Origin of the sequence: Acinetobacter junii (assembly GCF_018336855.1) — a bacterium.
In the GTDB taxonomy this organism is placed as follows: Bacteria; Pseudomonadota; Gammaproteobacteria; order Pseudomonadales; family Moraxellaceae; genus Acinetobacter; species Acinetobacter junii.
The window spans coordinates 173015-403700 of sequence record NZ_CP059558.1 but is presented as its reverse complement, the minus strand read 5'-3'; the positions used below and the strand labels follow the sequence as shown (position 1 = coordinate 403700).

Genomic DNA, 230686 nt, shown 5'->3' with positions numbered 1-230686 from the left:
AAGGTCTACAGTAATCATGTTGCGACGAGCAGCTTCAAGTGCTTTAGAAATAGCAGCTGGAACTTCACGTGCTTTACCACGACCAAAACCTACACGACCATTACCATCGCCCACAACAGTTAATGCTGTGAAAGAGAAGATACGACCACCTTTAACAACCTTGGCTACACGATCAACGGCAACCAGCTTTTCAACGAGACCTTCGTTTTGTTCAACTTTCGCCATGATTAGAACTCCAAGCCGCCTTCACGAGCAGCATCAGCCAAGGCTTTGATACGACCATGATATTTAAAACCAGAACGGTCAAATGCAACTTTAGTAACACCAGCTGCTTTAGCACGTTCTGCGATCAAAGCACCTACTTTAGTAGCCGCTTCAACGTTACCAGTAGTACCACTACGTAAAGATGCATCTAAAGTTGAAGCTTGCGCTAAAACTTTGCCACCATCTGCTGAAATAACCTGAGCATAGATGTGACGCGGAGTGCGGTTTACACACAAACGAGTCGCACCCAATGCACGGATGTGCAAGCGTGTGCTTTTCGCACGACGCAAACGGGTTTGTTTCTTTTCGTTCATAAGAACCTCGCGCCTTATTTCTTCTTAGCTTCTTTACGAAGAATAACTTCATCCGAATAACGAACACCTTTACCTTTATATGGTTCAGGAGAACGGTATGCACGGATTTCCGCTGCCACTTGACCTAACAACTGCTTGTTTGCTGATTTCAAAATGATTTCAGTTGCAGTTGGAGTTTCCGCTGTTACACCTTCAGGTAAAGCGTAGTCAATCGGGTGTGAATAACCTAATGCTAGGTTAACAACAGTACCTTTAACAGCAGCTTTGTAACCTACACCAACAAGTTGTAGTTTACGTTCGAAGCCTTCACTAACACCTTTTACAAGGTTGTTCAATACAGCGCGAGCAGTACCAGCTTGCATCCAAGCATCTTTCGATTCTTTTACTGGAGCAAGTTGAAGTTTACCTTCTTCCTGTTTTAGCTCGACCAGCGCATGCAGGTTGAAAGACAATGTACCTTTGCTGCCTTTCACTTCGACCTGCCGGCCGTTCTGAGTAACTGTTACACCATTAGGTACAGTTACTGGGGCTTTAGCCACACGAGACATGAGGAATCACCTATTAAGAAACAAAAGCAATAACTTCACCACCAACACCCGCAGCACGTGCAGCGCGATCAGTCATGATGCCTTTGCTTGTAGAAACAATTGCAATACCCAAACCTTGCTTAACGCTAGGAAGTTTATCTTTACCACGGTATTGACGTAGACCTGGACGGCTTACGCGCTTAACCGTTTCGATAACTGGTTTGCCTTCGAAATATTTTAGCGTAATAGTCAAAGTAGATTTTGCATCTTCTTGAGCAACTTCTACATTTGAAATATAACCTTCTTGTTGAAGAACGTTTGCAATTGCAACTTTCAACTTAGAAGAAGGCATAGAAACAACTTGTTTCTTCGCCATTTGTGCGTTACGAACACGTGTTAACATGTCGGCAACGGTATCTTGCATACTCATTTAGTCGCTCCTTACCAGCTTGCCTTAACAACGCCTGGTACATCACCCTGCATTACTGTGTCACGTAATTTGTTACGGCTTAAACCGAACTTACGGAAGTAACCATGAGGACGACCAGTTAAACCACAGCGGTTACGAAGACGTACTGGAGATGCATTACGTGGCAATGCTTGTAACTTTAACATCGCTTCGAAACGTTCTTCGTCACTTGCGTTTACATTTGCAATCGTTGCTTTTAATTCAGCACGTTTTGCAGCGTATTTAGCAACTGTCTTTTCGCGTTTCAATTCGCGATTAATCATACCTTTCTTAGCCATATCGACCTCTTATTTGAACGGGAAGCCGAATGCACGCATAAGCGCACGGCCTTCGTCATCGCTACGAGCAGTTGTCGTAATTGTGATATCTAAACCACGAATACGATCAATCTTGTCAAAATCGATTTCAGGGAAAACGATTTGCTCTTTTAAACCCATAGAGTAGTTACCACGACCATCAAATGATTTTGAAGAAAAACCACGGAAGTCACGGATACGAGGAATCGCGATAGAGATCAAACGGTCCAAGAATTCGTACATTTGGTCGCCACGTAAAGTAACTTTACAACCAATTGGCCAACCATCACGGATTTTGAAACCAGCGATTGATTTACGAGCAAGTGTCACAACTGGTTTTTGACCAGCAATGAGTTGCATATCAGCAACAGCACCGTCTAATAATTTCTTATCAGTTGCAGCTGCGCCTACACCCATGTTAAGAGTGATTTTTGTGATGCGTGGAATTTCCATCACATTCTTAATGCCAAGTTCTTCTTTTAACTTTGCTTTAAGTTCGTCATTGTAACGTGCTTTAAGTCTGGCCATTGCCTTTTCAACCTATTACTTCGCTGCCGCCACTGATTCACCATTTGATTTATAAACACGAGTTTTCGTGCCATCAATCACTTGGTAACCAACACGGTCAGCCTTTTGGGTTGTAGCATTAAAAATTGCCACGTTAGAGATATGAAGCGTCGCCTCTTGAGTAACGATACCGCCTTCAGCGCCTGTTACACGGTTTGGCTTTTGATGCTTCTTCACCAAGTTAAGGCCTTCGACCTTAACTCGATCTTCAGAAACAGACAAAACAACACCTTGTTTGCCTTTTTCTTTACCTGCGATCACAATTACTTGATCGCCTTTTTTAATCTTAGCCATGATTGCCTCTTATAGAACTTCAGGAGCCAATGAAATGATTTTCATGAACTGTTCAGTACGAAGTTCACGAGTCACTGGTCCGAAGATACGAGTAGCAATCGGAGCTTTGTTGTTATTCAAAATAACAGCTGCGTTATCGTCGAAACGAATAACTGAACCATCTGGACGACGGATGCCGAATTTTGTACGAACAACTACAGCATTCATCACGTCACCTTTTTTAACACGTGCGCGTGGGATTGCTTCTTTTACAGTAACTTTAATAATGTCGCCAACAGAAGCATAACGACGATGTGAACCACCTAGTACTTTAATACATTGTACGCGGCGTGCACCACTGTTGTCTGCTACGTCGAGCATACTTTCGGTTTGAATCATTGCCCTACTCCAAAACCGAGCATCACCGGTCACAATTTCGAAAGGCTCAAAGAGTACTCGAAATTGTCCGATGATGCAACAAGAACGTCTAATTACTCAGCAGCAGCTTCAACTACTTCCACTAAAGTCCAAGCTTTAGTTTTAGAAATTGGGCGGCTTTCTTTGATGGTTACCAAGTCGCCTAATTTAGCAACATTGTTCTCATCATGAGCGTGTAATTTAGTTGAACGGCGGATTGATTTGCCATACAACGGGTGTTGAACGCGGCGTTCAATAAGCACAACAATAGATTTGTCCATTTTATCGCTTACGACTTTGCCGGTTAACGTGCGGACTGTTTTTTCACTCATTGTCCGTTCCCCTGTTTTTCGGTAAGGAGTGTCTTGATACGAGCAATTGTCTTACGAGCAATTTGCACTTCGTGCGATTTGCCCAACTGACCAGTTGCTTTCGCCATACGAAGACGGAATTGGTTAAGCTGTTGCTCATCAAGCATCGCTTTCAACTCTTCTACCGATTTTTCACGTAGATCTTTAGTTTTCATTACATTACCGTCCGAGTCACGATAGTGGTTTTAAACGGAAGTTTAGCAGCAGCTAAAGCAAAAGCTTCACGCGCTAATTCATCGTTCACACCTTCAATTTCGTACAGGATCTTACCTGGCTGAATCTGGCAAACCCAGTATTCCACGCTACCCTTACCTTTACCCATACGAACTTCTAATGGTTTTTCGGTAATTGGTTTATCCGGGAACACACGGATGAAGATTTTACCACCACGCTTAATACGACGGCTAATGGTACGACGGCAAGCTTCGATTTGACGCGCAGTCATACGACCACGTTCAGTCGCTTTAATCGCAATCGAACCAAATGATACTGTACTACCACGATGCGCTAGACCAGTGTTACGGCCTTTGTGCACTTTACGGAATTTGGTACGTTTAGGTTGCAACATGGATTATTCTCCCTTGTCAGCAGCACGGTCACCGCGACGACCACGACGCTCTTGACCTTCACCACGACCACGACCACGTTTAGCTGGACGCTCTTCAGCAGGAGCAGGGTTCATGACTTGTTTCATGCCACCTAAGATCTCGCCACGGAAAATCCAAACTTTAACACCGATCGTACCGTAAGTTGTTTCAGCACGCATAGTTGCATAGTCGATATCAGCACGAAGAGTATGCAAAGGAACACGACCTTCACGATACCATTCAGTACGAGCAATCTCTGCACCACCTAAACGGCCAGAAACTTCAACTTTGATACCTTTCGCACCAGCACGCATAGTGTTTTGAACCGCACGCTTCATAGCACGACGGAACATTACACGCTTTTCTAATTGAGAAGCGATTGCTTCAGCAACTAAACGAGCATCTAAGTCTGGGCGATCAATTTCGTTGATGCTAACTTGCGCTGGAACACCCATAATGTTGGTGAGTTCGCGCTGTAATTTCTCAATATCTTCGCCTTTTTTACCGATAACGATACCAGGACGAGCAGTGCTAATAGTTACTTTAGCAGCGCCTGTAGGACGTTCGATAAGAATATTGCTTACCATCGCATTCTTAAGTTTTTTAGTTAAAAACTCACGAACTTGAAGATCTTTAAGCAAGTATTCAGCATATTGTTTCGGACTCGCATACCAGTTAGCGTTATGGCGTTTCACAACACCTAGGCGGATACCGATTGGATGAACCTTCTGACCCATATCAAACCCCTACCTTAACGGTGATGTGACAAGTACGCTTTGTAATACGATCCGCACGGCCTTTAGCACGTGGCAAAATACGTTTAAGGCTCATACCTTCATCAACGTAAATCGTAGTTACTTTAAGATCGTCAACATCTAAGCTGTTGTTGTGTTCAGCATTTGCAATTGCAGATTCAAGCGCTTTTTTAACAAGCACAGCTGCTTTTTTGTTGCTGAAGTTCAAAATATCTAGCGCGCGCGCAACCGATTTACCACGGATCAAATCAGCAACTAAACGTGCTTTTTGTGCCGAGATAGCGGCACCGCGTAATTTTGCAGTTACTTCCATCATAGCACCTATTAACGTTTAGACTTCTTATCAACACCGTGACCACGATAGGTACGAGTTGGTGCGAATTCACCAAGCTTATGACCAACCATATGCTCAGTAACAATTACCGGAACATGGTTACGACCATTGTGAACAGAAATTGTTAAACCAACAAAATCTGGAAGGATCATTGAACGACGTGACCAAGTCTTGATCGGCTTACGGTTGTTAGCTGCAATTGCTGCTTCAACTTTAGCGAACAAGTGTGCGTCGACGAATGGACCTTTTTTTAATGAACGAGGCATTATTCAGATTCCTTTACTTGACGCGACGGTCGCGAATAATCATCTTAGTCGTACGCTTATTGGTACGTGTCTTGTACCCTTTAGCTTTTTGACCCCATGGGCTTACAGGTTGAATACCTTTGCTACGCCCTTCACCACCACCGTGTGGATGGTCAACCGGGTTCATCGCCATACCACGAACAGTAGGACGAACACCGCGCCAGCGTGAAGCACCAGCTTTACCCAATGAACGAAGGTTGCTTTCTTGGTTAGAAACTTCACCAATTACAGCACGACATTCAACGTGGATTTTACGCATTTCACCAGAACGTAAACGAACGATTGCGTAAGAACCATCACGACCTAACAACTGAACTGAAGTACCAGCAGAACGTGCTAATTGAGCACCTTTACCGATTTTAAGTTCAACGTTGTGAAGTGTAGAACCGATAGGCATATTACGAAGCGGTAAGCAGTTACCTGGACGAATTGGAGCATCGTTACCAGATTGTACTTTATCGCCAGCACGCAAACCTTTAGGTGCGATGATGTAACGACGCTCACCGTCAGCATACAAAACTAATGCAATGTGTGCAGTACGGTTAGGATCGTATTCAATACGCTCTACAGTCGCTGGAATACCATCTTTGTTACGTTTAAAGTCAACGAGACGATAGTGTTGTTTGTGTCCACCACCAACGTGACGAGTCGTAATGTGACCGTTGTTGTTACGACCACCAGTACGTTTTTTAGCTTCAACCAACGGTGCATAAGGTGCGCCTTTGTGAAGATGGTCATGAACCACTTTCTCTACAAAGCGACGTCCTGGAGACGTTGGCTTACATTTTTGAATCGGCATAATTTTCGTCCTTACTCCGCTGCGTTTTCAGCGGTATCGCCCAAGTCAGCCATTTCTACATCTTGGCCAGCTTTCAGGGTGACGTATGCTTTTTTAACATCAGAACGACGTCCCAATGTACGACCAAAGCGTTTTGTTTTACCTTTAGTGATCGTTGTATTTACTTTCACAACTTCAACACCAAAGAGCTGCTCAACTGCTTTCTTGATTTCAAGTTTGTTTGCATTTAATGCAACTTTAAATACTTGAACACCAGCAGTATCACCTAAAACTTGTGCTTTTTCTGAGAATACTGGTCCTTGTAGGACTTGATATAAACGTTCGTTGTTCATCCGAGTTCTACCTCAATTTTCTTAGCAGCAGCTACAGACATGACAACTTTATCGAATGCGATCAAGCTAACAGGATCAATTGCAGTTGCGTCCACCACATCTACATGTGGAAGGTTGCGCGCTGCAAGATACAAGTTCTCATCTACAGCATCTGTAACGATCAATGCACGAGTTGCATTTAAGTCGTTAAGTTTTGCAAGCAATTCTTTAGTTTTTGGAGCCGCAACAGCAAACTCTTCAACTAATACAAGACGATCTTGGCGAACAAGTTCAGCTAAGATACATTGCATTGCACCGCGGTACATTTTGCGGTTAACTTTTTGAGACCAATCTTGTGGACGAGCAGCAAAAGTTTTACCACCACCTACCCAGATTGGGCTACGAATAGAACCAGCACGAGCGCGACCAGTACCTTTTTGACGGAATGGCTTTTTACCACCGCCAGAAACATCTGCACGTGATTTGTGAGCACGAGTACCTTGACGACCACCAGCTAAGTAAGCTGTAACAACTTGGTGTACAAGAGCTTCGTTAAATTCACGTCCGAAAGCAACTTCAGACAATTCAACAGCAGAGCCGGAAACAGTTTTTAAATTCACAGTATTTCCCCTCAGGCCTTGATGGTAGGACGCACGATAACGTCGCCGCCAGTTGAACCAGGAATAGCACCCTTAACAACTAAAACTGAACGTTCAGCGTCAATAGATACAATTTCAAGACCTTGAACTGTTACGCGTTCATCACCTAAGTGACCAGCCATTTTCTTGCCTTTGAACACGCGACCAGGTGTTTGGTTTTGACCTGTAGAACCTAAAACACGGTGAGATACAGAGTTACCATGTGTAGCATCTTGCGTACGGAAGTTCCAACGCTTAACACCACCTTGGAAGCCTTTACCTTTAGACTGACCAGTTACGTCAACAATTTGACCAACTGTGAACAAGTCAACACCGATAGAACCACCAACTTCACGACCTTCAAGCTCAGCTTCAGTAACACGGAACTCTTTAACTAAACGACCAGCAGCAACACCAGCTTTCGCAAAGTGACCTTTCTGAGCGCTAGTTACGCGCGATTCGCGACGTTCACCAGTAGTTACTTGAATTGCTTGATAACCATCAGTTTCAAGTGTTTTGATTTGCGTAATGCGGTTTGGATCGACTTCGATAACTGTAACAGGTACAGATACACCAGCATCTGTAAAGATGCGAGTCATACCACATTTGCGACCGACTAAACCAATAGCCATGTGCATAAACCTCTAAAAAAGCGGCTTAATTAACTTAGAGTTAATTAACCGAAAGCCTTAACCCAAAGCGATCTGAACATCAACACCAGCAGCAAGATCTAACTTCATCAATGCATCAACAGTTTTATCTGTAGGTTGAACGATGTCGATCAAACGCTTATAAGTGCGGATTTCGTACTGATCACGAGCGTCTTTATTGACGTGTGGTGAAGTAAGAACGTTGAAGCGTTCGATGCGAGTAGGCATCGGAATTGGACCACACACTTGTGCGCCAGTACGCTTAGCGGTTTCTACGATCTCTTGAGCAGATTGATCAATCAGACGATGATCAAAAGACTTCAAACGGATACGAATTCTCTGGTTAGACATACCAGTAAACTCCAAGCCAAATATATAAAGAATCACCCATGACGCACCTCACCTTTTGGCAAGTGTCAAGGGCAGTGAAAATCACTATGGTCGTGATCGATGCCACGACTGTAATGCGTTAACTACTTTCTTCGTAGAAAACGCCCTCCATTTGAGGGTCGCCCATTATAGCGATTGTTTAAGTCTTATGCAATTCTTCTTTTATTTTTTACCGTTAAAAAATCAATTTAAGCGCTTACAACATATTCAATTGCTTGATTAAGCAAATCGTTGCCTTGTTGAAATTTATTTTGGTTTGTTTTTTTGAGCTCAGCGATTGATTGAACAAATTCCCCATTAAACACAGCCATGTCTTCTTCATTTTCAATCAACAATTGCAATGCATGTGGCGTCATTTCGGGATGAAACTGAAAACCTAAAACATTACGACCGATTTGATAAAGTTGATTTCTACATACCTCATTTTCTGCTAAACGGATACCACCTCTAGGTATTTCAAAGGTCTCACTATGCCATTGCATAATGTTAATTTTCTCTGGAATTTGAAAACAATTTTCAGGTATGTGTGAAGCTCGACCAACATCCATCCACCCCAACTCTTGATATTGATTACGGCTAACCGCAGCACCAAGTGCATTTGCAATTAGCTGCCCACCGAGACATAAGCCTATAGCAGGCTTTCCCGCTGCCAAATAACGACGTAACCATCTTTTTTCCAATTTTAACCATGGGTAATTTGCCTCATCATTCACACTCATCGTCCCACCCATGATAATTAACAAATCCACCTCATCTACATGTGGCAATGCTTCCAATTCCAATGGCAGGTCGACGGGCAAAGCAAAAAACTCTGTTGCCGTGATTTTTGCTTTATGTGCTTTCAAGAAATTGTAACAACTACCAAAACCTTCACCTGCGATGTGCTGAAAATAATGCACTCTTAAATGCGACTTCATGCGCTAAAACCTATTATCGTTAGAATGATATTAAGTCTTAGCAAAAATAAAGCCAGTTTCATTCAATCTATTTGATCTGTAACGATTGTGTACAAAACACCTGAACAACTAGCAGAATTGTGGTTTTTCTCTTAACCTAAATCCATCTATTGATTTGATTTAGCACCATGACTAAGCAACAAAATGCACAAACCAACCTTATTCACGCACCAAGAAAAGCCCCTCAATATATAGAAACTATTCAACCTCCCCTATATCGTGCATCTACCATTATTTTTAAAAGCACATCGCACCTTTTTGATCGTCATTGGACAGATCCCTATGACTATAGCTACGGCACACATGGCACGCCAACAACATTTACGCTAGGCGATAACATCGCGCAAATTGAAGGCGGTTTGTTTAGCTTACTTGCACCGAGTGGTTTATCTGCGATCAATTTAGTCAACAGTACTCTTTTAAATTCAGGCGATGAGGTATGGGTTGCAGATAATATTTATGGTCCAAATTTAGAGCACCTCAACAACCTTCAAACACGTTATGGCATTCAAGTTAAAGTTTATAACCCAATTGATATTGATAGTTTCACACCTTCAGAAAAAGCGAAGTTAATTTGGCTGGAAGCTGCTGGTTCTGTAAGTTTAGAATTTCCTGATTTAAAAAAACTAGTCAAAAAAGCCAAGCAATTTAATCTCCTCACCGCCCTGGATAACACTTGGGGGGCTGGTCTGGCATTTAATGCATTTGATTTTTCTGATGAACACCTATCGGTTGATGTAACAGTACACGCTCTTACCAAATATCCAAGTGGTGGTGGAGACATCCTCATGGGCTCGGTTGTAACACGCGATCAACATTTACATCATAAACTTTATCGCATGCATGCAATCCAAGGCATATCTGTTTCAGGTGATGATACTGCGCAAATTCAACGTAGTTTGGCGCATATGTCGCTGCGTTATGAACAGCAATCTCAAAGCACACTAAGATTATTAGACTGGCTAAAACAACAGCCTCAATTTATTCAAGTTTTACACCCAAGTCTTTCTGATTCAGCTGGACATCAATTTTGGAAAGAGGTTTGCACCACAGGCAAGAGTGCTGGCTTGGCAAGTGTAATCTTTGATTCAAGATATAATATGAATTCAGTGCGTAGATTTTGCGATAACTTAAGACTATTCAAACTTGGTTTTAGTTGGGGTGGCCCTGTAAGTTTAGTGATGCTCTATGATTTAAAACAGATGCGTGCATTGGAAAATACACATTTACAACAAGGTTTATTGGTTCGTTTCTGTATAGGACTAGAAGATCCTGCGGATTTAATTCAAGATATTCAAAACGCATTAAAACAACTGGAATGACTCTTATAATAGGTGAAGAATGAGTACACCCATCGTAATTGCAAAAAAAACCACAGATACAACACAAGATATTGTTCTACATTCTCAATTTGCTAACCGCCATGGTCTGATTGCTGGTGCAACCGGTACAGGAAAAACAGTAACTCTAAAAGTACTTGCTGAGAGTTTTTCTCGTATCGGCGTCCCTGTTTTTCTAGCAGATGCGAAAGGTGATGTTTCAAGCCTAGCCAAAGCTGGTTCAAGCAGCCCCAGATTTGATGAACGCATTAAAAGTCTGCATCTGGATTCTGTTCCATTTGCAGCTTCACCTGTTATTTTCTGGGATCTATTTGGCCAACAAGGACATCCTATTCGAACCACAATTTCTGAAATAGGTCCTTTATTATTAGCGCAGATGCTAAATTTAAACGATACACAAGAAGGTGTATTGTCCGCAGTATTTAGAATCGCAGATGATCAAGGGCTTCTGCTCATCGACTTTAAAGATCTAAAGGCGATGCTAACTTATGTCAGTGAAAATGCTACTGAACTGAAAAATGAGTATGGCAATCTCTCTCCTGCCAGTATTGGTGCGATACAACGCAATCTGCTTGCGTTAGCAGATCAAGGTGGAGATCAGTTTTTTGGTGAACCAAGTTTGAATATTCTAGATTTTATTCAAACAGATACTCAAGGTCATGGTTATATCAACCTTCTCGCTGCAGATAAGTTGATGAATACCCCAAAACTTTATGCAACATTCTTGCTTTGGATGCTCTCAGAATTATTTGAGCAACTACCCGAAGTTGGCGATATGGATAAGCCTAAACTTGTATTCTTCTTTGATGAAGCACATTTATTGTTTTCCAATGCTAGCCCATCTTTGCAAGAGAAAATTGAACAAGTGGTTCGTTTAATTCGCTCGAAGGGTGTAGGAATTTACTTTATCACTCAAAACCCACTTGATTTACCAGAAAGTGTTCTAGGTCAACTCGGAAATCGAGTACAACATGCTTTACGTGCTTTTACACCTAAAGACCAAAAAGCGGTCAAAACCGCAGCCGACACTTTCCGAACCAATCCTGATTTTAAGGTTGATCAAGCAATTACCGAACTAGCTGTAGGTGAGGCTTTGATTAGTTGTTTGGATGAACAAGGCACCCCTCAGATTGTTGAGCGTGGTTGGGTGATGCCCCCTTACTCCTCTTTTAGCCCAATCACTCCTGAAGAACGACAGGTCATGATGGGACAAAGTATTGTTGCTGGGGTTTATGATCAAGCAGTAGATCGTGACAGCGCTTACGAACTTCTACAGAAAAAAGTATTACAACAATCTCAGCAAAAGCAAGCTGACGAACTTGCTAAGCAGCAAGTAAAAGAACAAGAAACCCTCGCAAAGCAACAAGCAAAAGAACAAGAGCGATTTGCTAAAGAGCAACAAAAAGCGGCAGAAAAAGCACAACGTGATCGTGAAAAGCTCACACAAGACATTGTCGGTACATTTGCAAAAAGTGCTGCCCGAAGCTTAGGTGGTAGCACTGGACAAAAAATAGTGCGTGGATTACTCGGCTCATTATTCGGAAAATAAAAAAATCTCAAAAATAAGGGATAATTAATTATCCCTTATTTTTTTTATGGTTTTTATTATAAGATGTATTGCAAATACATTTTATAAGATGTATTTTAAATATATCTTATAAAATGATAGTCCAGAGAGATCACTCATGACTCCACAGCAAATTGAACTCGTAAAAGCAACTGTTCCTGTCTTACGTGAAAATGGTGTCGCATTAACAGGTTATTTCTATAATCGTATGTTAGGAAATAATCCTGCGCTCAAAGAAACCTTTAACATGGGTCATCAACGCAGTGGTGCTCAAGCTCAAGCACTCGCAGGAGCTGTTTTAGCGTACGCAGAAAATATTGAAAATCCATCTGTGCTTTTGCCTGTGGTGGAACTGATCGCTCATAAACATGTCAGTCTCAATATCCAAGCACCTGATTACAGTATTGTGGGTGAAAATTTATTACATTCGATCAGTGAAGTACTGAATATCTCAATGGAAGATCCCTTGATTGCGGCATGGGCTGCCGCTTATGGACAACTAGCAGATTTGTTTATCAGCACTGAAAAAGCGATCTACGACCAACATCAACAAACTAAAGGCAGTTGGTTAGGGTGGCGTAATTTTAAAATCGCTAAAAAAGTGATTGAAAGTGACGAAATTACGTCGTTTTATTTAGCACCTGTCGATGGCGGTGATTTACCAAACTACGAAGCTGGCCAATATATTTCAGTACGTGTTTTTGTCCCAGAACTCAATTTGAGACAACCTCGTCAATACACTTTATCAACAAGCCCACAAGCAGATTATTTGCGTATTTCAGTAAAACGTGAAGATGCGAAAGGTGAGCTTGCTGAAGGCTGGGTATCAAATACATTACATAGTTTAGCGGAAGGTTCTGAAATCGAAGTTTCTGCTCCTACAGGTAACTTTTATCTGATAGATAGTAAGAAACGTAATGTATTTATCAGTGGTGGTGTAGGTTTAACCCCAATGATTGCTATGCTGAATCAATTGGTTACTTTAGATATGCCACAACCTGTAACGTTTATACATGCATGTCGTAGCAGTCAAGTTCATGCTATGAAACAACATATTCATGATCTTAAAGCTAAATTCCCTCGTCTAAGCACATTTACGACATATGAATTTCCGCATGATGGGGATGTATTAGGCGTGGATTATGAAGCAGCCGGTCGTTTAGATTTAGCGTCTATGGATGCAGCACTATTGCCAACAACTGCTGATTATTATTTATGTGGTCCGATGCCATTTATGGCTGAACAACACAAAGCACTTGTTGCACGAGGCATTCCTGCTGAAAATATTCATAGCGAAGCATTTGGCACAGGTGGTGTAAAACTTAGCTAATTAATGCTGCGTTTTGTATAAGGCTAGCCTATGATAGACTAGCCTTTTCTATTTATCGCAATAGATTGAGTGAAACAATGCAACTCAATAAATTTACAGATTATGCACTCAGAATCCTGATGTATGTCGCCCGTCCGAGCGAGATACCTTACACTATTGCTGATATTGCAAAAGATTTGCATGTTTCACAAAACCACCTCGTTAAAATTGTACATTTCATGGGTAAACAACAATGGATTGTTACTACACGAGGCAAAGGCGGTGGAATTCGATTAAATCCGTCAGCACGGACACTTCGACTTGGTGAAATTGTCCGTGTTTTACAAGGTCATCAGCAAATTGTGGAATGCAATACCCCCCCTTGTGTCTTGCGCTCTCAATGTGGTCTGAAAGGTATTCTTGATCAAGCACTTGAAAGCTTTTATCAAAGCTTAGATCAATATACTTTGGGTGAAGTGGTTCAACACGGCATACTCCCATCTTCCACTCGATCAGATATTACATTCTTAGAACTGGTTCAAAAAGCTTAGATTTAGGATGAAGATTCGCACGAATCCAATACATCCTTTATAATGCTTATTGCTATTCAAATTCAAAAGTAAGCTTCTATGCACCGTAGTGAAAAATCGAAAGACACCAAAGCTAGACTCGCACCTAAAGAAAAAATCAGTTATGAGAAAAAGACTGATCCTGCATTAACCGCTTATGCAGTACAGTCTTTGAATTGGTTACGCCAAGCTGAATTTTTAATGAGTGCACCAAAACTTGCTTTGTGCGTTGAAGATACAGGCTATGAGATTGCATTTGCAGGTCGTTCAAATGCGGGAAAATCTAGTGCAATTAATGCCTTAACCAATAAAAAGCAATTGGCACGTGCTTCAAAAAGACCAGGTCGTACCCAAATGATCAACTTTTTTAGCTTGGGTAATCCTGATCAACGTTTGGTAGACTTACCTGGTTATGGCTATGCCGCTGTACCAGAAGCAATGAAAATTGTTTGGCAAAAAGAACTAGAAAATTATTTGATTCATCGCAAAAGCTTACAAGGCTTAGTTTTATTGATGGATATCCGCCATCCTTTACAACACTTTGATCTAATGATGTTGGAATGGGCGCATTCTCGTCATTTGTTTGTTCATATTCTTCTCACTAAAGCGGATAAACTGAATCGAGGTCCAGCAAATAAAACCTTGCTCGACGTTAAACAACAATTGAAAAAAATGAAGCTCGACTTCTCAATACAACTATTCTCTTCTCTTAACCGTATTGGTCTAGAGGAGTTAGCGAGTGTAATGGGTGGTCGTTTAAATTACACACTTGATCAAACGGTGGAATTTGACCTCGATCAAATCCCAGAAGCATCAGAAACTGACGATAAAGAATAAATTATGCATTTCATGCAACTTGATGCATAAAATAATTTTTAATTGTCCTGAATTGCTAAACACAAACACTAGGTAGTTTTCATATACTGCTTAGTGTTGGTTCATTGCACTATCGATTAGGACTAAAGATGAAATTACTATCATTTGTGAAGAACAAAGTTCTTGGTTCTTCGATTGACTATAAAATTCTCCCTCGAAAAGTAAAATTTGATTGGGAAAAAACCCCTGTAGATTGGATTCCAAATCAACCTTTTGCTAGCTATTTTATTAACGAAATTAATAATATTTTGCCTGCTGGTGAGTTCTGGTTTTGTCGTTTGTACAACAAAGTACTTCCTGAAATCACTGATGAAAAATTAAAAGAAGATGTACAAGCTTTTATTCGTCAAGAAGCGATGCATGCTGTTGCTCATACCTCTGCGAATAAAGAATATCTCAGCCAACGCAACATCGATATTCAACGCAACTTAGACATCATGGATTTCTTATTTACCAAAGCTTTAGCTGATAAGCCTTTTGGTAAAGAAGTTCCTAAAATATTAGATCATCAATGGGATTTATTCCGTCTAGGTGTGATTGCAACCGTTGAGCACATGACGTGTGTTCTTGGTAAATACGCACTCTACAACAAACGTTGGGAAGAACTTGGGGCTGATCCTGAGATGATCGATTTAATTAAATGGCATGGTTCTGAAGAAATCGAACACCGTACCGTAGCATTTGATCTTTATCGTCATTTAGGTGGTAGCTATATTGCACGTTACTACCTCAGCGTTGCGGTAATCGTTCTGGTACTTGGTTTGTGGGTAGATGGTGCTGCTCACATCATGAGCCAAGATCCTCGTTTTGCAGATAAAAAACCAAGTATATTCAAACCTTGGATATGGTTGGAATGGTATAAGATTGGTCGTAAAGACAATCAAATTCTTCCAAATCCAATCTGGTTAGTATCACAACAAATTGATTATTTGATGCCTTGGTATGATCCTGTGAAAGAAGGAAGTACCCAAGATGCTGTGAATTATTTAAATAATTCACCTGCTGCTAAGCGTGCACTACAACATGCTGCATAAGTGAAGAGAAAGAAAAAGCAGGAGTTTTCTCCTGCTTTTTTTATGTCCGTACAACTCGATTAACTTGGCTCTATTTCCGTTTGCTTTGCATAACGATCGACAACCACACTGATCATCATATCTCCCTGTACATTAACTACAGTTCGAACGGTATCCAGCAAACGATCTATCGGCAGTAAAATTGCAATCGCTTCCGCAGGTAAACCGACTGATTGCAACACCATTATCATCGTTACCATGCCTGCACTTGGAATTCCCGGCGCACCTAATGATGCAATCATTGCGGTGAGACAGACGATAAACTGTTGGGTTAGGGTTAAATCCAAACCCATCAAATTGGCAATAAAAAGTGCAGCTGCAGCCTCATAAAGTGCTGTACCGTCCATATTTAACTGCGTACCCAAAGGAATTACAAAGCCTGCCGTTTGCGGCCTTACCCCTAAATTCTCTTGTGCGCAACGCATACTCAGTGGCATGGTCGCAGAACTAGAGCTTGTTGCAAATGCCGTCACCAATGCAGCTCGCGCACCTCTGAAGAACGTCAGAGGATTCATTTTTCCAAAAATCCAAAGCAGTGTAGGCAAAACTACTAAACCATGAAAAATCGTTGTTCCAGTCACCACAAATGCAAACTCAGCAAGACGACTTAATACAGATAAATCCTCAGTCGCAATCAACTTCGCCAATAATGCAAAAATCCCAAGCGGCGCGAGTTTCATTACCCAACTGACAAGCATCATCATCATTTCAAAGAATTGTTGGCTGAGTTGACGAACTGTATTAAAACGCTCACCACCTTTAACGAGAGCAACGCCTAAGAAAAGTGCAAAAACCACAACAGCGAGTACATTCCCTTCACTAAATGCTTTAAAAGGATTGATTAAGGTATTTTGAATAAAATTGGTAAGAAAACTAGAAGGTGTAAGCGTATCAGGCGTTTGATGATTTTGCATTGCTGACTGAAAAAGTGTGATATCAACGCCCTTACCAACATCAAAAAGATGTGCACAGCCAATTCCTAAGATCAGTGCAAGCGTTGTAGTGGTCACACAACTCAAGGCGGTAATCTTCCAAACTCGACCGAACTCACCTCCAGCTTGTAAATTTGAAACCCCTACAACGATAGAACTAAATATCAAAGGGATCAGCAACATCTTTAACAAACCAATAAAAATGCTACTTAAAATACCTAAAACATATAAAGTTGTTTGAGCAAAATCAGCCTGAGGATAGCTAGTCAATAAAAGTCCTAACCCTACTCCCGCGATAGCTGCAATTAAAATTTGGGTATTTAAATTCATTGTGAGTATTAAAAATGAATGCAGTACAGCTACTATGGCACGCTCAAATCTAAGAATCGAGCAATTTTTTGTCACAAGCTTATGACAAAAAAGCCATCATAATGATGGCTTTAATACGATTTCATGCAGAATAATTTCACATTATTGCGTTTCTATTTCTCTGAGCCGAATCAAACCTTCTTGTACTGTACTACAGACTAATTGTCCGTTTTGCCACATTTTTCCAAAGTTCAAGCCACGAGAACTTGCACTAATCGTTGCCTCCATGTCATACAACATCCAATCATCTGCACGCAGAGGTCGATGGAAATAAATCGTATGATCAATACTGGCACATTGTAGATTTGGGGAAATCCAAGACAGACCATGAGGACGCAATGCTGTTGTCATCAAGGTAAAGTCAGAATAAAACGCAACAATCGCTTGATGAAGTGAAATTTCATCAATGTTCGATGGGATTCGATCATGAGTACGAATATAGTGTGCGTAAAAAGGAGCTTCCGGCTGAGGTTGAAACGGATTCATAGGCTGAATCGGTTTAATTTCAACATGACGTTCACGCATAAAGCTGGCGCGAACATTTTCAGGCACGAAATTCAACATACTTTCTTTTAGTTCTTTTTCTGATTTCAGTGCTTCTGGAGCAGGATATTCAGGCTCTTTATGTTGATAGTTCAAACCTTCTTCAGGATTGGCAAAAGATACCATCGCAGAAAAAATTGTACGCCCATGTTGAATTGCTCGCACTTGACGACTTGCAAAACTTTTTCCATCACGCAATGGATCAACTTCATAAATAATGGGTGCATTTACATCTCCACCATATAAGAAGTAAGCATGCAACGAATGTGCAGGACGATCAGTAGTATACGAAGCAGCTCTTAATGCTTGACCAAGAACCTGTCCACCGAATACTCGTTTACCAACCAAATTGCGGCTGTTACCCCGAAAGATATGATCTTCTATTCTTTCTAAGGTCAAAAGTTCAACGAGTTCTTGAGTCAAAGCATTCATGTAATAACCTTCCAACATCAATCAGGAGAGATCAACGAATTGTTATATTAGTTGATGATTTTGATTGTGCCACAAATTCCAATAAAGATGCTCAGGATAAAATGATTTGTCCGTCACATTAATCCTTATTTATAACCGCTAAAAATACGATTTTTAACGATAAAATCTACCAAATACGCTATATTTTGTCAGAAAATAGCATATCGTTTTATGTAAGAATATCGCAGAATGTCGTGTTCATCATGGCTATATGTCAGGATTATTATTTAGGAGTCTGTAATGTCCAAGACTGGATTTGGTCAAATGTATCGTCAACTTTCGAGTAAGTTACTTGACCTTGTGGTTACCCCACATGTTCTTGGTGAAGTTCCTACAGAATCCACCAAAACAGAGCAGAATACAACCGATTCAAATAAAATTGTATGCTATGTTTTACAAAACTATTCACGTAGTAATGCACTTGTTGTCGATGGTGAAACCCGTCGCCTTCATCTGAAACCTGCACTAGATCCATTGAGTTTTGGATCATATCAGGAAAAGAACTCAGTCTTATTCCTTCATCATAACGAAAATAATTACTTTAATACTCAAACTTTTCCTAGCAAACTTTTACATCTTATTGAAGCACTCGAAAAACATCCTGAAACTGAAATAGAACTCGTGCCTGTTACGGTATTATGGGGACGTGCGCCTGATAAAGAAGATTCTTGGTTCAAATTACTATTTTCAGATACTTGGGCAACACCAGGTACTGTTAAACAACTTATGAATATCGGCTTACATGGTCGCCAGTCTTATTTGGAATTCCATGAGCCTCAATCATTGAGAGAATTGGTAGATTATGCCAAGACCAACCACCCAAATCTCTCTCCTGCGACTTATATCGCTAGCTCATTAGATACTTATTTAGATCAACAACGTGAAGTTGTTTTGGGCCCTGACTTGTCGGATCGTCGTAACGTCATGCAGTCAGTGGTCAAATCTCGTGATGTTCAAGATGCAATCCGTCGTGAAAGTATTCAACACAAAATCAGTATGCTCGAAGCTGAACGACGTGCTATCGGATACGTTAATGAAATCGTATCAGACTACTCAGCTTCAGCTGTTCGTTTTGCTGATATGGCATTAACGCGTTTGTGGACACAACTTTATGACGGTGTCGAAGTTCATAACTTCAGTACAGTTCGTGAACTCGCAAAAGACTATGAAATCATTTACACACCGTGTCACCGCAGTCATATCGACTACTTATTATTGTCATACGTGATTTATAAACGCGGCTTGATGATTCCGTATATTGCTGCTGGCGACAACCTCAATCTTCCATTTGTAGGTCAATTACTTCGTGGTGGTGGTGCATTCTTTATTCGTCGTTCTTTCCGCGGTAATGCACTATATACATCTGTATTTAAAGAATATCTTTACAGTATTTTGTCGCGCAATACCCCGATTGAATACTTTATTGAAGGTGGACGCTCACGAACGGGGCGCTTATTGCCACCTAAAACAGGTATGTTAGCCATGACGATTCATGGTCATCTACGTGGACGTGCCAAACCAATTGTATTCGTACCAACCTATATCGGTTACGAACGCTTAATGGAAGGTTCAACTTACGTTGGCGAGATGCAAGGTAAGCCTAAAGAAGCAGAATCTATTTTTGGTATCGTAAAAACCTTACGCAAAATCGAACGTATTTTTGGTAAGGTACATGTGAATTTTGGTGAGCCTGTTTTCTTAGATGATATTTTGAAGCAGCATCAAGCAGACAATATCCAAATCGAGAAAAATGATGCACCTATTCCAGCTGAAATTTCGAAAGTTGTTTCTAGCTCAGCAAATCTAATCTTAGAAAATATTAACCGTGCAGTTGTCATTAACCCTGTTTCATTATTATCTCTGATTTTGTTGGCAACGCCGAAGCATACGCTTGATGAAGAAATTTGTGCTAAGCAGCTTGATATTTATCGTGATTTAGCGACTCAACATCCTTACGATGAACGCACTCAAGTGACTTCATTATCAGGCAAAGAAATTATTGCCTATGGCTTGAAATTAAAACTGATCAAACGTGTTCACCATGTGCTTGGTGATATTATCGCGATCGAAGACAATCAAGCGGTATTGTTGACTTACTTCCGTAACAACATTTTGCATGCCTTTGTTTTACCTTCACTTGTTGCATCTTTAGTGGAACACAATGGAAAGATCAATAAATTAGATTTAAGTAATGTAATTCGCACTTTGTATCCATTCTTAAAAGCTGAATTGTTTATGAAGTGGCAAGCTTCTGAATTGCAACAACACATCGACAGCTATGTAAATGCTTTGGTTCAAATTGGGTTAATTTTCCAAGACCATGACGGTAATTTATTTAGCCCTACGCCAAACAGTGAAGAGCACCAAAAATTACTGACCTTGGCAATGCCAGTAAAACAAAGTCTTGAACGTTATTATATGACGTTGGCACTGATCACACAGCGAGGCTCAGGCAACATCTCAACCAAACAAGTTGAGGAGTTAAGCCACTTATTAGGTCAGCGCTTATCGGTGTTATATGAATTCAATTCGCCAGAATTCTTTGATAAGGCACTATTCCAAAGCTTTATTAAAGTTCTGACTCAGCAAAACTATATTCGCAACAACGAGCAAGGCTTCATCGAATATGATGATAACTTTAGTGAAATGGCTGCAGGTGCTCAATTGGTTCTAGATGAAACCACTTTACAGATGCTGCAACATATTACTACGTTTAGTGATGAAGAATTAGCTACTGCTTTGGAAGCAATGGCTTCTCAACAAGCGAAACGTCGTCTAAAGCGTAAGAAAGCATAATCTCAACGTTCATCTCGAAACAAAAAAGCCAAATCTTAGATTTGGCTTTTTATTTGCGTCATTTGCGACATTCAAGATATTTTGGATCATCGATACATCGAAGTCGTTTAATCAATTCTACAAAAAAAGCATCGTAGTATCCTTGTTCAACATAACGATTACGGATTTTCACAACCAATGCTTCATAACCTTGTTTCTCAAAGTCTGAAATATCCGCCCAGTAATAAGCAGGCAAGTGATTTTCCCATTGAATCGCCTGTGCGGCTAATACATTACTATTTTTGACAAACCATGTACGAACATGATGCCCAAAATTTGCAGGATATGATTTTGGTTTAATCACAATATTCATTGCAAAATAAGCAACTGGGAAATTCACAACCTGTGTTGCTTCACCAAACTCTTTCTTGAGATTGTAAGGCAAAATTCCATAAGCAGGCGCTGCTAGAATATCAATCTTATGTTGTTTAAATAAATCTATTGCATTTGAAAAATCAACATAAGTCGCTTTAGCAGCGACACTTTGAACTAAAGCTTGTTGTGGTGGGTTATCTTCTAGAATCCCTATGCGCTTGTTTTTGAGTTGGGATACTTTACTGATCTGTTGAGTATTCATGATCATATATGCCGTTCCGATCGGAATCATACCAACCACTTCATACTTCGAACTGATCATTCTTTTTTCAACATTCGAATTATTCATCAGTTGCAAAAACATTCGTGCAACACGATTATTCGAAATTAAGCCAATTCCACCAGTGCTTCCCATAAATGAGTTGTAGCGGTAGGTATTAAAGTTTGATGCGACTAAACCTGTACATTTATTTTGCTCAAAAGCCTGAATCGCATCTTTTTCAATTTTAAAATAACTGAATTTTAATTGAACTTGGCTTTGCATGGCATGCAAACGTATATCTTGCAGACGACGGCTGATATCGCCTTTGGAACTCAAAGGCTCAAACACACACCAAACCTGCTCACCAGCCCAGCTTGTTGTTCCCATAAATAACAGCAAAATTAAATAAATTATTTTTCTCATATACAACCTTCAACGCCTCACTGCAAACCACGTGCAAACTTAGGCAGTTCCTTAACGGAATGTGTTGGTAAGTATCTATCAAGATTCATACCAACTCTTCAATCATGATCGCAGTTTAATCTAATTATTTTTCATTACTATGTACGAACAGCGCAGCTTCATAGTCATTAAAGCAAATCAAATGGTCAAATTCAAAACCAGTTTTAGCGATTCGAGTCGCATAAATACGCTTTCCAGTGTGCTGTTCAGACTCCAATTTCAATGGTTTCAAACCTAATTTTTGCTGAAACCAAAGCAAAATTTCATGCATCGCTATAGGTCTATTATTACTGAGAATATAACTTGATTCAGGACTTCCCAAAGTCGCCAAAAAAGCTAAAAATCGAGCTAAATCATTTATATGAATACGATTACTAAAGTGAATCGTCGGATAGCTCTGTGTACGCTGGGCAAGCTTTTTTAAACGCTCAACGGATACACCATAAATACCTGTTGGACGAACAATCACAGCCTGTTGTGGATAGTAGGATTGCCATAATAACTCCATTTTTCGTAATAGCTCTCCTTGTTCATCTATTGGACGTATATCAGACTCATCATCCACAAGCTCTCCTGAGTTTTCACCATAAACGCGTGTTGAAGAGACGATAATGATCCGTTTGACAGGATGATGTTGTAAAGCTTTAGCAATTGGTTCCACACTATCGACATAGATATGTTGATAAGCATCAATTCCACTTTCACTTGGTGAAAGAATCACATATACCACATCGATTGGTTCAAATTCACTTAAATCAAGATGATGGGCATCTTGAATATGGTGTGTTGCGTAATGATCTGTTTTTTCAGTACGGCTAATTGTGCTAATGTGGTGGCCTTGCTCAAATAAGTGTTTAGCGACACGCTGAGATGTTTTACCATAACCAATAAATAAAATATGCATACCGATCCTTGACCAAAAAATGACTTCAGTCCAGCAATTACAAGGCGTTGGTGCTGCCGCAGCAAGCCTACTAGAAAAGCTCCATATTTTTAGCACGGATGATCTACTGTTTCATCTTCCGCGTGACTATGAAGATCGTAGCACTATTATTCCAATGAATCAGCTGGTTGTTGGACGTAGTTATTTGCTTGAGGGGGAAGTTAAATCTATTGATTTCCCACCAGGAAAAAAGAAATCCTTTGCTGCGTTGCTACAAGATGATTTTGGCAAAGTCACCTTACGTTTTTATCATATTTATAAAGGTTTAACGGATCGTATAAAACCGGGCGCACGTTTAAGAATCTTTGGTGAAGTCCGTGTCGGTGCACGAGGCTTAGAACTTTATCATCCCGAAATACAAGTCATTCAACAACATACCGCATTACCCAAAACTCAGTTAACAGCGATATATCCAAGCACGGAAGGTCTAACACAACCTAAGTTGCGTGAATATGTTCGCCAAGCACTAGAACATCATAGCGATGCTTTACCTGAATTACTGCCCGCCAAATACAGTAATGGCTACGAATTAAAAGAAGCTCTGCACTATATTCACGAACCACCGATTGATGCCAATATGGTACAACTCAATCAAGGCTCACATCCTGCACAGCAACGATTGATTTTTGAAGAACTGGTCGCGCATCAAATCAGCTTACTTACACGTCGTGCTTATATTCGACAAATAGCAGCACCTCGCTTTAGCAGCAGCAAAGTTTTAGCAAAGAGCCTTTTAGATGCTCTGCCTTTCCAGATGACTAATGCACAAAAAAGAGTTTCTAAAGAAATTCTACATGATCTGAAGCAAGATCAACCCATGCTGCGCTTAGTTCAAGGAGATGTGGGTGCAGGTAAGACATTGGTTGCAGCCGTTGCAGCATGCCATGCTTTAGAAGCTGAATGGCAAGTGGCACTGATGGCACCCACCGAAATCTTGGCTGAACAACACTATTTAAATTTCAAACGTTGGTTTGAGCCTTTAGGCATAAAAGTAGCTTGGCTCTCAGGTAAACAAAAAGGTAAAGCACGAACTTTAGCAGAGCAGGAAATTAAAGAAGGTCACTCACAACTCGTTGTCGGAACGCATGCCCTATTCCAAGACAATGTAGAATTCTCGAAGTTAGGCTTAGTGATTATTGATGAACAACACCGCTTTGGGGTAGATCAACGACTTGCATTACGTAATAAAGGCGTTGATCAATTTACACCACATCAACTAGTGATGACAGCGACCCCTATTCCACGCACACTCGCAATGAGTGCTTATGGTGATTTAGATACCTCAATCATTGACGAGCTACCACCTGGACGAACCCCGATTCAAACTGTCACGATTCCTCTTGATCGTCGAGAAGAGGTCTTACAACGTATCGCCAGTAACTGTCGTGAAGGTAAACAAGCCTACTGGGTTTGCACTTTAGTTGAACAATCTGAAACCTTGGATGCCCAAGCAGCAGAAGCAACTTTTCAAGAAATTAAAGAACGCTTCTCTGATCTAAATGTGGGATTAGTACACGGCAAAATGAAAGCTGATGAAAAGCAAGCTGTCATGCAATCCTTTAAAGACAACCAGTCACAACTTTTGATTGCCACCACCGTGATTGAAGTGGGTGTCGATGTGCCCAATGCATCCATTATGGTGATTGAAAATGCGGAACGACTTGGACTTTCTCAATTACATCAGTTACGTGGTCGAGTTGGTCGCGGTGCAACAGCTAGTTTTTGTGCTCTACTCTACAAAACGCCACTATCACAAAATGGACAAGAACGTCTTTCCATCTTGCGTGAAAGCAACGATGGCTTTGTGATCGCTGAAAAAGATTTGGAAATACGTGGTCCAGGTGAATTACTAGGTACCAAGCAAACTGGTGATATGGGGTTTCGTGTCGCACGCTTAGAACGTGATGACCATTTGCTCACCCAAGCACATTATGTTGCTGAACAATTACTCAAAGATTATCCACAACATGCTGAAGGACTATTAAAACGCTGGCTACCTGAAGCACCTCGATACGCTTATGTTTAAATTATTGAGCCGAGGAGCACAACAAGTTGCTGATTATTTCACAGCATGTCACTTATGCGATATTGGTGTCAGAGCACAATATGGTGTTTGTCAAAGTTGCTGGCAACAATTACCATGGTTAAAACATAAAATCGAACGACATCAGCAAGATATACTTATTGCCTGTCATTATGAATATCCGATCAGCCAACTCATTCAACAATTTAAATACGAGCAACAGTTACATCATCTTCGATTACTTAGCGGACTATTACTGGAACTTAAGCTGCCAAAAGTACATGCCATCGTACCAATGCCTATTTCAAATGATCGACTGATGGAAAGAGGTTTCAATCAATCACTTTTAATCGCTAAGGAACTGAGCAAAGTATTGAATATTCCAGTATGGCAGCCCGTGCAACGACTAGCCCAACATTCTCAAAAAGGTTTAAGCCGCTTAGAGCGACTGGAAAATATAGAAGATCAATTTGTCGCTAAAACACATCTTCAATTGATTTATAGAAAAGTGCTGATTATTGATGATGTCGTGACCACAGGCAGCTCTATCAATGCCCTCAGTCAAGTATTAAAACAGTTGGGGTGCCAACATATATACTCAGCCTGTTTAGCCGCTGGTGGTGTTAAACAGGCAAATCATGATGTTATTGCTTAAGACACCAAGGAATGACAACCTCGGTAGTTAATGGTGCAAGCAAAATAGACTCTTCATGCAAATCAATCCATTTCATTTCCGCGATTTCAGCCGCAATTTCAGGTTGTTGATGGAGTTCGACAACAAACAGATGGCTAATTAATTGATGATCAGGTTCATTTGCTGTTGCTGTCTCATATCGCCCCAAATACTGCTTGATGTCACAAGTAGACCCAATCTCTTCTAAAATTTCGCGCTGAATTGCTATTTCAGGCGCTTCATTGGGTTCAAGCTTTCCGCCAACTTGCATAAACACACGCGTGTTCTTTTTTCTTACCAATAACAACTCATTTTTGTCATTCATGATAACGGCAGCAGCGACAGTGATTGTTTTCAAAGGTTATCCTCAAGCTTGAATTTCATTGCGAGACGTCCATTTCGGAACTGCGGGTTGATATTTCTGAAATGCCGCTAAAATATCATGAATATTATCAGACACAATCAAGGTATCTACAAATCGAGCTTGGCTAAAACCATGCTCAACTGAAGCTTGTAACATTTTAATCAGATCATCATAAAAGCCATTAATATTTAAAAATGCACAAGGCTTTTGGTGAATCCCTAATTGATTCCATGTCCACTGCTCGAAAATTTCTTCCAAAGTCCCTGCACCGCCAGGTAATGCAATAAAACCATCTGCCAATTCAGCCATCTTGGTTTTTCGTTCATGCATATCTTTCACAACATATAGTTCGCTAAGTTCAGCATGCGCAAGCTCACGATCAACCAAAGCTTCAGGAATAACACCAATCACTTTGCCACCTGCTTCAAGCGCACTATTGGCAACCACACCCATTAAGCCAGAACGACCACCACCATAAACAAGGGTCAAACCTTGTTCAGCAATTATTTGACCTGTTGCTTGAGTGATTTGTTCATAAACCACATCATTACCGAGAGAAGAACCGCAAAAAACACATATAGAATTCATACAATTAAAACCGTTTTATATAACTGTCATGCTGATAAAGTAGGCTATGAAACAAGATTTTTGACAAAATAGCGTTTAGGCAAGTGTTTTTAGTTCAATCCTTGTCTAAAATACACGCTGACTTTCATAAACTGCGCGAGGAAAAAAGACATGCTTGAAGCCTTTTATGCCACAGAGCGCGGTAGTCTAGAAGATGCAACGATCAATGGGAGTTTTGATCTGCATCCTGAATTAGTTTGGATTGATTTAATCGCTCCATCACAAGAAGAACAACAATGGGTACTTGATGCTTATGAGCGCAACTTACCTACTCTCAAATCACTTGAAGACATTTCCTCATCCGCACGATTTTACCGTGATGATGATGGTATTTTGCATATCAGCACATATTTTTTAACAAAGAATAAAAATTATCAGGTAGATGGTGATACTGACGACTCATCACATATGCTTGCAATGGTACAAACCGTCGCATTTATTTTGCATAAAGACCGTTTATTTACCATGCGTGGTGAGAAGCTCGTCGCTTTCCGTGCATTCCGTGCCCGCGCGCGTCGCAATGACTATGATATGGACTATAAAGATCCGACGTGGATCTTATTGGGGTTACTAGAAGCAAAGCTTGATGAACTTGCGGATATCTTAGAAGATATCCACAAAGACTTAGAAAGATACTCCACAGAAGTACTCAATAATCATCATCGTGAAAAGATCTTAGATCTAGATGACATGATTACACGCCTAGCACAACAAGAAGATATGCTTGGAAAAGCACAATTATGTTTGATTGATTTGCGTCGAGTTCTTACCTTTTTATCTCGCCCGCGTGCATTAGGCAGTCATATCTATGATGCAGATATTCGAGAATTAAGCGAGGATGTACGCTCACTAGTCGAGCACGATGCTTTCTTATTCCAAAAAGTACGATTCTTACTCGATACCACTTCTGGGTTCATTAACACTGAACAGAATGACACGATTCGTCGATTCTCTATTTTACCAAGTATGCTTGCACCACCTATGCTGATTGCAAGTATTTATGGGATGAATACAGATGAATTACCATTTGCTCACGGAAGTTTAAGCTTTCTCGTCGTCGCTGGCATATTAATGGCTTTCTTAGTACTACCAATGGTCTACTTCAGATGGAAGAAATGGATATAAAATGAAAGGGTTATTCCTTTGTATAGGCATAACTCTTTCGATACCCACAACTTTTGCCTGCGCACCGCTTTCCCCAAATGATGTGTTTATTGCCCGCGTTAAGTCTGTTCAGAAGATCAATTCAATTAATCATACTAAATTCAAATTACAGCATCCTGACTTTGTATTTAAGAATTTGTTATCTAAAATCATTTCACCAAGACCTAAAGAATGGATGAGTGACTTTCCAGTTAAAACGATAAAAACGAATGACTTAATTATGGGCTTAGCATACCCATCAAATCATAATGCACCCCAGAAATATCAAATTGTCTCTTTAGCATTATTAGATTGCAAAGAAAATACCATATCGATTGATCTTCCTATTGCACCATTTACCGCATGGAATAGAAGAATTAAAGGCTGTAATAATGAATCATCTATCAGATTACTAGATGGTTTTTTTAGAACATGACGAAAGCTTTTATTTAAAAAAACTACATCAAAAATATCCAACTTGCGAAGCTCTTTTTTCAGCTTATCCCAAATAATACCAATAAAAAAGAGAGCTAAAATAGCTCTCTTTTTGTAATCTACAAAATCAATTAAATTAACTTTAAGTCATCTTGTAGATGGCAAGCTTGGATGATCTTTAACATCTTTTCAGAAACATTTTTAAAATGTAATCCTTTACTCTCTGGAGTTTGACGTAACCATTGCACCAAAACAGCCAAAGATAAAGTATTACCATTTTCAAGCTGAGCAAGGTCAACAACTAAAGGAAAACTTTGATGTTGCTGAATATATGCTAAACCTGATTGATAAACTTGCTCTGCATTTTCAAAATCAATCGTCTTAGGAACGACGAGTTGTTGGTCGATATATTGAATCACCCGTCACCTACTTATTTTTTATTTACAGCTGCATCAGCATCTGGTTTAAAGGTCGCAATCGCTTTATCAATATTTCCACCATTACGCTGAACTGTAGCAGCAAACTGGTTACGGAATTGTAAGCCTAGATCAATACCAGAAACATTGATATTACGCACTTTCCATTGATCCCCTTTGTCCGTTAATTGGAATGACACAGGGATCTTCTCACCATTATGCATAAAGTCTAAAGTCACCACAGGATTTTTGCTGTTAGTCGACTTAAACGGACGCATTGTATAACTTTCATTAGTATATTTCGCGAAAGCACCGCCGTAGTTTTCGATAATCACTTCACGGAAGTTTTTCTCAAACTGAGCACGTTGTGCAGCATTCGTGTATTGGTTATTTGCATAAGTACCCAATACGATACGAGTAAATGCTTGCGAATCTACATATGGATCAAGATTTTGACGGATAATCGTTCTGACCAAAGCTGGATTGTTTTGCAACTTCGGTTTATCAGCTTTCAAACGAGTAATTAAGCCATCTGCAACACGTTTTACGAAATCAGGTGGGGTCTCTTTTGGCGCTGCAAAAGCGGCACTCGCAAGCATTGTCGATAATACGCTTGCTGTCAGTGTCTGTTTCAATAATGTATTCACTTCAATCTCCTAACCTGAATTACTCAACAAACGAAGGTTCTGCATCATCCGTAGCAGGTTGAGAAGCTGAACTTTCTGTTGATGAGCTTGATGTGGATTTACCCGCACCGCCAGTAATAAATTTACTGATTAAATCTTCTAAATCCATTGTGCCTTGAGTGTTTGAAACGACGTCACCACGTTTCAAGTAGTTGACTCCACCACCTGGTACGACTTTCAAATATTTTTCACCCAATAAGCCATTGGTTGCTACCATTATATAAGCATCTTCGTCCAGACTCGTGATGGAGGTCATGTTACCAATCAGTTGCTGTTCCATTTCTTTTTGTTTCGCAGCATCAGCTTGTTGATAATCGGAGCTATAGCGTAATTCTTCAAGTGCATTCTTCTGCACTTCTTTTAACTGCTCAGCATTAAAGCTCGTTAACTTACCATCCAATTCGAATTTCACAGTCGCTAAACGTGTGATTGGGTCTAATGTAATAGATTCAACACGACCAATCGTTACACCACTCATCGTAACTTTTGCACGTGGTTTTAAACCATTCACATTGTCAAACTGCGCTGTCATGCTGTAGCTATCACGTAAATTTGTGCCAACTAAACCACTGACTTTCATTGCAAGAAAAAATAGAGCGATACCGAAGATAATGACAAAAATACCTACGGCCAGCTCACTAGTACGTGATTTCATTAAATCCCTCCGAACATGACCGCAGTCAACACGAAATCAAAACCTAATACACAAAGTGAAGAATACACGACCGTTCTCGTCATCGACGTCGCAATACCTTCTGGAGTTGGATCGCAGGCATAACCTTGATATACCGCTACCCATGTACAAATCAATGCGAACACTACGCTTTTGATAATGCCATTAACAACATCATGTCCAAATTGCACACTACTTTGCATTCCACCCCAAAATGAACCTTCGTCCACTCCGAGGAAATCAACGCCAACTAATTTTCCACCGACAATACCAATTGCAGCAAAAATGACAGTCAGCATCGGTAAACTTACAATACCTGCCCATAAACGTGGTGAAACGATTTGCTTTAACGGATCAACACCAATCATTTCCATACTGGCAAGCTGTTCGCTCTGTTTCATCGAACCGATTTCAGCAGTAAGTGCCGAACCAGCACGTCCTGCAAATAATAATGCGGCGACTACAGGTGCAAGCTCACGAAGTAATGTCAAAGACACCATCGTCCCTAACATTGCTTCACTACCGACATTCACCAAAATCGAATAGCCTTGTAAACCCAGTACCAAACCAATGAATAAACCAGAGACAGAGATAATCAATAATGACATCACTCCGACACGGTACATTTGGTAGATAAAACGCTGAAATCCGCCTTTGGATGGCATTGAAAATAAAATCTGAATCAACATTAGTGACGCTGCACCAATGCCTTTCACCCGCTCAATAACGAGTCTACCTAACCAGGCAATCGTATTCATGGACGAACCTCGTTATCTAAATAAGCTTGATGAGTAAATTGATATTCGACAGGTCCTTCAGCTGAACCTGTTAAAAATTGGCGCACAAATGGTGAAGCATGATTTTCTAATTGTTCAGGTGTACCTTCACCCTGAATTATACCTTCAGCAACAACATAAATATAATCAGCAATCGATAAGGTCTCTGCCACATCGTGCGATACGATAATCGTTGTTAAATCTAATGCTTCACGTAAAGAACGAATTAATCGAGTTAAAACACCTTTCACAATCGGGTCTTGCCCAGCAAAAGGTTCATCATACATAATCAATTCTGGATCAAGTGCAATCGCACGTGCTAAAGCAACACGACGATTCATGCCTCCAGAAAGTTCTGATGGCATTAATTGTTCTGCACCGCGTAAACCAACAGATTCAAGCTTTAAGGCAACAAGTTCTGCAATGATATGTTCAGGTAACTTCGTATGAGCTCGTATCGGAAATGCAACATTTTCATATACCGACATATCAGTAAACAGCGCACCACTTTGAAATAACATTCCCATACGCGCACGAGCAGTAAATAGCTCAGAACGAGACATCGCAGCTATATTTTTACCATCGAGTAAAACCTCACCCCGATCAGGAGTTAATTGTCCACCAATGAGTCTTAATAGTGTTGTCTTGCCTGTACCTGATGGCCCCATGATTGCAGTAATCTGACCACGTCGAATTTTGAGACAAACATCATCATAAATGACACGTTCCCCTCGATTAAAGCTCAAGTGTTTAACTTCAATTAAGGCTTCAGTATCGCGAGGAGTTTTATTATTCATAAGGGCATTCATTCCTGCACTTTTTATGCACGCATACTATACACTGAAAGATTAAGCACTTGTTTTTATTTTGATAAGGGATGTATCAAGATTATTTAATTTATGTAGTTATTCTTAGACGCGGATTCACTTGCAACATGCATCGTATTATTGGCATTAAAACTATCAGAATTGTTTTCATCAAATAATGCATATGCAAAGAATAATCCATTACATAACATGAGAATGACAAATAGACACGGTAGCCCTTCATTGCAAACGAAAGACCATGCTTGAGCAACAAAACTGTTATTTTGCTTAACCTTATTCATTTTTTATATAAAATTTGAACTAGAACACATTTTTTCCGATTCTACATGAATATCAAGCAATAAAAAAGCCAGTTTTTCAACTGGCTTCTTCATTTTATCGGTTTTTAACGACTAGAAATCGTTTTTACGACGACGGTCGCCACCGAAAGTTTCTTCACGTGTACCGCGTACTGGACGATCTTCACCAAATTTACGCTTAGGACGGTCTTCACCACCGAATGTACGTTTTGGACGATCTTCACCACCAAAGCTACGCTTTGGACGGTCACCGAAGCCACCTTCACGTTGAGGTGCTGGACGATCACCAAAATCACGTTTTGGACGATCACCGAAGCTACCTTCACGACGTGGTTTATAATCTACGCGATTACCACGGTTGTCATCATTCGAGTCAAAACGTGGTTTATCGTTGAAGCCACCTTCACGACGTGGACGATCAGAATTGAATTCACGACGTGGGCGATCTTCACCACCAAATGTACGCTTTGGACGATCATCAAAACCACCTTCGCGGCGTGGACGATCAGAATTGAATTCGCGACGTGGACGATCTTCACCACCAAATGATGGACGTTCACCACGTGGTTTATCATCAAAGTTACGACGTGGACGGTCTTCAAAACCACCTTCACGACGTGGGCGATCAGAATTGAATTCGCGACGTGGACGATCTTCACCACCAAATGATGGACGTTCACCACGTGGTTTATCATCGAAGCTACGACGTGGACGATCATCACCACCTTCACGACGTTTGAAATTGCTTTCGCCTTCAAAACGACGACCGCCACCAAAACCACCACGACCACGACCGCCGCCATCACGACCACCGCGACCACGACCGCCGCCATCACGACCTGAACGTGCAGGAGGTGGAGATGGCTCTAAACCTTCAATTTCAGACACATTTAAACGTGCATCTAAATAATCTTCTAAAGCACGGATTTTGCCACGCTCACGATAAGTCGCAAGTGTAATCGCTTGACCTGTACGACCCGCACGACCTGTACGACCAATACGGTGCACATAGTCTTCATTTTTCATCGGTAAACCGAAGTTAATTACGTGAGAAATGGTTGGTACGTCTAAACCACGTGCCGCAACATCAGTTGCAACTAAGATTTTTGCACGACCTTCACGAATACTACGTAAACGACGGTTACGAACTGTTTGTGGCATAGCACCATGCAACGCAACTACAGAGTGACCTGCTTCAGCTAACTCTTCAGCAAGCATGTCTGTATCTTCTTGCGTGCTTGCAAATACAACAGCTTGATCTACTGACTCGTCAGATAACCAGTGTGTAAGTAATTTTTTCTTATGCTCAAAACCATCAGTCCAATGTAAAGTTTGAGTTACATCAGTATTAGTACTATGGCCTGTTTCGATTGCGATACGTTGTGGATCATTCATCATACGTTCAGCAAGACGAATAATACGATCAGCAAAAGTAGCAGAGAACATTAATGTTTGATTACGGTTTGCAGCTAACTCACCAATTGCTTCTAGATCTTCAGAGAAACCTAGATCAAGCATACGGTCAGCTTCATCGACGATTAAAGATTCAACTTTATCAAGTTTCAATTGACGACGATTAACCAAGTCAAGTAAACGACCTGGAGTAGCAACAATAACTTGCGCGCCTTTAAGCTGTTGAATTTGCTTACCAAAAGGCATACCACCCATAATTGCTGCAATACGAACACCTTTCATATGACGTACAAAAGCAATCGCATCTTGGCTTACTTGTTGAGCCAATTCACGCGTTGGGCATAAAACTAAAATGCTTGGTTGGGTAATCGCTTTCATGCGCTCTTTAAATGGCACGAAAGTTTCTTGACCAGTTAAAGCATTTAATGTTGGGAGTAAAAATGCTGCTGTCTTACCAGAACCAGTCTGGCTAGAAACTAATAGATCTTTTCCTTCTAACGCAGCTGGAATCGCTTGTTCTTGCACAGGAGTTGGACTAGTAAAACCTAAACCTTCTAGGGCTTGTTGTAAGGTTTCGTGCAAAGAAAATTCGGCAAAAGTTTTGCTCATAGAGAGTTTCACCCTAATGGGTGCTCCATTTTAATAAATACAAAAAAATAGACATCGGCAAAAAGCGGCAAAGCGACTCAAGCTGAAAATATATGAAATTCAGCGGCAATCCGAATAACGACGATGTGGACTAACGCACGCTTGATTACTGCCTCAACCTGAAGAATCGCTAAGCGATTTGGGCGCAAGATGTGGTCCTCTCTATGGACAGCGTGCGCATAATATGAATAGAACTGAATGTTCAGGTAATGAACTGGAATTTAAGTGCGTGGGCGGATTATAGCAGAATAATTTTAAAAGTCACCCTTTTTAATAGGTTTTTCTACTGGATTACCTTTATTATTTGTATCTGACCGATTAAAGAAGATGAAATTATAAAAATAACTCCTTCATTATTATCAGATCATAATAAAAAACCCTCAAATTATTGAGGGTTTTTTAATCTAAAATTTATTTTGCAGCTTCGCTCCATGCTGGAACTACCGCTTGCATTAGTGGTTTTAACATTTTCATTGAGCAAGCAATGACTTGACCATTTTCCATTGAATCATTACCACCACGAGCATCCACAACCACACCGCCCGCTTCTTTAACAATTAACTCGCCTGCAGCGATATCCCATGGTTTTAAACCTAATTCAAAGAAACCATCAAAACGACCCGCAGCAACATATGCCAAATCTAAAGCTGCTGAACCTGCACGACGAATTTGAGCGCCAGATTTTGTGACTGCCAATAACGAAGCAAAGTGTTGCTCTGCATAAGAAACAATTTCACCATTACGCTTCGCGCGATAAGGATGACCGACTGCTAGGAATGTTTTATCTAAAGTATCTTTGACATTTGCACGAATACGACGTTGATTCATCACTGCACCGCGACCACGACTAGCTGAAAATAACTCATCACGTACTGGATCATAAATCACACCGTGTTGTGTCACGCCTTTGTGTTGTACAGCGATAGAAATACAAAAGTGAGGGAAACCATTGATAAAGTTTTGAGTACCATCTAAAGGATCAATCACCCAACACCAATCAGCGTCGTGACCTTTACCTTCTTGCATACCAAACTCTTCACCTAGGAAGCTATGATTTTTATAGCTTTTGCGAAGTGTATCTATTGTAAGTTGTTCCAAATAACGATCAACACGTGTTACTGGACCATCAATGCCTTTTTCTTCAACTTGTAAATCGAGTTTATGACGATTTTGATGTGCCTTTAAAAGCTCTTGACCAACTGTTTGAGCCGCACGCGCAGCCATAACCACCATAGGTTCCATTGAACACCCACTACAAATTTGAAGATTTTGACAAAGAATAATGCATAAAAGCCCTTACATTCTATCAAATATAAGGGCTTTTAGGGGAAAAATGTTTACGAAAAATTATTTCTGTTTTTATCTAAAACCAAGCACGTTCAATTGAAGCTAAAATCCCATGCGCATCCAAACCACAATCGGCGAGCATTTGTTGATGTGTAGCTTGATGTAAAAACTCATCTGGCAAACCCAAATTGAGGATTGGCTTTACGATTTTTGCTTGTGCGAGGAATTCATTTACTGCACTTCCCGCACCTGCCATCACGGCATGTTCTTCAACAGTTACGAAAAGCTGAGTTCGTTTAGCAAGTGTACGTATCATTTGTTCATCTAGTGGCTTCACAAAACGCATATTTACCACACGCACACCTATTGCATGCTTATTCGCAAATTGTTGCGCTGCTTCGACTGAAGCTGCCACTCGACTCCCGAAAGCCAAAATACTGATCTGCTGATCTGCATCCAAATTAAATTCTGCAACGATTTCAGCTTTACCAATTTCTAAAGCAGTCATTTGTTGTTGAATTTCTACACCTGTTCCAGCCCCACGCGGGTAACGAACTGCTGTTGGACCTTTATAATGATATGCAGTGTGTAGCATTTGACGACATTCATTTTCGTCTTTTGGCGCCATAATCACCATATTAGGTACAGTACGCATATAGGCATAATCGTATGCACCTGCATGCGTTGGACCATCTTCGCCAACCAAACCAGCACGATCAATACCAAAGGTGACATCTAAATTTTGCAATGCCACATCATGAATCAACTGATCGTAGCCACGTTGCAAGAAGGTTGAATAAATCGCGACAACAGGCTTTAAACCTTCACACGCCATACCCGCTGCTAAAGTGACTGCATGCTGTTCAGCAATCGCAACATCAAAAAAGCGTTCAGGGTATTGCTGTGCAAACTTCACCATCCCAGAACCTTCACACATTGCAGGTGTGATCGCTAATAAACGTGCATCTTGTGCAGCTTCGTCACATAACCACTGTCCAAATACATCTGAATATTTAGGTGGTGATTTTTTAACTGGTGCTGAAGCAGTAGGTGTAATCTTAGTAATGGCATGATAGGTAATCGGATCTGCTTCTGCTGGAGCGAAACCTTTACCTTTTTTAGTGTAAACGTGGACTAATCGAGGACCTTTGCGTTTTTTTAATGCGTGGAAGACTTGAGCAAGTTGTTCAACATTGTGCCCATCAAAGGGTCCGAAATAGTCAAAACCAATCGCTTTAAATAAGTTATCAGCTGCATCTGTTGCAGATTGATGCAAACGCGAATTGTATGTCCATTTTGGATGTGGCTGAACATAAGCTTCGCCCTGTTCATTTACATTGACCAATTGACCCGTTTCCCAAATCGCAGCGAGATGTTTTGCAAAACCACCCGTGCTGCATGAGATCGACATATCATTATCGTTCAATACCACGATTAGATCAGCATCATGTGCAACAGCATCATTCATGGCTTCAAAAGCCATCCCTGCCGTCATTGCACCATCACCGATAATCGCAACAACTTCGCACGGCTTTTGTTGATAACGACGAGCCAGTGCCATCCCTAATCCAGCAGAAATTGCTGTTGAAGAATGTCCTACACCGAAAGTATCAAAATCAGATTCATCACGTGCTGGAAATGCAGCTAAACCACCTTTACTACGAATTGTGGTAATACGTTCTCGACGTCCAGTCAGGACTTTGTGTGGATATGCTTGATGCCCTACATCCCAAACTAAACGATCATCTGGTGTATTGAAACAGTAGTGCAAAGCAACTGTCAGTTCAATCACACCTAAATTTGCGCCAAAGTGACCACCACTTTGTCCTGCTGCATACAAAATATATTGACGCAACTCATCTGCCACTTGAGGGAGTTGGCTTTGCTCGAGCTGACGTAATTGCTCAGGATGATCGATTTCATCCAACAATGGCGTAACAGGGCGTTGAGTTGGAATTTCGGTATACAACATAATGTGGCAAAGCCTTTTTAAGCCTGGCAAATCCGAAGCTGGGTTAAATGGGGGTGATCATACAATTAAACATGATGCACCTTCAATCAGCCACATGTGCGAATGATGTAGTGCTGAACATTCTCTTGCATACATTTACAGTATAGCCATCAGATTATCCTGAATTATGTCACTGTTTATCAACTATTATTATGTGCTTTGTATGAAAAAGAAAAACTTGTGTGAAAAATCAGACATTCTAATTCACGCAATCTTCACACATTAGGCTATACTTTGACAGTTTTTCTGATAATGGTGAATAAATCTGTGCCGATTGAATTTATTGCAACATCAAAGCTACCAACTGCTTTCGGTGACTTCAATATTTCCGTGTTTCAAGACCCAAAGACGGGTGAAGAACATGTGGCGCTTTCTAAAGGTTTAGAAACTCCACCAAATACTCCTGTTTTAGTTCGTATTCACTCAGAGTGTCTTACGGGCGACGCTTTTGCCTCACTGAAATGTGACTGTGGTCCTCAACTGCAAGCAACCCAACGTTTGATCAATGAAGCAGGTCAAGGTGTCATCCTTTATTTACGTCAAGAAGGTCGTGGCATTGGATTGACCAATAAAATCCGAGCTTATGCACTCCAAGATCAAGGGCATGATACGGTTGACGCTAACCTTCTGTTGAATCTTCCTGCTGATGCACGTCGTTATGATATGTGCAGTATTATGCTCGATCATCTCCAAGTCAAAGAGGTTAAGTTGATTACTAACAATCCTCTAAAACTTAAAGCACTGACCGATCTTGGTATTAATGTTGTTGAACGTGTACCACTTACTGTTGGAAAAAATCCGTTCAATGAGCAATATTTAAAGACCAAACGTGAGCGTATGGATCATCTCTATCAAAAAGATGACTTCTGATTCACGTTCTTAAACGTTTAAAAATAAAGCAATCAAGGGATTTTTAATCAGAATGATTAAAAATCCCTTATTTTTTTTATGGTTTTATGTTTTGATGTTACTAATACATAGATCACCTCAAGAGGATCATCATGCAGCATCCAACTTCAGCTGATATTCAACGTGTCCGTGAATTTTTACTTGATCTACAAGCACGAATTTGCGCAGGTTTAGAGCAACAGGAACGTGCAGGCGGTGGAACCGCTGAGTTTATCATTGATGATTGGGAAAGAACCGAAGGCGGTGGTGGTCGCTCTCGAGTTCTACAAAATGGTGAAGTAATCGAAAAAGGTGGGGTGATGTTTTCCCACATTAACATCAGCAAACTACCTGCTTCAGCGACAGAACGGCATCCACAGATTGCTGGTGCAAAAGCACAAGCCTTGGGCGTTTCATTAGTCATTCATCCTAAAAATCCTAATATTCCAACCTCACATGCTAATGTTCGTTTATTTGTAGCCGAACCTGAAGGTCAAGATCCTGTGTGGTGGTTTGGTGGTGGCTTCGATCTGACACCTTTTTACCCAGATGATCAAGATATTCAAAATTGGCATCAAACCGCTTATGACTTATGCAAGCCTTTTGGTGAAAATGTTTATGCAGAACATAAACAATGGTGTGATGATTATTTTTATTTAAAGCATCGTGATGAACAACGCGGCGTAGGTGGGCTGTTCTTTGATGATCTCAATCAGTGGGATTTCGAAACTTGTTTTAAATATATGCAAGCCGTTGGAAATGGATACTTAGAGGCGATCTTACCTATTTTTGAAAAGCATCGTGAGCAACCCTATACAGAAGCGCAACGTGAGTTCCAACTTTATCGTCGTGGGCGTTATGTAGAATATAATTTGGTTTATGACCGTGGCACTTTGTTCGGCTTACAAACTGGTGGGCGTATTGAGTCAATTCTAGTAAGTTTACCGAATCTAGCAGGTTGGTCGTATCGTCCAGAATGGGACGCTGACTCGTCAGAGAAACGACTTACAGATTATTATTTAAAACCAAGAGATTGGTTAGGTTTAACAAAATAATCCCTACTTTACATCCCTGTTTTTATAAATCAGGGATGTATTTTATTTGTACATTCATTTAAGTTCTAAATATAAAGATCTCAGTGTTCTTGATAGGGTTATGAATTAAATCTGATCTAAAATTTTGCATTAAAGACTTACTCAAACTTTGAGGCTGTTTGATCAAAGTAATCAATAACTGTAAAAATTGTCCGTGTGACAATCACTACGATGATTAATATTTGCAATGCTTTCGGCATGTCGAATGAGAAAGATACTCATAATATAATTTGTATAAACCTCAGCGAAATTCAGTCTTATCTGAACATGTTCTGAAAATTAAATCAGCCTGTCATATGGTGCGAGATGTAAATCAATATTGCGGCACACCATGTATCTTTAATAAACTTTGACCACCGCAATCAAGCTGATGACTCATGACCAAACAATTTGCTGTTATTGGAAATCCAATTGAACAATCCCGCTCACCAGAATTGCATCATGCTTTTGCAGCAAAAACTGGCGTTGATTTGAATTATAAAAAAATTCTTGCTCCGCTAGATGGTTTCGAGTCCGCAGTTAAAGCGTTCTTCGATCAAAACGGTGTTGGCATGAATGTCACTGTTCCATTTAAAGAGCAGGCTTTTGCGTTATGTGACCAACTCACTGAACGTGCCAAGATTGCCAAAGCAGTCAATACTTTATGGATGCAAGACGGTCAACTATATGGTGATAATACCGATGGGCAAGGTTTAGTTGCGGCAATACAAGCTTTGAATTGGAACTTAGCAAATAGCCGTATTTTAATTTTGGGTGCGGGTGGCGCAACACGCGGTGTGATTTATCCTCTGGTTCAAGCTGGTGCAAAACAAATCGTGATTGCCAACCGTACATTAGCCCGTGCAGAACAATTAGTTGAAGATTTAAAAACGGCTGTGCCCGATACTAAACTACATGCAATCTGCCTAGATCAACTGACAGGTGAGTTTGACATCGTCATTAATGCGACTTCGGCAAGTTTAACGGGTGAAGCTTTGCAATTACCTCAAACACTTATTTTTCATCACGCCTACGAAATGGCATACGGAAAACCATCAAGTTTCCTTGATCAAGCCCTTATTAGACAAGTCCCCTCTACAGATGGATTCGGCATGCTAGTGGGGCAAGCGATTGAAGCTTTCTCTATTTGGAATGGCGTGAAACCTGAATTAAAAGATTTCTTATAAATCAAACCATAAAAAAGAACCTGCATGATGCAGGTTCTTTTTTAACTGAATTATTTTGTGCTTATCATTTTCTGATAAACATCTTTGAAGATTTCATAATCAATAAATTCATTATGTTCAATTTTCAATGCCTTCAATGATTTATCAGAAAGCTGATTTTTACGTGCGTCTATATATACTTGCCCCAGCACATTCGCTGTTTGCTCCAATAAGATTTTTTCTTCGCTCGAAATACCATTGGTTTGTTCAAACTGGATTTGATATTGTTTCGCAAACAATTGCTGTGGTTGCTTATATTGAGCTTTTAGCTTTTTCCATTGCTGACGGTCTTGGTCACCACGCATTGCATCTGTGACTAAACGATTTACGGCTTGACCCAACTTATCATCAAACTGATCTTCTTGCTCCAAATGGTGTTTTTTCTGTAAGCTTTCGATCTGTTTCAGAGCCTTACCTTCAGGACTATATACCTCTTCATCTGAGAACCAATAAGCATAGACACTTGCGACTTCTTGTAACTCTTGAGAAGTGTAACGTTTCGCAAGACTTGAATTACTCTCAACCAATTTAGCAATGAACACCGCTTTGTAGGTTTGTTCATATGACTGTGTAGCATCGTAACGCTGCTCAGCAATTACTTTGAGCTGATCATCCAAAGATAATGTATAAGGCTGTGCTGAGCGCTCTTGAATGCCTGTTTGACCTAATTTTTCAGAGAAACTGCCGATCGCTTGTTCAAGGATAGAACCCTTACTTGCTTCCGCCCATGTTTTAGCTTGCTTTAACTGAGCTTGATCAATCGGGGTTGCTTTACCGTAATTTGTCACCAGCATATCTGCTTTGATATTAAAGCTCGACTTCAGCTCAGGCAGTGCATAATTTAAGTCATAATCAAGTTTGACTGCACGCCCTTGTGCATCCAAGCCAACATCCATCACGAAAGGATTACGCTTTTCAACGGGTGGTAATGCTTTTTGAATGTCTGCTTGATGCTTCAGCCAAAGTGCTTTAAAGCCCTGATCATCAATAAATTGATTTTGATCGTATTGAACAAACTCTTTTTCAACTGCGACCAATTTTTCAATATAAGACAAGAAACCTGATGGCGTTTTCTGCTCACCCAAAACATCAACATCGTACATGGTTTGACAATACTGAATATCACCAAAATTTGTTTTGGCAGTATTTTGTAATGCTGTACATTGCTCGCCTGTTAGCACTTGTTCTGTCGCGGTGGCAGACTCTGCAACGGCATCAGCCTCTTCTGTGATATCTTCAGCTTCTTGAGCCACATCCTCTGCTGCGACTTTGGTTGCATCTGCCTCTTCAGTATATTCATCCTCTGGCTCTTCTACTCCAAAGTGTTGATTCACTAAACGATACAACTCTTGGCTCACCACACTCGCATCATCAGCTGCTGCCTTTGAATTTAATAAAGTGCCACTTTGTTCAGCCTTTGAAGCAGTGTCTGTTTTGTCTTGCTCTGAAATCAATTTTTCAAGATTTTGCTCATCAAATTTCAAAATACTTTGCATTAAGTATTTTTCATTCACTTTGCTATAGAGATTCGCTTGCAGAACCAGCTCTTCAATTGTGGTTTTTAAACGAATTTTCTCTACCACACCCGCAGCTTGATCAGCAGAACTCACCGACAAAGCTTGAATACTGTTTGGATCAGCTAAACGATAGTAAATAGCACTCGATGCTTTGATATATTCTGCAAATTTCTTGTAATCGACTTGTTTAAACAAGCCTTGGTATTTTGAAAAATCTAAATACGCTAAATTGTTCTGATTTTCTTTATTCACCAAGTACGGCATCAATGCAAAATAATTGATGTAGAACTTGTAGTTATTTAAATCCAAAACCATCGGAACTTTTGCTTGAACCAATAAGGTTGGCTTTTCATAACGAGCAGTGAGGTTAAACGAGCCCATCTTTTGACGATAATGCACAGATCCATCATACTCAAATTGCATATCATTTAAGATGTTAGCCATTACTCGAGCAAATTTATCAAACTTGCTATTGCCCAAACCTTTCGGTTGCTCTGCCAAAGCTTTATATAGTGCTTGTTTTTGTTTTGCATCCAAATTGACTTTTTGCTCGCGCAGATATTGATCAACCTTTTGTTTCAAAGCAGCATCTAAAACATCTTTCTGTTGATCTGCTTCAGTTTTATGCTGATCAAGGTCAACATGAATATTAAATTTCCCCCGATAGTCGTAGCTCGGATATTCGTACATCGCATTGATGCTATTTATTGCTTTTTGCTCTAAACTAGAAGAGCTTGAATTGGTTTTAATGACATGCTGAGAACAACCTGAAATACTAAGACCAAACAAACATAATGTTAAATATTTTAAACGCATAGCTTTATCAAACACCTTTATATCGTTATATTTTCAATTACTAAATGGATCATTTTCATATTCAAAACGAGTCTAAAACTTTAGCAGAAAATTGAATTTTCAACTAAGTGTTTTTAGCCTTAATTAGCTTTTCTGACAGTCTTTTCCACAGTGTTTATCAATGTATTTTTATCACCACTGTGAATAATCAAAGTACTGATACAGATAATCCACAACGATTCAAATACAGGATTAAGATTATGCCAGCTTATAAAGCCCCGCTCCGTGATATTCGCTTCTTAATGAATGAAGTGTTCGATTATCCAGCACATTACCAAACTTTGACAAGTGGTCAAAATGCTGATGCTGATACAGTTGACATGATTCTTGAAGGTGCGGCTGATTACTGCGAAAACGTACTTTCTCCAATCAACCAGTCTGGCGACGAAGAAGGTTGTACTTTTAACAACGGCGAAGTAACTACTCCTAAAGGCTTCAAAGAAGCATACGACCAATTCGTAATGGGTGGTTGGCAAGGTCTTTCTTATCCAGAAGAATTTGGTGGCCAAGGCTTACCAATGTCTTTAAACCTTATCAAATCAGAAATGATGGGTACTGCGAACTGGTCGTTCACAATGTATCCTGGTTTAAGTACAGGTTGTATGAACACGATCATGCAATTCGGTACTGATGAGCAAAAAAATACATATATGCCTAAACTCGTTGAAGGTACTTGGTCTGGCACAATGTGCTTAACTGAGCCTCAATGTGGTACTGACTTAGGTCAAGTAAAAACTAAAGCAGAAGCTGCTGCTGACGGTACTTACAAAATCTCTGGTACTAAAATCTTCATCTCTGCAGGTGAGCACGATTTAACAGAGAATATCATCCACATCGTACTTGCGCGTCTTCCAGATTCACCTGCTGGTACTCGTGGTATTTCGTTATTCATCGTACCTAAGTTCATCCCAACTGCTGATGGCGGTGTAGGTGAGCGTAACACGGTTTCTTGTGGTTCGATCGAACACAAAATGGGTATCCGTGCTTCTGCAACTGCTGTATTGAACTTTGATAACGCAACTGGTTACTTAATCGGCGAAATCAACAAAGGTTTACATGCAATGTTTACCTTCATGAACACTGCACGTATTGGTACAGCTGTTCAAGGTATCGCACACGCTGAACTTTCTTTCCAAGGTGCTTTACCTTATGCGAAAGACCGTATGTCTATGCGTGCACTTTCTGGTAAAAAAGAGCCAGAGCGTGTTGCTGATGCGATCATTCACCACGCAGATGTTCGCCGCATGCTTTTAACTCAAAAAGCTGTAGCTGAAGGCGGTCGTGCAATGATTTATCACGCTGCAAAACTTGCTGACAAAATGACTGATGCTCTTGTAAACGGCGACCAAGCTGCTTATGAAGCTGCTGATGACAAATTAGGCTTCTATACGCCAATTCTTAAAGGTTTCTTGACTGAATTAGGTTTGGAAGCTGCAAACCATGGTATCCAAGTATATGGCGGTCATGGTTTCATCAAAGAATGGGGCATGGAACAAATCGCACGTGATGCACGTATCTCAACATTGTATGAAGGTACAACGGGTATCCAAGCACTTGACTTATTAGGTCGTAAAGTTCTTTTAAGCTCAAAAGGTAAAGTCGTTCGTGACTATACTGCTGAAATCTTAAAATTCTGTGCTGCACATGCTCGCAACAAGTATTTACGTCGCTTCGCTTGGGACTTAACTAAGCTTTGCGCTCAATGGAATACATTAACTGTTCGCATCATGCTTGCAGCGCGTAAAGACCGTGACATCGTATCTTCTGCTTCTGCTGATTTCTTGATGTTCTCTGGTTATGTAATGATGGCTTACTTCTGGGCTCAACAAGCTGTAATCGCTTCTGAAAAATTAGAAGCTGGTAACGGCGCTGAAACTCCAGAATTCTATAAAGCAAAAATCAAAGTTGCAGATTTCTACTTTGACCGTTTATTGCCACGTGCTCAAGGTCATGCAGAATCAATGGTATCGACTTCTCGTACATTGACTTCTCTTGCACCAGAACACTTCAGCTTCGATTACTAATCGAAACTGCATAAAAAAGAGCGCTTAAGCGCTCTTTTTTATATTTAAATCCATCATGATTTTACTTTTTCAAAAACATAGGCTTTCTTAGGAAACGGATATTCGTTAAAAAACTTCCGATTTTGTCCGTGATCACCATTCCAAATCTTGTCTAAATTCATCACCAAATCTTGATTCGCATTAATTTGATAGTACAAATTCACATCCGCTGCATCACAACGAATCATGATTTCATTTTGATCTTTATGAACATGCCAATGAACCTGCTTACAGGTCTGTTCAATTTTGGCAATATTCTGTGATGAATCAGTGCCCAAACGTCCAAAGCTGGTATTGGTCCAAAATACAGATCCATCATCTAGTAAATTAATAATATATTCGGCTTCGTTTTCATTGTTCACACATCCAGCAAAAGGATCAGAACATGGAATACGCGCATGATAACGCCCCGCATAGATCAAATCTTGCGGTGATGGTTTTTCCATATGTTTCGATACGACATGAGGAATGGTTGCCTGACCTGCTACCTCAGTTAAAGCAACACCTTCACTGGTAACCGCTTGATCATCTGCAAGCACAGTCGATACAGCCACCCCAACAGGTTTAGGCTGGGTTTGACTGTGTGATATCGCTGGTTCAGGATGATGACCATCACACGCCGTCAAACCTAAAAGCAATAGAGTTCCTACACTGAGGGGCTGTAAGAATAACCGAAACTGCATATTCATCATTCTCTAACATCAACATCGTTCATTTTATTCAAGACCTCTCCACCCCGTGTAAATCTTAAAGAACAGGATATACATTTACACATCTACAGAAGGAATAGAAATAAAGTAACGATGAGTCTGAAATCGCAGGTTGCTATCGCAAGATGCGTTAAGTCGGTGCATTTTAGGCGATAGTGTCGGTTTTTCCATCAATTCTTTACATACCGTAACTATTCTCTCGCTTACAGAAACTTTAAAAAAATGAATTTGACCCTATCTCTAATATAACAACAGCACATTATCTCAATTTTTTGATTTTTCCCTGTTGTTTCATTTATTTAAGGAGAAAAACTCGATGGCCAATTCTGGTTTATATCGCTCAAACCAACAAAGCATGATCGCTGGTGTAATGGGCGGTATTGCGGAACGTTTTGGTTGGAATGCGAATTTACTACGTTTAATCTTTGTGATTATTTCAATTATGAGCGCCGCTTTCCCTGGTATTTTGGTGTATTTAATTATGTGGTTAGTCATTCCAAAAAGACAGGCGAATCGAGTTGAGCACGTACAAGGTTACAACCAACCTGTTAAAACAGTGTATGAAGATCAAGGAATCAAACGCTAATCTTATTTTTTAGTTTGGTCGCTACGGTTGGATTTACCCCTATACAACCGTAGCTTTTTTTTGCTCAAAATACTGAAGATTGTTGTTTAATTTGCTGATGCAAGGCCGCAATCATATCAGCCCGACTAATAATTCCAATTAAACGCAGCTCTTCGACCACAGGAATATAATTAAAAGATTTTTCAACAAAATAAGGTACAAGATCTTGAATCGGTTGTAATGGATCAACTTTCACAACTCGACGACTCATAATCTGTTTCACATAATGTTGCCAAGAATTTCGCGGATCAGTGGCTCCTTTGAACCACTCAACAACTTCGTACAATGCCAGAGTTCCAACTAATTGATCTTGATCATTCACAACAGGCAGACTCATTAAATTAACCGATTTAAACTTGTCCAAAGCCTGATGAATATCGTCATTCTCATATAATTTAATTACATCTCGACTCATAATGTCCTGACATACGAACGAATGATTTAATCGCTCATTCGCATGCTCTTGTGCTTCTAAAATAATTTTCTCTAAATCGTATTGGCTGATATCCAATAGTTCAGTGTGTTGCTCTAAGGCATATTCGATATCTTTGGGTTGAATCGATACTTTTTGAGTAGGTGTTGGGTCTTTGGAGCGTTCATTCAGATGAGGCATAGTCGGATAATTTCGCCCAATCAGTCGATTAAAAAACACTGCAAAAACAAGTAATAAAACTGAGTTGAGTAATACAGGGTAAAGGATAAAATGAAAGCCGAGCTTATGTACAGCCTCTCCACCCAGAACCGCAGTAATAGCAACAGCACCACTTGGTGGATGTAATGAATCTGTGGTCATCATCATAAAGATAGCCAATCCAACAGCCACACTAAATGCTGTGGTTAAATCAGGTAAAAGCTGGGTACACGCCACCCCAATAAATCCAGCTAAAGTATTACCAACCACCACATTCCAAGGTTGGGCTAATGGACTATTTGGAACTGCAAACAATAAAACGGAAGATGCACCCATCGGCGCGATATACCAGACATTCATCCCGCCCAATACATACCAACTAATCAAAGAAGAAATCGCCAAACCACACAGTGCGCCAAAGCCTGAGAACAGACGTTCTTTCACTGGAAGAACTTTATAATTAGGTTTTAGTAAATTTATCCAGTCTAATTGGGTCAAGTTCACAATGCACCTTGCTGGTTGGATGTTTTGATTTTCGAACGAAGCAAGTATACGCGCAAAGCCAAATAAGGTGTATTCAAGTTACATCTTAAAGATATGAGATAATCTGATAATCTATTATTCAAGTAATTTTTACCAAATATTATAAATTAACCAACACCGATGATTGATCAATTTATTACTGTGCTAGAGAACTGTTTTGTATAAAACTGAGTTTTTAACACTGCTGCTGTGTGCATTAGCAGCATTACTACATGGTCTGAGTGGTTTCGGATTTCCGATGATCAGTACAGCAGCATTGTCTCTGTTTCACCCTCTACAGACTGCCGTCGCGATGGTACTTATTCCTTGTATTATCATGAATCTAAGTGTGTTAGGGACGCATGAAAAAGCCCCGATATCCCTATTATATTATGTAAAAAATTACTGGAGTCTTATCGGCAGTAGCCTGATTGGAAGCCTTTTTGGCGTAATGCTACTGCTTTATATTGATGAAAGTTATCTCAAGCTGTTATTAGGGATGGTCATTTGGCTCTATGTATTAGATCAATTTAGATCGCAACCTTTGCACCTACGTCGCTCAATTAAAAACATGCTCATATTTGGGTTGCTTGCAGGTGTGATCGGAGGCGCAACCAATGCGATGGCTCCATTTTTGATGATGTACTTGTTAAGTACACAGCATAGTAAAAATGATATCGTGATGATTACCAACATTAGCTTTCTTGCCAGCAAATTAATCCAGCTCTCGATACTCTACCCAACGCTTTTGACCTTTGATCAGGCACAAATATATCTATTGTGTTCAATTACGATTTTTTCATTATTTTTTATTTATCTTGGTTCTAAGATCAGAATTCATATTTCCCAACAAAAATTCAAACGCCTTATTTTAGTCATTTTGACTGTACTCGGTACCAATGCACTGTGGCAGGGAATCAACATGATTTAAAAAGATTTTACATAGATGGCAGAACTTAATATTTACTTCTAGTTCTTTGAGACTTTATGGTTATTCAGTTGTATACGCTATCGCAACTAGAACAACTCAAATAAGGATATTTTATGAATGTTCCTCACCTCGAAACACCCACTAATGCCATGCCCAAAGGTTTAATCCGTGGCTGGGTGATTATTGCAATTGCAGCACTGCTGTCTTTCGGTTTATATGAAATTTTGCCTTATGACCAAAATGCCAATAAAGGTCTAAGTCTGTTGTTATTTATCGGTATTTTGTGGCTGACTGAAGCTATTCACATCACCATCACGGCGTTGCTAGTCCCTGTGCTCGCGGTTCTCGTAGGTATGCCGAGTGTGGGAGGAGATGGTGAGATTGAAGCCATTTCTACCACTAAAGCACTGAGTACTTTTGCTGATCCTACGATTTTCCTATTTTTTGGTGGTTTTGCCTTGGCAACTGCATTGCATGTGCAAAAACTTGATCGAAAAATTGCCATGTGGATTATTGCAATGTCTAGAGGGCATCTGGGAGTAGCTGTTTTAGCCATCTGTTTGGTCACAGCCGTTTTGTCGATGTGGATTTCGAATACTGCTACAGCGGCTATGATGCTTCCACTTGCATTGGGTTTGCTTTCACATTTTGATGCGCAAAAAGAACGTAAAACTTTCGTATTTATCCTCTTAGGTATTGCTTATTCAGCAAGTATTGGCGGCTTAGGTACTTTAGTTGGCTCACCACCCAATGCGATTGCAGCGAAAGCATTAGGCTATGATTTTGCAGACTGGATGAAAGTCGGTTTGCCTATGATGCTGATTATTTTCCCTGCGATGTTATTTAGTTTGTATATCGTGCTCAGACCTAAACTTAATCATCGTGTGGAATTCAGAACAGAAACTATCCCTTGGAACCGTGATCGTATTCTAACCATGTTAGTTTTCGCTATCACCGCATTGGCATGGATTTTTGGTAAAAGCGTCAGCGAACAGTTTGGAATTACTCAACCTGATACATGGATTGCAGTACTCGCCGCCTGTATGGTCGTGATCTTAGGAATCGCCACTTGGAAAGATATTGCAGACAATACGGACTGGGGCGTATTAATGCTATTCGGTGGTGGCTTAACTTTAAGTGCCGTTTTAAAAGACTCTGGTTCTTCTTTGGTACTTGGGCAAACTCTGGCAAATGCATTTGGTGATGCCTCACCATTCCTAGTCATCGTGATTGTAGCTGCATTTATTATTTTCTTAACTGAATTTACCAGTAATACAGCCTCAGCTGCTCTGCTGGTTCCAGTATTTGCAGCAATCGCTGATCAAATGGGAATTCCAAAAGAAATTCTTGTGGTTGTCATCGGAATCGGGGCTTCATGTGCGTTTATGCTCCCTGTAGCAACACCACCGAATGCGATTGTATTTGGTACGGGGCATATTCAACAAAGTGAAATGATGCGAATTGGCTTTATCCTCAATATTTTATGTATCGCACTGGTTTCAATATTTGTTTACTGGTTTTTCCTCTAAATACAAAAAAGCGCTACGGCGCTTTTTTTATCGCTTTAAATAAGAGAGAAGATCAAACGTATTTCTCATTCAAATATCGCCAATAACGTTTAGGCAAATATTGCACATGCAATTTCACATTCTGACGTTCTTTAATATTGATACTATTGAAATAATCTTTCCAAAGCTGATCATATAATTCTTCTTGTTCATCTAATTCTAATTGAAAGTTTTGACTGGCCCCATTTTCAATATTACGGTCAATCTGATGAGCATCTAAAGACACCTCATGAATCTCGTGTAAGTCATAATACAATCCATATTTTCGTTGTTCGTCATAAATCAACCAACGTTGATCTTGATAACGACGCTTAAAATGCGGCTGTATCAAAGGTAATACATTAAAATCAGGTCGAACTAAACTTAAAAATAAACCATCTGTGGTTTTCTTAAACCGCACAAAAGCTTCCATACGATGCTTTTCGCGCCCGACCTTTTTTGTCCATTGCGAAATCGCTAGAACACTAGGATGCGAATAATTCTTCTCAACTGAATGTTGGTGTCGAAAGACATAGATACAGTAATTAAATAAATGCTGATAAGCATCCAAAGATTCAGATAAATAGGCAAAATAAAATTGTCTCAAAGATGAATGCGACAATTTCTGCTTTAAGGCTGACCAAACACGTGCTGCATGTTGCTCGTGATTTGGAATTTCAACTACCGTGGCAAATAAACCATGCTGTGCGCCTTGGTTTAAACACAATTGCACGTGGAATTCTTTAAATTGAAAAGCACGAAATACGCAGTTGAGTAAACCGACCATAGAGCCATCAAAATAGTAATAAACCACACCATCACTGAGCATGTTTAGAATCCTAAACTCAGCTGAGGTGACAGTTGTTTCACGTACTTGGATGAACCCTGCGTTAATATTTGCTGACGAATATCAGTCGTAGAAAGTTCCTTTTGAAATCGTGGACTGTCTTCACAACGAATAAAAAACTTGGCACGTGAATACGCCACACCGAGTTGTTTCAGTAAATCAGTATGTATCTTGCCAAAACGACGCGCTTGCACGATTTTCTTAGCAGACTTTACTCCGATGCCTGGTACACGAAGGATCATGCGATAGTCAGCACGATTTAAATCCACTGGAAACTGCTCAGGATGACGCAACGCCCAACTCAGTTTGGGATCTACATCCAAATCTAAATGTGGGTGTTTTTCATTGACGATTTCATTGACTTCAAAACCATAAAAACGCATCAACCAATCACTTTGATAAAGCCGATTTTCCCTTAATAAAGGTGGCGCCGAACCGACCGCTGGTAAATAGTTATTTTCTGTGTTGATTGGAATATAACCTGAGAAATACACCCGTTTGAGTTTAAATTCTTTGTAATGTCGATCTGCCATTACAAGTACGTCTTGATCGGTTTCTTGATGTGCGCCAACCACCATTTGTGTGGTCTGTCCTGCGGGTACATATTTTGGAACATGCTTAATAATTTGACGTTCATCTTTGAGTTGAATTAGTCGATCACGCACTAAGCCTAAGTCTTTTTGTACTTCTTGATGTGATTTTTCAGGAGCAAACGCTTTTAATCCGATCTCAGTTGGCATTTCTAAATTGATGCTCATACGGTCAGCATAAAGCCCTGCTTCATGAATCAGTTCAGGTGATGCACCTGGAATAGTTTTGAGATGAATATAGCCATTAAAATTTTCTTCTAGACGTAGTTTTTTCACCACTTGAAGCATCCGCTCCATTGTATAGTCTGCGGATTTAAAAATACCTGAGCTCAGGAATAATCCCTCTATATAATTACGACGATAAAAATTAATAGTCAGATCAACCACTTCTTGTACGGTAAATGCAGCACGTTTGACATCATTAGAACGGCGTGACACACAATAAGCACAATCAAAAATACAGACATTACTGAACAAGATTTTCAGCAAAGAAACACAGCGTCCATCTTCGGTATAGCTATGGCAAATCCCTGCCCGACTGGCATCACCTAAACCTTTGTCTTTATTTTTACGGTCACTACCACTAGAGGAACAGGACACATCATATTTAGCTGCGTCCGCAAGAATTTGTAATTTTTCACGAATGCGATCAGACATAGCAAACACCTCAGTGACAACATCATTTCAAAGCTAACATTTCATGATTTGAAAATTAAGATTGTTAAAGATGTTATGCGTCATGAGGTGACGTTTATGTGAATGGTCTCCCATTCAGGACTTTGCCAACTGGGAAAATATGCCTGCTATTGGGTACGTTTTGAATTAACTCGAAAATTAAACAAAAGCGTTTAAATAATTTATTATCAGAACTTGTCGCTGAAACGTTTGAATCCTTTGCACTGCACCCGAAAATCCTTATACTTAACCACAATTTTTGTTTGATTCCAGTGGATGCACCATGAGTCGTGCTATATCGCATATTGATACATTTCAGGGCTTAATTCTTGCCCTACAAAACTATTGGGCGGAGCAAGGCTGCGTCGTATTACAACCATATGATATGGAAATGGGTGCAGGGACATTCCACACTGCAACTTTCTTACGCGCATTAGGTCCAGAAACTTGGAACGCGGCTTATGTTCAACCTTCACGCCGTCCGAAAGATGGTCGTTATGGTGAGAACCCAAACCGCTTACAACACTATTATCAGTTCCAAGTAGTGCTTAAGCCAAACCCAGACAATATCCAACAACTTTATCTTGATTCATTAAAAGCGATCGGCATCGATACACTGACTCACGATATTCGCTTCGTAGAAGACAACTGGGAATCTCCAACACTAGGCGCTTGGGGCTTAGGTTGGGAAGTTTGGTTAAATGGTATGGAAGTGACTCAGTTCACTTACTTCCAGCAAGTCGGTGGTGTTGAATGCTACCCTGTTACTGGTGAAATCACATACGGTTTAGAACGTCTTGCAATGTACCTTCAAGGTGTAGACTCAGTTTACGATCTTGTTTGGACCAAAGGTCAATTCGGTACAGTCACTTACGGTGATGTATTCCATCAAAATGAAGTGGAACAATCGACCTATAACTTCGAATATGCGCCAGTCGATAAATTATTTGAATTATTCGATTTCTATGAAGCTGAAGCAGCTCGTTTAATGGATGCTGAACTTCCACTTCCTGCTTATGAGCAAGTGATTAAAGCATCGCATAGCTTTAACTTATTAGATGCGCGTGGTGCGATTTCTGTAACTGAGCGTCAACGTTATATTTTACGTGTTCGTACCTTAGCGCGTTCAATCGCTCAAAGTTATGTGGCTGCGCGTGCGAAACTCGGTTTCCCAATGGCAGAACCACATTTACGTGATGAAGTATTAGCGCAGTTAAAAGCACAAGTTGAAGCAGAAGCAGCCCAAGCTGAAAAAGCGAAGGAGAATAAATAATGACAAAGCATACTGTTTTATTCGAACTTGGCTGTGAAGAACTTCCACCAAAAAGCTTAAAAACTTTACGTGATGCTTTAAAAGCTGAAACGGAAAAAGGCTTAAAAGATGCAGGCTTAAATTTTGCTGCGATCGAAGCTTATGCTGCGCCACGTCGTTTAGCACTCAAAATTGTTGATATCGATGCTGCTCAAGCAGACACACAAAAACGTTTTGACGGCCCTGCTGTTCAAGCCGCTTATGATGCAGAAGGCAAACCAACTAAAGCACTTGAAGGCTTTATGCGTGGTCAAGGCATCACGGTTGATCAGCTTTCGACGTTCCAAGCAGGCAAAGTTGAAAAAGTTTGCTTTTTGAAAGATGTGAAAGGTCAAAGCCTAGATGCTTTACTGCCACAAATTTTACAAACTGCATTAGACAACTTACCAATCGCAAAACGTATGCGTTCAGCAGCAAGTCGTACTGAATTCGTACGCCCTGTAAAATGGGTTGTTTTACTAAAAGATGATCAAGTGGTTGAAGCAACTATTCAAGATCATAAAGCAGGGAATGTGACTTATGGTCATCGTTTCCATGCACCTGAAGCCGTGACTTTGGCGCATGCAAATGACTACCTTGCTGCTTTAGAAAAAGCTTATGTGGTTGCGAACTTTGAAAAGCGTCAAGCAACCATTCAAGATCAAGTGAAAAAGTTAGCTGATGAAGTTAATGCAACTGCGATTGTCCCAGCAGACTTACTTGATGAAGTCACAAGCCTCGTTGAATGGCCAGTTGCATTACGTGCAACTTTTGAAGAGCGTTATTTAGCTGTTCCTCAAGAAGCATTGATTACCACAATGCAGGACAACCAAAAGTATTTCTGTTTGATCAATGCTGAAGGTAAATTACAGCCTTACTTCATTACTATTTCAAATATTGAGTCGAAAGATCCGATTCAAATTATTGAAGGGAATGAAAAAGTTGTACGCCCTCGTTTGTCGGATGCAGAATTCTTCTTCCTACAAGATCAAAAGCAACCGCTTGCATCTCGTAAAGAAAAACTCGCAAATATGGTATTCCAAGCACAATTGGGTACGCTTTGGAATAAATCAGAACGTATTGCTAAATTAGCTGTAGCATTGTCACCGATTACAGGTGCAAATGCAGCCGATGCTGAAAAAGCAGCGTTACTCGCTAAATGTGATTTGACCTCTGAACTTGTGGGTGAATTCCCTGAACTTCAAGGGATTGCAGGAACTTATTATGCTCGCCTTGAAGGTGAGAATCATGAAGTTGCTGAAGCTTTAGGTGAGCAATACTTACCTAAGTTTGCGGGTGATGTATTACCACAAACCAAGACAGGTACAACGATTGCGCTTGCAGATCGTTTAGATACGCTTGTTGGTATTTTTGGTATTGGTCAAGCGCCAACAGGTTCGAAAGACCCATTTGCATTACGTCGTTCTGCAATCGGTATCTTACGTTTGATCATTGAAAATGAACTCGATGTGACGATTGAAGAACTGGTTAATTTTGCGCTCCAAGGTTATGGCGATGTGGTTAAAGATCATGACAAGACGCGTGCGGATGCCGTTGCGTTCCTTGAAGGTCGTTACCGTGCTAAATATGAAGATCAAGGCGTAGCGGTTGATGTGATTCAAGCCGTTCAAGCACTTGCTCCAAAATCTCCTCTTGATTTTGATAAGCGCGTGACTGCGGTGAATCATTTCCGTACTTTGCCAGAAGCGGCTGCATTGGCTGCGGCTAATAAGCGTGTTGCTAATATTCTTGCCAAAGAAGCAACGCCTGAAGGTGCTGTGGTTGAAGCGAATCTGGTTGAAGCTGCTGAAAAAGCACTTTATGCAGAGTTATCAGCTTTAACACCAGTGGTTCAACCTTTGCTAGCTGCACGTAACTATACAGAAGCTCTTTCTAAGCTTGCTGCGCTTCGTGCACCAATTGATGCCTTCTTTGAAGGTGTAATGGTTATGGCTGATGATGCAGAGTTAAAAGCCAACCGCTTACGTTTATTGGCTCAGTTGCGTGATTTATTTACAGCAATTGCAGATGTAAGTGTATTGCAGGGTTAAGCATTTATAATTCTTGATCTTTTAAATAAACCCCACTATATAATATTTAGTGGGGTTTATTTTTATAGGCAATAATCATACAAACTTTATTGCAAATTGCCATTCTGTGATTTATCTGAATATATTACTGATACTTAACGCCGTGCTCTGGGGCAAACAGAAGCGTAGGTTTATCCCTAGCAGCACTTTGTTATGGCTATACAAGCCCATGTTTTTTACCCCAAGCCATTGTCCGCGATTTTGCTAAGGGCTTTTGCTTTATGCTTTGCTCTAAGTAAGCTTTAGCTTCCGACCGATTGCCCTGATGCAATGATATGCCTGCTGCAATAAAGGGAATCTTTTTCTTAGCCTCTAGTTTTAAATTTTCTAAATCTGCCATTTTAGCCAACCAAGGCAGGCATAGAGATTCAACACTTGATGCCAGCTCAGCCGCCATATTGTTTGTATCTACGCTATCATCAACCGACCACCAAGTATCCCTATTGTCACTAGAAAGCAAGCCTATTCGCTCTCTGGCTGTGCAATCATATTCTTTAGGCATCCCCTTAACAGGAAGCGCATCTGTTATTGCCGAAATAGCGGGAAAATACACGCCTACATTGACGGTAAACTGCCCCTCTGCTCCTGCATTAAACTGACTCGCTTGAACATTGATCAAATCAATTCGGTCTTCATGCTCACGATAGAAATTCCGAGCTTTTTTCTTAAACCCGTGCTCTTTTAAAAGCGGAGCAAGACCCAAGTTAACTATTTCGTCGATTTTCTTTGATATTTCACTCATTGCTCGAAGGGGACATAACGCAGAGTTAACGGCACGCGCCGTTGTAATAGCTAAAGCAGCCGACCTGAATCGCGTAGCCCGTTGAACGACGGATTAGGTAGCGGCGGCTATAGCACATACACCTCAATAAGATACGGTTCAGCCACTAAAAGATAGGCGGCATCTGGTGTAAGGGTGGCGACAAACCAATCACCCGAAAGGGTTTGAAAGGAGATCTTGTCCTCATTTGAACCTGCGCGAATTAAAACAGCCTGGAAGTCACGCTTGGGGTCGAAATTGTAGCTTACCGAGCGCCCCCCTTGGTTCAGGATGGGCTCCCTGTCAGATACTCCAAAATATCCCGGATGCCCTGCCTCAAAGGAATATGGGTTTTCATCCGTAACTTCTACGGATGGTGAGGGGTTAAGAGAAATCTTAAACACCTCATCGTAATCGAAGACGTAGAAGACGCCATCTTCTGGAAGCGTAAAGCCCCTGATTCGTTCAGAGATGCAGGGAAGTTGAATCTTTTGCATGTAAAGCCACCTAAGGTAGAGCTAACCGGCGCTGCGTGGCTTTATCGCGCAACGTCCAGCGACCGAAGTGAGCGAGGTTGAGCGCCATGTTAGGTTTCTGGTAAGAAGATGTTTCTACCAAAGAGACTATTGAACTCTCCTTCAATGGCCTTTAGCTTGGACGAAACCTCTACAAGCAAGTCTCGGTAGTAATTGGCTTTGAAGTAACCTGGATCGCCAAGAAGTTCTCCGATCTTCTCCTTAAACAAGCCTATGCCAATCGGCGGTTCTGAAAGGTACTGCGGGATGATTCTTCCGATATCCATAATCTGCACAAGCAGAACAAATGGCGCGTACTTGGTCTGTAGCTTTCGCACCTGAGTTTGCGCCTCAGAATCCAGAGTTGCGACGATGCGCTCTCTGAAGGAGTTAATTGGTTCAACATACTGATGTGCAGAGTCTGCTGCTGAAGCGGCAGCGACACAAAAGTATCGCCGCCACCAAACATTGAAGTAGCGTTCTTGCAATGCTTGATAGGTGAGTCCGGTTATGTTGGTGTGACGTGTGTACTCTTCTGCTCCGGACTGAAGACCATGCTGGGACACGATATAACCTATGTTTGCCCCTGTCTCTTGCATGACAGTGGTGAACGCGTGCACAACAGTCTTTGGAATCGCCGAACCCCAGTTCTTACACTCAACAATATAGGTAATGTTGTCGACACTCTTCTCGTCAGTGGCGAAGACATCTACAACGACGTGCCCACGAGGCGTTGGCAGTTCAACCTCTACTTTTGCGGAAAGTCCGATGTCATTGAAGAGTCGGCACACGCCCGCTTGTAGTGCTCGCCAATCAGTTGGGTATGGGTCGTCGATCATAGAAACCTAACTACTCTTATGCGGCAGAAGTGACATATAAGGTTCCAAATCCTGCCTCATAAGATACCTATTATGATTAAAAATAAAACGTGAAAATATTGATTTTACTGAATTAAAACTATCATGGGGAAAACAGGGCGTCAACGATCATAAAATGCCAGATTACCCCTAATCTTCTTGATTTGATGAAGCAGTGAATACACTACAAAAATATGTGCTATCGAACAGAATAGGCATAATATTTACGCACTGTATCAATTTCACATCACCTACATTCTTTTCTTGAACTTGACGATAAGCTATAAAACTTGAATTGCAACATTATTGCCAAAAGGATAAAAGATGATGAAAAAAGTACCTGTACTGTGTTTAACGACTGCACTGATCGCATCGTCTTCTCTCTGGGCAGCCGAAACAAATACAACTACGACGAATACAAACACGACAACAGCTGAAAAAACACTTCCTTATGGTGATAATCCTAGCCTAGGTCGAGTATTGCTGTATAAAACAGGCAAAGGGCTACAAAACTTAGGTGATTCAATTCAAGGTGCATCTGAAAACACCTCACAAAAAATGAGTGAGAGATGGAAAAACACCAAAGAATATACCGCTGAGCAATCAGAAATCGTTCAGGAACAAACACAAAAAGCCAAACAATTTACCGCTAAAAAATGGCAAGACACAAAAGATGCCGTGGTGGGTACTAATGATGGAAATGTTCCTATTGAGCGTGCTGAACTCAGCCAACCGTCATCGAATTAAAAATAAAATACCTCTAATCAAAAGTTAGAGGTTTTTTAATAATTAAATAGATTTAAGCTGTTTCAGTTTCGGACTTAACTTGATGATCAATCAGATATTCATTTAAATTAAAACGGCTGAGTTGCTGGCGCATCTTAAACGTCGTCCACGGCCATACCGTACTATTGCGCCCGTTCCGATCAATGAAATAACTCTGACAACCACCCTTGTTCCAAACCGTGGTTTGTAAAGCCTCTTGTACGCGTTGATTAAACTCAGCCATACGCACAGGATCGGGTTCTATGGTTTTGATATTTTTTTGAATCGCTTGTTTCAACGCATCCATAATATAAGCGAGCTGCGCTTCGATAATGATGAAAGCCGAAGAACTCACCGCAATATTCGGTCCAAACATCAAAAAGCCATTCGGGCAATCTGCCACCATCGTTCCCATATAACCTTCTGGACTGCCCTGCCATACATCAGACATGCTTTGTCCATAACGGTTATAGACACGCTGAGCAATTGGTGGTTCAGCTACTTCGAAACCTGTACCAAGAATGATCACATCAGCCTCAAAGGTTGAGCCATCACTGGCAATCAACTGCTTGCCTTTGACTTCGCTTAACGCCCCTGCGACAACATTGACATTGTCTTGGGCTAAGGCTGGATACCATTCATTAGATTGCAAAATGCGTTTACAGCCGATCACATAATTTGGCGTCACTTTAGCGCGTAACTCAGGGTCTTTGATGCCCTGTTTAATATGAAATTCAGCAATACGCTGTACTTGCCGCATCGCAGCATTGCTTTGTAAGCCACCATTTAAGGTTTCAAAGATGCCATAGACCGAACCTCGCATTACTGACTGAGTGACAGGGACATATTTAAATAAAGTTTGAATGGCACTTGGCAATGGCATATCAGATTTTGGTAATACCCAATGCGGTGTACGTTGAAATACAGTAAGTTCTTTGACCAAAGGCTGAATCTGCGGTACAAACTGAATTGCGGAAGCACCAGTTCCAATCACCGCAACTCGCTTTCCAGTCAAATCGATATCATGTCGCCAACGTGATGAATGGAAAATCTCACCTTTAAAATTTTTCAGCCCTTTTACATTCGGAATCACAGGTTCATGCATTGGCCCACATGCCATGATCGCAAATTGTGAATGTAATTCACCTTGATTGGTTTTAATAATCCAGCACTGTTTAGCATCCGACCACGTTGCAGCTAAGGCTTCATGATTGAAATGCACATGCGGTAAAACTTGGTATTTCTGCGCCGTATTTTGCAGATATTGTTTGATTTCCGCTTGTCCCGCGAACACCCGACTCCATGTAGGATTCGGTTCAAAAGAATATGAATACAATGCCGATGGCACATCACAGGCACATCCCGGATAGGTATTTTCACGCCATACACCACCGAGTTCATTGGCTTTTTCGAGCAAGATAAAATCATGAATACCCGCTTGTTTGAGTTTAATCGCAGCACCTAAACCTGCAAAACCACCACCGATCACAATCACTCGATAAAATGGCACAGTCTTCGACTTGGTATTCATGACTCGTTTCTCCTTATTTTATTCCGCCCACAACATGGCACAAAGATTTTTGAGGGTCATTATCCTGACTGACCTTTCTGATAAGTCGTTTTGATACAATTTGCCAGCTATAAACATTATGATTGAGCTGAAATATCAAGTATTAAATATTACAGAGTTCCCTCAAATCCTTGGTTGAACTTCACCGAGGAAAACGACAAACTGAAATTATTTACAATAACTGGGATTCGCAGATGGGCTCAATACAATTAAAAGGCACTTTATTTTCAATCATTAGCTGTATAAGTTTGACTGCATGTTCAATTTCCCCATCATCGACATCAACAACCACTACATTAGAAAAAATAACGAATATCGAGGCAACACCTTCAACAAAGGTCAATACAGCTCAACTGATTAAACAACCACAAAATTGTCTTATTGAATTCAAAGGTCAGTTTGAGGGTGGACAAGCTGTGGAGCACTGGATTTTTAACCAACAAGGTCTAATCGCTGCACAATCCACAACTACAGAGTATGCGGATCAAGCGCAAGCTGCTAGTCAAAAGCAAACGTCTTTTGACATTCAAAACCCTGAAACTCAAGAAAATTTTAAAAAATTAAAAAGTAATTTCAATGAGAAAAAACTTGCTAAATGCATATAACCATTATTAAAAACGCGTTGTATAGTCAAAACTATGCAACGCGTTATGGCACTCTAAACGTATCTTTTGGATCAATTTAAACTATAAAAAATTAATCTCAGTTTGCTATTAGACCACTGGTTGCAGCCAACAGATCTATGCGTGGGAATACTAAACCTGTACGAGTATCTGTAACTGATTTACCCGTTACTCTCAAACGATTCACCGTTTGATCAATGGTTTCAGTTGGACTCACACCATTAGCACGTAATAATGCAATTGCTCCTGCAACATGTGGTGCAGCTTGTGAGGTTCCACCTTGCGTATAACCACCCGCTGTAATCATTGCCCCTGGTGCAAGTAAAGTTACAAGCGAACCACCATTACTAAAGCAAGTCACTTTATCTGCAGCTGTGGTTGGATCAGAGCACTTCAACGGATTACCCCAAGATGCACTGCCGATATTACTGTCATAAACAGCACCTACACGTACAGCACCCGCAACACATGCAGGCGAAGAGATACCATCGGCAAATGCGTCATTTCCTGATGCAACGACAGGTACGACACCTGCTGCACGTGCATTAGCAAATGCTGTGCTATAGCTACTATTACTACATTCGGAAGTATATTTCACACCGGGTACGCCCAAACTGAGATTCACCGATTTGATGTTGTATGCCTGTGCGTTATTCACTGTCCAGTTCAATCCCGCCAAGATATCACTATCATAAGCCGTACTGCCCCACTGTCCATTTACTCGAACACGGCGAAAGGTATCAATACCAATAATTTTGGTTTTGGTCGCGACTTTAGACACGATGCCTGAGACATTACTACCATGACCATTATCATCTAAACTGCCATCATCAGGTGCGGTATCAAAGGCATACACTACACGGCAAGTCGAAGATGGTGTATTTACTGCCGTACAGCCAAAGTCAGCATGTTTATAATTTACCCCTGTATCAATCACGGCAACACTTGAGCCTTCACCTGTAAAACCATTACTAACGGTTTGAGGTTGATTAATCAGTGGCAAGCTCTCCATGGTAGTCGTGGTGTTTTTGCGATTTGGATATACCCCTTTGACAGTAGGATCATTGAGCACTTTCGCAAGGGTTTCTTTATTTTGAATACGATAAAGCCCCAAAGGTAAGCCATTAAATTCTCTTAAAGTTTGGAAACCAGCTTCTTTGGAGAACTTTTCTTTTAATCGGGCTTTTCCTTCTGCAATGCTATTTCGCTTTTCTATTCCAAGAGGTGCGTTGGCGACATTGAGGTCATATTCAATTAATAAGTCATTTGACTCATTGTTCAGTAAAGCATTCAGGTCAATTTTGCCTTTGGCGACTTTATTTAGCGCAGCAGAACTTAATTGTTGCTTTAACTGTGAGGGATTCAGTGATGCAGCAGATGTTGCAGCACTAGAAAAAACACATACACTCAAAAATAAAACTGTTTTTTTATTCACGCTTAATCTCCAGTGTTCTTGGGTAAAGAACATCTCTTTTTCCAATCTGCTTGGGTAAAGCACATCAGATTATTTAAAGTTTTTTGATTTGATTTGCTGGATCAGTTTCTGGATCTATCGGTTGGATCGAAGGATCACTTTTTGTGTCATAAAATGGAACCTCCTCCTTTGTTTTTGTCGGTTGATCTAATAAGGTTGCTGTAGTAACAGCTTTGCGGTTGTTCTCCTCTTGCGTTAAAGGTTTCGGAACAGGCTCTAAATGTTCATCCGTCATTTGATGAATGTAGAGATCATCAGATGATGTAAGCGGATCATCGGGCTGGAAATACAACACGATCACACCTAAGCCAATCAATAAAAGTAAAAAAGCCGCTATCATTTTCATTCATTTTCTCCAGTGCTTATTTACTGGCGGATACGAGATTTAAGATTCATTTAAATATCCAATCCCAAAATTAAAACTAATTTTCACGTTAAATTTCACATTTAAAATTAAGTAACCCCTATTACATCGTGATGGGTAAATAGCTAAGAAACTTCATAAACCTCTATAAGCTATTGCACCTGATTGTTTAGTCAAAGTTTAAAAACAGATAATCAATTCAGCCAAACACCACATAAATAAATATTAAAAATTTTCACTTTTATACCAAGCAATAAAAATGCCAAACTTAAAACTGACATAAATTAAGCGTAATTTGCCTATTGATTTAATGCGTAGACTTTAATTCAGTGACGAAAAAGTTGACGTTGGTGTATTTTATTTTTAATTTATGTTGATTAAAAATCATTTATAAAGATATATTTTTCAAATACTTAATCAATTAGAGCATCTTCACAATTTATCCCTACAGTGTTTCGCAGATGTAATGTGCTTGTAACGATTTGCTGAAATCCATAGCTTTCTCTCATTTGCTCGATATGATTCATTTGCGTTCATGAAGTGCCCCAACATGGCACATCTTTAAAGGAAATCGCAATGAAGAAAATGATCAAAACAGCTATCGTGACAACAACTATTCTCGCTTCTGCTTCTGTTTTTGCACAAAATGTAGGGGTAAATGCGAATGGATCTGCTCAAGTTAATGTTCAATCTGGTGGATTGGTAAAAGGCATTACAGGTGCAGTTGCTAACACAGCACAAGGCGTTGGTCATGCAGCACAACATGTTGGTCATACGGCCGTCAACACAGGTGTGAATGCATCTCAGAAAACTGTGGGTACTGCTGCAAATATAGGATCAAAAGTGATTCATACCACGGGTACTGCCGTGAAAAATACGAAAGATTATGCTGTAGAGAAAGCCGTAGATGGTCGAACATTTGCTGCTGACAAAACGGCGGATGTGAAAAAACGTATTGCGGACAAGCAAGCAGCTTCTAAGGCGCTAAGCTTAGAAGCTCAAACCAATGCAAAAGCGCAGCTGAATAATAAAACAGCAGCGGTAGATGCCAAAACAGGCTTAAATGCAGATAAGAAAAATCTGCAAGCAGGCACTAACGTGGGTGTAAAAGTTTTAGGTGTAAATGCCAATGTAAACACCGATGCTAAAGTCGGCATTAATTAATTACTCAATACCCATCTAATAAATAAAAAGCCCTTAGCAATGTAAGGGCTTTTTTTGTTTAACAGAGTTGTAATCGACTCTGCTCAGCAGAATGACTCTCAATAAAATGCGTCAGACCATCATCTTCACAACTTAAAGTCTGTTGCTTATAACTAAGATTATAAAAATCTGGATATTGTTTAAATATCAGTGGTGATTGATCTAGAGGTAAAGCATCACCAAACTTGATCAGTTTATGAATCCCCCGATCATTCATGGTCAAGAAATAATATTCATCGTTTAAATTTAACTCAACTAGCGCATTCGGCTTTAAGTGCAAAGGCACAAGGTATTGTGAATTTTCCTGAATATGTTCTGCACTATAGCTTTCAAGTTTTAAACTAACCAAGTTAAAAACCAAGAATTGGTTTTGTGGGGTACAGACGTTGGCTGCTGCTGTTTGAATTTGTTGAACAAAATGTGCATGCGCACCTAATTTATGTAAATTCTGCTCAGTTCCCTGTTGCAATTTAAACAACTGCTGAACGAGTTTTTGTTTCATTACAGCATCAAAATATCGTTCATCAAGTGCAAAGTCATTGTTTTCTAAAATCTTTAACAATGCTTGTTGATGCTTCGATAAGGCAGCATCCAAAACATGACGATAGTAGAACTTACTTTGTTTTTTCACTTCACGCACACGACGATAAAAATACGTCAGCTCAAACGGCTTTTCTACAAAATCATGTAACAGTTGCGAGCTTGCCAATACCGAAAGTGCTTCATGTGCTGTAAAGGGCAAATGAATAACATCCATCTGTGGCAACAAAGGTTTTATTTTTAAGAAATGCTCTTTATCTTCAGCAAAATAGGGATCATAGACAAGAATATACTCTCGAGATGCGTCGACCTCATCCGCCTGAATCTGCATATTTTGATGAATAGATGCATCAAAAAATTCTGCATAACGACGATCTTCGACAACTTCTGGATCAATCGAAAATTGTGGAACAAATGCCACAATTTTTTGCATATTCAACAAGTTTGAGTATTTTATTGCGGCATAGCCACCCATTGAACCGCCATAGCCCACTCGCTTTTCAAACTGTTCAAGAATCGGCTGAATCTGTTGTTGCATCTGCAACATGCTGGTTTTAGGAAACCATGTTTTTAATTTCGGCATTATGCCGATGACATTGTATTCATATTTAATTAATGATTTTTCAGCATTGATGGACATTCCTTTGGCTCGACTAATCAAATCGCCAAAAGAAACCACTAATGTGTCGCTTGAACCTTTCAAAAAAATAACGCGAATATGTTCATCTTCAAATATTATTTGCTTATCCATGCTCACACTGAAAAGTTGATCCTAGGTTGGTATCAAAAAGTCACCAAATCATGACTTTGCCAAACCCAAATTGCGGAGTATCTTATTTTATAGAGATAGAACAGATTAAAAAGCGCAAAAAATGACACAATCCCTGCATCCTTCGGCGCAAAAAGGCTTCAGTTTAGGTGCTGAACTTTACCAACAGGTTCGTCCCAATTATCCACAAGAAATAGTGGTTTGGCTGCAAGATCGTCTCAAAATAGGTGAAAGTTCAACTGTTATAGACCTAGGTTCTGGGACTGGCAAATTCTTACCTTACCTGATTCAAACAGGTGCCAAAGTGCTGGCTGTTGAGCCTGTAAATGAGATGTTAAAGCAGCTCCAACAAAGCTACCCAGATATAGAAAGCTTTCAATCATCAGCAGATTCACTCCCCTTCAAAAATGCTTCTATTGATCGTGTTATTTGTGCGCAATCATTTCATTGGTTTGCAAATCAACTCAGCCTTTCTGATATTCATCGAGTCCTCAAACCATCAGGTCATCTAGGATTAATTTGGAATCAAAGAGACATCAATGTTGATTGGGTTCAAGCTTTAGCAGATGAAATAGCACCTTTTGAAGGAGATACTCCACGTTATCATAGTGGGCGTTGGAAAGAAGTTTTCGATGATCAGGATTTATTCAAATTAAATAGTTTGCAGACCTTTCAACTGATACATTCTGGTACGGTAGAACAGGTAGTCATCAAACGCTTATTGTCCACCAGTTTTATTGCAGCGATGCCCTATCCTGAACAACAACAGTTCAAAGCGAAATTTGAACAAATTGTATTTGATTTTACGGGACGATCTCCGCAAGATCAGATAGATTTCCCTTATATCACCTATGCCTATCACTTTCAGAAAATATCAAATTAATCAGGGATGAATATGTCCATGCCAACCGTTAAAACCACTTATGTCCTTGCAGCATTGTTTAGTTCAGTCCTTTTTCTCACAGGCTGTAACAAAGACAAAGAACCTACAGCAACAACTGAAAATCAAACCAGCTCTAGTCAAGATGCGATTGGTCAATTGAATCAAACACCGATCAAGCAATTTCCTGCAACTGCAGATGATGCGCATGATATTGCTGTGTTGGATGACTATGATCGTCGCTTTACTGAGATGACTGATAGCATGGAAATCGAACTTGCCAAAATGAAGCAAGAAAATACGTTGACACCAGAGTTTGAAGCACAACGCCAAAAAGACAATGTGAACTCTGCACTCACAATGCTTAAAGATTTAGATCTAAAAACTGAACAAGGACGCTATATTCAAGGTTTGTTATATGATTATTGGGAAAGCCAAGCAAAGGCGCTACAAAATGCGACAGACACCAATCAGCAAGTTAATCAGTTAAATGAATATTTACATGCACAAAGTCAACTCCATCATTGGAGAAGTTCACAAACTTCTGAGACAAAAATGTAGAAGGAATAGTATTCCTATCAACTTAATGAACCTATGAATAAATATTATGTTGGGAGCATGAAATAACTATATCCGCCGAATTCAAAGGAAAAGCCATCTAAGTTGAAAGACTTAGAGGGCTATTTATTGAGTTTTAATTAAATAGCGAAAAAAGGTGTAAAAATACATTAGATACAGAAATTAAAATCGGTAATAAAAACTCTTTTTATAAACTTAAAAAACGCAAGAATTCAAAAATGCGTTGGTCACCTCCTAATTTAAACATTGCTACAATAATTGTTGATGCTCAAAATTTCTTAAACCTATGTGAAAATTAATTATGAATATAAATATTAAAAAACTTCTTGAGCAAGTATTTCCACCCTTTGAATTAAAGGCTAATCGTTCTCTACTTGAGTGTGATTTTTATGACACTCATTATCGATATTTTGACCAAATTGATGATGATTATCTATCTGAAATAGGAATATCAGCAGAAGGCTTACTTCTTGAATATAGCTTTGATTGGCCTAAATTTTATTTGAAAGTTGGATTGGAAGCTGCTCGTTCACGTAGTAGACCTCATGAACAAATCAAAACATGGAGAGATGTAAGTTATGAATACTTATACTACTTTGGACAAGACTGTAGTTATTTAAGCTCAGAGGGTTTTAAATTCTTTTTACCAGCCGCATTTTATTATTTCCTATTAACCGATGAAAATAAAGCTTACATGGATTGGTTTATTTTTAGATTGAACTCACAATGGCAAATAGATCAATATATTTTTAATGACGACCAAAAAACGTTTATTCTCTCATTTGTAAACGATCATTATAATAGACATGTTTCCTCTGCACTTCACTTTTAATAAAACCATCGCCCAAAATCCATCTCCCCGATAATTCTCAGCTTGGGAGCCTATCCATTTTTTTCCCTTCTTTCCTCTAGGCGATTTTTTCAATATCTCGGATTGATATTGGCAGATTTAGAGTCCATTTAAGCTACAAAAATGAGATCAAGGATCTCTATTCGTGTAGCTTATGTATTAAAGTGCGTTAAATCTTCTGCTTTTCAATCCATTGAATCGAATTCACTCGAAATAACTCACATGCACCATCGCCAATATCTGTAGATGATAGCGAAGACTTCCATACTAAGTCTTTATCACGGACTTCAACCAGTTCACCTTTTAACTGGACCAAATCACCACGTTTCACTTGTTTAATTTGTTTGGCAATTTCAGGATTGGCAGGAATGATGTGCATGTTCGATACCATTTGCATGGCTTGATCCGCAGGCACAGGAAGTTTATCCATTTTCCAATTCAAATAGCGGTCATATTGACTGACTGAAATATTACGTGCGATTTCAGGATGCGCGAACAATCCCCAACTGACAGCATAATCAATCGGTGAAAACTTGGCTTGCTCATCATCTTGATAAACTTTAGATCCTAAAATACGAAAATTACCGTAGAAAGGTTGCAATACCGAAATCGATTGGTCTTTCACTTGAGGGGATAAACCTTTCGCAATATTGTATTCCACTCCACTGGCAGAAGCATGTGCCTGACCCAGTGCAGCCACCATGCATAAACTCATCCATAGACGCTTTTTCATGGCTTTTACTTCCTCAAAAATATGACTGATAGCAAATAAACTCGTTTGAGCTTTCATAGTATGCTTAGACCATGAGAATAGTTGCTTTTTTTGGTAACAATCAAATAATCTTTAGTCATATTTTTGTGCAGTGTTTAGGGTCTGTTGACATTTCACATCTAGCTGCGACAGCCCCCCATTAAATCTACGAATGGATTCTCTATGATTTATCAATTTTATCAACGCCGAATCTTTCCGCATTTACTCAATCAAGTCATGCAAACGGGCAGTTTGATGGATAAACGACGCGAATTACTCATTCCGATCGAAGGTGAAATTCTCGAAATTGGTTTTGGTACAGGTCTCAACATTCCATTTTATGGCAATGTAGATACCCTGTATGCGCTTGAGCCGAATCCAGATATTTATCATTTGGCGATTGAGCGTGTTCAGAATGCACCTTTCCACGTGAAACACGTTCAATCCAGTGCTGAGAAACTACCATTTGCTGATGCATCGCTAGACCATATTATTTCGACATGGACGCTGTGTAGTATCCCCAAACTGGAACAGGCATTAGCTGAAATCTATCGTGTGCTTAAACCTACAGGAACATTTCATCTCGTTGAGCATGTCAAACATCCAGAATCGGTAAAAATGCAATCGTTACAAACCTTACTGACTCCGATTCAGAAGCGCATTGGAGATGGTTGCCATTTAAATCGGGATATCGAACGTAGCCTAGCACAAGCAAAATTCAAATTTATTGAAAAGCAATATTTTGATGCTGAGGGGATTCCTGCGATCGCACAAAAGATGCTACTTGCACGAGTGCAAAAGATTTTGTTGAATCCTTGAACTAATCATCAAAGTCGATCCGTAAAGTTTCGAAACGGACTCGACCTTCTCGAACAGCTTGAGCAATCGCCTGTTGTCCTTTGCTCAAGCGCGCACCACCACTTTTGATATCTAATAAAATCACTTCAATATCTTCTGCATCACCATCACCGTCACGAAAATCGGTATAGCCATCAAACACCACATAATCGACAGGATCACCGAGAAATTTGGCATCACTAGGTAAATATTGAAACTCAGGTAAGATCGGGGCAAATTGCTCAGCCATTTTTCCTTTTAAGACTGCACGACTGGTATTCACACTACGCTTTTGAGCATCTAATAATGCCTGTTTATGCTCTAGTTCCAATTCAGCAATATATTTCTCATATTCAGCTTGAATACGACCATTGCGGCTATTTGATAAAATGAGAGTGGTAATCACAACACCTATACAACCACCAATCAACATCGCAAGCCAAACCGACATAAGTCATTCCTTTTTCAATAACGCTGCTATTTAACTGCAACATTAAACTTTTGTCATGTGTAACACACTCTGTTCAAAAAGATGCTAAGGTATAGTGGAATACAAAACACACGTTAAAAAATCTAATTTCATGAAGACAATATTAATCGCAAATCAAAAAGGCGGCTGTGGTAAAACAATGACGGCGATTACGCTCGCCACTGCGCTCTCACAAAAAGGTTATAAAGTCGCTCTCGCAGATGCAGATAATCAAAAATCATCCTTACAATGGCTCAAACAACGCCCCGACTCTGTCACTAATATTCAAAGTCTCGATTGGCGACATGAGAAATCAATCGGCGAAGCTCCCAAAAATCTCGATTATTTAATTATTGATGCGCCTGGCGCTTTATCTGGTGAACATGCTGAACAATTGGTGAGCGAAGCACATGCGATTGTGACACCATTACAACCTTCATTTTTCGATATTGATAGTACACGCCGTTTTCTCAAACATCTTCACGAGATTAAACGTATTCGTAAGGGAAAAGTACAAATCTTATTGGTCGCAAATCGAGTCAAACCGAATAGCGCAAGCTCTAAAGATATCCAAGATTTCTTTAACAAGATTGAACAAGAACCTGTGGCATGGATATCGGAGAGAAGTGCTTATGGAACATTAGCCATGCAGGGTTTAAGTGTTTTTGATAAACCACAAAAAAACTTTGTCAGTATCCAACATCAATGGCAACCAGTTTTAAACCAATTGGTCGATGACCCGAGCGAATGGTTCTAAACACTGTATCTAAAGCTAATCTTTTGATCTTTAATGCTGAAATCCTATAGTGAAAATTTCACTCAGGGTATTTTTCAGTTAATATGGTTTCAATTATCTTTTGGCACTAGAGAAAACCATGGTGCAACAATACGCTCCAACACTACAACGCGTTTTGCTGTTTGGATTGTTTTTTGTTTTATTGTTTTTGGGCTTTAGTATTCTTAAATACTTTATTGTCCCTGTTCTTTGGGCGGCTATTATCGCCTATATGACATGGCCTGTTTATTTATGGGTACAACGTCGTTTTTTTGGTGAGAACCGCCCTACACTGAACGCTACTATTATGATTACACTTGTAATTTTAGTGATTGGTATCCCATTCATTTTTGCGATTTTCATGCTGCAACTCGAAGGTCGTAATTTATATTTTAATCTACAAAAACAATTATTTTCAGGACACATTCAAGTCCCAGATTTCATTCGGAACCTCCCTATCATTGGCAAAGACATCAGTCGTACAGTCAATGAATTAAGTGCTGATCCGAATAGTATTACCAAAAATGTCGCTGAATGGATTCAAGGTCATCTCAGCTACGGTCGTTTTGTCTTGAGCGAGATTAGTCGTAACCTCGTCAAACTTACGTTTGCCATTATGACCTTGTTCTTCTTTTATCGGGATGGTCAGCTGATTCTGTCACAAGTGAGTCGCGCACTTGAAATGGTGATTGGTCCTCGTGTGCATCATTATCTTGAAACGATTTCAGAAACAACACGTGCAGTCGTTTACGGTGTAGGTTTAACCGCTGTAGCTCAAGCAATTTTGGCAGGTCTAAGCTATTTTGTAGCTGATGTACCCAACCCAATGTTGTTGACTATGGTGACATTTATCTTGGCATTGATTCCTTTTGGAACTCCAATTTCGTATCTCAGCGTCGGTTTATGGTTATTTGCTCAAGGTCAAACAGTTGAAGCAATCGGTGTTGTGTTATGGGGCTTATTAGTCGTCAGCAGCTCAGATAATGTGATTCGACCACTCGTGATTTCAGGAGCAACAAAAATCCCATTCATCTTAATCATGTTTGGTGTATTGGGTGGTATTGCCAGCTTTGGATTGGTCGGCTTATTTATTGGTCCAGTGATTTTGGCAATCTTATTAGCGATTTGGCGCGAATGGCTACATGAAAATGTTCAAGAACCTATTACTGCGATCGAAGCGCCACCAGAAACTAAATCCTAAATGCGATTTTGACCATTTATCTTGTCATACAGAATCTAGCTTGCGCGTTATCCCAGACTTTGTTTGAATCAATCAAATAAAGACAAAATAGATAAGGATAATTCGCAATGCTTTCAACCTTAAAACGGTATACAGTTTTTAGTGCAATCATGATGAGTATCAGCGCATGCTCATCAATTCCCTTAGACAATAATGCCGCAAAAATTCAGAAACAGCCCACTAGCTACGACCATAAATATTTAATCCCAATCCATCAGGTAAGCGCCGATGGTATAGGTGCTTCGATTGGCACAGTATCCTTCCAAGAAAGTCCAAGTGGTCTGATCATCACCCCTGCATTGTGGAAACTTCCATCGGGTGAACATGGTTTTCATATTCACGAGAAGCCGTCATGTGAAGCTGCAATGAAAGATGGAAAAATGGGTGCAGCACTGGCAGCGGGCAGTCATTACAATCCTGACAATATTGCCCATCACGGCACGCCAGAAAATGGTCATTTAGGTGATCTACCTGCACTCACTGTCAATGAAAAAGGCTTTGCAACCCAAGCCGTTATCGCACCTCGATTAAAGCTCTCCGATATTCAGGGACGTGCGATTATGATTCATGCAGGTGGGGATAATTATTCTGACACACCTAAACCCCTTGGTGGAGGTGGTGAAAGAATTGCTTGTGGTGTGATCAAATAAAGATTGTGGGTATCTCAAAAGATATCCACAATTTAGGATTTTATTCACTTAATTTATCTATAAAGATGAATATAAATAAAAGATGAGCACGAATTTTGCTTAGTTTTATTAAATGAAAAATCAACAAAAATGGGTTGAAAAATTGACTCAATATCTTGATCAGCACATTATTTTAGCTACGCAATATGGCTATATGATGATGAATCAACACATAGCAGAATATAGTCGTGAATAGTCTTTATCATCTTTTTAATCGATTCCGATCAAACTCGATTCTACTGTATTGCCTACAAATTTTGATTGTGTTGACAGGCACTACATTGGTGTTGCACGGATTGGGACTAGGTCAATTCATTGTTCCTGTTACATTAGGCGCAATTGCGGCTGCCCTCACAGACTTCGATGATCGTCTGAGTATTCGGCTACGCAATTTGGTCTATGTCTGTGTGCTGTTCTTTAGTGTTAGTACCATTTTAGAATTTTTAGCACCTTATAAATTTTGGTTTATCGTTTACCTTAGCCTATCCAGTGCAGCACTGATTCTCATGGGTGCTTTAGGTCAACGTTATGCGACGATTTCATTTGGTACGATTCTCCTTTCGATTTACACCATGTTTGGTCTAGGAGAATATGCAAATTGGTATCAACAACCGAGTTATTTTGTCATCGGTGCTGTGTGGTACGGATTGACCTCGATCTTATTTTTTATGATTCGACCAACCCTACCCTTACAGGAGAAGATTTCAACGATTTTCAAAGAAATGGGTGAGCTGCTACAGAGCAAAGCCAAACTGTTTGATCCTGATAATGTCGACAATGTCGAAACACTGTTGTTTGAACTCTCACAAAAAAATGCCCAAGTGGTGAATAGTCTAAATCAAGCAAAACAATCCTTACTTTCTCGACTTAAATCCTCACGCATCAATAACAGCAGCATCTATTGGCTAAACTTATATTATTTTGCGCAAGATATTCATGAACAAGTCACCTCCAATTATTTGCACTATGAAAAAATTCATCAGAACTTTAGCCGTAGCGATTTAATTTTTCGTATTCAAAAAAATATGTTTCTACAAGCAACTGCCTGCAAAAAACTGAGTCAGGCTTTGCTACATAAAAGTACTTATCAAAATACTCCACTCGCTGATGCTGCGCTTGCTCAATTGGAAGAATCCATGCAAGACTGGATTGCTCAACATCCAAATAATCTTGAAGTGAAAAACCTAGAACTGATTCTGAATAACTTAAAAAGTATTCATGAACAATTTGCTCAACTGCAATTTCCACAAAACATCGAAATACGATCAACACAGCATCAACAAGCTCATCTCAACTTACTAGATGAGGATATTCAGGGCTTTCAGGATTTATTATTAAAACTAAAACAGCATCTAAGTCCTCAGTCTGCATTATTTCGTCATGCAATTCGCTTAGCCATCGTATTTGCCGTAGGTTATGCCGTGTCCTTGATGCCTTTTGCAAAAAATGGCTATTGGATTTTATTGACCAGTTTGTTCGTTTGTCAGATCACTTACTTTGCCACTAAAAGTCGCTTAAAACTTAGAACGATAGGTACGTTGTTGGGTGTGCTTTTAGGTGTACCCGTTCTTTATTTTGTACCTAGCATCGAAGGTCAATTGGTTATTACTGTAATTTGCGGAGTATATTTTTTCTATTTGCGTCAGAAAAAATATGCACTCGCAACAGTGATGGCAACGCTAATGGTGTTGTTAATTTTCAATTTAAAAGGCGCAGGTTTCAGCATTATTTTACCGCGTATCATTGACACGTTGATCGGCTGTGCAATCGCATGGCTAGCTGTTAACTTCATATGGCCAGATTGGAATTTCCGAAATATTCCTGAAAATATCCGCAAAAGCAGTCAAGCAACGCTCAATTATTTGCATGCAGTCGTCCAGCAATATCATCAAGGTCGCTCCAACGATCTTGAGTATCGAAAAGCTCGTCGTGCCGCCCATAATGCTCAGATTGAATTATCTAATATGATTTCTAGTCTGAGTACAGAACCTGAACCAAACCAAGAACTCATTCACTATGCATTTCGCTATTTGGTCTATAGCCATAGTCAGTTGAGTTATGTATCCGCACTGGGTCATCAACGTGAGCAAATTCAAGATCAAGATATTTTGAAGTTATTAGACCAGAGTGAAATATTACTCAATCAAACATTGATCGAAAGGCAAGCGCTTCCAGAAAAGTACATCGAAGAGATGTTTAGCGAAATTGATCGTTTAAATTCAATGACTCAAGTCTCAGAACAACAGCAACTATTGTTCAAACAAATGACGCTATTGCTTGAGACTCTGCCCGAATTGGTGATGCTAAAAAATAAACTACTTGAACTAGAAATTAAGTAGCGCGTTTAGCTCAACGCTAGTTAATGAATGCCTTGTTGCAGCCTTGTTTGCATATATTGTTTAAGTACCATTCGAGGTATGCCAAACCAAAAAGCTATCAAGGCAAAACTCGTCAATACAAATGCCCAAATATGAAAATAGGTATATAGCAGACGAACCACCTCAATAATTGAGAAGAAGCTCACCATCATCAATATTGAAACCGCAGCTGCAACCATTCCTTTCGATACTTCAGAAGACATCAATGCGAAACGATAAATCACTGAAAAGCTAATTCCCTCACCAAAACTAATTAAGGTCATCCCGATCAGCAAACAAGGCACTAAATAGGTTTGCCAAATCACACCGAGCATCAAAAATAAAGTACCTACTAGCATAATCGGCAAACCCATTAAAATGGTTTTACCAAGTGCGTAACGATCCATAATTTTGATCAGAACGATATTGCCTGCAATCAAACCAAAAAACACAGGAAACTGCGCCAAGCCATATTGCACACTACTCAGCTTTAACTCATCCACGAGAATAATCGGTGACAAAGCAATCCACAGCATCAGTGGCATTCCTACAATAGGTAATGCAACACTTAAACCTAAAAACTGGCGATTACTAAATACTTGTTTGAAATCATCCCAAATATAACGAAAGGGTTGTTTCGCTTGTTTACGACTTTCTTGCGAGGCTGGCATAAATTTATTTAAGCCGAACCAACTGAGAAAAGAAATAAAAGCAATCGCCACAAAGCCCCAGTGCCATGACACATAATCAATCAGGAACGCGCCTAATACAGGTCCAAGCAAAGGCGCAAGCAAGGAGATATTTGCCATCAATGCCATGACTTTAATCGCATCACGCTCTTCAAAAGTTTCTTGAATTGCCGCATATCCAACTGCTGATATCACACTTAAACCAATACCCTGCAAGAAGCGCAAGGTCAGGAATTGTTGAATATTATGGGTCAATAAAATCAACAAACAGCAAATCGTAAAAAAAGCTACACCGGCCAATAAGACTTTCTTACGTCCAAGCCGATCTGAAAGTGGTCCCAGTAACCAAGCGACACTAGCACCACCCAATAAATAAAATGACATTGAAGATGGTGCCCAAGTTGCGCTAACTGCAAATTGCTCTGTGATCGCCAACATCGCTGGCTGAATCAAGTCATTACCGATATAAACTGAAAACTCAAATAGCACTAAAGCCAATGGAAGCATGAGCGTTATACGGTTTAACGTCATGCTTTGATTATTCGTCATCATGTTTTATTCACAAAAATAACCAATTCGTGTGCCGTCTATTTCTCTGAAAAAAAGAAAATAGATTCCGCACCACATCATTTTATGGTTTTGATTTAAATTAAATTTTGATTTCCATGCAGTGAGAGCGCATGTAAAAGTGTGAAAACACCGTATTCACAAGGTGTATTTAGAATAACAATTTATTTACGTGAGATTGGTAAAAAGTTTTACCTATTGGAAAAATTTACAAGTGCAACTTTAGCACTTTTTAAAAATGACCGCAATTTAAGCAAAGCAAATCAATTGTGTGGATATGTGAATAACCAAAAAGTTATCCACAATTCTGCTCAACTTTCACACGACCTTAAAAGATAACTCACCATTTAAGGACATAGTTCAAACTGGAAAGTCTTGGTATTCCCTCCTCGAGCACATTGATAGCTTTGTTTTTTATTCACCACTTTCCAAGTCTCTTGATCACGTTTTAACTGATATTCAGTGCGAATAGCCGCTACCGAATCATCTAACTGCGCTTGCTCTACGGTAATCTCAGCATCTGTAGGATTTTCCGCACTATTAAATTGCTGATCAATTTTGAGATTAGTTTCATCATGAAACAAATTGGGTTGGTCAAGTAGTACTGCATGCATCGCTGTACTTTTTTGCACAGCAGCTTGTTGTTGCGATTGAGCAATCGGTTGATTACATGCAGTCAAAAAAATTCCACATCCTAAAATGATCCAAAGTTTATGCATTTTGTAGTCTTCCGATTTGCATTATTCTTTTATGCTACTATGCAAAAATGAACTGTCGAATAACAAAATGTATGCGACATATGAGAGATTTGTTGTATTTATCAATGCTTTGATAACAATTGTGATCCTCAAAATAAAACAAACCCATAACATCAATATCAGAAATTTTTAGGCATACACACATGTCAGATTTAGCAAAAAAGTTAACTCTAATTTTAATCATAAGCAGTTCAGTAATTGCTTGTTCAAAAAAGGAAGAAGCGCCTTCAGGTGAGGCTGCAATGGCCACTGAAAGTGTTGCCGCAGCGCAAGATACATCTCAAAGTCAGATTGCAAAAAATCCTGAGCAATTACTCAGTGATCAGCAAAGCGCCCTAGAACAAAGCCGACAATTAGTAAAAACAGCTCAACTGCAATTTGAAGTCAAAGATGTTCAAAAAACGACGGCTATACTTGAACAGCAACTCCTCAAACAAAATGGCTATATTGAAGAAAAACAAGTGAATTATCAGGTTAGTGATAGTTCGCAGCGCGAACGTCTCGATGGTCATATAGATGTTTATGAAAAAATCATCCCTACCGTACAACTTACGATTCGTGTTCCAAATGAACAAGTTACTGCCTTTTTGAATAGCCTGTTGCCTTTGATGTTGAACTTTAATAATCAAAGCTATGAAGCTAAGCGATATGAACTGAAACTGTTAGAAGAAAAACTTAATACAGCAAATCAAAGCCCTAGCACATCGAATACAGTCAATAATCAACTTCAACAATTGACTCAACTTGAGGTCAAAGATCGTTTGACTTACAGCACAATACGCATCGAATATTTTCAACAAGCACAAGTTCGCAAAACTCAAGATTTAAACATTCATCGTATTGCACATCTCGATAGCGAACCTTTAATGACTCGGATAGCCGATGCATTCAAAATTGGGCTTTCTTATTTTAAAGAAACTATTTTGTGGTTGATCCAATTCTGGGCATTTTTCCTTGTAATTGTTGCAGTTTGGTTTATTCGTAAAGCCTATAAATCTAGAAAACAAAACAGCTAATTATTGATTTTTGATCAATAGTATTTTGCTTATTTGCGCATTTTTACTCATGAATAGATTCACTAAAATGCACTCAAGTTTTAGAAATCTATTTTTGAGTTTCATTTTATGAGCAATATTTTAATTATTAATGGCGCGAAACAATTCGCTCACTCAAATGGTGAATTGAATGACACCCTGACTGACTTTTCAGAATCATATTTAAAAGCTTTAGGTCATACACTGCAAGTGACTCGTACCGACAGTGACTATGACATCCAAGCAGAAATTGAAAAATATTTATGGGCAGATGTGGTGATCTATCAAATGCCAGGTTGGTGGATGGGTGCACCATGGACGATGAAAAAATATATTGATGATGTATTTACGATTGGTCATGGTTCCCTCTATGCAAGCGATGGACGTAGCCGTTCTGATGCTTCTAAAAAGTATGGTTCAGGTGGCTTGATTCAAGGTAAAAAATACATGTTGTCGTTGACATGGAACGCACCAATGGAAGCGTTCACTGATCCTGACCAATTCTTTCACGGCGTGGGTGTAGATGGCGTGTATTTACCTTTTCATAAAGCCAATCAATTCTTGGGTATGGAATCATTACCTACATTTATTGTGAATGATGTAATCAAAATGCCTGATGTCCCAAGCTACATCGAAGCTTATAAAGCACATTTAGATCAGCTTTTTGCGACTGCCCATTAAGAGAGAAATACTATGTTGACAATTATTGCAGAAATTCAGACACATGCAGGTGCAGAACACCGCCAAGCAGTCTTAGATGCATTCCAAAAAATCATTCCAACTGTATTGGCAGAAGAAGGTTGTCACGGTTATGCCCCATTGATTGATCATCTACCAGCGATTGCGATGCAGACGCAAGATGAAAATAGCATTGTGATGTTAGAACAATGGGAAAGTACCGCTCATCTTGAAGCACATATGCAAACGGCACATATGCTGAAGCATTTTGAAGCGACCAAAGCGCATGTGGCTGATGTGAAAGTGCGTATTTTAGAAGCTAGCTTTTAAAAACCTCTAATCAATTGATGGTCTTAGAGGAAAAAGGAAAGAATAGTTTTCTTTTCAGTGTCCTACCGTGATGCATCCTATATAACCTATAGGCTTACGTTACTTTTTTAAAAAGTAACCAAAAACCTCTTCACCCACAAAACCTGTTCACTACTGGGATATATTTACTTATTTTGCAAAAACAATATATTACCAATAGCACGCAGGTTGTGGATGACATTTAGCACAAGCAGATTAATGTATAAATTCAGAGGAAATGCTTTTTATTTCCCCCTGTTAAATAGCAAAAGACTTTTTTTACTGATAATAATGCTGCTTCAAATGGCGACTATATTCCGTTAAATAACGTTCTAAACCCTCTCGACGATCAGCTTTTTGCATTTCTTTAGCAGCCAATTGCTCTATTTTGGTTTCCAATAAATTCAAAATTGCTGCTTGTTCCGCTTCAGGAAGTTGGGCTTTTTCTTTCTGCTGTTTTTTAATTTCCAAATAATCTTCTGCCCAATAACGTAATGGATCGTGCTCAGAGACTTGTGCAAATAAATCGGTAATCAATAATTCAGGCATGACTTCTTGAGTTGCTAACTCTGCCGACATCAAACCACGGATCGAATAAAACACTTTCTTATAAGTAAAATTATCCGCAGTTTGCATCACTTTCATACCGCCTTTCGCCAGCGATAAGTAGTGGTGATATAGCGCACTATAGTCGATTCGCTCAATCAGTCCATCGCGAAAGCTTTGCCATTCTGGAAAAGCATTAAAATAAACAATATGTGCTCTGACCCATTCCAATACCGTTGGGTTACTTTTTGCCAAAAGTCCAAACATTTTATCGAGATCATATGAAACGAAGTCAAAATCCCCATCCATGATTTCGATTAGATCACGGTACTTTTTATAATCAAAATATTGCTTTTTACTCGGCAAATGAAAACCACGTACATCATAGTCGCTGTCTGGGCTAGCCATACCCCATAAACGACTACCACTTTCGATATAAAATAATGGTATGTCTTGGCGTTGTTGGAAAAGTTTTTCGATTTCGTGATGGATGTTCATTTGTATTACTTCATCATTTAAAAATTTATACTTGCGAGAGACAATACTGTTTTTTACTGTACTCATTAATTTGATTTAAAAAAATATCGTTTGATAAAATCAATTTCTACTCAATATAACAAATAGGATCATGCATGCAACTGACTTATGCAGGACAGGTTTTCTTGGTGGTGGTTGCGATCTTGTGTGTTTGGTCTTTTGTTCTGACAAAGTTTTGGCTAAAACGTTTAGCCAAAAATCGTGACAGCAGTAAGTTTGAATTTTCTTATTTATTTGTTGTTGTGTTTAGCGTCAGCTCCTTATTTTTCCCTTTTACCTATTGGGTTTCACAAGCTATATATAGCTTAGCAACCAAACCGAGCTATGATGCCAAAATCGTGAGTTATAGCTCTGAATGGGTTGATACTGAACGTACCGATTCAAATGGTAGAAAATACAGAACACAAACTTTAATGCATACCGCTCAGGTGCAATTTAAAGACCAACACAATAAAACTATCACCATAGATAATTCAATCCGCTCTGGTAATACTCCTATTATCGGTGATCATCTGACTGTCGTTTATAAAGATGGCGATCATAATGCTCAGGAAAAGAGTTGGCGGAGCATGCTGCTCTTTGCTGCTGCTTTATTTATGTTGTTTATATTGGGTTTTATCTTGTTGATGATCATTGCCTATGGGATGAATCGAGAGATGAAACCGTATAAGGCGTTTGCAAGCTTTTTAATTTTTAGAGTAACGCTCACATTTGGCACAATGGCAATGTTTGCTATGTTGTCTTACGCAGTTTTTGCTTATTTCTTTTTAGGTAATCCGCGTGATTTACCTGTGTGGGTCGTTGCGATTTGTGGCTTCTTTGCACTCTGCCTTTTACCGCTGATTTACCATATTTTGACAGGTTGGAAAGCGTACAAGAGATAATTTTTTATTGCCGCTTATTCTTTAATTGTTGTTATATACGCTGTCCCTACACTTTTACCTTGAAAATCCGATACCGAATAATTTTTCATCAAAATAATTTCATCTAGAATTTGTCCAAATACAATTTCACAGACCACAAACTCATTCAGAATTTTCTTTTCTTCATCTTTCAGATATAGGCGCATTATATGAGTTGAATCTTCTATTTTCATAAACAAGATCATACTGATATATAAATCATTATTCTTGTTATGAAAATCAATGTAGTCACCAGCAATGTCTTTACAATGCAAGCAAATATATCCCCGACAAATCTTTTGTTTTTCTATCATTTATTCTTTCCTAATAATAAAAAAAGCGCATCTTACGATACGCTTTTAGCAGAGATTCTTTTATTTAATCAAGCATTAAAGATCAAATAATTTTCCTGGGTTCATAATCCCATTCGGGTCAAATGCCAATTTTAATGCTTTCATATATTCAATTTCTTCAGGCGAACGTGAATATTCTAAATATGGTTTCTTGGTCATACCCACACCATGTTCGGCAGAGATCGAACCATCATATTTTTTCACAGTCTCAAACACATATTTATTCACAACCTGACACTTCGCAAAGAATTCGTCTTTAGTTAGGTTTTCAGGTTTTAAAATATTTAAGTGCAAGTTACCGTCACCAATATGACCGAACCAGCAGATTTCAAAGTCTGGATAGTTTTGTGAAACGATCGCATCAATTTCTGAGATAAACGCAGGGACATGCGAAATTAACACTGAAATATCATTCTTATAAGGAATATACGGTGCAATCGATTCCGAAATATCTTCACGTAAACGCCATAAGCTCTGTGCTTGTTCTAAGCTTTGACTCATTACGCCATCAATCACCCAACCTTGTTCCATACAATGCTCAAAAATCTGCATTGCTTTGTCCATAATCGGCTCATACGGCGCTTCAAATTCAAGTAATACATAGAATGGGCAAGTTGTTTCAAATGGACGTTGTACATGACCACGATCCAACACTTTTTGCATTGCCACTTCACCAAAGAACTCGAATGCGGTTAAGTCGATTTCTTTTTGGAAAGCATGTAATACAGGCATCACCGCTTCAAAGTCAGGCGTACCCAATACCATGACTTGTAGGTTTTGTGGTTGACGCTCAAGTTTAATTTCAGCTTCAGTAATGAGACCTAATGTACCTTCACCACCGATAAATAAATGCTGTAAGGCATAACCTGTCGCATTTTTAATCATGCCTTTGTTTAAACGTAAAATGTCACCTTTACCAGTCACAACCGTTAAACCAAGCACCCAGTTACGTGTCATGCCGTATTTGATAACTTTAATACCGCCTGCATTGGTTCCGATATTTCCACCAATTTGACTAGAACCAGCTGAAGCGAAGTCCACTGGATAATACATCCCTTGTTCTTCTGCAAAATTCTGCAACTGCTCAGTCACGACACCTGCTTGGACACGAACCATACGATCCGCTGGCAAGAATTCCAAGATTTGATTCATCTTATCAAAGCTAATCACGATCTCGCCATTGTTCGCTACCGCACCAGCCGATAAACCTGTGCGACCACCTGATGGCGTGATTGCCACTTTAAAACGGTTCGCCAGTTTTACAATCTCTTGAACTTGTTCAGTGCTTGATGGAAAAACGATGACTGATGGGTTCGGATCAAAGTGTTTAGTATGATCTCGTCCCCAATTTTCCAAGCTATCGGCATCAGTTTTAATACGGTTTTCACCCACGATTGCCGTTAAGAGGGTCAATAACTCGGGTGTTAAAGCGACTGGAGCATTCATCGTTTTCAGGCCTAGTAAGAAAGAGATATAGGACTTCTGGATGATCCTGAGTGTATTTCAAGGGCTTGAAAACAAAGGATTCAAAACATCCAAAATATAGAAACGCTAGCGAACTATCAAACTGTCTACACAACGAGTTCGAGCTTCGTATTCCTTTATTTTACATGTAAGCAAGCGAGGGATAAAGCACAGGATAAACATCTCGTCATAACAAAATGTGTATATGAACTAAAATTCATTCGAAACTGAAAAAATCTCAACAATTATGCTGAGCTAATTTTAAACGAAATATCTATAACACAAAGCTCTATGCTATGATACCGCAACTAAATTTTGGCCTTTGTAGCGGAGCCGTAATGAGCCAACATCTATCACTACCTAAAGACAAAATCCGTTTCCTTTTGCTTGAAGGTGTGCATCAAAATGCCATCGATACATTAAACGCTGCGGGTTATACCAACATCGATTATCACAAAACTGCGCTTGAAGGCGAAGCTTTGAAAGAAGCGGTCAAAGATGCGCACTTTATTGGTATTCGTTCGCGTACTCAATTGACTGAAGAAATCTTTGAAGCAGCGAATAAATTGATTGCGGTAGGTTGTTTCTGTATTGGTACTAACCAAGTTGATTTAAAAGCAGCAATGTCTCGTGGTATTCCTGTTTTCAATGCACCGTATTCGAATACGCGTTCTGTAGCAGAATTGGTTCTTGCTGAAGCAATTTTATTACTTCGTCGTGTACCTGAAAAATCAAAAGATACGCATGCAGGTGGTTGGAACAAATCGGCTGTTGGTTCATACGAAACTCGTGGTAAAACATTAGGTATCGTAGGTTACGGTTCTATCGGCTCTCAACTTTCAGTTTTAGCTGAAAGCTTAGGTATGAAAGTTTGCTATTATGATGCGGTAACTAAATTACCGTTAGGTAATGCACGCCAAGTCGGTTCTTTGGATGAGCTTTTAGAAACTGCTGATGTGGTTTCTTTACACGTTCCTGATGTTCCTTCTACGCGTAACTTCTTCAAGAAAGAACAGTTTGCGAAAATGAAGCCTGGTTCAATCTTCATCAATGCTGCACGTGGTACATGTGTAATTATCGAAGATTTAGCTGATGCGATTAAATCTGGTCACATCGCTGGTGCTGCAGTAGACGTATTCCCGAAAGAGCCAAAAGCAAATGGTGAAGAATTCCAATCTCCACTTCGCGGCTTAGACAACGTGATTTTGACACCGCACGTGGGTGGTTCTACGATGGAAGCACAAGCAAACATCGGTTTAGAAGTTGCTGAAAAATTCGTTGCGTATTCAGATAAAGGTATGACACTTTCTGCGGTGAACTTCCCAGAAATCGCATTACCACTTTCTGATGGTCAACATCGTTTACTTCACATCCACAAAAACGTTCCTGGTGTATTGTCTAAGATCAATACATTGTTCGCTGAACAAGGAATCAATATCTCTGGTCAATCTTTAATGACTAAAGGTGATATCGGTTACTTGGTAATGGATGTTGATGCTTCTGCATCTCAAGAAGCTTTGGATACTCTACATAATGTAGAAGGTACAATCCGAGTACGTGTATTGTTCTAATTTAGACAATTCACTCAAAAGCCACGGCACTTGCTGTGGCTTTTTTATTAGTGATTGAATTATTATGTGAATATTAAACCAATTGTTCTAATAATAAGTGTCCCAATGCTAAAAACACCTGTGCACGCTCTCCTCCTCTTAATGATCGCCATGTTATGTGTACAAGGTAGCGGTTCTTTAGCCAAAATTTTATTTCAAAGTTTTCCAGTATTGACCGTATCCGCAATGCGCTTATGTTTTGGTGCGATCATTTTGACAATTATTTTTAAAATTTGGACCATCAATTTTAAAGCTGTTCGTTGGAAAGCCATTCTCAGCTACGGTATGGCGCTAGCAGGAATGAATGCTCTCTTTTATTTATCACTGGAGCGCTTACCTCTAGGCTTGGCTGTTGCTTTTGAATTTATTGGACCTTTGAGCGTAGCACTTTATCATGCTCGCCAAAAATACGATTTCATTTGGGTGGGATGTGCCATTTTAGGCTTGATTCTACTTTTCCCGCTACAGCAAGCTCAGCAAGGACTGGATCTAGTCGGTGTCTTTTTTGCCGTCAGTGCGGGTGCCTGTTGGGCACTTTATATTATTGCGGGACAGAAGCCTTCTGGCATTTCAGGCAATCATACTGTCTGTTTGGGAATGAGTATCGGCATGCTATGTTTATTACCTTTCGCCATCTTTTCAGGGGCGCTTGATCGTGTCATTGAATTGCCAAATATCTACTATTTTATTGGACTGGCAATCTTAGCAAGTGCATTGCCCTTTACTTTAGAAATGATCGCATTAAGAAGCCTAACTCCTTTAAGTTTTGGAACACTCATGAGTCTTGAACCTGCCGTAGCTGCATTATCAGGATTTATTTTTCTGGGTGAGACTTTGTTGTGGAATCAATGGCTTGCGCTTGGCACGATTATCATCGCATCGATCGGTTGTACATTTACCACTCAACATGCTCGACAGCAAAAAGTGAATAAATAAAATGAAAGCGTTCCATCACGATGTACTGTCTTCATCTTATAATCAAACCACCTATCTTGTAGGTATTTTTTACTTTGCTTTTGTAGATCTTCCATGAAAAATATCCAGTTGGTCGCGGTGCTGTACATGGTTCTTTCCATGGTGTCTTATCAAATCAGCGCTTCATTTGCCAAACAACTTATTGCAACACTTGATCCACTGACCGTCACGATTCTACGACTCTGTTTTGCAACGATTTTGGTTGCGATCATGTTCCGCTCATGGAAAGTATTATCTAAGCTAAAGTATTTAAAATGGCGTGATTTATTACTTTATAGTGCATCCTTAGGTTGTATGAATATTCTGTTTTATACATCTTTAGGCAAACTGCCTCAAGGGATTGCTGTAGGCCTAGAATTCATTGGTCCTTTAGGATTAGCATTACTATCAATCAAACAGCGCAGTGATTATATTTGGGTGGTTTTTGCTATCTTAGGAATCGCATTAATGGTTCCTTGGCACGATGCGAACTCGGAAAATTTCTCCTACTTTGGAGCTGCTTGCGCTTTAAGTGCTGGACTCTTTTGGGCCTTGTATATTTATTTTGGGCATCGCGTGGTACAACAAAATATTGGGATGCATGCGCTTACTATTGCGATTGGTTTGTCTGCACTGACCTTATTACCATTCGGACTTTGGAACAACACGCCTGCCTTAATCGATACGCAATATTGGGGCAAAGCCCTAGTGATTGCAGTATTAGCCACCGCCATTCCCTATGCGCTTGATTTGATGGCATTGAAACGGTTAAGCAAACTCAGTTATGGAACACTGACGAGTCTTGCACCTGCTTTAGCAGCATTAGCAGGACTCTTCATACTGCATGAGCAGATTAGTTTGATTCAATGGATCGCTCTTCTTTGTATCATGATCGCATCAATTGGAGTGACCTTACGTGGTGAAAAATCACAACCACAATAAGAACACTCCTTAATATTAAAATAGCGAAAAATTAGGCATCTGAACGTTTATATTTTTTATATTCAGCTAGATATTTCTTACCTAATTTTTCCTTTTCACTATCTGCCAAAATTTTTCCTGCTTGTTGGAAAAACTTATGTTCCTCTTCTTTTAAATGATGATGCACCTTTTCACTTAATTGTTTTGCTGTCGCTAACCAACTTGGATTGCTCATGTCGGTTTCTTCTAATTTTTCTACCAATTCATCCATTTCATGATGTTCAGCCAATGCATGCCGAGTAATATCTAAACCCACATCATCAAACATCAATGGAATATACAAATAACGATCTTCAGCAACTGAGTGGGCATATAATTCATTTTTGAGCAAATCAAAAAGTTCTTTACGCTCATCACTCGATCCACTGGTGGTAATTAATTGATTTGCTAAACTACGTTGTTGTTCATGACTTTCTCGAAGTGCTTCAAATATATTCATTTTTACCTCTAAGATTGGCGAACAACCACAGTACGAGATAGTAGTTATCTTGTTACTGCGGTTTTTGGCTAAACTTCCATCTTAGAAAGTGTTGATTTTTTAGACAGCATCATTTAGGTATGTTTTTGTTGTGAAACTTTATCTTTTGGTTCAAACAGTAACTATCATTTGATAACCCAATCGACAAATCAAAATACTCACCAAAATTAAAAACAATACTCGAATAAATCCACTTCCATATTTTAGAGCAAGGCGTACACCCAACAATGAACCAGCAATATTTGCTAGTGCCATCATTAAACCCAATGCAAATAACACATGACCTGTTGGTATAAAGAAGCTTAATGCCGCTAGATTCGTCATGAAATTGCCAATTTTGGATAGTGCAGAAGCATGCAAGAAATCAACTTGCAAAAAACGAATGAAAAAGAAAATAAAGAAGCTGCCTGTTCCAGGTCCAAAGATTCCATCATAAAAACCAATTGCTAAACTACCTACCGCAGCAAAGATCAACAGTTTAGGAGTAATACGTTGATCCACATGAACTTGCCCAAACTGCTTTTTCATAAAAGTATAAATCGCAATCACGACCAGCATGACCAATACAAAAGGTCTTAGAATATGAGTGGGGATCATGGAGACACAAGCAGCTCCAGCGAAAGAACTTATGAATGCAAAGATGGCAATCACAAGTAAAAGTTTCCAGTTTAATTTGACCCGCCTAGCAAAAGAAAATGCCGCCGATGCTGTACCACAAATTGAAGCAAGCTTATTGGTACCAAATATTGTTGCAGGTGAGGTATTTGGCAGTGCCCCCATTAGAGCAGGGATTTGTATGAGTCCACCGCCACCTACTGCTGCATCAATTGTTCCTGCACAAAAAGCAAAAAAGATTAAACTCAGAATGAGTTCCCACTCCATGAGTTATATCCTTATAAATTCAATAAACGTTTTGGCACCAATCGTTTTTTATCTGTAATTTCAGCTAAGCCCAAACAACGATCACCATTAAACACTAACACTTCCGCTGCCGCCTCGTGATCGATATTACTTTCTTGTCCATTACCAAAATATTTTTCGCGTCCCTCAGGAAGCTGTACACGAGGGAAATGCTCAACGGGTGCATAGACAGGTAGCAATAAAGCATCCCGTTGTTCAAGTGACAAACTTTCCAAATATTCAATGGTATAATTTGGATCAATCTCAAAATGTCCCGTTTGAACACGGTGTAATTTTGTCAAATGTCCGCCACAGCCCAAAGCCTCACCAATATCCTCCCCCAACACACGGATATAAGTTCCTTTTGAACAAGTCACATCCAGAGTTAAGCTATCTTCGGTAAAACTCACTAATCGTAGCTCAAAAATCGTAACGGGACGTGCTTCGCGCTCAATCTCAATTCCTTGACGCGCAAGTTCATACAAAGGGCGACCTTCTCGCTTCAACGCTGAGTACATGGGTGGAACTTGCTGAATATCCCCACGGAATTTTGTTAATACCTGCTCAATACTTTCTTCAGTCAGTTGCGGCACTGCTCGTTGCTGTAAAACTTCACCTTCAACATCACCTGTCGCAGTCGTTTCACCCAACTTTACCGTGGTCTGATAACGCTTTGTAGAATCAAGCAAGTAATGTGAAAATTTGGTCGCTTCCCCCAAACAAATTGGAAGTAAACCTGTCGCCAATGGGTCTAAAGCACCTGTGTGTCCCGCCTTTTGTGCATTAAACAGACGGCGAACTTTCTGAAGTGCTGAGTTTGAACTCAAACCAAGTGGTTTATTCAATAAAAAAACACCACTTAAATGGCGATAAGAACTTTTTTTCATATACGAAAAATCAAAATCTTAAAAAATCATTTTATCAAAACTATTCATCGGATTTTCAAAAATTAGTCGCTGAAAAAAACAACAAATATGATAGATTTATTTTCGTTTTCGAACCAATAAGCAAATGGATGATGCTTAAATGAATAAAACCAAAACAAATATACTGAAATTTTGTACTATTTTGATCATTTCATTGGTTTTCATGATCATCCTTTATTGGCTATATCCTAAAAGCCAACTCGCCAACAGCAAACCAATTGATCAATCTGTCAGCAGTGCTTCTAACTCAAGAAATCAGCCCACTGTCTTAAATCAGAATGATGAAATTTCAAAGCTTAAAAGCTTAAGTCAAAATGATACTGAGATTAATTGTGAGCTGCTATTCGATGCCTCCCAACAATTAATCATCAATGAAAAAACTCGTAATTGCTTTGAATATTTCATTTCTCAGTATGGTGAAAATGAGATCACGACAATTCAAGGACGCTTCCAGTTGTTTGTTACGCAGCATTTTAAAATTGAGCAGCAACAACAAATCTTAGAATTATGGTCACGCTATTTAAATTATCGTGAAGCACTGAGTCAACTTCAGCTTCATGAAGCTCCACAAGACAACTATCAATATTTCCAAGCTGTTTTTAACTCTATGCAGGATCTAAAGCAAAAGATCTTTTCGAAACGAGAAATCGAGGGATTATTTGGCGCAGAGGATGTTTACCAACAATATACTTTAGATCGAATGCAGATTTTAGAAAACGATACTCTCGATTCGATAGCAAAGGCTCAACGCTTACAACAACGCTTTGAACAACTCCCCTTAGAATGGCAGGACAATCTAAAGAGCTTAACGCAACTCGAAAATCTTGCTGCTCTCACTCAACAAATTAAAGATAGAAATGGCTCTGCTCAAGAGCTTCGTGAAATGCGTCAAAACCTAGTAGGCGCTGCGGCAACTGAACGTTTAGAAGCGCTTGATCAACAGAGATCAACGTGGAAACAACGTGTGCTGTCCTATCTGAACGCTCGAAAAATAATTGTGGATAGTAATCTCAGCACTGTTGCTAAGGATCAAGCAATTCAAAAACTTAAACAACAGAATTTTCAATCATCTCAAGAACAACAACGCTTACATACATTTGAAGAAATCTATGACCAAGGAGGAGTATTACCATTTAGCCAATAAAAACTAGACATTGAAAATGCTATTCCGCACGGATGCAATGTCTTGTTCATTAAGAACTTTAGACCCTAATCAAAATAAAAATTGAGAGAAATACTATGCCAAATGTTTTTCGTTGCATTGCCACAGCTTTGTTGGCAATCAGCGCAACTACGAGTTATGCATCAAATGCAACTCAAGTTCAACCAAGTTATGTCATATCCAATTATGCAAAGACAAAATATCCCGTGGTTTTTGTGCATGGCGTAGCTGGATTTTCACGCGTAGGAACTGATCCTTTAGGTGTTGACTATTGGCATCAGATCTTGCCTGATTTAGCACGAAATGGAGCGAATGTATGGACAACTCGACTGTCACCATTCAATTCTAATGAAATTCGAGGAGAGCAACTCATACAACAAGTTGAAGATATCCTCGCGATTACGGGACAATCGAAAGTCAATTTAATTGGACACAGCCAAGGTGGACCAACGATTCGTTATGTTGCTGGAATTATGCCTAATCAAGTTGCTTCACTGACCAGTATCAGTGGCACACATAAGGGCTCTCCAGTTGCTAGCTTGATCATGAATGTCAATGGGACGGTACTCGGAGATATTGGTTCTGCAATCGTGAACTTTTTCTCTGGTGCTATTACTTGGTCACAAGGACTTGATCCGAAAAGTTATCCTCATGATGCAATGGCAGCAGGACGAAGTATTTCAGTTGAAGGCTCTACAGCATTTAATACTCGTTTTCCAATGGGTGTACCCACAAGCTCTTGTGGTGAAGGAAGTTATCAAGATAAAGGAATTTATATGTATTCTTTTTCGGGTACACAGGCATTAACTAATCTTCTCGACCCTCTTGATCCTTTATTCATTAGTACCAGTCCAATTGTAAATCTTATGGGAGACAATGATGGCATGGTTAGTCGATGTAGTGCAAAATTCGGTCGCACTGTCCGTGACAATTTACCTTGGAATCATGCGGATGAAGTCAATCAGGTTTTAGGTCTACGCTCTATATTGGCACCAAACCCTACAGATATATATCGCCAACATGTGAACCGTCTAAAACTACAAGGACTCTAAGTTTTAGGCATAAAAAAAATGCGCCTAAAGGCGCATTTTTTTGCTTTACAACAAAGTTAAAATTAACCTTGTTTACGAGCTGGTAACTTTTCACGAATACGTGCAGCTTTACCAGACAACTCGCGTAGGTAGTAAAGTTTAGCACGACGAACGTCACCACGACGTTTCACTTCGATTTTAGCAACGATTGGAGAGTGAGTTTGGAAAACACGCTCAACACCAACACCGCTAGAAATTTTACGAACTGTGAAAGCAGAGTTCAAACCACGATTTTTCTTCGCGATTACAACACCTTCAAATGCTTGAAGACGCTCACGGTCACCCTCTTTTACTTTTACTTGAACGATAACAGTGTCACCAGGAGCAAAAGCAGGGATATCAGTTTTTAACTGTGCATTTTCAACAGCTTGAACTAAAGGATGTTTACCACTCATTGTGGAATCTCCAATATGTGCGGGAGAGAAGAGGTCTCTTACACCGCTGAGGATAGAGGCTAAAGCGCATATCTCTCGTTTAACTTTCCCTTTAAAGCAAAATTGCCCTAAAGAGCCTATTTTTCAACTTAAACTAAGTTTAAGTAGCAACTCGAAGCAATGCTTCTCGTCTGGAACAAAGATAAATCATACTTATGAACCACATATCTAAAGCATATTTAGATTTGCATTTATCCTTGTGAATTTTTTAACCATTTTATTTGCTGCTTAGTCAATTCTACTTTTTCAACCAACTCTGGTCGTCGATCTAAAGTACGCTGATAACGCTGCAAAAAACGCCATTTTTCGATATTGGCATGATGTCCTGATTTAAGTACCTCAGGCACATCCAACCCTTCAAAATGGTCAGGTTTTGTATATTGCGGACAGTCTAATAAACCATCCACAAAAGAATCTTGGATCGCTGATTGCTCGTCAGACATGACATTCGGCAAACGGCGAATAATACTATCAAGCAACACCATCGCAGGTAGTTCACCACCAGATAAAACGTAATCCCCAATTGACCACTCTTGATCAACATAATGCTGGATTAAGCGTTCATCTACACCTTCATAACGACCACATAATACAATCAATCCATCATAATCAACGAATTGTTGTACTGCTTGTTCATTTAAGGTTTTGCCTTGCGGTGACATATACACCACTGGCGCTTGAACACAGCCTGCTTGCATCGCAAGTTGTTTAGCATGGGTAATTGCTTTTGCCAAAGGCTCAGCCATCATAACCATACCAGGACCACCACCGAAAGGACGCTCATCCACTCGTTTGTAGTTGCCCTCTGCAAAATCTCTTGGATTTATGCAAGTGACTTGCACAATATCTTTTTTTGTAGCTCTTCCGCTAATGCCATATGCCGTAATTGCTTCAAACATTTCAGGAAATAATGTGATGACTGCAAAAAACATCGCAGACTCCTCTATTCCTGCTGCGTTACAATCCATTGAGGATTAGTAATCTACGCCCCAATTAACGTAAATACGACCAGCTTCAAGATCAACACGTTGTACCACATCTTTATGCCAAGGAATCATTCGTTCTTCAGCATCAACACTGTCAGCAGTCGCTTTGACTACCATGACATCATTGGCACCTGTCTCAAATAATTCAAAGATTTGACCAAGATTTACTTCTTGCTCATCATCACTAAGACCTAATACTGTTAGACCTTTAAGATCTGACCAGTAATATTCATCTACATCAGCTTTAGGAAGCTGAGATTTGGCAATCCAGATATTTGCACCGACTAAGTTTTCTGCACCTGTGCGATCATTCACACCTTTTAATGCAACAACCAAGCCTTTGCCATGAGGTTTCCAACGTTTTACATCTATTGTTTGCCAACCTGCCTTAGTCTCGATGTACCAAGGAAGGTAGTCAAACATATTACTCATAGGTTCAGTATTTGAATAAACCCAGAGCCACCCATTCAATCCATACGCTGAACGTAACTGTCCAATCTGAATTCGATCTTCGGGAACATTCTGTATTGATGTCATGGGTTATCTACTACCCTTAAGCAGTAGCTGCAGCTTTCTTAGCTTGAGCAGCTAAAGAAGCAACACGTTCTGAAGGTTGAGCACCTTGAGCAACCCAGTGAGCAAAGCGATCAGCGTCTAAACGAACTTTTTCAGCTTTACCTTGTGCAGTTGGGTTAAAGAAACCAATACGTTCGATGAAACGACCATCACGTGCATTACGGCTATCAGTAACGATGATTTGGTAGAATGGACGTTTTTTTGCACCACCGCGCGCTAAACGAATAACAACCATGAGAACAACCTTATAGTTTTTACGGATTATCCCTGCGTCGACCACCGACAGCATTTCAAACCCCTTTAATAGAGGGCGACATTCTACGTTATATTTGAGGTGAAATAAAGCTTAAATTTAAGTTATCCACAGTTTTGAATTTGGTTATTGTTTTAGATCAGATAAATCGTTTCAAAGAACTTGAACTGTGTCCAATTCAAGTTCTTATTTACATTACTACCATGTGGTACAAGTATCACTCGATGTTGGGGCATCCTTACCATCATACCAGCATTTTATATTCTGATAATTCAAAGTAATCGCTCCTGTACCCGTTTGGCTCGTACCAGTTTTTGGTGTAGCAGTTAATGTCCAAGCTTCGGAACTTAATGCGCCACTCGTTAGTGGAGATAAAGTCACATCATAAAGCGCCTGTCCCTGTAAAGGATAAGCACTTGCAATACCTAGATCTGTTTTCTTTGCATTCTTTACTTTAAAGTTCGCAATTTTATAACGCTGTATTTTTGCTCCAAGATCAATCAATGTACTCTGCATTTCGACACGTTTGGTTTTACGAACATGATTCTGATAAGAAGGATATGCGATCGCAGCTAAAACACCAATAATTGCAACAACAATCATAACCTCAATAAGTGTAAAGCCCGTATTGGATTTTACCATGGCTCCTCTCCCGTACCACATCCTGTCGAGACTACATTCGCAGCTGTTTTATTTTTACAACGTAAGCCAGTACTCGTCATTAGAAAGTTATAGTTTTGAGCATCAGAAGTTATTCCATATAAAACCCAAGAACGTCCTGAGGCATCAGTAGCTGAAAGTAATTTACCATTACCTGAGCCTTTGGCTGCTGTAGTAGTAGTAGCAGCATCCTTTAGATCAAAGCTATAAGTTCGAGGTGCAACAACACCTTGAGTAGATAGATCGAAGCCCTTGTAACTAAAATTACGTGCTTTATGACGCTCTAGTAGCACAGAGATACGTTGCATTTCTTGCTGCATTTGAGCAGCAAGCGCACGTCGAGCATAAGATTGATATGAGGGTATTGCGATGGCAGCTATGATCGCAATAATTATAAGAACTACCATCAATTCAATCAGGGTGAAACCATCATTTTTGTTCATGTTTCACCTATCGTTCATACCAGCGTTGAGCAATTAACTTTACTCTAGTTGCGTAGGTATCATTCAAATTATTCGTTGTTAATGTTCCACCGACTAAACGTGTCGTACCATCACCAGGACTAGCAATAGTGTGATTTTGTATACCGGGACCATGATCGTCACTATAATTATTCTCTGTCCGCGTTGAATATTCAGATGCAGAGCATTGACCGAAAGGCATACAGAAAACTTGGACTTTACTTACACCTTGTACACCACCACCACATTCACCAGTTAATCCTAAACGACTAGAGTCATAACTACTCACATATAAATCATAATCAATAGCTGTTGGTGAGAAAAAAATCTTTTCCTGCTGAATCTTAGTTCCTCCACGTAACTTGTAATACCAGCCTGCAGAACTCGCATATGGCGCAATAGGTGCTGACATTTGTGTGGTAGTTTGCTGAAATCGATTACTGATCGTAATCTCATTTAGTGCTAGCAAGCTATTACTATTACCGACCGAAGTGTCATTCGTATTCATTGTAATCGCAGTATATAAATCTGCTCGAGTAACATCTTTATCATAGATTGTATAAAGTGCATCGTAATTTCGACCAGAATCATATCCTGCAAGTGGATGACTTAAGTTACCACTACCGATTGAAATTGCTGCAAATAAATTTCCACTCGCATTATCATCAAAAATCGCAAATGACGGTGCAGAATAAAAGCGAGGGCTTTTTCCATTTGACTCATGCATATTAAGAATACGAGTTGAACGAGTTGCAAATGCTCCACTAGTACTAGCATTATTATTTAGATCAACACGGAAAACTTGACCGCCTAAATCACCAAAATATAGATGATCAACTAATCCATCATTATTACGATCAGCAGTTTTAATTTCACTCACAACGCTATATTTCATATTGCTATCTTTCAGTGCAATAATGCCTGAATTAGTTAAAGAGTTTGTCGTTGCATCAACGTTACTGCTAGCCCACCACAATAAATCACCGGCATCATCACCATCAGCACTAAACATATAAACACCAGCACCAACACCGTTAGTTTGGTCATAGGTATCGCTTTCGTAACCAGCGTTATTGGCTTTGCTACCTATGCCATTTGTACCTCCAGCATCATAGCCTCCTCCAACAAACATCACTAACTTACGACTACCTTGCCATTTAACCCATGCTAGTTTTGGTTTAGACCAACTTTCTCCCATATAACTCAGAGGACCTGTAGTTGCAGCATCTGGATTTATATGAAATTTTAGTCGTGGATCATTCATATTCTTCAGATCAAGCGCATAGTAACTACGCCCACCCATACGCAAGCCACCATAAACCATCTGTTTGCCCTGTAACGTTGCCGAACCAGTAGTGACTTTACCAGTACCAACAGTTAAAGTGCCGTCAGCTTTTGGCACATACTCAGTGTACGCGACCCAAGGTGCATCAATACCATAAAATAAATTCGCCGTTCCACCTGTACTTTGATCTGGTGTTAAAAATGCTTTGCTTTGACGATCTATCATTTCATTAGGTACAAAGGCAAAAACTTCCTTACCACCGCCATTACTTGTGGTGTAGTCATCTGCTTTTACTACATGTAAAATGCCCTGAACACTGCCAAATAAAACATAATCCTCTCGACCACTTGTTACAAATTCGCTGGCTTCTTCGTCATAAGTCATTTTACCTTCGTTTGAAAGTAGTAATGGTGAGGAATGCATGACTGCACCTAACTGACGTAAATCCAGTAAAGTCAAAAGGTCAGATCGTTTTTGATCATTAGTAGCCCAATCACTACGATTAACTCGCCTTAAGGTCGAACCATTAGTCGCAACACCAGTACTGCTGTCAATCACACGATTAGTGAGTAGTTTACGATTTTCAACTGTGACACTATCGATCACAGAAGTACTCAATGGTAATTGTGACTTCGCCCCACCCATACGTGCGTATAATTCACTACCCCATACTGTCTCATCAGCCTCTGCAATAGTTTCATCTGAACTCACATTTGGAGCCCAATAATCATGTGTGCCAGTAATTAAACGCCCCAAACTATCTGTTACTGCCTCTTTCTCCTCAGCAGCACCAATCACTGTACTATTTTTACCGACTAACCGTCCTAGACTATTAACATGATACTTTTTCATATTTCCCACCCACAAACTACTGCCTTCAGTAGTGACTTGCAATGGTGTAGGTTTGAACTGAGCAAAATAAGCATTACTCTGTACTAAGACAGGATTAAGTGGGTCTTGCGGAATAGTTGGTGCGCCGGTAGTCATAAATGGAATATTTGCATCACCCACTTCTTCAATGAATCGCTTTATCGTACTAGCTAAAGGATGATCCTCATCTACTGTTATATAGCCGCCCCCCCCTTTAACACCAGAAATAGCCGCATCTCTTTTAGCATTGTACAAAACCCTTTGATCAGGAGTAGCTGCTGCTAATATTTCAGCAGCCACTTGTTGAATCATAGCCTCTGTAGTTAACTTAGGATCGTACTCAGAAAGATCTGGGGAGAAAGCAAAATCAGTACCAAAACTTACCACCACCGATTTAACTGGAACGGCTATCCTAGCTTTACTAGCGGCCAACAGGTCTGCCGCATTCCCTATACACTGCCAACTTCTATCAACACTTGAACTACCAGAATCTGAACATTGAGATGATGTTAAATTGAATCCAGTCTGCATCACTCTATTAATTTGTGTAGCAGCACTCTCTCCTTTAGTAGAATGATTACCATACATAAGATCATCATCTGGAATACCAGAAGTCAATGAAAATATTCCATAACCAGAACACTGATCAGAATGTAAATCAGTTCCATCCGAATTAGTTAATAAACTATATACTGATGAACCGTAACTCTGAGCTACCCGAACATTTCGTTCACCAGCATTTGTTCTAGAAATACGTAAACCAGCCACGATTTGGCTTAATTCATCACGTCCATTTATACAACCGGAGTATGGAGCTGTATCGCAAATCGCACCAGTAGTAGGATTATACCAGGCCAATGGTACTGGTCTCTTTATGACAGCACTACCATCGGCAGGAGATGCAGTATGTTTTGGAAAAAATGAAAAACCTATAGAAACTCCCGAACCCAAATTAACATCATTTATTACATCCAAAACGCCACGTTTCAACATAGTTAAACGGCTGTAACAATGATATTCATCTGCAGTTACTAAATCACAAAAGGTCTCTATTGCACGTCTTCTAGGAGAAGTTTCAGCATTTTCTTTAGAAATTTTACAGTAAGAAGTGTTGTAGGTATAACCTGCCCGAGTTTGCGTGCCAGTAAAGTATTTTTTGTTACCTTCAGCATTATTTGTAGTTGGGGTACAATTCAGACCTGGACCAAAATCATTTTCAATTGTGCTGGGGCCAGTTGTCCCACTTGGCTCTCCAGACATATATGTTGAATTATCCAAATTCAACATTACACGAGCTTTACCATCTGCCGCATTTGGTGCCTTATAAATTTCGATATCACTCGCATTATTTGCACTCACACATAACATTAAGGTTGTTAACATGGAGAGTTTAAATGCCATTATTTTTACTGTAGTTTTCATAATCTAATCCCTCAACATTAAGTCCTATCAAACGCTTGTGTTAAGTTATATTCTGTAACTTGAGTGTTAACAGGCACACCTAAGTCATGCAAACATTCCGATACACTTTTATTCATTCCCGTAGCTGGTGTTACTCCATTAGGAATTACAACTTGATTCATATGATTTGAAAAACAAGCATTAATATCCTCATCAGAAGCCGAACTCATGGCTGGAACAATCGATGTAGCTATAACTAGAATTTTTTCAGATTTATCAATTTTAGCTGACTCAGGATCAGTTCCCCTTTGCATATGCTCAAATGCTTGATCCACTCCAACTACATTATTACTGTTTGTGTTTACTTTAATTGAAACTTGAGTCATTACAGCTTTACGACCACTAGTAAAAAAATTAATACTATTATCTAATTTACAATATCCATCCAAGCCCAGTTCAGCATTATTTGGAGATGTTCCAGAAACCCATTGCATAAAACTTGCACGGGAAATATTATAAAAACTTGTTGCTGCTCCTCTATAACAGAACACCAACTCTTTACCCTTGTTAGCATCTGCTTTAACCAACCCGAATAACCCATCGTAGGCATTATTTCTTTCAACAAGAGCTGGATTCTCAACATTAAAAATTGCTGCATCAGAGTTCTGGAGTAGCAGTTGTTGTGCTTGGCTATTTGTTGCGATATTTAAAGCAGTTAAACTACCACGTATAGCCATAGTTCCAACGACGGTCATGACAAGTAATAGAATTAATACAATGATTAGCGTTGCCCCACTTTGCATTCTTCTCATTATTCACGCTCCCCAAGCGCATTGCGCAACGCAATAGTCTGAGATACTACCTGACGGATATATTTCGGATTGCTCGGTGGTTTCACTTTTACAGTTTGATCAAGAACCTGAAACTGTTGATCCGCCCTAACTGCCGACTCAGCCCCTACAGATTGCGTTGAACGTACCAAAACCCCCAATTGGATAGACAGAATACGTGGACGCGGGGCTGTCATTGCCATATAGTCTTTTATTGATACATATTGATATGTTGTGCTAGCAGGTGTACTCGCTGCTGCAGCAATATCCTTTTGCACCCCGAGCAGTACACGAAAATGATCCACCCTTTTCATAATAATTTCACTTCCCCCAGCTGTAGTACCATAGTTAGAAATAGTAGTGGGCGCATTAATTGGATAATAACCAGCGTCACAAGCTAATGCTAAAGGAGGAAGTTCAGTACTTACGCTATTACCATCTACTCTTAAAAAGTACCGTTGGACATACATACGCAATCCAGCGGATTTTGAATAACGGATCTCATTGCCCTCACAATCGAAACCTCCAACATATTCATCATCTGTTTCATCAGTGGGCGTAGATTTTGTATCGATAGTATATTGTGGCAAATATTGAATCACCAACTGATCACTAGTCAGAGCCGTACCTGAACTATCTTCTACATTTGAAGCTCCAGTCCATTGAGGGCTTGTTCCAACTGTAACACCCGGGCGACCACTACTCTGGGAAAGTAGAGTGCTATTAACTACAATCGTAGTAGGAAGTGTAGGTTTTTTTTCGTTAGGAATAACAGTAGTATTCGTCACTACATCTACTGAAGCATTTGATGTAAGTACAACACCACCATATAAAGTTTGATCACTAATTGCAGCAGTTTTAGTATTGAGATTAGTAAGACGTATATCTTTGGTCATATAATTTAAACCAAAATTGGCGTTATCTTGTAATTCTGCAACACCTTGTTGCATAGCCACGCTACGCTGTCCAGTCAAAAAAAGTAAAATTGCCGAAGCAACCACAATCAGTCCTAACGTTAATGAAATCATTAACTCGATCAATGTAAAACCTAATTGCTTATTATTCATTCTAATAGGTCTCCATAATCACACAGGTCGATGCTGGGTTATAAGCTGTTCCATACGTACAATCTCCCGAACCAGCTGGATCGCTTGCAGCATTATTTGTAGCACTTGTATCCCCCCAAGCCACATAAATACAATTACGACCATCATTATTTCCAGAGCAAGGAAGCATATTTATAGTCATCCCTAAACTTGATGCTTTATTTACAACTTGACTCACATCAAAGTCAGCTAGAGCGGATGCAGAACATACGTTTGTAATACAGTTCGTAGCAAAAGTTTCTTGATTCGAGGCTGTTTCAATTTGGTTCTTATAGATCGCGGCTGCATTACGATTGGCACGAATTCTTTCCGCTAAATCTCGAGCCACATTTATTGCCTGTACCCTATTAATTGCTTCTGAAGTCGCTTCGACTGCCCTATATTGCAAAGCAACAAAACCTAAAATCCCCACGGCCAGTATCACCAGAGCAACTAAAATTTCAATTAAACCCACACCTTTTTGCTTTGATATAATTTTCATGAGCATGTCCCTTCAACAACTTGCTGAATTGTCCCCATTTTTGAAATACTTACTGTTTTAGACAAAGAACCTGATGTTTTTTCACACACTATGAATGAGCTATTCGTTGATGCCCAATCTTTAACTAAACCTGTTGGAAGGAAAATAATACTCGTGGGTGACCCTGGTTTTAAAACAGCATCACCGCTTGGCGTCCAATTCAAATCTGCATCAACAATAGATGCAATAAAACCCACTTTTATCTCTTTGCGGTCAAGGGCCGCCTTCACACGTGCTTCAGTTAGTACATGAACCAACTCATTAGTACTTTTATTTAGGTTTTGTTTTACTAGGAGCTGACTCATCGATGGCGCAGCTATCATTGCAATAATTGCAACAACCGCTATGGTCACAATCAGCTCGATTAATGTAAACCCTTGATCTGTTCGCACTGCCTTGTACCGTTAGTTAGAATTCTATACTTTAAATATTAAACTTATCTCATACAGAACCAATACAAAGTAGATAAGGAACATAAAAAAACGGATGGAGTGCAATCCATCCGTTTCAAGTTCACATTTTCTTAATAAAATTAGGCTTGTATCACCTGAATACGCAACTCTTTTGGTAGACTAAATGTGATATTTTCTTCTCTCCCTTCCAACTCTTTTGGTGGAGTTGCACCCCAATCTTGCAAACGCTGAATCACTTGCTTAATTAAAATTTCTGGTGCAGAAGCACCTGCCGTCACCCCAATCTTAGTTTTAGCTTCAAACCATTGCTTTTCGAGTTGATCAGCATTATCCACTAAGTAAGCTGATTTCCCCATGCGCTCAGCCAATTCTCTTAAACGATTTGAATTAGACGAATTTGGAGAACCAACAACTAAAACGACATCACATTGAGCTGCTAAATCTCGAACTGCATCTTGACGATTTTGAGTTGCATAACAGATATCATCCTTACGCGGCCCCATAATCATCGGATATTTTTTTCTTAGAGCATCAATAACTTTCGCTGTATCGTCGATTGAAAGCGTTGTTTGGGTTACAAAAGCAACTTTTTCAGGATGTTTGACAACTAACGCTTCCACATCATCTTCATCTTCAACGAGATAAATCTCTCCACCTTTAGATTTATCATATTGCCCCATCGTGCCTTCTACTTCTGGGTGTCCTTCATGCCCGATTAGAATAGCTTCAGTGCCTTCACGAGCATATTTAGTCACTTCGATATGGACTTTGGTCACCAATGGGCAAGTAGCATCGAATACTTTTAAACCTCGACGTTCTGCTTCTTGTTGTACGGCTTTTGATACACCATGAGCACTAAAAATTACGATTGAATCGTCAGGAACTTGATCCAGCTCATCAACAAACACAGCACCTCTTTGACGTAAATCATCGACTACAAATTTATTGTGAACGACCTCATGTCGTACATAAATCGGTGGATTAAAACATTCTAATGCACGATTGACGATCGCTATAGCACGGTCAACACCAGCACAAAAACCTCTTGGATTGGCCAACACGATTTCCATAACAACCTCTCTCATCATCTGAATATTTATGCCAAGCTATTTCGTTTAGCGGCACGCTACACTACAATAGCCAAGATATTTTATCATATCAGGAAAAATATCATGTCGGGTCTATTGTTTGTCGTTTCTGCGGCATCAGGAACAGGCAAAACATCTCTCGTAAAAGCCCTACTCGATCGAGTCAGCAATCTACACGTTTCTGTCTCACATACTACACGCGGACAGCGTCCTGGTGAACTTGATGGTGTTCACTATCATTTTACTGATACTGAAACATTTTTAGGGCAAGTAGAACAAGGTGGTTTTATTGAGTACGCTGAAGTATTTGGTAATTATTACGGCACATCTCAAGCAAAAGTAAAAGAACAATTACAACAAGGTCATGATGTTTTACTCGAAATTGACTGGCAAGGTGCGGAACAAGTTCGTCGTCTTTTTCCTGAATCAAAACAAATTTTTATTCTCCCGCCAACCCAGTATGACCTAAGACAACGTCTTTCAAATCGTGGTACGGATTCAGTCGATGTGATTGAACATCGCCTCAGTTGTGCAGTTGAAGATATGCGCCATTTCGCTAGTTTTGACTATGTCATTATCAATGATGATTTCAACAAAGCTGTGCATGATCTCGAAGCAATTATTACGGCAAATCGTTTAGTCACTTTGCAACAAAGCAGTCGACACCAAAAGTTGATTGAAAACTTGATTACACTCAATCGCGAATAACTTGAGTCTTGAGCAAAAGCCTTTTATACTATTTAGTCTTTTCAAATGTAATGTTCAAACGAGACAACTTATGGCACGTGTAACCGTTGAAGATTGTTTAGACCATGTAGATAACCGCTTCGAGTTGGTACTGGTAGCGAGTAAACGTGCACGTCAATTAGCACGTCAAGGCATGGAACCAACTGTTGAGTGGGATAATGACAAGCCAACAGTCGTTGCATTACGTGAAATTGCGATTGGTCATGTAACAAAAGACATCTTAAAACAACGCGAACAAGACTACCAAACATCAAACCTTGATATGGTATTGTCTACAAATTCTTTGAATTTAGAAGGATTTACATTTTAAGTAAATCTGCTCGCATAAAGAAGCCCAATGTGAAGACACTGGGCTTTTTTGTTTATTGAAAATTTGGATTCAAATTGATAAAAGCAATCGGTTTAATTGAAAAAAAATTATATTTTTTCCAATGAACAAATTGACAAGTTTATCAATATGCTTTTCATTAGAAGCTAAGCAATTCAATATCGAAATTTAAGTTATATAGGTGTTTTTTATGCCAGGCGAAGAGGTCAGCCAAGCCAAGCAACAACTCAAAGTCATCATTGAAGCCTATCTCAAAGATAGAGAAATTCAGTGTGTGCTTGCTGCCTGTGATTTTGCCGATTTAGCGCATAGTGGTATCACTCGAAAAAGTGGTGAACCTTATGTACTGCATCCTATAGCTGTAAGTTGCATACTTGCACATATGCGCTTGGATGCCGATACTTTGATGGCAGCCTTATTACATGACGTTATTGAAGATACCGAATTTACTAAAGATGAAATCGGGCAAAAATTCGGAATAGTTGTCGCCGAATTAGTCGATGGTGTAACAAAACTAAGCCACTCAAGTGATAAAGAATATAACAAAGCTGCTTCTTTCCGAAAAATTCTGCAAGCAACCTTACAAGATCCTCGTGTCATTATTATTAAATTAGCTGATCGTTATCACAATATGACGACCTTGGATGCTTTACGCCCCGATAAAAGAGCACGTATTGCACAAGAAACTTTTGATATTTTCGTACCGATGGCACGTTTGGTTGGTATGAATGAGATGGCTGATAACTTGGAACATCTCTGTTATCAAAATCTTGATCTTGATATGTTTAACGACGTACAAGCAGCCCTACTTGCAACAAAACCAAAGCGCTGTGAATATCAAACAGTATGGGAACAAAAACTAACTGATTTATTAAAGACATACGACTTAAAAGGCCGTATTAAAAAGAAAAACAATAATATTGAATTGCTACGCCATTTTGTAAAAAATGAAATAGACTTAAATGAATTAAGCCACAGCCATGCCTTTGAAATTATTTTAAACAGCATTGCTGATTGTGATCGCTTAGTCGATGCACTCAAAGAGAACTTTCAAGTTTTACAATACAAAGATCATATCCGACGCCCACTCCCAGGTGGCAACCAATCGTTAATGATCAAATTAAAAGGTGAGAAAACCACACTTTCGCTCACCATACAAACCGAACTTATGCGTAAAGCCGCTCGATTTGGTGTGGTTCTAGGTGAGAATGCGCCTCAAGCTTGTCGTTCAGCCATTCAAGCCTCTATGCAGAACTTGAACACCCTCATTGATGGAGAATGCGCAAAAACCACTTTTAGTGATTTGCTTGATTATTTACATCAAGAAAAAATTTGGGTCTACACACCTCACGGACAGTTACATGAACTACCACAGGGCGCAACTGTTGTAGATTTTGCCTATTCTGCCAGCTTATTTTTAGGCAATCATGCTGTGGGTGCAAAGGTTGATGGCGAAATTCGTCCTTTATCGACACCTTTACACAGTGGACAGGTTGTTGAAATCATTACTGATGTCCTCGCCACCCCGAACCCAGATTGGCTGAGTTTTATTAATACGCAAAAAGCTCGACGAGCTCTACAAAATATGCTGCGCGAGCAAGATATAGATGAACAACGTCTTGTTGGTCAACAAGCTCTTAATCGTGCATTAAAACTCTTCCATCGCTCAATTGACGATCTCTCTCAAACGGATTGGATTAATGTATTGGAGTGGCGTCATTTAAGTAGCAAAGATACCTTATTTGAGCAAATTGCAGTGGGCGACTTATTGCCTCAACTTGTTGCGAATCATTTATTTGCGCAAGATCATCATACACAGCACCAAGCAACATCAGACCGTTTGATCTCAGGCACAGAAGGTGTCGATGTCAAATATGCACACTGTTGTAATCCTGTTCTCGGTGATCCAATTCAAGGGCATTTATCTCGAAGAGGATTAATCGTCCATCGTTCACGCTGTCGTAATTTACTACATGAGCAGCATCTTCATCCTGAAAATATTATGCCCCTACATTGGCAAGCTGAAGAAGTTGATGATGTTCGTTTTAGCGCCTATCTATGCATTCATATGATGATGAATGATGAACAAATTTCTGATCTGATCTACCAGTGCCGAAAAGCTAAAACTGGCGTAGAAATGGTCGAATCACAAGATCATAAAACTTACGTCAATATAGTCGTCAGTAACCGTAATCAGATCGCTCAAATTATCCGTGATTTACGAATGCATTTTGGATTCCCACGAATAGAACGCCTCAATATGCCAATTGTGCAAACTGAAATTGCCAAAGCATAAAATCTAACGTTTATCCTCACTAGCAGATATAAATCATGACAATAATCGACTGCGACTCCGCAGTCGTAGACAGTTTCGTGGGCGATCTTTTGTGTTAAAGTCACATTGTTTTATGATAAAAACGACATAGGAGAGCTTAATGTCACGTCAAGTAATTCATACTGAACATGCGCCAGCTGCGATCGGAACGTATTCTCAAGCAATTTTAGTCGGTAATACGCTTTACCTTTCAGGCCAAATTGGCTTAGACCCTTATAGTATGGAACTTGTGGATGGAATCGAAGCTCAAATTCGTAGAGTATTTGACAACCTAAAAGCTGTATGTACGGCAGCGGGCGGAAGCTTAGCAGATATCGCAAAACTGAATATTTTCCTTACAGATTTATCTCATTTCCAACTTGTGAATCAAATCATGGGCGAATACTTTGCACAACCTTACCCTGCTCGTGCAGCATTGGGGGTTGCTAGCCTCCCAAAAGGTGCATTGGTTGAAATGGATGGCATCGTTATTATTAACCAATAATCTATAAAAAAAATTAAATACTTAATTAATAAATTGCATTTTTAATTGGTCATCAATCTCGAGAGGAATTCCGTGTATAACTCAGATTTCCTCTCAAATGATCTTTTTTTATTCAAATTCTCAATAAGAATATATTCACTATTAGAATGAAATTCATTGACAAACGATAATAATTATCAATAATATCAATTATCGCATTAATATTTGTGGATCACTCCCATGTATGTTTGTTTATGCCGTGGAATCACAGACCAAGATATCAAAGACGCTGTTGCAAATGGCGCTGAAAGCTATCGTGAAATTCGTGATTTACTCGACTTAGGCACTTGTTGTGGTCGCTGTGTTCCTGAAGCTCGTTCAATTATCAATGAAGAACTCGCTGAAATTGCAGCACGTATTTCTGTCGCTGCATAACTCCTTTCAAATATTTTAATAATAACCCTGCTTTAATACCACTATTAAAATTAACTCTTTCTTTAACCTTCTCTATGCAAATGAGACTCACATCATCTGCTTTTGATTGTGATTTTCATTTGCCGTTCAATAAATTACTCGCGCCAAATCCATTTGTTGATTAATATAATCTAAATTGCCTTAGCTATTAGGGCATTACTGGATGTTTACGGAGTAAGTGCAATGAAAGGCAATCGTGAAGTCATTAATCAATTGAATCAGGTGCTTTATCACCATTTAACTGCGATCAACCAATATTTTTTACACTCGCGTATGTTCAATGATTGGGGAATTGAAAAATTAGGTTCAGCTGAATACAAAGAATCTATTCGCCAAATGAAACATGCTGATAAGATTATTGAACGCATCTTGTTTCTTGAAGGTTTACCAAATCTGCAACACTTAGGCAAACTTTACATCGGACAGCACACAGAAGAAGTCCTAAATTGCGACATTCGCAAAGTTAAAGAAAATATTGAAGCACTCAAGCAAGCTGTAGAGCTATCAGAAACGCAACAAGACTATGTAACACGTGATTTAGTTCAAGAAATTCTAGAGAAAGAAGAAGAATACTGGGATTGGTTAGATACTCAATTAGATCTTATTGAAAATGTTGGCATTGAAAACTATATTCAAAGCCAACTTTAAAACATATAAAAAAAGAGCGACTTAATGTCGCTCTTTTTTATCATTTAGACTATTGATTTAACTCAATAATGTCAGCCAAACTCACATCTTTTTTATACAAACGATTAAGTATGTAAAGGTATTTTTCAGCTTCCTTATTTTGCTGATTGTAGACCAATACTTGTGCAAATTTCTTCAAGTTATACGGTGTCGCCTTATTCTTCACCATCTCAGCAAATTCACTTAACTGCGCTTCAGAAAACCTTGTTTTAGGATCTAAGGCTATCCAATCTAAACGCTTCTGAAATTGTGTTAATAATAAAATTCTTGAGCTACCCAATATTTCTTCGGTAGGTTGTTTACCTTTAAAGATAAGGCGACTGTTATCCTGAAACAGTTTGTAATCCCGCCAGATCAACAAAAGAACAATGACACTGATCAACCATACACAACGCACGACATTTTTTTGAATGGTAATACCTTTTAATTGCGGTGTTTGTGCTTGAATAAGCCCCAGTAAGAAACCCATTGGCAACAGAAAATACGCATAACGCTGCGGGAACTCCAACATAGCATGAATCAAAATCGCACAAACCATCATAATCGCGATAATTGAGGTACTATCTTTTGCCGTCTTGTTTAACCATAACAACCATAGAGATAAATATCCAATAATCAAAACACCAAGCGGAACACCACTCCAAATTAAAAGATCAAGGACAATGTTGTGGGCGCTATTAAACCAAACTTGAACAGTATTAAATTCAATACTCTCGACTACAGCGATACTTGTTTGATTCCAGCCATAACCAAACCATGGACGCTCTGCAATCGCATACAGAATTTGCATCCACATGCCTAACCTTTCATGTCCTGAACCAGCTCTTTGAACAATAGAAGCGGTATGGGTCACTCCCGTATCCAAATAAGAAGTCATAAATTGTGTCAGATATGGCAGTAAATAGCCCGCAATCACAAAATATAATGCAGTCCATAGAAGCAATTTTGGAAAGTTGAAGCGCGGATTATTTTTATGTTGTTTATAAATCCAATAAAAAAAGAAAAATATACAAACAATCCATGCTGTTCTTGATTGAGTCAATGCAATTGTAAATAGTAAGATTAGAGAGGAAGGAATAAGTAACCATAGAGATACTTTTCTTTTCTCATATAGATAAAGCCCACCCATCAATGCCATCACCAAAAAGGTCGATAGATTATTAGGTTGTCCAAAATTAGCGTAAGGGCGGTTCCCTCTTAACCCCATGATTCCATAAAGATAAGATTCTAGATTTAACCATTGAACGACCGCCATAAAGCTACTCAGCAATCCAGCAATTAAAAAAACTAAGCTAAAGCCAATCATAATCTTTTCACGATTTTCAGCCTGTAAAGATAAGTTATATCCACATAACATCATCAGCCAAAATGTAAAAAGATAGGCAAAAGTTAGGAAGGCAACACTAAAATCTACTATTAATCCAAAACAGAACTGAAGTAGCGGCAATAAAACAATGCTCGACATCAGGAACTGAGGGCATGGTATTTTGATCTCTTTTGTTAGAAACAAAGTCATGACAGCAAAGGCTGCACCAAAACTTGCAAGCTCACTTGAGAAAGTTACCCAAGGATATGTATGAAAGGGCGATAGCCAAGCAAAGCTAAAGAATAAGCTAGCTATAAAAAAGCAAATAGATTGCATAATCGACAGAAAAAAGAAGTTCGGTTGTATTATACAATGATCAGCACAACCAAGAGTATCGCTAGATTAGTGAGATTAAACCCTAACAACATACAGTTCATAGATATTTCATTTAAACATCAACAATTTACACAAAAACACTTACTGGTTATATAATCAACTTTAAATGTAGAATTCATTCTACCAAAATAATTTATTTAAGAATAAAATCACTTGTTTCTTAATTTTAGCAATTAAATACACACCTACCATTTTCAATAATATACATATAAATCCCTATCATTTTTATTAAGATTCAACTTTTCAGAACACCATTTATTACGCATTAGTATATTCTTGAGCTTCATATTATTTATTGGAGAATATCTAAATCATCTAAGTTTTCTTCTTGATTATACAATTTCTTTAAAATAATAAGCTGCTCATTGGCATTGTGAATTTTTCCATTATACTTCAATATCTGAGCATATTTCTTTAGATTATATTGAGTTGCCTCATTTTTTACCATATACCCTATTTTATTTAATTCGTGATCAGATAATTTTGTTCTGGGGCTCATTTCTATCCATTCTAAATTTTTTTGGAATTTTGTTAAAAATAGAACTCTGTTACTACCTAAAAAAGCAATATTTGCTGATTCATATCTAAAAATAAATTGGCTATTTTTTTGAAGAAACTTACAATCCCTCCAAACCAAGAGCAGCAAAACAACAAAGATAAATAAAACACAGCAAAATATTCGTTTATTTATAGTAATAAATTTTAAATTAGATTTTTGAGCTTGAACAATCCCTAATAAAAAACCTGTAGGCAGCAAGAAATATGCATAACGCTGCGGAAATTCAAACATAGCATGTATTATTACTGCAGAAGTCATTAAAATTGCAATTACAGAGATTATATCATTGGTATTCTTATTCAACCAAAATAACCATACAGCAATGCTCATAATAATAAATAAGCCTATTGGTATACCATTCCAAACCAAAATATCAAGTAGGATATTATGTGAGCTATTAAACCAAATTTGAACTGTATTAAAATGAATACTTTCAACCACTGCCACACTTGTCTGATTCCACCCATAACCAAACCATGGTCGCTCAATAATTGCATGTAAAATTTGCAACCACATTCCAATTCGCTCATGTCCAGAGCTAGCTCGTTCTAGAATTGAAACAGTGTGAGTTATACTCCCAAAAAAATTATGCATAATCCATTTTGAAATGCTCGGCAATAAATAGCTAGCTAAGATAAAATACCCTCCTACCCAAAAGAATAATTTATTAAAACTCAAACTTAACGGTTTTTTATATAAAAGATAGGCAATGATAAAAATAAAAACTAACCAGGAAGTTCGGGATTGAGTTAATGCAATACCAATTAATATAATAACACTACAGATAATAAGCTTCTTAACAGGTATATTTGTTGTTTCATACAAATACAGACCACCCAATAAGCCAATTATTAAAAATGTGGCTAAGTTATTAGGTTGTCCAAAGTTTGCATAAGGGCGGTTTCCATTTAATTGCATGATACCATATGCATAAAACTCTAAATTCAACCATTGGAGTATAGCCATAAGACTACTAATTATTGCTACTTTAAATACTAAATTACTAAATCCGAACATTAATAATTCACGCTGTTTGGGCAGTAAAGCGAGGTTAAATCCAGCTATAATCATTAACCAAAAACCCAACAGATAAATTAGTGCTAAAAATGCAATGCTAAAATCATCAATAACCCCCATGAACCATTGTACAACAGGGACTATTACAATAAATAACATCCACAATTGTATTTTAGGAATCTTTATATCTTGAAATAGCATTGCTATAAGTAAAATTATACCTGCTATAAAGCTTAAAAACTCACTTGAAAAAGTTGACCAAGGATAGCTATATGGTGGAATTAGCCAAGCAAAACCAAGTAGGATACCAGAAAAAAAAATAGGAAATATTGCATAGTTTATAGCCAAAGTTCCAACAAATTTGTTCATAAGATCACTCTTATAATTAAGGATTATTTCCAAGGACGCAGGTCAACCACCTCAATAACACTACCTTTTTCCTTATTAATTAACACTGTCATATCAACAATATTGGATTTTAATGGAACATATGCATTGGCTTCAGGAAATTTTATTAGAATTTCTTTAACTGTATTCTTATCATTATATTGCTCTAATAAACTTAAACTTTGCGCCTTATTTTGCATCGTTTTTTTCACCTTATTTATTGCAATATATCTTTCAGGATTCTGCGCAATGGAAACCCCTTCAGTAACCTCTTTAAATAAATCATTATTACGAGTTGCTCTATCTTTAGAAAATTCAACTCCAACAAATTTCGGTTTAAACCAAGATTTTCTTCTATATTCCTGAGGAATATTATCAATATTATCGACTACTAAATCATTCGCACGAACCAGTTCAAAGCGGTCAACATTATATACAATCCAGACAGGCCTACCCTGCTCAATACTATAAACACCGTAAATTAATGCAGAAATTTGAATAAAAATAATCATACTCAAATCTATTTTTAAGTTTTTTTTATCCTCTTTGTATATCAATAACGACAATAATGGACCAATAATAATATCAATTGTAATTAGCATTACAAAAACTTCTGTTAGTCCAACTGCTTTTCCTAGTGGTGTTGGATACCAAATTAAAAAGACCACCCCGACTATAATCAAAGCAATTAATAATGAAATTATAAGATGTGAAAGAAAAAATTTAATTCGCTTAGACACATTAACTCCATTTAAAAAGTCTTAACTTTAATATCATAAAGTTTTCATTAATAAAAAAGAGTGCCTTAGCACTCCTTTTATAAGCCGATCTTATAAATTAACGACATTCAGCTGGTGCATATTTAGCTAATAATGTAGGCGCAACAGTTGGAGCAATAGGAGATGCAGCTTTTCCAGCAGCATAGCATGTCCAAACAATATTACCGCCTGCTGGTGGTGTACCTTGAACTAAAGCTACCGGTGTTGCTGCACTTGCTGCACTATTAGCAGTTGGAACTAAAACTAGAGTCCCGTTACCAGCTGCTGCAGTTGTCGTGATTGTAATTTGACCAGTAGCTGGTGCAATTGAAATTGAAGACAAGTTTGGAGTTGCTTGTGGTGGAGTCCAACCGCTCGCAAAAGCCTTAGCATTTGCTGCATTTTCAGCTACAGCTAATTTAGCAGAAGAAGCTACTGCCAATCCTTCTGATACGCGAGCACGAACAGTATAATCTTGGTAAGCAGGAATCGCTACAGCAGCCAAGATACCGATGATTGCTACAACGATCATTAATTCAATAAGAGTAAAACCCTTTTGCATTGATTTCATAACATTTCTCCAATGTATAAATTTTTATAAGCTTTTATTAGCTACTTGTATTCAGCATGTTCTATGCCAGTCCTTAGCTTATCGAATTTTAGCTTAAAAAAACAGAGACTTAAAACATTATTCAGCACGGACAAAAGTCCATCTTTTTTGACAAAAAGAAATAATAATTGACAAAATATGTCACCATTTTGCAAGTCTGAGACCCTACCTAAGGAATTTTTACTGTTTTTTTAGTGATTTTCGCAATTAAAGGAGAATTTAATCACATAGTTTTACTTATCTTTTTTTCTAAAAAATGATGAATAAATAGACCATTTATCGGAAGATAAACGGTCTAATCGAAATAGATTGAATTGATTTTTGATAAAACAGCTTAATAAAGGCTCAATTTAAAATATGTGGTTCATTTGGAAGCTCATTGTTCACTTCATTTTTATTGTTTTTACCATAAAAATCATCAAGCACTGAACCAATCTGCTCCACTCCATGTTTAACAGCACCTTGATATTGTTTCGCAGTCAAAAAGCTGATCATTTCCTGACAGATTTGAGTCCAGATATGTGTTTGTGTTGCGTACTTCAAACCACGATCAATCAAAATCTCAACTTTACGCTCACACAAATTTAAATAAAGCAGCACACCACTATTCAACTCGGTATCCCACACACCTAATTCTGCAAAGAGTTGCTGCGCACGTAAACGTGTATTTTGGTAATAAGCTTGTGAACAAGGTATATGACCTTCAATTACCACCTGAATTTCGCCTACATGACCTTTTTCTGCTTGCTGTACTGCTCTAGCGATCTCTTGTCGATCTTGTTTATTAAAATACCGATGTGCCGATGAAACGTAAAAAAAATGCTTTAACCAGCGTTTTGCACTAGGTTGTACAGATTCATCTAGCTTTGGTTGCGTAATAATTTCTGTTGTATCTGTTTTAGTTACCATGATCCTGAGGCACCTCCCCCTCCAAAGCTACCGCCACCACCGCTATAGCCACCACCACTACCGCCAAATCCTCCACCTCCGCCTCCGCGTCCTCCACCAGACAAGAAAGCTTGAAAAATCAGTTGAGCAAGTGATGTGATTAATAAAAAGAAAATACCTACACCAAGCAGCAAACTCATAAGGATACCAGCACCATTTACTAAACCTGCAACTGTTGCAGCAAAAGCAGCAGTAGATGCACTTAATCGTTTACCGACAATGAACGATCCTATGACACCCGCAATTAAAATAAATAGCCCCATCATAAGCGTATTATCTTTCGCTTGTTGTGCTTGGATTGCCTGCTCATGTCGCTCTTTGAGCTCTTGAGCAGATTGTTGAGCGATCTCTGGATCAAGATTAACGATACGGGTAAGCTCATCCAAACCTGACGAAATCCCTTGTGCATATTGACCTTGTTTAAAATAAGGCGTGATCTGATTTCGAATTATTCGACTCAATACCACATCAGGTAATACACCCTCCAAGCCATAACCTGTCAATATTTGAATTTTACGATCGTTGATCGCAATCGCCATCAATAAACCATTATCACGCTTGGCAGAACCTAATTGCCATTTTTCGCCTGTACGCAAAGCAAAGTCAAAAATGGCTTCTTGTCCTGTCGTTGGCACAATGATTACACCGATTTGTGCTTTGCCTTGTTGATATAAACTCAGAATTTTTTGGTTAAGTTGCTGTATTTCAGCCTGACTCAACACCTTAGCTTGATCAATAACAGGTTGATTTAAAGTCGGTAAACCTCGAATTGATTCACCATCCTCCATATCATTGGCAACTTTTGGCAATACGGGTGCTTGTGTTGACTGCGATGATGTAGAGGTATTTTTCTGCTGATCTTGAATGATTTTTCCAGCAACAATCACATCACTGTGATCTGTTGCGGTTGCAACCTCCGCCCAAACGGTATGCTGACAACAAAGCAGCGCAAAAAGAATAATAAGAATATATTTAATTTTTTGCGTTGGTTTTATCAACATACCTTACTCCTTATCGATCTAACTAATTTCAGATCTTAATTAAATGAAACTGTCGGAGCTTGCTGTGCGGATTGTTCTGCTTTGAAGTTCTCTTTGGTTTTCATTCCAATAACTTTTGCAGTCATTACCTGTGGGAACTGACGTACATAAGCATTGTAATCTTGAACAGTCGTGATATAGCGATTGCGAGCCACGGCTATACGATTTTCAGTACCTTCCAATTGGGCTTGTAGATCACGAAATTGTTCGTTGGCTTTTAGGTCGGGATAATTTTCAGAAACAGCAATTAGACGAGACAATGCACCCGTTAATTGACTCTGTGCTTGCTGGTATTTCTCAAATAAAACCGGATCTTCTAAAACTTCTTTATCAACTTTTAAACCCGCAACATTCGAGCGTGCTTGAGTCACCTCTGTGAGCACTTGTTCCTCATGTTTGGCATAGCCTTTCACGACATTAACAAGATTTGGAACTAAATCAGCACGACGTTGATATTGGTTTTGTACTTCTGACCATGAAGCACTCACAGCTTCATCTTTCACTTGCAACGTATTATAACCACAACCCGTGAATAACAATGTGCTTGCCAATACGGTTGCCAAAGCGGTGTGTTTGATCATTTTCATAAAAATTTATCCTCAAGTTTTTCTTTATATTTTTGCGATAATTCATTGTAGTGAGATTTTTTGCTATCTGTGTAACATTTATTTAAGTTGATTTATTTTTAGATTAAATAATAAAAAGCACTACTCAATTCGCTTGAAGTAATGCTTTGCAATACGAGGAGAATTATGCTGTCAGCCTAATTAACTGTAAATTTTAGACGCGGTTTGCTCTTGAAAACTGATCATTCCATATTCGTCAGCCATACGTGCTTTCCAGTAGTTTACCAATTTCGTATAGTCGTGCTTTGCAGGATGGAAATCTGTTTGATAATACGATAAGTATTCAGGAATAAGCTGAATTAACATTTTTCCAAGTAAATAGATTCCAAATAGATTACCACTGACTTTCGGTAAGCTTTTCCATTTATCTTGCCAAACTAAACGTGAGGTTGCATAGAACGTCAAACTTGCAAAACCAGTGGTTACACTTCGCATTAATAAACGACGAATACGATCATCGCCATAGACCTCTTGATAGACATCAAAGGCAACAGAGCGATGTTCAATTTCTTCAATTGCATGCCACACCCATAATTTCATTGCATCATCATCTAAGGTACTTAATATTTCTGGATGTTTGAGAATGTAACCGCCTAACATCGCAGTAAAATGTTCAAATGCACAAGTTAAAGCGAGCTGTAATTTTGGATGAATGTTTCGTAGTGCATCATCACGCTTTGCCAGCCACGCTTGAAAACGATCAAGGTTATAATCCTCTTTACGCCATGCATCATTGAACTCAGTATGGGCTTTAGAATGCATAGCTTCTTGTCCAATAAATGCAGCAATTTGTGCTTGTAACTGAGGATCTTTAACTTTATCTCGTACGTTCCGCACACTGTTCACAAAATATTGTTCACCAATTGGAAAAGTGGATGATAACGCAGTTAAAAGATGCGACATTAACGGAGAATTAGCAAAATAGTGTCGTTGAATTTTTTTAGGATTAAATTGCAAACGACGCACTGTAATTCCCAAAGCTTTGGGACGATTTAAATAGCCTTTCTCTGAATTTGCATTTGCAAGTGCCATCTTGAGTTCCTGCACATTTTATATACTGACTTTGAGTATTGCGCTGCAGGATAGTCAAGCATAGGGCAAAATAGCTTATACGATTTGCCAAAACTACCAAAAAGATAAGGTGAAAATAGTAGAGCCTGCATAATGCAGGCTCTACTTAGACGTTTTTACAATATTTTCTGGATTAAACACCAAGGTAATCTAAAATACCCTCGGCAGCTTGACGGCCTTCCCAGATAGCAGTTACAACAAGATCAGAACCACGCACCATGTCTCCGCCTGCGAAGATTTTTGGATTAGAGGTCTGGAACTTGAACTCTTGCTGTTCAGCTGCCACTACACGACCTGAACCATCTAAGCTCACATTCGCAGAACCAAACCAATCCGCAGGACTTGGACGGAAACCGAAAGCAAGCAATACTGCATCAGCTGGTAAAACTTCTTCAGAACCAGGAATTGGCTCGGGGCTACGACGACCACGGCTATCAGGCTCACCCATCTGTGTAGTCACCACTTTAACACCAGTCACTTTGCCATTCTCGCCCACAATCTCGATCGGTTGGCGATTGAATAGGAATTTTACACCCTCTTCATAGGCATTTTTCACTTCGCGCGCAGAACCCGGCATGTTGCTTTCGTCACGACGGTAAGCACATGTCACATCATGTGCACCTTGGCGTAATGAAGTACGGTTACAGTCCATCGCAGTATCACCACCACCCAGAACAATCACCTTTTTGCCATCTACACTGATGTATTCGCTTGGATCTTTTTCCCAGCCTTGGCAACGATTTACATTCGCAATTAAGAAATCTAATGCATCGTAAACACCATCAAGATCTTCACCAGGGAAACCACCTTTCATATAAGTGTATGTTCCCATACCCATGAATACTGCATCGTATTCAGCAAGCAACTGTTCAATCGTTACATCGACACCAATTTCAGTATTCAAACGGAACTCAATGCCCATCCCCGTGAAGATTTCACGACGACGTTTCATCACATCTTTTTCCATTTTAAATTCTGGAATACCGAATGTTAGTAGACCACCAATTTCAGGACGTTTATCAAATACAACTGGTTTTACACCACCGCGCGCAAGAATATCTGCACAACCTAAGCCTGCTGGACCTGCACCAATAATTGCAACTTTTTTATTCGTCCATTTAACGCCAGACATATCTGGGCGCCAGCCTAAAGCAAAGGCAGTATCGTTGATATATTTTTCAGCATTACCAATCGTTACTGCACCAAAGCCGTCATTTAAAGTACAAGCACCTTCGCATAAACGGTCTTGTGGACATACACGACCACAAACTTCTGGCAATGTATTGGTCTGGTGGCAAAGTTCAGCTGCTTGAAAAATTTGACCTTCAGCAATCAGTTTTAACCAGTTTGGAATGTAGTTATGTACAGGACATTTCCATTCACAATATGGGTTACCACATCCTAAACAACGATGAGTCTGGTTTGCAGCCACTTCCGCTGTAAAAGGTTTATAAATTTCCACAAACTCTGCTTTGCGGACAGTAATATCTTTTTTCTCTGGATCTTGACGTGGTACATCCAGAAATTGAAAGTCATTATTGAGGCGTTCTGCCATGTCTCTCTCCGTGGGTAGGCGCAGCGATGTCTCTCATCTCTGCACCTGCCTATGTCTTTGCAGTCGTGGAATTATTGTGGATCAGCTTGGGTTGTTTTCAAAAGCGTTTGCAAATTAGCAGCTTTTGGTTTTACAAGCCAGAACTTACGACTATAGAAGTCGAACTCATTACGGATTTTATATGCCCAAGCACTACCTGTTTCTTTGATATGTTCATCAAGGATACGCAGTAGATTTTCTTTGTGATCTTCCATCGACTCGGTAGAGATACGATTTAGGTCAATCAGCTCATGGTTGTAGTAGTCTACAAAGTCATTATCAAGGTCAAGTACATAAGCGAAACCGCCTGTCATACCCGCACCAAAGTTATGACCAACTTTACCTAAGACAGTTACCACACCACCTGTCATATATTCACAGCAGTGATCGCCAGCACCTTCAATTACCGCAAAAGCACCTGAGTTACGAACAGCGAAACGCTCACCTGCAGTACCAGCAGCAAATAACTTACCGCCAGTCGCACCATACAAACAAGTGTTACCGATGATTGCAGTATTTTGTGTTTGGAACGGTGAACCTTTTGGTGGGAAGATCGAAACACGACCACCCGCCATGCCTTTACCAACGTAATCGTTCGCATCACCTTCAAGTTTGATATGCAGACCACCTGCGTTCCAAACACCAAGTGACTGACCAGCTGTACCAACAAGATTCATCACAACTGGGCTGTTTTCCATCCCTAAGTTGCCGTAGCGACGTGCGATCTCACCTGAAATACGTGCGCCAATTGAACGATCACAGTTACCAACAGTGAAATTAAATGAACCACCTGTACCTGCTTCAATCGCTGGTAGCATTTCAGCAACCATTTTCTCAGCCAATACACCTTTATCAAATGGCGCATTACCTTGAACTTGGCAATACTGAGCTTTACCTTCAGCAGATGGATGTGAAGTCAATAAAGCGCTGAGATCAAGATGAGCATGCTTTTCAGTTTCACCTGGTAAAACTTCAAGCAAATCAACGCGACCAATCAAATCTTTAAGTGATGCAACACCTAGAGCAGCTAACCATTCACGTGTTTCTTCTGCAATAAACTTGAAGAAGTTAATCAACATTTCTGGTTCGCCAATATAGTGTTCTTGACGTAAATGATCTTGCTGAGTTGCAACACCAGTTGCACAGTTATTCAAGTGGCAAATACGAAGATATTTACAACCTAATGCGATCATTGGTGTAGAACCGAAACCAAAGCTTTCAGCACCTAAAATTGCTGCTTTGATTACATCCAGACCTGTTTTTAAACCACCATCAGTTTGTACACGCACCTTACCACGCAAATCATTTACACGAAGTGCTTGATGCGCTTCACTTAAACCTAATTCCCAAGGCGAACCTGCATGGTGAATTGATGAAAGTGGAGATGCCGCTGTACCACCGTCATAACCTGAAATGGTAATGAAGTCAGCATAAGCTTTTGCAACACCTGCAGCAATGGTTCCAACACCTGGCTCAGATACCAGTTTTACCGATACCATTGCTTGAGGGTTTACTTGCTTCAAGTCAAAGATCAACTGAGACAAATCTTCAATTGAGTAAATATCGTGGTGTGGCGGTGGTGAAATCAAAGTCACACCTGGTACCGAGTAACGTAAACGTGCAATTAAGCCATTCACTTTACCACCTGGTAACTGACCACCCTCACCTGGTTTTGCACCTTGTGCCACTTTAATCTGCAAAACTTCAGCAGAAGTTAAGTACGCTGGTGTTACACCAAAACGACCTGATGCAATTTGTTTGATTTTCGAGTTACGAATCGTGCCGTAACGCGCTGGGTCTTCACCGCCCTCACCTGAGTTCGAACGACCACCAATTGTATTCATTGCGATTGCAATTGCTTCGTGTGCTTCTGGAGATAATGCACCCAAAGACATACCAGCAGAGTCGAAACGAGGAAGGATATCTTCAATGCTTTCAACTTGATCAAGCGCAATTGAATTTGTGGTTTTTAATTTGAATAAGTCACGAATCGTTGCAACAGGGCGGTTATTCACCAACTCTGCATATTCTTTAAAGTCTTGGTATTGACCTGAGCGAACAGCCTTGTGAAGTGAGTTAATCACGTCTGGGTTGAATGCATGGTACTCTTTACCAAATACAAATTTAAGTAAACCACCTTGATCAATCGGCTTACGGTTCTGCCAAGCAGTTGTTGCCAATTTTTTCTGATCGTTTTCTAAATCTGCAAATGTTGCACCTTGAATACGGCTTGGTACACCAAGGAAACACTTATCCACGACTTCAGAAGATAAACCTACCGCTTCGAATAATTGACCACCGCGATAAGAAGCAACTGTCGAAATACCCATTTTAGAAAGAACTTTCAATAAGCCTTTCTCAATACCTTTACGGAAGTTTGCTTGTGCGTGGATTGGATCACCCAATAACTCGCCTTTAGCAACTAGGTCATTGATTACATCATAAGCCAAGTAAGGGTAAACTGCTGTAGCACCAAAGCCGAGCAATACAGCAAATTGATGTGGATCACGGGCAAAACCTGTCTCAACTAAAATGTTTGCATCTGTACGCAAACCAGTTTTAATTAAGTGATGATGTACGGCACCTGTTGCCAATGCTGAATTCGCAGGTAAGAAGCCTTCACGGAAGTTCTTATCTGTTAATACGATCAGTGTTTTTCCATCACGAACAGCTTGAGCAGCTTCTTCACAAATACGAGCAATTGCCGCTTGTAAACCCTCAGCTTCAGCGTAGTTCAAATCAATATCAACAACGCCATAACCTTCGCGCTCTTTTTCCACATCACGAAGCTGCTGCATTTTTGAGTTTGACAATACAGGGCTTGAAATAATGATGCGGTCAGCGTGCTCTGGACCTTGTTCAAATACGTTTTGCTCACGACCTAAGCAAGTTTCCAATGACATCACAATCGATTCACGTAATGGATCGATTGGTGGATTGGTTACTTGAGCAAACTGTTGACGGAAATAATCAGACACATGACGCACCTGACGAGACAATACCGCCATTGGCGTATCATCGCCCATCGAACCAACAGCTTCTTGACCACTTTCTGCGATAGGACGTAACAATTGATCACGCTCTTCAAATGTCACCATAAACATTTTTTGAGCTGCTTTTAATGCATCGCCAGTTAAACCTTGATCAACTAATTGTTCTTCAAGTTGTGGGTTCGCTTGCAAACGGATTGCGTGATCACGCAACCATTCACGGTATGGACGCATGTTTTTAAGATGGTTACTAACATCTTTAGTATCGAGAACTTTACCTGTCAGTGTATCTACAACAAGGATTTGACCAGGACCTACACGGCCTTTAGATACCACATCTTCTGGTTCATAACCCCATACACCGATCTCAGATGCAAGTGTGATGTAATCATTTTTAGTGATCACCCAACGTGCCGGACGCAAACCATTACGGTCAAGCATACAGATTGCATGGCGACCATCTTGAATAACCAAACCTGCTGGACCATCCCAAGCTTCCATATGCTTAGAGTTGAACTCATAGAAAGCACGTAAGTCAGCATCTAAGGTTTCAACGTTTTGCCAAGCTGGTGGAACTAACATACGTAGTGCACGGAATAAATCCATACCACCACCAACTAAGATTTCAAGCATATTATCTAAGCTTGAAGAATCCGAGCCAGTACGGTTAACGATTGGATTTAATTCAGTTAAGCCTGGAAGTAATGGGTTTTCAAACTTTGGAGTACGCGCCAAAGCCCAGTTACGGTTTGCAGTAATGGTATTAATTTCACCATTGTGTGCAAGATAACGGAAAGGCTGAGCCAATGGCCAACGCGGTAATGTATTGGTTGAGAAGCGTTGATGGAATACAACGATATGTGATTTTAGACGCTCATCTGCCAAATCAGTGTAGAAGTCAGCAATAGCAGCAGGCATCATCAAGCCTTTATAGCTAATCACTGTTGTGGCTAAAGTAGTCACATAAAATAAAGGATCATTTTGTAATTGTTGTTCAGCACGACGACGCGCTAAAAAGAGTTTACGATTAAACTCAACTTCAGTGACACCCATAGGGCAGTTCACTAAAATTTGTTCAAATGCTGGAAGTGATTGCAACGCAATTTCACCTAGAGCATCATTATTTGTCGGCACAACACGCCATGCTGCAACGGTAAGACCTTCAGCTGTAATTTCTTTGTTCAGAATATTTTTGGCATTTTGAGCTAAAGCAGGGTCAATATTTAAAAATACAGTACCCGCAGCAAAAATCTCAGTAAGATTAGTACCTAACTTCTGAGCTTCGTCACGAAAGAACTGTTTCGGCATAGCCAACAGCAATCCGCACCCATCTCCCGTCTTACCATCTGCGGCAATACCACCACGGTGCGTCATGCAACTTAAACTGTGAATTGCGGTTTCCACAAGATGATGACTTGAATCACCCTTCATATGGGCAATCAAACCAAAACCACAGTTATCCTTAAACTCATCAGGTTGATATAAACCTTGAGCGGGAGCTACAGTATTAGGCGATGGCATGTGCATAGCGTACCCTTCTTTCAACATGGCTCTTTCGAGCAACAAACAATCAATTCATTTTCTGCGATATTGCCGATCAACTCATATAAAGTTCAATGCTTCGCGAAAACATTTTTTCTGGCGGATTTGCAATATACGCTGTTCCGCTAGGACATTCAGCGCATTTCACCATATAAAGTGTTTTTAGTTATTACACCTTCACACTTCTTTGTAAAGCACAAAAACTTTACATTTCACCAAAATAATGAATCATTTAGCACTAAAAAGAGCAATGAGCAGATAAATTAGCACCACAACGATGCAAAAAATATGCCATAAAATTATAAATTTACTAAATCATTAAAAAAGTTAAAATAACTAAAAATTATAAAGATATAAGACGTTTCCTTTTAGAACAAAATTGCACCAAAAAAAAGCTTAATGCAACAATTTTGAACTATTTTGCACTATTTTAATGCAATGTCAATTAAACGGATCCGTTACTTCTCTTCTAGAAGAATCTGAATTTTCTCTTATTTTTTCAGGAGTTGAGCTATTATTTTGTTGATTAGACTGACTTTGTCTAACGTTAACCACATTACCCTGTGCATCGCGCTGAGTCACAGTTGTTGTCACAGTTGTTGAAGTATTCACACTCTGACTTAAAGCTGTATTTGATGAACCCTTCACCTGCTGCCCACTCATCAACAAAGTTTCATCTATTTTAGGTAATGCTGCTGGCTTCAATCGCACTTCAAATAACTGATTCGAGGCTGACTTTAACTCATCTGAGCCTAAATCATTTACATAAGATGTATAAGCAGATAATTGCTGAATGGTCGGATGTATTGACTTTGGTAAAACTAAATTAAGTTGGGAAAATTGACGTTTAGCTTCTTCAGCGTTTGGGAAAAGACCATATGCCAATACATATTGTTCAACCTGTTGATCGCCACTCAAACGAAAATAACTAAATTTATTCCGATCTGCACGACTCAACAAAAAGTTTTTAACAATTGCCTCATCCGAACTACGAAAAATTTCAACAACCCATTGACGTTGATTTTCACTGATAAATTTTGTTCCACGGAATTCAGGTGCATGTTCATTCGACACAACAACACGAGTTGTCAGATCTAGTGGTTTAACCTCATTCGTTAATGCACCTAAATTCGTAGTCGCTGTTACTTTTTCGGACTTTATTTCAACCTGTGCTTCATTTTTAGAAGGGTGATCCACCTCAACAAGTGCATCACGATCCGTTACAGCCCAAAATATCAGTGCAGCCACCAAACAAGCAATTGAGAAAAAAAGCCAGCTATACTGTTGAATATTTTGCCAAATTGATCGTGACACAGCTATATTACCCTAATTTTAATTACGCGCTTTGGTTTGCAAGAATTGCTTGTTTCATCAACTCAACATCAAAATCCTTAGTGATCACTGCTCGTCCAAGTTGTTTCAACAAAACCAAACGCAATTGACCATTCAAAACTTTCTTATCATGTGCCATATAAGCTAAGAATTCTTCAAGAGGAATTTTTGGACATGATATCGGTAAACGAGCACGTTGAATGATTTTTTTTGTACGCTCAAGATCTCTCTTTGAGATCCAACCCAAACGTTCAGACAAATCAGCAGCCATCACCATACCCGTAGCAACAGCTTCTCCATGCAACCAAACACCGTAACCTAAATAAGACTCTATTGCATGCCCAAATGTATGTCCTAAATTCAACAAAGCTCGCTCACCTTGCTCTTTCTCATCATTTGCAACAATTCTAGCCTTATGAGCACAAGAGCGATAAACTGCTTCAGCTAACAGGTTAGCATCTCGAGCAATCAACCCATCCATGTTCTCTTCGAGCCAAGTTAAAAAATCAAGATCACCAAGTAAGGCATATTTAATCACTTCTGCCAATCCCGCCGACAACTCTCGATCAGGCAAAGTTTCTAACTGCGCCATATCCGCAAGTACAACTTGAGGTTGTTGAAATGCACCCAGCATATTTTTGCCCAGTGGATGATTAATTCCTGTTTTACCCCCAACACTCGAGTCAACTTGAGATAGTAAAGTTGTAGGAACTTGCACGAAATTTACACCACGTTGAAAACAAGCGGATGCAAAACCAGCCATATCACCTACAACACCACCACCTAAGGCAAGCACTGTACAATCTCGATTAAAACCTGCTTCTAATAAAGCATTAAAAATCAGATTCAAATGCTCAATATCTTTATACTGCTCACCATCAGGTAAGATACAAGTTGCAACTTGTTTATCTAATTGCTCTAAAGCTTTACCATAATGCTCCGCGTATAAAGGTGCGACAGTTGTGTTAGATACCAACATCACTTGTCGTCCGTGCAGATAAGGTTCAAGTAATCTCTTGGGATCTAAATGATTACCAATAAAAATCGGATACCGACGATCCCCCAACTCTACATGTAACGTCTGCATAGCATTAACCACTAAATAAATTACTTGACTTGTTTAGATAAAATTAACTGAAGAATTCTTTGAGCTAAATCTCTTGCTGCACCTTGATTTGTTTCAATAATATAATGAGCAACTTCGCGATAGAGTGGATCTCTCGCCTCTAGCAATTCTCTAAGTTTCTTTTCAGGATTTTCAACTTGAAGTAATGGACGATTTTTATCACGATAGGTACGCTGCAGTTGAAGTTCTACAGGCGTATAAAGATAAACAACTATTCCTCGCTGATGAAGGAATTGACGATTTTCTGCTTGAGTAACTGCACCACCACCTGTTGCTAGAACTAATGATGAACGAGAAGTTAAGTCATTTAATACATTTGTCTCGCGTAAACGAAATCCCACTTCACCTTCTTTTTCAAATATCCATGGAATGGTAGCGCCTGTTTTACGTTCGATTTCATGATCACTATCAATAAAATCACGACCTAACAATTCTGCTAAATGCCGACCAACTGTTGTTTTACCTGCCCCCATTGGCCCTACCAAATAAATATTTGGTAGGGATTCAAACGCTTTGCTTGGCAACGCGCCACCTATATTCATTGCGACTATTGAAAATATATTAATGATTTCTTGTCAAAGTGTCATTAACAATTCTCGGCGTAACAAAAATAAGCAACTCGCGTTTATTGTCTTGTTTAGACTCTCTACGGAATAATTTCCCAACATAAGGCAAATCACCCAAGAATGGAACTTTGGTCTGAGAATTAATATTTTCTTGCTCAAAAATTCCACCAAGAACAACAGTTTCACCATTATCAACCACAACATTGGTATCAATCGTATTTTTATTAATCGTCAACTGCCCTGTAGGTGTTGGCGTTCCTGGTGAATCTTTAGTGATGTTTAATTTCATCATCACCTTACCTTCAGGAGTGATACTCGGTGTAACATCCAAACTTAAGGTCGCATCAATAAATTCAGTTTTTGGAACCGCATTAGCTCCACCACCCGTAGAAGATGAATAAGGAATTTGAGTTCCTGATTCAATTTTTGCAGCTTGCTTATCAGCAGTTAGAACTTTCGGAGTCGAAATCACCTCACCATAACCATCAGCTTGAACTGCTGACAACTCTAGGTCCAACATAAAGTCTGAAAGACTAATTAAACCAAAAGCAATACGACTTGCTCCAGGGGTTACAGCACCTAAATTCACATTTAAGTTATCTGGACGTTCAATATCATATTTCCAACCACCTGTTTCACTGTCCTCACTTGGTTCCCGTAAATTCCATAAAGTTGTATCACTACCACCAACTAGCAAGTCATTATTCGATGCTACTCCTTTAGATAAAATCCCCCACTTCACCCCCATTTCCTTAGTAAAGTCAGTACTCGCACGCACAATACGCGCTTCAATCATCACCTGTTTAACCGATACATCAAGTAAATCGATCATTTTACGGATCTGATCAATTTTCTGAGAAGTATCATTTACAATCAATGTGTTAGTCCGAGGGTCAATCGAAACAGTTCCACGTGGACTCAATAAACTCCCCACACTATCCCCTAAAAGATCATTAACTCCCTGATTACGATTACCACTACCTGAGCCATTTTTACCTTGAGTGATGAGTTTCTCTATATCTGCTGCTTTCGCATAACTCAATTGAATATATTCTGTCTGCAAAGGTGAAAGTTTCACACTTTGAGCGATTGCCTTCGCTTCATCTTCTTCCGCTTTGATCAACTCCGTAACTGGTGCAATCCAAATTACATTTCCATTACGACGCTTATCTAGATTTTTTGTTTTTAAAACAATGTCAAGAGCTTGATCCCAAGGAACATCTTTAAGACGTAGCGTAATATTTCCTTGTACAGTATCAGCAGCAACCATGTTAATTCCCGTAAAATCCGCTAACAACTGCAAAACACGACGAACCTCGATATCTTGGAAATCTAATGAAATTTTATTTCCAGTATAACTTTGTGGTTTAGCTTTATTCGGTGACTTATCTTCTGGTCTTTTTAAACTAATTGTAAGTTTGTTCTCTGCCTGATAAGCCATGTACTCATAGCTACCTGCAGATTGAATAGTAACAACCCCATTTCCTTTGTCGTTATAAGCATCAATACTTGCTACTGGGGTCGCAAAATCATTAGTATTTAAACGACGGGCCAAGTGAGTTGGGATTTTATTTCCAATAGTGCGAACAACAATTTTACTCCCCTGTTGCTGTACATCTACTGGTGTATTACCTCCCAATAAATCAATAACAACTAACCCCTCACCTTGATTTCCTCTTTGAAAACCAATATTGGAAACACCTTGTTGAACTTGTCGAGTAGCAACCGTAGGATTACTGATTAATGTTGGTTTTGCAGAATTTATTTTTAAAACAAAAGTATTACCTTCAACACGGGTTGTGAAAGCACCCGAGTCTTTTAAATTCACGATTAAACGAGCACGCTGATCATCTGCAGCTACATTAATGGAACTTGCCTCATTGGTTAAAACAGGAATAGATGTTTGCTTTAAGTTCTGCTGAGCCTTATCAAAATCTAAAATTAAACGAGCAGGCTGCTCAAGTTGATAGGCCTGTGGTTGAGGAGGCAAACCATTAAACATGACTCTGATTTCAGTACCCTGATCACCCAAGTTCATCGGCACAATATTTGTAATACCCACCTGTGCCGAAGCTACTTGCGAAATAGCAATTGCAACCGCAGCCATAGAAAATTGACGGAATGCATGATTCATGGTCTTCGCTTCCCCAAATAAAGAATCTTTAATCTGTTTTTTCATTTTTATTCCCTTAATTTTATGGTGCCATACCAATTAGAACGAGTGTTCTTGGTCTCTCCACATAACCATCACGCCCATCTGGTACAATTTCCACCAAATCAATTTGAGTCGGACTAATTTTTACCACTCGACCTTGATTCATTCCTAAGTAGTTTCCAACCTGCACCCGCTCAATTTGTCGGTCCGGGGTCTGAATCAGCGCTATCGTTTCATTGGTTTTACCACGCATGCTACCCTTCATATTTAGGGATTCCAACGCATAACTTTCCAGTGGTTGTGGTTGACGATTGAAATTTGGATAAACACGTTTACCCGCCATTATTTTCAACTCAGCCGCCAATGAGCTTGGCATAAATGGACTTTTCAATTGATGTGCTGAATAGTTAAATAATGGTACAGGGCTAAATACCGGTGCTGGCTCAATAGGTAAAGCAGGTTCGTTCCGAATTTCAGCCATTTTTTGGTTTACAGCGTCAATTTTTGAATCACATCCAACCAAAACAAGCCCAGCCATAAAACTAAACAATAATTTATAATTATTCATTAGTTAGTTCCTCCTTGACTAGGTGGATTATTCTGAGGAGGTACCGCCGCTCCAACCTCAGTATTTGCTGCATCATCAGCACCCACATAACGGTAGGTTTTTGCCTTAACGGAGTAATTCACAACAGGAATATCTGACTTCTTCGTCGTATCTTGTGATGCTTCAACCGTGAAATCGTGTAAAGTTACAATTCGAGGCAATGCCGCAATGCCTGTAGCAAATGCTCCAAATGCATGATAATCGCCAGTTGCTTCTATACTAATCGGTTGTTCAATAAAGAATTCTTGCTTAACCTCATTTTCCAAGCGAATGTTTTTAAACTTCAACCCCGAATTTACACCTGTCAAGTTAATATCTTCAACCAAACTTGGAATCTCAGTTTCTTTCGGCAATTGTTCTAGTTGCTGATTAAAATTAGCTTCCATTTCTTGTAACTGAGCTTGGTAACGCTGCAAATTACGCAATTTAGAGTCTTTCTCTCTAAATTCATTCAATAAACTTTGCTCTTTAGCCTCCTCATTAGCAATACGCTCAAGTTGAGATTTAATAACAACAAAGTAACCAAGCGCTAAAACAGCTAAAAAAACAAAAATCCAACATGTCACTTTTACAGATAGCGGCCAGCTACCGTAATTATTCATATCAAGCGTATTAAATTGCTGAAAGAATTGCTCTACTGTCATTTTCTTTTTCTTTACAGCAACATCTTGGTTGAGTTCATTTAATTCTTCTTGACTCATTGTGCTGCCCCCACTGTTCCTGATGCGACCGTTTCTGCTAATGGGTCAGCTTCAACTGTTGTACCTATTTCACCAAGATCAACAGTTACAACAAAACTTCCATAGTTTTCTTCAATACGAGGTATAAGCGAGCTGACAGTTTTGTCTTTTTTCTCTTCAGCCGCTAAAAAGGAATTCATAAAAGCGTTGCGATACCAAGGTGATGCTTCAAGATTTCTCAGTAATTCAGCTACTGTGTTTGGACTTTCAGCTTTACCTTCAATCGTGAACTTATCTCCCGTACGTGTAAATTTAGTCAAATACATAGTTGGCGGAGTTACTCGCACCAATTCATCGATTAAACGTACAGCAACAGGTCTTTGACCTTGCAATCCTTGAATGAGTTTCATCCGTTCAATAATTGCATTACGTCGCTCTTGCAAGCCATCTAAGGATTTTAATTGAGCATCAAGATTTTGATTTGTGCTCACAATCAGTTGGTTCGCTTGTTCTTGATCATTTAATTTGTAATCAAGATAACCCCATCCTGCCAAAACTGATGCCACACCTAATGCAGCAACCCCTACACAGTATGCAATAAATTGTTTCTTTCGTTGTTCTCTTAGCTCATCACGCCAAGGGAGTAAGTTAATCTTTGCCATTAATCAAAACTCCTCAATGCTAATCCACATGCCACCATCAATGATGAGGCATCATTTTCTATTTTTTTGATATCGATTTGGGGAGAAAAGCCCATTTGTAAAAATGGGTTGGCAATCGTTACTCGATAACCTAGCTTTTGTTGCAATAGTTTAGCTAGACCTGGAATATTGGCATTACCACCTGCTAACAGGATGTGGTCAATTTCATTAAATTGAGACGATGAGAAAAAGAATTGCAGCGAACGTGCGGCTTGTTGCACAACTGCATCAAGAAACGGTTCTAAAACTTCAGTATCGTAATCATCTGGCAAACTTCTTTCTTTTTTAGCTCGACCAGCTTCTTCAAAAGATAAACCATAGCGATTTTGAACGTCTTGAGTAAGTTGTTTTCCACCAAATACTTGCTCACGAGTATAGATAATTTTACCTTTTTGCATGACCGATAACGTCGTCATGGTATGCCCAATATCTAGAATACCCACTGTATTCGCACCCATAGGTAGCGTATCAGCGAATACACTAAAAGCACGTTCCATCGCATAACTTTCGACTTCAGCAATCTTTGCCTTTAGACCTGCTAGCTCAAGAACTTCAACACGTGAATCGACATTCTCAGTACGCGTAGCGACTAATAACACATTGACACGATTAGGATTTGCCAATCGATCAGCTAAGACTTCAAAGTCCAAACTAACTTCATCTAATGGGAATGGAATATATTGCTCTGCATCCATACGAATTTGAACTTCCCGTTCATCATCCGTCATGTCAGCATCCATCTCGATGATCTTATTAATGACCATCGAAGTAGGCACGGCAATAGCCACATTGGTAGTGTGAGGGTTTGCAAGATTAACAACTCGTTCAAGCGCGTCGCCAACTGCTTCTGGGTTTAAAATGCTTTTCTCAACCACACTATTTTCAGGTAGTGGCATCAATGCATAACTTTCAACCCAATATCGACCGTTCTTAACAGAGAGTTCCAATAACTTAACAGTTGTCGAACTAATATCGACACCCACTAACCCCTTATTTGGTTTACGATATAACCTGAGCACAGTACTTTCCTATTTATTTTTTTATCCCCAAAAATACAACACACTAATTTGTTTTGGTCTTTAATTTATACGGATACAATATCTCATCTAACAATCCGTATGTCTAAAGGATATACTGACCACAATTAGTTTGCCATTCGCTCTTATTAAAACTTACTTATTATGAAAAAGCTATCCAGTTCTGGCATTGTTCGCCCATTTTTTTTGATGCTTATTATTATCTTAGTCTCACTTCCAATGGGTTTTTATGGCATGTATCTCTATCTAGCACCCTCTTTGCCAGATATGAGCTCTCTTAAAAAAGCGCCATTATTGAAGCCATTACAGGTGTATACAGCTGATAATAAGTTAATTGCAGAATATGGTGGGAAGCTATCCATTCCAGTTCAATATGAGCAAATCCCCCCTACATTTATCCATGCTTTTTTAGCAGCGGAAGACTCCTCTTTCTTCGAACATAATGGCATCAGTTTCAAAGGTTTAGGACGAGCACTCACTGAATCAATTACAGGTTCTGACGTGCAAACTGGTGGCTCAACAATCACTATGCAGGTTGCGAAGAACTATTATTTAAGCCCAGAAAGGACACTTAAGCGTAAGCTTACCGAAGTATTTTTAGCACGAAAAATAGAGCAAAATCTAACCAAACAAGAAATCTTAAGTTCATATGTAAATAAGATATTTTTAGGTAAAAATGCCTATGGAATTGCTGCGGCAGCCAGAATTTATTACAACAAAAATTTAGATCAACTTAGTACCGCTCAAATGGCGATGATTGCTGGTTTACCTAAGGCACCATCGAAATACAATCCAGTCGTAAATCCTGAACGTGCTTTAGAGCGTCGTAACTGGATTTTAGGTCGAATGTTACAGCTAGGTTACATCAATCAATCACAGTATCAAAAAGCAGTTGCTGAACCGATCAATCTCAATATGATTGATCGCTCTGTGAGCAATATTCATCCTTACGTCGGTGAAATGGTTCGTTCTGAACTCGTAGAACATTTTGGTGAACAAGCGATTGATTCTGGTTATAAAGTTTACACAACGATTGATAGCAACAAACAAAAATTCGCCGAACAATCCATTCAAGATGGTTTAGAGGCATATGATCGACGACATGGCTGGCGTGGTCCTGAAGATCACGACAAACCACTTAATCAATTTATGGCATATGCAAATACTTTTCCAGCGCAAGTAACTAAAGTAAATACCAATTCATTTGAAGCTTTGATGCAAGATGGCTCGACTGTCACCGTAAATTGGTCAGGCATGTCATGGGCACGTCCTTATCGCAATGCGAATAGCGTTGGTGGTGCGCCTTCTCGCGCATCCCAAATTGTGAAGGTAAAGGACATTATCCGCTTACGTCCTAATGAAGACAAATCAGCCTGGTCACTGGTCCAAGTTCCAAAAGTTCAAGGGCAATTAATCGCTTTAAACCCAAATGATGGCTCAATTGAAGCAGTTGTTGGCGGATATAATTTTTATCAATCGAAATTTAACCGTGCTGTGCAAGGCTGGAGACAACCTGGTTCGACCATTAAACCTTTTGTTTATGCACTCGCTTTAGAACGAGGTATGACACCCTATAGCATGGTAAATGATAGCCCGATCCGTATTGGGAAATGGTCACCAAAGAACTCTGATGGACGCTATCTTGGGATGATCCCTCTACGTCGTGCGCTTTACCTTTCTCGAAATACGGTCTCGGTTCGTTTATTGCAAAATGTAGGAATTGAACGAGCTAGACAGCTGTTTATGGACTTTGGTTTAGAAGAAGAACAGATTCCTCGCAACTACACAATTGCCTTAGGTACACCGCAGGTATTACCAATTCAAATGGCTACTGGTTATGCCACTTTTGCAAATGGTGGGTATCGAATTCAACCACATTTCATCAAACGTATTGAAGATGCAACAGGTAAAGTTATTTATGAGGCAAAACCTGAATATGCCTGCATCCCATGTATCAACAATCCAAATGCTTATGCAGAACAACAAGCTGCAGAAGAAGCTAAAACCAAAGAGATCACCAATGAATCTTTAGATGATGCACTCGCAGCTTCAGATGCACAAACAACGACTTCTGCAGTCGACACTAAAACCAATAGCGATTATCGTCAAGCTCAACGTATACTAAAATCAAGTTCAGCATATGATATGGCAAATATCTTACGCGATGTAATTCAACATGGTACGGGTCGTGCAGCGCTTAAAATTGGTCGTGATGATTTAGGCGGTAAAACAGGTACAACCAATGATGCAAAAGATGCTTGGTTCGCAGGTTTTAATGGAAAGTTAGTTGCGGTAGCTTGGGTTGGTTTTGATCAGCCACGCACATTAGGACGTAGAGAATACGGTGGCGTTGCAGCCCTACCAATTTGGACAACATTCATGGCAAATGCACTCAAAGACACACCATCGTCATGGGTACATTTAGATAAAAATGCTAAAGATCCAATTTCACGAGATAAACTACAGATCCAATCAACTGAAGATAAAAAAGAGTATCGCGCCGCTCCACCATTGGCTCGACCATTGTATCGCCCAGAACCAGCACCACAAACACGCTCTGTTGAGAATGATTTTTCTGATTTACCAGGAACAAATGCTTCAGGTGAAGAACAAATTATTGTTCCAGCAAATAGACAACCACCTCCAATGAATAATGATTCACAAAACCCCGCGCCTAAAAAGGAAAGGGATGGAATTGAAAACCTAATTAATCAAATACAATAATTCATTCGAAGCCATCAATTTGATGGCTTCTTTCTTTTCTGAAATAAATAAATCTGAAAAGCAGCCGTAACCTCAAATTCATTTTGCTGTTCTAATTGTGCTCTACGCTCAGGATTTGCCTTATAAGCATAAGGAGTCATCGCAATAAGATTCTTCAAATCTTGTTGTTCCAATCGCAGTGACGCTTCTATAACCTGTGCTTGCTTTAAATCAAATTCATCATTTAACTGATCGACGAATTTTTGTGGTTCATGCAAATTCACTTGTTCAAATAATGCTTCTCGCAATGCAAACAAGTGCTTCGGTGCAGGCGTTACTACAATCAAATATCCTTCTGGTTTTAATACCCGCCCAATTTCACTTTGCGGGATGGGACTAAAAAGACTGCTACAAACATCAATTACAGAGTCCCTCACTGGCAATGTAGCACCTGTGCCAACAACCCATGTGACTTTATTATTCAGTTTTGCAGCTCGTTGTACTGCTGTTTTTGCAATATCAACACCGATACAGACTTTTGCACAACCTTGCATTGCACTTGTGTAATAGCCTTCACCACACCCAATATCCAAAATAGAACTGGGCTGCAATGTTTGTAGCAACTCAACAACAGCGTTTTGAAGAGGTGCATAAAAACCTTTTTGCAAGAATTCACGTCTAGCCAAAACTGATTCTGCTGTATCCCCTGGGCTTTTACTATGTTTATGCTGTACCACATGCAAATTGACATAGCCTTGCTTAGCAACATCATAATGATGTCCATTTTCACATCGCCATGAGTTTTCAACCAAATCCAATGAGTGTCGACAGACAGGACACATCAGCAAACTCATTTATTTTCTCCAAAAAAAAAGCCGGTATCCACCAGCTTTTTTGTGAATTTTCGCTTAACGTAATTTTAACGTCATTAAACCTAGCACAACGAGGAAAATCGTAATAATCCAGAAACGGATAACAACTTGCGTTTCTTTCCAACCTTGCTTTTCATAATGATGGTGTAAAGGTGCCATCAAGAACACACGCTTATTCCGCATGCGTAAGGATCCGATTTGCAAGAAAACTGAAACAGCTTCCATTACGAAAACACCACCCATAATAGCAAAAACAATTTCTTGTCTAACCATCACAGCGATTGTACCCAACATTGCACCTAGTGCTAATGCTCCTACATCACCCATAAAGACTTGTGCAGGGTGTGCATTATACCAAAGGAAAGCTAAGCCAGCACCGATCATTGCTGAACAGATCACCACGAGCTCTGAAGTATATTTTACATACGGAATATGCAAATAATTGGCAAAACGAATGTCACCAGACAAATAAGCAAACACGCCTAAACCTGCAGCAACCATAACAACTGGCATAATCGCTAATCCATCTAATCCATCAGTTAGATTAACTGCATTCGACGCTCCATTGATGACCAAATAAGTAAATACAATGAATGCTAATCCAAAAGGAACAACTGAAAGCGGAATTGAAAGATTCTTAAAAAACGGAATAAGCAAATCCAGCATATTTGCTGTATGCACAACACTATCTTGTTGCTTTGCAATAACATACAACGCAACACCTGCTCCTAAAGATGCAACCGAAGTCCAAAAGAACTTCTTACGAGCAGGCAAACCAGCGTTATCTTTATAACGGATTTTAATCCAGTCATCAGCCCAACCAACAGCACCAAAGACAACCATGACACCTAGGACAATCCAAACATAAGGATTTGAAAGATCAGCCCACAATAGCGTACTGATCCCAATTGAAAGCAGAATCAGGATTCCCCCCATCGTTGGCGTACCCATTTTTTTAGCATGGTTTTCTGGAGCAAACGAGCTAACAGCCTGACCATATTTCAAAGCTTGTAGCTTGCGTATCATGATTGGTCCTAAAACCAAACCAATCATAAGCGCAGTTAACACGCTCAATAACGAGCGTAATGTTAAATAACGAACAACCTGAAATGAGCTGTTATAGCCCGCCAGTTGCTCAAATAACCATAACAACATTTAGATTTTCTCCATCAAATCAGCCATCAACGTTTCCATGTGGGTAAAACGAGACCCTTTAAAGAGGAAACTCATTGACTGGGGTTGATGTGTTTGAATTAACTGAATTAAAAATGGTAAAGCTTCTGCTTGTGTCGCAAAGGCGTGTAATTTTTCTGAGTGGGATGAACCTTGTAACGCGGCATTTGCATATTCACCCACTACAACAATTTGATCCAAGGCTAAAGCAGCTAAATCGAGACCTAAATCATGATGCTCTTGCCAACTACTATCACCTAACTCACCGATATCACCCATGACCATGACCTTGAGGCCTTGTTGTTGCAAAAGCACTTGGGCAGCAGCACGCATTGAAGTAGGATTCGCATTATAAGTGTCATCGATGAACAAATGGTTTTGATGTTGAATAAAATTCAAGCGCCCTTTCGCACCCTGAGCCTGTTCCAAGCCCTCTACGATATCATCTAGTTCGATACCAATTGCCAAAGCAAAGGCTGTAGCTGCCGTTGCATTTTGAACATTATGCTCACCAGCAAAAGGTAAATTAACTACACGCTGACCTTGTGGGGTATGTAAATTAAATCGAACAGATTGAGGCTTTAATTCGATCTCAGTCGCGTAAACATCACCACCTTGACCAAAGCTTAAATTTGAGTGTGCTTGAGCACTATTTCTAATGTCGGCAGTAAAATCATCAGCAGCAGGAACGATCGCCACTCCTTGAGGTAAAATGTGCGCATAGATCTCAGATTTAGCACGACAGATTCCTTCACGCCCTCCAAATTCACCTAAATGTGCAGTACCAATGTTTAGGATTCCTGCGACATGAGGTTGAACCAAATTAGACGTATAATCAATCTCACCTTGGTGACTGGCACCTAATTCCATTACCGCGTATTGATGTTCTTTACGCAATTCAAGCAACATCATTGGGACACCCAAATCGTTATTTAAATTGCCACGTGTAATCAACGTCGGTGCTAAACGAGAGAGAATACTCCCGAGCATTTCCTTAGTTGTTGTCTTACCACTACTTCCAGTCAATGCAATCACTTTCAGATGTGCATTTTGTTTACGACGATAGGCTCCTAGATCACCTAAGGCTAAACGTGTATCTTTAACAACCAATTGCGCAATATCAACATCTATGGGACGTTCTACAATCGCAATTTGACAGCCTTGAGTCGCAACCTGAGCCACAAAATCATGAGCATCAAAACGCTCACCTTTCAGCGCAAGAAATACATCACCAACTTCTGCATGACGTGAATCCGTCAAAATCCGCTTTATTGCACCTTGAGAAATATTGCCATGAAGCCATTCACCTTGAGTTGCTTCTTGTAATTGTTCTGGAGTCCAAGGCTCTAATGGAACTGTACTGGTCGTGGAGGTATGCATAATATTCCCTATTGCGCAGGATAAGCTGAATCTAAAACATGTGATTGTGCAGCGATTGCTGACTGTACTTCAACCACATCATCAAACCAATGTCTTACACCATCGATTTCTTGATAATTTTCATGTCCTTTCCCCGCAATCACAACAATATCGCCTGCCTGTGCTTGCTTGACCACAAATTTAATTGCCTCACGGCGATCATGAATTTCATCTATTTGATGACCATCAAAATCAACACCATGCTTCATATCAGCAAAAATTTGTTCTGGATTTTCAGTTCGAGGATTATCTGAAGTCAGTACTACTGGATTGGCATGATCAAGGGCTGCCTGTGTCATCAGTGGACGCTTCCCTCGATCTCGGTCTCCACCACAACCAAAAACAGCCCAAAGTTGACCTGTGACGTGCCGTTTCAAAGTGGTCAACACTTGAATCAAAGCATCAGGTGTATGCGCATAATCCACCACAAATAAACGTTCATGGTCTTGGATCACCTGCATACGACCAGGTGCGCCTTTTAGTTCGGGTACAAATTTCACTAAGTCAGCAAGATCAAAACCTGCATACTCCGCAGCAATTAAGCTAGCTAAAAGATTTTCAACATTGAACTGACCCAGCAGTGGACTATTTATCGCATAACTTCCTACAGGGCTGATCAGCGTGAAACTTGCCCCACTCAGACGATACTGTAAATCAGCAATATGATAATCAGCAGAAGTTTGAGTTAAAGAATAAGTTAGAATTTTAGGTTGTGAAGGGTTATTTTTTGCTGCTTTTAACATAATAGAAGCATATTGATCATCTAGATTAATCACGACCGCTTTTAAAGTAGCAAATTTAAATAACAATGCTTTAGCTTCGGCATAAGCCTCTAAAGTGCCATGGTAATCCAAATGATCTCGACTCAAATTACTGTATACCGCAATTTCGATATCACAACCATTTAAACGACCTTGCTCTAGACCATGAGAACTCGCTTCAAGCGCAACAAATTTGGCACCTTGCTGCGCATAATCATGTAATGCAGTTTGCAACTGTAAGGCATCCAAGGTCGTATGTGTTGATGGTGTGAGATTAGGTAAAATCCCATTACCCGTCGTCCCCATGACGGCACAACCCAAACCTTGAGAACTAATTAACTCAGCCACCAAACGTGAAATTGTTGTTTTGCCATTTGTTCCCGTTACAGCAACTCCCCGTAATGCTTGTACAGGCTCACACTCTTGTAGATATTGCTTTTGCCATTCACCCATCAAGTAACGTACTTGAGGACACACCCACTCATTCTTTAAGCCTAAAGCACTTTCGCTAATCACAGCCAACGCACCTGAATCTAGAGCTTTTTGGGCAAACTCAATGGTCTTTTCAGGTTGGCTATAGCTATTTAGTGCGATAAAGATCTGCCCAGAGGCTACCTTGCGGCTATCCAAACAAAAGCCATTGAATGGCTGTGAAACCCAAACCGTATCGATATTAACTGGGTGTATCTGCTGAAAAGTAATCGACATAATCTACCTACGGATTGGATTTTGAGGAGTATCAAGAGGTTTATCTAAAGGAACGTTTAATAAGCGCAATGACTCTTGCATGATTCGAGCAAAAACAGGAGCAGCAACAAGACCACCATAATAGCGTCCCTGTGGATTCTCAACGACAATAATCATAGCAAGCCGAGGATCACTGACTGGTGCAACACCTGCAAACAAGGCACGATATTCATTATTGGAATAGCCTTTACGGTCTGCACGTAATTTATGTGCTGTACCTGTTTTACCGCCAACACGATATCCTGGAATGTTGGCTTGTAATGCAGTACCACCTGGCATCGTCACCTGCTCTAACATCAACAAAACTTGATCTGCAATTTTAGGATCAAGCACCTGTTTTCCTTCAGGTGCTTTGTCTAATTTACGCAGACTGAGTGGCATTTCAACCCCATGATTTGCCAACATTGCATAGCCTTGAGCTAACTGCAAAATAGTCGCATTCAACCCGTAACCATAGGCCATAGTTCCTAATTGAGAAGGATTTAATTTATCTCCAGAATAAAGTAAACCTGCACTCTCACCAGGGAATTTAACGTCGGAACGATGACCAAATCCAACACGACGGAAAAATGAAGGCAGAGCGTCTTTAGGCAGAGATAGCGCTAATTTTGCGGAACCAACGTTAGAAGATTTAACAATAATACCTGTCAGTGTTAAAGCACCATAATTATGGGTATCACGAATGGTATGCCAACCTAAACGCATGGTTCCCGGCGCAGTATTTACAATCGTATTTGGTGTGTATTTACCACTTTCTAATGCTGCGGCAACAGTAAAAGGTTTCATCGTTGAACCTGGTTCGAACATATCGATCGCACCCCGGTTACGCATCGCATCTTTATTGGCTAAACCATTTTTATCATTCGGGTTATAAGACGGCCAACTGGTCATTGCCAAGATTTCACCCGTTTTTACATCTACAGCGATTGCCGTCGCAGAACGTGCATTATTGGCAACACCTGCTGCAGTCAATTCACGGTACATGATGTACTGTAGGCGAGAGTCGATGCTTAGTGTGATATTTTCACCTGACTCAACTTCTTTGATAACTTCTGAAACTTTTAAGCGATTACCTTTTTTATCACGGATGATTTTCTGCTCACCGTCCATTCCAGATAATTGCTTATTCAATTGCATCTCTAAACCTTCAATCCCTTTACCTTCACTATTGGTTAAACCAATAATTTGCGCATTGGGTTGAGGTTGTGGATAGTAACGCTTATAACTTTTCTCAGCATAAACACCCTGAAAGTTACGTTTAACAATTAAATCAGCTTGTTGAGGCGGAATTTCTTTTTGTAAAACTAAATAGCGTGAACGAGGTCGATCATTCATCTGCTTTCTTAAATCTTTACGATCAATACCAACAGCGTCTGCTAATTCATCTAAATTTAAGTTTTTATCAGGCAGCTGGCGCTTGAGTTTACGATTAGTTGGGTCCTTTTGGAGTTCAGCTGTAATTTCATCATAAAGATGCTTCGCCTCCCAATAATCACGTGGATCAATCACAATTTTCATGATGGGTGTGCTAATCGCCAAAGGCACACCATGACGATCACTAATTACACCTCGCATTGCTTCTAGACGTTCAGTCCGCAAAATATTGGCATTGGCTTTATTTTGTAAAAAGTCTTTATTAACGACCTGCACATAAAATGCACGCGCAACCAAGACAACAAAGCACAGTAGCACCGTTCCCCAAAGCAGGTAAAAGCGCCACATATCCAAAGATAAAGTTGGCTTTTCTGAGATAGACTGCTGTTTTTTACGTATTGGTTTACTTCGCTTATCTGCCATACAGCATGCCTTATTTATCTTGCTTTGTAGTCATAGGTAAAGAAATCACAACGGTTTGCGCAGCTGGAGGTGAAAACATACGCAATTGCGTTACTGCACGTGAACCAATCTGTGCAGTTGCACCAAAGGTTTGTTGCTCGATCAGCAAACGCCCCCATTCAGCATTTAAATCGTCTCTTTCACGCATATAAGCACTCAGGTCACGATAATCATGTCGATATTCAAACACCTGAAATACCACCATCATGGCGCTGATAAATACTGATGCAACTAACACCGCATAAACAACAACTTTTTTTAGACCTTTTTTGGTGTTCGATACAACTTCGTCATCATTTTTGTTGTTCATTGTTAGCCTTTCTTTTCTAAGCGCTCTGCCACGCGCAACCAAGCACTACGCGAACGAGGATTTGCTTTTACTTCTGCTTCACTCGCACGAATACGAGAAACCTTCTTCAAACGACGGGTATCAATCTGAGCTTGAGGCATGCCCCAGCCCGTATCCTCCGCTAAAGTAGATTCTTTTTGGATAAACTGCTTAATTAAGCGGTCTTCTAAAGAATGGAAGCTAATCACAGCCAACTGTCCTTTAGGTTTGAGTAATTCTACAGCTTGCGGCAAAAATATCTCAATATCTTCTAGTTCTTTGTTAATTGCGATACGGATTGCCTGAAAAGTCCGTGTTGCAGGATGCTTATGCTTCTCCCATTTAGGATGCGCAGTTTTCACCAATTCGGCTAATTGTGCAGTAGTTGTAAGCTCATCTGCTTGTTTAATCGCTTTAGCAATACGGCGGCTATAACGCTCTTCACCATATTGATAAATAATATTCGCTAATTTTTCTTCTTCAATTTCTAGTAACCACTCGGCTGCTGTAGGACCTTTTGAATTATCCATACGCATATCCAATGGTCCATTTTGCATAAAACTGAAGCCACGCTCTGCTTGATCTAACTGAGGAGAAGAGACTCCAAGATCTGCCATAACGCCATCGACTTCAGTAATCCCAATATTTGCTAATTCAGATTGAAGATCAGCAAAACTGGCATGAATAATTTTAAAACGTGGATCTTCTTGTTCTAATTGCGCAGCAACTTCTAGCGCTTGAGGATCTTTATCAAATGCATAAACTCGTGCATTTTGATCTAATTTAGAAAGCAAAAGTTTAGTATGACCACCTCGACCGAACGTGGCATCAACATAAATGCCAGTATCGCGACCTGCCAATACGCCATCAACGGTTTCATGAAGTAAGACAGAAATATGCGACATAAGAAATGAATCAACAGCTAAAAATGTAACTGCACATTATCACCTTGTTTTATGCCAGTACCAAACGACTTTTTGTAGAGAATTCTTAACTTTCCATAGATAAAACCGTTTTCTTGTCATTTTTCATCCAATAAAAAAGCAAATACACGACATATTTGCTTTTCACGACTAACTAGAGAGCTGATATAACTTTATTGAGCTAAGGTTTCTCAGCATAAATCTGATCAAAAATCGCCCCATTCACAAAATGAGTTTTTTGTGCCTTTGCCCACCCTCCAAAGACATCCTGAATATTAAATAATTTGATCTTTGGAAACTGTTTTGCATATTTCGTAGCAACCTGTGGATTTCTCGGGCGGAAATAATGTTTTGCAGCTAACTCTTGTCCTAGGGGTGAATAAAGGAAATTGAGATATCCACGCGCTAAATTACGATTACCATCCTTTTCCACCGTTTTATCAACGATCGCAACTGAAGGTTCCGCCAAGATCGAAATAGATGGATAAACAATTTCGAATTTGTCTTTGCCTAACCCTTGTGTCGCTAAAAGTGCTTCATTTTCCCATGATAACAATACATCTCCAATTCCACGCTCTGCGAAGGTTGTTAATGAGCCTCGAGCACCAGAGTCTAAAACTTTGACATTTTGATAAAGTTTTTTTACCAACTCGCGAGCTTTGGCATCATTTCCATTCGGCTGTTTTAAAGCATATCCCCAAGCAGATAAATAAATCCAACGTGGAGCACCACCAGTTTTAGGATTTGGAGTGATGATTTCAACTCCTTCTCGGGTCAAATCATTCCAATCACGAATATTTTTGGGATTACCTTTTCGGACTAAAAAAACGACAGTTGAGGTATAAGGTGCAGAATTATTTTTAAACTGTTTCTGCCAATCTTTTCGAATTAATCCTGCATTCGCAATCTCATCGATATCATTAGCTAATGCCAAAGTTACAACATCGGCCTGTAAGCCATCAATCACAGAGCGTGCTTGCTTGCCCGATCCGCCATGTGATTGCTTAAATTCGACTTCCTGCCCTGTTTTACTTTTCCAGTATTTACCAAAAGCTTGATTATATTCTTGATAAAATTCACGTGTTGGATCATAAGACACATTCAAGAAAGAAGTTGCTGCGTGGGCACTCCCCCATAATCCAAATATCAATGCAACTGATGTGAATGCACGCTTCATATTTATAACAACCTTATTTTTACTATTTATAGCACTATATTTTAATAAATATATTTTACAATCAATCGGTTATAATGTTTTCTTCTTTATTATTCAGTTTTTAATCTAAATTATTTTGATCTATACATTTAGATGATGAATCGTATTAGCTTATTTAAAATTGAACGTTCTTCACGTTTTCTACATATTTGCTTGCTAAATTTGACTTGCACACAAACTAGCCACAAGGCTATAAATATTGAGTAGAAATTTACTGGAAGTTTATCTTTTTTGTAAAAAGTGTGACGTAGTTCTACTTTTTTATTAAGATTTATGTTTGAATCGTATCATTAAAGCAATAGTATAGTTGTTTAGTTAGTCTTGTAGACTCGGAAGTAATAAGGGGATGTTAGCAATGCGAGCATTAAAATTGAAAAAAACGATGTGCTTAAGCCTATTTTTAGCTTGTTCAGTACAAATGGGACACGCTGCTGCTATCAAAGAAAGCAACAACATAAAAACTGTAGACAAATCTTCTTCTTTAATTGTCAAAGCACTGGATCAGCAAAAACGTAATACATCAATGATCCCGTCGAGCAATGATGAACTTAAAATGTTGAATACGATTCGTACAACACCAACGCAAAACTTCTTTGCTACACAGCACGAACGTTTTTCACGATTTGTTCAAACCATTTTCCAACCGCATAATTCTTAATTCTTTAAATATGTAACCCCTAACATGTTTAAATGCGCCTAGTCATTCCGTGACTAGGCTTTTTCGTTATAATAGTTTCAATTCTAATTTTAAATTCGATCACTTATGAAAGTCCGTACTCGTATTGCTCCCTCTCCTACTGGTTTCCCTCATGTAGGAACTGCATATATCGCTCTCTTTAACCTATGCTTTGCGAAACAGCATGGCGGCGAGTTTATTTTACGCATCGAAGATACGGATCAACTTCGTTCAACTCCAGAATCTGAAAAAATGATTTTAGATTCTTTACGTTGGCTTGGACTTAACTGGTCAGAAGGTCCTGATGTTGGTGGACCACATGCACCGTATCGCCAATCAGAACGTATGGGTATCTACAAACAATACGCACTTGAATTAGTGGAAAAAGGCCATGCTTTTTACTGTTTTGCGACAGCAGAAGAACTCGACCAAATGCGTGCTGAACAACAAGCACGTGGTGAAACACCTAAATATGATGGACGTGGCTTAAAATTAACTCAAGAAGAAGTACAACGTCGTCTTGCAGCTGGTGAACCTCATGTCATTCGCATGAAAGTTCCAGAAGAGGGTGTCTGTAAAATCAATGATCTATTACGTGGTGAAGTTGAAATTCCTTGGGCACAAGTAGACATGCAAGTGCTATTGAAAACTGATGGCTTACCAACCTACCACCTTGCAAATGTTGTTGATGACCATTTAATGGAAATCACTCACGTTTTACGTGGTGAAGAATGGCTACCATCTGCACCTAAGCACCAATTGCTTTACAAATACTTTGGTTGGGACATGCCAACGCTTTGTCACATGCCTTTACTTCGCAATCCAGATAAGTCAAAGCTCTCTAAACGTAAAAATCCAACATCTATCAACTACTATCGTGACATTGGTGTATTGCCAGAGGCGTTGCTCAACTATTTAGGGCGCATGGGTTGGTCTATGCCTGACGAACGCGAAGTCTTTACTCTACAAGATATGATTGAAAACTTTGATGTGCAGCGTGTTTCACTTGGTGGACCAATTTTTGATGTAGAAAAACTCAATTGGCTTAATGGTCAATGGATCAAATCATTAACACCAGGACAACTCCTCGATCGTTTGATGATGTGGAAGTCTGATCGCCAAACACTTGAAGATATTGCAGCGGCGATTCAGCCACGTATTAATCTTTTGTCTGAAGCTGTTAATTGGGCAGGTTTCTATTTCAACCATATGCCTCAAATCAACAAAGAGCAGTTTGAAAGCAAGAAATTGACAGAAGAACAAGTTCGTCAAAGCCTGCAATTTGCGATTTGGCGCTTAGAAAGCCAGTTCACATGGAACAATGAAACTGTCAGTCAAATTTTGATGGATTTGGCAAATCAAATGGAAATCAAACTACGTGATTTCATGCCTGCTTTCTTTATCGCAATAGCAGGTTCAACAAGTTCTACTCCTGTGATGCAAGCGATGGTGACTTTGGGTCCAGATTTAACTTTTGCTCGACTACGCCATGCTCTAGAGATCGTAGGTGCGCCTAGCAAGAAAGAACTGAAAGTGTGGGAAAAGTTAAATGAATCACTAAAATTGCCGAAAAATGATGCAAATAGTGAGACTTAAGTCCGTTAATCATTGACGTGTGAGCGTAATCCACCTAATATTGCGCTCACACAAACTGGGGTCATAGCTCAGTTGGTAGAGCGCTACAATGGCATTGTAGAGGTCAGCAGTTCGATCCTGCTTGGCTCCACCAAACATTTTGTGTTGCCTCATCTGTCCCTATCGTCTAGAGGCCTAGGACATCGCCCTTTCACGGCGGTAACCGGGGTTCGAATCCCCGTAGGGACGCCAAATTCTTTTATCTAATAATTATATTTTTCTCTCAATCTTTCTCTTAATCAGATTGCACATTTCATAATTTTCCATAAAATAGCCGCTTCTCTATGCGTGGACAAATTGTCGTATGCAATCTTCCAACTCAAATTCGAATTCAGAATCAAAAACATTAAAACGTTCGATGAGCACGCGCCATTTAGTCATGCTATCTCTTGGCGGTGCAATTGGTACGGGCTTGTTTTTGGGTTCTGGTGAAGTAATCGCTCAAACTGGACCAATAGGTGCAATTATCGCCTACGTTTTGGGTGGATTGATCGCCTATATGGTGATGTTGTGCTTAGGTGAACTTGCAGTACACATGCCTGTCGCAGGATCATTTGGCGCATACGCTCAAAAATATATCGGTCCAGGCACAGGCTATATGATCTCATGGGTCTACTGGCTGACATGGACAGCAACATTAGGCACAGAATTTACTGCCGCAGCACTACTCATGCAAGAATGGTTTCCTCATATTTCTATGTGGATATGGACGATTATCTTTGCCGTAACTATTTTTGGACTCAACATTAGTTCAACACGCATTTTTGCTGAATCAGAATTTTGGCTAGCTTTAGTAAAAGTTGTTACAGTAATTGCCTTTATTCTTCTTGGTCTGCTGGCAATCTTTGGTTTAATCCCATTTAAAGGTTCTGAATCAGCACCTTTATTTCACAACTTAACTGCTCATGGTTGGTTCCCAGAAGGTCTTTTACCAATTTTCACCACGATGTTAATTGTGAATTTTGCCTTTTCAGGTACAGAACTGATCGGTGTCGCTGCTGGTGAAACAAAAGATCCTGCGGTGAATGTACCTAAAGCTATTAATGCGGCAATTTGGCGTCTGCTAATTTTCTTTGTTGGTACAATTATTGTGATCAGCGCATTATTACCATTCCAAATTGCAGGATTGGGTGGTGAAGGCGTCAGTAGCAGTCCTTTTGTTACCGTATTCAACTATATTGGCATTCCTTACGCAGATGACATTATTCGATTTGTCATTATCACTGCCCTTCTTTCTGCAGCAAACTCAGGTTTGTATGCAGCCTCTCGTATGATGTGGTCTTTGTCTGATCAACGTCAATTACCGAGAGTTTTTTCTAAACTGTCTAAAAGTGGCACGCCAATTATTGCACTTATCGTGACGATGTTTGGTGCTCTACCAGGATTATTATCTGAACATTTTGCACCTGAAACGATCTTTAAAAATCTACTTGGAATCGCTGCATTTACGATGGTGATCGTGTGGATGAGTATCTGCTGGAGTCAATTTAATTTTAGACGCCAATGGTATAAAGCTGGATACACAGCAAAAGATTTAAAATTTGCTGCCCCTCTCTATCCTATCGTTCCTATTTTAGGTTTTGTGTTCTGTTTCATTACTGGTTTAAGTATGGCAGCAGATCCTGAAATGCAGGCGGGCTTTATTGGCTGTCTATTATTCATTGCGGCATGTTACTTAAGTCACTATGTCTTTTATCGTGATCAAAAATAAGACGGCAAACAAAAATGCAGCTTAAATAAGCTGCATTTTTTATTTAGGTATAAAAATCATCATCTAAATCGCATTTTATCTCTTAAATCCTTATTTTTGATTATTTATTCCACAATGCGCTTTATTTTTAAACATTCATTTATTTTTTTTAATTTTTCTTTAGAAAAGTGTTTGACACCCCACCTAATTCACCCTAATATACGCCCACCTCTGAAACGTCCCTATCGTCTAGAGGCCTAGGACATCGCCCTTTCACGGCGGTAACCGGGGTTCGAATCCCCGTAGGGACGCCAATATTTGTTATTGTTTTCAGATGTATGCCTCATATAAGTCCCTATCGTCTAGAGGCCTAGGACATCGCCCTTTCACGGCGGTAACCGGGGTTCGAATCCCCGTAGGGACGCCAAATTCTAAAAAGCCACTGCATTGACAGTGGCTTTTTTCTTATTCGCTTCCAATCCCAACTTGTACTTCTAAACGACCTGATTGTACGCGCAAGCCTCGAATCTCGAATTGATCTACTAATTGCTGAACCAACTCCCGACTTTCTTGCAAAATGTTTAATCCCGGTAAAATACTAAAGTCAGTCAAACTCAATAATTTATCGACCATCCATGAACGGTTATTAATGAAATCAATAAATCCAGCTTCTTCAAGATCGATATACCACAAGCGATGCCCCTCTTTTTGAATACCAGGTATATCGCGAACCAAGTGATTAATCAGAAATGGAATCGGTAGGGAGTTAATCAGCTCAAAACTCACGTTGCCGACACGACGTGTTGCCCAATTCGTTAAAGTTCCACCATGACGAACTTGCAAATCAAGATGTTCATCGACCTGACGCAAGCGTAAATATTTTTCTTGTCCTATCCGACACTCTAAAACATTGAATTCAAGCGACAGACGATACAAAAAACGACGATAGTGCCCATCCAGTTCGATATGAAAACGATCATTACCGCATTCGATTTTGATATCGTCGATTTCGGTACGATCAATGCGTTTACGAATTTGATTATTGAGCAACATTTCAGGTAAATAAAGCGTTAAGCTACTTTTGCCTAAAGATGCTCTAGCCATCGCCAATGCAACCTGACGAGCAGCTTCACTGGTTTCCGAAACCATGTCTCGCACAGTATTGCGTACACCTTCCACACCACGTTTCGTATGATGTGTAACATGATCCAATGCATCTAATGCCGCATCCGCCACACCTGCGATATTTCGCGAGGTATCACTAGCAAATTCAACTGCATCTTGTGCATGTTGTAATGTCTTATTGATTAGCCGACGTGATAAAGATGGTTTCGCAGTCACTTCATTGTCTGCAGGCATAATATCAAACATCGCCTTTTTATCATCTTGTCGATTCAAGATGCTCTCCCTCTTCCCTTTTTACTGGCTCAATACGAATGAGCTGCGATCTGCTTTCTGAACTTATTAGACGTTTTTAAGTAGATTAGCATGCTATCTAGAGCAATTTGCGTATTTTTGTTGCACAGAAATAAATAATCCTGATCAACATTTAGCCCTAGATGGCGTCTAAATTCTACTCCTCATCTTTATGAACGATATTCAATTCATCCTGATCGATCTGCTGTTTCTGCTGATCCAATAAAGCCTTATATTGTGCAAGCTCCTGTTGTATCGTGGCTATTTTGCTTGGAATGTCGTTATCGCTAAATGATCGACATTCTCTTAAAGCAACCCATGCCGCTTGTATGTTTTCAAAATCATTTGTTTTCTCAAGCTTTACTTGCATCCATTCCATCAATCTTTGTGCTCGACTCTGTCGCTCAAATTGGTAAGCAAACAGCGCACTCCACAAAGCTTGCTCAATCTGTTGTTTCAACAATGTTTGTTGTATTTGCTCAAAGAGCTTCAATTGCTGATCGTAATATACTGTGAGGATGTGCTCATAAAACCAATGTGCAAATTGAACCATCTCATCTACAATTTTCTCACGTTGCACAAACAGCTGCTCTCGATCAGGATGTTGCTTATTCAAACGGAACTCACCGAAATATGCATTGGTCCCTTGATCTAAAATAAGTTGAATATCTGCTAAATCAAGCAGCTCTCCTAGACGACGTGTTGAAGAAGCCAATTGTTCGAGCAGCTGTAGTCGAGAAAAAGGATCAGATAATGTCTCGATTGATGCAGGATCGGCTTCCATCTCTAACCAAAATTTAGTCAATAATCTTGTATCATGATTTAAATAGTGCTGAAACTGCTCTTCTCCAATCCATCGTCTGAAGGATTGTTGCAGCGTAGCAGTCAGCTCTAAACTCATTATAATTTGATCTGTACTGAGCAATTGGGGTGCACTGGCTATCACATCTTTACTCAAAGGAATATTTAAGTCTTTTACTCCAAAAATTCCTCCTAAAGTTTTACCCAATGAGTTTAAACCACGCCCAACATCTGCAAATACACTGGTTTCTGCACTTCGTGATTCCAAGATCGCAGATGGTAGTAACTTCGAAATTGATTGGTCTAATATTTTGTTGTAACTCTTTTGATCTATTGGTTTTTCAAATCGACACAACAAATCAATCGCATGCTCAACATCGCTAATACCTTTTTTGTACTCAGACTGGTTTCGATGAATGAGACACTCGATGTAACTATAAAAAGCAACTTCATTACGTTGTGTTGATTGTTGTGCTGCCCATTCATACAATTCGATCGCCTTTGAATATTCGGCGGCTCCAGCATATGATTTAGCTAATGCTGTAGCGTGCTGAACTGTAGGATATTGCTGGTAAAAATATCTCAATAAATCCAATTTTGGCTGTTGATCTAAACATTGATCCAATTGCCTTAAATAATGATTAATTTGTTGCTGATTAGGTTGAGTCACTAAAAAATTAAGCTGATACTCTAGACATTGTTCATACCAAGCATGTTTTCGGGCATGAAACTCATAGGCAGGGATAAATTCGTTCTCGATCAACTGAATGAGTTGACGTGTATACAGGACATCTTCCTCAGTCTCTGAATGAAACTTCCATTGCTTGGGCAAAGACATCTTAAATAAGCGCAGCAAAAAGTTAGCACTCAGATCTGGACTCTCCATACTCACCAACATCAATTTATCTTGAGTGGAAAGATGCTCTTTACCTTTTTGAATGCGTGATAAACGTAATTTTAGAATTTGAGTCGGTAACATACGTATTCTTCGAATGACTATTCGGTAACTCTTCAACTCAAATTAGCATGGCTGAATACTGCTTAGCGAATAGCTTTAGACGAAGTGCAAAATATATCAATCAAATTATCCAAACTGCTCTAGAATTGGCATACCTACAACTGAATCAGTAAATAAAACAATTTCATAGCCACAACATTTTAGCTTTTACACAATTTTCGCTAAAATAAGCAAAACCCTATAGGATAAATCTATGCAATACCGTTGCCCTAAATGTCAAAGCGTGAAAATTATGCCTGTCAGTCAGGGTGCAAATAGCCCTCGTCCCAATGTACCTAAAAGCTTAGTATTATTAGTTCCAGCGATCTTTATTTTACTGATCCTTGTCTTAATTAGCATTGGTATGTGGATTTTTGGAAATGGTGCAGGACAAGGCTTACAAATTGCGACAGTTGCTGTATTTGCTGTGTGTGTAATTGCAGGTGTTCTATTTTGGCGTGATCTTCCAGATTTTAAAATTTCAATGCAAGCCTTTATGCAAGCGCAAAAGCATTGGAAATGTCGTGATTGTAACCACGAATGGCAGAATTAATTTAAAAAATAGAAAAGTTCACATCAGCTCAATGCTGATGTGAATGTTCTTGTTCGGCATGTTGATGCGTATGCTGGCAGTTCATTTCAGCATCATCTTCAATTTGTAATGTCACCTCAGCTATACCATGTTCATGTGCCAACATTTCAGTCGCAGCTTGATGTAATTGCTTACGATCAGCATTTGGTGCAAATAAATGTACGGTCAGATGAATATTCTTTGAGGTAATCGCCCAAACCTTAAGTTGATGAATACTCTCAACACCCTGTAACGCCAATAAGTCATTACGCAGTTTTTCAATATCCACTTCTTCAGGTACACCTTCAAGGAGAATATTGATACTTTGACGAAGCAAAATCCAAGTTCTTGGTAACACCCAAAACCCAATTGCAACGGCAATAATCGTATCAACCCAATACCAATTGGTGTAGTAAATAATGACCGCACCAATGATCACACCAACTGAGCCAAGTGCATCACTTAACACTTCCAAATAAGCGCCTTTCATATTCAAACTTTCGGCTGCACTCGACATCAAAATCTTCATGGAAATAAGATTAATGACAAGACCCAAAGACGCAACGATAAGCATACCTACACTCTGAATCTCAGGAGGTTGTGTAAATCGTTGATAAGCTTCGTAAAGGATATAGATTGCAACAAAAAATAGCATGGAAGCATTAAATAACGCCGCCAAGATTTCAAAACGCTGATAACCAAATGTGCGTTTATTATCTGCTGGACGTTTAGCGATTTTAATCGCAGCCAAAGCAATCGCGAGTGCTGCCGCATCAGTAAACATATGCGCTGCATCGGACAGCAATGCCAAACTTTGTGTAATTAAACCTGCAATAACTTCGACGATTAAAAATGTTGTTGTCAGCACCAACGCAATCGTCAATTTTTTTGCGTTGCCTTCAGTAACTACAGCATGACTATGATCATGCCCTTGATGTCCACTCATGTTGGACTCCTTATCATTATCGGCGTAAAACCCATAGGGGTTTTACAAGTCAGCCAAAGTTGAAATGCTTTGGCTGGTTTAGTTTCTTCTTAATAAAATGCTTTACTAAGAAGATAACATAAATAGATTAAATGGTGCTTTCCTGACTTTTGCTGGATTTCGTCTCATTCATCCAACGATAAACGATTGGTAAAATGAGCAAGGTCAGTAAAGTTGATGAAATAATCCCACCAATCACCACAGTTGCTAAAGGACGTTGCACCTCTGCACCAGTACCAGTCGCAATTGCCATTGGAATAAAGCCAAGCGAAGCAACAAAAGCCGTCATTAATACAGGACGTAATCTTAAGATTGCTCCCTGCCATGTGGCTTTATGCACATCAAACTGCTCACGAAGTTCTTTAATAAAACTCAGCATCACAAGACCATTCAATACAGCGACACCTGACAGTGCGATGAATCCCACACCTGCCGACATTGACAGTGGAATATCTCGAAGCCAAAGTGCAACCAAACCACCAGACAATGCGAATGGCACGCCGCTAAAGACCAATAAACTTTCTTTAAAGTTATGGAACACAGCCATCAATAAAACAAAGATGGTAATTAACGCGAGTGGAATCACGATCTGCATACGTGCTGCAGCAGAAGCCAAATTCTCAAACTGCCCACCATATTCCAACCAATATCCCGCAGGTAGAGGTTGTTGTTTAAGGGTTGCTTGTAACTCTTGGACAAATGAACCCAAATCACGCCCTTCCACATTGGCAGTCACAATGACACGACGTTTACCATTTTCACGTCCGACCTGATTCATACCTGAAATGGTTTCCACCTTGGCAATATCTTGCAACTGAATCAAACCACCATTAGGCAATTGGATAGGTAGTTGAGCTAGGCTTTGTGCTGTACGTTGACTATCAGGTAAACGGATTTCAAAATCAAAACGGCGGTCACCTTGTAAAATCTGACCGACATTCTGACCACCGACACTCGCTGCAACAACATCTTGAATCGATTTCACAGATAAGCCATATTGCGCTGCAAGTGCATGATTGATATCTACATTTAACACAGGTAAACCACTAGTTTGTTCAACTTTGACCGCTGTTGCACCTGAGATCTTTTGTACTTTCTGAGCAATTGCTTGTGCTTGTGTATTGAGCACCTCCATATCATCGCCAAAAACTTTGATACCGACATCACTTCGTACACCCGAAATCAACTCATTAAAACGAAGCTCAATCGGTTGTGAAAACTCACTGTTGTTGCCTGGAATATTTTCAAGAAATGCCTGCATCCGTGTCCGTAACTCATCAATTGTTTCCTTTGGATTTTCCCACTGATCTCGTGGTTTTAATAAAATCACCGCATCGGAAATATTGGGTGGCATTACATCCGTTGCAACTTCAGCAGTACCTGTTCGAGCAAAAACAGCTTTAACTTCTGAGAAATTCTTTAAGATTAGTTTTTCAGTATTTTCCTGCATTCTTAAAGATTGTTCCAAACCTGTACTTGGAGAACGCATTTGCTGTAAAGCAAAATCCCCTTCACTCAATTGTGGCGCAAACTCACTACCAATTTGCGTGGTCAATACACCAGTCAAAACTAAAATACTCACCGCTAAAGTCACTACCACCATCTTAAATTGATATGCCCAATCTAGGATTTGTTGATATTTTCTTTTCAGCGCTTGCATCCAACGAGATTCTTTTTCTTTCACCTCACCTGTGATAAATAAAGCCACAGCCGCTGGAACAAAAGTCACCGATAAGATCATGGCGCCAAGCAATGCCATCACCACGGTCATCGCCATTGGATGGAACATTTTTGCTTCTACACCTGTTAGTGCAAAAATCGGCAAGTACACAACAATAATAATCGCCTGTCCAAACAGTAACGGCTTACGTGCTTGTTTGGCTGCAAGGAATACTTCTTTAAAGCGCTCACGACGTGTTAATAATCGACCTGCATGATGTTGTGCTTCTGCGAGCCGTCGAATACAGTTTTCGACAATCACCACTGCACCATCGACAATAATCCCGAAGTCCAATGCGCCTAGACTCATCAAATTGGCACTAATATTTTGCTCAGCCATTCCTGTTAAGGTAAACAACATCGAAAGCGGAATGACACAGGCCGTAATTAAAGCCGCACGGAAATTACCTAAGAAAACAAAGAGAATCACGATGACGAGGATCGCACCTTCAACTAAGTTCTTTTGAACAGTTTTAATGGCTTTATTGACTAAACTGGTACGATCATAAACCGTTTCAATTTCAACCCCTTTGGGTAAAGTCGGCTGAATTTCTTGAATTTTTGCATCTACCGCTTGGGCAACGGTACGACTGTTTTCTCCCATCATCATCATGGCGATACCTAATACCGTTTCTTCGCCATTGTAGGTTGCAGCGCCCGTACGTAAATCATGTCCAATCGCAACTGTTGCAATATCGGCTACACGTATGGGTAAACCATTTTTGACACTTACGGTAATATTTTGGATATCTTCAACAGTGCTCAACATGCCTGGAACACGGACAGTAAGCTGCTGACCATTTTCCTCAATAAATCCCGCACCACGGTTTTCATTATTTTCCTGTAGAGCTGTTTGAAACTCTGTCAGTGAAATTTGAAGCTGCTGCAAACGTTTTAAATCAGGAGAAACGATATAGGTTTTGTTGTAACCACCAATACTATTGATTTCAGCAACACCTTTCACTCGCTGCAATTGCGGACGCACAATCCAGTCTTGGATCTCGCGCAAATCCATAGCAGTATATGGCGTACCATCTTCTTTTTTGGCATCAGGTTTAGCTTTAATCACCCACTGGTAAATTTCGCCCAAGCCCGTAGAAACAGGTGACATGAGTGGATCAACTGCATCTGGCAACTGCCCATCGGCTTCTTGCAAACGTTGATTAATTAACTGTCTCGCCCAGTAAATATCAGTGCCATCTTTGAAAATAATAGTGACTTGCGATAAACCATAACGTGAAATTGAACGAGTTTGCTCTAAGTTTGGAATCCCTGCCATGGCGGTTTCAATCGGATAAGTAATCCGCTGTTCGACTTCGAGAGCTGTATAACCATTGGCTTGGGTATTAATTTGCACTTGGGTATTGGTAATATCTGGCACTGCATCAATCGGCAGTTTTTGATAACTCCATACCCCAACCGCAATCCACGTCATCACAAACAACATGACCCAAATCGCATTACGGATCGCAAATTGAATAATGCGATCAAATAAGCCCTCTGGCTTCGGCAATTGAGAGGAATTAGTGTCCATGCGCAGCCTCTCCTTTCTCAAGCTCTGATTTCAGCAAGAAGCTTCCTTCAGCCACATAAGATTGACCTGCTGTTAAACCTTGGGTAATTTCAACCCATTGTCCATCTTGGGTACGCTGTCCAACTTGCACAGGTACTGCAACAAAATCAAAGCCTTTGTTTTGATTTGCTTTTGCAACAAAAACGGTATCTTTACCTTCAACCTGTTGAATCGCCTGTGCATTGACGCGGATAGCCGACTGTTTTGAGCCTGCTTGTAGCTCTACATTCACCATCAAATTTGGACGTAATTCGGCTGCATTTGACAATACTTTAGCACGTACTTGTAAACGCCCTGTTTGTGCATCGGCTTCAGTCGTAAGACTTTGCACTTGTGCGTTAAATTGATTGCCCGTTTGCAAAGATTTGAAGCGAATTTGTTGATTTGGCTGAACATTAACGTTCGCCACCGTTGGCATAACAAATTCCAACCAAAGTTGATCGAGTTGATCAATAGTGAACAACTGATCTGCAAGTTGGACATTTTCCCCAATCACAATATCTTTATTACTGATCACACCATTAATCGGTGCTGTCAAAGTGTAACGACCACTAGAATTCGAACCTGCACCAAAAGCTGTTAAACGTGAGCGAGCGGCTTGCACCTGAATTTGCGCTTGGCGATAAGCATTATAAGCACGCTGATAATCTTGTTTTGCAGAAATTCCCTGCGACCACAAACTGCGTTCACGTTCATAATCTTGTTTTGCCAAATCCAAATTTGTCTGCGCAATTTGTAAATTGGCTTGTTGATCGACTAAATCGGGTACCAACAAATTTGCTAGAGCTTGACCACGCTTGACTTGCTGGCCCAATTCAACATACACAGACTCCACTCGCCCTGCAAAACTCGGCGAAACGTGTGCTTGTCGATCCGTATTGACCATTATCTTTGCTGGAAAGGTCTGAACTTGATTGACTGCACCCAAAGCAACTTGAGCAAGTTTGACGTTTTGCTGTTGCATTTGCTCATTGGTCAGAGTGAGTTTTTCCTCGTCTTCCGCCTGCTCTTTTTCACCTTCAGCACCTTCTTTTTCATTTTCTTGATGGGCATGCTCTTGCTCTGCATTCTCTGTGGTTTCAGCTTTTGAACCCCATAACACAGCTCCAGCAAGTATTCCTGTGACAACAATAATGATGCTAATCCAAACCCATTGAGAACGTGTTTTTAATGTGTTGCCCATGTTTATTCTCCTAATTGGTTTGGAAATGAATTACTTTGTTGCCAAACACGTTGATTCAATTGCATCAGTGCATCTTTGGCTGTGATTTGCTCGACAGGAAGACCCATACGCGCACTTTGAACTTCTACACTCAACTGCCATGCTTGTTTAAGGAGTTGTACTTTACGCAAGCGAACATCTTGTAATTGGGTGGTCGCTTGCTGCACGTCAGTCACAGCAAATTTACCAAGACGAAAACCTTCTAAGGTTTTTTGCTGAACTTGAGTTGCCAAGGGCACCTGCTGATCATTCAGTTGTTTAAATTGCATGTGTAAGCCACGTAATTCTGCAAGGCGAACATCGATATCCATCTGATTTTGTTGACGGTAGAAACGCTGTTGCTGTTGAATCAGTGTTTGTTTAGCCTCTGCAATCTGAATACCGTATTTTTGTGGATTAAAAATATTAAGAGGAATCTCAACGCCTAAACGAATTTGATTTTCAGTGTTTTGATCTGCTGATCGAGTCCGATTCACCCCTAAGGTCATAATCGGCTGAGGACGAGATTTTGCTTTGAGCTGCTCGATATTGGCTTGTTGACGTTGCGTTTCTAATTGCAAACTTCGCTCAAACAAATTCTCAATGTTTTGTTCATCAGTCTTCACAGCTGTGGCTCTTGCCCAAAGCTCATTGACAGTTGGTGCAATCATAAATTGATTCGCATCACTGCCCCAGAAACTGGCTAATTGTTTCTGTGCGACTTGCAGCTGTAAATCAGCCTGCTGAAAAATACGCTGATTCTCTAAATGAGCCATACGCACACGTTCGACATCAACTTGAGCAATACTACCGGCCTGATAGCGTTTTAAAGTGGCATCTAAATTTTGCTGACTCACTTGCAACTGTTCTGCGATCAATGACTTTTCTAATTGGAATAACGCCACTTGCGACCATGCGTATTGCACAATCAAATCAAGCTCTGCATTGTAACGTTGCTGTTCTAAATCAACTTGAGTTGCCGAAAGTTGAGCGACTTTCTGTGCTGCGCGACGCTGACCAAAAAGATCCAAAGGTTGTGAAACACCAATTGCGAGCTCTTGATCTTTATTACTTTGTAAGCCTGTTTGTTCCACTGAAATACTTGGATTGGCCCATAAAGCACTTTGTTTGAGCTGTGCACTCGCCATCTGTTGTTGTGTTTGCCAACTCGACTGATTCGCTTGATAGCTACGAATCTGTTCAAGGATCTGATCAAAACTAGCATTTCTTTGCATAGCACGATTGGGTGACTGATTGGCATCCAACAATGACTCTGCTTGCACAGATTGATTAGAAATCACCATTGCCAGTGTTAGCAAAAGAACTGAACATTTTGATGAAAATGCATAAGCACTTGGTTTTAGTGCATACGACCTATGCGTATTACTACGCTGATTAAAACTGGAAGACATAATGAAGCCCCGCAAATAAAGGAAAATTGCGGTGGGCTATTTTTCGGCTACCCCACCTATAGCGGGGCAAAAAGCGGCGGTGGGTTTAATCTAGATAAATGCGGGGATTGGTAGGAATTCGACCAAATATAATTTTGCTTGAATTCTTTGACTCTAAGCAAAGGTTCATCAAGCTGTTGCTGTGCTTCAATCATCACAACATGAAAACAGGATGGCAAATGATCATGGTGATCCTGTAAATTCAAAGACATCGGTAAATCAGAGGCTTCCTGATCGGAAACCACTGAATAATGAGTCGATGCAATAGAACTTTCTGGAACATGATGACCAAAGTGCGTAACCACGCTGCTATTTGTCGTATTGATATTTTCATGTCCACAATACGCAGCCGCCACGTTCCAAAGACTTTGAAACATGAACAAACTGAGCAAGACGGTAATAAAAATACTAGAACGCTGCAAAGGTTACTCTTTTAGATAAAAATTGCACAGATGAACTATAGCAAGTAAGGTCAGTGTAATAAAATTACATTTCGGTCAGTTTAAATAAAAACCAACATTGCTGACCTTTAACTACTTAGTTCGACCGTATTCATGTTCAATCTTATTTTTGTTGAGCACTTAACTGCTCACCATGATTGACTTGCTTGTTTTTCGTTTCCTTTTGCGCTTGTAAATTCTTTTCCAAGAACATCAAGCCACCATCAGCGTGCGCTGTACCAGCAAAAAGACAGAAAACTAAGACACATAACTTTAGATTAACTTTAGATAACATAATTCAGACCCTATTCAAAAAATTCATCAATTATTGGAAAAACGCCAATAACCAAATCAGATAAACAGCCCTAGTTTGAGTAAGCTCTGAAGCTTAGATAACTCGTACCAAGACCAAAATAAAACTAAAAAACAGTTGCTTAAAACCACCTAAAAATAGATGGGATCACACCTAAAAGCCGAAGCTTTTCAAATAATTGAACCAGTGCCGCAATCCAAAAGAACCAGACTACATGCACCAAGAAAATCCGAAAATGTTTAGGCGAAATCTGATAGCATTCAGGTTCTGTATACTTTTTAAAACTCGGAATAAACCGAGGAATGCGATCCATATACGCTAAATACTTCATCCCATATTTCTTGCTCAAAAATTTTTCTTCTTGACTAATCACATAGTGGTAATAAATCAGAAAATAAACAGTGAATATCAATGGGAATAAAAATGTTTCAGTTAAAAACATGATCCCGACACCACCTAAATAACTAAATAGATATAATGGATTGCGACATAATGAATATGGACCCTCCATTACCAATTTATTATTTTTATACCCTGAAATATAAATGCTGCACCAAATCCTCCCCATTGCTCCAACACCTACAAATAACCACCCCATCAACCATAAAAAATACCCGATTAATGAAGCATGAAAATGCCATTTGCTTAAACTTAATGCAACTATTATTAGGAGGAAAAAACCGATAAATCTTGAACTTAGCGTTCTAATTTTAGATGAAAGCAAATAACTCATAAATAAATACCTCCAAAAATCAAATATTTTGATTTTTTAAAAGATATATTATTCACTTGATATTTGAATGCATTTAAAACAACAACCCTAATAGCATTATCAAATAAACCATTTGGTAAATACCTATCATATACAAAGTGATATTTACCATTGTAATAATCAACTAAAAACAACGAATAAACTAAATTCAATGAAGGTTTCTTTAATATAAAGAAAATCCCACCCATATATTTAGAGTATTTTTTACATAAATAATTAAGCATAATATAACCCTTTGAAATAGACCTATTTCTGGTGGGTTATTTTTCGGCTACCCCACCTATAGCAGGGTAAAGACAGGAGGTGGGTCTGAAATGAACAAATCAGGGGATTGATAGAAGTTTAGCCAAGTATATTTTTGTTTTAATTCATATATTTGAGATAAAATATATTCAACATCATTTTGTTGATTGAACACGGCAAGCTGAAAACACGAAGGTAAATGATCGTGATGATTGACTGTCAAAACTGGATCAGAATCTTGTTCAGTGATTGCAAAAGCATCTTGATTCTTTGAAGATTTGTCAATGTCGTGATGACCAAAATGAGTCGTTATAGTAAGTGGTTCTATCGTCTGTTCATGTGGGCAATACGCAGCCGCCACGTTCCAAATACTTTGGAATATGAATAAGCTAAGTAAGACGGTCATAAATATACTAGAACGACGCACTTTTATATCAAATGTTCAAATAATATGTAGACTATATCAAGTAAGCTTGATGTAATAAAATTACATTACACAAAAGCTAATATTTTTAATTTAGTCTTAAACTATCTAGGCTCTCCAATCCTATAAACAATAAAATTATTATGCATATCAATCCTGATCACTTTTTAGAAACTTCACTTGGTCGAGTTTTTACGCCTGAACGAAATCAAACAGCATGGGAAAAATGTTTTAATGTTCTAAAACATGAAATTCTTTTCAATCCCAAAATACAAAAAATTTATGTTCTCATCGGTGCCCAAGCTGCTGGAAAAAGTTCGTGGGCGGAAAACAAAATCAAAAATGAACCGAATAACATTGTCTTTGATGCAATCTTAGTCCAGAAAATGGAAAGAGCATCTATTATTAGAATTGCCAATCAGCATAATATTGAATGTATAGCAGTTATGTTTAGAACACCCTTATCTGTTTGCCTTGAGCGAAATAGTAAAAGAAACCCTGATACAAAAGTGGATGAACAAGCTCTCAAGAATGTTTTTGCAGCGCTTGAAGCTCCCTCACTAGATGAAGGATTTAGAAATATTATTTTAGTATGAATAAAAAACCAGCCCTGAGGCTGGTTTTTTATTAGCAGAAATTAACCGCTAATTTTTTTGTATTTGGTACGTTTTTGAGCCGCATCTTCACCTAAACGTGACTGACGGTATGCTTCATATTCTGCATAGTTACCAGTATAGAATTCTGGTTGTTCGTTTTCAAACGACAAGATATGCGTTGCAATACGGTCAAGGAACCAACGGTCATGCGATACTACCATTACCGTACCAGGGAATACCAAAATAGCATCCTCTAGTGCACGTAAAGTTTCGATATCCAAATCGTTTGATGGCTCATCCAGTAGGATTACGTTAGCGCCCATTTGAAGGATCTTGGCAAGTTGTAAACGGTTACGTTCACCACCAGATAATTCACCTACGCGTTTTTGCTGATCTTGACCTTTAAAGTTAAAGCGACCGATATATGCACGTGATGCAATTTCGTAATCACCAATTTTTAAGATATCTAAACCACCAGAAACCTCTTCCCAAACAGTTTTATTGTTGTCTAGGGTGTCACGGATCTGACCAACATAAGCCACTTTAACTGAATCACCTAATGTCACAGTACCTGTATCAGGTTGCTGCTCACCAGTCATCATACGGAATAACGTCGTCTTACCTGCACCGTTTGGACCAACGATACCAACAATCGCTGTAGGCGGTACAGTAAAGCTTAAGTTCTCGTACAATACGCGACCATCAAACGATTTACTGATACCTTCAACTTCAACAACCTTATTACCTAGACGTGGACCAGGTGGAATGTAGATTTCAGACGTTTCATTACGCTGTTGGAATTCTTTAGAGTTAAGCTCTTCAAAACGTTCCATACGCGCTTTGTTTTTCTTTTGCTGACCTTTCGCATTTGAACGAACCCATTCAAGTTCTTTTTTCAATGCTTTAGCAAAAGATTCTTCTTGTTTCTGTTCTTGCTCTAAACGCGCATTCTTTTGCTCTAACCAAGAAGAATAGTTACCTTGATAAGGAATACCATGTCCACGGTCAAGTTCAAGAATCCATTCAGCCACGTTATCTAAGAAATAACGGTCATGCGTAATCGCAACGATAGTACCAGGGAAATCTTTTAAGAAACGCTCTAACCAAGTAACTGATTCAGCATCCAAATGGTTTGTTGGTTCATCTAGAAGCAACATGTCTGGCTTAGAAAGCAATAAACGACACAATGCTACACGACGGCGCTCACCACCTGAGAGTTTAGTAACATCAGCATCCCAAGCAGGAAGATTTAATGCGTCAGCAGCAATTTCAAGTTGATTATTGAGATTATGGGCATCCCAAGCATGAATAATTGATTCTAACTTTTCTTGCTCTTTTGCAAGTGCATCAAAATCTGCATCAGGGTCAGCGTATTCAGCAAAAACTTGATCAAGACGTTCTAGAGCATCAAGTGCCTCACGTACGCCATCTTCAACGTTTCCGCGAACATCTTTAGTAGGATCAAGTGGCGGTTCTTGTTCTAAGTAACCGATTTTGATTCCAGGTTGTGCACGAGCTTCACCAGAGAAATCTTTATCTACGCCCGCCATAATACGGAGCAAGGTAGACTTACCTGCACCGTTTAAACCAAGCACACCAATTTTTGCACCTGGGAAAAATGATAAAGAGATGTCTTTTAAGATTTCGCGCTTAGGCGGAACCATCTTCGACACTCGGTTCATCGTATAAATATATTGGGCCACGCAGGACTCCTCAATTGAAAAACCAATACATCGCAAAAAGCGAAAAATAATCGCACGTATTATACGCTGAAAACCCAATCAACATGAAGTTAAGTTAGATTTTGTTTGTGCCAATTAAAAGCATTTTCTTTTTCAAGACATTACGCCATTTGATTAAAAACACACACCAAGTCTTATGCAGCCACATCTTGCTATAGATATGAATAAAAACGCTATAAATCGCATAATTTATGCACCATTTTGGATAAGTTTTAGGCTACACTCGCTGATTATTTAACTCACGAAGATGATGTAATCATGACATACAAAGATGAAACTTTAGCCATTCATGCGGGATATTCACCAGAAGCAACCACCAAAGCAGTGGCTGTTCCAATTTATCAAACAACATCTTATGCCTTTGATAACACTCAACATGGTGCCGATTTATTTGATTTAAAAGTTCAAGGCAATATTTATACTCGAATCATGAATCCCACCACAGCAGTACTTGAGCAACGTATCGCTGCACTGGAAGGCGGGATTGGCGCTTTGGCACTAGCATCAGGAATGGCTGCAATTACCTATTCGATTCAAACGATTGCTGAAGCTGGAGATAATATTGCATCCGTATCTACTTTATACGGTGGTACTTACAACTTATTTGCTCATACTCTGCCTAAGCAAGGCATCGAAGTTCGTTTTTTTGATTATCAAAACCCAGAAGCACTACGTTCAATCATTGACGACAAAACTAAGTTAGTTTTCGTTGAATCGATTGGTAATCCACTTGGTAATATTATTGACCTCGAAGCAATTGCCAAAATCGCCCATGAATATGGTGTACCTGTCATTGTTGATAACACAGTGGCAACACCTGCTCTACTCAAACCATTTGAGTTTGGTGCCGATATCGTAATTCATTCACTCACTAAATATATCGGTGGTCATGGCAACAGCATTGGCGGCATTATTGTGGATAGTGGGAAATTCCCTTGGGGTAAATATCCTGAACGTTTTAAAACTTTAAATACTCCTGATCCAAGCTACCACGGCGTGAACTATGTCGAAGTATTAGGTGAAGCCGCCTATATCGCACGTGCGCGGGTCGTTCCATTACGTAATACTGGCGCTGCAATTAGCCCACTCAGTGTATTTTTGATTTTACAAGGATTAGAAACCCTAAACCTACGTATGGAACGTCATACCGAAAATGCCCTGAAAGTTGCCGAATATCTGAAACAACATCCAAAAGTAAAATGGGTGAACTATGCAGGTCTTAGTGACCACCCACAGCATAAATTGGCACAAAAATACGTGAAAGGTAAACCTTCAGCGATCCTTTCCTTTGGAGTTCAAGATGGTCGTGAAGGAGGAACTCGTTTTATTGATGCATTACAGTTGTTTACTCGTCTCGTAAACATTGGTGATGCAAAGAGTTTGGCATGCCATCCAGCAACTACAACTCATCGCCAATTGAATGCAGAAGAACTTCAATCTGCAGGCGTGAGTGAAGATCTCGTTCGTTTATCTGTTGGTATTGAGCATATTGATGATCTGATTGCCGACCTCGAACAAGCTCTTGCACACGTATAATTTATAAGCAAAAGAAGAAGCCCCATAATTGGGGCTTATTTTTTATACAAAAACCATTAAATATTCGTTCTTTTTCAAGTATTACAATATCTTGTTTTAGAGTTTTTACTCTAAAAAAATTATTATATTTCAAACATTTAAACTAGACAAACCTAAAATATCGGTTAATATTACACCAAAATAAAGTGCAGTGTTTAATCGCAATAAGAACGCATTGCAAACAACAGCTTGATTAATGTAGGTAACGTACATGAACGCAAAACTCAAAAAACTTTTTAATCAAAAAGTCGACGGTAAAACAATCATTGTCACTGGTGCTTCAAGTGGTATTGGTTTAACGGTTTCAAAACACCTCGCTCAAGCTGGTGCGCATGTCTTATTGCTCGCTCGTACCAAAGAAACTTTGGATGAAGTAAAAGCAGAGATCGAAGCAAACGGAGGAAAAGCATCGGTATTTCCGTGTGATTTAAATGACATGGAATCAATTGATGCGGTTTCGAAAGAAATCCTTGCCTCAGTTGATCATATTGATATTCTGATTAACAATGCAGGCCGCTCAATTCGTCGTGCTGTGCATGAGTCGATTGATCGTTTCCATGATTTTGAACGTACTATGCAACTGAATTATTTTGGCGCAGTTCGTTTAGTACTCAATGTATTACCGCACATGATGCAACGTAAAGATGGTCAAATCATCAATATCAGCTCAATCGGTGTACTTGCCAATGCAACTCGCTTCTCAGCTTATGTTGCGTCTAAAGCTGCATTAGATGCTTTCAGCCGTTGTTTATCTGCTGAAGTGCATTCTCATAAAATTGCAATTACTTCGATTTATATGCCTTTAGTCCGTACGCCAATGATTGCACCGACTAAGATCTATAAATATGTACCGACTCTTTCACCTGAAGAAGCAGCTGACCTAATTGCTTATGCTATCGTGAAACGTCCGAAGAAAATTGCGACACACTTGGGTCGACTAGCTTCAATCACCTATGCAATTGCACCTGATATCAACAATATCTTGATGTCGATTGGCTTTAATTTATTCCCTAGCTCGACAGCATCAGTGGGTAAGCAAGAGAAATTAAATCTAATCCAACGTGCGTATGCGCGCTTATTTCCAGGCGAACACTGGTAATCTGCGATAATTTGAAAAGCCTCCTCTACGGAGGCTTTTTTATGTACAAAAATACAATGTGTATAAATCCAGACTTATCCACAGGGTGTTGATTATCTAAGCAGATTTCGGCTGTTGTCCGACCCAACGACTGGTTTTTTCTAAAGCCAATTTCAAATCGGTTTCGTGTATATTCCACTTTTGAATCAGTTGAGTCAATAAAGTCGTATTCAGTGGCTCAGTTCGAATAAAATCTAACATTTCCTTAGACATCTCTAACTTCTGAGCCAGCCATTTCCATTTTAGTATCACTCTTAAGACAGCTAAAGGCACATAGCGGGTAGGTGCTTGCTGATTAACTTGTGTAGCGATGATATTAAACATCTCAGCTAAAACAAAACGTTGTTGATGAGCTACCAACAGCTCACGTTGGGCTAAACTGTTCTCGGTTGCAGCAAGTGCCATGACTTTCACCAAGTAATCTACTGTCACCAGTGGCAAATAATGTTGAGGTGTGGCAGGTATTGCACCCATTTTTTTCCGCTTTAATAAATCCACCATTTGGGCAATCGGTTGATTGTCAGGAATTTCTCCCGTAAGCGCATCGCCCACTACAGTTGCTGGATGAATGATTGTCCAATCAATCTTTAATTCTTCTGCCAATCTCATCCATGCATAATGAGCTTCAATTTTGGATGCCTCATACGCACCCAATTGTTGATAAACCCTATTCCAATCAGTGGTTTCAGGTTGATCGAGACAAATTCCCGCTTGTTGTAAATGCGAGTGAATAGTCAACATGTACCCTGAAACGTGGGTGGCACGTTCTAATTTGCAGTATTTATTCAGACTTGAAAGTAAATTCAGTGCCCCTTCAACATTAACCTTGCGCGCATGTCGCATACTTAAATCCCAAGCAAACAATGCACTACTGTTGTACAAAGTATTCACTTGCTGCAATTGTTCCCAAGTGCTGCTCTCTATGCCCAAATCAACTTGCGTCACATCACCTTGCACACACTGAAAACGCTCTAAATTTATATTTCGATTTCTCAGCCAATCTTCGAGCTGTCTTTGCTGCTGAGCTTTATTACGGAGCAATGCAAAAACTTGATGTCCTTGTTGTAACAATTCGGCAATCAAAAACCGCCCAACAAATCCTGTAGCACCAGCAACAAATGCGACTTGTAAAGATTGCTCTACTTTTAAAGTTGTTTGTTTCATTTGAATGACTCTTTTTTGTCGTTGTAGGAATAGGCTAAAGGATGGAGTACACTCAAAGGTCAAGGGTATTTTTATAAAAACTCAAAAATAAAAAGGTCTTATTATGTTGATTGGACAATTATCTAAACATAGCGAATTAAGTAAGGATACTATTCGTTTTTATGAGAAAATGGCGCTTATACAATCAGTTACTTGCGCTAATGGCTACAAAGACTATCCAGAGCAAACTTTGCAACAACTATTATTAATTCGAACGGCAAAAAATTTGGGATTCTCACTCAATGAAATTAAACAAATTTTAGAAATGACCTCAGAACAAGAAATACCTGCGCATCAAATGCAAAATATCTTTCAAGAAAAACTCGCGGCGATAGATGAAAAAATCTTTCAACTCCAACAAATTCGAAACATGCTGAGCCAATTCACTCAAGGTGAACCGTGTCCTTTGCGAAGGGATTGTTCTATTCCACAATTAAAGTAATTGTTTTTTAAAAAATTACTATTTAATCGTCACTATATTCTTACTGCTAAAGCCTTCTAGAACTCTCAGGTCTTTCTCACCATCTAAAAACACAGTCATAAAAAGCATACAAAATAGTGTCATTTTCATGCTTTTTTAGCGGTATATAACAAACGGTAAAGATTCAGTAACAGAATCTTGCTTAGTGTAGAAAGGATCAGATATGAGTCAGACATATAGCAAGGAAGAAAGAACGAGCCGCATTAAAGGCATCGTTGGTGCAGCGTCAGGGAATTTAGTGGAATGGTTTGATTTTTATATCTACGCCGTTTTTGCTGCTTATTTTACTCATGCATTAACCGCTCCAGATATGGAACCCACGACCAAAGCCATTTATGTGTGGGGGGTGTTTGCAGCGAGTTTCTTTATGCGTCCAATTGGTAGCTGGTTGTTTGGACGAATTGCTGATCGGCATGGTCGTAAAAAATCGATGGTGATCTCGATTTGCCTGATGGCACTCAGCTCATTTCTTTTTGCTGCCCTACCAACCTATGATCAAGTCGGTATGCTCGCTCCATTTTTATTACTGATGGTTCGCTTATTACAGGGGTTATCTGTAGGTGGTGAATATGGTGCAGTTGCCACCTATATGAGTGAACTGGGTTTAAAAGGTCAGCGTGGTTTTTTTGCTTCTTTTCAATACGTCACCTTATCAGGAGGCCAACTACTAGCAAGCTTACTTGGGGTCATCTTACTGGGCTTCATGACCGAACAACAATTAAATGATGGGGGATGGCGTATTCCCTTCGTGATTGGTGGTGTCGCTGCATTACTTTCATTAGCTGCACGTAGCCGTTTAGAAGAAACCTTATCAAATGAAGATGCTGAACGTGAAGAATCGGGAAGCTTAATTGCACTATTAAAGCAACATTGGAAAACTTTCTTATTGGTGGTGGGTTATACCTCAGCAGGTTCACTGACATTTTATGTAGTGACTGTATATTCAAAGACCTACCTAACCAATATTGGCATGGATGGTAAAACAGTGGGGTTTATCATGACCACTGCTTTATTTGTTTTTATGATCGCTCAACCTTTTTTTGGAATGTTGTCTGATCGAATTGGCCGTCGTGCCTCTATGCTCGCTTTTAGTCTATTGAGTGCTATTTTCATCTATCCCGTGATGGTAACAGGAATGCGTAGTTTTGCAGACTCGCCTGTGATTATTACCTTATTGCTCATTTTCTTGATGATGTTGTTGAGCTTCTACACTTCAATTAGTGGTTTGGTCAAAGCAGAAATGTTCCCGCCTCATGTACGCGCATTAGGTGTTGGTTTCTCCTATGCGGTGGGTAATGCACTATTTGGTGGTTCTGCACCTTCTGTTGCACTGTTATTCAAAGATGCAGGCATTGAAAATACATTCTTCGTATATGTCATTATCATGTTGATCATTTGTTTCTTCTGTAGTTGGGCATTACCGAAAAAACCTGAATATTTAGAACATGACCACTGATAAAATTTAATCATTTAAATCAACCACTTTTGTTCTACTAAAAGTGGTTTTTTATTTTTATTGATCAAGATAAGGATTAAATTTAACTAAATATTTAAACCCACTTTGTACCACCATCGCAGTACGTGATTTCGGACGAGCTCGAGCTTCATGTTGGGTGAATTCAATCATATGTTGATTAAAATCTAAACGTGGATATTGTTGATTTAACTGTGTTCTGAATGTAGTAGAGAACTCAAAACCACGGCTGCCTATCACATCACAACTGGCTGCTTGTTGTAGTAAATGAGCTTCTACACCATCCTCAAGCGCCACGAATGGATTCATATGCATACTGATCGCATCAAATAATTGATCAGCACGTGGTATTTGCCAACCACGTTGTATTGACCAATCTTTGGCTGCATAAGCGCCCTGTCCCGCAAAGCAGCGACAGTTTGCATGGTGTTGGTAATGCTGCTCAGTCATTCCCAAATCATGCAACAAACATGAAACTGCTAATAACTCCTCATCAGTTTTTAGCTTTTGAAGCTTGGAAAATGCAACGGCGTAATACCAAGTCCTCAAACAATGATTTTGTAAAGCAATTGAGCTACAGGACTGCATCTTTTCAATTGCGTGTTTGATCTCGACACTATCAGGCAAATGCAAATCATCTATCTGTAATATTTTTGGTGCTTTCATCAAACTACCTGCAAATGCATACATTTTTACACTTTGCTGGAGTACAGGCAGCAAACTATGACTTAACAATCTCATACGATCTGTTAAGGATAAATCACCTGAAGTTTGAACCATCCATACCTGTCGACCGATTTGCATTTGACCCACCAATAAAATTAGAGTAATTACTCTAATTTTTATAAGTATTCTGTTTAGATGTCAACTCAGGATAATAAACATTCCAGAAATCAACTAATTCAACCAAAATACCAAACCATAAAAGCATGCCAAACTTAATATAATCGTTAACAAGGTATGACGAACTACATAAGCAATCAAAATCGTCAAAATCGTGGCGAGAAAATAAGGATTGAGTAAACTCTCACGAAATGCACCATGCTCATCCATAAACACGATTGGGGTGGCAATTGCAGTCAATAAACATGGAGCAGAATACTGCAAAGATTGTTGAAACCATTTCGGCAGTCGCAAAGGAAGATTAGGTTCAAGCAATATATAGCGATTCATAAATACAACTAATGCCAGAATAATCAGGATAAACCAAGTCATACTTTACGCTCCCGAAAATTCTGTAAGCAAGTCGCAGCAAACATCCCGATCACTCCAGCCATGATTGCTGCACTTTTAATCCCTAGACTTAAAAAAACCACAGTTAATGTGACCGAAATAAGAACCCCAACCAAAGTATTTAAGTTTTTAATAAATGGAACCACGATTGCAATAAAAGTTGCCACGATCGAAAAATCGAGATGGTATTGATCTAAATTAGGGACTGCAGAAGCAAGGAATACACCACAAGCGCTAAACAGTACCCAACACAAATAAAAACAAAGTCCAGCACCAAGTAGATAATGAATATAATGTTGTTGCTTTTTAACGCTCACCGCGAACAATTCATCCGTCAGCAAAAAACCCAGCATCAAACGATTTTTTAAGGGTTGTTTGGAGATATCTTCTCGCAAGTACAAAGCATATAAATAATGCTGTGTAGTAATCAGAAAAACTGAAATAATGATCGTTAACGCAGGTGTACCCGCCATCACAAGTCCCAAGGTCATCAACTGTGCTGCACCCGCAAAGACAAGTGCAGACATTGCTATGGCTTGCATGGTTGTAAGGCCTGCTTGAATCGCCATCGAACCTGCCAACAAGCCCCAAGGTAATACGGCAAAACACAATGGAAGTATTTTGATCACTCCATTTAAAAATGCCCGTGATTCGGTCATCGAGGTATGATCTATGTTTTCAGCTATCATCTACATCACAATCATTGATTAAAAACCCAATGACTATGCCAAATCTAGATCATCCAAGCTTGTATAAAATTGCTGTTTTTTTATTTGAGATAAGCAATATAACCGCCTGGCGTAATACCAAACGTTTGACGAAAATGCCGACTAAAATGACTTTGATCTGAGAAACCACATTGCTGTGAAACTTCTGATAAGTTCAAACCCTGTCTCAATAATTTTTGTGATTTCTGTAATCGCGCTTGGATCAACCACGCATGTGGTGAGAGTCCAACATGCTTTTTAAATTGACGTAAAAAATGCCACTGGCTCAGATTCGCCATTTCAGCCAATTCGATGAGTGAAAACTCTTGCTCAGGCATACTCGCCATTAATTCTTTAATATTTAAAATACGCTTTTTTGCATTACTGAGGTCAGCGGCATGCTGTTTTGTTTGGCTATATTTTGAGATTAGCCAAGCAATCGTCGATAAGAACAAGGTTTGTTTGAGCAAGGTATTGCTCGGTTGTTCTAACAAATCAAATAGTAATCGTAATTGCTGTGCCAAACCTTCGTCATGCAACACGGCTTCTCTAAACCACGGTGCTGTGCCATGAATAGTCGTGAGATCACGCGTCAGTTCATGGAAAATTTCTGGAGTTGGATAAATTGCTCGATAACGCCAGCCCGTTTCTACCGCAGATGAGCCAGTATGTACTTCATCAGCATTCACCAAAATAATATCGCCTTGCGGTGCGACATGATTGCCCCCTGTACGATAAAAACGTTGCGCACCCTCTTCAATCACACCGATACAAAATCCTTCATGAACATGTCGCGAGAACTCCTGTTGAAAGTAACTGGCTTTCAACATTTCTAAACCACCCAATTCTTCAAGGTGTAAATAATCGACTTGTTCTCGAGGTCTGCGCGACATCACGACCTCCTAAGGCATGTATGCATCATTTCAGGTTAACGCGATTTAGATAGATTTATAGAACAAAATTGCTTTTTTTACCGCATAATTCTTATCAAAACTTTAGGATTCAAGATGAAACTCCAAGAGGATATATTTATCTGATAATTCAAAACAAATTATTTCTGTCATACCTATTGGATTTCTTTCATCAATTGTTTCTTTAATTTCCCAACCTATTTTAGGAATATCCATCATATTTAATCGTTCTTTTAATTGCTCTATATCATTCATATCTTCTTCAGAATGTTTAAGATCAGCAACGATACTGGAAATTAGTTGTTTAATTTCAATATCACCCACACATTGAGTATTAAGAGAACCTAGCCATGTAGGAATATCTACTCGTTTTTCCCAAGATAATTCTGTTATAAGATGTGATGTAAAAGGATTATTCAAAAAAGCTTTTAAAAGAAAGTGATCAATACCATTAGAATTGATTTTAGAATCTATTACACACCATATATGACTACATTGACATGTAAGCATTGCAACATCATAGTCTAGTTTTGGTTTCCCCCCTTTTATCTTTTCATTTAAATCAAGTAGTTTATTTAAATCAAAATTTATCACTTCTTCTACTCCATTTTTTATAAAACTCAATAATGAGAGTATTTACTATAAAAAATTAAATACCAATCTCGATAAATTTTATTGAGTTTAGAATCCAACATTCTGATTGCTATCATCTTATACGGAATCTTAATTTAATTATGAAGATTGATCTAAATTCAAATCTCAAAATAAAAGCCTCCGAAGAGGCTTTTATTTATTTGATCAGTTACTTAGAACCTTTGATCCCTGCTTGTAATAACAAAGCACCTAAACCACCGATTTTTTGCTCTTGTGGTTTTTCAGTTTTTGGCTTGTTATTTTGCGGACGCTTAAAGTCACCCTCTTTACGTGGAGGACGTTGACCTTGAGGCTTACGTTCTGAACGCTCAGTACGCTCTTGCTGTGGGCGCTGCTGCTGACGTGGTGCTTTAGCAGGTGCAGAACCTTCTGCACGCATACTCAAGTTCACACGATTACGTTCAACATCAACTTGCATCACACGAACTTGCACGATCTGACCTGGTTTCACAACTTTGTGTGGGTCAGAAACGAATTCATTTGCAAGTTCAGAGATATGCACTAAACCATCTTGGTGTACACCTACGTCCACGAATGCACCGAAGTTGGTTACATTGGTTACAACGCCTTCAAGCTGCATCCCCTCTGTGAGTTGTGCAACTTCGGTAATGTCTTCACGGAACTTCGCTGTGCGGAACTCTGGACGAGGATCACGACCTGGTTTTTCCAATTCTGCTAAAACGTCTTGAATCGTCGGCAAACCGAATTTGTCATCGACAAATTCCTCTGCTTTTACTTGGCGAATAATTTCTGTATTACCAATGATGTCTTTTACAGTTGTTGCTTTTGCGGCAACAATTTTCTCAACCAAGCCATAACTTTCTGGGTGAACAGCAGATGCATCTAATGGCTCAGAACCATCTTGAACACGTAAGAAACCAGCTGATTGTTCAAAAGTACGCTCGCCTAAACGTGGAACTTTCTTCAATGCTTGACGATTATCAAAACGTCCATTTTCTTTACGGTATTCAACGATTTGCTGTGCAATCGCTTTGTTTAAACCTGCAATATAAGCCAAGATCGCTGGAGATGCTGTATTGACATCCACACCCACCGCGTTCACACAGTCTTCAACAACTGCATCTAGTGTTTTTGCTAAACCTGTTTGGTTTACATCGTGTTGGTACTGACCTACACCAATTGATTTTGGATCAATTTTTACAAGCTCTGCTAACGGATCTTGTAAACGACGAGCGATTGAAACCGCACCACGAATAGATACATCAAGTTCTGGAAGTTCTTGTGCAGCCAATTCACTTGCAGAATAAACAGATGCGCCTGCTTCACTCACAGTGATACGTGTTAATTTCAGATCCGTATTTGCCGCCATCATTTCAGCAACAACTGCTTCTGTTTCACGGCTTGCTGTTCCATTACCAATCGCAATAAGTTCCACGTGGAACTCTCTGCACAAACGCGCAAGCTCCGCAATCGAACCTTCTTTATCTTCTTTCGGTGCAAATGGATAGATTGTGCTGTGTGCAAGGACATCACCAGCTTCACTAATCACTGCCAGTTTTACCCCTGTACGAATACCAGGATCAACACCTAAAGTAACACGTCCACCTGCTGGTGCAGATAGAAGTAAATGACGCAAGTTCTCCGCAAATACATCCATTGCTTCAGCTTCAGCAGATAGACGCTTATCTGTTAGTAATGAGTGTTCAATCTGTGGACGAATCTTACCTAACCAGAATAATTTTGCAGTTTGCTTTAAATAATCTTGACGACTCTGTGGTTGTACTTGGTCTAAGTTGTACTCAGTTTCAATACGCGCCAATGGTGCATCATCTTCACCATCCACTTTTAAACCTAATACATTTTCTTGACGACCACGTAGCATCGCTAACAACCGGTGTGAAGGAACTTTGTTTAAGTTTTCAGAGAACTCAAAGTAATCACGGAATTTCTTACCAACTTCTTTTTTCTCTTCAGATGCCACAGCACTCTTTAGCACAGCAGTTTTAGAAAAAGTTTGTTTTAATTCAGTGGTTAACGCAATATTTTGCGCCCAATCATCAATTAAAATATGCTGAATCGCATCCAACTGACTTTCAAGATCTGGGTAATCTTCATGGCTGAAGCCTGATAATGCTTCTGTAGGATCAACTTGTTCAGCAAAAATCTTTTCTGCGATCGGCCCTAAACCCGCTTCTTTCGCTTTGAAAGATTTGCTTGTGCGTTTTGGACGATACGGCGCATAAATTTCTTCTAATGCATTCTTGGTTTCAGCCGCATTTACACGTGCAAGTAAATCATCACTTAACTTATCTTGTTCTTGTAAAGATTGAATCACTTTCTCACGACGTTCGTACAAATCACGTAGGTAAGCCAAACGTGTGTCGAGTTGACGCAATTGAGTATCGTCTAAGCCTTGCGTGACTTCTTTACGGTAACGTGCAATAAAGGGAACACTGGCGCCTTCATCAATTAAACGAATAGCAGCTTCTACTTGGTTTGGACGTACGGCAAGTTCATTTGCCAACTGCTGAACTAAGTCAGTCATCGTGATTGATTCCACAAGGGTTAATTCTAAAAGCACTGATTATAAAGTCCACGGCTATAAAATCCACCATTGTTTTTTTGAAAATTTTACGAGTAGATTATGCAAATTGATCAATGTTTCTAAAATCCCAAGATTTTTTCAGCTAAATATTGAAAAATAGATTGATTGTCGTAATTTTACCTGTATATGTTTGGTATCTATCTCTTGATTTTATTGGCAATATTTGTTGCTTTATAACATAGCCAAACCTGTGCAATGAATCGTATACTGCCTGACATTGCATAATTACGATGACAATAAACGATAAAGGAGCACATCATGAGTTTAGTTGTACCTGCTGAATCGACGGAAACCGTACACCATGAGACGGACCGAGTCGAACGCATTTTAGTGGTCGATGACGATGTGCGTTTGCGTACGCTTTTGCAACGATTTTTAGAAGATAAAGGTTTTGTAGTCAAAACTGCTCATGACGCGACACAAATGGATCGTTTATTACAACGTGAATTGTTTTCGTTGATCGTTCTTGATTTCATGCTTCCTGTCGAAGATGGCTTAAGTATTTGTCGCAGATTACGCCAATCTAATATTGATACTCCAATTATCATGTTGACGGCACGTGGAAGTGACTCTGATCGCATTGCAGGTTTGGAAGCTGGCGCAGACGATTATTTACCGAAACCATTTAACCCAAATGAACTTTTAGCTCGTATTCGTGCTGTATTACGTCGCCAAGTGCGTGAAGTACCAGGTGCACCGAGCCAACAAGTTGAAGTTGTTAGCTTTGGACCATGGTCTTTAGATCTTTCAACTCGTACACTTACTCGTGAAGGTCAAGTCGTGACTTTGACGACTGGTGAATTCGCTGTATTAAAAGCACTGGTTCAACATCCACGTGAACCTTTGACCCGCGATAAATTGATGAATTTAGCACGTGGTCGTGAATGGGGTGCAATGGAACGTTCGATTGATGTTCAAGTGTCTCGTTTACGCCGTTTAATCGAAGACAACCCTGCCCGCGCTCGCTATATTCAAACCGTTTGGGGTGTAGGCTATGTTTTTGTTCCAGATGGTGCTGAGTAAGTTCAGGAATTTCAACGTTGAAACTGGAACCCATTGACCCTCAAGCTTTTACTGAGTTTGTATCTTACTCTGAACGACCACGTACCAAGTGGGAACGTTTCTTAGATAAGATCAAACCACGTTCCGCTGCGATGCGTACCACTATTTTGGTACTATTCACCGTATTCTTCAGCTTATTTATGTCTTTGTGGTTCTTCTGGCGAACTTTGTATTTGCCAGAGTTACAACAACACGCACGCTATCTCGCTATTGAATTAGAGCTGGTCAATAATCCTGATATTCGAATTTTGCATCGTGATACAGAGGTCGATATTGATACGTGGTTAAAAAACCGTATTGGTATCGAATACATCACTGATCCGAAAGAATTTCCAAAGATTGAAGACAAATTTCTAGCTGAATTATTTACTGATGAAATCGAAGCCAAACTTGCCAAAGAGTTAGGTGTTGATAACGTCACCGTTTATTTTAAATTTAAACCGATTCCACGTATCTGGATTCAAACACCAGAGATGAATGGTAACTGGGTGCGTGAACCACTAAAAACCTATACCAATTACAGTGTTGAACTGATTGCAACATGGTTATTTGGTGTACCGATCTTATCTTCAATTATTATTCTAACCTTAGTTCGCCAAATGAATCGTCCATTGCGTCGATTACAAAATGCCGCCAATAGTTATAGTAAAACAGGTAAAGCACCTTATTTAGATACTAATCACGGACCTTTAGAAATTCGTCAGGTCAACCAAGCTTTTAATCATATGGTTTATACGCTTGAACAAACTGAGCGAGACCGCCAAATTATGTTGGCTGGGATTTCTCACGATTTGCGTACACCATTGACGCGTATTCGTCTCACTGCAGAAATGCTACCTGATGAATTCTTTCGTGAAGGTCTAATTTATGATGTTGATGATATGGATGCGATTCTTAACCAATTCATTTCGTACATGCGTGATGGATCGGATGAAGAACTTACTGATACCAATATCAACACGTTGCTGCAAGAACTCGTCATTCAATTCAAACCATTAGATATACGTTTTGAAATGCAGGATTTACCTATTATTCCTGCTCGTAGTCTCTCTTTAAAGCGTCTGATCGCCAATTTAATCAATAATGCGAAACGCTATGGTGCCGAACCGATTGAACTTTCTGCAAGCCATGTAGACGAACACATCCTCATCACTGTTGCTGATCATGGTGAAGGCATTCCACCCGATCAAGTTGAAGAACTCATGCAACCCTTTGTACGTGGTAATTCAGCGCGCACTGTTCAAGGTAGCGGACTTGGCCTTGCAATCGTAAAACGTATTGTGGATATTCATCAGGGTAAAATTAGCATTCGCAATCGTGAGCAAGGTGGTTTAGAAGTTGTGATCTCTTTACCAATCGTGACTCCTCATATTGAAGAGACTGAGAAAAATACGATTAGCAAGATTAAACAAACACTTAGTGAACACTTCTAATTCAATACGAGACCAATCAAAAATGTCTCGTATTTTTGCTCGCAAATCATCTTCTATTTCACATATTAGACCTTAGCCGTAGTCCAATTCCCTTTTGCTTTTTTAGCGCTAAAATCCATATCTAATGAAAAAGCAATATTGAGAATGGATGATGTCTTTAAGTCGTATTCGCCTTGCGTCTCTACACGACAAAGTGATGAGTGCAGAACAGGCTGCTCGCTTTATTGAAAATGATATGACGGTTGGTATGAGCGGATTTACTCGTGCAGGAGAAGCGAAAGCCGTTCCTCAAGCACTGGTTGAACAAGCCAAAAAAAATCCGTTAAAAATCACGTTAATTACTGGTGCAAGTCTCGGAAATGACTTAGACAAACAACTGACGGAAGCAGGTGTACTTGCGCGCCGCATGCCATTCCAAGTTGACAATACCTTACGTCGTGCAATTAATAACGGCGAAGTGATGTTTATTGACCAACATTTATCTGAAACCGTTGAACAAATGCGTAATCAGCAGCTCAAACGTCCAGATGTAGCTGTGATTGAAGCGGTCGCTATCACTGAAGATGGTCACATTGTTCCAACAACATCAGTTGGTAACTCGGCAAGCTTTGCAATTTTCGCGGAAAAAGTGATTGTAGAAATCAACACATCACTCAGCGAAAACTTTGAAGGCTTACACGATATTTACATCCCAACCTATCGTCCAACGCGTACACCACTGCCTTTAACTCAAGTGGATGATCGTATCGGCTCGACTGCGATTCCAATCGATCCTGCAAAAATCGTCGGCATCGTGTTCAACGATACAGCTGACTCACCTTCAACAGTGACAGCGCCAGATGATGAGACTCAAGGCATTGCAAATCATTTGATTGCATTTTTTGAGAAAGAAGTTGCTGCTGGTCGTTTAGCGAAAAACTTAGGTCCTTTACAAGCGGGTATTGGTTCTATTGCAAACGCTGTTCTCACAGGTTTGAAAGATTCAAACTTCGAAGATCTTGTGATGTACTCTGAAGTACTTCAAGACTGTACGTTTGAGTTGATCGATGCAGGTAAAATGAAGTTTGCTTCTGGTAGCTCAATTACACTTTCAGCTCAGTGTGGCGAGCGTGTATTTGGCAATCTAGAGCACTACAAAGATAAATTAGTCTTACGTCCACAAGAAATTTCAAATCACCCTGAAATTGTGCGTCGCTTAGGTATTATTGGGATCAACACTGCCCTTGAATTTGATATTTATGGCAATGTGAACTCAACTCACGTTTGTGGTACCAAGATGATGAATGGTATTGGTGGATCAGGTGATTTCGCACGTAATGCGCACTTGGCAATCTTTGTCACCAAGTCAATCGCAAAAGGTGGTGATATTTCTTCGATCGTGCCGATGGTGAGCCATGTTGATCACTGTGAACATGATGTTGATATTCTGGTGACAGAACAAGGCTTGGCTGACCTTCGTGGTTTAGCGCCGCGTGAGCGTGCACGTGTGATTATCGATAATTGTGTACACCCACTCTACCAAGCTGCATTAAACGATTATTTTGATCGTTCATGTGAGCGTGGTGGACATACACCTCATATTCTTCGTGAAGCATTGTCATGGCATGCAAACTTTGAAGAAACAGGTCATATGCTATCGAACGGTTCTTTAGCTAAAACAGCTTAAATTTCCCTTGTAGCAAATAAAAGGCTGAATCTGTTGATTCAGCCTTTTTCTATTTAGAACTTCACACCGTAAGATATACCTAAGATATGTTGATCCATTTCTAGATTTGCCTCACCCCCACCAAATGCTGTCGGGATCGATTGATTGCCTTTTACGGTTTCGTTTAAACCATAGGTATAGGCAACACTTAACTCTTGCGCTCGATCAATATCCCACGTCGCGCCTAGACTAATATGATCTTTAATCACACCTGGTGCTAGAATATTTAAGAAAGTCTGATCTTGTGGGATAGGCTGATCATTATGGCTATAACCAGCACGCACTGTGAGTTGTGGATTGACTTGATAGCTTGCTCCCAACTTATAGACGTTAATATCTTTCCAGCCGAAACCCTGTCCCTTTTCTGATCCGAAAGTATTCCCTTGCATCACTGAAGCTAAACTAAAAGGATTACCGACTGAATCTACATCCGAATAATTGATTCGCTGTACATCCGCTAATACAGTCAAAGCAGGAGTTAGCTTGAAGCTCGCTCCAATCCCATAACTCTCAGGAACATCAAAATCACCCGATTCAGCAAATAAACCGCGATACTTATCAAATTTATCTGCATCAATTTTTGACGCATAGTTTGCTCCGACAGTAACGACATCATTTAATTTCGCACTCCAGCCCACTCGTACTCCAATCCCTGTAGCAGAGTCTTTACCTTTATTGCTTAGATTTTTTCCATCATTTGAAAATGGGGCAAAACCAGAAATTCCTTTCGCTTCAAAACGTTGATAAAGAAAATTTGTCGCAATCCCGATTGATTGATTTTCACTATAACGCCATGCAACCGTTGGAGAGACAAATACCTGAGATAAATCAACACCCGCTTCGCCTGTATTACCAAATGCGGCATAAGGATTGCGTTTATAGGTCGTATTCATACCACCATTGCCATAAATCGCTAAGCCTAAAGCAACGCTATCATTTACTTTCTTATTGATCGCAAATTCAGGCAGTACAAAGTATTCACGACCATTACCGCTGTATTGTCCATTGGCACCGGCTAAGTTCCCCTCAATCGCAGCAGAGCGTTTAGGATTAAATAGGGTCGCACCAACATCTACTCGGCTATCAATCCAGCTCAAACCTGATGGATTACTCGCTATAGTGAGCGCATCGTTAAATGCAGCGATAGAGGCACCAGCTTGACCTTGGGCTTTCACGCCATAACCATGCATAAAATAGCCCGTTGTCGCAGATGCGTGCTGTGCTATACCCGATAAAAGAACAACTGGAAGAGCTACCCCGATAAACTTTTGCATAACTTATCTTCAACAAAAATAATATATTCTCAAGTATATTGTTTTTCTTTTATTCATATAACTAAGTAAAATTGAGATGCATATTCTTTTTATTCATAAAGAGTTTTTAATATAGAACTTAGAAAGACTTAAATATGAATTACGCATAATTTAACCCATAAAAAAACCCCAAACATTAGTTTGGGGTTTTTGAATATGGTGGCGTGACCCAGGATCGAACTGGGGACACACGGATTTTCAATCCGTTGCTCTACCTACTGAGCTATCGCGCCAATGGCGTGTATTAAGCCGTATCTACAGCAAATAGTCAACAATTATCCTGAGCTTTTGATTTGATTGCCCATTTTTCAGGCAAAAAAGTCCAGATAAAAAAAATCCCTGATGGGATCAGGGATTGAAATTTCGAATCTATGGTGGCGTGACCCAGGATCGAACTGGGGACACACGGATTTTCAATCCGTTGCTCTACCTACTGAGCTATCGCGCCAAAGTGGGCGTATTAAACAATGTTTGTCAAAATCCGTCAAGTTAATTTAAGGATTTTTAGATTAAGTGTTTAATTTAACTCCAATTAGACCCCATATTTAGCTCGCGATTAGATTTTTCCAAGATGTGATAGACAACGATGAATCGCGCCACATCCAGGTTCAAACTGTTTTACGCCCTGCTCTTCTTCGATACGGCAAACTTCCTCAACGAGGCGTTCTGCCACACCGCGACCGCGATTGGATGGATGTACAACAATATATTCCAAAACACGGCTTTCACCTTGTCCTGTGACCCAGATTGCACCTATAATTTTGGTGTTAAATTCAGCGGTATAAACTGTGGTATATTGCTGTAGATCTTGTTCAAGTTGCTGCATTGCATCTTGCCCATCACCAAACTCTGGACTGGTGTCATAAAGTCGCTCTAGCTGGGTACGAATTCCTAGATTTTCTAGTGAACTGTAAGCATGTACGGTAATAGGCATTGATTAACCCTCCTGAGCAAACTATGATGCTGTCACTTTTTCGTCACAGCGAAACTTTGGTTTTTAATTCAATCATTTTTGACGTTTTTTGAGGAACGTGTCCATGACGCAACGTATCAGTGAAGTGGTAAGAAATACCAACGAAACAAAAATTCGAGTTCGTCTCAATCTCGATGGTACTGGTCAAGGCACACTCAACACTGGAGTTCCATTTTTAGACCATATGATTGATCAAATCAAGCGCCATGGTCTATTTGATATCGATATTCATTGCGATGGTGACTTGGAAATCGATGATCACCATACCGTCGAAGACTGTGGAATCACCTTGGGACAAGCCTTTGCGCAAGCTTTAGGCGATAAAAAGGGCTTACGTCGTTACGGTCATTTTTATGCACCACTCGATGAAGCACTTTCGCGTGTTGTCGTTGATCTCTCTGGTCGTCCAGGCTTGTTTATGGATATTCCATTCACACGTGCCCGTATCGGAACATTCGATGTCGATTTATTTTCAGAATTTTTCCAAGGTTTTGTCAACCATGCGTTGATGACCTTACATATCGACAATTTAAAAGGCAAAAATAGCCATCACCAGATCGAAAGTGTATTCAAAGCTTTGGCACGTGCTTTACGTATGGCGTGTGAGGTTGATCCTCGTGCCGAAGGCATGATTGCATCAACGAAAGGTAGCTTGTAATGACGCGTATTGCTTTACTTGATTATGGCATGGGCAACTTACACTCAGCTGCCAAAGCGCTAGAGCATGTAGGTGCAACAGTTGATGTGACTAACGATCCTAAGCTGATTGCCCAAGCGGATAAAATCGTGTTCCCAGGCGTTGGTGCCATGCGTGACTGTATGCAAGGTATGCATGAGGCAGGAATTGATGAAGTCGTTCGTCAAGCGGCTTTTAATAAACCTGTACTCGCGATTTGTGTTGGCATGCAAGCATTGCTACAAAGCTCTGAAGAGAATGGTGGCGTAGAAGCTTTGGGTATTTTTGAGGGTGTAGTCAAACACTTCCCTGAAATTCCGAATTTAAAAGTTCCGCACATGGGTTGGAACCAAGTACATCAACTTGATCCAAGTCATCCAATGTGGAACAACATCGAGCAAGATGCTCGTTTTTATTTCGTACATAGCTACTATGTCGAACCAAAAGATTCTACAGTTACAGCGGCAACTTGTGATTATGGTGTGAACTTCTGTACCGCGATTCACAAAGACAATTTATTCGCGACCCAATTCCATCCAGAGAAAAGTCATACTGCTGGTTTACAGTTATTAAAAAACTTTGTGGAATGGAAAATCTAAGCATTTGAACAAGTTTAGTTCCTGATAATAAAGCCAATTTTAAATTGGCTTTATTTTTTTAATTGCCTTATCTATTTATTTCTCATTATTTTTTGCATATCATGCAAACGCTTTAAATAAAAATCAAACAACAGATAATTTCAAAATTAAATTTAAAAATCAGAGACTACAGGAAAATAATATGTCTTCTCAGCTTCAAACAAATGATTCAGGTTTTAGTGCAAATGGGCGTTTTGGCAGACTCTCTTACTTAGGCTGGAATATGTTACTCGTGGTCTTCGTATTCATTTTGGGTATTATCGCAGCGTTTTTTGTTCCAGCTTTGAGTCCTTCAACGACAAGTTCATCGATGTATGTATTTGGTGGACTCTTTATCATTGTTTATATTGCAATGATCTACTTCAGCTTTATTTTCTCAATCCGCCGTTTACATGATCGAAATCAAACAGGTTGGTTGTCATTAGTGATGATTATTCCACTCATCAACTTCTTATTTTTTATTTACTTGAGTTGTGCAAAGGGTGATGAAAATGCAAATAATTATGGCTCACCTCGTATTACTCAAGCTTGGGAAAAAGTATTAGCTTGGATATACATTATTATCCTTCCACTCTGCATTTTAGCCATGGCATCGTCCGCAGTTACTGCTTACCAAAACTATATTCAAAAAAGCCAACAGCTCCAGATGGAACAAATGAATAGATATGCAGAATAAACCAAGTCTATTTTTCAAAGCCAAGTGGGAAAACTTGGCTTTTTCAATTGATCAAAACGGTTTAAGCTGAGTGAAACGATTTGAGCTCATTTCATGGAAATGCAACAACAAACTGCGCTTTTAAGCAAAGAACAAATACGCACCTTCCCTGCATTTCAAAACTTAAATCCAGATCGAATTTATGTCATCCAAACACTTGATCAGTGTTTACAAGTTGAAGCTGAGCTTAAATCTGTTCAAGTGTTCGGCTTTGACACAGAATCCAAACCAACCTTCAAAGTCGGTGAAAAATCAACAGGCCCTCACCTTATCCAGTTGTCTAGCTTGGAAAATGCTTATCTTTTTCAGGTGAATCCAGAAATATTGGCTTTCTTAAAACCTATTTTAGAAAATGAACAACAACTCAAAGTTGGTTTTGGTTTAAAAAATGATGCCAGTGGTTTTAGACGCAAAGGGATTGATCCAAACGGTCTGATTGATTTAGCAAAATGCTTTTCAAATTTTGGATATAACACCCAAGTCGGTGTACAAACGGCAATTGCTTTGTTATTTCAGCGTTATTTTCCTAAAAGTAAAAAAATTAGCACTTCTAACTGGTCGACTAAGGCCCTGAGCCAACAGCAAATCAATTATGCTGCGGCAGATGCTTATGCCGCGCGTATTATTTTTGAATATCTCTACCAGCATCAAAGTTTCACGTCACCACTTCAACAACAAATCGAAAGAATACTCACAGGTTCTCAATCCAAGACTTAGAGATTGATCAATACTTTGTTAATATGTAGCCAATTTTAATTTACGATGAAGCTAGGAGCGAAAGCATGCTAATCATCCCTGCAATTGACCTGAAAGATGGTAAATGTGTACGTTTAAAACAAGGACGCATGGAAGACGATACTGTTTTCTCTGATGATCCTGTGGCAACTGCACAACATTGGGTTGATGAAGGCGCACGTCGTTTACATTTAGTTGATTTAAATGGTGCTTTCGCTGGTACGCCAATTCACAAACCAGTGGTTGAAGCTATTGCGCGAGCACAACCTGAATTACCAATCCAAATTGGTGGTGGCATCCGTTCACTTGAAACCATCGAGCACTACTTAGATGCTGGCGTATCGTTTGTCATTATCGGTACCAAAGCAGTCAAAGAACCTGAATTTGTTGAAGAAGCATGTAAACAATTTGCAGGTCGTATTATCGTTGGTATCGATGCGATCAATGGCATGGTTGCAACTGACGGTTGGGCAAATGTCACTGATGTCAAAGCGACTGATCTTGCTAAACGTTTCGCTGACGCTGGTGTATCTAGCATCGTCTACACTGATATTGCACGTGATGGCATGATGCAAGGTGTCAACGTTGAGCAAACTGTTCACTTAGCTCAATATTCAGGATTACCTGTTATTGCATCTGGTGGTGTCACCAATCTTGATGATGTACGCAACTTAAAAGGTCAATCTGGCATTTTAGGTGCAATCACAGGTCGAGCAATTTATGAGGGCACTTTAAGCCTTCGTGAAGCTCAACTTTTACTGGATGAACAATCACTTTAATTGTGTTTAGCTCTAGCGATTTGAATAATGGCTAGAGCTTTTGGACTTTAAACGCCAAATCTTACAATCAATTCGTTCTAAAGAATGAATGGTATTCATTTCAAGCTATATAAGTTGAATGAAGCCAATTAAATCATGATTGATAAGTATGGAACACATACTAAACATCAGTTTGATGCAATTTAGTTCAACAGACTAACGCCATTAAGCATAAAAAAGCCAAACTTTCGTGTTTGGCTTTTTTAGATCAATAAATTACATTTCGAATAAAGCGAAGTATGTCAGTACCTTGATTGCTATAGCAATAAGGAACAGAACTATCAAATAAAAACGATGTACCCGTTGCAACTAAATGTGTTCCAGAAGCAAATTCTAGACTCAGTTCACCTTCAATGACATAGATCAACTCCTGCCACCCTTGTTGATCAGGTTCAGCAACATAAGTCTCTCCAGCAGCCAATGTCCATGTCCATAATTCGACTTGAGTACGTGCAGGGATGGATGCATGTAAAGTTGCCTGACTCTCAAGATGAGTGCCTTGCCATGCCAAAGTCTTAACGACCGCAGAATCCACAAGCTCTGGTGCTGTCACAAGTTGCTTGAAATTCACATCTAAAGCATTTGCAATCGCATCCAGCTTGGTCAGACTAATATTCACCATTCCTGTTTCTATAGATGCGATGGTACGTCGGCTGACTCCAGCCCGCTCTGCCAACTCTTGCTGACTTAATTGATGCTGGTTTCGATAAAAACGAATATTCTGCCCTACATATTGCAATACCGCATCAGGATGATTCATGCAGTTTCACTCTCATTTGATTGTGCGCAATATATTGCACAAATGCATAAATTAATGCAACATGTGCAGTATATTGCACGTAGATTTGGAATTTGGTTTTGACAGCTTTCTCGCAATCGCCTAGAGCAGCACAATTTGCATTGATTTTTATCACCATGATTTGGGGTGGGACTTTTCTAGCCGTGCAATATGCACTCAACTTTAGTACACCGATGTTTTTCGTCGGTTGCCGTTTTGCAGTTGCTGCAGGTGTGATTTTCCTACTTTCATTAAAATCCATGTCGGGTTTAACGCTCAAAGAAACTCTGGCTGGAACTGCCATCGGCATCATGATTGCGATTGGTTATGGTACACAAACGATTGGTCTACAAAGTATTTTAAGTAGCGAATCGGCTTTTCTTACTGCGCTTTATGTTCCTTTAGTACCTATTCTCATGTGGGTTATTTTTCAAAAATCACCTTCACTCATGACATGGATCGGCTCAGCATTAGCATTTACAGGCTTAGTCCTACTGACAGGAAATGGTTTTTCCAATATCACGCTCTCTTATGGACAAGTACTTACCCTGATCTGTGCTTTGGTGATTGCATTAGAGATTATTTTGATTGGTTATTTTGCAGGACGAGTAAATTTACGACGCGTGACTGTGATTCAACTTATGGTTGCCGCCTTACTCTCTTTCGCCAGTATGCCTTTAGTTGGTGAACATCAGCTACCAGCATTTTCATGGCCTCTCCTATTAATCGCAACTGGATTGGGGCTCGCCAGTGCTTTAATTCAGTTTGTCATGAACTGGGCACAAAGCATGGTTGATCCAAGTCGTGCAGCGATCATTTATGCAGGTGAACCTGTTTGGGCAGGTCTGATTGGAAGAATTGCAGGTGAGCGTTTGCCCTTACTCGCATTATTTGGCGGATTACTGGTGGTATTGGGTGTTTTAGTGAGTGAGCTCAAACTCAAAATACTCAACTCTCCTCAAAACAATAAAGATGCTTAGCTTACTTTTCTTTTATTGGCGGCTCATTCTTCTTCAGTAGCATCTGAGGTTGATAATATTCAACGATTGGCATTGGATCATAGAAGGGATGTAATAAAGCTTTCCATTCTTGATAAGCAGCAGACTTTCTAAACCCTTCTGTGTGATCTTCAATATGATCCCAAAATATCATCAGAATATAGCGATGATCATCTTGAACATTTTTGATCAACTGTACGGCATTTAATCCCACCATCGGATAAATAATAGCTTTGGCTTTTTGAAATGCTGCCTCAAATGCCTGACTTTGATTAGGTTTAATTGTTAAATGCACATGCTCAATAATCATAATCCAACCTGTTTAAATGATTTTTACTAAAAACAGCATCACTTCCATCACAACCACTATATTTAAAATGGCATTTTTGCAATACACGTTTGGATGCATGATTATTTTGATCGACATAAGCCTCTATATTATATATGGCATATTGTTGATTTAAATAGGTTTCAAGCCATTTTAAGGCTTGAGTTGCATAACCTTTATTCCAGAAATCCTTAAAAATGATATAGCCAACGTAAGCAGTTTGCTTATGAGGGAAAATGGTAGCTTGCAGCGTACCAATCGGTTGCTGTTGACTTGTGTCATCAAAAACCACCCAATTTACCCAGACTTCTTCGAGTGTGCCTGAACCTTTGGCGAGTTGCCTAAACCGTTGTCTTAATCCTTCTCGCTCAGGATATTTCACGTCAGGAATAAAACGATATAGATCATCATCAAGCGTATATGAATAAATGAGATCTGCATGCTCAACAGTCAAAGGTTCATAATATAAACGCATCAAATAACTACCAATTCTTCAGGTTCAACACCTCAATTCATTGATACATAGGTTTATTGTCATTGAGAGCAATCAAGCCTCGTATTGCACGATATACAATCCAAACCCAAGCAGCGAAAATCACCGCTACACAGAAAACCGTTCCTGATAATGCGACACCCGCAAAGGCATTCGGATTATCGCCTGTAAAAAACAAGAAGAAGAATGGAATAAAGGCAATGATATTCCAAGCGAGATACCACCAAAATGTCCGAATCTGCCAAGTAAAATGACTTTCAAAAATAGAGCCTCTTACATCGCTACGTTTTACATAGTTAATAATTAAGGCAATCACTGCCAATAATCCACCTGTAAAAATCGCAATGATATAAAGTACGTAAAGGACCAAAGTCAAAGTACGGTTCGGGTCTTGATCAACGGAATAATTCATTTTATTTATCTCCAGAAACGAACTCCCTCAATAGAACACATTGAGTGGAGAAATTAACCAACATATCAATAATATATGGAAGACTATGGTACAGAAATAAATCTTACGAAACGGTTGTTTTTGTGTTTTATGTCTCAGTTTTTGTTGTGCTAACCAACCTGCACACCATCCTCCAAGCGAATCCACGATATGTAAGGTTTGCTCAGGAATACGGCGATTCCCCAATTGTGCCGCCTCTTTGTCTTGAGCATATAGCCAATAACTCAAGACATTCATCAAACTTACGAACAATAAAGTATAAGGTGGTAATAATTTACTAAAGCTCGCGATGCCCATGAATACAATATAAATCACAATGCCAATTTGCATCGCTGTCCAACGTTTAGCAGACTTTGCATCTAAAGGTTTAGGCTTATGTTCAAATACTTGGGCTGCTTTTAGATAACTGACTTGCTGAGCACGATAACGACCACGCTCATCTAAGATCACCAAGTACTCCAAAGCACAACCTATAATAGGTCGAGGACCTGTGCGAGCAAAGTCCTTGATGTGTAAAAAGACCCGATCTTTGTGCTTATCATTCGGTTGAATAAAACCATAGCCTTTATCATCAAACCATTCTACTAAACGACCTTGGTCTCGCATGCTTTTTCCTTAAGCTTGAACTTTTTGTAAACGATCTTGCAGCATCATCCGCATTTCCATCGGGTCTTTTTGTGAAATGTCTTCACCGGTACGACCCTGTTCCGCATTTTTTTGTGCAACTTGGAGACGCATACTCCAGAAACGACATGCAGCCATTGCCAAGAAAATATTTAAACACGCTAACTCATCAGCTGTGAGTTGACGAATGCTTTGATACGCTGCAAGGAAAGCTTCTGCCTTGGCTTGGTCTAAATGAGCCTTTGGATAAGCTGTACAGAAATCATTGATACTAATCGCAACATCAAATAAAAACTCATCTTGATTTAACTCATAAAAATCAAGAATCCCTCGTAATTGATCACCTTCAAATAACGTATTGTCTCTAAATAGATCAGAATGAATAAAACCGACAGGACGATCAGGATATTGCTGTGTAATTTTGGCAAATTGCTGAAAAACTTGATCCAATAGGGATTGATCATCGTCATTCATATTGGGTCTAAGTTGCTCTGCTACATCTGACCAATACTGATGATTACGATTAAAATCACGCTTTAAAGGAAAATCTTTCAACGCCACATGAATTTTTGCTTGAGCCTGAGCAATCGCTTGGATTTGTAATAATGTTGCTTCTTCTGGATGTTCACCCATCAAGCGTGGGGCGATTTGTGCAGGTTTATCTGCGATGCTATGAATGGCTTGACCATGATGCTTCAATGGTACAGCAACGGCAACCCCAGCCTCTCCCAAACAGTCTAGTACGGGAACAAGCTCACCAGCTCCTTCAGCATCAAGCTCTTCAAAAACAGTAAGAACGTAATGTTTTTGAGTTTGATCCACCAAAAAATAGTTGGTGTTTTGAATACCGCCTTGGATTGGAATCAGGTCAATCACTGCCAAACCATAAGGTTCAGCAAAAGCTTGAACATCTTCTAAACTCAACGGGGTATAAACCGACATGGAAAACCTGCAAAAAATAGCTGTGAAGTTTGATAGAATACCCTTTCCCTCCATGAAGGTGTAGCACCAGAGTCGGTCTCCTTTCTCTATTGGCGATTTTTTGGAAAATTTTATGCTCGCAAAACGTATTATCCCTTGCTTAGATGTTGATAATGGTCGAGTCGTCAAAGGCGTTCAATTCCTTGATATTCGTGATGCAGGTGATCCTGTCGAAGTTGCACGTCGTTATAACGAACAAGGTGCCGATGAAATTACCTTTTTAGATATTACTGCTACCCATCATGGACGCGATACGACTTACCGTACTGTTGAGCGCATGGCTGAGAGTGTCTTTGTCCCTTTAACCGTAGGCGGTGGTGTACGTAAAGTCGAAGATATCCGTTTACTTCTCAATGCCGGTGCAGACAAAGTCAGTATCAACTCGGCAGCGGTGTTCAACCCTGAATTTGTTCAAGAAGCATCCCAACGTTTTGGTGCTCAATGTATCGTGGTTGCAATTGATGCGAAAAAAACTGGCGAAAATAAGTGGGAAATTTTTACCCACGGTGGACGTAAGCCAACAGGTATTGATGCAATAGAATGGGCTGTCAAAATGGCAGACTTTGGTGCAGGTGAATTACTGATTACCAGTATGGATGCCGATGGAACCAAAGCAGGCTATGACATCGCTTTAATGCGTCAAATCAATGATCGTGTCACGATTCCAACGATTGCTTCAGGTGGTGTAGGAAATTTACAACATTTGGCAGATGGTATTTTGAAAGGTGGCGCAGATGCTGTACTTGCCGCTTCCATTTTCCACTTTGGTCAACATACTATTCCTGAAGCGAAAAAATATTTAGCTGAGCAAGGCATTGAAATGCGCCTTTAAGCAATAAAAAATAGCTAGATCCAAACCTCTCAATGTGATTACTTGAGAGGTTTTTTATTCGGCAAATTTTAGTCAAAAAAATACCTTGCTCAGCAAGGTATATGAAATGCGTTTATACAACGCTAGAGGGTAAACGAAAAACAATAAATTTGGATAAATATCAAGCAACAAAAAGGCTTGGGCTAAATTAGCGAGATATTCAGCAAAAATATTGACATTAAAAACCAATTTTATTGACAATTCACGACAGAAGCACACGACCAGCATCATGTTTTGTCAAAATACCCTCTTCACGCTTTATCAAGATGCAACCGATACTTTTTCGATCTCTTCTGTCTGAGCAGCGGTCACCAATTTTGGTTTCTGCTCTACCCATTTTGCAGGAAATACTGATTCAATCGCTTCAGTTAATATCTTCGAAATCGGTGCAGGTAAAGGCAGACCCAATGGATTAGCTTCTTTCAAATCTGCTGAAGACACCACACGCGTCCCCATCACATAATCAAACCAAGGACGAGTAACACACCAATTTGCATCTTGGTTCGAGTTCATGTGGTGATCATAGTGCCACGGGATCGTGCGCTTCGCCCAATCAGGCTCAAGATGGGCACGGCGATGAACATAATAATAATTCCCCGCACTATAAATCGCTGCAAGTGCCATGCCTTTTGAAAAAGGATAGAACACAACACTTGCCACACCTGCGGCTACAGCAAGTGACATTAACTCATTACGCGTACGCCAGTGATCAATGCCTTCCACATAACATTCATCCGAGAAATCTTGTTTACGTACTTCACGATGATGCGCCCAATGCGACTCCATGCTTTTAGGTACAGGACTATAACGAGGTTGCCCAGGACGATGCACACCATGCAAAACGTATTTATGTGCGAACCATTCAAATGCATTTGCAACCGCTAAACCTGCGATAAAACCCTTGATCATTTTGATCTCCTAAACTGTGCTTCTTTTTATTTAAGATATAAATTTTTGTAGGCGAAGTATTGACGATACGATATATTAATATTGACAAAACACGACAATAAGAGGAACAGACAGGATGTCTCAACTCAAGAATTATACAGGATCAGTTTACGGTGGCTTGGGGCATTTACTGACGACTTATTGTGAAGCTAAAGATCTAGCTTTACCTGAACAATTACAAAAAATTCAAAACCTTGAACGCTTTGATTATGTCATTTGGCGGGATCTACTTGAAGAGTTGAATCAACTACATCCAAAAATCGGTTTAGGATTAGAAATTGCGGAATACGTCCAACCTAAGCATTTAGGGATTATTGCTTACTTAGCCTTATCTTGTGAAAGTCTTGGTGAAGCTTTAGCACGCTATCATGATTTTCATCGACTTATTTATGATGGAAGTCCTTTAATTGTTGAATTTAATCAACCCTATGCATCTATTCGTTGGGAAGCACCTGAACTACACCCCACTCAACTGACAGACGAAATTGCAATAGCACTGATGGTGCAATTCCTTAAACTGTTTATGTCAGGGGAAATGATCCATTTACACGAAGTTCATTTTGTGAATCCTGCACCTAAAAACCTCACGGTGTATGAACAGTATTTCCACTGCAAAGTTCGTTTTGATCAACCTAAGACTCAGCTTTTACTCCCGATTACTGAAGCATTCAAACCACTAAAAACAGGTGATCACACCCTGCAACAATTGTTATTGCAACAAGCTCAGGCACTATTAGATAAACTACCGAATTCAACACAATTAGATCAGCGTTTACAACATGCAATTTTAACGGGCTTACAGAAGAATCAATATCAGATTGATTTTATCGCTGAGAAATTGGGACTTTCTGTACGACAATTACAGCGTCATTTACAACAGCAAAACACAACCTTTCAGGAGCGTGTCCAACAAGTCCGCTTTATGTTGGCTACAGAATACTTAAAAGATCCGCACCTGAGTTTGCAAGAAATCTCTTTACTACTTTGCTACTCAGAACAAAGCGCTTTTCAACGTGCTTTTAAACTTTGGACAGGACAAACTCCTCAACAATGGCGAAAACACAACACAACTTACAGTTCTTTATAAAAACGCTTAATGTTCTCACCATTTTACAATTGATCACTAATTAAACAATCTTTATACAAGATTCAGTGACCTATGCTTATAAATTCACATTAATTTCACAGGCACAATAATTAACCATCCATCCAATGGGTGCTTTTATTCTTATAATTAATTTGGTGATAACAATGAACAAATATTTAGCAGAATTTCTCGGAACGTTTTGGTTGGTGTTTGGCGGTTGTGGAAGTGCCGTACTTGCCGCCGCATTTCCAGAACTCGGAATTGGTTTTCTAGGAGTGGCTTTCGCTTTTGGCCTTACTGTCTTAACAGGCGCTTATGCATTTGGACATATTTCTGGCGCTCATTTTAACCCTGCAGTAAGTGTCGGTTTATGGGTGGGTGGTCGTCTTGATGCCAAAGATCTCGCTCCCTATATTATTTCTCAGGTTGTGGGTGCAACTTTTGCAGCGCTGATTCTTTATATGATTGTACAAGGACAAGCCGGCTTTGCAGGCACAGGTGGATTCGCAACCAATGGTTATGGAGAGTTATCGCCAAATCACTTTTCTCTAGCTTCAGCGTTCTTAATTGAAGTCGTTCTAACAGCCGTCTTTTTAATTATTATTTTATTATCAACTCATCAAAATGCTCCAGCAGGTTTTGCACCGATTGCAATTGGTTTAACCCTCACCGTAATTCATTTAATCAGTATTCCTGTAACGAATACATCTGTGAATCCTGCACGTAGTACGGGTGTGGCTTTCTTTGCAGAAACTGCGGCACTTGGTCAATTATGGTTATTTTGGATTGCACCAATTGTAGGTGCAGTTATTGGTGCTCTCATATACAAAGTGGTTGCTACACCCCGAAATTAAATGATCACTCCATAAAAAAACAGCCACTATATGGCTGTTTTTTTATTGGATTATAAAAATGGATTCTCTATTTCCTGCTCTGGCTTTCGCTCGATCTGTGCAGGTAATTCTTCTTTTTCTAAAGCGATCACCACATCATTGATCAATTGCTGTAAAGCTTTAGCCGCTTTTAATCCCACTTGATCTTTTGTAATCTGCAAATTACCGTACAAACTGACGCAGTCCACTTGGTTTTCAAGCGTCAAATCATAAATCGAAGATGATTCATTTCCAGTTTCAAATGGTTTAAACATTTTCTACTCACTTTATTATTGTCGAGCTATATTCTGAATCTAAATCAATTTACGGCCAAGATCGATTCGATTATCGCAACAATTGTAAGAAATACTGCACAAGTGCATCGACCAATTGTTTAATTAAAGCTTGTTTAGTTTCTTCATCAATTTGCGGAAGACTACTCTGTGAAGTTTGGCTTTCACCCGAACTAAACTGTTTTTGCTGTGCCTGTATCGCTTCTGTAGTCGCTTCTTCAGCACATTGACTTTGACCATCCCAATGCGAATAGCTGATTTCTTTATTGGCTTTTACCTGTTGAGCCGATAATGGTAAATGATAAATATTGCGTTTTTGTTGTTCGGTCAGTTGTGGAAATAAATTAATCCCTAATTTTTCTTCTAGATAACAAACGCTCACCACCTCGACCTGTTCAGAATTATTATTTGGTGCGTAATAAGCCCCAATGATTCCTTGTTTAGGTAAGTACACAGCTTTATAAACCGCAGTCGGGACAATCACACCGCTACCGATTGTTTTGAGTCGTTTTCCTTCAAAAACTGGACCTGTTACAACATATGCATCTTTATGATGTTTGGTCACAACTGCACGGACAGCCTCTTCAAGTTTTCGCCAAACTTCCTGATTGTTTTTAGGTGCTTGAGGCACCATGTTGGCTAAAGAAAAACTATCATATTGTGCAGCAGTATTGTTCATATCTGCATTGGGTGCCATATGCCCACGATCATATCCTGAACCACGATAGTCCGATAGCAATGCTCGATGAGCCATTTCTACACGTGTTTCTTCATGGAAATTATCTTCGCGTTTAATTTTTATACTTAATCGATCAGGGCTTAAATACTCGGCTGACCATAGTGGTGTTTTTGAAACACCTGAATACATGACATTAAAATCATTAAAACATAAGGCATAGCTATGTTTGGTTAAGCTTTCCTTATTGAGCAATGGAGGAACTTCACGATAAAACTGATTAAGACACGCTCCACTACTTGATTGTAATGGAATAAATTTAGAAATCTTTTCACTACCAAAGGCTATCGCAAAGCTTCCTGTTGCGATCAACGCGAGCAGCACTTTTCCAGTATTTTTGCTCAAAAAAGTAGTTTGTGATTTACCTTTTCTCGTTGTTTTCTTTGCCATGACTACATCAAAACCTTTAAGAATGCGAAGCTTAACAACTCAAAAGCTTGATGTATATTGCGTTCCGAGCATGAACGACAATTTATGTCGCAAAACTGTACAATTGATCAGCAGACAATAAAAAAGGCACGCGAACGTGCCTTTTTTAAAACCAGTTCTTAAATTTCGATTTGACTACCTAACTCGACGACACGGTTAGTCGGAATTTGATAAAAATCACTAACAGGGCTGGTATTCCGTTGCATTGAGATAAATAAGCGTTCACGCCACGGAGACATTCCATCACCAACACTGTGCACGATACGATCACGTGAAATGAAGAAACTAATCTGCATCAAGTCATATTCAAATTCTAATTGCTCATATGCTTGCATTAATGCACGTGGAACATTTGGCTCATCTTTAAATCCATAGAAGATTTTAATGCGATAGAAATGCTCATTTAGTGTTTCGACTTGAACCCGCTCCTCTTGAGGAACAAAAGGAACATCCTCAATCACAACCGTGACTAGAATATTTCGCTCATGCAATACTTTGTTGTGCTTAATATTATGCAACATCGCATGAGGTACAACATTCGGCGTACCTGTCAAAAATACTGCATCGCCAGGCACACGATGGACATTATCCCCCAGACTTCGGACGAATAAATCCAAAGATAAAGTATCGTGTTCAAGTTTAGCAAAGGTCAACTCTCGACCACGCTTCCAAGTCATTAAAATCATGACCGCGATACTACCGATGAGTAAAGGAACCCAACCACCAGAGAACATTTTTAATGAAGCAGCAGCAACGAGTACAGATTCCAAAAAGAAAAATGGAATAATTAAAAGCAATACTTTAGGCAGACTCCATTTCCATGCATAGAAAATAAAGATCGCAACCAGAATGGTGTCACACAACATCGTTAAGGTCACAGCTAAACCATAAGCACTTGCAAGGTTTGAGCTGGTCTTAAAGATTAAGATTAAAATTACAATCGCGACGAGAAGCAACCAATTCAGGAATGGGACATAAATCTGACCTTCTTCTGAATCTGATGTATGTTTAATACTTAAACGTGGCAGATATCCCAATTGAATCGCCTGACGTGCAAGGGAAAACACCCCTGAAATGACCGCTTGTGATGCAATCACCGCTGCCATAGTTGCCAAGATAATCATTGGATATAAGGCCCAACTCGGCACCAATAAATAAAATGGATTTTCGATCGCAGCAGGGTTACGAAGTAGCAACGCACCTTGACCCGCGTAATTTAGCACCAAGCATGGTAAAACGACGGTGAACCAACCAAAGCGGATTGGACGAGGACCAAAATGTCCCATATCCGCATATAAAGCCTCACCACCTGTCACGGTAAGGACTACAGCTCCCATAATGAAAAAGGACTGTAAAGGATGAGTAAAAATAAATTGAATTGCCCAATGCGGACTCACCATACCCAAAACCACAGGTGTCTGTATGACACTGACAATTCCGAGAATACCTAATGACAAAAACCAAAGTAAGGTAATTGGACCAAAAAATTTCCCGACAAAAGCTGTTCCATGTTTTTGCATCAAAAACAAGGTCGTAACGATCACAATTGCAATCGGTACAATAAAAGGATCGAGTACATCTGTTGCGATGGATAAGCCTTCCACTGCGGAAAGTACTGAAATCGCAGGTGTGATAATGCCATCACCAAAAAAGAGTGATGCGCCAATAAACCCAATTGCAATCAAGTAAATTTTTTTAGTATCTGATATTTTGGCTTTGCGCAAATTCAAGGCCAGTAAAGCCATGATTCCACCTTCACCATTATTGTCTGCTCGCATAACAATAGCGATGTATTTGATACTAATAATGAGCATCAAACACCAGAAGATAATGGACAGGATCCCTAATACATTTTCAGGCTGAATCCCGAGTCCATGTGCAGCATGAAATGACTCTTTCAATGCATACAGTGGACTTGTTCCAATGTCTCCAAAGACTACCCCTAGTGCTGCTAATGCCGTGGCTGGCAACGCTGCTTTTTTTGCAGTACTTTGCATATATTGTCTTCAATATAAAACGTGACTTAACGCAATATTATCATTAGACAAGAAGTTTTTCTGCAAATCTGTTTCGCTACAACTTGGCAGCCTGCTTTTTTTTAGTTACTATCGCACCCCATTGGTGAGGTGTCCGAGTGGCTGAAGGAGCACGCCTGGAAAGTGTGTAAACGTTTATAGCGTTTCGAGGGTTCGAATCCCTCTCTCACCGCCAAATTTAGTTTCTATGATGTCTCATAGAGTTCTAAAAGCTTAAATCTAAAGGGTTTAAGCTTTTTTTATTGCCTTATGTTTTCCAATATATCCTATTAAATCCTGAGTTAGTTGCGATACGAATTGAGATAGAGTAATTCATATAAATTTTATTCCTTAATTTTTTATACAAATCCCAGACGATTCAGAGTACATCAAGTCGCAAAATAACCATAAAAAAAGCCACCTCTTGGGGATGAGATGGCAAAACCAAAAAGTATGTATTTTTATTCAAGATAAATATTGATACTTCAACAAATCAGTCGTATCTGTGGCTTTAATTTTTCGAAATGTTGTCCAATAACTCAGGCTCTAACATAAAAAACTCTCGCCCAAAGTGCTCAACATCCATTTCCGCAAGATTAATTTGATATTCAATCTCACCATTTAAAAATGATTGAGAAGTTTGAATCATTTTCCCCCAACCCAATTCTCGCTCACAGTGTGTCAATAAAAAGTGATATACCTTCGCATCATTGATCTTCAATACAAAAGCAGTATCAGATAATTGAAGAATTGAGACATTTTCGGAATATTGCACATCAATCATGAACTATCCCTAATTTAAATGCAGAAATGCTTAATTCATATCAATACATAGAAAGCAAAAAAAATTCAATGGAAAAATGATTTTTTATATATTTGTTATATATTTAGTTTTAATTTTTGACACAAAAAAACCACATTTCTCGTGTTATGGCATAAAGTGTCACTCCTAATATTTATAAATATTTTCTAGGGCATCCCTCTCATATAGTTCTGAATCGGGGCAAGTACTTTTGCAGTTTTAGCAGCTCTTCCTATACTTCTCACTTTCAAACAAGCAAAAATTGATCAAAATTTGATATAAAAATTTTTAGTGGGGATAAATCGAATTATTTGCTCATTTTTTCGCTTGTTTTTTTCTACGGATTATCTATAATTCTCGCCACGTTGCCGGCATAGCTCAGTTGGTAGAGCAACTGACTTGTAATCAGTAGGTCCACAGTTCGAATCCGTGTGCCGGCACCATTTTCTACTTTTTCTTCCTCATCATTTTCTCAAAATGCAAAAGCTCTGGATTTAACATATCCCACTGATTTGCATGACTCACAAAAATTTCTGCTTGCGGTTGATACAAATTTGGATCATCCAAAGTTCCTGCACGAATCGAAATCATATCTGGTACTATTTCTGGTAACCCAAACATTTGCGAGCCACATGTCGGGCAAAATGCACGTCGAATTGGCTTCCCAGATGCACCAAATGATTCAAAATAATGAAGTTCACCCTGAATATTGAGTTCTGATTGATGAAAAAATGCAATCGGCGCATATGCAGCACCTGTTGCTTTCTGACAATCTCGACAATGACAATTAAATTGATAATGTGGCTCTACACTAGCTTGATAACTGACCGCACCACATAAGCATGATCCTGAATATAAGACTGGCATATTATTTTCACTTTTTGACTGCACTCACCTGAATATACCGCACCAATCCATCATGGTAGAGCTTTGCACACAACTTGGCAGTCATCTCAATCTTAAGTTGAGCAAAATCAAACTGTTTTTTTATTGCGGTTTTATTTTTTATAAAATTTGAAAAACCGTTTAAAACGGGTTCTGAAAAATCTTGAATAATGATGTCATCTAGACCATTTTCTAGCAAGTTTAGACGCAATTTTGACTCTGTTTGGAGGTTTAAATCATTAACATCCGCAGCCTTTAATAAATAACGGTATTGTTGCTTTTGGAGTTGAGAACAGTTTTGCCAACGGTCAGACCACATTAAATAATGAAAAGCAATTCGTCCTTTTGAATTTAAAACTGATGATGCTGATCGAAGAAATGAATTCAAATCACTGTGATAAGCGGCATCCAAACACAGCACCACATCAAATGAATTTAAAATAACGGGTTGCTGTAAATCTAAAAAGGATTGGCAATAAATTTCAACCTGCGGTAACTCATGTTGAATTCGTTTGACACATTCAGCTTGCAGCTCCACTGCACTGAGTTGACGAACATGATACTGCTCAATCCAATGCAATAAACTTGCACCTTGCCCACATCCGAGATCTAAAACAAGATCGGAGCCTTTAAGCTGAACCGTCTCAGCGATTTGATCTGCTAGCGTTTGACATGCTAAGGGATAATCCTGTTGCTGTTGCTGTTGCCAATATCCTAAATTACTCCAAGCAAGCCTAGATTCATCACCAAGTCGTTTTGCATCTATGGCATATTTATGCCCGATCAGGCTTTCAATCCATGCTTGCTTGAAGCGCTTCATATTTAGTAACCGAGTTCAGGTGCAACTTTAACTTGTGGTTTAAGTCCAACAAATGGAACTGGGGCACCTAAAATTTCTGCAATATGCATCGCAGAAGTCACTGCTGATTCTAAAATTGGCAAGCCATCACATGACCAAGAACCACAATAAAATACCTTGCGATTCTGTTGTAGATGACGTTGTTGAATCTCTTTATTCAAAGCAACAGTTTCTAAATCAACCACTGCTCGTGTCAATTTAACCTTAGAAATAATTTTCTTTGGATCGATGTCAATGACTGGACACCAAGTTTGGAACACTGCATTTTTTCCCACTAAAGATGGTTCAACTGCATTAATCCAAACTGTAAATTGTTGGCGGGTAAATTTACGATCCATCATATAGCTCAATACAGCCCAATCTTTACGACGTGCTGGCATGACGACAGGATCGGTATGAATCACCAAATCACCATCTTCAAATCTGAACTTTTTCAATATGTCGATGTCATCAGCAAATTGAGGCTGCTTTAAGAAATTCTCAATCACAGGTGTCGGCGTTGCAATCACAACACGGTCAAAAGCTTTGCTTTCACCTTGTCCATTGTCGACCAATACTTTATCGCCGTGCTCTTCAACCTTCTGAACGGGCGCACCACTATGAATTTCAATCCCTTCGATTAAACGATTCACCAAAGCAGGTGTTCCACCTTTCATTCGTAGTAGTGCTTCGCCTTCCGTCAATTGACGTACAAATTCAAGTAATGGTTTAGCTGGCCATTCACCAATGGTTTTAGGATGGCATGTACAAATGGTGTACAGTACTGGCATCACCGTACCATGCCAAAATACTTCTTCAATATGATATTGATTCATGAATTCAGCTAAGGTGATGTCTTGATTATCTGATTTGAAAAATTGATTAACCGCAGTTTTGAGTTGCAACATCCCTTTTACGAGACGCCAGCCATATTGCTGAATGCCTTTGCGGTTATTAATAATCGGAAAGTTACCAATTCGACTGCGCGAAGTGGTCAACCATGTGTCTGTTTTGTCTTCAAACAACCAACTACACGCCATAAACGTGCGCACTGGAAATGTTTCTATTCCTAAGTGACTGGCTAAACTTAAAGTATTCTTCCAAAGTTTAGGATTCATCACGCGTAAGGGTGCATCAATAATACCACCATCGAATTCGATACTGTGGCTGTCCATACCTCGTCCAGCGAGTGCTTCGAATATGGTTACTTTGTGCCCTGCATCATGTAGGATTCTGGCGGCAGCGAGTCCTGCCATTCCACTGCCAATAATTGCAATATCCAAAATTTTTGTCCCATCAGTTGATGATTTTTCTTGATTATGACTGATAGTTAACCCAAATGCCGTATTAAAAAATACCAGATTCAGCATTTAAGCCATACTTTTGTCGTAATAATGTCTTCATGTATTGTTACATTTTAGCACAGCTGATTTTTTAATCGTAAGCTTATGAATAAATTAATTTTATTGTTAAATGAATAATAAAAATATACAGATCGTTCTTTATTTTTCCATTTTTCACGCTGATCCCCCTTTGCAAGTCACAAAAATGGGGCTATTCTGATTACACAACAATGAAAACTGAGTCACATAATAAACTGCATAATTATAAGTGACATAACATTAAAATAATCAATAGAGGAACCTTATAGCCGAAAGCCCATAACGTCAAAGGAGTTATGGGCTTTCTTATATGAATCAATGTTTGGTTAAACTTAATTCATTATTCCAAACTTACCACGATTAAAATCATTAATTGCATCAACGATTTCCGCCTTGTTGTTCATTACAAATGGACCATACCCTTCGATTGGTTCATTCAAAGGTTGACCAGTTAAGATCAAGAATTTACTGTTCTGAGTTGCTTGAACGGCAAAATCAATCTCTTCACGGCTTAACACGACTAAACTTGGAGAATCAATGGTTTGATCACTCAATACAACCTGACCTGACAACAACACAAATAATGTGGTGTGTCCTTCAGGCACATAGAACGTATGGCTTTGACCTTCGATCAATTGACCATCCCAAACATTGACTGGACTAAATGTTGTTGCTGCACCTGCAAGGTCTTGGTATTCGCCCGCAATCACACGTAACTCGCTGCCCACATCATCTAATGCGATTTTCTGAATCTTGCTAGATTCAATCGCTTGATACTTTGCAGGTGTCATTTTTGAGTGTGCAGGTAAATTGACCCATAGTTGCACCATTTCAAACAAACCACCTTGCTGGGCAAAATCAGGAGAATGAAACTCTTGATGCAGAATTCCACCGCCAGCAGTCATCCACTGTACATCACCAGTTTTGATCGTACCGCCGCCACCTGCTGAGTCTTTGTGTGTCACTTCACCCTGATAAGCTATTGTTACAGTTTCGAATCCACGGTGTGGATGTGTACCCACGCCATGCTGAGCTGTAGTTGGTTCAAAGCGATAAGGTGCTGCGTAGTCCAACAGTAAAAAAGGACTGATTGTTTGCCCTAAGCGATCATAAGAAAATAAGTTGTACACTGGGAAACCATCACCCACCCAATGCATATGTTTATTTTGATAAATACCTGTAATCGTTTTCATCTTTTTACTCCTAAAGTGTAGAAGTTGCGATCTTGATGATTATTCTACGCCTCACAGAGACAGACTTATAGGCACAGGACAGCAACACATTATTTCATAAATAGGACAAATAACTTGGTCACAGAGTATAAATTAGGATGAGACTTAAATAATCCTATTTATAGTATTGTTTGTCTCATTTTTCAGACTTCTGAACCTAGAAAATTTCCAATAGCATAATTTTAATTTCAAGCTTCAATCGAAGCCTTTATTTCAAAATCAACCTAAAACAACTTGAGGATAAAATCATGAGCCAAGACTATATTCGTTTAGATAAGAATAATGCGGCTGTGTTATTGGTCGATCATCAAACAGGCTTATTGTCATTAGTTCGCGATATCGATCCTGACAAATTTAAAAATAATGTGTTGGCACTTGCAGATGCTGCGAAATATTTTAATTTACCGACAATCCTAACAACAAGTTTTGAAAATGGTCCAAATGGTCCCCTCGTTCCTGAACTTAAAGAAATGTTCCCCGATGCGCCTTATATTGCGCGTCCAGGTCAGATTAATGCATGGGACAATGAAGACTTCGTTAAAGCGGTTAAAGCAACTGGCAAAAAACAATTGATTATTGCGGGTGTTGTGACTGAAGTTTGTGTGGCTTTCCCAACACTATCAGCACTTGCTGAAGAATTTGAAGTTTTTGTAATTACCGATGCTTCAGGTACATTTAATGAGTTGACTCGTGATGCGGCATGGGATCGTATGTCTAAAGCGGGTGCTCAATTAATGACATGGTTTGGTATGGCGTGTGAGTTACATCGTGACTGGCGTAATGATATTGAAGGATTGGGAACATTATTCTCAAACCACATTCCAGATTATCGTAATTTGATCAACAGCTATAATCAAAACACTAATCAAAAATAATTGACCTGCCCCATCAGTTGAGAATAGTTCATGCTATTCTCAACTGAATAGTTATAGGATTTGATCTGCCTTGATGAACTCATTTGATGATTATTATTATTTCTATCTAGTGGTAAAACATGGTGGGTTTAGTGCTGCAAGTGAAGCAGAAAATATCAGTAAATCAAAGCTCAGCCGCCGTATCATTGACCTAGAAAATAAATTTAATGTCAGCCTCATTCAGCGTACAACTCGACATTTTAAAGTGACCGAATTAGGTCAAGAATTTTATGAAGAGTGCTGTAAAGTCATCACTCAAGTTGAGTGTGCGGAAAATGTCTTACTCAAACAAAAAAGCGAGCCACAAGGCTTAGTTAAAATTAGCTGTCCGCCGTTAATGATGCATTTCCAAATTCGCAAAATCCTCAATCAATTTTTAAAAACCTATCCTAAAGTAGAAATATCACTTGAGCTTACTAGTCGACGAGTGGATATTTTACATGATGATATTGATCTCGCGATTCGAACCAATTTTGAACCAAATGAAGATTCTAATTTAATTGTTCGAGATGTCATTAAAACAGATCATTGTCTAGTTGCCTCCCCTGAGTTACTCCAAGGTCGCAGTATCAACCATTTTTCTGATCTTAAAGATTATCCAAGCATTAGCTTAGGCACCCAAAAAGCAAATTATATTTGGCATTTTTGCAATACTCGCACAGGGGAAACGATGGATGTTCCCTATCAACCGCGAATCAAGAGTAATGATTTGGCCGGTGTGTATTATGCTGTAGCAGATGGTTTAGGTATCGCTGACCTACCATTTTTAACTGTGGAATCCGACATTCGCAAAGGTAAACTGATTCATTTGATGCCTGAATGGAAATCTAATATTGGCACCTTGCAATTGGTCTATGTATCTCGAAAAGGACAACGCCTTGTCGTCGAACGCCTGATCGAAACCTTGATTGAACATTTAAGACGTTTGCCTGAGAGCCACAAAGGTTATCTTTCAGCTTAATCAAAAAAAACGGTCATGAATGGGCATGACCGTTTTATCGAACACGTTTGAGTGTTCAGTTATCCAAGATTTACTCAGATAAATCCACACAGAGGTATTTCATTTCGAGATATTCCTCAATGCCGAATTTTGAACCTTCACGACCTAAGCCTGATTGTTTAACTCCACCAAATGGCGCAACTTCATTTGAAATTGCTCCTGTGTTAATTCCAACCATGCCATATTCAAGTGCCTCACCAACACGCCATTGACGAGCTGCGCTTTGAGTAAACACATAAGCGGCCAAACCAAATTCCGTATCATTTGCCATGGCTACGGCTTCGTCTTCAGTTTTGAAACGGAATAACGGCGCCAGTGGACCAAAGGTCTCTTCTTTAGATACTCTCATGTCTTGAGTGACGTTGGTCAGTACCGTCGGTTCAAAGAAAGTGCCACCGAGTGCTGAACGCTGACCACCAATACGTATTGTCGCGCCTTTTGCAGTCGCATCAGCAATATGTGACTGGACTTTGGCAATCGCATCTTCATCAATCAATGGACCTTGCGTTGATGTTTCCTGACGACCATCACCGACTTGCAGCTTAGCCACAGCTTCGACTAACCGATCTGCCAAAGCATCGTAGATACCATCTTGTACATAAATTCGATTCGCACATACGCAAGTTTGACCACTATTGCGATATTTACTCGCCATAATGCCCTGAACGGCTTGATCGAGATTGGCATCATCAAACACCAACACAGGTGCATTACCACCCAATTCGAGCGATAACTTCTTAATCGTCGGCGCACATTGCTGCATTAAAATGCGCCCCACTTGGGTTGAACCTGTAAAGCTCAACTTACGTACAATATCGCTCTCGCACAGTGTTTTGCCAACTTCAATCGCATCACCACTGATATTTAACAAGATATCGGCAGGCAAACCTGCTTTGAGAGCTAACACTTCCAGTGCATATGCAGTCAAAGGTGTTTGTTCAGCAGGTTTGACCAACATCGAACAACCCGCCGCAATTGCTGGTGCAGCTTTACGTGTGATCATCGCCGCAGGGAAATTCCACGGCGTTATCGCAGCAGTCACCCCGATAGCTTGTTTAATGACAAGTAAACGTTGATTTGGCAATGTTGGCGTTAACACTTCACCATCAATACGACGAGCTTGCTCAGCAAACCAACGGATGAATGAAGCGGCATAACCAATTTCACCACGAGCTTCAGCCAACGGTTTACCTTGTTCGGCAGTTAAAATCTGTGCAAGATTTTCTTTATGCTCAAGCATCAACTGATACCATGCCAAAAGCACATCGGCACGAACTAAAGCAGTTTGCTTTTTCCATGCAGCTTGGGCTTGGGCTGAACGCTGAATCGCGGCTTCAACACCAGCACGGTCATAACTTTTCACCCATGCCAGTGTTTCACCTGTCGCAGCATCTTTCACTTCGATATCGTTATGAGCCGCAGGTGCAGCTAATGAAATATCGGGGTGCTGTAATAAATACTGCAAATTGTTTTGAATCATGCAGATTGCTCCACTGCTTGTGCACTGTCTGCTGTTAATGCTGCAAAACCTTGTTTTAAAATATCGAGACCTTGACGGAATTGCTCAGCAGGAATGGTTAACGGATATAGGAAACGAATGACATTACCGTATTTACCACAAGTGAGAATCAATAAACCATGTTCCATTGCATAACTTTGTACTGCTTTTGCTTGTTCAGCTGTTTCTAGCTCGGCAGCGACCATTGAACCCAAAGCACGAATTTGTGTAACAACATCGCCTGAAGTTTCTTGAATTTCTTTTAAAACAGTAACCAACTCTGTACCTAGCTCATTGGCACGATCACATAAGTTTTCTTCTTCGATTGCATCAATCACCGCATGAGCAGCAGCAACTGCAATTGGGCTACCTGCATAGGTGCCACCCAAACCGCCTGGGTTTGGTGCATCCATCACTTCTGCACGTCCCACTACACCTGAGATTGGGAAACCACCACCCAAGCTTTTCGCCATCGTAATCAAATCTGCTTTGGTTTCATAATGATTCATGGCAAATAATTTGCCTGTGCGCGCAAAACCAGATTGCACTTCATCAGCGACCAATAAAATACCGTGCTTATCACACAAAGCACGTAAGCGTTTTAAGAATTCGGTAGGTACAACGTTGAAACCGCCTTCACCTTGTACAGGTTCAAGCACAATTGCCGCGACGTCATGTGGGGCAATATCTTCGCTAAAAATATCTTCAACACTTTCAATCGCTGCTGCAACTGAAATACCTTTTTCTGGCACAGGATAACGCGCATGGAATACACCTGCTGGCATCACACCAAAGTCACGTTTATATGGTGCTGTTTTACCTGTCATTGCCATAGTCATAAATGAGCGACCATGGAAACCATTACCAAAAGTAATGATGCCGTGACGACCTGTATATGAACGTGCAATCTTCACTGCATTTTCAACTGCTTCTGCACCTGTAGTGAAAAATGCTGTTTTCGCTGCACCTGCGATCGGCGCGCGCTGATTAATGCGTTCAGCCAAAGCAACATAACTTTCATAAGGTGTCACTTGATAAGCCGTATGGGTAAATTTAGTCAGTTGCTCTGTGACAGCCGCGATCACTTTCGGATGACGATGGCCTGTATTGAGTACTGCAATACCACCCGCAAAATCGATATATTGCTTGCCTTCCTTGTCCCAAATGGTTGCATTTTCAGCTTTTTCTGCATACCACTGACACATCACACCGACACCACGTGGCGTTGCTTGCTGTTTGCGTGTATTCAGTGCAGAATGTTGAGTATCCATTTTATTCCCTCATATCTCATCATCAGTTACAGCTTTGGTCGTACATCCTAGGGGTCGATTTTTAGGATGCGATACAATGACTGCCTATAGCTGTAATTTCGCTCGTCTCAAGGCAAGAGACGAGAGCCATTTTTAAACTGTAGGAGAGAGCCAATTGCGTAGTTTACTTGGAGATCATTTGCTGCAAAGGCTCCAACAAGACACGGAGGGAAAACTACATCAACGCCTTTTTCGATGTCTACGTGGTGCAATCATAGAAGGCGTCATTCAACCGATGACGCGCTTACCTGCGTCACGTGATTTAGCCAGTGAAATTCATGTCTCTCGAAACACTGTGCTGAGTGCTTATGAGCAGTTACAAGCAGAAGGATATTTAGAAGCACGTACAGGACATGGAACTTGGGTCGCAGAAAAACTCCCTGAAAGTTTCTTAAACACTAAAAATAAAAAGAAAAAACCTGAACTCCCTACTATCCAAAGTTCATATGTACTATCACAACGTGGCTCAAACTTATTGGGCTATGCTGCTGCATCACCACATCAATGGGGAGCTTTTGTACCTGGGGCACCTGATGTCACTGAGTTTCCACATCATATTTTTAGTCGGATTCAAGCACGTTTAAGTCGTGAACCTGATGTGAATCGCCTGATTTATAGCAATGCTGGGGGATGTATTGAACTTCGGAGTGCTTTGGCAGATTACTTAAAAGTCGCCCGCTCCGTGCAATGTGATGCAGATCAAATCATTATCACCGAAGGCATTCATCAAGCGATTGACTTAGTTTCTCGTGCGCTGAGTGACATTGGTGATCGTGTTTGGATTGAAGATCCTGCATATTGGGGAATGCGTAACACTCTCAGGATCAATGGCTTGGATATTCAACCTATGCCCGTCGATGCAGAAGGTATTATTCCTGAAAACAATCCAACTCAACCGCCTAAACTGATCTTTGTTACCCCTTCTCATCAATACCCTTTAGGCTCTCATCTCAGTGTAAATCGACGTAAAGAATTGATTCAAATTGCTCGTCAACACAACAGTTGGATCGTAGAAGATGATTATGACAGTGAATTTAGATTCTCAGGACACCCTTATCCCTCTTTGCAGGGTTTAGAAAATAATGCCCCTGTGCTCTACATGGGTACCTTCAGTAAAACCATTTATCCATCACTCAGAATTGGATATCTCGTTGTACCTAAACCCTTGTTCTCATCTTTAAGAATCGTGGCAGCAGAACTATATCGTGGTGGGCATTTACTTGAACAAAAAGCACTCGCTGAATTTATTCGTGAAGGTCATTATGAAGCGCACATTCGACGTATGCGCCTACTGTATGGCAAACGCCGGGATTATCTGGTCAGTTTGATCAAACGCTATCTAGGTACTGAATTTCTACATGAATATGATGAAGCCGCAGGCTTACATTTGGTCCTCAAATTACCAAATGATTGCGATGATGTCGCGATTACCAGTAAAGCCCTAGAACGAGGCGTGAAAGTTCGCCCTTTGTCTCAATATTACATGCAATCACATGCTCTCGCTGAACGTGGACTGTTGATGGGCTTCGCCTGTGTTAATGAAAAAGATATGGTGATGGCTTTTGGTGTGTTATTGCAATGCTTACGAGAAGCAGGTGTTCCCACGCTCAATTGATGTTGTTTTACGATTGTCGCATCTAAAAAAAAGAGCCTCATGATTTGAGGCTCTTTTTACTTTTAAACGAACTTAGACCAATTTTTCTTCATGCACTTGGCTCAGGTGAGATGCTCGACGCTCTTCACCCCAACGCAATTTTTGCGAGACAAAACCAAAGAACACGATAATGCCAAAGAGCGCTGTGGTGTAAATGACTTCTTTAAAATAGGTTCCCTCTATTAACATGGTGAGAATTGCACCGATAATGGCAAATATCACGAGATAAGTGATATAAGGGAATAACCACATTTTAAATTCAATTTTTGTGCCCTCTGCTTCAAGCTTTTTACGCATACGAAGCTGAGAATAAGCAATGGTTAAATACACATATAGTGTTGCTGCACCTGTAGTTAACATGAAAAAGTCATATACATTCATACTTTCGGTAGCCGTTAAAATCACAGCAATTACCGAGAAAAAGCATGACACAATCACCCCAACCCAAGGACTGCTCTTACTATTTACAGAACCAAAACTTTTCGGTGCATCACCACGTTTTGATAATGAAAATAGCATACGTGAACAGGTATACAATGCTGAGTTAAAACAGCTACATACTGAAGTCAGCACCACGAAATTCACGATATGACGTGCTTCTGGAATACCGAGTGCCGTTAAAGTTACACTATAAGTTCCCCAAGTTGAGTCTTTTAATAACTCGTTATTATGTGGAATCAAACAAACCGCGACAAACATTGAACCGACGTAAAATAATACAATTCGCCAAACCACTGAATTTGAGGCTTTACGAATTTCTTTCGATGGATTTTCTGATTCAGCCGCTGCAACCGTGACAATTTCAGCTCCAATATAGGCAAACATAACTCCAAGTAATGCCGTAATCACTGACGATGCGCCATTTGGCATAAAACCTTGAGCGGTTAGATTACTGACCCCAGAAGCAGACGCATCACCCCACGGCCATAAATGCATGATCGCTAAGCTACCGATCACCAAAAACACCACGATCGCAATGACTTTGATCAAAGCAAACCAAAACTCAAACTCACCATAGTTTTTGACGTTTTGTAAGTTGACTGCAACTAATCCGCCGATGACCAAGACCATATAAGCCCAAATCGGGATAAAGGGGAACCAACTATTCAGAATTTTACCTGCGACATAGGCTTCCCACCCCATCAACATCGCCAAGGTACACCAATACAACCATCCGATTGAAAAGCCTGCCCATCGACCAATTGCACGGTCAGCATAAGTTGAAAATGAACCGCTGTCTGGGTTTAACACCGCCATTTCACCCAACATACGCATGATGAACCAAACCAGTAAACCACCTAAGGCATAGGTTAGAAAGACCACTGGTCCTGTGTTGTAAATAATACTGCCTGAACCGACAAATAAAGAACCACCGATCACACCTGCAATTGAAATCATCGTGAGGTGGCGTGACTGTAGCCCATGTTTTAGACCTTGGGAGAGATTGGCTTCAGAACCATTTTGATGTGCTGCCATATCATTTTCCTTAATATATTGAAGGTATTAGTGGCTTTTGGCATCACATACACCATGCCGCAAATACCTCCTAAAAACTGTGTCGTTCAACCTATTCCGTCCAGAATGGAATAAGGATTAAAAACGACGCTTCCGCATGCATACTTTCTATGGCTTTAATTTGTCGTTTCGGCTCTTAAGAAACGAGAGCCATTTTTAGAATAACAGAGAGAGCCAATTGTAAAAATAATGCTCAATCTCGGAGAGTTTTTTAAACAAAATTGAAAGGAAACATCATCAAATTAAAAAATACAACCTAAAATTAATTAAAATAAATCAGTCATTTAATATATCAACCCCTTCTTTAAAATCCTTTCTAAAAATAAAATCTGAATCGAAATATAAATTTGTCTAGACCCCAAACTTCGATTCAGCTCCATTTAAACTTGGCTTCTAGTTTCAATAAATCTCCATAAAAAAACCTCTTTTCGGATCAGGAAAAGAGGTTTTTTATTTCATTTAACCGATTAGAACGGTAAATCATCATCTAAGTCAGCTGGAGCCGCAGCAGGTTGAGGTGCGGCTTTTGGTGTATTAAAACCATTACCTGCTTGCGGACTGCCTGCATAATTGCCCTGATTTCCACCACCAAAACCGCCACCTTGACCATAACCATTTTGGTTGTTGTTATAGCCTGTGTTTTGGTAGCCACCGCCTTGATTGTTGTTAAAACGCGGTTGGTTAAAATCATTACCCGCTTGATGCTCACCACCTTGCTGACGAGAATCGAGCATTTGCATTTGGTCACCACGAATTTCGGTGCTGTAACGCTCTTGACCATTTTGGTCTGTCCATTGGCGCGTACGCAATGAACCTTCGATATAAACTTTCGAACCTTTACGTAAGTATTGCTGTGCAATTTCACCTAGACGGTTATGCAATACGATACGATGCCATTCTGTTTGTTCTTTTCGTTCGCCTGTATTTTTATCTGTCCACGATTCACTTGTTGCAATCGAAAATTGTGTCAGTGATCCACCATTTGGAAAGGTTTTTGTCTCAGGATCTTTACCCAAAGTACCGACTAAAATAACTTTATTCACACCACGCATTAGCTTGTCTACGTCCTATCTATTTCTATGTTTTACTTTATAAGAGTTATGCTTAAATGGCTACCTCTTTACCCAACAAGTGCGTTAAATCTTGTCGCGCAGCATCATCTAGATGTTGTTTATCGACCTTAATATAAGCAACTTGTTGCTCAGACATCACCACGACTTCTTCAATACCACGAATTGCCAGTAATTTTGAAGACCATTCATCTGTTTGTTGCGCTTCAGGTAGTCGAAGCACGATTGAAGACAAATATCTTGGTTGAGACAACCCAAAACTAACCAGCAGCCATAGTATAGCAATCCCCGTTAACACACTCCAGCCAAGCGCCGTATTCTGTAACATCAAAAGCTGACCGCCTAATGTTCCACCAAAAAAAGCACCTAAAAACTGACTACTTGCATTGACACCCATCGCAGTGGCTTTGGACTGAATCGGAGCGACCTTCGATAACCAAGAAGGCAATAAAGCTTCCATAACATTGAAGGCAATAAAGAAAATTCCTAAGCCTGTTAGCAACACATATTTCGATTCATAACCAAAAATGAGAATTAACAAGCCCCCAATAATACCTGCGATTGCAGATAGAAAAATCCCACGCATCTTGCGGTACTTTTCCGCAATGATGATGCTCGGAAATGCAAAAAACAAACTCACCAATAACAAGGGCAAGTAAATCAAACCATGTTTTGCTAAAGGAATTTGTGCGTAGTCGATTAATTGCGAAGGGATGTAAATAAACATTGCAGTGAGCAATAAATGCAATGAGAACACTGACACATGCAAGCGATTTAGATCGCCCATTTGAATCACTTGTTTTAGTTGAGCCCAATAACCTTGTTGAAAATTTCGATGATGGCGAGTGACTTTTGGCACCAATAACAACATTAAGATCGCAGCTAATCCCATGATGGTCGTGACAAAAAATAAACCTGAGATTCCGACTAAACTCGTCAGCCACGGCCCTAAACTAAATGCCACCACAAAAGACAAGCCAATACTCATACCCATGGCTGCCATTGCTTTCGTTCGTTGCTCTTCACGGGTTACATCTGCCAACAATGCCATCACAACTGCCGAAACAGCACCTGCACCCGCAATCGCACGACCGATGATTACACCATAGATCGTCTCGGAAAACCCTGCTATCGCACCGCCAATCGCAAACAATAGCAGTCCGAGAACAACCAGTGGCTTACGACTAAAACGATCTGCCAACAAGCTAAAAGGAATCTGTAAGATCGCCTGCGTTAAGCCATACACCCCGACAGCTAAACCGATCAAAGCAGGTGTTGCGTATTGATATGATTGCCCTGCAACTGAAAAAACAGGAATAATCATGAACAAGCCCAACATGCGTAAGGCAAAAATGCTACTTAAGGCAAAGGTTGAACGACGTTCTAAAGCATTCATCATTGACTAGACACTAAAACTGGCTCAAAGGATTATAAGCTATTCCTTTTAAAGCGTTGAAAAAATAACAATCGAATAAATAAAAAAGGGACGTTACCGTCCCTTTAAAAGATCTTAAGTGATCAAACTGAAACTAATCTTAAGAGCTCAGCTTCTGTCGTTTACTGTATTGGATCGAGGCAATTACCGCCCAAACAATAAATGCGACACCGATCAAACCAGTCACCACTTCAGGTACATGTAAACCTGTACCACTAGCAATCATAATGAATGCCAATGCACCAATCGCATAGTGCGCACCATGTTCAAGGAAGATGTAAGCATCTAAAGTGCCTTTCTCAACCAGATAGATCGTCATCGAACGGACGAAGATCGCACCAATCGCAAGACCCAACATAATGATCACAACATCACTGGTAATCGCAAATGCGCCAATAACACCATCAAAACTGAACGATGCATCTAGGACTTCAAGATATAAGAAACCACCAAAACCTGCTTTGACAACACCTGATGCAGCCCCATTACCATCATGCATTACGGCATTACCGTGTTCATCAATTTCAGGTTCACCACCCAATAAATGACTGAGAACTTGCACACCGATATAAACCACAATCCCCCAGATTCCAGCCATCGTCACTACCAGACGTTTGCTTTCCTCAACATTCGCCGCCATGATTAACATCGCAACCAAAGCAATGAAAACAGACATCGCAGGAACACTTGCAAGATGTGAGAGTTTAGATTCGATCCAACGGAACCAATGAGTTTCCTTTTCATCGTCGAAGAAGAAATTCAAGAACACCATCAATAAGAAAGTACCACCAAAGGCTGCAATTTCTGCATGATGTTCCATCAAACGAGCTGAATAAGACTTCGGATCGTTAAGTGCCAATTTCACGACTTCCATCATGCCCATATCTGCTGTGACAGCAACAATCACGACAGGAAAAACCAAGCGCATACCAAATACGGCAATTAAAATACCCACCGTTAAGAAGATCATTTTCCAGAAATGATCCCAATTACGGAGTACTGATGCGTTGACCACGGCGTTATCAAAAGAGAGAGAGACTTCCATCACTGCCAAAATTGCAGTAATAGTTAATGCTTTCAGCATTGTTGCAATACCTGCTTCTGGGCCATGCGTATAGCCCCAGTAAGCAGATAGTGCTAAACACACTACTGTAAAGAAAATTGAGAAACGAAAATGCTTCATGAGCAACCTTTTATTCGAAATCGTTTGGGTAGAAAAATGTGACTATTGTAGGCGAGTTTTGACCGAAAGACAGAAAAGATTGTTGGACTTATTTTGAGATCAAATACAATCAAAGCTAAGTTCTGATATAGTTTGAATAAAATCTTAGACTTATTGTTTTTACAGGTTCAATTTATGACTTTTTCTCAGGATGTCTGGCAGCGCAACATCGACCTTTATCAAAAAATCCTCGCACTTCCATTCAACCAAGAACTTGCAGCAGGAACATTGGACCCTCAAGTCTTTTGTCATTATGTGATTCAAGATGCACATTATCTATTGGCTTATGGTCGTGCGCTCGCAGTTGCTGCTGCTAAAGCTTATGAAGCGGATGATGTGATTCAATTTTCTGAAGCTGCAAAAATTGCAATCATCGTTGAACGTAGTCTGCACAGTGATTTCATGCAAGAGTTTTCCATCAGCAAAACTGAGTTTGAAAATACCCCGCTCACCCTTGCCTGTCATCACTACACATCTTTTCTAACGGCTACAGCTTGGTCAGAAAGTTATCCTGTGATTTTAGCGGCATTGCTTCCATGTTTTTGGATTTATGCAGAAGTCGGGAAATCAATTATTCACCAATCCGCTGACAAAAACCGTTACCAAGCATGGATTGATACCTATGCAGGTGAAGAATTTAATACAGCGGTAAGTAATGTGATTGCAACGATTGATAAAGTAGCAGCGCGTTGCGATGAAGATACTTTAGCAAAAATGCACGCAGCATATACGATGGGTGCAAAGCTAGAGTGGTTATTTTGGGATAGCGCTTATCAGCAACGCCAATGGTTAGGGCTAGATCACGCTTAATCCTATAAATAATTAAACACGACATTCTCTTAGACATAAAAAAGCCCCATAAAGGGGCTTAGTCGTATATCGTATCGTCCGATATACTGTATGAGGCTCATCTCAAACTGGCTGCATTAAAACACAAATCAGATCGAGTGAATACCTTTATTACTTAAAAAAAGTTAACGGCAATTAAGGCGATCAATGCGGGTACAGATTGGATATAAATAATTTTTTTGCTCGCCGTCAAACCACCATAAATACCTGCAATCAATACACAACCTAAAAAGAAATTCGCCAAAGCCACCGCATAGGTTTCAGGTGCAATTAACGACCAGAATAAGCCTGCTGCAAGAAAACCATTATAAAGACCTTGGTTTTGCGCTAAAACTTTGGTGAGCTGGGCTTTTTCAGGAGTATTCGCAAATGCTTTTAAACCTGCTGGTTTATCCCATAAAAACATTTCCAATACTAAGATATAAACATGCAAGACAGCAATTAGTCCTACGAGCAGTTGTCCGATCATCTCATTTTCCTTTTTATTGTATGACTCAATATCAGTAGACCAGCCTCACGACTGGTCATGCAATTTTCAAAATTAAGCTTTTAACAACACTTTACCCTGACGTGCTCCCTGAGTCGCTTTCAGTGCAGCAGTTTTAATGTCATCAAAACTGAAAACGCCTTCTACAGGTAGAACCAGTTTTTTCTGGGTCGCAAGTGTAAGTAGCTCAACAAATAATGCCTTTTTACGCTCTGCTGGCATTTCTTTATTGACTATACTTGCCCAAAAGCCTTTCACTGTAGCCTGTTTGAAAATCAAATCACCCGATGAAATCTGCATGGTTTCACCCGTCATGCTGCCAAATGAAACTAATAAGCTATTTTCACTCAGTAGATTCAGCATTTCACCACTCGCCGCTCCACCAATTGAATCCACGCCTGCAATTAATGGCTGATCAGCATGAATGGCTTTCACTTGTTGCTTCCAATCCGCCTGATCAGTCGCAACTACATGTTGAATACCTAAAGCCCGCATTTCAGCAATCGCATCGGTACGACGCACGAGATTAATCACTTGCAAACCACGCGCTTGAGCGATCATGGCAACGGTTTTACCCACCGCACCATTCGCTGTGTTCTGAATCAGCCATTGACCTGCTTGAACATTTACAAAGTCCAATAACATCAATGCACTAATCGGCATACCAATCAATTGAGCTGCTGTTTCATCATCAATCGCATCATTTAAAGGAATGATACTTTGCGCAGGGGCAATAAAATATTCTGCCCAACTGCCATGTACGCCAGCAACTGCAACCCGTTGCCCCAATTTACTTTCATCGACACCTTCACCTACAGCATCGACGATACCTACCGCTTCACTGCCACCAATTGCAGGTAAAGTTGGCTTATAGCCATAACTTCCCCTCACCGTCCATACATCATGATTATGGATTGGAGACATAATGGTCTTGATACGCACTTCACCTGCTTTAGGCTCTGGTTGAGGCATATCCGCTACTTCTAAAACATCTACGGGTTCGCCAAATTGATGATGGATAATACTTTGCATGATTTATTCCTGTATCGGTTGTAACAGCTGTTTCGTGGTTTCCAAAGCGAGATGCAATGGTGCTTTGTCTTGTGCCAATTTGGTCATCAATGCTGCACCTAACCAAAGCTGATACATCACTTGAGCTGTTTTAAATGGGTCAAGATGTGTTGGAATCGAACCTTGCTGCTGCCCTTCTTGTAATAGCAGCGCTATGCGTTGCGTGAGTCGATACACACCTAAATTCAAAATCTGTCGCATGTCTTCTGATAAATCAGAGACTTCAGCAGCGAGTTTCACAATTAAGCAGTTTTCTGCCCAACTGCCGTAAATTGGATCGTCAATCCACGCCTGCCACAATGCCATCAAACGTGCATAAGCACTTTGTTCAGTGTGCTGCCACAGCTGCTCGACACGTACTTTATAGTCAGCCATGTACTGTTCTAATAAAGCACAACCAAAGGCCTCTTTAGACGCAAAATAGTGATAGAACGAACCTTTGGGTACGTCACAGGCTTTCAAAATTTCTTGTAAGCCAACCCCAAGAAAACCTTTATGCAATACCAATTCAAAACTGGTATCCAAGATGTGTTTTCGGGTTGCTTCACTTTTCATTGATCGTTTCATGTTCATACTATAAATAAATATTAGACCAGTCATCTAGTAAAGTTATGTATTTTTATTTAGCAACAGCTTTACAGTAGTAAAATGAGAAAAGGAATGATAAAAATACAACTCGGTTTGAGACTGATCATGTTTGAAAAAGTGGTCTGACCGTCACAATTTGTCGTTTTAAATATTTTTATACCACTTGAACAATTTTAAGGCGCTATCATATAAGACCTGTTAAACAGCACGATGCTGCTCTGCAATTATTTTAAATTGATTGGTACTGAACTTTCTCTCAAGACATTCAAATTAAATAATTGATGATGCACCCCATCAATGTTCAACGTCTTTTGATCTTCTATTGCATATTATTGAGATGTTTTCATGAGCCAAAGTCATATCCGTATTCGAGGCGCACGTACCCATAATTTAAAGAATGTGTCACTCGATATTCCACGTGACAAATTTGTGGTGATCACAGGGCTTTCAGGTTCAGGGAAATCATCGTTGGCATTTGATACCTTATATGCTGAGGGTCAGCGTCGTTATGTTGAATCACTTTCAGCTTATGCACGACAATTCCTTTCGCAAATGGAAAAACCTGAAGTTGATTCAATCGAAGGTTTATCCCCTGCGATCGCGATCGAGCAAAAATCAACGAGTCATAACCCGCGTTCAACTGTCGGAACAATTACCGAAATTTATGACTATTTACGACTGCTCTATGCGCGTGTGGGTACACCCTACTGTCCAGAACATGACCTACCGATGGTCGCACAAACCGTTTCGGAAATGGTCGATGCAGTAAAATCGCTTGAAGAAGGTACGGCACTGATGTTGCTCGCACCTGTGGTTCGTGAGCGCAAAGGCGAATACAGTAACTTATTTGAACAATTACAAAGCCAAGGCTTTGTGCGTGCGCGTGTCGATGGCGAAATTATTGATATTGATACCCCACCTGAATTAGACAAAAAGAAAAAACATACCATCGAAGTCGTCGTCGACCGTTTCAAAGTACGCGATGATCTTGGCAATCGAATTGCTGAATCCTTTGAAACTGCCTTACGTTTAGGTGGCGATATTGCAATTTTATCGTGGATGAATGGCGAACACCCAGAACGTGTCTTTTCAGCGAAACACTCTTGTCCTGAATGTGACCGTGCGGTTGCTGAACTCGAGCCTCGTTTGTTCTCATTTAACAATCCTTTTGGTGCTTGCCCTGTCTGCGATGGTTTAGGGACGCGTAGTCATTTCAGCGCCGACAAACTTATTCCAAACCCAGAAGTATCGATCAGCCAAGGTGCAATTCGTGGTTGGGACAGACAGCGTCCGTATTACTATACGATGCTTCAAAAAGTCGCAGATCATTTTGATATTCCACTCGATACCCCGTGGAATCAACTGGATAAAGAGACACAAAAGAAATTCTTACAAGGTACAGGCAAAGAAAAAATCGACCTCAGTTATATTGATGAACGTGGTCGTAAACATAATCGTGTGCAACCTTTTGAAGGAATCTTGCCACATTTGGAACGTCGCTATCGTGAAACGGAATCGAATTATGTCCGAGATGACTTAGCCCAATACTTATCTAATGCCGCTTGTGATGCCTGTGGTGGTTCTCGTCTCAATGAAATCTCGCGTCATGTTCGTGTTAAAGACAAAACCATTGCTGAAATCACCAAGATGTCGATTGGTGATGCAGAAAGTTATTATCAAGACCTCAATCTTGAAGGGGCTAAAGGCGAAATCGCCGATAAAATTTTTAAAGAAATTCGTGAGCGTTTACACTTTTTGGTGAGTGTTGGACTCAATTATTTAAGCTTAGCACGCTCGGCTGAAACCCTTTCAGGGGGTGAGGCACAACGTATTCGTCTCGCTTCGCAAATCGGTGCAGGCTTGATGGGTGTGATGTATGTGCTTGATGAACCATCGATTGGTCTACACCAACGTGATAATGATCGCTTATTACAAACGCTCATTCGTTTACGTGATTTGGGCAACACCGTGCTAGTCGTTGAGCATGATGAAGATGCGATTCGCGCTGCGGACCATATCATTGATATCGGACCAGGTGCAGGGATTCACGGTGGTGCGATCATTGCTGAAGGAACTTATGACGAATTGGCGAACCATGCCGATTCGCTTACAGGTCAGTATCTTTCAGGCAAATTAAAAATTGCAGTGCCAAAACAACGTACCCAATCACCACGTCCTGATGAAGTGATTAAGCTTTCAGGCGCAAGCGGACATAATCTGAAGAATGTTGATTTAACCATTCCCTTAGGCATTATGACCTGTGTCACTGGCGTTTCAGGTTCAGGAAAGTCAACCTTAATTAATCGAACTTTATTGCCTTTAGCAGCCACTCAACTCAATGGTGCAACCACTCTTACCGCAGAAAAGTTTGATTCAATTGATGGTTTACAGCATTTGGATAAGGTGGTTGATATTGACCAAAGTCCAATTGGTCGTACACCACGTTCGAACCCTGCTACCTACACGGGGTTATTTACCCCAATTCGTGAGTTATTTGCGCAAACCCCTGAAGCCAAAGCACGTGGTTATAGCGCAGGTCGTTTCTCATTTAACGTAAAAGGCGGGCGCTGTGAGGCATGTGAAGGCGATGGCATGATCAAGGTCGCGATGCATTTCCTGCCTGATATGTATGTGCCTTGTGATGCCTGTCATGGCAAGCGTTATAATCGTGAAACACTGGAAGTAGGCTATAAAGGTAAGAATATTTCTGATGTGTTAGAAATGACGGTAGAAGATGCAGCCGAATTCTTTAGTGCAATTCCTGTGATTCATCGTCGTCTAGAAACACTGACTCAAGTAGGACTGGGTTATATTCGTTTGGGACAGGCAGCAACAACCCTTTCAGGTGGTGAAGCTCAACGCGTGAAATTAGCGCGTGAGTTAGCAAAACGTGATACGGGTAAAACCTTATATATCCTAGATGAGCCAACCACTGGTTTACATTTCCATGATATTGCCAAGTTACTCGATATCTTGCATGAGCTACGTAATAAGGGTAATACCATCGTTGTGATTGAGCATAATTTAGATGTGATCAAAACTGCCGATTGGGTGATTGATCTTGGCCCTGAAGGTGGTTCTGGTGGTGGTCAAATTATCGCTGAAGGCACACCTGAGCAAGTTGCTGAAGTTGAGATTTCACACACAGGTAAGTTCTTAAAACCGATGCTTAAATAAGATACAACTTATTGTATTTTAATGATAAAACGGTGATCAATTCACCGTTTTTTATTTAATGGACAAAATTATTTATCCCTCCACCACATTCTTCCCTTTAGCCTTCGCTCTTAACATCGATTGATCCGCATTTTCTAGCAGTTCAAGCCAGCTTTCTGCTCCGACAGCAACTCCAATACTTACCGATACTTGGATGGATTCATCTAAACTCGAAACCTCTATAAACTGACTAGCGATTTCAGTACGAATACTTTCCGCAATATGCTTAGCTGCATCTAACTGAATATTTTCAATAACCACTAAAAACTCATCACCACCATAACGCACAATCAGATCAGATGCCCTTACGTTATGCTTCAATTGATCCGCGATCATTGTAATCACCTGATCACCCACAATATGACCATACTGATCATTGACCAACTTAAAGTTATCAATATCAATCACGATCACACCTGTTTTAGAAAAGGCATTTGGGCGACTTTCCAAAACCCGAATGTATTCATCCAAAGCTAAGCGATTCGCTACACCAGTCAGCACATCGGAGTTCGCAATTTTCTTCAACTGAGACTCCATCATGTCTCGTTGTTTTAACATCGCTTTTAAACGATCGATCGCTTCGAATAATGAAGCAAATTCCTGTTTTGATGCTTTCGTATGCAGGTCTTCATAGGATGTGTTAGATAAGCGTAAGATCATTTGCCGAGCCCTAATTAAAGGCATAAATACCTTCCGCTTGGTATAAATCATAATAAATAGAGCAGTCAGCAATGAAAGACTGGTCATACACAATGTAAAAATCAGTTGTTGTTTCGCTTTTCTATTTTGCTCATATGCTACTTGGATACTGCTATCCAAAATATAATTTTGTAGATCCATCACCGTAATAAATTTATCTACAATTTGCTCCGTGAGTTGCGTTCCTGTAAGTGAATATGTTTGTTTCTTCGCACTCTCATCTAATAATCTTGAGATCAGTGGTAATCCCTGATCAAGAAACTCCGTTTTTACACGTCGATGTAAACGATAATATTCTGTAGTTTTGGTTTGTTCAGGCTGAATCGTATCAACCAAAGACCATAGATATCTGGCTTGATGTTGAGTTTGTAATGATCGAGCACGATTAATATCTGATATCGTTTGCTTAAACGTCACAGGTGCCATGATATTAGATGCTACGCGACCCGCTTGATCACGCATATCCGTTAAAACAACAATAGAAATAAAGTAATTTGACATCTTACTGTCTTTACTTTTTGCTTCTAGCATCAAAGCACTCAGATATTCACGTGTCTTATCCCATGCAGCGAACATGGAAGCTATCGCATGATCTAATTCTGCTGCATTACGTTGTTTTGGAGGGATCAGAGCATAGTCATCAACGACTTTTCGTGACTGTGCTAATTGAGTTTTTAAATCAGAATTTAAAGCCGTCGCGATAGAGTTAAAACCAGCTTGATGAAGTGTTGTAATCGCCTCATCAATTTGCTGATCGACAACCAGTCTAAATTCTTTCAACTCCTTTTGATGTTGCTGAAGCTCATCAGGCGTACTCGACATGAGCTTATTGGCAGGCGCTCGCTCTCTTGAAATCTTATTGGCTGTTTTTACTAAGGCCCGCAAACTTGTGATTTCTGATAATACTTGTTGAGTTTTTATATAATCTTGATAACTATGAATTATTAATGGAATAGAAATGTATAAGATCGAAAAAATAATCACGACCATGCAAGAAAATAGACGAAGGCTAATCTGCTCTGAACGTAATTTAACACGTTTCAAACTACGTTCCATGAAGACATCCTGCTCTTTTCAAAAATTCATCCTATTTGATTTCTTGAGAATATTAATCTTACCTTAATTTTAATTTGCGCTGATATGATTCCAATTAATTTTGAGACTTTTATAATCAAAGAATAATATGCAACTTTTTAAATTTCATTTTATTAAAATAACACTTTAAAATAATTAAACTAGTTTAGTTTTAACAATACTCTGGTGTATTTACAAGTATTTATAAAAAATGAATAGTCTCTTTATCATTCGACACAGCAAAAAAATTTTAAGCTATTGATTTAATTAAAAAACAAATAATCGAAAAAACAAATTCTGAAGATAAATATTATCAATTTCCCTAATTAAGTAAAAAGAGACACAATCAATTTAGATAAGAAATTAAGCAATTTGATACAAATTCCTCAAGGATGTTTCTCCCAATGATCAAACATCCTTCTTCTCATACCCAACCCACCTCATAGGGTTGGGTCTTTTTTATTATTAATTTACTAAAAAACCATCAAAACCAAAAACTAAAGCAGAATATAAACACCACGGAAAAATAATATATACCCCAGATAATCTAGTTATTAACCATGTGGTATATGTTATTAATTATCAATATAAATTTATACCAAATGCAATCGAAGCGCTTTCAACATCTTGAATATCGGTCATTGAGATATTGCTATTTTAATATTATTTTTAAAAACTAACTGCATGTGGTTTTTTTAATATTGTCATACTTTGTCTTACAACATGATGTCTGAAGCTGATTAAACAGTTGATCGAACAGCTATTTCATAGATTTATAAATAATTTTTTATTTGAACAACTTATAAATCAAATTTCCTACACTAAAAAATTGATAAAAAAAAGCTCAGCCTTGGGGAAAGCCGAGCTAGTAAAATCAGATGCTTTTAAACATCGAATACTCAAGAAAATGTTATGAGATAGAATGCTAAACAAATATCTCTTGGGCGCAATTATGTGAACTAAGTCTCCAAATGTAAAGTCGATTAAATAGATCAGGATTCTTTTTTTGATCGTTTTTTGGAATAACAAAACAACACTGTTCAATTAAATATTCTATTAAATAGCAAACCTTGCCCCGAACTACTGTTAAAAAATATGATTTATCATTCCAATTTGTAAAAAAAATAGATTTTGAACACACTTTTTCCAGCCAATTATGACAGTTTTAAGAAACCAATAATTGATAAATTAGATTAATACAATCGTATTTATCAATTAAAATGGTAAATTATGAACCCATCATAATATGTGTTTCGATTCACTATTTTGAATCTATCTATTTGTAAGATATAAACTTCAATATAGGTTGACAACACTACACACAATTGTATGTATTTTGATCAGCAACTGAGTGCACTATGATCGTTCATCGGGTTCTCAGATTTATTACATTGACATCATATTTTGTTACAATACAATGACTCAACTTTATTCACTACTGTTAAAGCTGGAAATTATTATGAAAAAACTCGGTTTAGCCACTGCTTTAGTATTAGCCATGACCGGTGCTCACGCTTACCAATTCGAAATACAAGGTCAGTCTGAAGCTCTAGATTCTAACGATGAAAACAGAGATTTTAATAATTACACTGTTGGCGGACAAGCAACTTACTACTTCAAAAATGTAGATGCTTCTAAAGGTCCTTTAGCTGAAGCAGCTTTTGTTAACCAAGCTTCTAACGTATCTCTAGGTTATAACTTTGCTAATCTTGACGAAGTTAAATCTCAAAACGTAGGTGTTAAAGCTGAAGCTTATGTACCAACTCCATATACACCAGCGTATGCAAGCTTAAGCTATAGCGCGACTGACAATGACGGTAAATATGGTCTTAATGATGACCGTGGTCAGCGTTGGGCTGTTGAATTTGGTTCGGTAATCGCTCCTAACTTCCTTGTTGCTGTAGGTTATACGAACGTTGTTGAACAAACATCTTTGGATACTTTCAAAATCTTAAATAAAGGTTTTGGTAAAGCAGTTGGTGAAACAGCGACTATCGCTGATGACCAAGATGCAATCACTGCTCGTACTAAATACGTTGGTGCTATCGATGGTACTCCAATGTCAATCGGTTTCGAAACAGGTATCGTTTATGGTGAAGACACTGCATACGAGTTAAAAACTGATTTGTATTTAAACTCTCAACTTAGCGCTGGCGTTTCTTACGCTGAATCTAGCTTTGCTGGTTCACCAGACTCAGCTTGGGGCGTGAACGTAAATTACTTCATCACTCCAGCGATCGCTGTTGGTGCAAGCTACTTAAATGCTAATGCTGTTGGTTCTGATGCAGATATGCAAACTGTTGGCTTAAACGCTAAAGTACGCTTCTAATGCAGTCATAGATGTTCTAATTAAGCATCTATGCATAAAAAACCCAGTTCATATGAACTGGGTTTTTTATTGTCTTTAAGCATTTGAATAACCGAATGAGTTATTCAACTTGTTAATTACATCTTTTTATCTTCGATATTTAATGCACTAATCGCAAGTACTGCCTGCGTACGGTTTTGTACGCCTAATTTGCGGAAAATTGCTGTCACATGCGCCTTAATCGTCGCCTCTGATACATCTAGCTCATAAGCAATTTGTTTATTCAACAAGCCTTCAGCAACCATCATCAACACACGAAACTGTTGTGGTGTGAGTGATTGTAAACGTTCTGCCAAAGCCGTTTCATCGGCAGCGCGAGGATCAAAACCTGAATGTGTTGGTAGATTTGGAGGTAACCAAATCTCACCTTCCAAAACATGTTTAATAGCTTCACCAATATGACTTGGATGAGATGATTTTGGAATATAACCCATCGCACCATGTGCAATCGCACGCTGAATGATGGAGGTTTCTTCATGTGCAGAAACAACAATGATAGGAATTGCAGGATATTGCGCTCTCACATATACCAACGCAGAAAAACCAGAGGCACCTGGTAGATTTAAATCCAACAAAACTAAATCTGGCTCTGCACCATGTTCTAAGCGTTCATAAAATTCATCAACATCCGCAGTTTCCTGAATTTGTGCCTGCGGAATGCTATAACGAACCGCTTGAATCAAAGCGTGTCTAAATAACGGATGGTCGTCTACAATTAAAATATTCATAAGCGCTTTACGCAATCTGCAAGTACGTCACTGTACGGTGTTTATTCAAATCTAATCTATCTTAGCCTATTTTTGAAATAAACTGTTGTAAGAGCATCAAAACTTATTTATTTCGCAAATATGAAAAATAAATCAGATAATGATATAACTCACACAACCTAGATCATTCCCAAACTACTATACCGAAATAGCGAATAGAAACAGAGCATTAAATTCATTTAATTTGCTTCAAAACGTGATTTTTCAACTTATATTTAAAACAGATAAGCTTGCAGCATTTCCTTATTTTACAGTCGACACGAGCTATAGATAAATAAATAGCAATTCCTTATTGCTGATTTAGGCGTTTATCCATGTCACATCAAAATAACCTTTCTACTCCCTTAAATATTGTTGCGGTCTCAGGTGGCTTAAATAGCCCATCAAAAACAGAAAGCTTGGTACAAGCAATTTTGGATGAACTTGCGGAGGCAACTCAGATCAATGTGCATTTTATTAAACTCAGTGAGATAGGTCCTTTATTAGGAGGTGCCATCTATCGAAATCAGTTACCACAACGTGTCCAAGATGATTTAGCTGCAGTTGAAGCTGCTGATGCATTGATCGTGGGAACACCTGTTTACCGTGCTTCATTTACAGGGTTGTTTAAACACTTTTTTGATTTCGTAGAGCAAACCGCTTTAGTTGATGTACCTGTTTTGTTGGCTGCATCAGGAGGAAGCGACCGCCATGCTTTGGTACTAGAACATCAATTACGCCCGTTATTTAGCTTTTTCCAAGCACAAACCTTACCTATCGGGGTTTATGCAACTGATCGTGACTTTACCCCAGAATATACTGTTAAAAGTGAACAATTGGCGGATCGAGTCACCTTGGCTGTAGCACGAGCCCTGCCTATTTTGGAATGGGCACCCGCCAAAGGCAAACGTGCCGAAGTTATCAAAGCAAAAACTGAACAGGCCAATCAGAATCTCGGCATTAATAAACAAATTGAACAAGCCGAAGTTCTCCCATCAGCTGCTGTCCCTGATTTAGATGCTGCGGAATCACGTTTACATCAGAAATCTAATAAAAATTTAACTCAGGTTGCATAAGTGACCTGAGGGAGGGAAATCTATGTCTTTGCAATCATCAGAAATTAAGTTTGCATATTGGGTTCCAAATGTAAGTGGTGGCTTAGTGGTCAGTACAATTGAACAACGTACTGACTGGAGCTATGACTACAACATTCGTTTGGCGCAAACAGCAGAAAAAAATGGTTTCGAATATGCACTCACTCAAATCCGTTTTACTGCGGGCTATGGTGCAGAAAATCAGCATGAATCGGTGAGCTTTAGTCACGCTTTGTTGGCAAAAACAGAGAAGCTCAAAGTGATTGCGGCGATTTTGCCAGGGCCGTGGAAACCAGCACTTGCAGCAAAGCAATTGGCAACGATTGATTATTTAACTCAAGGTCGTATTGCCATTAATGTGGTCAGTGGATGGTTCCGTGGAGAATTTGATGCAATCGGTGAACCTTGGCCTGAGCATGATGAACGATATATCCGTTCTGAAGAGTTTATTCGTACCCTTAAAGGCATTTGGACTACAGATAATTATAGTTTTGAAGGTAAATATTACCAATTTCAAAACTATACGCTAAAACCAAAGCCAGCACAGAAACCCTATATCGAAGTCTTTCAAGGTGGTAGTTCACGCGCCGCACGAGACATGGCAGCTCGTGTTTCTGATTGGTATTTTACCAATGGGAATAGCGTTGCAGAGATTAAGAAACAGATTGATGATGTCCGTGCCAAAGCAAAACTCGAAAATCGCCATGTGAAAATCGGAGTGAATGCTTTTATTATTGCACGTGATACGGAGCAAGAAGCTCAAGCCGTGCTGAATGAAATCATCGCTAAGGCAAATGTCGAAGCAGTCAATGCATTTGGTGATGCAACGCGTGAAGCAGGTGCAGCAGCACCAGAACAAGAAGGAAATTGGGCTAAATCAACCTTTGATGATCTCGTGCAATACAACGATGGTTTTAAAACTAACTTGATCGGTACACCACAGCAGATAGCTGAACGAATCGTGGATTTAAAAAACGTAGGCGTCGATCTCATCCTGTCAGGCTTTCTGCATTTCATTGAAGAGGTTGAGTATTTCGGTGAAAACGTTCTACCTTTGGTTCGACAAATCGAACAGCAGCAATTACAACACTTGCAAGTACCTGCCAAATCAGCTTGACACACTGTGATATAAGAAGAAAAAGAAAGAGTAAAAAACCTTTTCCTCAAGACTCGGCTTGGGGATTTTTATTTTAGTGAAGCTCTATTTCTCGCATCACAGTTTCAACTGAATAGCGACTCCACTGCGATAATTTCTCTATAAACTGATTTAATTGGGATGGATTAAAATGACTCACAATCATGTAGCAGCCATTTCCTAAGGTTTTAAAACATTCATCAATCTGCGGATATTGCTTGACCAGTTGCTCAATCTCTGTAAAAGCCTGTTGTTCATTTAAGAACAGTTGAATGAATTGTTTATATTCATAACCTATCGTGATGGTGTAATTCCTAATAATACCCGCATCCATCAGTTGTGCGATTCGAGCACCTACAGCTTGCCCTGTACGATGCACGTGTTGCCCGATCTGCTTATGAGTCAGACGTGAATCTTGTTTGAGTAACGCAATAATTTTTAAATCAATTGGATCAAGTTCAATATTCATTTTTCATTACGAAAGAAAATAGGATTCAAAGCTTTCATCAGACTATAGCTGATTTTTCATCATCTCCCTAAGCTTGTTTTATCTCCTATTGGGACATTTAAAATGAAACAAGCACTACTCATTATCGACGTTCAAAATGATTATTTTAAAGATGGCAAAATGGAATTAGTGAATCCAGAGCATGCTTTAGAAAAAATTAATCAATTAGAACATTACTTTAATCAAAACAATTTACCGATTATTTATGTTCAACATATCAACCCTGCATCTGCGGGCTTTTTCCTTGAAAATACGCTGGGTGTTGAATTACATCCTAAACTCTTACTTAGCAACTCATCACTCGTTGTACAAAAGCATTTTCCGAATAGTTTCTTGGAAACAAATCTTCAATCAGTGCTTCAAAAGCTTCAGATCGAACAACTGGTGATTACAGGCATGATGACGCATATGTGTATAGATTCAGGTACACGTGCCGCATGTGAGCTTGGCTATCAACCAATATTAATTGCCGATGCAACAGCAACTCGTGATCTAGAATATAAAGACTCCATCATCAAAGCATCGGATGTACAGTCAGCGTTTTTATCAGCTCTGAATGTTTTTGCAAAAGTACAAGATACCTCTGATTTCCTTAACAATCAGTAAGCAGGAAAATAAAAAAGAGCGTTCAGATGAACGCTCTTTCCAGATATTTTAAATTCAACGATTTGGATAAACCGTTGCAATCAGATTTTCCACCACTGCTGGCTCAGCCAATGTTGAAGTATCTCCTAAGCTATCTAACTCATTAGCCGCGATCTTACGCAAGATACGACGCATGATCTTACCTGAGCGTGTTTTGGGTAAAGCAGGCGCCCAATGCAAAGCATCTGGTGTCGCCACAGGACCAAGTACTTTACGTACCCAATCCACGAGCTCCTTACGAAGTTCTTCAGATTCTGCAACATCAGCCTGCAAAGTGACAAAAGTACAAATTCCTTGTCCTTTAATATCATGTGGCATACCAACGACCGCCGCTTCAGCGACTGCCTCATGCGCAACTAGCGCACTTTCAATTTCTGCTGTTCCCAAACGGTGTCCTGAAACATTCAGCACATCATCTACACGTCCAGTAATCCAGTAATAGCCATCAGCATCACGGCGTGCACCATCTCCTGTGAAATAGCAGTTTTTAAAAGTTGAGAAATAAGCTTCGATAAAACGCTGCGGGTCACCCCAAATCGTACGCATTTGACCTGGCCAAGAATCTTTAATCACAAGATTCCCTTCTGCTGCACCCTCTAACTCTTTGCCTTCACCATCAACTAAAGCAGGTTGCACACCAAACAATGGACGTGTAGCAGAGCCTGGTTTGAGTGCAGTTGCACCTGGTAATGGTGAAATTAGAATACCACCTGTTTCAGTTTGCCACCATGTATCGACAATTGGGCAACGACCTTCACCGACTACTTCGTGATACCAGTTCCATGCTTCAGGGTTAATTGGTTCACCCACCGAACCAAGCAAACGTAAACTGCTGCGATCACTTTCACGGACATAGGCATCACCTTCACGCATCATCGCGCGAATCGCAGTTGGTGCAGTATATAAAATGGTAACGTTATGTTTATCAATTACATGCCCGATACGTGCCCATGTTGGGTATTGAGGAATTCCTTCAAACATTACTGTGGTGGTTGCATTGCTTAATGGACCATACAACAAATAGCTATGTCCTGTAATCCAACCCACATCAGCAGTACACCAGTACACATCATCTTCTTTTAGATCAAAGACTTCTCTAAATGTGGTGTTCACATAAACTAAATAACCACCCGTGGTATGTAATACCCCTTTTGGTTTGCCTGTAGAACCTGAGGTATAGAGAATGAATAGAGGATCTTCCGCTTTCATCGGTTCAGGTGGGCAATGCTCATCCACTTCCATGATGGCAAGGTGGTACCAAACGTCACGATCATCATTGAATTGAATTGGGTTTCCAGTACGATGAACCACGATTACATGTTCAACACTTTCTGTCCCTTTGATTTGCAAAGCAGCATCTACATTCTCTTTCAATGGAATAAGCTTGCCACCGCGCATGCCAGCATCTGCAGTAATCACTAATTTTGCTTGGCTATCTTCAATACGACTCGCCAATGAGTCGGGTGAGAAACCACCAAACACTACACAATGGACTGCCCCAATACGTGCACAAGCCAACATCGCAATTGCTGCTTCAGGCACCATTGGCATATATAAAACGACACGATCACCCTTCACGATGCCCTGCTTTTTCAATACATTAGCGAAGCGGCATACTTCGTCATGTAACTCAGCAAAAGAAATAATTTTATGACGTGATGGATGATCACCTTCCCAAATAATGGCAGGCTTTAAAGGGTTGGTTTTTAGATGGCGATCCAAACAGTTTGCGGAGACGTTCAACTCCCCATCTGCAAACCATTCGATCTTGAAATTGTCCTGTTGAAAACTAGTATTTTTCACTTGGGTAAAAGGCTTGATCCAATCGACCTTTTTCGCTTCTTCAGCCCAGAATGCATCTGGCTGCTCGATAGAGTACTGATAACGTTTGAAATAGTCTGTTTCCGAGATTTTTGCCGTTTCTTTAAATTTCTCTGGCACTGGGTAGATTTCTTTCATAGCTCACTTCCTTGGTTTTTTATTTCATACCTTAGATATACTCATCTAGCATTGGTATGTTTTGTTTTCTCTTGCAGTATGGTCACCATTAACAAGAGCAAACAATTCGGCTTTGGTCGTAGGACTGTTATTGTTTTACAACCAATTTTATTTCAAAAATTTACTCAAAATAATTTAAAATTTAACAGCTTGTCTATGCTTTTTCTTTTTAAAATAAGTGAATATTTTGATCATTATGCATAGATTTAAAGATTAAATAATCAAAAAAATAGGTATCTGTAATGTTTGACTCTTCATCCACTGGTCGTAATGCTTTAGTAAAAGATAATCCACTGTCACCTAAAGGACGTTTTAATCGTCTAAGTTATTTGGGTTGGTATGGGTTACTGACCATCGTTTATCTCGCCACCTTCATTTGTATTATTGTCTTTGCAGGTCAATTGAGCATCAACAGTGTCAATGTAAATGATCCTATCATGCCTGCATTTTCAGGCATTGCGGTACTCGCACTAGTGATTTCATGGTTTCTCGCTTTTTATTTTCAAATCGTTTTTCTTATTCGACGTTTACATGATTTGAATAAAACAGGTTGGTTAAGCTTGTTATTACTGGTGCCATTTATCCAATTAGTTTTCACTCTCTATGTATTACTTGCAGCAGGAACACCTCACCGAAACGATTATGGGGATGTTCGCCCATCAAGAACTTGGGAAAAATTACTCGCTTGGATCATGATTCTCCTCAGTCTATTTATGATTTTCGGCATGTTTATTTTTGCTTATTATTTCGCAAGTCCTGATTTTTGGGATGCGCCGACACAGATGATTCAAAACACAACCGAATATTTCTAAATCGACATCAATCGCTACTGTTAACGAATTTTTCATGCGTGCTGACGATAAATTTATTATGATTGCGTTCCTCATCACACCCAACTTTGCGAAATAGAGATTTTCTTGTGGCAAATGAACAACCGACATTGACTGATGTCGCAAAAGATACTGGCGAATTGATTCACCAAGCAGGTGCCAAAACAACGCAAACTGTATTGGCACACACTGAAAAATATCAAGATGCATATACGACCATCGATAAGATCATGGACAGTTTCTGGGAACGTGTTCCTTATATTTGTATTGCCTTGGTCGTTTTTATCATTTTCTGGTTACTGACCAAACTATTTAAATTGTTTATTCGTAAAACCTTGGAAAATCGAACTTACACGCGTCAAAATTTGGTGTTGGTATTAAACCGTGTCGGAAGTACCTTTATTATTTTCTTTGGTTTTCTAATCGCACTTGTGATCGCAATTCCAGGTTTTACACCGAGTCAATTGATTGGTGCTCTTGGAATTGGTTCGGTAGCAATTGGTTTTGCCTTTAAAGATATTTTCCAAAACTTACTGTCAGGAATCTTAATCTTGCTCAGTGAACCTTTCCGTATCGGTGACGATATCGTAGTCAATGGTTTGGAAGGAAATGTTGAAGATATCCAAATTCGTGCAACATTTTTACGCTCTCCCGATGGTCGTCGCATCGTGATTCCAAACGCGACGGTATATACCAGCGCTGTTATTGTGAACAGTGCGTATCAACGTCGCCGCTGCGAGTTTGTTGTAGGAATTGGGTATGAAGATGACATGCAAAAGGCTAAGAAAATTATTCTGGATATCCTGAATAATAATATGACTGTACTCAGTCAGCCTGCTTTTTCTGTAAATGTCACTGCTTTGGCGGATTTCTCAATTAATTTAACCGTGCGTTGGTGGGTCAACACCACCGAGACATCGACCTCTGCATCGATCAGTGAAATTCAAGAATTGGTTGTTACGGCTTTTGATGAGAAAGGGATTTCGATTCCTTACCCTGTGCAAGAAGTCAAAGTCTATCGCGGTGATCAATCAGATAACACCGAAAATTTAGACAAACAAACGACCTAAGATATTCGATACCGCTGTTTCAGTTCGCAAAATTCGGTTGCCTAGACTCATTGCTTGGCAACCATTTTTTTTGAGTAACTCAATTTCGTACGGTATAAACCCACCCTCTGGCCCTACAATTAAATTACAGCCATGAGCTATCGCATGGGGCATCGATTGTTCTGCATAAGGATGTGCGACATAAGCAGGTCTTTGCTCTGAGATCAAAGTCGGTAAGACATCTTCAACAAAAGGTTTAAACCGTTTGTAGAGTTGAATTTCAGGAACAATCGTATCGCCAGCTTGCTCTAAGCCGAGTGTCACATAATCATCGAGCTGTTGCAGAAAAGGACTTTGCCAATAACTTTTATCAACCCGATAGCTATGAATCAAACTTATGCGCTCCACACCCAGCGTCACCGCATCCATAATCATCCGTCGCAACACTTTGGGGCGAGGTAAGGCTAAGATCAAATGCACAGGGAGTTTATTCGACACACTTTCTGTTTGAATGGGTCTTAGCATAATCTGCTGTGCTGTAATACTCTGCACCTCAGTGAGATAACGCTGACCATCACGAACGCCTACCTTTAAAGTATCTCCAGCCTTTAATTGAAGATGTTGATTCAAGTGCTTGATTTGACGTTGATCCTCGATTGACCAAATATCACTTGAGCAATCTTGGTTAGCGTTCAGTAAAACGATATTCATGAAGCAGTTCGTTGCGCTAAATAATGGTCAATTAATTGAATATGTTTTTGCAATGAGCCTTTATTGCGTTGTAACACCAATTCAGCTTGATGAATCAATCGCTGGCTTTGCTCTGGATGATTTAGGCAACTCATCAGATTTTGTATAACTAGTTCAGCATTTTCAGCAACAAAGATCCCTTGTTCCGTCACAAACTCATCGACAATCGTTTGAAAATTAAAATAGCGAGGGCCAATCACAGTGGGTACATCTAAAACCATTGGTTCTAAGATATTGTGCCCACCTCCTGGCTCATTGAGTGAACCACCAACAAAACATGCCTGACTTAATGCATACCATAACCACATCTCACCCATACTATCTGCAAGATATACCTGTGTATCCGCTGTAATCTCTTGTTTAAGACTACGCCGCTGCGTATTTAAATTCAGGGTTTGGCAGAT

At 39.6% G+C, this 230686-nt stretch carries 225 protein-coding genes, 8 tRNA genes and 2 pseudogenes (2 of these 235 cut by a window edge); 86 read left to right on the top strand and 149 right to left on the bottom strand.

All coding sequences use genetic code 11. From position 1 onward, the window contains the following. The 20 genes and pseudogenes from rpsE to H2677_RS01870 all read right to left on the bottom strand — a co-directional run. Positions 1-225: the beginning of a 30S ribosomal protein S5 gene (gene rpsE, locus H2677_RS01965; RefSeq protein ID WP_004657688.1), read on the bottom strand. Its footprint begins 273 nt before the window's first position; 225 of the gene's 498 nt are visible here — the first part of the coding sequence; it begins with the start codon at positions 223-225; its stop codon lies off the left edge, out of view. A 2-nt stretch (positions 226-227) separates the two neighbouring features. Further along, positions 228-578, bottom strand: coding sequence for a 50S ribosomal protein L18 (gene rplR / locus H2677_RS01960; protein ID WP_004641044.1), 351 nt, complete (start codon positions 576-578; stop codon positions 228-230). Positions 579-592: 14 nt separating this feature from the next. Continuing rightward, positions 593-1126: a 50S ribosomal protein L6 gene (rplF, locus tag H2677_RS01955; protein ID WP_004909344.1), complete on the bottom strand. Its 534-nt coding sequence runs from the start codon at positions 1124-1126 to the stop codon at positions 593-595. A gap of 13 nt (positions 1127-1139) precedes the next feature. Continuing rightward, a complete protein-coding gene (gene rpsH / locus H2677_RS01950; RefSeq protein ID WP_004909347.1) occupies positions 1140-1535 on the bottom strand; it encodes a 30S ribosomal protein S8 in 396 nt (131 codons plus the stop codon). A gap of 11 nt (positions 1536-1546) precedes the next feature. Beyond that, positions 1547-1852: a 30S ribosomal protein S14 gene (rpsN, locus tag H2677_RS01945; protein ID WP_001074624.1), complete on the bottom strand. Its 306-nt coding sequence runs from the start codon at positions 1850-1852 to the stop codon at positions 1547-1549. 9 nt (positions 1853-1861) lie between these two features. Next, positions 1862-2398 (bottom strand): 50S ribosomal protein L5, encoded by a 537-nt coding sequence (gene rplE, locus H2677_RS01940; RefSeq protein ID WP_004909351.1) that lies wholly within the window; start codon positions 2396-2398, stop codon positions 1862-1864. Between the two features lie 15 nt (positions 2399-2413). Then, positions 2414-2731, bottom strand: coding sequence for a 50S ribosomal protein L24 (gene rplX / locus H2677_RS01935; RefSeq protein ID WP_004909354.1), 318 nt, complete (start codon positions 2729-2731; stop codon positions 2414-2416). A 9-nt stretch (positions 2732-2740) separates the two neighbouring features. Beyond that, positions 2741-3109, bottom strand: coding sequence for a 50S ribosomal protein L14 (gene rplN, locus H2677_RS01930; protein WP_004657680.1), 369 nt, complete (start codon positions 3107-3109; stop codon positions 2741-2743). Between the two features lie 92 nt (positions 3110-3201). Continuing rightward, positions 3202-3459 carry a 30S ribosomal protein S17 gene (rpsQ, locus tag H2677_RS01925; protein WP_004657679.1) on the bottom strand — a complete coding sequence of 86 codons (258 nt, stop codon included), beginning with the start codon at positions 3457-3459 and terminating at the stop codon, positions 3202-3204. Beyond that, on the bottom strand, positions 3456-3653 hold the full coding sequence (gene rpmC / locus H2677_RS01920) for a 50S ribosomal protein L29 (RefSeq protein ID WP_004909358.1): 198 nt from the start codon (positions 3651-3653) through the stop codon (positions 3456-3458). Before rpmC ends, rpsQ begins: the two co-directional genes overlap by 4 nt. After that, a complete protein-coding gene (rplP, locus tag H2677_RS01915) occupies positions 3653-4066 on the bottom strand; it encodes a 50S ribosomal protein L16 (RefSeq protein WP_004641059.1) in 414 nt (137 codons plus the stop codon). Before rplP ends, rpmC begins: the two co-directional genes overlap by 1 nt. Next, positions 4006-4822, bottom strand: a pseudogene (gene rpsC, locus H2677_RS01910) (30S ribosomal protein S3). Before rpsC ends, rplP begins: the two are co-directional and overlap by 61 nt. Before the next feature lies 1 nt (position 4823). After that, positions 4824-5153 (bottom strand): 50S ribosomal protein L22, encoded by a 330-nt coding sequence (gene rplV / locus H2677_RS01905; protein WP_004683272.1) that lies wholly within the window; start codon positions 5151-5153, stop codon positions 4824-4826. 11 nt (positions 5154-5164) lie between these two features. Then, entirely contained in the window at positions 5165-5440 is a 276-nt protein-coding gene (gene rpsS, locus H2677_RS01900; RefSeq protein ID WP_004641066.1) for a 30S ribosomal protein S19, read from the bottom strand. A gap of 13 nt (positions 5441-5453) precedes the next feature. Further along, positions 5454-6278: a 50S ribosomal protein L2 gene (gene rplB, locus H2677_RS01895; protein WP_004909365.1), complete on the bottom strand. Its 825-nt coding sequence runs from the start codon at positions 6276-6278 to the stop codon at positions 5454-5456. A gap of 11 nt (positions 6279-6289) precedes the next feature. Beyond that, the gene (gene rplW / locus H2677_RS01890; RefSeq protein WP_004877633.1) at positions 6290-6610 is read right to left on the bottom strand and encodes a 50S ribosomal protein L23; all 321 of its coding nucleotides are present in this window, start codon (positions 6608-6610) and stop codon (positions 6290-6292) included. Further along, entirely contained in the window at positions 6607-7209 is a 603-nt protein-coding gene (rplD, locus tag H2677_RS01885) for a 50S ribosomal protein L4 (RefSeq protein WP_004909368.1), read from the bottom strand. Before rplD ends, rplW begins: the two co-directional genes overlap by 4 nt. Positions 7210-7220: 11 nt before the next feature. Then, positions 7221-7859, bottom strand: coding sequence for a 50S ribosomal protein L3 (gene rplC, locus H2677_RS01880; protein WP_004909372.1), 639 nt, complete (start codon positions 7857-7859; stop codon positions 7221-7223). 57 nt (positions 7860-7916) lie between these two features. Beyond that, positions 7917-8228 carry a 30S ribosomal protein S10 gene (gene rpsJ / locus H2677_RS01875; RefSeq protein WP_000070912.1) on the bottom strand — a complete coding sequence of 104 codons (312 nt, stop codon included), beginning with the start codon at positions 8226-8228 and terminating at the stop codon, positions 7917-7919. Between the two features lie 227 nt (positions 8229-8455). Then, complete coding sequence (locus H2677_RS01870) at positions 8456-9184, bottom strand: type 1 glutamine amidotransferase (RefSeq protein WP_129261594.1); 729 nt, start codon at positions 9182-9184, stop codon at positions 8456-8458. Positions 9185-9351: 167 nt separating this feature from the next. On the opposite strand from H2677_RS01870, the gene H2677_RS01865 reads away from it, so the two are divergent. The 6 genes from H2677_RS01865 (at position 9352) to H2677_RS01840 (ending at position 15918) form a co-directional block, all read left to right on the top strand. Beyond that, positions 9352-10545 carry a PLP-dependent transferase gene (locus tag H2677_RS01865; RefSeq protein WP_212639034.1) on the top strand — a complete coding sequence of 398 codons (1194 nt, stop codon included), beginning with the start codon at positions 9352-9354 and terminating at the stop codon, positions 10543-10545. Between the two features lie 19 nt (positions 10546-10564). Beyond that, positions 10565-12112 carry a helicase HerA-like domain-containing protein gene (locus tag H2677_RS01860; RefSeq protein ID WP_212639033.1) on the top strand — a complete coding sequence of 516 codons (1548 nt, stop codon included), beginning with the start codon at positions 10565-10567 and terminating at the stop codon, positions 12110-12112. Positions 12113-12248: 136 nt separating this feature from the next. Continuing rightward, entirely contained in the window at positions 12249-13460 is a 1212-nt protein-coding gene (gene hmpA, locus H2677_RS01855) for an NO-inducible flavohemoprotein (protein WP_212639032.1), read from the top strand. Positions 13461-13537: 77 nt separating this feature from the next. Further along, a complete protein-coding gene (locus H2677_RS01850; protein WP_004951769.1) occupies positions 13538-13990 on the top strand; it encodes an RrF2 family transcriptional regulator in 453 nt (150 codons plus the stop codon). A 78-nt stretch (positions 13991-14068) separates the two neighbouring features. After that, positions 14069-14845: a ribosome biogenesis GTP-binding protein YihA/YsxC gene (gene yihA, locus H2677_RS01845; RefSeq protein WP_004951767.1), complete on the top strand. Its 777-nt coding sequence runs from the start codon at positions 14069-14071 to the stop codon at positions 14843-14845. Positions 14846-14973: 128 nt separating this feature from the next. Further along, positions 14974-15918, top strand: a complete 945-nt coding sequence (locus H2677_RS01840; protein ID WP_004951763.1) for a metal-dependent hydrolase — start codon at positions 14974-14976, stop codon at positions 15916-15918. A gap of 59 nt (positions 15919-15977) precedes the next feature. Here the strand turns inward: H2677_RS01840 and H2677_RS01835 are convergent, their stop codons facing one another. Together H2677_RS01835 and H2677_RS01830 are read right to left on the bottom strand one after the other, a co-directional pair. Continuing rightward, positions 15978-17219, bottom strand: a complete 1242-nt coding sequence (locus H2677_RS01835) for a dicarboxylate/amino acid:cation symporter (protein WP_099948040.1) — start codon at positions 17217-17219, stop codon at positions 15978-15980. Positions 17220-17360: 141 nt separating this feature from the next. After that, positions 17361-18233, bottom strand: coding sequence for an acyl-CoA thioesterase (locus H2677_RS01830; protein WP_004909395.1), 873 nt, complete (start codon positions 18231-18233; stop codon positions 17361-17363). A 279-nt stretch (positions 18234-18512) separates the two neighbouring features. Here H2677_RS01830 and plsB point away from each other — a divergent pair, with 279 nt between their 5' ends. After that, positions 18513-21068, top strand: a complete 2556-nt coding sequence (gene plsB / locus H2677_RS01825; protein WP_005403257.1) for a glycerol-3-phosphate 1-O-acyltransferase PlsB — start codon at positions 18513-18515, stop codon at positions 21066-21068. Positions 21069-21126: 58 nt separating this feature from the next. On the opposite strand, the gene H2677_RS01820 is transcribed toward plsB, so the two are convergent. Next, a complete protein-coding gene (locus H2677_RS01820; RefSeq protein WP_099948039.1) occupies positions 21127-22107 on the bottom strand; it encodes a putative solute-binding protein in 981 nt (326 codons plus the stop codon). Between the two features lie 124 nt (positions 22108-22231). Continuing rightward, positions 22232-23050, bottom strand: coding sequence for an NAD-dependent epimerase/dehydratase family protein (locus tag H2677_RS01815; RefSeq protein WP_212639031.1), 819 nt, complete (start codon positions 23048-23050; stop codon positions 22232-22234). Positions 23051-23069: 19 nt separating this feature from the next. On the opposite strand from H2677_RS01815, the gene recG reads away from it, so the two are divergent. Both recG and H2677_RS01805 read left to right on the top strand, forming a co-directional pair. Beyond that, on the top strand, positions 23070-25115 hold the full coding sequence (gene recG / locus H2677_RS01810) for an ATP-dependent DNA helicase RecG (RefSeq protein ID WP_212639030.1): 2046 nt from the start codon (positions 23070-23072) through the stop codon (positions 25113-25115). Beyond that, a complete protein-coding gene (locus tag H2677_RS01805) occupies positions 25108-25767 on the top strand; it encodes a ComF family protein (protein ID WP_129261571.1) in 660 nt (219 codons plus the stop codon). Before recG ends, H2677_RS01805 begins: the two co-directional genes overlap by 8 nt. On the opposite strand, the gene H2677_RS01800 is transcribed toward H2677_RS01805, so the two are convergent. Both H2677_RS01800 and H2677_RS01795 read right to left on the bottom strand, forming a co-directional pair. After that, a complete protein-coding gene (locus H2677_RS01800) occupies positions 25757-26143 on the bottom strand; it encodes an NUDIX hydrolase (RefSeq protein ID WP_004909413.1) in 387 nt (128 codons plus the stop codon). The two genes, H2677_RS01805 and H2677_RS01800, sit on opposite strands and share 11 nt — an antisense overlap. Positions 26144-26152: 9 nt before the next feature. Further along, positions 26153-26737 (bottom strand): LOG family protein, encoded by a 585-nt coding sequence (locus tag H2677_RS01795; protein WP_125299073.1) that lies wholly within the window; start codon positions 26735-26737, stop codon positions 26153-26155. 150 nt (positions 26738-26887) lie between these two features. On the opposite strand from H2677_RS01795, the gene H2677_RS01790 reads away from it, so the two are divergent. Then, complete coding sequence (locus H2677_RS01790) at positions 26888-27901, top strand: magnesium and cobalt transport protein CorA (RefSeq protein WP_004909415.1); 1014 nt, start codon at positions 26888-26890, stop codon at positions 27899-27901. Between the two features lies 1 nt (position 27902). After that, positions 27903-28355, top strand: a complete 453-nt coding sequence (locus tag H2677_RS01785; protein WP_228301660.1) for a hypothetical protein — start codon at positions 27903-27905, stop codon at positions 28353-28355. Between the two features lie 130 nt (positions 28356-28485). Here the strand turns inward: H2677_RS01785 and H2677_RS01780 are convergent, their stop codons facing one another. The 9 genes from H2677_RS01780 to dxs all read right to left on the bottom strand — a co-directional run bounded on the left by H2677_RS01780 (position 28486) and on the right by dxs (position 37351). After that, a complete protein-coding gene (locus tag H2677_RS01780; RefSeq protein WP_004964385.1) occupies positions 28486-28773 on the bottom strand; it encodes an STAS domain-containing protein in 288 nt (95 codons plus the stop codon). Between the two features lie 11 nt (positions 28774-28784). Next, positions 28785-29417, bottom strand: coding sequence for an MlaC/ttg2D family ABC transporter substrate-binding protein (locus tag H2677_RS01775; protein WP_004909421.1), 633 nt, complete (start codon positions 29415-29417; stop codon positions 28785-28787). Between the two features lie 19 nt (positions 29418-29436). Next, positions 29437-30111, bottom strand: coding sequence for an outer membrane lipid asymmetry maintenance protein MlaD (gene mlaD / locus H2677_RS01770; protein ID WP_004909422.1), 675 nt, complete (start codon positions 30109-30111; stop codon positions 29437-29439). Continuing rightward, a complete protein-coding gene (gene mlaE, locus H2677_RS01765) occupies positions 30111-30887 on the bottom strand; it encodes a lipid asymmetry maintenance ABC transporter permease subunit MlaE (RefSeq protein WP_004909424.1) in 777 nt (258 codons plus the stop codon). The genes mlaD and mlaE overlap by 1 nt, the downstream gene beginning before the upstream one ends. Then, positions 30884-31702: an ABC transporter ATP-binding protein gene (locus tag H2677_RS01760; RefSeq protein WP_004951744.1), complete on the bottom strand. Its 819-nt coding sequence runs from the start codon at positions 31700-31702 to the stop codon at positions 30884-30886. The genes mlaE and H2677_RS01760 overlap by 4 nt, the downstream gene beginning before the upstream one ends. Before the next feature lie 95 nt (positions 31703-31797). Next, positions 31798-32013 carry a hypothetical protein gene (locus H2677_RS01755; RefSeq protein ID WP_004951742.1) on the bottom strand — a complete coding sequence of 72 codons (216 nt, stop codon included), beginning with the start codon at positions 32011-32013 and terminating at the stop codon, positions 31798-31800. 111 nt (positions 32014-32124) lie between these two features. Continuing rightward, positions 32125-34053 (bottom strand): DEAD/DEAH box helicase, encoded by a 1929-nt coding sequence (locus H2677_RS01750; RefSeq protein ID WP_151722952.1) that lies wholly within the window; start codon positions 34051-34053, stop codon positions 32125-32127. 450 nt (positions 34054-34503) lie between these two features. Then, positions 34504-35334 carry an inositol monophosphatase family protein gene (locus H2677_RS01745; protein ID WP_004951734.1) on the bottom strand — a complete coding sequence of 277 codons (831 nt, stop codon included), beginning with the start codon at positions 35332-35334 and terminating at the stop codon, positions 34504-34506. A 121-nt stretch (positions 35335-35455) separates the two neighbouring features. Further along, positions 35456-37351: a 1-deoxy-D-xylulose-5-phosphate synthase gene (gene dxs / locus H2677_RS01740; RefSeq protein ID WP_212639029.1), complete on the bottom strand. Its 1896-nt coding sequence runs from the start codon at positions 37349-37351 to the stop codon at positions 35456-35458. Between the two features lie 306 nt (positions 37352-37657). Between dxs and ribA the strand changes: the two genes are divergently transcribed. Both ribA and hemF read left to right on the top strand, forming a co-directional pair. Then, positions 37658-38260: a GTP cyclohydrolase II gene (gene ribA / locus H2677_RS01735; RefSeq protein ID WP_005403269.1), complete on the top strand. Its 603-nt coding sequence runs from the start codon at positions 37658-37660 to the stop codon at positions 38258-38260. A gap of 131 nt (positions 38261-38391) precedes the next feature. Next, a complete protein-coding gene (hemF, locus tag H2677_RS01730) occupies positions 38392-39333 on the top strand; it encodes an oxygen-dependent coproporphyrinogen oxidase (protein WP_004951723.1) in 942 nt (313 codons plus the stop codon). 58 nt (positions 39334-39391) lie between these two features. On the opposite strand, the pseudogene H2677_RS15985 reads toward hemF, so the two are convergent. Next, positions 39392-39532, bottom strand: a pseudogene (locus tag H2677_RS15985) (histidine phosphatase family protein); the annotation flags it as partial. A gap of 217 nt (positions 39533-39749) precedes the next feature. On the opposite strand from H2677_RS15985, the gene aroE reads away from it, so the two are divergent. Further along, on the top strand, positions 39750-40538 hold the full coding sequence (gene aroE, locus H2677_RS01725; protein ID WP_212639028.1) for a shikimate dehydrogenase: 789 nt from the start codon (positions 39750-39752) through the stop codon (positions 40536-40538). Positions 40539-40588: 50 nt separating this feature from the next. On the opposite strand, the gene H2677_RS01720 is transcribed toward aroE, so the two are convergent. After that, positions 40589-42910 carry a hypothetical protein gene (locus H2677_RS01720; RefSeq protein WP_212639027.1) on the bottom strand — a complete coding sequence of 774 codons (2322 nt, stop codon included), beginning with the start codon at positions 42908-42910 and terminating at the stop codon, positions 40589-40591. Positions 42911-43149: 239 nt separating this feature from the next. Between H2677_RS01720 and H2677_RS01715 the strand changes: the two genes are divergently transcribed. Then, complete coding sequence (locus H2677_RS01715) at positions 43150-44973, top strand: acyl-CoA dehydrogenase C-terminal domain-containing protein (RefSeq protein ID WP_004951716.1); 1824 nt, start codon at positions 43150-43152, stop codon at positions 44971-44973. Positions 44974-45026: 53 nt separating this feature from the next. Here H2677_RS01715 and H2677_RS01710 read toward each other — a convergent pair whose 3' ends face one another. Continuing rightward, complete coding sequence (locus H2677_RS01710; protein WP_212639026.1) at positions 45027-45695, bottom strand: hypothetical protein; 669 nt, start codon at positions 45693-45695, stop codon at positions 45027-45029. A 343-nt stretch (positions 45696-46038) separates the two neighbouring features. Between H2677_RS01710 and H2677_RS01705 the strand changes: the two genes are divergently transcribed. Then, positions 46039-46308, top strand: a complete 270-nt coding sequence (locus H2677_RS01705) for a PspC domain-containing protein (protein ID WP_004760601.1) — start codon at positions 46039-46041, stop codon at positions 46306-46308. Positions 46309-46372: 64 nt separating this feature from the next. On the opposite strand, the gene H2677_RS01700 is transcribed toward H2677_RS01705, so the two are convergent. Continuing rightward, positions 46373-47482 (bottom strand): HPP family protein, encoded by a 1110-nt coding sequence (locus tag H2677_RS01700; protein WP_212639025.1) that lies wholly within the window; start codon positions 47480-47482, stop codon positions 46373-46375. Between the two features lie 196 nt (positions 47483-47678). Here H2677_RS01700 and H2677_RS01695 point away from each other — a divergent pair, with 196 nt between their 5' ends. Then, a complete protein-coding gene (locus H2677_RS01695) occupies positions 47679-48431 on the top strand; it encodes a sulfite exporter TauE/SafE family protein (RefSeq protein ID WP_151690669.1) in 753 nt (250 codons plus the stop codon). A 113-nt stretch (positions 48432-48544) separates the two neighbouring features. Next, positions 48545-49960 carry an SLC13 family permease gene (locus tag H2677_RS01690; protein WP_004909459.1) on the top strand — a complete coding sequence of 472 codons (1416 nt, stop codon included), beginning with the start codon at positions 48545-48547 and terminating at the stop codon, positions 49958-49960. 52 nt (positions 49961-50012) lie between these two features. Here the strand turns inward: H2677_RS01690 and H2677_RS01685 are convergent, their stop codons facing one another. Further along, the gene (locus H2677_RS01685) at positions 50013-50807 is read right to left on the bottom strand and encodes a TIGR03915 family putative DNA repair protein (RefSeq protein ID WP_004964421.1); all 795 of its coding nucleotides are present in this window, start codon (positions 50805-50807) and stop codon (positions 50013-50015) included. 2 nt (positions 50808-50809) lie between these two features. Then, complete coding sequence (locus tag H2677_RS01680; RefSeq protein ID WP_004951705.1) at positions 50810-52072, bottom strand: putative DNA modification/repair radical SAM protein; 1263 nt, start codon at positions 52070-52072, stop codon at positions 50810-50812. 301 nt (positions 52073-52373) lie between these two features. Here H2677_RS01680 and glyQ point away from each other — a divergent pair, with 301 nt between their 5' ends. Together glyQ and glyS are read left to right on the top strand one after the other, a co-directional pair. Next, entirely contained in the window at positions 52374-53363 is a 990-nt protein-coding gene (gene glyQ / locus H2677_RS01675; RefSeq protein ID WP_004964427.1) for a glycine--tRNA ligase subunit alpha, read from the top strand. Further along, positions 53363-55432: a glycine--tRNA ligase subunit beta gene (glyS, locus tag H2677_RS01670; RefSeq protein WP_005086910.1), complete on the top strand. Its 2070-nt coding sequence runs from the start codon at positions 53363-53365 to the stop codon at positions 55430-55432. The genes glyQ and glyS overlap by 1 nt, the downstream gene beginning before the upstream one ends. A 196-nt stretch (positions 55433-55628) precedes the next feature. On the opposite strand, the gene H2677_RS01665 is transcribed toward glyS, so the two are convergent. The 3 genes from H2677_RS01665 to H2677_RS01655 all read right to left on the bottom strand — a co-directional run bounded on the left by H2677_RS01665 (position 55629) and on the right by H2677_RS01655 (position 57585). Next, the gene (locus H2677_RS01665; RefSeq protein WP_212639024.1) at positions 55629-56213 is read right to left on the bottom strand and encodes a DUF4304 domain-containing protein; all 585 of its coding nucleotides are present in this window, start codon (positions 56211-56213) and stop codon (positions 55629-55631) included. A 107-nt stretch (positions 56214-56320) separates the two neighbouring features. Beyond that, a complete protein-coding gene (locus H2677_RS01660; RefSeq protein WP_212639023.1) occupies positions 56321-56728 on the bottom strand; it encodes a hypothetical protein in 408 nt (135 codons plus the stop codon). Positions 56729-56817: 89 nt separating this feature from the next. After that, entirely contained in the window at positions 56818-57585 is a 768-nt protein-coding gene (locus tag H2677_RS01655; protein WP_212639022.1) for a restriction endonuclease, read from the bottom strand. Between the two features lie 345 nt (positions 57586-57930). On the opposite strand from H2677_RS01655, the gene H2677_RS01650 reads away from it, so the two are divergent. Beyond that, positions 57931-58350, top strand: coding sequence for a hypothetical protein (locus tag H2677_RS01650; protein WP_212639564.1), 420 nt, complete (start codon positions 57931-57933; stop codon positions 58348-58350). A gap of 52 nt (positions 58351-58402) precedes the next feature. Here the strand turns inward: H2677_RS01650 and H2677_RS01645 are convergent, their stop codons facing one another. Next, on the bottom strand, positions 58403-59899 hold the full coding sequence (locus H2677_RS01645; protein WP_212639021.1) for a flavin-containing monooxygenase: 1497 nt from the start codon (positions 59897-59899) through the stop codon (positions 58403-58405). Positions 59900-60132: 233 nt separating this feature from the next. Here H2677_RS01645 and H2677_RS01640 point away from each other — a divergent pair, with 233 nt between their 5' ends. Further along, positions 60133-60543 (top strand): hypothetical protein, encoded by a 411-nt coding sequence (locus H2677_RS01640; protein WP_199955532.1) that lies wholly within the window; start codon positions 60133-60135, stop codon positions 60541-60543. A gap of 97 nt (positions 60544-60640) precedes the next feature. Here the strand turns inward: H2677_RS01640 and H2677_RS01635 are convergent, their stop codons facing one another. Both H2677_RS01635 and H2677_RS01630 read right to left on the bottom strand, forming a co-directional pair. Then, positions 60641-61996: a S8 family serine peptidase gene (locus tag H2677_RS01635; protein WP_212639020.1), complete on the bottom strand. Its 1356-nt coding sequence runs from the start codon at positions 61994-61996 to the stop codon at positions 60641-60643. A 73-nt stretch (positions 61997-62069) separates the two neighbouring features. Continuing rightward, on the bottom strand, positions 62070-62381 hold the full coding sequence (locus H2677_RS01630) for a hypothetical protein (protein ID WP_212639019.1): 312 nt from the start codon (positions 62379-62381) through the stop codon (positions 62070-62072). A gap of 594 nt (positions 62382-62975) precedes the next feature. Here H2677_RS01630 and H2677_RS01625 point away from each other — a divergent pair. Further along, on the top strand, positions 62976-63563 hold the full coding sequence (locus H2677_RS01625) for a hypothetical protein (protein ID WP_212639018.1): 588 nt from the start codon (positions 62976-62978) through the stop codon (positions 63561-63563). Between the two features lie 58 nt (positions 63564-63621). Here H2677_RS01625 and H2677_RS01620 read toward each other — a convergent pair whose 3' ends face one another. Then, the gene (locus H2677_RS01620; protein ID WP_212639017.1) at positions 63622-64893 is read right to left on the bottom strand and encodes a hypothetical protein; all 1272 of its coding nucleotides are present in this window, start codon (positions 64891-64893) and stop codon (positions 63622-63624) included. A gap of 121 nt (positions 64894-65014) precedes the next feature. Between H2677_RS01620 and H2677_RS01615 the strand changes: the two genes are divergently transcribed. The 3 genes from H2677_RS01615 to H2677_RS01605 all read left to right on the top strand — a co-directional run bounded on the left by H2677_RS01615 (position 65015) and on the right by H2677_RS01605 (position 67202). Next, positions 65015-65794, top strand: coding sequence for a class I SAM-dependent methyltransferase (locus H2677_RS01615; protein ID WP_212639016.1), 780 nt, complete (start codon positions 65015-65017; stop codon positions 65792-65794). 18 nt (positions 65795-65812) lie between these two features. Beyond that, positions 65813-66352: a hypothetical protein gene (locus tag H2677_RS01610; RefSeq protein ID WP_212639563.1), complete on the top strand. Its 540-nt coding sequence runs from the start codon at positions 65813-65815 to the stop codon at positions 66350-66352. A gap of 319 nt (positions 66353-66671) precedes the next feature. Beyond that, positions 66672-67202 (top strand): hypothetical protein, encoded by a 531-nt coding sequence (locus H2677_RS01605; protein ID WP_168154898.1) that lies wholly within the window; start codon positions 66672-66674, stop codon positions 67200-67202. Positions 67203-67389: 187 nt separating this feature from the next. On the opposite strand, the gene H2677_RS01600 is transcribed toward H2677_RS01605, so the two are convergent. Next, a complete protein-coding gene (locus H2677_RS01600; protein WP_168154897.1) occupies positions 67390-67953 on the bottom strand; it encodes a hypothetical protein in 564 nt (187 codons plus the stop codon). 201 nt (positions 67954-68154) lie between these two features. On the opposite strand from H2677_RS01600, the gene H2677_RS01595 reads away from it, so the two are divergent. Then, complete coding sequence (locus H2677_RS01595; protein WP_004951672.1) at positions 68155-68790, top strand: class I SAM-dependent methyltransferase; 636 nt, start codon at positions 68155-68157, stop codon at positions 68788-68790. A 1-nt stretch (position 68791) separates the two neighbouring features. Here the strand turns inward: H2677_RS01595 and H2677_RS01590 are convergent, their stop codons facing one another. After that, on the bottom strand, positions 68792-69259 hold the full coding sequence (locus H2677_RS01590) for a Holliday junction resolvase-like protein (protein WP_004909502.1): 468 nt from the start codon (positions 69257-69259) through the stop codon (positions 68792-68794). A 130-nt stretch (positions 69260-69389) separates the two neighbouring features. Here H2677_RS01590 and H2677_RS01585 point away from each other — a divergent pair, with 130 nt between their 5' ends. The 5 genes from H2677_RS01585 to yccS all read left to right on the top strand — a co-directional run bounded on the left by H2677_RS01585 (position 69390) and on the right by yccS (position 74320). After that, complete coding sequence (locus H2677_RS01585) at positions 69390-70034, top strand: ParA family protein (protein WP_004909505.1); 645 nt, start codon at positions 69390-69392, stop codon at positions 70032-70034. Between the two features lie 121 nt (positions 70035-70155). Continuing rightward, positions 70156-71253: an AI-2E family transporter gene (locus tag H2677_RS01580; RefSeq protein ID WP_212639562.1), complete on the top strand. Its 1098-nt coding sequence runs from the start codon at positions 70156-70158 to the stop codon at positions 71251-71253. Between the two features lie 107 nt (positions 71254-71360). Next, positions 71361-71942, top strand: a complete 582-nt coding sequence (gene sodC / locus H2677_RS01575) for a superoxide dismutase family protein (RefSeq protein WP_212639015.1) — start codon at positions 71361-71363, stop codon at positions 71940-71942. A 112-nt stretch (positions 71943-72054) separates the two neighbouring features. Then, positions 72055-72177, top strand: a complete 123-nt coding sequence (locus H2677_RS16120; RefSeq protein ID WP_265596795.1) for a hypothetical protein — start codon at positions 72055-72057, stop codon at positions 72175-72177. Then, a complete protein-coding gene (gene yccS, locus H2677_RS01570; RefSeq protein WP_212639014.1) occupies positions 72170-74320 on the top strand; it encodes a YccS family putative transporter in 2151 nt (716 codons plus the stop codon). The genes H2677_RS16120 and yccS overlap by 8 nt, the downstream gene beginning before the upstream one ends. A 20-nt stretch (positions 74321-74340) precedes the next feature. Here yccS and craA read toward each other — a convergent pair whose 3' ends face one another. Further along, complete coding sequence (gene craA / locus H2677_RS01565) at positions 74341-75576, bottom strand: chloramphenicol efflux MFS transporter CraA (RefSeq protein WP_212639561.1); 1236 nt, start codon at positions 75574-75576, stop codon at positions 74341-74343. A gap of 365 nt (positions 75577-75941) precedes the next feature. Next, entirely contained in the window at positions 75942-76313 is a 372-nt protein-coding gene (locus tag H2677_RS01560) for a hypothetical protein (RefSeq protein ID WP_004951657.1), read from the bottom strand. A 182-nt stretch (positions 76314-76495) separates the two neighbouring features. Here H2677_RS01560 and H2677_RS01555 point away from each other — a divergent pair, with 182 nt between their 5' ends. The 3 genes from H2677_RS01555 (at position 76496) to H2677_RS01545 (ending at position 78394) form a co-directional block, all read left to right on the top strand. Beyond that, positions 76496-77368, top strand: a complete 873-nt coding sequence (locus tag H2677_RS01555) for a DUF4349 domain-containing protein (protein ID WP_212639013.1) — start codon at positions 76496-76498, stop codon at positions 77366-77368. Between the two features lie 108 nt (positions 77369-77476). Then, on the top strand, positions 77477-78067 hold the full coding sequence (locus H2677_RS01550; protein WP_125299096.1) for an NAD(P)H-dependent oxidoreductase: 591 nt from the start codon (positions 77477-77479) through the stop codon (positions 78065-78067). Positions 78068-78079: 12 nt separating this feature from the next. Further along, the gene (locus H2677_RS01545) at positions 78080-78394 is read left to right on the top strand and encodes a putative quinol monooxygenase (RefSeq protein ID WP_150024892.1); all 315 of its coding nucleotides are present in this window, start codon (positions 78080-78082) and stop codon (positions 78392-78394) included. Between the two features lie 297 nt (positions 78395-78691). Here the strand turns inward: H2677_RS01545 and H2677_RS01540 are convergent, their stop codons facing one another. Next, on the bottom strand, positions 78692-79456 hold the full coding sequence (locus H2677_RS01540) for a nucleotidyltransferase domain-containing protein (protein WP_212639012.1): 765 nt from the start codon (positions 79454-79456) through the stop codon (positions 78692-78694). Between the two features lie 134 nt (positions 79457-79590). Between H2677_RS01540 and H2677_RS01535 the strand changes: the two genes are divergently transcribed. After that, complete coding sequence (locus H2677_RS01535) at positions 79591-80379, top strand: xanthine permease (RefSeq protein WP_212639011.1); 789 nt, start codon at positions 79591-79593, stop codon at positions 80377-80379. A gap of 14 nt (positions 80380-80393) precedes the next feature. On the opposite strand, the gene H2677_RS01530 is transcribed toward H2677_RS01535, so the two are convergent. Together H2677_RS01530 and H2677_RS01525 are read right to left on the bottom strand one after the other, a co-directional pair. Next, entirely contained in the window at positions 80394-80711 is a 318-nt protein-coding gene (locus tag H2677_RS01530; RefSeq protein ID WP_212639010.1) for a single stranded DNA-binding domain-containing protein, read from the bottom strand. A gap of 75 nt (positions 80712-80786) precedes the next feature. After that, positions 80787-82196 (bottom strand): FAD-binding oxidoreductase, encoded by a 1410-nt coding sequence (locus tag H2677_RS01525; protein WP_039047078.1) that lies wholly within the window; start codon positions 82194-82196, stop codon positions 80787-80789. Positions 82197-82552: 356 nt separating this feature from the next. Here H2677_RS01525 and serA point away from each other — a divergent pair, with 356 nt between their 5' ends. From serA to H2677_RS01510, 3 genes are all read left to right on the top strand, one after another. Further along, positions 82553-83785, top strand: a complete 1233-nt coding sequence (serA, locus tag H2677_RS01520; protein ID WP_194597078.1) for a phosphoglycerate dehydrogenase — start codon at positions 82553-82555, stop codon at positions 83783-83785. Positions 83786-83890: 105 nt separating this feature from the next. After that, positions 83891-84760 (top strand): EamA family transporter, encoded by an 870-nt coding sequence (locus tag H2677_RS01515; protein WP_212639009.1) that lies wholly within the window; start codon positions 83891-83893, stop codon positions 84758-84760. Between the two features lie 93 nt (positions 84761-84853). After that, positions 84854-85720 (top strand): EamA family transporter, encoded by an 867-nt coding sequence (locus H2677_RS01510; RefSeq protein ID WP_004909535.1) that lies wholly within the window; start codon positions 84854-84856, stop codon positions 85718-85720. A gap of 31 nt (positions 85721-85751) precedes the next feature. Here H2677_RS01510 and H2677_RS01505 read toward each other — a convergent pair whose 3' ends face one another. The 3 genes from H2677_RS01505 to truB form a co-directional block, all read right to left on the bottom strand. Continuing rightward, positions 85752-86198 carry a hemerythrin domain-containing protein gene (locus tag H2677_RS01505; RefSeq protein ID WP_004909538.1) on the bottom strand — a complete coding sequence of 149 codons (447 nt, stop codon included), beginning with the start codon at positions 86196-86198 and terminating at the stop codon, positions 85752-85754. A gap of 150 nt (positions 86199-86348) precedes the next feature. Then, positions 86349-87119 carry a sulfite exporter TauE/SafE family protein gene (locus H2677_RS01500; protein ID WP_004951635.1) on the bottom strand — a complete coding sequence of 257 codons (771 nt, stop codon included), beginning with the start codon at positions 87117-87119 and terminating at the stop codon, positions 86349-86351. Positions 87120-87130: 11 nt separating this feature from the next. Beyond that, positions 87131-88024: a tRNA pseudouridine(55) synthase TruB gene (gene truB / locus H2677_RS01495; RefSeq protein ID WP_168154888.1), complete on the bottom strand. Its 894-nt coding sequence runs from the start codon at positions 88022-88024 to the stop codon at positions 87131-87133. 139 nt (positions 88025-88163) lie between these two features. Here truB and H2677_RS01490 point away from each other — a divergent pair, with 139 nt between their 5' ends. Next, positions 88164-89207: a lipase secretion chaperone gene (locus H2677_RS01490; protein WP_004951628.1), complete on the top strand. Its 1044-nt coding sequence runs from the start codon at positions 88164-88166 to the stop codon at positions 89205-89207. A 95-nt stretch (positions 89208-89302) separates the two neighbouring features. Beyond that, positions 89303-90277 carry a lipase family alpha/beta hydrolase gene (locus tag H2677_RS01485; RefSeq protein ID WP_212639008.1) on the top strand — a complete coding sequence of 325 codons (975 nt, stop codon included), beginning with the start codon at positions 89303-89305 and terminating at the stop codon, positions 90275-90277. A gap of 62 nt (positions 90278-90339) precedes the next feature. On the opposite strand, the gene rplS is transcribed toward H2677_RS01485, so the two are convergent. The 12 genes from rplS to ispH all read right to left on the bottom strand — a co-directional run bounded on the left by rplS (position 90340) and on the right by ispH (position 101181). Further along, entirely contained in the window at positions 90340-90711 is a 372-nt protein-coding gene (gene rplS / locus H2677_RS01480) for a 50S ribosomal protein L19 (protein ID WP_004660214.1), read from the bottom strand. Positions 90712-90941: 230 nt separating this feature from the next. Next, positions 90942-91682, bottom strand: coding sequence for a tRNA (guanosine(37)-N1)-methyltransferase TrmD (gene trmD / locus H2677_RS01475; RefSeq protein WP_004951622.1), 741 nt, complete (start codon positions 91680-91682; stop codon positions 90942-90944). A 42-nt stretch (positions 91683-91724) separates the two neighbouring features. Next, entirely contained in the window at positions 91725-92273 is a 549-nt protein-coding gene (rimM, locus tag H2677_RS01470; RefSeq protein ID WP_212639007.1) for a ribosome maturation factor RimM, read from the bottom strand. A 16-nt stretch (positions 92274-92289) separates the two neighbouring features. Continuing rightward, on the bottom strand, positions 92290-92547 hold the full coding sequence (rpsP, locus tag H2677_RS01465; protein ID WP_004964546.1) for a 30S ribosomal protein S16: 258 nt from the start codon (positions 92545-92547) through the stop codon (positions 92290-92292). Between the two features lie 216 nt (positions 92548-92763). After that, positions 92764-93207, bottom strand: a complete 444-nt coding sequence (locus H2677_RS01460; RefSeq protein ID WP_212639006.1) for a type IV pilin protein — start codon at positions 93205-93207, stop codon at positions 92764-92766. Beyond that, positions 93201-93668 (bottom strand): type IV pilin protein, encoded by a 468-nt coding sequence (locus tag H2677_RS01455; protein WP_099948003.1) that lies wholly within the window; start codon positions 93666-93668, stop codon positions 93201-93203. The genes H2677_RS01460 and H2677_RS01455 overlap by 7 nt, the downstream gene beginning before the upstream one ends. Before the next feature lie 7 nt (positions 93669-93675). Then, entirely contained in the window at positions 93676-97263 is a 3588-nt protein-coding gene (locus tag H2677_RS01450) for a pilus assembly protein (RefSeq protein ID WP_212639005.1), read from the bottom strand. Positions 97264-97280: 17 nt separating this feature from the next. Then, positions 97281-98054 (bottom strand): PilX N-terminal domain-containing pilus assembly protein, encoded by a 774-nt coding sequence (locus H2677_RS01445; RefSeq protein WP_125299108.1) that lies wholly within the window; start codon positions 98052-98054, stop codon positions 97281-97283. Continuing rightward, positions 98054-99139, bottom strand: coding sequence for a PilW family protein (locus H2677_RS01440; protein ID WP_125299109.1), 1086 nt, complete (start codon positions 99137-99139; stop codon positions 98054-98056). The genes H2677_RS01445 and H2677_RS01440 overlap by 1 nt, the downstream gene beginning before the upstream one ends. 1 nt (position 99140) lies before the next feature. Beyond that, the gene (gene pilV, locus H2677_RS01435) at positions 99141-99659 is read right to left on the bottom strand and encodes a type IV pilus modification protein PilV (RefSeq protein WP_212639004.1); all 519 of its coding nucleotides are present in this window, start codon (positions 99657-99659) and stop codon (positions 99141-99143) included. Continuing rightward, positions 99656-100090 (bottom strand): pilus assembly FimT family protein, encoded by a 435-nt coding sequence (locus H2677_RS01430; RefSeq protein ID WP_212639003.1) that lies wholly within the window; start codon positions 100088-100090, stop codon positions 99656-99658. Before H2677_RS01430 ends, pilV begins: the two co-directional genes overlap by 4 nt. Before the next feature lie 140 nt (positions 100091-100230). Next, positions 100231-101181, bottom strand: coding sequence for a 4-hydroxy-3-methylbut-2-enyl diphosphate reductase (gene ispH, locus H2677_RS01425; protein ID WP_099947997.1), 951 nt, complete (start codon positions 101179-101181; stop codon positions 100231-100233). Between the two features lie 102 nt (positions 101182-101283). Between ispH and gmk the strand changes: the two genes are divergently transcribed. The 6 genes from gmk (at position 101284) to bfr (ending at position 106194) form a co-directional block, all read left to right on the top strand. Then, on the top strand, positions 101284-101907 hold the full coding sequence (gene gmk / locus H2677_RS01420) for a guanylate kinase (RefSeq protein WP_075696040.1): 624 nt from the start codon (positions 101284-101286) through the stop codon (positions 101905-101907). A gap of 70 nt (positions 101908-101977) precedes the next feature. After that, entirely contained in the window at positions 101978-102256 is a 279-nt protein-coding gene (gene rpoZ, locus H2677_RS01415; protein ID WP_004909577.1) for a DNA-directed RNA polymerase subunit omega, read from the top strand. A 208-nt stretch (positions 102257-102464) separates the two neighbouring features. Then, entirely contained in the window at positions 102465-104570 is a 2106-nt protein-coding gene (locus tag H2677_RS01410) for a RelA/SpoT family protein (protein WP_087539615.1), read from the top strand. A gap of 139 nt (positions 104571-104709) precedes the next feature. Next, positions 104710-105093 carry a RidA family protein gene (locus tag H2677_RS01405; RefSeq protein ID WP_004964563.1) on the top strand — a complete coding sequence of 128 codons (384 nt, stop codon included), beginning with the start codon at positions 104710-104712 and terminating at the stop codon, positions 105091-105093. 219 nt (positions 105094-105312) lie between these two features. Continuing rightward, positions 105313-105507 carry a bacterioferritin-associated ferredoxin gene (locus tag H2677_RS01400; RefSeq protein WP_004909583.1) on the top strand — a complete coding sequence of 65 codons (195 nt, stop codon included), beginning with the start codon at positions 105313-105315 and terminating at the stop codon, positions 105505-105507. A gap of 222 nt (positions 105508-105729) precedes the next feature. After that, positions 105730-106194 carry a heteropolymeric bacterioferritin subunit Bfr gene (gene bfr, locus H2677_RS01395; protein WP_004909585.1) on the top strand — a complete coding sequence of 155 codons (465 nt, stop codon included), beginning with the start codon at positions 105730-105732 and terminating at the stop codon, positions 106192-106194. Positions 106195-106243: 49 nt separating this feature from the next. On the opposite strand, the gene H2677_RS01390 is transcribed toward bfr, so the two are convergent. The 18 genes from H2677_RS01390 to H2677_RS01305 form a co-directional block, all read right to left on the bottom strand. Further along, positions 106244-107875, bottom strand: coding sequence for a PglL family O-oligosaccharyltransferase (locus tag H2677_RS01390; protein ID WP_212639002.1), 1632 nt, complete (start codon positions 107873-107875; stop codon positions 106244-106246). A gap of 352 nt (positions 107876-108227) precedes the next feature. After that, positions 108228-109880, bottom strand: coding sequence for an O-antigen ligase family protein (locus H2677_RS01385; protein WP_212639001.1), 1653 nt, complete (start codon positions 109878-109880; stop codon positions 108228-108230). Positions 109881-109903: 23 nt separating this feature from the next. Next, positions 109904-110638 carry a TfpX/TfpZ family type IV pilin accessory protein gene (gene tfpZ / locus H2677_RS01380; RefSeq protein WP_212639000.1) on the bottom strand — a complete coding sequence of 245 codons (735 nt, stop codon included), beginning with the start codon at positions 110636-110638 and terminating at the stop codon, positions 109904-109906. Between the two features lie 97 nt (positions 110639-110735). After that, positions 110736-111227, bottom strand: coding sequence for a pilin (locus tag H2677_RS01375; RefSeq protein WP_212638999.1), 492 nt, complete (start codon positions 111225-111227; stop codon positions 110736-110738). A 384-nt stretch (positions 111228-111611) separates the two neighbouring features. After that, positions 111612-112175: a TPM domain-containing protein gene (locus H2677_RS01370; RefSeq protein ID WP_125299117.1), complete on the bottom strand. Its 564-nt coding sequence runs from the start codon at positions 112173-112175 to the stop codon at positions 111612-111614. Next, positions 112169-113215 (bottom strand): TPM domain-containing protein, encoded by a 1047-nt coding sequence (locus tag H2677_RS01365; RefSeq protein WP_212638998.1) that lies wholly within the window; start codon positions 113213-113215, stop codon positions 112169-112171. Before H2677_RS01365 ends, H2677_RS01370 begins: the two co-directional genes overlap by 7 nt. A gap of 35 nt (positions 113216-113250) precedes the next feature. Further along, positions 113251-113841, bottom strand: coding sequence for a LemA family protein (locus tag H2677_RS01360; protein WP_212638997.1), 591 nt, complete (start codon positions 113839-113841; stop codon positions 113251-113253). Between the two features lie 180 nt (positions 113842-114021). Beyond that, on the bottom strand, positions 114022-114912 hold the full coding sequence (locus H2677_RS01355; protein ID WP_212638996.1) for a metal-dependent hydrolase: 891 nt from the start codon (positions 114910-114912) through the stop codon (positions 114022-114024). Positions 114913-115084: 172 nt separating this feature from the next. After that, positions 115085-116506 (bottom strand): FAD-dependent oxidoreductase, encoded by a 1422-nt coding sequence (locus H2677_RS01350; RefSeq protein WP_004909607.1) that lies wholly within the window; start codon positions 116504-116506, stop codon positions 115085-115087. A gap of 71 nt (positions 116507-116577) precedes the next feature. Further along, complete coding sequence (gene gltB / locus H2677_RS01345) at positions 116578-121056, bottom strand: glutamate synthase large subunit (protein WP_017397426.1); 4479 nt, start codon at positions 121054-121056, stop codon at positions 116578-116580. A 462-nt stretch (positions 121057-121518) separates the two neighbouring features. Next, positions 121519-122397, bottom strand: coding sequence for a hypothetical protein (locus H2677_RS01340; protein WP_099947984.1), 879 nt, complete (start codon positions 122395-122397; stop codon positions 121519-121521). A 16-nt stretch (positions 122398-122413) separates the two neighbouring features. Next, complete coding sequence (aroB, locus tag H2677_RS01335; protein WP_212638995.1) at positions 122414-123496, bottom strand: 3-dehydroquinate synthase; 1083 nt, start codon at positions 123494-123496, stop codon at positions 122414-122416. A gap of 20 nt (positions 123497-123516) precedes the next feature. Beyond that, positions 123517-124077: a shikimate kinase AroK gene (gene aroK, locus H2677_RS01330; protein WP_004909618.1), complete on the bottom strand. Its 561-nt coding sequence runs from the start codon at positions 124075-124077 to the stop codon at positions 123517-123519. Positions 124078-124096: 19 nt separating this feature from the next. Further along, entirely contained in the window at positions 124097-126235 is a 2139-nt protein-coding gene (gene pilQ / locus H2677_RS01325) for a type IV pilus secretin PilQ family protein (RefSeq protein ID WP_212639560.1), read from the bottom strand. A gap of 61 nt (positions 126236-126296) precedes the next feature. Continuing rightward, the gene (locus tag H2677_RS01320) at positions 126297-126824 is read right to left on the bottom strand and encodes a pilus assembly protein PilP (protein WP_004909624.1); all 528 of its coding nucleotides are present in this window, start codon (positions 126822-126824) and stop codon (positions 126297-126299) included. Continuing rightward, entirely contained in the window at positions 126824-127564 is a 741-nt protein-coding gene (locus H2677_RS01315) for a type IV pilus inner membrane component PilO (RefSeq protein WP_075696026.1), read from the bottom strand. Before H2677_RS01315 ends, H2677_RS01320 begins: the two co-directional genes overlap by 1 nt. Next, positions 127561-128205, bottom strand: a complete 645-nt coding sequence (locus H2677_RS01310) for a PilN domain-containing protein (protein WP_004909633.1) — start codon at positions 128203-128205, stop codon at positions 127561-127563. Before H2677_RS01310 ends, H2677_RS01315 begins: the two co-directional genes overlap by 4 nt. Further along, a complete protein-coding gene (locus tag H2677_RS01305) occupies positions 128205-129263 on the bottom strand; it encodes a pilus assembly protein PilM (RefSeq protein WP_004951546.1) in 1059 nt (352 codons plus the stop codon). Before H2677_RS01305 ends, H2677_RS01310 begins: the two co-directional genes overlap by 1 nt. 162 nt (positions 129264-129425) lie before the next feature. Here H2677_RS01305 and ponA point away from each other — a divergent pair, with 162 nt between their 5' ends. Continuing rightward, the gene (ponA, locus tag H2677_RS01300) at positions 129426-132005 is read left to right on the top strand and encodes a penicillin-binding protein PBP1a (RefSeq protein ID WP_212638994.1); all 2580 of its coding nucleotides are present in this window, start codon (positions 129426-129428) and stop codon (positions 132003-132005) included. Between the two features lie 14 nt (positions 132006-132019). On the opposite strand, the gene H2677_RS01295 is transcribed toward ponA, so the two are convergent. The 8 genes from H2677_RS01295 to H2677_RS01260 all read right to left on the bottom strand — a co-directional run bounded on the left by H2677_RS01295 (position 132020) and on the right by H2677_RS01260 (position 141220). Then, positions 132020-132838 carry a putative RNA methyltransferase gene (locus H2677_RS01295; RefSeq protein ID WP_004964610.1) on the bottom strand — a complete coding sequence of 273 codons (819 nt, stop codon included), beginning with the start codon at positions 132836-132838 and terminating at the stop codon, positions 132020-132022. Positions 132839-132892: 54 nt separating this feature from the next. Further along, a complete protein-coding gene (gene mraY, locus H2677_RS01290) occupies positions 132893-134011 on the bottom strand; it encodes a phospho-N-acetylmuramoyl-pentapeptide-transferase (protein ID WP_004909640.1) in 1119 nt (372 codons plus the stop codon). After that, positions 134012-135409: a UDP-N-acetylmuramoyl-tripeptide--D-alanyl-D-alanine ligase gene (locus tag H2677_RS01285; RefSeq protein ID WP_212638993.1), complete on the bottom strand. Its 1398-nt coding sequence runs from the start codon at positions 135407-135409 to the stop codon at positions 134012-134014. An 8-nt stretch (positions 135410-135417) separates the two neighbouring features. Further along, on the bottom strand, positions 135418-136917 hold the full coding sequence (locus H2677_RS01280; protein ID WP_212638992.1) for a UDP-N-acetylmuramoyl-L-alanyl-D-glutamate--2,6-diaminopimelate ligase: 1500 nt from the start codon (positions 136915-136917) through the stop codon (positions 135418-135420). Between the two features lie 3 nt (positions 136918-136920). Then, on the bottom strand, positions 136921-138753 hold the full coding sequence (ftsI, locus tag H2677_RS01275) for a penicillin-binding protein PBP3 (RefSeq protein ID WP_212638991.1): 1833 nt from the start codon (positions 138751-138753) through the stop codon (positions 136921-136923). A gap of 10 nt (positions 138754-138763) precedes the next feature. Beyond that, entirely contained in the window at positions 138764-139102 is a 339-nt protein-coding gene (gene ftsL, locus H2677_RS01270; protein WP_004951532.1) for a cell division protein FtsL, read from the bottom strand. 2 nt (positions 139103-139104) lie between these two features. After that, positions 139105-140025, bottom strand: a complete 921-nt coding sequence (gene rsmH, locus H2677_RS01265) for a 16S rRNA (cytosine(1402)-N(4))-methyltransferase RsmH (RefSeq protein WP_212638990.1) — start codon at positions 140023-140025, stop codon at positions 139105-139107. A 199-nt stretch (positions 140026-140224) separates the two neighbouring features. Next, positions 140225-141220: a sulfate ABC transporter substrate-binding protein gene (locus H2677_RS01260; RefSeq protein ID WP_212638989.1), complete on the bottom strand. Its 996-nt coding sequence runs from the start codon at positions 141218-141220 to the stop codon at positions 140225-140227. A 457-nt stretch (positions 141221-141677) separates the two neighbouring features. On the opposite strand from H2677_RS01260, the gene H2677_RS01255 reads away from it, so the two are divergent. The 7 genes from H2677_RS01255 to H2677_RS01225 all read left to right on the top strand — a co-directional run bounded on the left by H2677_RS01255 (position 141678) and on the right by H2677_RS01225 (position 145687). Further along, positions 141678-141917, top strand: coding sequence for a DUF4179 domain-containing protein (locus H2677_RS01255; protein ID WP_371863821.1), 240 nt, complete (start codon positions 141678-141680; stop codon positions 141915-141917). 105 nt (positions 141918-142022) lie between these two features. Continuing rightward, the gene (gene gltX / locus H2677_RS01250) at positions 142023-143531 is read left to right on the top strand and encodes a glutamate--tRNA ligase (RefSeq protein WP_212638988.1); all 1509 of its coding nucleotides are present in this window, start codon (positions 142023-142025) and stop codon (positions 143529-143531) included. Between the two features lie 57 nt (positions 143532-143588). After that, positions 143589-143664 (top strand) — tRNA-Ala (locus tag H2677_RS01245). Between the two features lie 22 nt (positions 143665-143686). Beyond that, positions 143687-143762: transfer RNA gene (locus H2677_RS01240), tRNA-Glu, on the top strand. A 112-nt stretch (positions 143763-143874) separates the two neighbouring features. Then, the gene (locus H2677_RS01235) at positions 143875-145281 is read left to right on the top strand and encodes an amino acid permease (protein ID WP_005403337.1); all 1407 of its coding nucleotides are present in this window, start codon (positions 143875-143877) and stop codon (positions 145279-145281) included. A gap of 217 nt (positions 145282-145498) precedes the next feature. Further along, a tRNA-Glu gene (locus H2677_RS01230) sits at positions 145499-145574 on the top strand. Between the two features lie 37 nt (positions 145575-145611). Further along, positions 145612-145687: transfer RNA gene (locus H2677_RS01225), tRNA-Glu, on the top strand. 38 nt (positions 145688-145725) lie between these two features. Here the strand turns inward: H2677_RS01225 and H2677_RS01220 are convergent. After that, positions 145726-146658, bottom strand: a complete 933-nt coding sequence (locus H2677_RS01220; protein WP_004951512.1) for a hypothetical protein — start codon at positions 146656-146658, stop codon at positions 145726-145728. 175 nt (positions 146659-146833) lie between these two features. Then, complete coding sequence (locus tag H2677_RS01215) at positions 146834-148456, bottom strand: hypothetical protein (RefSeq protein ID WP_212638987.1); 1623 nt, start codon at positions 148454-148456, stop codon at positions 146834-146836. A 232-nt stretch (positions 148457-148688) separates the two neighbouring features. Between H2677_RS01215 and H2677_RS01210 the strand changes: the two genes are divergently transcribed. Continuing rightward, positions 148689-149027, top strand: a complete 339-nt coding sequence (locus tag H2677_RS01210) for a hypothetical protein (protein ID WP_004909706.1) — start codon at positions 148689-148691, stop codon at positions 149025-149027. Between the two features lie 28 nt (positions 149028-149055). Here the strand turns inward: H2677_RS01210 and H2677_RS01205 are convergent, their stop codons facing one another. The 9 genes from H2677_RS01205 to H2677_RS01165 form a co-directional block, all read right to left on the bottom strand. Then, a complete protein-coding gene (locus tag H2677_RS01205; RefSeq protein ID WP_004909708.1) occupies positions 149056-149991 on the bottom strand; it encodes a cation diffusion facilitator family transporter in 936 nt (311 codons plus the stop codon). Positions 149992-150118: 127 nt separating this feature from the next. Then, the gene (locus H2677_RS01200) at positions 150119-153283 is read right to left on the bottom strand and encodes an efflux RND transporter permease subunit (RefSeq protein WP_004951505.1); all 3165 of its coding nucleotides are present in this window, start codon (positions 153281-153283) and stop codon (positions 150119-150121) included. Then, positions 153273-154505: an efflux RND transporter periplasmic adaptor subunit gene (locus H2677_RS01195; RefSeq protein WP_129261438.1), complete on the bottom strand. Its 1233-nt coding sequence runs from the start codon at positions 154503-154505 to the stop codon at positions 153273-153275. Before H2677_RS01195 ends, H2677_RS01200 begins: the two co-directional genes overlap by 11 nt. Before the next feature lie 2 nt (positions 154506-154507). Next, positions 154508-155935: a TolC family protein gene (locus H2677_RS01190; RefSeq protein WP_075696019.1), complete on the bottom strand. Its 1428-nt coding sequence runs from the start codon at positions 155933-155935 to the stop codon at positions 154508-154510. Between the two features lie 56 nt (positions 155936-155991). Then, on the bottom strand, positions 155992-156396 hold the full coding sequence (locus tag H2677_RS01185; RefSeq protein ID WP_075696018.1) for a cation efflux protein, CzcI-like: 405 nt from the start codon (positions 156394-156396) through the stop codon (positions 155992-155994). Between the two features lie 142 nt (positions 156397-156538). Continuing rightward, a complete protein-coding gene (locus tag H2677_RS01180; RefSeq protein ID WP_164978057.1) occupies positions 156539-156709 on the bottom strand; it encodes a hypothetical protein in 171 nt (56 codons plus the stop codon). Between the two features lie 139 nt (positions 156710-156848). Then, positions 156849-157460, bottom strand: a complete 612-nt coding sequence (locus H2677_RS01175) for a methyltransferase family protein (RefSeq protein WP_212638986.1) — start codon at positions 157458-157460, stop codon at positions 156849-156851. Then, positions 157457-157723 carry a hypothetical protein gene (locus H2677_RS01170; RefSeq protein WP_212638985.1) on the bottom strand — a complete coding sequence of 89 codons (267 nt, stop codon included), beginning with the start codon at positions 157721-157723 and terminating at the stop codon, positions 157457-157459. Before H2677_RS01170 ends, H2677_RS01175 begins: the two co-directional genes overlap by 4 nt. 56 nt (positions 157724-157779) lie before the next feature. After that, the gene (locus tag H2677_RS01165; protein ID WP_212638984.1) at positions 157780-158148 is read right to left on the bottom strand and encodes a cation efflux protein, CzcI-like; all 369 of its coding nucleotides are present in this window, start codon (positions 158146-158148) and stop codon (positions 157780-157782) included. A gap of 161 nt (positions 158149-158309) precedes the next feature. On the opposite strand from H2677_RS01165, the gene H2677_RS01160 reads away from it, so the two are divergent. Then, positions 158310-158762: an AAA family ATPase gene (locus H2677_RS01160; RefSeq protein WP_212638983.1), complete on the top strand. Its 453-nt coding sequence runs from the start codon at positions 158310-158312 to the stop codon at positions 158760-158762. Positions 158763-158803: 41 nt separating this feature from the next. Here the strand turns inward: H2677_RS01160 and ettA are convergent, their stop codons facing one another. Next, a complete protein-coding gene (ettA, locus tag H2677_RS01155) occupies positions 158804-160465 on the bottom strand; it encodes an energy-dependent translational throttle protein EttA (protein WP_004909725.1) in 1662 nt (553 codons plus the stop codon). A gap of 297 nt (positions 160466-160762) precedes the next feature. On the opposite strand from ettA, the gene H2677_RS01150 reads away from it, so the two are divergent. Beyond that, positions 160763-162040, top strand: coding sequence for an O-acetylhomoserine aminocarboxypropyltransferase/cysteine synthase family protein (locus H2677_RS01150; RefSeq protein WP_168154568.1), 1278 nt, complete (start codon positions 160763-160765; stop codon positions 162038-162040). 250 nt (positions 162041-162290) lie between these two features. Next, complete coding sequence (locus H2677_RS01145) at positions 162291-163178, top strand: SDR family NAD(P)-dependent oxidoreductase (RefSeq protein WP_004951483.1); 888 nt, start codon at positions 162291-162293, stop codon at positions 163176-163178. Positions 163179-163274: 96 nt separating this feature from the next. Here the strand turns inward: H2677_RS01145 and H2677_RS01140 are convergent, their stop codons facing one another. After that, positions 163275-164381 carry an SDR family oxidoreductase gene (locus H2677_RS01140; RefSeq protein WP_212638982.1) on the bottom strand — a complete coding sequence of 369 codons (1107 nt, stop codon included), beginning with the start codon at positions 164379-164381 and terminating at the stop codon, positions 163275-163277. 103 nt (positions 164382-164484) lie between these two features. Between H2677_RS01140 and H2677_RS01135 the strand changes: the two genes are divergently transcribed. Both H2677_RS01135 and H2677_RS01130 read left to right on the top strand, forming a co-directional pair. Further along, a complete protein-coding gene (locus tag H2677_RS01135; RefSeq protein ID WP_004909736.1) occupies positions 164485-164862 on the top strand; it encodes a MerR family DNA-binding protein in 378 nt (125 codons plus the stop codon). Between the two features lie 202 nt (positions 164863-165064). Then, on the top strand, positions 165065-166357 hold the full coding sequence (locus tag H2677_RS01130) for an MFS transporter (RefSeq protein ID WP_004951479.1): 1293 nt from the start codon (positions 165065-165067) through the stop codon (positions 166355-166357). Positions 166358-166414: 57 nt separating this feature from the next. Here H2677_RS01130 and H2677_RS01125 read toward each other — a convergent pair whose 3' ends face one another. From H2677_RS01125 to H2677_RS01100, 6 genes are all read right to left on the bottom strand, one after another. After that, on the bottom strand, positions 166415-167179 hold the full coding sequence (locus tag H2677_RS01125) for an HD domain-containing protein (protein ID WP_212638981.1): 765 nt from the start codon (positions 167177-167179) through the stop codon (positions 166415-166417). A gap of 93 nt (positions 167180-167272) precedes the next feature. Next, positions 167273-167590 carry an AzlD domain-containing protein gene (locus tag H2677_RS01120; protein WP_004909748.1) on the bottom strand — a complete coding sequence of 106 codons (318 nt, stop codon included), beginning with the start codon at positions 167588-167590 and terminating at the stop codon, positions 167273-167275. Next, positions 167587-168297: an AzlC family ABC transporter permease gene (locus H2677_RS01115; protein ID WP_212638980.1), complete on the bottom strand. Its 711-nt coding sequence runs from the start codon at positions 168295-168297 to the stop codon at positions 167587-167589. The genes H2677_RS01120 and H2677_RS01115 overlap by 4 nt, the downstream gene beginning before the upstream one ends. Before the next feature lie 80 nt (positions 168298-168377). After that, positions 168378-169208, bottom strand: coding sequence for an AraC family transcriptional regulator (locus H2677_RS01110; protein ID WP_212638979.1), 831 nt, complete (start codon positions 169206-169208; stop codon positions 168378-168380). Between the two features lie 102 nt (positions 169209-169310). Then, positions 169311-169820, bottom strand: coding sequence for a hypothetical protein (locus H2677_RS01105; RefSeq protein WP_212638978.1), 510 nt, complete (start codon positions 169818-169820; stop codon positions 169311-169313). 208 nt (positions 169821-170028) lie between these two features. Beyond that, positions 170029-172386 (bottom strand): Tex family protein, encoded by a 2358-nt coding sequence (locus tag H2677_RS01100; protein WP_212638977.1) that lies wholly within the window; start codon positions 172384-172386, stop codon positions 170029-170031. 318 nt (positions 172387-172704) lie between these two features. On the opposite strand from H2677_RS01100, the gene ompR reads away from it, so the two are divergent. The 3 genes from ompR to H2677_RS01085 all read left to right on the top strand — a co-directional run bounded on the left by ompR (position 172705) and on the right by H2677_RS01085 (position 176607). Continuing rightward, entirely contained in the window at positions 172705-173469 is a 765-nt protein-coding gene (gene ompR, locus H2677_RS01095) for an osmolarity response regulator transcription factor OmpR (RefSeq protein WP_004657337.1), read from the top strand. Positions 173470-173486: 17 nt separating this feature from the next. Then, the gene (locus H2677_RS01090) at positions 173487-174941 is read left to right on the top strand and encodes an ATP-binding protein (RefSeq protein WP_212638976.1); all 1455 of its coding nucleotides are present in this window, start codon (positions 173487-173489) and stop codon (positions 174939-174941) included. Positions 174942-175092: 151 nt separating this feature from the next. Then, a complete protein-coding gene (locus H2677_RS01085) occupies positions 175093-176607 on the top strand; it encodes an acetyl-CoA hydrolase/transferase family protein (RefSeq protein ID WP_004964686.1) in 1515 nt (504 codons plus the stop codon). A 53-nt stretch (positions 176608-176660) separates the two neighbouring features. Here H2677_RS01085 and H2677_RS01080 read toward each other — a convergent pair whose 3' ends face one another. From H2677_RS01080 to H2677_RS01065, 4 genes are all read right to left on the bottom strand, one after another. After that, positions 176661-177920: an OmpP1/FadL family transporter gene (locus tag H2677_RS01080; RefSeq protein WP_212638975.1), complete on the bottom strand. Its 1260-nt coding sequence runs from the start codon at positions 177918-177920 to the stop codon at positions 176661-176663. A 196-nt stretch (positions 177921-178116) separates the two neighbouring features. Next, positions 178117-178192: transfer RNA gene (locus tag H2677_RS01075), tRNA-Phe, on the bottom strand. A 139-nt stretch (positions 178193-178331) separates the two neighbouring features. After that, a tRNA-Phe gene (locus H2677_RS01070) sits at positions 178332-178407 on the bottom strand. Positions 178408-178515: 108 nt separating this feature from the next. Continuing rightward, complete coding sequence (locus H2677_RS01065) at positions 178516-178893, bottom strand: GNAT family N-acetyltransferase (protein ID WP_004909759.1); 378 nt, start codon at positions 178891-178893, stop codon at positions 178516-178518. Positions 178894-178996: 103 nt separating this feature from the next. Between H2677_RS01065 and hisB the strand changes: the two genes are divergently transcribed. From hisB to hisA, 5 genes are all read left to right on the top strand, one after another. After that, a complete protein-coding gene (hisB, locus tag H2677_RS01060) occupies positions 178997-179590 on the top strand; it encodes an imidazoleglycerol-phosphate dehydratase HisB (protein WP_004877928.1) in 594 nt (197 codons plus the stop codon). Continuing rightward, positions 179590-180207: an imidazole glycerol phosphate synthase subunit HisH gene (hisH, locus tag H2677_RS01055; protein ID WP_004909763.1), complete on the top strand. Its 618-nt coding sequence runs from the start codon at positions 179590-179592 to the stop codon at positions 180205-180207. Before hisB ends, hisH begins: the two co-directional genes overlap by 1 nt. Before the next feature lie 181 nt (positions 180208-180388). Next, positions 180389-180922, top strand: coding sequence for a DUF805 domain-containing protein (locus tag H2677_RS01050; RefSeq protein ID WP_212638974.1), 534 nt, complete (start codon positions 180389-180391; stop codon positions 180920-180922). Between the two features lie 93 nt (positions 180923-181015). Continuing rightward, positions 181016-181678, top strand: coding sequence for a 3'-5' exonuclease (locus H2677_RS01045; RefSeq protein WP_212638973.1), 663 nt, complete (start codon positions 181016-181018; stop codon positions 181676-181678). Between the two features lie 65 nt (positions 181679-181743). After that, a complete protein-coding gene (gene hisA, locus H2677_RS01040) occupies positions 181744-182475 on the top strand; it encodes a 1-(5-phosphoribosyl)-5-[(5-phosphoribosylamino)methylideneamino]imidazole-4-carboxamide isomerase (protein ID WP_004951455.1) in 732 nt (243 codons plus the stop codon). 247 nt (positions 182476-182722) lie between these two features. On the opposite strand, the gene H2677_RS01035 is transcribed toward hisA, so the two are convergent. Next, a complete protein-coding gene (locus H2677_RS01035; RefSeq protein WP_212638972.1) occupies positions 182723-183274 on the bottom strand; it encodes a helix-turn-helix domain-containing protein in 552 nt (183 codons plus the stop codon). 155 nt (positions 183275-183429) lie between these two features. Here H2677_RS01035 and H2677_RS01030 point away from each other — a divergent pair, with 155 nt between their 5' ends. Continuing rightward, positions 183430-184272, top strand: a complete 843-nt coding sequence (locus H2677_RS01030) for a DMT family transporter (protein ID WP_235702183.1) — start codon at positions 183430-183432, stop codon at positions 184270-184272. Between the two features lies 1 nt (position 184273). Here H2677_RS01030 and H2677_RS01025 read toward each other — a convergent pair whose 3' ends face one another. The 5 genes from H2677_RS01025 to H2677_RS01005 are packed head-to-tail and all read right to left on the bottom strand — an operon-like array spanning position 184274 to position 187128. Beyond that, complete coding sequence (locus H2677_RS01025; protein WP_212638971.1) at positions 184274-184600, bottom strand: antibiotic biosynthesis monooxygenase family protein; 327 nt, start codon at positions 184598-184600, stop codon at positions 184274-184276. Beyond that, complete coding sequence (locus tag H2677_RS01020) at positions 184590-185093, bottom strand: GNAT family N-acetyltransferase (RefSeq protein ID WP_212638970.1); 504 nt, start codon at positions 185091-185093, stop codon at positions 184590-184592. Before H2677_RS01020 ends, H2677_RS01025 begins: the two co-directional genes overlap by 11 nt. A 37-nt stretch (positions 185094-185130) precedes the next feature. After that, complete coding sequence (locus H2677_RS01015; RefSeq protein WP_004909785.1) at positions 185131-185523, bottom strand: DUF4870 family protein; 393 nt, start codon at positions 185521-185523, stop codon at positions 185131-185133. A 27-nt stretch (positions 185524-185550) separates the two neighbouring features. Then, complete coding sequence (locus H2677_RS01010) at positions 185551-186168, bottom strand: DUF1294 domain-containing protein (RefSeq protein WP_125318632.1); 618 nt, start codon at positions 186166-186168, stop codon at positions 185551-185553. A 9-nt stretch (positions 186169-186177) separates the two neighbouring features. Next, a complete protein-coding gene (locus tag H2677_RS01005; protein WP_129261403.1) occupies positions 186178-187128 on the bottom strand; it encodes a homoserine kinase in 951 nt (316 codons plus the stop codon). A gap of 112 nt (positions 187129-187240) precedes the next feature. On the opposite strand from H2677_RS01005, the gene hisF reads away from it, so the two are divergent. Continuing rightward, positions 187241-187999, top strand: a complete 759-nt coding sequence (gene hisF, locus H2677_RS01000) for an imidazole glycerol phosphate synthase subunit HisF (protein ID WP_004812244.1) — start codon at positions 187241-187243, stop codon at positions 187997-187999. A 300-nt stretch (positions 188000-188299) separates the two neighbouring features. Here hisF and H2677_RS00995 read toward each other — a convergent pair whose 3' ends face one another. Further along, positions 188300-188947, bottom strand: coding sequence for a sterol desaturase family protein (locus H2677_RS00995; RefSeq protein ID WP_075696016.1), 648 nt, complete (start codon positions 188945-188947; stop codon positions 188300-188302). 115 nt (positions 188948-189062) lie between these two features. Between H2677_RS00995 and H2677_RS00990 the strand changes: the two genes are divergently transcribed. Together H2677_RS00990 and aqpZ are read left to right on the top strand one after the other, a co-directional pair. Then, positions 189063-190073 (top strand): AraC family transcriptional regulator, encoded by a 1011-nt coding sequence (locus tag H2677_RS00990; RefSeq protein ID WP_212638969.1) that lies wholly within the window; start codon positions 189063-189065, stop codon positions 190071-190073. 164 nt (positions 190074-190237) lie between these two features. Next, positions 190238-190927 carry an aquaporin Z gene (gene aqpZ / locus H2677_RS00985; protein WP_099947949.1) on the top strand — a complete coding sequence of 230 codons (690 nt, stop codon included), beginning with the start codon at positions 190238-190240 and terminating at the stop codon, positions 190925-190927. A gap of 50 nt (positions 190928-190977) precedes the next feature. Here the strand turns inward: aqpZ and H2677_RS00980 are convergent, their stop codons facing one another. The 3 genes from H2677_RS00980 to H2677_RS00970 form a co-directional block, all read right to left on the bottom strand. Then, positions 190978-191220: a hypothetical protein gene (locus H2677_RS00980; RefSeq protein ID WP_087540191.1), complete on the bottom strand. Its 243-nt coding sequence runs from the start codon at positions 191218-191220 to the stop codon at positions 190978-190980. Positions 191221-191290: 70 nt separating this feature from the next. Next, positions 191291-192364 (bottom strand): DNA/RNA non-specific endonuclease, encoded by a 1074-nt coding sequence (locus tag H2677_RS00975; protein WP_212638968.1) that lies wholly within the window; start codon positions 192362-192364, stop codon positions 191291-191293. 158 nt (positions 192365-192522) lie between these two features. Beyond that, a complete protein-coding gene (locus H2677_RS00970) occupies positions 192523-194400 on the bottom strand; it encodes a potassium transporter Kup (RefSeq protein WP_004909798.1) in 1878 nt (625 codons plus the stop codon). Positions 194401-194523: 123 nt separating this feature from the next. Here H2677_RS00970 and H2677_RS00965 point away from each other — a divergent pair. After that, positions 194524-194614 (top strand) — tRNA-Ser (locus H2677_RS00965). 315 nt (positions 194615-194929) lie between these two features. On the opposite strand, the gene H2677_RS00960 is transcribed toward H2677_RS00965, so the two are convergent. After that, on the bottom strand, positions 194930-195202 hold the full coding sequence (locus H2677_RS00960) for a hypothetical protein (protein ID WP_004951410.1): 273 nt from the start codon (positions 195200-195202) through the stop codon (positions 194930-194932). A 385-nt stretch (positions 195203-195587) separates the two neighbouring features. Between H2677_RS00960 and H2677_RS00955 the strand changes: the two genes are divergently transcribed. Beyond that, positions 195588-195663: transfer RNA gene (locus H2677_RS00955), tRNA-Thr, on the top strand. A 4-nt stretch (positions 195664-195667) separates the two neighbouring features. On the opposite strand, the gene H2677_RS00950 is transcribed toward H2677_RS00955, so the two are convergent. The 4 genes from H2677_RS00950 to H2677_RS00935 form a co-directional block, all read right to left on the bottom strand. Further along, positions 195668-196087: a GFA family protein gene (locus tag H2677_RS00950; RefSeq protein WP_004909804.1), complete on the bottom strand. Its 420-nt coding sequence runs from the start codon at positions 196085-196087 to the stop codon at positions 195668-195670. Between the two features lie 7 nt (positions 196088-196094). Continuing rightward, positions 196095-196925 (bottom strand): SAM-dependent methyltransferase, encoded by an 831-nt coding sequence (locus H2677_RS00945; protein WP_212638967.1) that lies wholly within the window; start codon positions 196923-196925, stop codon positions 196095-196097. A gap of 2 nt (positions 196926-196927) precedes the next feature. Continuing rightward, positions 196928-198226: an FAD-dependent oxidoreductase gene (locus tag H2677_RS00940; protein WP_039908722.1), complete on the bottom strand. Its 1299-nt coding sequence runs from the start codon at positions 198224-198226 to the stop codon at positions 196928-196930. 431 nt (positions 198227-198657) lie between these two features. After that, the gene (locus tag H2677_RS00935; RefSeq protein ID WP_212638966.1) at positions 198658-199518 is read right to left on the bottom strand and encodes a pirin family protein; all 861 of its coding nucleotides are present in this window, start codon (positions 199516-199518) and stop codon (positions 198658-198660) included. A 287-nt stretch (positions 199519-199805) separates the two neighbouring features. Between H2677_RS00935 and ycaC the strand changes: the two genes are divergently transcribed. Next, positions 199806-200432: an isochorismate family cysteine hydrolase YcaC gene (ycaC, locus tag H2677_RS00930; protein ID WP_004909812.1), complete on the top strand. Its 627-nt coding sequence runs from the start codon at positions 199806-199808 to the stop codon at positions 200430-200432. A 73-nt stretch (positions 200433-200505) separates the two neighbouring features. Continuing rightward, a complete protein-coding gene (locus H2677_RS00925) occupies positions 200506-201432 on the top strand; it encodes a LysR substrate-binding domain-containing protein (RefSeq protein WP_099947903.1) in 927 nt (308 codons plus the stop codon). Positions 201433-201502: 70 nt separating this feature from the next. On the opposite strand, the gene H2677_RS00920 is transcribed toward H2677_RS00925, so the two are convergent. Beyond that, positions 201503-202951 carry an NAD-dependent succinate-semialdehyde dehydrogenase gene (locus H2677_RS00920; protein WP_212638965.1) on the bottom strand — a complete coding sequence of 483 codons (1449 nt, stop codon included), beginning with the start codon at positions 202949-202951 and terminating at the stop codon, positions 201503-201505. Beyond that, on the bottom strand, positions 202948-204240 hold the full coding sequence (gene gabT, locus H2677_RS00915; protein WP_212638964.1) for a 4-aminobutyrate--2-oxoglutarate transaminase: 1293 nt from the start codon (positions 204238-204240) through the stop codon (positions 202948-202950). Before gabT ends, H2677_RS00920 begins: the two co-directional genes overlap by 4 nt. Positions 204241-204394: 154 nt before the next feature. Between gabT and pdxR the strand changes: the two genes are divergently transcribed. Beyond that, a complete protein-coding gene (gene pdxR / locus H2677_RS00910) occupies positions 204395-205894 on the top strand; it encodes a MocR-like pyridoxine biosynthesis transcription factor PdxR (RefSeq protein ID WP_212638963.1) in 1500 nt (499 codons plus the stop codon). Positions 205895-205966: 72 nt separating this feature from the next. Here the strand turns inward: pdxR and H2677_RS00905 are convergent, their stop codons facing one another. The 4 genes from H2677_RS00905 to H2677_RS00890 all read right to left on the bottom strand — a co-directional run bounded on the left by H2677_RS00905 (position 205967) and on the right by H2677_RS00890 (position 211136). Next, the gene (locus H2677_RS00905; RefSeq protein WP_212638962.1) at positions 205967-207409 is read right to left on the bottom strand and encodes an amino acid permease; all 1443 of its coding nucleotides are present in this window, start codon (positions 207407-207409) and stop codon (positions 205967-205969) included. A gap of 506 nt (positions 207410-207915) precedes the next feature. Further along, a complete protein-coding gene (ssb, locus tag H2677_RS00900; RefSeq protein WP_004909838.1) occupies positions 207916-208500 on the bottom strand; it encodes a single-stranded DNA-binding protein in 585 nt (194 codons plus the stop codon). 52 nt (positions 208501-208552) lie between these two features. Continuing rightward, a complete protein-coding gene (locus H2677_RS00895) occupies positions 208553-209917 on the bottom strand; it encodes an MFS transporter (RefSeq protein ID WP_005403380.1) in 1365 nt (454 codons plus the stop codon). A 136-nt stretch (positions 209918-210053) separates the two neighbouring features. Further along, a complete protein-coding gene (locus tag H2677_RS00890; protein ID WP_004909842.1) occupies positions 210054-211136 on the bottom strand; it encodes a DUF475 domain-containing protein in 1083 nt (360 codons plus the stop codon). 174 nt (positions 211137-211310) lie between these two features. On the opposite strand from H2677_RS00890, the gene tenA reads away from it, so the two are divergent. Then, entirely contained in the window at positions 211311-211985 is a 675-nt protein-coding gene (tenA, locus tag H2677_RS00885) for a thiaminase II (RefSeq protein WP_212638961.1), read from the top strand. A gap of 154 nt (positions 211986-212139) precedes the next feature. Here tenA and H2677_RS00880 read toward each other — a convergent pair whose 3' ends face one another. The 3 genes from H2677_RS00880 to H2677_RS00870 form a co-directional block, all read right to left on the bottom strand. After that, complete coding sequence (locus H2677_RS00880) at positions 212140-212493, bottom strand: DUF1304 domain-containing protein (protein WP_004951378.1); 354 nt, start codon at positions 212491-212493, stop codon at positions 212140-212142. Positions 212494-212565: 72 nt separating this feature from the next. After that, positions 212566-213543 (bottom strand): zinc-binding dehydrogenase, encoded by a 978-nt coding sequence (locus H2677_RS00875; protein ID WP_212638960.1) that lies wholly within the window; start codon positions 213541-213543, stop codon positions 212566-212568. Between the two features lie 3 nt (positions 213544-213546). Further along, positions 213547-214149, bottom strand: a complete 603-nt coding sequence (locus tag H2677_RS00870; protein WP_212638959.1) for a TetR/AcrR family transcriptional regulator — start codon at positions 214147-214149, stop codon at positions 213547-213549. Between the two features lie 366 nt (positions 214150-214515). On the opposite strand from H2677_RS00870, the gene uvrA reads away from it, so the two are divergent. Next, the gene (uvrA, locus tag H2677_RS00865; protein WP_004964883.1) at positions 214516-217347 is read left to right on the top strand and encodes an excinuclease ABC subunit UvrA; all 2832 of its coding nucleotides are present in this window, start codon (positions 214516-214518) and stop codon (positions 217345-217347) included. A 72-nt stretch (positions 217348-217419) separates the two neighbouring features. On the opposite strand, the gene H2677_RS00860 is transcribed toward uvrA, so the two are convergent. After that, positions 217420-219141, bottom strand: a complete 1722-nt coding sequence (locus H2677_RS00860; RefSeq protein ID WP_212638958.1) for a GGDEF domain-containing protein — start codon at positions 219139-219141, stop codon at positions 217420-217422. Between the two features lie 1477 nt (positions 219142-220618). On the opposite strand from H2677_RS00860, the gene omp33-36 reads away from it, so the two are divergent. Then, the gene (omp33-36, locus tag H2677_RS00855) at positions 220619-221488 is read left to right on the top strand and encodes a porin Omp33-36 (RefSeq protein WP_004951365.1); all 870 of its coding nucleotides are present in this window, start codon (positions 220619-220621) and stop codon (positions 221486-221488) included. Between the two features lie 116 nt (positions 221489-221604). Here the strand turns inward: omp33-36 and H2677_RS00850 are convergent, their stop codons facing one another. Continuing rightward, positions 221605-222255, bottom strand: a complete 651-nt coding sequence (locus H2677_RS00850; RefSeq protein ID WP_004909861.1) for a response regulator — start codon at positions 222253-222255, stop codon at positions 221605-221607. 353 nt (positions 222256-222608) lie between these two features. Between H2677_RS00850 and msuE the strand changes: the two genes are divergently transcribed. Next, a complete protein-coding gene (gene msuE / locus H2677_RS00845; RefSeq protein ID WP_004909862.1) occupies positions 222609-223349 on the top strand; it encodes an FMN reductase in 741 nt (246 codons plus the stop codon). Between the two features lie 22 nt (positions 223350-223371). Next, a complete protein-coding gene (gene sfnG, locus H2677_RS00840; RefSeq protein ID WP_004964898.1) occupies positions 223372-224484 on the top strand; it encodes a dimethylsulfone monooxygenase SfnG in 1113 nt (370 codons plus the stop codon). A gap of 73 nt (positions 224485-224557) precedes the next feature. Here the strand turns inward: sfnG and H2677_RS00835 are convergent, their stop codons facing one another. Further along, on the bottom strand, positions 224558-224971 hold the full coding sequence (locus H2677_RS00835) for an Lrp/AsnC family transcriptional regulator (RefSeq protein ID WP_212638957.1): 414 nt from the start codon (positions 224969-224971) through the stop codon (positions 224558-224560). A gap of 102 nt (positions 224972-225073) precedes the next feature. On the opposite strand from H2677_RS00835, the gene H2677_RS00830 reads away from it, so the two are divergent. After that, positions 225074-225616: a cysteine hydrolase family protein gene (locus H2677_RS00830; protein ID WP_212638956.1), complete on the top strand. Its 543-nt coding sequence runs from the start codon at positions 225074-225076 to the stop codon at positions 225614-225616. Between the two features lie 54 nt (positions 225617-225670). Here H2677_RS00830 and acs read toward each other — a convergent pair whose 3' ends face one another. Then, positions 225671-227614: an acetate--CoA ligase gene (acs, locus tag H2677_RS00825; protein WP_212638955.1), complete on the bottom strand. Its 1944-nt coding sequence runs from the start codon at positions 227612-227614 to the stop codon at positions 225671-225673. Between the two features lie 281 nt (positions 227615-227895). Here acs and H2677_RS00820 point away from each other — a divergent pair, with 281 nt between their 5' ends. Both H2677_RS00820 and H2677_RS00815 read left to right on the top strand, forming a co-directional pair. After that, complete coding sequence (locus H2677_RS00820; protein WP_004964904.1) at positions 227896-228465, top strand: DUF805 domain-containing protein; 570 nt, start codon at positions 227896-227898, stop codon at positions 228463-228465. A 107-nt stretch (positions 228466-228572) separates the two neighbouring features. After that, complete coding sequence (locus tag H2677_RS00815; RefSeq protein WP_004909876.1) at positions 228573-229553, top strand: mechanosensitive ion channel family protein; 981 nt, start codon at positions 228573-228575, stop codon at positions 229551-229553. Here the strand turns inward: H2677_RS00815 and H2677_RS00810 are convergent. Together H2677_RS00810 and H2677_RS00805 are read right to left on the bottom strand one after the other, a co-directional pair. Continuing rightward, positions 229533-230243, bottom strand: coding sequence for a 16S rRNA (uracil(1498)-N(3))-methyltransferase (locus tag H2677_RS00810; protein WP_212638954.1), 711 nt, complete (start codon positions 230241-230243; stop codon positions 229533-229535). The two genes, H2677_RS00815 and H2677_RS00810, sit on opposite strands and share 21 nt — an antisense overlap. Next, a protein-coding gene (locus H2677_RS00805) for a 3-deoxy-D-manno-octulosonic acid transferase (RefSeq protein WP_212638953.1) crosses the window boundary here: on the bottom strand, positions 230240-230686 show its final stretch. 873 nt of this gene lie beyond the right edge of the window; only the last 447 of its 1320 coding nucleotides appear in the window; its start codon lies off the right edge, out of view; the stop codon is at positions 230240-230242. Before H2677_RS00805 ends, H2677_RS00810 begins: the two co-directional genes overlap by 4 nt.

Excerpts from the sequence above, each read along its gene's own strand:
- H2677_RS00970 (WP_004909798.1), bottom strand. The coding sequence starts at position 194,400 with ATGCAAAGTACTGCAAAAAAAGCAGCGTTGCCAGCCACGGCATTAGCA.
- H2677_RS01045 (WP_212638973.1), top strand. The coding sequence starts at position 181,016 with ATGGAAATGCAACAACAAACTGCGCTTTTAAGCAAAGAACAAATACGC.
- H2677_RS01595 (WP_004951672.1), top strand. The coding sequence starts at position 68,155 with ATGATTTATCAATTTTATCAACGCCGAATCTTTCCGCATTTACTCAAT.
- H2677_RS01150 (WP_168154568.1), top strand. The coding sequence starts at position 160,763 with ATGACATACAAAGATGAAACTTTAGCCATTCATGCGGGATATTCACCA.
- H2677_RS01505 (WP_004909538.1), bottom strand. The coding sequence starts at position 86,198 with ATGAATATATTTGAAGCACTTCGAGAAAGTCATGAACAACAACGTAGT.
- H2677_RS01410 (WP_087539615.1), top strand. The coding sequence starts at position 102,465 with ATGCCAGGCGAAGAGGTCAGCCAAGCCAAGCAACAACTCAAAGTCATC.
- pilQ (WP_212639560.1), bottom strand. The coding sequence starts at position 126,235 with ATGAATCATGCATTCCGTCAATTTTCTATGGCTGCGGTTGCAATTGCT.
- H2677_RS00830 (WP_212638956.1), top strand. The coding sequence starts at position 225,074 with ATGAAACAAGCACTACTCATTATCGACGTTCAAAATGATTATTTTAAA.
- H2677_RS01385 (WP_212639001.1), bottom strand. The coding sequence starts at position 109,880 with ATGAACAAATTTGTTGGAACTTTGGCTATAAACTATGCAATATTTCCT.
- rpsQ (WP_004657679.1), bottom strand. The coding sequence starts at position 3,459 with ATGAGTGAAAAAACAGTCCGCACGTTAACCGGCAAAGTCGTAAGCGAT.
- H2677_RS01850 (WP_004951769.1), top strand. The coding sequence starts at position 13,538 with ATGCAACTCAATAAATTTACAGATTATGCACTCAGAATCCTGATGTAT.
- hisH (WP_004909763.1), top strand. The coding sequence starts at position 179,590 with ATGACGCGTATTGCTTTACTTGATTATGGCATGGGCAACTTACACTCA.
- rplB (WP_004909365.1), bottom strand. The coding sequence starts at position 6,278 with ATGCCGATTCAAAAATGTAAGCCAACGTCTCCAGGACGTCGCTTTGTA.
- H2677_RS01860 (WP_212639033.1), top strand. The coding sequence starts at position 10,565 with ATGAGTACACCCATCGTAATTGCAAAAAAAACCACAGATACAACACAA.
- H2677_RS01255 (WP_371863821.1), top strand. The coding sequence starts at position 141,678 with ATGGGACACGCTGCTGCTATCAAAGAAAGCAACAACATAAAAACTGTA.
- H2677_RS01050 (WP_212638974.1), top strand. The coding sequence starts at position 180,389 with ATGTCTTCTCAGCTTCAAACAAATGATTCAGGTTTTAGTGCAAATGGG.
- hemF (WP_004951723.1), top strand. The coding sequence starts at position 38,392 with ATGCAGCATCCAACTTCAGCTGATATTCAACGTGTCCGTGAATTTTTA.
- H2677_RS01620 (WP_212639017.1), bottom strand. The coding sequence starts at position 64,893 with ATGGATAAGCAAATAATATTTGAAGATGAACATATTCGCGTTATTTTT.
- H2677_RS01320 (WP_004909624.1), bottom strand. The coding sequence starts at position 126,824 with ATGAATAATTATAAATTATTGTTTAGTTTTATGGCTGGGCTTGTTTTG.
- H2677_RS00850 (WP_004909861.1), bottom strand. The coding sequence starts at position 222,255 with ATGAATATTTTAATTGTAGACGACCATCCGTTATTTAGACACGCTTTG.
- H2677_RS01640 (WP_199955532.1), top strand. The coding sequence starts at position 60,133 with ATGGGCTCAATACAATTAAAAGGCACTTTATTTTCAATCATTAGCTGT.
- H2677_RS01085 (WP_004964686.1), top strand. The coding sequence starts at position 175,093 with ATGTCTTTAAGTCGTATTCGCCTTGCGTCTCTACACGACAAAGTGATG.
- rpmC (WP_004909358.1), bottom strand. The coding sequence starts at position 3,653 with ATGAAAACTAAAGATCTACGTGAAAAATCGGTAGAAGAGTTGAAAGCG.
- H2677_RS01025 (WP_212638971.1), bottom strand. The coding sequence starts at position 184,600 with ATGATTATTGAGCATGTGCATTTAACAATTAAACCTAATCAAAGTCAG.
- rplP (WP_004641059.1), bottom strand. The coding sequence starts at position 4,066 with ATGTTGCAACCTAAACGTACCAAATTCCGTAAAGTGCACAAAGGCCGT.
- H2677_RS01405 (WP_004964563.1), top strand. The coding sequence starts at position 104,710 with ATGTCACGTCAAGTAATTCATACTGAACATGCGCCAGCTGCGATCGGA.
- glyQ (WP_004964427.1), top strand. The coding sequence starts at position 52,374 with ATGAGTCGTGCTATATCGCATATTGATACATTTCAGGGCTTAATTCTT.
- H2677_RS01540 (WP_212639012.1), bottom strand. The coding sequence starts at position 79,456 with ATGAACATCCATCACGAAATCGAAAAACTTTTCCAACAACGCCAAGAC.
- aqpZ (WP_099947949.1), top strand. The coding sequence starts at position 190,238 with ATGAACAAATATTTAGCAGAATTTCTCGGAACGTTTTGGTTGGTGTTT.
- gabT (WP_212638964.1), bottom strand. The coding sequence starts at position 204,240 with ATGGATACTCAACATTCTGCACTGAATACACGCAAACAGCAAGCAACG.
- plsB (WP_005403257.1), top strand. The coding sequence starts at position 18,513 with ATGTCCAAGACTGGATTTGGTCAAATGTATCGTCAACTTTCGAGTAAG.
- H2677_RS01450 (WP_212639005.1), bottom strand. The coding sequence starts at position 97,263 with ATGAAAACTACAGTAAAAATAATGGCATTTAAACTCTCCATGTTAACA.
- H2677_RS01215 (WP_212638987.1), bottom strand. The coding sequence starts at position 148,456 with ATGTTACCGACTCAAATTCTAAAATTACGTTTATCACGCATTCAAAAA.
- H2677_RS01790 (WP_004909415.1), top strand. The coding sequence starts at position 26,888 with ATGCTTGAAGCCTTTTATGCCACAGAGCGCGGTAGTCTAGAAGATGCA.
- H2677_RS01445 (WP_125299108.1), bottom strand. The coding sequence starts at position 98,054 with ATGAGAAGAATGCAAAGTGGGGCAACGCTAATCATTGTATTAATTCTA.
- H2677_RS00950 (WP_004909804.1), bottom strand. The coding sequence starts at position 196,087 with ATGCCAGTCTTATATTCAGGATCATGCTTATGTGGTGCGGTCAGTTAT.
- H2677_RS01355 (WP_212638996.1), bottom strand. The coding sequence starts at position 114,912 with ATGGCACTTGCAAATGCAAATTCAGAGAAAGGCTATTTAAATCGTCCC.
- H2677_RS01260 (WP_212638989.1), bottom strand. The coding sequence starts at position 141,220 with ATGAAGCGTGCATTCACATCAGTTGCATTGATATTTGGATTATGGGGG.
- H2677_RS01630 (WP_212639019.1), bottom strand. The coding sequence starts at position 62,381 with ATGAAAATGATAGCGGCTTTTTTACTTTTATTGATTGGCTTAGGTGTG.
- H2677_RS00880 (WP_004951378.1), bottom strand. The coding sequence starts at position 212,493 with ATGATCGGACAACTGCTCGTAGGACTAATTGCTGTCTTGCATGTTTAT.
- H2677_RS01865 (WP_212639034.1), top strand. The coding sequence starts at position 9,352 with ATGACTAAGCAACAAAATGCACAAACCAACCTTATTCACGCACCAAGA.
- H2677_RS01030 (WP_235702183.1), top strand. The coding sequence starts at position 183,430 with ATGATTTGGGGTGGGACTTTTCTAGCCGTGCAATATGCACTCAACTTT.
- recG (WP_212639030.1), top strand. The coding sequence starts at position 23,070 with ATGACTTCAGTCCAGCAATTACAAGGCGTTGGTGCTGCCGCAGCAAGC.
- H2677_RS00895 (WP_005403380.1), bottom strand. The coding sequence starts at position 209,917 with ATGATGAATGCTTTAGAACGTCGTTCAACCTTTGCCTTAAGTAGCATT.
- H2677_RS01525 (WP_039047078.1), bottom strand. The coding sequence starts at position 82,196 with ATGAATGCTCCAGTCGCTTTAACACCCGAGTTATTGACCCTCTTAACG.
- H2677_RS01760 (WP_004951744.1), bottom strand. The coding sequence starts at position 31,702 with ATGAATAATAAAACTCCTCGCGATACTGAAGCCTTAATTGAAGTTAAA.
- hisB (WP_004877928.1), top strand. The coding sequence starts at position 178,997 with ATGACGCAACGTATCAGTGAAGTGGTAAGAAATACCAACGAAACAAAA.
- H2677_RS01285 (WP_212638993.1), bottom strand. The coding sequence starts at position 135,409 with ATGCATACCTCCACGACCAGTACAGTTCCATTAGAGCCTTGGACTCCA.
- craA (WP_212639561.1), bottom strand. The coding sequence starts at position 75,576 with ATGACGAATAATCAAAGCATGACGTTAAACCGTATAACGCTCATGCTT.
- H2677_RS01560 (WP_004951657.1), bottom strand. The coding sequence starts at position 76,313 with ATGCATAAACTTTGGATCATTTTAGGATGTGGAATTTTTTTGACTGCA.
- H2677_RS00875 (WP_212638960.1), bottom strand. The coding sequence starts at position 213,543 with ATGCAAAGTATTATCCATCATCAATTTGGCGAACCCGTAGATGTTTTA.
- H2677_RS01610 (WP_212639563.1), top strand. The coding sequence starts at position 65,813 with ATGCCAACCGTTAAAACCACTTATGTCCTTGCAGCATTGTTTAGTTCA.
- rplX (WP_004909354.1), bottom strand. The coding sequence starts at position 2,731 with ATGGCTAAGATTAAAAAAGGCGATCAAGTAATTGTGATCGCAGGTAAA.
- H2677_RS01280 (WP_212638992.1), bottom strand. The coding sequence starts at position 136,917 with ATGTCGATTACTTTTCAGCAGATACACCCAGTTAATATCGATACGGTT.
- H2677_RS00905 (WP_212638962.1), bottom strand. The coding sequence starts at position 207,409 with ATGGCAGCACATCAAAATGGTTCTGAAGCCAATCTCTCCCAAGGTCTA.
- ycaC (WP_004909812.1), top strand. The coding sequence starts at position 199,806 with ATGAGCCAAGACTATATTCGTTTAGATAAGAATAATGCGGCTGTGTTA.
- acs (WP_212638955.1), bottom strand. The coding sequence starts at position 227,614 with ATGAAAGAAATCTACCCAGTGCCAGAGAAATTTAAAGAAACGGCAAAA.
- hisF (WP_004812244.1), top strand. The coding sequence starts at position 187,241 with ATGCTCGCAAAACGTATTATCCCTTGCTTAGATGTTGATAATGGTCGA.
- H2677_RS01835 (WP_099948040.1), bottom strand. The coding sequence starts at position 17,219 with ATGAATTTAAATACCCAAATTTTAATTGCAGCTATCGCGGGAGTAGGG.
- yihA (WP_004951767.1), top strand. The coding sequence starts at position 14,069 with ATGCACCGTAGTGAAAAATCGAAAGACACCAAAGCTAGACTCGCACCT.
- pilV (WP_212639004.1), bottom strand. The coding sequence starts at position 99,659 with ATGAAAATTATATCAAAGCAAAAAGGTGTGGGTTTAATTGAAATTTTA.
- H2677_RS01190 (WP_075696019.1), bottom strand. The coding sequence starts at position 155,935 with ATGTCTTCCAGTTTTAATCAGCGTAGTAATACGCATAGGTCGTATGCA.
- H2677_RS01750 (WP_151722952.1), bottom strand. The coding sequence starts at position 34,053 with ATGAGCAAAACTTTTGCCGAATTTTCTTTGCACGAAACCTTACAACAA.
- H2677_RS01550 (WP_125299096.1), top strand. The coding sequence starts at position 77,477 with ATGAGCAATATTTTAATTATTAATGGCGCGAAACAATTCGCTCACTCA.
- H2677_RS01645 (WP_212639021.1), bottom strand. The coding sequence starts at position 59,899 with ATGAATACCAAGTCGAAGACTGTGCCATTTTATCGAGTGATTGTGATC.
- H2677_RS01585 (WP_004909505.1), top strand. The coding sequence starts at position 69,390 with ATGAAGACAATATTAATCGCAAATCAAAAAGGCGGCTGTGGTAAAACA.
- mraY (WP_004909640.1), bottom strand. The coding sequence starts at position 134,011 with ATGTTGTTATGGTTATTTGAGCAACTGGCGGGCTATAACAGCTCATTT.
- H2677_RS00975 (WP_212638968.1), bottom strand. The coding sequence starts at position 192,364 with ATGGCAAAGAAAACAACGAGAAAAGGTAAATCACAAACTACTTTTTTG.
- H2677_RS01130 (WP_004951479.1), top strand. The coding sequence starts at position 165,065 with ATGAGTCAGACATATAGCAAGGAAGAAAGAACGAGCCGCATTAAAGGC.
- H2677_RS01745 (WP_004951734.1), bottom strand. The coding sequence starts at position 35,334 with ATGGAACCTATGGTGGTTATGGCTGCGCGTGCGGCTCAAACAGTTGGT.
- H2677_RS01315 (WP_075696026.1), bottom strand. The coding sequence starts at position 127,564 with ATGAGTCAAGAAGAATTAAATGAACTCAACCAAGATGTTGCTGTAAAG.
- H2677_RS01545 (WP_150024892.1), top strand. The coding sequence starts at position 78,080 with ATGTTGACAATTATTGCAGAAATTCAGACACATGCAGGTGCAGAACAC.
- H2677_RS01350 (WP_004909607.1), bottom strand. The coding sequence starts at position 116,506 with ATGGCAGAACGCCTCAATAATGACTTTCAATTTCTGGATGTACCACGT.
- H2677_RS01650 (WP_212639564.1), top strand. The coding sequence starts at position 57,931 with ATGAAAAAAGTACCTGTACTGTGTTTAACGACTGCACTGATCGCATCG.
- H2677_RS01870 (WP_129261594.1), bottom strand. The coding sequence starts at position 9,184 with ATGAAGTCGCATTTAAGAGTGCATTATTTTCAGCACATCGCAGGTGAA.
- H2677_RS01065 (WP_004909759.1), bottom strand. The coding sequence starts at position 178,893 with ATGCCTATTACCGTACATGCTTACAGTTCACTAGAAAATCTAGGAATT.
- rplC (WP_004909372.1), bottom strand. The coding sequence starts at position 7,859 with ATGGCTATTGGTTTAGTCGGTCGCAAATGTGGTATGACTCGCATCTTT.
- H2677_RS01205 (WP_004909708.1), bottom strand. The coding sequence starts at position 149,991 with ATGAGTGGACATCAAGGGCATGATCATAGTCATGCTGTAGTTACTGAA.
- H2677_RS01555 (WP_212639013.1), top strand. The coding sequence starts at position 76,496 with ATGTCAGATTTAGCAAAAAAGTTAACTCTAATTTTAATCATAAGCAGT.
- H2677_RS01720 (WP_212639027.1), bottom strand. The coding sequence starts at position 42,910 with ATGCGTTTAAAATATTTAACATTATGTTTGTTTGGTCTTAGTATTTCA.
- rplF (WP_004909344.1), bottom strand. The coding sequence starts at position 1,126 with ATGTCTCGTGTGGCTAAAGCCCCAGTAACTGTACCTAATGGTGTAACA.
- rplV (WP_004683272.1), bottom strand. The coding sequence starts at position 5,153 with ATGGAAGTAACTGCAAAATTACGCGGTGCCGCTATCTCGGCACAAAAA.
- H2677_RS01605 (WP_168154898.1), top strand. The coding sequence starts at position 66,672 with ATGAATATAAATATTAAAAAACTTCTTGAGCAAGTATTTCCACCCTTT.
- H2677_RS00810 (WP_212638954.1), bottom strand. The coding sequence starts at position 230,243 with ATGAATATCGTTTTACTGAACGCTAACCAAGATTGCTCAAGTGATATT.
- H2677_RS00860 (WP_212638958.1), bottom strand. The coding sequence starts at position 219,141 with ATGGAACGTAGTTTGAAACGTGTTAAATTACGTTCAGAGCAGATTAGC.
- H2677_RS01160 (WP_212638983.1), top strand. The coding sequence starts at position 158,310 with ATGCATATCAATCCTGATCACTTTTTAGAAACTTCACTTGGTCGAGTT.
- H2677_RS01690 (WP_004909459.1), top strand. The coding sequence starts at position 48,545 with ATGAATGTTCCTCACCTCGAAACACCCACTAATGCCATGCCCAAAGGT.
- H2677_RS01135 (WP_004909736.1), top strand. The coding sequence starts at position 164,485 with ATGTTGATTGGACAATTATCTAAACATAGCGAATTAAGTAAGGATACT.
- truB (WP_168154888.1), bottom strand. The coding sequence starts at position 88,024 with ATGAAAAAAAGTTCTTATCGCCATTTAAGTGGTGTTTTTTTATTGAAT.
- dxs (WP_212639029.1), bottom strand. The coding sequence starts at position 37,351 with ATGTTGTATACCGAAATTCCAACTCAACGCCCTGTTACGCCATTGTTG.
- H2677_RS01615 (WP_212639016.1), top strand. The coding sequence starts at position 65,015 with ATGACACAATCCCTGCATCCTTCGGCGCAAAAAGGCTTCAGTTTAGGT.
- H2677_RS00820 (WP_004964904.1), top strand. The coding sequence starts at position 227,896 with ATGTTTGACTCTTCATCCACTGGTCGTAATGCTTTAGTAAAAGATAAT.
- H2677_RS01500 (WP_004951635.1), bottom strand. The coding sequence starts at position 87,119 with ATGGAGTGGGAACTCATTCTGAGTTTAATCTTTTTTGCTTTTTGTGCA.
- msuE (WP_004909862.1), top strand. The coding sequence starts at position 222,609 with ATGTCACATCAAAATAACCTTTCTACTCCCTTAAATATTGTTGCGGTC.
- serA (WP_194597078.1), top strand. The coding sequence starts at position 82,553 with ATGAGCCAACATCTATCACTACCTAAAGACAAAATCCGTTTCCTTTTG.
- H2677_RS01365 (WP_212638998.1), bottom strand. The coding sequence starts at position 113,215 with ATGTTGATAAAACCAACGCAAAAAATTAAATATATTCTTATTATTCTT.
- H2677_RS00960 (WP_004951410.1), bottom strand. The coding sequence starts at position 195,202 with ATGATTGATGTGCAATATTCCGAAAATGTCTCAATTCTTCAATTATCT.
- H2677_RS01145 (WP_004951483.1), top strand. The coding sequence starts at position 162,291 with ATGAACGCAAAACTCAAAAAACTTTTTAATCAAAAAGTCGACGGTAAA.
- H2677_RS01625 (WP_212639018.1), top strand. The coding sequence starts at position 62,976 with ATGAAGAAAATGATCAAAACAGCTATCGTGACAACAACTATTCTCGCT.
- H2677_RS01020 (WP_212638970.1), bottom strand. The coding sequence starts at position 185,093 with ATGCGTTTATATTATGAACCTTTGACTGTTGAGCATGCAGATCTCATT.
- mlaE (WP_004909424.1), bottom strand. The coding sequence starts at position 30,887 with ATGAATACGATTGCCTGGTTAGGTAGACTCGTTATTGAGCGGGTGAAA.
- H2677_RS01705 (WP_004760601.1), top strand. The coding sequence starts at position 46,039 with ATGGCCAATTCTGGTTTATATCGCTCAAACCAACAAAGCATGATCGCT.
- mlaD (WP_004909422.1), bottom strand. The coding sequence starts at position 30,111 with ATGAAATCACGTACTAGTGAGCTGGCCGTAGGTATTTTTGTCATTATC.
- H2677_RS01715 (WP_004951716.1), top strand. The coding sequence starts at position 43,150 with ATGCCAGCTTATAAAGCCCCGCTCCGTGATATTCGCTTCTTAATGAAT.
- H2677_RS00980 (WP_087540191.1), bottom strand. The coding sequence starts at position 191,220 with ATGTTTAAACCATTTGAAACTGGAAATGAATCATCTTCGATTTATGAT.
- rimM (WP_212639007.1), bottom strand. The coding sequence starts at position 92,273 with ATGACATCAATACAGAATGTTCCCGAAGATCGAATTCAGATTGGACAG.
- glyS (WP_005086910.1), top strand. The coding sequence starts at position 53,363 with ATGACAAAGCATACTGTTTTATTCGAACTTGGCTGTGAAGAACTTCCA.
- H2677_RS01165 (WP_212638984.1), bottom strand. The coding sequence starts at position 158,148 with ATGACCGTCTTACTTAGCTTATTCATATTCCAAAGTATTTGGAACGTG.
- ftsI (WP_212638991.1), bottom strand. The coding sequence starts at position 138,753 with ATGGCAGATAAGCGAAGTAAACCAATACGTAAAAAACAGCAGTCTATC.
- rpsN (WP_001074624.1), bottom strand. The coding sequence starts at position 1,852 with ATGGCTAAGAAAGGTATGATTAATCGCGAATTGAAACGCGAAAAGACA.
- H2677_RS01535 (WP_212639011.1), top strand. The coding sequence starts at position 79,591 with ATGCAACTGACTTATGCAGGACAGGTTTTCTTGGTGGTGGTTGCGATC.
- H2677_RS01840 (WP_004951763.1), top strand. The coding sequence starts at position 14,974 with ATGAAATTACTATCATTTGTGAAGAACAAAGTTCTTGGTTCTTCGATT.
- H2677_RS01510 (WP_004909535.1), top strand. The coding sequence starts at position 84,854 with ATGAAAAATATCCAGTTGGTCGCGGTGCTGTACATGGTTCTTTCCATG.
- rplS (WP_004660214.1), bottom strand. The coding sequence starts at position 90,711 with ATGAGTGGTAAACATCCTTTAGTTCAAGCTGTTGAAAATGCACAGTTA.
- H2677_RS01600 (WP_168154897.1), bottom strand. The coding sequence starts at position 67,953 with ATGAAAAAGCGTCTATGGATGAGTTTATGCATGGTGGCTGCACTGGGT.
- H2677_RS01180 (WP_164978057.1), bottom strand. The coding sequence starts at position 156,709 with ATGTTATCTAAAGTTAATCTAAAGTTATGTGTCTTAGTTTTCTGTCTT.
- H2677_RS01015 (WP_004909785.1), bottom strand. The coding sequence starts at position 185,523 with ATGAATTATTCCGTTGATCAAGACCCGAACCGTACTTTGACTTTGGTC.
- H2677_RS16120 (WP_265596795.1), top strand. The coding sequence starts at position 72,055 with ATGAAAAATCAACAAAAATGGGTTGAAAAATTGACTCAATATCTTGAT.
- H2677_RS01370 (WP_125299117.1), bottom strand. The coding sequence starts at position 112,175 with ATGGTAACTAAAACAGATACAACAGAAATTATTACGCAACCAAAGCTA.
- ompR (WP_004657337.1), top strand. The coding sequence starts at position 172,705 with ATGAGTTTAGTTGTACCTGCTGAATCGACGGAAACCGTACACCATGAG.
- H2677_RS01680 (WP_004951705.1), bottom strand. The coding sequence starts at position 52,072 with ATGTCTGATCGCATTCGTGAAAAATTACAAATTCTTGCGGACGCAGCT.
- H2677_RS01005 (WP_129261403.1), bottom strand. The coding sequence starts at position 187,128 with ATGTCGGTTTATACCCCGTTGAGTTTAGAAGATGTTCAAGCTTTTGCT.
- H2677_RS01235 (WP_005403337.1), top strand. The coding sequence starts at position 143,875 with ATGCAATCTTCCAACTCAAATTCGAATTCAGAATCAAAAACATTAAAA.
- H2677_RS01655 (WP_212639022.1), bottom strand. The coding sequence starts at position 57,585 with ATGATCGACGACCCATACCCAACTGATTGGCGAGCACTACAAGCGGGC.
- H2677_RS00920 (WP_212638965.1), bottom strand. The coding sequence starts at position 202,951 with ATGATTCAAAACAATTTGCAGTATTTATTACAGCACCCCGATATTTCA.
- H2677_RS00925 (WP_099947903.1), top strand. The coding sequence starts at position 200,506 with ATGAACTCATTTGATGATTATTATTATTTCTATCTAGTGGTAAAACAT.
- H2677_RS01530 (WP_212639010.1), bottom strand. The coding sequence starts at position 80,711 with ATGATAGAAAAACAAAAGATTTGTCGGGGATATATTTGCTTGCATTGT.
- ftsL (WP_004951532.1), bottom strand. The coding sequence starts at position 139,102 with ATGAACAACAAAAATGATGACGAAGTTGTATCGAACACCAAAAAAGGT.
- H2677_RS01830 (WP_004909395.1), bottom strand. The coding sequence starts at position 18,233 with ATGAATGCTTTGACTCAAGAACTCGTTGAACTTTTGACCTTAGAAAGA.
- H2677_RS01485 (WP_212639008.1), top strand. The coding sequence starts at position 89,303 with ATGCCAAATGTTTTTCGTTGCATTGCCACAGCTTTGTTGGCAATCAGC.
- hisA (WP_004951455.1), top strand. The coding sequence starts at position 181,744 with ATGCTAATCATCCCTGCAATTGACCTGAAAGATGGTAAATGTGTACGT.
- gltB (WP_017397426.1), bottom strand. The coding sequence starts at position 121,056 with ATGCCATCGCCTAATACTGTAGCTCCCGCTCAAGGTTTATATCAACCT.
- H2677_RS00870 (WP_212638959.1), bottom strand. The coding sequence starts at position 214,149 with ATGAAACGATCAATGAAAAGTGAAGCAACCCGAAAACACATCTTGGAT.
- H2677_RS01170 (WP_212638985.1), bottom strand. The coding sequence starts at position 157,723 with ATGCTTAATTATTTATGTAAAAAATACTCTAAATATATGGGTGGGATT.
- sfnG (WP_004964898.1), top strand. The coding sequence starts at position 223,372 with ATGTCTTTGCAATCATCAGAAATTAAGTTTGCATATTGGGTTCCAAAT.
- aroE (WP_212639028.1), top strand. The coding sequence starts at position 39,750 with ATGACCAAACAATTTGCTGTTATTGGAAATCCAATTGAACAATCCCGC.
- H2677_RS01140 (WP_212638982.1), bottom strand. The coding sequence starts at position 164,381 with ATGAAACAAACAACTTTAAAAGTAGAGCAATCTTTACAAGTCGCATTT.
- ispH (WP_099947997.1), bottom strand. The coding sequence starts at position 101,181 with ATGGAAATCGTGTTGGCCAATCCAAGAGGTTTTTGTGCTGGTGTTGAC.
- H2677_RS01755 (WP_004951742.1), bottom strand. The coding sequence starts at position 32,013 with ATGAATAAGGTTAAGCAAAATAACAGTTTTGTTGCTCAAGCATGGTCT.
- bfr (WP_004909585.1), top strand. The coding sequence starts at position 105,730 with ATGAAAGGCAATCGTGAAGTCATTAATCAATTGAATCAGGTGCTTTAT.
- rplE (WP_004909351.1), bottom strand. The coding sequence starts at position 2,398 with ATGGCCAGACTTAAAGCACGTTACAATGACGAACTTAAAGCAAAGTTA.
- uvrA (WP_004964883.1), top strand. The coding sequence starts at position 214,516 with ATGAGCCAAAGTCATATCCGTATTCGAGGCGCACGTACCCATAATTTA.
- hmpA (WP_212639032.1), top strand. The coding sequence starts at position 12,249 with ATGACTCCACAGCAAATTGAACTCGTAAAAGCAACTGTTCCTGTCTTA.
- H2677_RS01455 (WP_099948003.1), bottom strand. The coding sequence starts at position 93,668 with ATGAACAAAAATGATGGTTTCACCCTGATTGAATTGATGGTAGTTCTT.
- rpoZ (WP_004909577.1), top strand. The coding sequence starts at position 101,978 with ATGGCACGTGTAACCGTTGAAGATTGTTTAGACCATGTAGATAACCGC.
- gltX (WP_212638988.1), top strand. The coding sequence starts at position 142,023 with ATGAAAGTCCGTACTCGTATTGCTCCCTCTCCTACTGGTTTCCCTCAT.
- H2677_RS01115 (WP_212638980.1), bottom strand. The coding sequence starts at position 168,297 with ATGATAGCTGAAAACATAGATCATACCTCGATGACCGAATCACGGGCA.
- H2677_RS01815 (WP_212639031.1), bottom strand. The coding sequence starts at position 23,050 with ATGCATATTTTATTTATTGGTTATGGTAAAACATCTCAGCGTGTCGCT.
- H2677_RS01460 (WP_212639006.1), bottom strand. The coding sequence starts at position 93,207 with ATGGTAAAATCCAATACGGGCTTTACACTTATTGAGGTTATGATTGTT.
- H2677_RS01805 (WP_129261571.1), top strand. The coding sequence starts at position 25,108 with ATGTTTAAATTATTGAGCCGAGGAGCACAACAAGTTGCTGATTATTTC.
- ssb (WP_004909838.1), bottom strand. The coding sequence starts at position 208,500 with ATGCGTGGTGTGAATAAAGTTATTTTAGTCGGTACTTTGGGTAAAGAT.
- omp33-36 (WP_004951365.1), top strand. The coding sequence starts at position 220,619 with ATGAAAAAACTCGGTTTAGCCACTGCTTTAGTATTAGCCATGACCGGT.
- H2677_RS01295 (WP_004964610.1), bottom strand. The coding sequence starts at position 132,838 with ATGAGTTTGCTGATGTGTCCTGTCTGTCGACACTCATTGGATTTGGTT.
- H2677_RS01195 (WP_129261438.1), bottom strand. The coding sequence starts at position 154,505 with ATGGGCAACACATTAAAAACACGTTCTCAATGGGTTTGGATTAGCATC.
- H2677_RS00995 (WP_075696016.1), bottom strand. The coding sequence starts at position 188,947 with ATGATCAAGGGTTTTATCGCAGGTTTAGCGGTTGCAAATGCATTTGAA.
- H2677_RS01120 (WP_004909748.1), bottom strand. The coding sequence starts at position 167,590 with ATGACTTGGTTTATCCTGATTATTCTGGCATTAGTTGTATTTATGAAT.
- H2677_RS00890 (WP_004909842.1), bottom strand. The coding sequence starts at position 211,136 with ATGAAGCATTTTCGTTTCTCAATTTTCTTTACAGTAGTGTGTTTAGCA.
- H2677_RS00835 (WP_212638957.1), bottom strand. The coding sequence starts at position 224,971 with ATGAATATTGAACTTGATCCAATTGATTTAAAAATTATTGCGTTACTC.
- H2677_RS01515 (WP_212639009.1), top strand. The coding sequence starts at position 83,891 with ATGCTAAAAACACCTGTGCACGCTCTCCTCCTCTTAATGATCGCCATG.
- H2677_RS00945 (WP_212638967.1), bottom strand. The coding sequence starts at position 196,925 with ATGAAGCGCTTCAAGCAAGCATGGATTGAAAGCCTGATCGGGCATAAA.
- H2677_RS01685 (WP_004964421.1), bottom strand. The coding sequence starts at position 50,807 with ATGCTCAGTGATGGTGTGGTTTATTACTATTTTGATGGCTCTATGGTC.
- rplR (WP_004641044.1), bottom strand. The coding sequence starts at position 578 with ATGAACGAAAAGAAACAAACCCGTTTGCGTCGTGCGAAAAGCACACGC.
- H2677_RS01360 (WP_212638997.1), bottom strand. The coding sequence starts at position 113,841 with ATGAAAATGATCAAACACACCGCTTTGGCAACCGTATTGGCAAGCACA.
- H2677_RS01010 (WP_125318632.1), bottom strand. The coding sequence starts at position 186,168 with ATGCGAGACCAAGGTCGTTTAGTAGAATGGTTTGATGATAAAGGCTAT.
- rplW (WP_004877633.1), bottom strand. The coding sequence starts at position 6,610 with ATGAACAACGAACGTTTATATCAAGTCCTACAAGGACCAGTATTCTCA.
- H2677_RS01785 (WP_228301660.1), top strand. The coding sequence starts at position 27,903 with ATGAAAGGGTTATTCCTTTGTATAGGCATAACTCTTTCGATACCCACA.
- aroK (WP_004909618.1), bottom strand. The coding sequence starts at position 124,077 with ATGAATATAGGTGGCGCGTTGCCAAGCAAAGCGTTTGAATCCCTACCA.
- ponA (WP_212638994.1), top strand. The coding sequence starts at position 129,426 with ATGAAAAAGCTATCCAGTTCTGGCATTGTTCGCCCATTTTTTTTGATG.
- rpsH (WP_004909347.1), bottom strand. The coding sequence starts at position 1,535 with ATGAGTATGCAAGATACCGTTGCCGACATGTTAACACGTGTTCGTAAC.
- H2677_RS01400 (WP_004909583.1), top strand. The coding sequence starts at position 105,313 with ATGTATGTTTGTTTATGCCGTGGAATCACAGACCAAGATATCAAAGAC.
- H2677_RS01710 (WP_212639026.1), bottom strand. The coding sequence starts at position 45,695 with ATGCAGTTTCGGTTATTCTTACAGCCCCTCAGTGTAGGAACTCTATTG.
- aroB (WP_212638995.1), bottom strand. The coding sequence starts at position 123,496 with ATGCAGACGTTACATGTAGAGTTGGGGGATCGTCGGTATCCGATTTTT.
- H2677_RS01375 (WP_212638999.1), bottom strand. The coding sequence starts at position 111,227 with ATGAAATCAATGCAAAAGGGTTTTACTCTTATTGAATTAATGATCGTT.
- H2677_RS01660 (WP_212639023.1), bottom strand. The coding sequence starts at position 56,728 with ATGCAAAAGATTCAACTTCCCTGCATCTCTGAACGAATCAGGGGCTTT.
- H2677_RS01590 (WP_004909502.1), bottom strand. The coding sequence starts at position 69,259 with ATGTCGGTTTGGCTTGCGATGTTGATTGGTGGTTGTATAGGTGTTGTG.
- H2677_RS00990 (WP_212638969.1), top strand. The coding sequence starts at position 189,063 with ATGTCTCAACTCAAGAATTATACAGGATCAGTTTACGGTGGCTTGGGG.
- H2677_RS01210 (WP_004909706.1), top strand. The coding sequence starts at position 148,689 with ATGCAATACCGTTGCCCTAAATGTCAAAGCGTGAAAATTATGCCTGTC.
- rpsP (WP_004964546.1), bottom strand. The coding sequence starts at position 92,547 with ATGGTTGTTATTCGTTTAGCGCGCGGTGGTGCAAAAAAACGTCCATTC.
- rpsS (WP_004641066.1), bottom strand. The coding sequence starts at position 5,440 with ATGCCTCGTTCATTAAAAAAAGGTCCATTCGTCGACGCACACTTGTTC.
- gmk (WP_075696040.1), top strand. The coding sequence starts at position 101,284 with ATGTCGGGTCTATTGTTTGTCGTTTCTGCGGCATCAGGAACAGGCAAA.
- H2677_RS01125 (WP_212638981.1), bottom strand. The coding sequence starts at position 167,179 with ATGCAAATCGGTCGACAGGTATGGATGGTTCAAACTTCAGGTGATTTA.
- H2677_RS01440 (WP_125299109.1), bottom strand. The coding sequence starts at position 99,139 with ATGAATAATAAGCAATTAGGTTTTACATTGATCGAGTTAATGATTTCA.
- trmD (WP_004951622.1), bottom strand. The coding sequence starts at position 91,682 with ATGTTTTTTGCAGTCATCACATTATTTCCTGAAATGTTTGAAGCAATT.
- H2677_RS00935 (WP_212638966.1), bottom strand. The coding sequence starts at position 199,518 with ATGAAAACGATTACAGGTATTTATCAAAATAAACATATGCATTGGGTG.
- H2677_RS01795 (WP_125299073.1), bottom strand. The coding sequence starts at position 26,737 with ATGAATTCTATATGTGTTTTTTGCGGTTCTTCTCTCGGTAATGATGTG.
- rplN (WP_004657680.1), bottom strand. The coding sequence starts at position 3,109 with ATGATTCAAACCGAAAGTATGCTCGACGTAGCAGACAACAGTGGTGCA.
- H2677_RS01310 (WP_004909633.1), bottom strand. The coding sequence starts at position 128,205 with ATGGCAAAGATTAACTTACTCCCTTGGCGTGATGAGCTAAGAGAACAA.
- H2677_RS01035 (WP_212638972.1), bottom strand. The coding sequence starts at position 183,274 with ATGAATCATCCTGATGCGGTATTGCAATATGTAGGGCAGAATATTCGT.
- H2677_RS01110 (WP_212638979.1), bottom strand. The coding sequence starts at position 169,208 with ATGTCGCGCAGACCTCGAGAACAAGTCGATTATTTACACCTTGAAGAA.
- H2677_RS01200 (WP_004951505.1), bottom strand. The coding sequence starts at position 153,283 with ATGGACACTAATTCCTCTCAATTGCCGAAGCCAGAGGGCTTATTTGAT.
- H2677_RS01490 (WP_004951628.1), top strand. The coding sequence starts at position 88,164 with ATGAATAAAACCAAAACAAATATACTGAAATTTTGTACTATTTTGATC.
- H2677_RS01820 (WP_099948039.1), bottom strand. The coding sequence starts at position 22,107 with ATGAGAAAAATAATTTATTTAATTTTGCTGTTATTTATGGGAACAACA.
- H2677_RS01665 (WP_212639024.1), bottom strand. The coding sequence starts at position 56,213 with ATGAGTGAAATATCAAAGAAAATCGACGAAATAGTTAACTTGGGTCTT.
- tenA (WP_212638961.1), top strand. The coding sequence starts at position 211,311 with ATGACTTTTTCTCAGGATGTCTGGCAGCGCAACATCGACCTTTATCAA.
- H2677_RS01100 (WP_212638977.1), bottom strand. The coding sequence starts at position 172,386 with ATGACTGACTTAGTTCAGCAGTTGGCAAATGAACTTGCCGTACGTCCA.
- H2677_RS01175 (WP_212638986.1), bottom strand. The coding sequence starts at position 157,460 with ATGAGTTATTTGCTTTCATCTAAAATTAGAACGCTAAGTTCAAGATTT.
- rpsJ (WP_000070912.1), bottom strand. The coding sequence starts at position 8,228 with ATGTCTAACCAGAGAATTCGTATCCGTTTGAAGTCTTTTGATCATCGT.
- H2677_RS01390 (WP_212639002.1), bottom strand. The coding sequence starts at position 107,875 with ATGCAATCTATTTGCTTTTTTATAGCTAGCTTATTCTTTAGCTTTGCT.
- sodC (WP_212639015.1), top strand. The coding sequence starts at position 71,361 with ATGCTTTCAACCTTAAAACGGTATACAGTTTTTAGTGCAATCATGATG.
- H2677_RS01080 (WP_212638975.1), bottom strand. The coding sequence starts at position 177,920 with ATGCAAAAGTTTATCGGGGTAGCTCTTCCAGTTGTTCTTTTATCGGGT.
- rsmH (WP_212638990.1), bottom strand. The coding sequence starts at position 140,025 with ATGTCGCATATTTCTGTCTTACTTCATGAAACCGTTGATGGCGTATTG.